This is a genomic window from Lacticaseibacillus casei DSM 20011 = JCM 1134 = ATCC 393 (assembly GCF_000829055.1).
Taxonomy (GTDB): Bacteria; Bacillota; Bacilli; order Lactobacillales; family Lactobacillaceae; genus Lacticaseibacillus; species Lacticaseibacillus casei.
Window position 1 is genome coordinate 173,015 of sequence record NZ_AP012544.1, and the last position, 230,686, is coordinate 403,700.

Sequence of the window (230,686 nt, forward strand, 5' to 3'; positions counted from 1 at the left end):
CTGGTGCAAAACATTTTGCCAGACGACCTGCCGTTTGCGGATAAGTTGCTGCTGGTGGAGGTTTATACGGATTCGGGCAACTGGTCAAGTTACCCGCCGCATCGCCATGATCATGACAACCTGCCGACGGAATCGTTACTGGAAGAAATCTATTATCACGAAATGCAACCAAAGCAGGGATTTGTTTTTCAGCGTGTCTATACAGACGATCACTCGCTTGATGAAACCATGACCGTTCAAAACCAAGACGTTGTGATTGTTCCTAAAGGCTATCATCCCGTTGGCGTTCCAGACGGGTATGACAGCTACTACCTCAACATTATGGCAGGACTGACCCGGGTTTGGCATTTTCACAATGCCCCAGAGCATGCGTGGATTATTGATCGAAAGTAGAAAAGGTTGATGCGCAAGGGAGGAAACATTTTAGATGTCTAAAAAATTTGATTTGATTGCCATTGGCCGAGCAGCCGTCGATTTAAATGCGGTTGAATATAATCGGCCGTTAGAAGAAACCAAGACCTTCGCGAAGTTTGTTGGCGGCTCGCCGGCCAATATTGCGATCGGTTCCGCCAAACTAGGCCAAAAAGTCGGCTTTATTGGCAAGGTGTCAGATGATCAACTGGGACATTATGTGACCCAGTACATGGCCGAAGTGGGCATTGATACCTCACAAATGGTTAAGGATGATGCCGGCCATAAAATCGGACTGACTTTTACCGAAATTATTAGTCGTAAATTGCAAGAACAAGTTAGCCAGTCGTTGAGGACAATCCCAGAACAGGCCGTTATCAAATAGAAGTTGTGGCGCTAGAGAGACTACTGGGCCATGCGGCGAACGCGCCGAGCTTCGGCCTCAAAGTTTTGCTGGGGTGTGCAGTAGCCCTGTTGTTTGCGAGGCAACTGATTCAAGCGGTCTTGCGTGGCCTGCACTTGACTAGGGCTAATGTCATCTAGGGACATGCCCTTAGGGAAGTCCTGGCGGATCATCCGGTTATGTGCCTCGTTGGTGCCACGGTCGCAGGACGTGTAAGGATGGGCGTAGAAGATCTCAGTTTCCGTCCCAGCAAAAGCAGTATTTAAGGCGGTGAACTCGGGTCCGTTGTCGGCTGTGATGGTCTTGATGCAAGCTCCCCATTCGCGCTTGATTCCACGCAATGCATAGCTCACAGAGTCTGCATCTCGTCCTTCGATCAAGCGGAGAAGTTGGCAACGGGTCTTGCGCTCAATCAGAGTCAAGATGACGCTCTCCTTGCCATTGCGTTTACCGACAATGGTATCCATCTCCCAGTGACCGAACTGCCTGCGTCGTTCAACGACCTTAGGCCGTTCCTCGATACTGCGGCCAGCCAGGCGCTTAGCCTTGGTGTGGTGCTGGTGAGAGGTCTTCCGCTTAGTCTTCTCCAACAGGTCGATATTTCGAATCTCTAGGCGTTGGTCGTCAATGTACTGGTACAAAGTCGAGGCACAAACAAGCTCTTCAGGAGTAAACAGCTTGTGTCGCTTGGCATAGCCGATTGAAGCATCCGGCGACCATTTGTCCTGCTTAGCTCGCTGTACGTACCAGGCTAAGAAGACCTGTACGCTGGCGAACTTGTCAGGACGATGACAGCTCAAGCGTGCAGTCTCGTAACGTGCCTGAGCAGCCTCTGGCAGGTATTGTCGATGGTAGACGCGCTTGCCATTACTCTTCTTGACCTGATCTACTGTACCTCGCTTGATTTCATTATTAATGGTCTGCGGGCAGACGCCAATTTCAGCAGCAATCCAACGATTGGACTTCCCAGCTTGGCGGAATCCGGCCACTTTTCCGCGCTCGAGTGATGTTAAGTGCTGACCTTTTTGGCGGTGTGTGCTATCCTGTTTCTGCATCAAGACAATATCCTCTTCCATTGTTTGTGTAGGAACTTCAATGATACAGGATATCTGTTCTTGATGTTTTTTATTGTCCAAAAAATTTTGAGACAGTGGCTAACTTGATTCTAAAATGCGCGCGAAATTATTAGTCCTGAAGAAAGTGACATTTTGATGTACCGTAATGAAGCTGCTGACTTATATTTAGCGGCCGATGAGGTTTCAAAAGACTACTTGGCCCAAGCACAAATGCTCGTCATCTCAGGAACCGGATTAGCGCAGAGCCCGTCACGCGAAGCAATTCTAAAAGCACTTTTGCTGGCGAAGGAGCTTGGTGTCGAGGTTATTTTCGAACTGGATTATCGACCATACACTTGGCAAAATGCCGAGGAAACCAGCCTGTATTACCAACTTGTTGCCCAAAAAGCTGACGTCATCATCGGCACCCGCGATGAATTCGATGTTTTGGAAAATCATCAAGGCAATACCGATGAGCAAACCATCGCAACCTTATTCCAATACGATGCCAATCTGATCGTCATCAAGAGTGGGGTTCAGGGTTCGAATGCTTATACCAAAGCAGGCGACAAGTATCATTTTGGCGTTTTCAAAACGAAGGTGCTAAAGAGCTTTGGCGCAGGTGATTCTTTTGCAGCCGGATTCTTGTATGCGTACAGCCATCATCTGGGGATTGAAACGGCCTTGAAGTATGGGAGTGCTGCGGCATCGATCGTCATTAGCCAGTTAAGTTCCTCGGAAGCGATGCCGAACTTGGCGCAGCTGACCGAGTTTATTCAAAAGGCTGAGACGCAGGGGGTGCATTAAGATGAGCGCAATGGAGTTGGAGCCGCAAACAAAAGCGTCGCAACGGTCCGCACCTGACACTGTCCGGCTGACGACCGCACAGGCGTTGGTTCGTTTTTTAAATCAACAATATATTGACGTGGATGGAGAAGTGACACCTTTTGTCGAAGGCATTTTCGCCATTTTCGGACATGGCAATGTGCTGGGGCTAGGAGAAGCCTTACAGGAAGATCCTGGTCATTTGAAGGTCTATCAAGGACACAACGAACAAGGCATGGCCAGCACGGCGATTGCTTATAGCCGTCAGCTGTATCGCCATAAGATTTTTGCGGTGACGGCTTCGGCAGGCCCGGGATCGGCAAACTTTGTTACGGCGGCCGGCAATGCTTACGTCAACAACATTCCGATTCTATTTTTGCCAGCTGACACGTTTGCGACGCGCCAGCCGGATCCGGTTTTGCAGCAGATTGAAGTGGATGGCAGCGCAACGACGACCACTAATGACGCGCTGAAGCCGGTATCCAAGTATTGGGATCGGGTTGAGCGGCCGGAGCAATTGATGAGTGCCTTGCTTAAAGCGTTTGAAGTGCTAACCAATCCGGCTATGGCAGGGCCGGTAACCATTGCCTTGCCACAAGATACCGAAGCGCAGGCGTTTGATTATCCGCGCAGTTTCTTCAAGAAGCGCGTCCATGTCGTGAAACGCATTCAGCCAAGTGCAGCCGAATTGGCGGAAGCAACCCGGCTGATCAAGGCCAGCAGCTATCCGGTTTTGATTGTTGGCGGCGGCGCGAAGTTTAGCGAAGCCGGACCGGCAATCGAGGCGTTTTCGGATCAATTGAAAATTCCGATTGTTGAAACGCCGACAGGCAAATCTACTATCTCTTCTGCTTTTGCGAATAACATGGGTGGCACCGGCGTTCTGGGGACAGCCGCTGCCAATGATGTGATTGCCAAAGCTGATCTGATTATTGGCGCGGGTACGCGGTATACGGACTTTACAACGGCATCCAAGACCGCCATTGATCCGGAGAGGACCCACATTATCAATATTAATCTGAATCGCATGCAGTCCTATAAGTTTGATGGATTCCCAGTGGTTGCCGATGTGCGCGATACCATAACGCAACTGACAAACGCGCTGTCTGGATACGAAAGCGGATTTACCGACTTAGCTGACACCAAGGCGGCTTGGCAAAAAGAACGGAACCGCTTGGCACACACGAATTATGATGCGCCGGACTTTATGCCTGAAGTTAAAAACCAGTTTAGCCCCGAAACCTTGGCAGAGTACGCGGCAAAACTGAAAACCCACTTTACGCAAACCGAGGCAGTCATTGCAGTCAACGACACGATTGCTCCAGACAGCATCATGGTCGCAGCAGCCGGTTCACTGCCGGGGGATGTTCAACGTATCTGGGATCCGGTCGAACCAAACACTTATCACATGGAATATGGGTATTCCATGATGGGGTATGAGGTTCCAGCAGCCTTGGGCGTCAAGTTGGCGGAGCCGAATAAAGAAAGTTATGCCTTGGTTGGGGATGGCAGCTTTATCATGTTGCATTCGGAACTCGTCACAGCCCTACAGTATCACAAGAAAATCAATATTTTGGTCTTTGATAATTCCGGATTTGCGTCGATCAATAATTTACAAATGGCGCAAGGCAGCAATAGTTACCTGACTGAATTCCGAACAGCCGATCACGATATTTTGACCATTGATTTTGCCCAAAATCGCTGAAGGATACGGGGCGAAAACCTACCACGCTAATGATCGGGAAAGCCTGATCGCCGCTTTGGAAGACGCTAAAAAACAAACCGTTTCAACGTTAATTGACATCAAGGTGCTGCCGAAAACAATGACGCAAGGTTACGGTCAAAGCTGGTGGCGCGTCGGGGTGTCTGAAGTTTCCGACAATCCGAAAGTCCAAAAGGCATATCGAGCCATTCAAGAAGGTATTGATCAGGCGTTTAAATACTAGGAGAAAACAGCAAAAGGAGCGATCAACATGGTTGTCAAAGTTGGTGTTATCGGAACAGGCGCAATGGGTCGAGCGCATATTGATCGGCTGACAAATGTCTTAACCGGCGCAAAAGTGGTGGAGGTCACCGACATTAATCAAGAAGCGGCTAAAGCTGCGGTGCGCGATTTTAAACTGGATGCAAAAGTTTATCCTGACGACACGAGTCTGTTACAAGATCCGGATATTGATGCGGTCTTTGTTGTCAGTTTTGGTGGGGCACACGAGGCGACGGTTCTTAAAGCCTTGGATACGGATAAATTTATTTTCACGGAAAAGCCGTTAGCGACAACCTTGGAAGGCGCCAAGCGCATTGTCGACAAAGAAATGGGTAAACCGCGAAAGGTCATTCAAGTCGGGTTCATGCGGCGCTACGACGAAGGCATTCATGCGTTGAAGGCCCAGTTGGATTCAGGCATCATTGGGACTCCGTTAGTTGTTCGGGCCAGTCACATCAATCCGGATGTGGCCGCGAACTATTCCAATGAAATGGCGATTACCGATACTTTGATTCATGAAATCGATGAGATGCACTGGTTGCTTGATGACGATTATGCATCGATTCAGATCACCTATCCGCGGCAGTCAAGCAAAGTGAACAACGAAGGATTGCGGGATCCGCAACTGGCGACGTTGACGACTAAAAAAGGCGTGGTTATTCAGGTGCTGGTTCATGTGACGGCGCAATATGGCTATGAGGTCAAACTTGAAGTGGTTGGGGCAACAGGCGAGTTGAAACTGCCGGATTATGGATTTGCGCCAATTGTGCGGACCCAGGCAACGCAACAAACCGCAATGGAAACAAGTTGGGTCAAGCGATTCTTGCAGGCGTATAACACCGAAGTACAGGAATTTATTAATCAAGTGGCCAAGAATCAGTCGCCAATTGGTCCTAGTGCGTGGGACGGCTATATTGCCGCTGTGACCGCAGAAGCCGGCATTCGCTCGCAAAAGGATCAGGAACCGGTTCTCATTAACGTAGCTGCAACACCGGCGTTTTATCAAAAGAAACAGGCAGTAAAAGCTTAGTGAACCAAATAAATGACTTGAGGAGGATATTGATGATGGCTCAACGGACAGTAAAAATCGGCATAGTGGGGTTAGGCCGACTGGGGAAAATCCATGCGACCAATCTGGCAACCAGCATTCAGCACGCTAAGCTGCAGGCAGCCACAAGTGTTGTTCCAGAGGAGTTGGCATGGGCGCGCGAAGAACTTGGGGTTGAAGAAACCTATGAAGATTTCGACGATATGGTTCAAAACGCAGATATTGATGCGGTGTTTATTGTGTCACCTTCAGGATTCCATTTGCCACAAATTGAAAGCGCTATGAATGCGGGCAAACACGTTTTTAGCGAAAAACCGATCGGCTTAGATCTTGCGGCGATCAAACACACACAGACCGTGATCAACCAGCATCCTGATTTGAAATTCCAGCTTGGCTTCATGCGGCGCTTCGATGATTCGTATGTTTATGCAAAGCAGCTAGTTGATGAAGGCAAAATTGGCGACATTACACTCATCCGCAGTTACAGCATTGATCCAGCGTCCGGGATGGAGAGCTTCGTTAAGTTTGCGACCTCGGCTAGTAGCGGCGGCTTGTTCTTGGACATGTCGATTCATGATATTGATGTGATTCGCTGGTTCACCGGTAAAGAGATTGACAAGGTTTGGGCGATCGGGTTGAATCGCGCTTATCCGGTTCTGGATCAGGCTGGCGAGCTGGAAACCGGCGCGGCGCTGATGCAACTTGAAGATAAGACCATGGCGATCCTGGTAGCCGGTCGCAATGCAGCACATGGCTATCATGTCGAAACCGAAGTCATCGGGACCAAAGGGATGTTGCGGGTCGCCCAGGTTCCAGAGAAGAATCTGGTAACGGTGATGAACGAAGAAGGCATTATCCGACCAACATCCCAGAACTTCCCTGAGCGGTTTGCCCAGGCATTTCTGAGTGAAGAAAAGGCGTTTGTTGACAGCATTTTGAAAGACACTTCAGTCGGGATCACGGCAGAAGATGGCTTGCAAGGTACGAAAGCAGCGCTGGCATTACAACAGGCATTTGAAAAGAACGATATTGTCAAAGTCGATGACGTAGATAAAAAGGTGGGTGCTTAAATTGACGATTGAGCTAGGAATTGCGCCAATTGGTTGGACAAATGATGATATGCCGGAACTGGGCAAAGAAGTGACATTTGAACAAGCGATTGATGAGATGGCGTTGGCGGGGTACCAAGGAACCGAAGTAGGCAATAAATACCCAAAGGATCCGGCAGTGTTAAAGCATTATCTGGCATTGCGCCATCTGAAGATTGCCAGCGCATGGTTCAGTGCCTTTTTGACGACCAAGCCGTATGAGGAAACCGAAGCGGCCTTCATTAAACACCGGGACTTTCTTCACGCGATGGGCGCCAAAGTGATCGCCGTTGCGGAACAAGGACATAGCGTTCAAGGAATGCTGGACAAAGCTGTGTTTGATGACAAACCGCATTTTACCGATGAGGAATGGCAGAGGTTGGCGACCGGATTGGAACGGTTAGGCGATCGGGCGCATGAAGTAGGGATGCAAATTGTGTATCGCCATCACATGGGGACTGGCGTTCAAACGACGGCAGAAATCGATAAATTGATGGCGATGACGGATCCGGACAAGGTGTCGCTTTTGTTTGACACCGGGCATCTGGTTCTGTCCGGTGAAGATCCGTTAGACATTTTCAATCGCTACAAAGATCGGATTAAGCATATTCACTTCAAAGACGTTCGCCCGGAGCAAGCTAAGCAGGAACGGGCAGAACACATGAGTTTCTTGGCAGGGGTCAAAAACGGGATGTTTACGGTACCTGGCGATGGCATGATTGATTTCAAGCCAATCTGGCAAGCCATTCAAAAGAGCAACTATAGCGGATGGATTGTGGTTGAAGCCGAGCAGGATCCTGCCAAGGCAAATCCGCTTGAATATGCGTTGAAAGCAAAGCAGTACCTGGATACCATCATGGCAATCCCGCAAACAGTTTAAGGGGTTTGATTTAGAAGGGGTATGGTCCTTATGGCGTTGATACCAGCAACAACATTGATGCAAGCCGCACTGGCTCACCACGCTGCAATTGGTCATTTTAATATTAATGGTCCCGACTGGCTGGAGACGTATCTTAGCGTTGCTGAAGAAACCAAAACGCCGATTATTGTGGCAACTTCCGATCGGATTATGGATTTTCTTGGGGGCTTCGACTTCATGTCGCGCTACGTGCGTTTCATGATCCAAGCGTTGGAAATTACCGTGCCGGTTGTACTTCATCTGGATCACGGGTTATCCGTCGAGCACGTTTATCAGGCGATTGATGCTGGCTATACATCGGTCATGTTTGATGGCTCAAAGTTGCCCATTGATGAAAATGTTGCCTTAACCAAAAAGGTGGTTGCCTATGCGCATCAACGTCATGTGTCGGTTGAAGCAGAGGTTGGCAGCGTCGGTGGGAATGAAAATGGCCTAATCAGCGGTGTTCAGTATGCCAGCGTGGCGGATGCGTTAAAAATGGCTGGCACCGGTATTGATTCGTTGGCTGCGGCATTGGGTTCGGTTCATGGCGATTATGTTGGGCGGCCCAAGCTAAACTTTGAGCGGATGACCGAGATTGCCCAAGCAACCCAACTACCGCTGGTTTTGCACGGTGCATCAGGTATTCCTGACGACCAGATTCAGCAGGCAATTCAAACCGGAACGGCCAAAATCAACATCAATACGGAAGTGAACACCGTGTGGACGGAAGCGGTTGCCAAAGCGCTTCAACAAAAACGCTCCGGTCACGATCCGCAGCCAATTCTTACAGCAGGCAAGCAAGCGATGGCGCGCCTAGTTGAAAGTAAAATGAACGACTTTCATATTTTGGGGAAAAGTGCCCGGCTAACTGCGATGGAGTGAAAGCGTTACTGATATTGTGTTCAGTAAATCATGAAGTTGATTAACTGAATAGTGCGAATTATGAAAGCAGGGATGATATGCCACTGGTTCGGTTTGACATGTTAAAGGGCCGATCACCCGAAACGATTCAACAGATTTTGCAAATCACGCATGAGGTCATGGTAGCGGCTTTTGATGTACCGGCGCGTGATCGGTATCAAATTGTCCACCAACATGAGCCTTACGAAATGGTTGTTGAAGATACCGGATTAGGGATACCGCGCACGGATAAGGTTGTGGTCATCTCATTGGTCAGCCGCGTGCGTACTGTTCACCAATTAAAGCAGTTCTATGCAACACTGGCGGAACGGTTATCGACGGCAGGGCTAGTCGATAAAAACGATCTCATGATCAATGTTTCGTTCAACAATGACCAAGGATGGAGTTTCGGCCAAGGGAAAGCGCAATTTCTGGATGGCAGTTTGTAGGTGAACCATAAGATAGATTGAAAATGCCTTGGCCGTTTCTGGAAGTCTGCAACGGTCAAGGCATTTTCTGTGCAGCCGCAAGATGTGTTAGAAAAGCTGACAACTAGCAGTATCAAAACAGTGTGTGTAAGAAAGTAGAGGCGTTAAATATGACGATTCAAATAGAAAAAATGGCGCTCAATCGAAAAGTGGCGCAGAATCGCTCACTCGAAAGTTTTTTCCAGTTAGCGACAGAGGTTGGCATTAATCAGGTAGAGTTGCGCAACGATATGACGGCGTCCGATCGTCCCGAAACCGTCATTGATCAAATGCCGGTCGCGGATTTTAATGCGTTAAAAGCCAAATATGGCATGAAAATTCTGACCATTAATGCGCTCCAACAATTTAATCAGCCAGCAAAGTTAGTCGCGAATCGTCAACTTTTGACCGGACTGGCCGAGTTAGCGGTTCAAATTGGCAGCCCGGCCATTATTTTCGTACCGGAAGTTAATCCGCAAGATAACCGAACGCCGCAACAACGACTGGAGGATGCGGCTCACAATCTGCAAGTGTTTGGCGAGATCTTAGCGACTTATCATCTGACCGGGTTAGTTGAACCGCTGGGCTTTATGGCTAGCACGTTGCGGTATCCGTGGACGGCGCAACAGGCGATTGAATTGTCCGGTCGCACGGAGTTCAAGTTAACCATTGATACCTTCCACTTCTTCTTGGCACATATAACGGCAGCGCAGTTTAAAGCAAATGTTGACGTGAAACGAATCGGACTCGTCCATTTGTCCGGCATCGAACCGATTCACGAGTTGCGCGAAGTTTTGGATGAGGACCGCATGTTCATCACAGACCGCGACATCATGCAAAACGTTGAACAGGTGCAACTTTTTGAATCAATGGGTTATAAAGGCAACTATTCCTTTGAAGCCTTCTCGACACGGTTAGCTGCCGAAAGTAACCAGCAGTTGGCGCACAAAATCACCACCAGCATCGCGCAATTGAATCAACCAACGGCGGTTTCAGGTTTGGAGGTGTAAAGACCATGAAATTAGCTTACGATCCTTCCATGTTTCGCGACACCATGACGTTGAAGCAGATGTTTGATGAGGTGGCTCGTCTCGGCTATGAATATGTTGAACTGTCGCCACGTAGAGATTTCATTTGGTTCTATGAACATCCGGTAGCTGACACGGCACTGATCAAGCAGGTAAAACGGTATGCCCAGGATGCCGGCGTTAAAATTTCCTCAGTGCTTCCGGTGCAACAATGGTCGTCACCCGATGAACAGGAGCGTGAATTTGCTGTCCGCAACCTGAAACGCACAATCGAAATCACGGCGGCATTGGGGGTCAAAGTGTTGAATACCGAATTCTCAGGTGATAAGTTCCAACCACTGGTTTCACAGGGGCAGTGGTACAAGTCCATGGAAGAGCTCGCGCCGGTGTTTGAAAAGAATGGCATCACCCTGGAAATCCAACCGCATCCCAATGACTTTATTGAATCGAACTTGGCCGCTAGCCGCTTAATCCGCTCGTTGGATGTCGACTGGGTCCATCAGGTTTGGTGCAGCTCTCATGCCTTTTATATGGATGACGGGCGCGGCGATATTCGCCAACAATTTGCTGAATCCGGTGATCTCATTACCCATGTTCTGATTGCGGACACGTTTAATCACAAAGGCAACCAAGGCTTGCGGTACATCATCAATCCGCCAGGCGCCCCGGTGACGATTCACCAGCACTTAAATCCGGGTGAAGGCGAAGTCGATTTTGCCACGCTTTATGCTGTGTTGCGAGAACGACATTTTAACGGCATCATCACCAATAACGTGTTTGCCTGGCCCGACAAGGTTGACTGGTCAAATAAAATCACACTGCAGTCAGTCAAAAACGGCTTGCAACTCTGATAGTCGTGGCTGGTGACGGTCAATACCAGCCAACTAAAAATATTTCCGATCCAAAACGACACCTGATGCATGAATTCTCAGATGTCGTTTTTGTATACTTAAAGTAACATAAGCTGCTGATGATTGATTATCGGCGCGTCGCATCAATGGTGGCGCGAACTCGGCGAAAGGGCGGAGCCGTCTGACTGTTGGTTTGAATGGCGCTGATCATAAATAGCGTATCCATGAGACTAAGCTCCGCGATTAACGCATGGAGCGCTTCGGTTCGGTAGCGCGATTCTTCGGCAACCGCGACAAACGCGGCATCGGCCATTTTGGCCAGACGGGAAGCCGGTGCGCCGGTGATCACGATAAGCGGCACCTGCTGTTGCTTGGCCAAGTCAGCTAACGCAATGGCATCTTTATCTTCACCGGAATGCGACGTCAAGATCATGGCGTCATTGGCGCCCAGATGCGTTGCTGCCATGAGCTGCATATGATAATCCGCGGCATAGGAAACGGGGATGGCCGTCCGCAGAAACTTGTGATAGCCATCTAACGCAACGAGATTGCTGGCGCCTAATCCAAAAAGACCGAGATGATCCGCATGGGTAATCCAATTAATCGCTTTAGCCAAGGCAGCCGTGTCCAAGTTGGCCAAAGTGGTTCGGAGCGCATCGATATTGGAGGTGAAGATTTTTTGCGCCAAGGTCTCAACCGAATCGTCCGGGCTCAGTTCCGCAAATAGCGTTTGATCCGGTTCCGGTGGCGATTGGACCAATGCCATCCGCAGCGCCTGGAAGTTCGGATAACCCAATGCCTTGGCAAATCGCGAAATGGTGGCCGTACTGACGCCCGTTATTGCGCTGAGTTCCGCGATATTTGCCTGACTAGCGCGATCCGGATGCGTTTGAAGAAAATCCGCTAATTTCTTTTCTTGGCGACTCAAGTTCGGTTTATAAATTTGTAGTTGTACCAGAAAATCGTGCATATGCCCATCCTCCATTTCCTCAAGAGGAGTATAGCATTAAATGTATGAATTGAAAATTAATTACGGACACTTTGCTTGATTTTTGTAATTTTTTTACATACAATGGCACCATGATCACGGAGGAGCGCTTTTGATCCCCGAGAAAGTGGTCTTGGCGTTCACATTAACGCGTTCGCCAGCGCAGAAGCCTACGTGTAAGGACCTCGGTCGCAATGGCCAAACCCGGGCCATCACGCCCAAGGCCGCTTACACTCCGGCTTCTACCCGCGCTGGCTCATGCTCAGGAGGGGATAGCATATGCAAGTAGGTATGGTAGGCTTAGGCAAGATGGGTATGAATCTGGTCGCGAATATGCGCGATCATGATATTGAGGTTGTTGCGTTTGACTTGAATGATCAGGCGCGGACGGAAGTAGGGCAATATCAAGCGAGAGCGGTTGCCAGTCTGGATGCACTGGTGATGAGTCTGGCATCACCGCGGATTATTTGGAGTATGGTGCCGGCGGGAAAACCAACCGATGCAACGATTAATCAGCTGGCCAAGTTACTGCGTCCTGGCGACATCGTGATTGATGGTGGCAATTCTTATTATCAGGATTCCATCAAGCGAAGTCAGTTGTTGGCAGAAGAGGGCATTCACTTTTTTGATGTCGGGACGTCCGGTGGCATGGCAGGCGCGCGGGCCAATGGGAATTTCATGATCGGCGGCGACCAAACGCAATTTGCCAAGATTGAACCACTGTTTAAAGCCATTGCCGCGCCTGGTGGCTATCTGTATACTGGCCCAGCCGGCTCAGGGCATTATCTGAAAATGGTTCACAACGGTATTGAATACGGCATGATGCAGGCAATCGGTGAAGGCTTCGATGTTTTGGCCCATAGTCCCTATGATTACGACAATGAGGCAGTTGCCAAAATGTGGAACAATGGCTCCGTGATTCGCAGTTGGTTGATGGAACTGGCTGGTAATGCCTTCAGCGACGATGCCGATCTCGAAAAGATTCAGGGGATCATGCATAGTTCGGGTGAAGGCGCATGGACAGTCGAAGAAGCCTTGCGTTTGCACGTGGCAACGCCGGTGATTGCCAGTGCTTTGATGATGCGTTACCGATCAGAAGCAGCCGACACCATGACCGGTAAAGTAGTGGCTGCTTTACGCAATCAGTTCGGGGGACATGCAGTTGATCCCACGACCGGAAAACACGACGGCCAAGTGAAGTAAAGGAGAAGAACGTGATGTCTATCAAATATATGATCGGGGTTGATTTAGGTACAACGAGTACCAAGGTCGTTTTGTTTGATCTAAAAGGTCAAGCGATTGCGACGGCGAATAACCTTTACCCGTTATATCAAGATACGCCGGATATGGCTGAAGAGGATCCGGAAGAAATTTTTGCGGCGACGGTTGGCGGATTAACCGAAGTCATGCATCGCGGGAATGTTCAGCCCGGTGAATTAGGCGGCGTTTCGTTTTCAGCCGCCATGCATAGTCTGATTTTGATGGATGAGCATGACAAACCGATCACACGGGTTATTACCTGGGCAGACAATCGGGCGGCGGCTTACGCGACGAAGCTGAAGCAAAGTGACCTGGGGATGACGCTGTCTAAGGCGACCGGGGTTCCAACGCACCCGATGTCGCCGCTGGTGAAATTACTGTGGCTCAGTGCCGAGCATCCCGAGCTTGTCGCCCGCACGCGTCATTTTATCGGGATTAAAGATTATATCTTGTTCCGCTTTTTCGGGCGGTATGTTCAAGACTATTCACTGGCAAACGCGACGGGCTTGTTCAATATTCACACGGTGGATTGGGATGATCGTGCGTTAGATGTCGCCAATGTCCGGCGCGATCAACTGCCGGAGTTGGTGGATACGAGTTATCAGCTGACCGGGTTAAATGCTAATTACGCCGCCGTGACCGGCATTGACGACAAAACACCGTTCATTCTCGGGGCTAGTGATGGCACGCTAAGTAACCTTGGCGTTGGCGCGATTGATCCTGGCGTTTTGGCGGTCACGATTGGCACTTCAGGCGCCGTTCGCGTGGTGACGGATAAGCCGGTTGTTGATCCGCAAGGGCGGTTATTCACTTACTACTTGGCACCTAATAAGTGGGTCGTCGGCGGTCCGGTGAATAATGGCGGCATCGTGTTCCGCTGGGTGCGCGATCAATTGTTTGCGCCGGAAAAAATCACCGCCGAGCAACTACAGGTTGATTCATATGAAGTTTTGACCGACATTGCCAGCAAAATTCCTGCCGGTGCCGATGGGCTATTATTCCATCCGTATCTTGGCGGGGAACGGGCCCCGATTTGGGACGCGAATGCGCGCGGCAGTTTCTTCGGCTTAACCCGCCAGCATACACGAGCACACATGGTTCGCGCGGCACTTGAGGGCATCGTTTATAACCTGTATATGGTGATGTTGATGATCGAAGGCATTACTGGCAAACCTCGCGCCATTCAAGCGACAGGCGGGTTCGCCCGCAGCGCATTATGGCGACAAATGCTGGCCGATGTGTTTGAACAGGAAGTCAACATTCCTGAAAGTTTTGAAAGCTCGGCATTGGGAGCCGTGGTGATCGGGATGAAATCGTTAGGGTTGATTGATGATCTCAGTGTCGTCAAGGATATGATTGGCGTCACCAACACGCATGAACCGAATGAAGCTAATTTCCAAGCTTATCGGGAATTGTTGCCAATCTGGATTCGGCTAACGCGCAAGCTAGGCAGCGAGTATCAGGCGATTGCCGATTATCAACGCGCGCATCCGGATCCGAGGGCACGTAGCAAAGAACAGGATTAATCAGGTATATAAAAATTAGGCGACAGACGCAAACGATCACAAAAGCGACTGCCACTTTTTATCGATAGTTTTGTAAACGGTTTCTAGAAGCGCGGGCATATGCTCAAATTAACGCGTTCGGCGACTTCTAACCGCGCCGATTCATGTCAAGGAGGACTGAACATGGATTTACTTGTCTTGGTGCTAGGCATTCTATTACTGTTGGTGTTGATTATTAAGTTTAAGTTCAACACTTATGTTTCTCTGATAATAACAGCTGTTGTTGTGGCGCTGGGGCTGGGGATGGCGCCGGCTAAGATCGCCACGAGTATTCAAACCGGTATTGGCTCGCAATTAGGTGAACTTGCGCTGGTCTTTGGTTTTGGTGCGATGCTGGGACGGCTGGTTGCCGACGCCGGTGGTGCTTATCGTATCGCCCACACGCTGATTAACGCGTTCGGACGCCGGGGCTTACAATTAGCGGTGGTTTTGGCTTCTTTCATCATCGGCATTGCTTTGTTTTTTGAAGTCGGGATCGTTTTGCTGGTTCCGATCGTCTTTGCCATTGCTGCCGAAGCCGGTGTCCCGATTTTGACACTTGGCATTCCGATGGCAGCCGCCTTGTCGGTTACGCACGGCTTCTTACCGCCACATCCGGCACCGACAGCCATTTCGACAGCGCTGGGTGCTTCAGCTGGACTGGTGCTGGCATATGGGGTCATCATTGCAGTCCCAACGGTCTACATTGCCGGCCCGCTATTTTCCAAACTTGCCCATCGGCTGGTTCCGGATGCTTTTGAACGGCGTGGCAATTTAAAAGCGTTGGGGCCGCAAAAAACCTTCAAGCTTGATGAAACCCCGGGCTTCGGTATCTCGGTTTTGACATCGCTGTTTCCGGTTATCCTGATGGCTATTGCGACGGTCTATGAACTGGTTCTGCATGGTGGCAAAACGCCAAAAGCACCGACAGGCATGGATAATTTGATCGCCTTTATCGGGTCACCGAGTATCGCGATGCTAATCTCACTTCTATTCGCTATGTGGGCCATGGGTTATGCCCGCAAGCTGCCGGCCAAGGATATCATGGCTACGTTGGAAGAGGCAGTGAAGTCCATTGCGATGCTGCTGTTGGTTATCGGTGGCGGCGGTGCGTTTAAGCAAGTCTTAATTGATGGCGGCGTTGGCGACTCCGTGAAAAATCTATTCGTCTCATCGTCCATTTCGCCACTGATTCTTGGCTGGTTAATTGCCGTGGTTTTGCGAATCGCCCTTGGCTCGGCAACCGTTGCCGCCATGACCGCTTCCGGACTGGTGTTGCCTCTGATGCAAAGCGCCGGTATCCAACCGGCTTTGATGGTGCTGGCAATTGGCGCAGGATCATTGGCAGCCAGCCACGTCAACGACGCCGGATTTTGGATGTTCCGTGAATATTTTGACCTCACCATTAAGCAAACCCTGCTGACATGGACCTTGTTGGAAACAATTATCTCGGTTGTCGGACTGGGTGGCGTGCTTTTGTTGAGTTTGTTTGTTTAAAGGCGAAAAGATAAAAAGTCGACGATAGGTCGGCTTTTTTGCGTTTACAAGCTGAAGCCGACCGTCGCAGTCAGCCGCTCAATATGATAAACTTACGCCATTCACAAATACAGAAATGGAGATCTTTAACTTATGTACGAACCAACCAAAAAACGCCGCGTTGCCGAAGATGTTGCCAAGGTTTTTCCCGAAGAGGTAACGAATCAGCTTTTTGATGTCATTGCCGTGATGCAAAAGGCCAAGCAACTGGTGACGGCGCCGGTGGCGATTGCCTTTTCGGATGATTATACCGATGACGAAATGTATGCCATGATTATTCAAGGTAACCTGGCGCCTGCGCAGGAATTTCCGTTGACCTATAAGGGGGACAAGCCTTTTTTGGGGCATGGCTATATTCTTGTGGTGAAGGATAAGCCGAAGACGATTCGAATTGACTTTAGTGCCGCAAATCCGTTCAAAGCAGATAAAACCAAATAAAACTGGCCTTTTCATGAAAACTTAGGTAAAATAGTAGATCGTAATCGTTACCGTCTACGATTGGGAGGCAGCTATGAGCGAACCAATTTTGTCTGTGAAGCACCTTAGTTTTGGATTTCGCGATCAACAGCTTTATCGCGACCTGAGTTTTCATTTGGATGTCGGCTCGATAACGAGCTTGGTTGGGCCGAATGGGGTGGGGAAGACCACGCTGATTCGCCTGTTGATGGCACAGTTAAAGCCGCAAGCCGGCACGATTCAGTTTCGCAAGCAGCCACCGGTTCGACTGGGCTATGTACCACAATTTCGCAATGTCGATGAGGAATTTCCGCTGTCAATCCGCAGCTTTATTCAGTTGCGGCAGCTGGACCATCTTTTCTTTTGGCATACGCCTAAGGAAAAAGCGGCGCTGAACCGGGTTATCAAAGCGACCCACTTAACGCATATTGCCGACACACGGCTCGGGATGGCGAGTGGCGGTGAAAAGCAGAAGGCCTATTTAGCCCAGGCGCTGTTGGATGATCCCAACTTTTTGATTCTCGATGAATCGACGGCAAGCCTGGATGTGAATACCAAGCATGAGTTGATGGATCTGGTTCAGGAGCTGAACCAGACCCAGAAGCTAACGGTGTTGTTCGTGACGCATGACTTGAGCCTAGCGAAGCAATATACCAAACAATATTTGCTGTTGACCGGCGATCGTTACGAAATGAAGCCGACTGCCGAGATGGATCTGGCTTCAATGCCGGAAGAGTTGCGCAATGATGCCGAGAATCGCGGGGTGATCGCATGAATTTATTTGCTTATGCCTTCATGCAAAATGCTTTTATGGCTAGCACGTTTATTGCTATCACGACCGGTATTGTCGGCGTCTTTGTGGTTGCCCGTAACATGTCCTTCCTGGCGCACACCTTGTCTGAGGTGGGCTTTGCCGGTGCCGCATTTGCAGTGTTTGCCGGCATTAGACCGCTTGACGGGATGTTGATGTTTACGGCCATTAGCAGTATTAGTGTCGGCCGGATGTCGGTTCAGGCCTCGCGTCGTGAAGCGTCGATTAGCGCGGTTTCGAGCTTGTTCATCGGTTTGGGCATTTTGTTTTTATCGCTTTCGAGTGCCAATGCTAGCTATGCGACGACGATTCTGTTCGGCAGCATTATCGGCATTTCGCGTAGTGACGTTTGGCAGCTGGTTGCGTTGGCTGCTGGCGTTTTGTTTACGTTGTATTTTGGATATCGCCGCCTAGCATTTGATTCATTTGATCCGGTGGGTTCGGCTGCGCAAGGGTTGAAAAGTAAATACATTTCCATTTACTTTCTGCTCATTCTCGCGGTTTCGGTTTCGATCGGCGCGCAAATCGTCGGTAGTTTGCTAGTGTTCATTTTGCTCACGCTGCCGCCTAATGTTGCCAAGTACCTGGGAAGAACCCTGCCGCAGATGATTGTGATTTCCGTCATCACGGCGTTAATCGGCGTCTGGAGTGGCCTTTACCTGGGGTTCCTGACGAACTGGCCAGTAACCTTCTTCATTGCCGCCATTGAGTTTATCTTTTATTTCCTGGCGCTGTGGTATCACCACCAGACAAATTGATTGAATCGTATTAAAAAATGGCTTTAGAGAGCAGATGCATGCCTCTCTAAAGCCATTTTTTCGTGTTAGTCTAAATCCCACTAGTGCCGCTCGCGCTGTTGACGCAAAAATTCAGCGACTTCTGCCCGATAGTGGTGGGATTGATCAAACTGGGCAAGGTAGGCGGCGTCGTGGGTGCTTGTCGCGCCAGTGTGCCGCAGCTTGGTGTAAACCTCTAGATAAGGCAGCTGGGCTTCCTTGGCCACTGCCAATTCGGCCGAGACGTCATAGGGAACCTGCCGTAAGTTCAGATCGGTGATGGCGCCGTTGCCGAGTTCCAATAATGCGTAATCCGCATAGCTGGTGGTTTGCAACTTGGCGCGCGGTGAATAGGCTTGGCCAATCGAACCGGGATTGAGAATAACCTGACCGCTGCTGGTATAGCGCAGCAATTGCTGATGGGTGTGCCCATAAATCGCAATGTCGATATCTTGACTCGGAGCAATCTGGTCAAAGTTTGCCTGTGGTTGGTCGGGGTATAAGCAATGACCGTGATTAGAGTCTGGCAGATTGTGGGCCAGGCTGATCACGAGGCCATCTTGTTCAAAAACGTCATGCAGCGGCCAATGACGGATGGTCGTCAACATGTCGGCCGTCAGTTGTGGCCACAGATACGCCACTAAGCGACTGAAGTAGACATCGGTGGGTTGCGCCAAGTCGACCGGACCATCTAAAACCCAGAATAAATCGTCATCCCAGTTTCCTTTGACGAGATGCGTCAGCGGCAAGGCATGCAGGCCGTGCCAGAGGTTAGCTGCTCCCGGGCCTGGTAAGAATAGATCGCCAAGAAACCAGTATTCATCTGGATGATGTGCTTGGGCGTCTTTGATGACCGCTGAAAAGGCAGTCATATTGCCGTGAATATCTGATAAAATGGCGATTTTGGTCATGCTTCATCCCACCGTTCGTTCATCGTGACTAATCCTTGCGTTCCTAAATCACCTTTGCCCGCTGCCACCATTTTGGCATACAGATCTTCGGCCAATTCGGTTGCCGGCAACTGCAAGTGCATTTTCTTGGCTTCGTCTAACGCAATGCGCAGGTCTTTGAGAAAATGTTTGGCGAAAAAGCCGGGCGTGTAATCGGCTTGCAGCATACGCGGACCGTAGTTGCTGAGACTCCAGTTCGCCGCGGCACCACTGCCGACGACTTTCAGAATTTCGTTCAGATCCAATCCAGCGGCTTTTCCATAGACGAGCATCTCGCTCAATCCAGTCATCGTGCCGGCAATCATAATTTGATTGGCCATTTTGGCATGCTGCCCGGAACCGGCCGGGCCAAAATAATTGACGGATGAGGCGATCGGTGCAAACAGCTCCTTGAGTTTCGACAGCAAGTCTTTTTGGCCGCCGATCATAATGGTGAGGGTGCCTTTTTTAGCGCCAATGTCCCCACCGGAAACAGGCGCATCAACGGCAATGACGCCTTTTTCTTTGGCTTTTTCGGCAATTTGCTTGGCCAGTGTCGGGGTGCTGGTGGTCATATCAATCACCAGGTCACCGGCCTGAGTACCGGCCAGAATGCCATCACAGCCAAAATAGACTGCTTCGACATCTTGCGGAAAGCCGACCATCGACATGACGACATGACATTGTGCAGCAACGGCGTGGGGTGATTCTGCCCAGACCGCGCCGGCATCCAAGACTGCCTGTGCATGGGCCTTGGTGCGATTGTAAACGATGACTTCCTGACCGGCTTTAAGAAAGTTCTTGATGATGCCGGTACCCATCACACCGGTGCCAATAAATCCAAGTTTCAACGAGCTCATCCTTTCTGTAAAAGTTCTTCCAATTCCGTTAAACGCTTTTCAAACATCGAAAATGCCGCTTCCAGATAGTCCGGTTTGGTCATATCGACACCAGCGGTTTTCATGGTATCGATGGCGTATTGCGAGCTACCTGACTTTAAATAGTCCAAGTAGCGGGATGCGGCGTTGGGTTCGCCGCTGCTAATACCAGCGGCTAGCGTTGATGCTGCGGCAAATCCGGTTGCATACTGATAGACATAATAATTGTAATAGAAATGTGGAATTCGTGCCCATTCGAATGCAATTTCGGGATCGCGGGCAACATCCGGTCCATAATACCGGGCATTGAGATCGGCATAGTAAGTCGCCATACTAGTTGCCGTGAGCGGTTCGCCTTGTTGGTCCTGCTGATGAATCCAGTGCTCAAATTCGGTAAATTGGGTTTGGCGAAAAACAGTGCCTTTGAAGCCATCGAGATAGTAATTCAGGATGTAGGCGCGTACCTTGGGGTCATCCGTGTGGGTGAGGAAGTAATCGGTGAGCAGATTTTCGTTGGTAGTCGAAGCAATTTCGGCAACAAAAATCGGATAGTCCCCATACACATAAGGCTGGTTGTGACGCGTGTACCAGCTGTGAACGCTGTGGCCGGTTTCGTGAATCAAAGTATAAAGCTCATCCACCGCGTCATGCCAGTTCAGCAAAATAAACGGATTCGTATCGTAAGACCCGCCTGAATAAGCACCGGAGCGTTTGCCTTTATTTTCGACGACATCAATGTAACGATTGTCGAAGATTTCCCGGACATGGCTGAGATAATCATCACCAAGCGGCGCCAAAGCCTTTAATGCCTCGGCTTTTGCCTGATCAAGCGTGAACGTCAACGGCGGCTTGCCAGTCAACGGGGTGTAAATGTCATACATGTGTAGTTGATCGACGCCCAAGACTTTTTTCCGCAATGCGACATAGCGATGCAGAAGGGGTAAATGGGTGTTGACTTGATCGATAAGGGTCGTATAAACACTTTCCGGAATGTGGTTGCTTGCCATTGCCGCCGCGCGGGCATTAGCGTAATGATGGGCTTTGGCATTGAAATTGTGCGCCTTGACCTGGCCGCTCAGGGTTTGGGCAAACGTGTTCTTCATGCTTTCGTAAGCACGCAGTAACGTTTCAAAGGCTTCTTTGCGCAATTTTCGCTGGGTTGAGCGAATCAGCTGGCCGTACAAGCCGTTACTGAGCTGCACTGTTTCGCCGTCTTCATTTTCGACAAAACCGAATTGCAGGTCGGAGTTGTCTAGGACGTTGAAAGTGGCATGACTGGCGTTCAGCGCATTACCGGCACTGGCAATCAGAGCTTCCGCTGCGGCTGTCAGCACATGTTGGCGATTGACGGTGATCGCATCGATAAAATGCCCAAACGGCTTAAGACTTTCAGTGTCGCGCCATGCTGCCAATTTGTCCGCGGGAATTGCCAGAATCTCCGGATCCAAAAAGGCTAACTGACTGGCCAGCTCGGCGCCGAGACTTTCAGCCTTGGCATTCATCGCCTGATAAGTGGCGTTGCCAGTATCCTGGTCGCTTTTCAGACTTGAATAAACATAAACTTTCTCAAACCGCCGAAAGACCGCTAAAACCGCCTTGATGCCGTTGATGAGCGCAGCGGCTGAATTGCCTAACGTTCCCTTGAGCGCAGTCGCCTCTTTGGCCTGCTCGCGAACAGCTCCAAAGTCGGCTGTCCACGCCGCATCATTTGGATAAATGGTGGTTAGATCCCATGTCAGCTTGGTTGGAACATCTTCACGTACCGGTAAATGTTGCATCTGATCAGCTCCAATTTCTAATATTTCTTTAATGTTACCATATCACGCTGATTTTTGAGCTAAATCCCTTCTTTCTTCATAATTATCTGCTACACTACCGTAGAAACTAAAACTGGAGTGAAGAAGTAATGTCTAAGCAACAAGATTCAAATCTGCGAACGACATATGATAAACCTAAGCGGCGTCATCCGATTCTTCGGGCAGTGGTCGTCATCGCGCTCGTGGCGTTATTCCTTGCGGGCGGCTGTGCGGCCAGATTCTACTCCCAAGCGAAGAAAGCCGTGGCGAAAACTTACGATCCCGTCAGCACCAAGGCTGTTGACTCTGACCTTGATGGTAAAAAACCCATCAGTATTCTCCTGATGGGAACCGATACCGGCGCTTTTGGTCGTAAAGATACCGGTCGATCCGATACCCTCATGTTAGTGACCATTAATCCTAAAGAAAAGAAAACAACGATGGTCAGCATTCCGCGTGACACCCTGGCAGAAATGGTGGGGACCGGCAACGACTCTTCAACCTATGAAAAGATCAATGCAGCGTACTCATATGGTCAATCGAAGGCGGCCATTAAAACCGTCGAGAAATTGTTAAATGTTCCGGTTAATTATTACGTAACGGTCAATATGGAAGGTCTCCAAAAAATTGTCGACGCTGTCGGCGGTGTGGACGTCAATGTGCCATTTACCTGGACAGACGCCAACACCGGTGGTCAGACGTTCAAGAAAGGCAAAGCCCATCTCAATGGCGAACTGGCGCTTGCATACGCCCGGATGCGTGACGAAGATCCGGAAGGTGACTATGGCCGGCAGAAGCGGCAACAGGAAGTCATCAATCAAATTGTCAAACATCTGTTATCAGTTAAGTCGCTGACGAACTATCAGAAGGTTATGGATTCCTTATCTTCCAGCATGCGGACGAATCTGACGTTTGATGACATGATGGCGATTGCCCAAAATTACCGGGCTTCAGCGGGCACTATCGAACGTAAGCAACTTCGTGGTATTGGTGTTTACATTGACAATGCTGCCTATCAGGTTATGAAGACCGATACGCTTCAGAAAACGTCAGACGAACTGCGTGAACAACTAGGTTTACAAAGCGAAAAGCTCAGCAACTTCAATACCCGGCAAAATGAAATTAACAATGCGGCCGGTTTTGACTGGACCGCCAACAATCCGGTTTATACGGTTTCGCTTGACGGTGCCACTACTGGGCCGTGATGTTCTGAGATATTTAGTGTCTCAAACCTAGGCATAACCGAAAAAAGACGAAAGAATTCTCAAATCGCAGTTTGCGATGGCGAGAATTCTTTCGCCTTTTTGTTTCTGCATCGAGGCGGGCAAGCCAGCGCGGCAAGCATCGTCCCTTTTACACTCCTTTGGTTCATATACAGCAAGGTTAGTCTGGATCAGGCAGGTCAGGTGCCAATTTTGCCCCGCTAAACTTGGCAGCAATGAAGCCGCAGATAAACCCGATGAGGAGGAATGGTACAAAGTCCATGCCAATGCCAAACAAGGGGATGAAGGTTGAAGCAAAATGTTGAATGCCGGCAAAGAAAGGCAATTGCGCCAAACCGGCAGGCAGCGCGTGAATGGCATCGAGTAAGGCCGGAATCATGGTAAAGGCGATGGTGGTCTTATAGATGCGGGTATTCTTGCCGATCCACGGATGAAGCAGCCCTAACATGATCAAGGCAATGGCCAATGGATAAAGCAGCATCAAAATCGGCGTGGAGTAAGCGATAATCTGATCCAGTCCGAAATTAGCGATGAAAAACGCCCCAATCGTCGTGATCGGTAAAAAGAAATGGTAACCCAGTTTCGGGAAGCGATGGCCAAGGTCCTGGGAGAAGGAAGTGACCAAGCCGATCGCGGTTGTCAGGCAGGCCAGTAAGGTCATGGCACCAAGCAAGGCGGTTCCGATGAGCCCAGTATAATGGGTCATGATTTGATTAAAGGCGGTCCCGCCATTTGCGGTTAATTTAGCAAAGCCAAGGCTGATGGCGCCTAACATGATGAGCAGCAGATAGATGATGGCCTCAAGTCCCATCGCTAAGGAGCCAACTTTCGCAACCGCTTTGGCGCGACTGGAAGCCCGATGCAATCCCATGAGCTTAAGGGCGGTAATAATCGTCACCCCAAAGCCTAAGCCTGCTAATGCGTCCATTGTGTTGTAACCCTGCAAAAAGCCATTCGTAAATTGCAAGAACAAGTTAGCCAGTCGTTGAGGACAATCCCAGAACAGGCCGTTATCAAATAGAAGTTGTGGCGCTAGAGAGACTACTGGGCCATGCGGCGAACGCGCCGAGCTTCGGCCTCAAAGTTTTGCTGGGGTGTGCAGTAGCCCTGTTGTTTGCGAGGCAACTGATTCAAGCGGTCTTGCGTGGCCTGCACTTGACTAGGGCTAATGTCATCTAGGGACATGCCCTTAGGGAAGTCCTGGCGGATCATCCGGTTATGTGCCTCGTTGGTGCCACGGTCGCAGGACGTGTAAGGATGGGCGTAGAAGATCTCAGTTTCCGTCCCAGCAAAAGCAGTATTTAAGGCGGTGAACTCGGGTCCGTTGTCGGCTGTGATGGTCTTGATGCAAGCTCCCCATTCGCGCTTGATTCCACGCAATGCATAGCTCACAGAGTCTGCATCTCGTCCTTCGATCAAGCGGAGAAGTTGGCAACGGGTCTTGCGCTCAATCAGAGTCAAGATGACGCTCTCCTTGCCATTGCGTTTACCGACAATGGTATCCATCTCCCAGTGACCGAACTGCCTGCGTCGTTCAACGACCTTAGGCCGTTCCTCGATACTGCGGCCAGCCAGGCGCTTAGCCTTGGTGTGGTGCTGGTGAGAGGTCTTCCGCTTAGTCTTCTCCAACAGGTCGATATTTCGAATCTCTAGGCGTTGGTCGTCAATGTACTGGTACAAAGTCGAGGCACAAACAAGCTCTTCAGGAGTAAACAGCTTGTGTCGCTTGGCATAGCCGATTGAAGCATCCGGCGACCATTTGTCCTGCTTAGCTCGCTGTACGTACCAGGCTAAGAAGACCTGTACGCTGGCGAACTTGTCAGGACGATGACAGCTCAAGCGTGCAGTCTCGTAACGTGCCTGAGCAGCCTCTGGCAGGTATTGTCGATGGTAGACGCGCTTGCCATTACTCTTCTTGACCTGATCTACTGTACCTCGCTTGATTTCATTATTAATGGTCTGCGGGCAGACGCCAATTTCAGCAGCAATCCAACGATTGGACTTCCCAGCTTGGCGGAATCCGGCCACTTTTCCGCGCTCGAGTGATGTTAAGTGCTGACCTTTTTGGCGGTGTGTGCTATCCTGTTTCTGCATCAAGACAATATCCTCTTCCATTGTTTGTGTAGGAACTTCAATGATACAGGATATCTGTTCTTGATGTTTTTTATTGTCCAAAAAATTTTGAGACAGTGGCTAACTTGATTCTAAAATGCGCGGCAAAAAGCCATTAACAAGATTGCCACTGATTAAGTTGGCGTTACCGGTAAAGCTAATGGTCCGAATGTCACCTTTGATCAAAAGTGCCCAGAAGAAAATGAAGGCTAGTAAAATCAAGAAAAGTGGATTTAGCAATTTGCCGATGTAAGTGGTAATTTTGCTTTCATTCCGGGCAAGAAGAAAGGTTGTCAGGAAGAAAATGAACGAAAAGATCAGTAAGCCGATTTGTTGCTGACCTTTTCCCAAAAAAGGCGAAATTCCAATCGCGTAAGTAACCGTGGCCGTCCGTGGCGAGGCAATGAGTAAACCAAGGCTGGCGTGGGTCGCAAGCAGGAAGAACAAGGCGAATCCATGACCTGCCGGACGAGCTAGATCGTACATACTACTCGCACGGGTGAGGCTGATAGCCATAATGGACAGAAGCGGCAGTAACACCGCTGATAACAAAAAGCCAATGGCGGCAGGTAGCCAGGCACTTCCGGCTAGCTGGCCCATGTGAATCGGGAAAATCAGATTTCCGGCTCCAAAGAACATCCCGAACAACAGGGAGCCAAGGGTAAGGTACTGGCGTTTGGTAAGTTTGGGTTGTGTTGACATAGAAAATCCCTCCATTTTATAAACGATTGCAATCGCGACATTGACTGCAAGAAGCTTATTGAGGCGGGCATTGCCCATAACGCGCTCCCCGGAGCAGAAGCCGGCTCGCACTCACATCAAAAAAACGCCCTTAACAGTCAGAACTGTTAAGGGCGCGGATCACGCTGTACCACCTTACTTTACCGCCAACGTCACCGTCAGCGGCCTCGCCGCGTACGGCCGGATTCCCGGCGATAAGCGATTGCTGTAATGGGCGCAATCCCAGCCACTACTCCCGAAGTCGCAATGGCAACTCGTAGACTACTTTCCACCAGGCAATCAGAGGTCTCTTTCCACCAACCGAGACTCGCTGACACTGACAACCTAGGTACTCTTCTACTCATCGTTTTTGAACATTGTTGAATTGAAACTTATTTTACAAAGAAATCGGTGAATGTCAAGAATTTTAATTTTAAAATCGTAAGAAATGTCGACCGCAAGCGATATTGTCTTAAGTAAGCAGTTAGCCAAAGTGTCACAAAAACTGTAACCTCTTAGAAGATACATCTAGGAGGAATCACATGAAGAAGGTTGTCTTAACAATGAAAGAAGAAGAACGTTACCGAGTCATCAAAGCAGTGGTCAATGGTAAGACCTCCGTGCAACGCGCAGCCGTTAAGCTCAAGCGCTCCGAACGAACCATCTACCGACTGATCAAGCTTTACAAGCAACAAGGCAAAGACGGCTTTATCCATGGTAATGCCGGCCGTGAGCCTGCCAACAAACGCAACGCGCAACTCGAACGCCAGATCATTCATCTGTACACCAACAAGTATGCCGTTTTCAACATCGCTCATTTCCACGAGTTCTTAACCACTGCCGAACAAATCGCCATCTCCGAATCCTCACTCCGGCTCTTATTCAGACACCACCACATCCTTTCACCCAAAGCCCACAAGGCCACGAAACGTCGGGTCAAGCGTGAGTTAAAAGAGAAAGAAAAGAAGGCCAAGCTCCTATCCAAACGTGATGAAGCCACCTTGTCAGCCATCGAGGTCGTTGAAAACATCAAAGCCCATCCAGAACGTCCTCGGAAACATTATTCTGGTGAACAGGTACAAATGGATGCTTCCTGGGAGTATTGGTTTGGTACTCAAAAAACCACCTTACACGCAGCCATTGATGATCAGTCCGGGAACGTTGTCGGCGGCTACTTTGCCAAACAAGAAACACTCAGCGGCTATTATCATGTGTTTGCCCAAGTCCTTCGCGATTATGGCGCTCCAGCAGAATTCCTAACGGATCGGCGCACCGTGTTTAACAGCAACAAAAAAGAGGGCTCACCTTCGACCGAGAACCCTCTTACACGTTTCGGTTATGCCTGCCAGACACTTGGAACAGAACTTTCGGCCACCAGTATTCCGCAAGCCAAAGGCCGTATAGAACGTCTTCTGGAGACTTTTCAAGATCGGCTCACAAGTGAACTGCGGTTGCATAACATCACCACAATCGCAGATGCCAATCGGTTTTTGGTCGGCTTTATCAAGCGTTACAATGACCGCTTCGCATCTACCATCAAAAGTAGCATGTCGGTGTTTGAGAAGCAACTAACACCCAAGGAAATTGACAATATTTTGATCATTGCCAATGAACGCAGCATCGGCCACGGACATTGTGTTCGCTTTGATAACAAACGCTATCTGCCACACCGGAATGGCGAATTGGTTTACTTACCACCGCATACAAAGGTCTTAGTCATCAAAAGCTTCACGGGCAGACTTTATATGACCACTGATGATGACCAGGTGTACGATCTTTTCTGTGTGCCAAAAGAACAGTTCATGTCAGCCAAATTCGATCTTACGCCAGCTGCGGCACCAACTCCTAAACGAACCAAGAAAATCCCGGCAATTACGCATCCGTGGCGCCGCACCAACTATCGCGATTACCTTGATTCTCTTGGCATTAACAGGACAAGGGTTAAACAGTTGGTCGCCGAACGATATCCATACAAGAATTCACAAGCGATTCAAGTCTAATCAGGATCATCTCGCGTCCAGTTTTCGGACGCATGTTTTATGGAATTTACTGTCAAAGTCGAAAATCGCTTGACAGAATTTTAATTTTAAAATCGTAAGAAATGTATGGGAATGCCTTTTTGGAAGGCATAGAAAAAACCTCCTCAGGCTTGTGAGGAGGCTTACCGAACTGATGAATTAGCCAACAACTTCAACGGTTGCTGACATCACACCTGCTGAAGGAATCTGGGAGTTAGGCATCGCGACGTCCAGTTGGTTAGGGTTGCCTGCCGCAAAACTACCGGTGTCATTAACGGTCCGATACCAAACTGTACCATCAGACAAGGTGATCTTCAGACGTGTACCTTTAGGGAAGACCGAAAGATTGGCAGCAACGCCATCGTATCCCATGTTTGAGCCGAGGACTGCGGGATCGTAGAAGCTCAACTTAAAGGTTCCCTTGTTGGTTGTTGTCTGGGTTGTTTGTGCAGTGCTCGTTGGTGCTGCACTTGCCGCCGCAGCGTTAGCAGCATTTTGCGCTGCCTGTGCCTGAGCTTGTTGCTCTTGCGCTGCTTTTTCGGCAGCTGCCTGATCTGCAGCCGCTTTTTCAGCTGCTGCTTTTTCGGCAGCGGCTTGTTCTTCGGCAGCCTTGGCAGCAGCCGCTTTTTGATCAGCAATTTGATGTGCTGCTTCGGCAATATCATTTGTGCCGACTGTGATGGTATTTTCATTCTTAGGTTTGATCAGTGAATATGCATTCGCCTGTTCAACCTTAGCCTCGTTGCTTAACACAATTGACTTAGCGCTGACTTTACTGTTGTCACTATCAGATGTGGCATGATCGGCAATCGCTTCAACCTTTTGTGAATGATTGCTCGCCATTCCTAACAAAGGTGCCACGCTGAGTAACGTAATGATGGATAATTTAATTTGCTTAGTAAAGATAAAAATTCACTCCTATATTTTGAATAGCCGTCGTTTTGTTCCCCCGAGAACACAAACGAAGTATATAGGTGTGGTGTGTCAATAAAATACCAGCATCATTACAAAAATAGCTAAATTGGTAATATTGTTACGCTGACGTAACAAACGGAATGTTAAATTTTTTCGTAACAATCACTGAACATTTTTTGAAAAAGTGGGTTCAACCCTTGAAGATTCTATGATTTGCGACCATTTTCTACCACAATTTGTGAATTTTTCCAAAGTTTATGGGAGCCTAAACTTTTAGCGATCGGGAAATGATATGCTAAATTCACGTCTAAAAAGTCAAAATTGTGACCGTTTACCGAGGGTGGTCAAGACCAAATTGCGGGTTATTCACTTGTAGAAATCGAAAATTGGACAATAAATGTTCTTCCTTGAAAGTCATTTAACGCGGTTTTCAAGAATCAGGTATAATAAGGCGAGACAAGTAGGGAGGTTTGTGCGGTGGCAATGTATCGGGAAAAGCGTTTTGAGGAGATCAAAAGACTGCTGGCAGTCCGTAATGAACTGAGTATTGACGATATTATGAAAGCAGTTGGCGTTTCTCGCGACACAGCGCGCCGGGACATTGTAGCCTTGGATGCTCAAGGAATTGCCCGCCGAACCCGTGGCGGCTTGGTATCTTTAAACTTCGGCCACAGTATTCCCAGCTACTCGGCTCGTTTGAAACGGTTTTCGACCCAGAAGACGAAAATGGCTAAGGCAGCATTATCGCTGATCAAACCGGGCGGCGTTTATTTCATTGATGACTCGACCACGCTGTTGAAATTGTCACAGTCCATTCGTCATCCGGTGACCGTCTATACGCACAGCCTCGACAATGCCATTGCCCTTTCAGTAGAAGAACAAGTCAACCTGCATCTTTTTGGCGGCAAGCTTGATCACCACGCGCGATTCTTCTTTGAGCCGACCATGTTAGAAACTTTGCGCCGGATTGCTTTTGATGCCGCGTTTATCGGCGCAACGGCGATTGCCGAAGACGGCGTGTACTTTTCTTATATGGAAGACGCGCAAGTGAAACAGGCTGCGGCATTATCGGCACGCCAGGTGGTCGTGGTGTCTGAAACCGAGAAGTTCCAGATTGAAGCGCCGTACCGTGGATTGGAACTAGGACAGATTAGCACGCTGATTACGGACAAGAAATTATCAGCACCACAAAAACGCTGGTTCGCCCCACAAACAAATTTCATCGTTGGCAGCTGAGCAGTACTTAGCAAAAAAGGATTTGATACGTATTCAACTTAAGCAAATAGCCTATCAGCAACGGATTCACGAGGAGGTGGCGTCATGACAACGCCGCTTGTGACGATTATTGTGCCGGTTTATAACCTTGAGGCATATGTGGCGCGTGGTTTACAAAGCCTCTTGGCACAGACTTATTCCCATTTACAGATCATTGTGATTGATGATGCTTCCGACGATCGGTCACCGCAGATCGTGAGCCATTTTGCCCAGCTGGATAACCGAATTCACGCTATTTTAAAATCGGTTAACCAAGGCGTCTCGGCAGCGCGTAACAGCGGATTGGCGCAGGCTCGGGGTGAGCTGATCGCATTCATGGATGGCGATGACTGGTATGAGCCGGACTTCATTGCCCATGCCGTTAAAATGATGAATCAAGGATGGGATCTCATTGCGATGCCGTTTTTCCGGGATGATCCTGACCCAAAACCGGTACGATCGGGGTTACGCAAGGCAAAACAACTGACGCGCGAAGGCCTGATTCGGCAGATGCTGCATCCAGTGGGTTATATTCGTGGTTATCTATGGAACAAAGTTTTTCGCCGTGACGTTATTGAACGACTGCAGTTGCGCTTCGACGAGCAAATGTCCATTATGGAAGACGAACTATTTACAGCAACTTACGTGATGGCAACGCACCACTTCCTGTATACGGGTCATCCGACTTATCACCATGTGGTCCGGCGCGATTCGGCCACCCAGTCCTTGGGTATTTTTGGTGCGATACCGCAACAACTGTATGCTTTATGGCGCATTCATCGGGTTTTGCGCCACGCACGCCGCCGCGCCAAAGCAACTAAGAAAGAAACCGTTAAAATCGATCATTGATCAGGAGGATCACGGACTTTGGCAGAAAATTTAATGACTTTCCCGCAATTGAAACAGGCAGCAAAGAAACAACTGAAAACGGGAACGAATCGTCGGGATCTCATGCTGGCGTACTTGTTACCGAGCTTATTACAGGCCGCGGCGATGATCACCGTTTATTTGATGATTCAGGCGGTGGTGCAAGGCTTCGGTGCCGAAAAAGTACTCACCGATCCGACCGGTTTTCAGGCCTACTACGCCCAAAGCAGTAATGACAGCGGCATGGTGAATACCATTCAAAGCCTTGTTGTGACGATGTTGGTCCAAGGCGTTAACTTTGCGGTGCTGGACCTCGTCCGCAACCATGAACGTGTACGGCCGCTTCAAGCTGTGTTAGGTCTGTTTAACGGTAAATGGTTTTGGGGATCCATTTCATTGTGGATCTTTATGTATTTTCTGACACTCATCGGATTTTCTTTCCTGATCTTTCCCGGGATCATGTTGGCGCTAGGATGGCGACAGGCGTTTTGGGTCTTTAAAGATGGGCGCGAAGCCGATCAACGATTTTCGTCCATCACGGCCTTAATCGGATCATGGCGCCTCATGAAAGGCTTTAAGTCAGATTTACTAGGCTTGTATCTCTCAATGATTGGCTGGTATTTGTTAGAAAATGCTACTTTCCATCTCTTCGACTGGGCCATCAATCCTTATTTGCAGCTGGTTCACGCGAATTATTACGAAAACCGCCGTGCATACAAAATGGCGGCCTTGCACCGCAATGGTTCTGACGTGCACTTTTAGCACAGGCAGGGTATACTGACAGCGATTGAAGACGGAGTCAGGAATTGTGTGGTGCTAAAAGAAGAAGGTTGGCGCTGTAATTATGGAAACCGAAGCATATATGACCTTGGCAGAAGTCAAAAAGCGGCAGGCCAGTTTAAAAGATAAAATGCCGCTTGATCAGGCGATTGCCGAAAACATTCAAAACTGGGCACAATGGCTGCTAGACGAAGGATTTGAAGGCAGCTACTTCACGGCCAAACTAAACGGGAATGCGATTATGATTAGCGATCTCGATGGCCAGCAAGTCGCAACCATCACCACCGATGCGTCTAGTTATGTCGATGCGTTCAAGCAGTCAGATAGAATGACGATGCTGACAGTTCAAAGCAAGTTGCGCCGGCTGATTGACCAGCACGGCATTAAAACGCAGTGACCGGCACAAATCCACTTGGAAGTATGCCAAAATAAAAACACCGCAATGCAGCGGTGTTTTTTCGTGTCATCAAGTTGTGGCTCATCAGAAAATCTTCATCCGATTTAACGGCCAATACCGCCAAACAACGACTGATTGAATCTTGGACTTATCAACAAAGCCAAAATCACGACTGTCGTGGGAAACCAAACGATTGTCGCCCATCACGAAATATTTTCCAGCGGGGACTTTGGCTGATTTGGTTGACGAAAGTGTCTTGATATTGAAATCGTTGGTGAACTTAATACTGGACGGATCCAGTCCCTGTTGACTGGCCCATTTATTAATTTCATCACGTGAAAACTTATGATTCAAATAGGGTTCGGCAATTGCCTTACCATTGACATACAGTTTGTCGTTTTTGGAACTCACCGTATCGCCTGGCATCCCGATAACCCGCTTGATGTAAAGCGACTTTGGCCGATCAGGCGCATTGATCACGACAATATCGTTGCGTTTAGGTTTCTTGATCCGAACTGAATATAACCGTTCATTATTCTCCAATGTCGGTTGCATCGATGTACCCTGCACCACATCTTTGCTTAGGACGTAACGCATCAGCAACTGGGACGCGAAGAAAATAACGACGAAAAGAAGCAGAAACTCAAGGATCGTTCTTAAGGCGGATTGATTGTTATTTTTCAAAATGACACCTTCCGGTACAGATTAACCTTAGTCTACCACAAGCGTTCTATCCACGACTAGAAAGTTCGTCTTTCAATCATACTTCGGGAAAAAGCCGCTTTTTTCTGCTTGCCGACATAGGTCAACAATCTGGGCGTATTCAGCCAGCATCAAGCACCAGCGATGCGGCAAACTCGTGTAACCATAGGCCAAGCCTGCTAAGCCGCCGGTCAACGCGGCTGCGGTATCGGTCGCGCCGCCGAGCATAAGCGCATTTAAAACCGCATCATGATAATCCGGCCAGGTTTGGAGTGCGTGTAAGACCCGAGCCAATAAACTTAGAGGATCGGTGGCAGTGCCATCTGATGCCTGCGCTTCGAGTTTGGTTTGGAATGCAGCAAAAGCAGGTTGATAAGTTGGCTGATCCGCAAAGTATGCGGCGGTTTTGCTGATGCCGGTGGTGATTGCCGTGGGTAAGTCAGGGGCATCGGCAAGCAGTGCAATCGCAATTTGGGTATAAATGGCAGAAGCGACCATATTTTCAGGATCCAGATTGGTGAGCGTGACAAAATTTTGAAAGAGCCGGCTGCCTTCCGCTTTTTGGAACAGGTTGGTTTCAAATGTCTGGTAAGCAAAAAAGGCAAATGGCAACGTGCGAATCAAGGCTCCTGGTTCGTTAGGCGCCGCTGTGGCTTTTCCCGTGGTCAAGGTCGTTTCGACACTTGACCAAATATCAGGATTCCTTTTCCCATAGGGTGCGTACTCGCCGTTTTTGAACCAGGCTTGGTAGGCATTGACCAGTGCATCCTGGTCGAAACCATGCTGCAACGCATCCAGACCGGCCAGGGTAAGGCCTGTTTCATCTGAGTAAGTGCCGGCCGGCTGATTGAACGTGCCATAGCCCTTCATCCCAGCCACCGGCGAAGCGGCTAACTCAGCCTGCGTTTGGCCCTTGACCGGCAGTCCCAAAGCATCACCGATGGCAAAGCCAACCGTGGCGTGAATCAAACGTGATTCCATGATGCCCATTATTTGTCTCCTCCTTATATAAGAAAGAGCCCATTATGCATGTCGCAGGCACAGCATCAGCGGACGCTATGTTTGCCAGCGAGATGCGTCATGGGCAGCACCGATTAATCATAGACATGAAGTTATTATTTCCCTAGAAAAGAAGAAATTGCAAAAGATTTGCCTCGTTGTAAAACAACAGTGGCTGTGATAGCCTAGCAAGCAGTAGCTATTTTCAGAAAGCCAGCCTGCCAATTGTTTGATAAAAGCTTTGGTGTACGGCTAGCAAGGCAGCCAAGCACGTCGCGGTAAGCACGATTGAGCGTGTCCGTGATGCTTGGATTTCAGGAAAAAGTTGATCCATTTGACAAGATGCCCAGCAATGAGCAAAAGGTGCTGCCGGTATTTTAGTTGGATCAATGACGGTTTATAGATTAAGGAGTTCTCATGAGTGTTTTAACCGTAACCGGGTTGTCGCAACGGTTTTTAGATAAAGTGTTATATCAAGATGCCAGCTTTCAGGTGAATATAGAGGACCATCTTGGCGTGATTGGCCAAAATGGGGTTGGCAAAAGTACGTTAATCAAGATTTTAACGGGAGCCTTGACGCCGGATGCCGGTAAAATCGTCTGGCAAAAGCATCTGCACGTCGGGTACTTAGACCAGTACGCTAATTTGGTGCCGGGCCAGACTGTGATCGAATTTTTGCGTACAGCTTTTGAGGAGCTTTATCGCAAAGAGGCCAAAATGAATCAAATTTACGCAGATTATGCGACAAACCCGGACGATGCGCTGTTGGCAAAAGCTGGCGAGCTTCAGCAGGAACTGGAAGCCGGCGATTTTTATGAACTCGAAACCACGATTCAAACTGTGGCGGAAGGTTTAGGCATCACGGCCATGGGGATGGATCATCCGGTTGACGCGCTTTCGGGTGGTCAGCGTTCAAAATTGATTTTGGCAAAATTACTGCTTGAAAAACCGGATATGCTCCTACTCGATGAACCGACCAATTACCTGGATGTGTCGCACATTGAATGGTTGACCGACTGGCTCCAGAACTTCGAAGGGGCTTTTATTGTTATTTCTCACGATTTTGATTTCCTCGAAAATGTGACCAATGCAGTTTTGGATATTGAGTTCGGCCAGATCACGAAATACACGGGCACTTTGAAACAGGCCATGCGCCAAAAGGAAGCCGATCACGAAACGTACCTGAAGGCATTTGCCAAACAGCAGGAAACGATCAAGAAAACCGAAGCCTTTATCCGCAAGTTTAAGGCAGGAACGCGCGCCACAATGGCTAAAAGCCGCGAAAAGCAACTGGCCCGCATGGACAAACTGACACCACCGGGGACTCGTTCTAAAGCCCACTTAGCGTTTCCTTACCTGCCAGTGAATCGGCAGATTTTGGTCGATGTGAATAACTTGGTTGTTGGCTATGATCAACCATTGTTGCAGCCAATCAATTTTTCGGTCGCAAAAGATCAGATCATTGCGTTTGAAGGGTTTAATGGGGTCGGTAAATCGACGTTATTAAAAACGATCCTCGGGTTAATTCCGGCCATTAGCGGCAGTGTCGAAATTGCCGACAACGTGGTCTTTGGGTATTACGAGCAGGAACTACATTGGGATCAGCCTAAACAAAGTCCGGTTCAGTATTTGCAACAGCGTTTTCCGGCGTTAACCCAAAAAGTTGTACGCCAGGTGCTGTCGCGAACTGCTTTGACAAGTGAAGAGGCCAATAATCCGTTAACCATGCTGTCCGGGGGCGAACAAGCCAAAGTCAAATTGGCAGAGCTCATGTTGCAGACCACCAATATTTTGATCATGGATGAGCCAACCAACCATTTGGACGACGACACCAAGAACGCATTGCGCACCGGACTACAGCAGTATCCCGGCGCCGTCTTACTCGTCTCGCATGAGGCAGGCTTTTATGATCGATCCTGGGTAGATACGGTTGTTAACGTGGAGCAATTGCAAGTTAAGGCGTGATTCAATTTCCTTCTGAAGCAAATCAACTAGGCTAATTTTCGCGAAAAAAGGCGCTACCGACAAAATGAAATTATCGGCGGTGCCTCTTTTTTTGGTGTTTAGTTCGTATTGGGACGCGCAGTGGCATGCTGAATTGCTAATGATCCGAATGCCAGACCAGTTGCGTATAGGTATAAGTGAGGTGGTCGGTGACTGGCATGTGGGCATTTTCGTTTCCAGTCAGTGCCTTGGCAAGTTGGCTGGCCGCCTCTACACCCAAAGGCACGGTTAGCTCAGGCAAAAGATCGCTAATCGTTGTCTGCTCCTCAAGATGATAAGTCAGCGTATGCGATTTGAACGGCATGTGGTGGGCACGTAACCAGCGCTCATAGCTGGCAACGCGACTAGGGTCTGCCTGATAAGCGACCGGTACGGTTTGGCCTAAATAAGTTAGCGCGCGATCCATCAAAGCGTCAGACTGTTCGCTTTGAAAGTTCAACACAACGCTTTGATTAGCCCAGTCGGTTAACAATGACAGTTCATTGGCCTCCAGCGTGGGCAACTGGCTAACAAAAATAAGATCGGCAGTAGGCCGCGCTTCGAGCTGATGCCAATCGGCGGTTATGAAGTTGACTGATGTAGTCGAATTGGCTGTTAGCTGTTGCCTTGCATATGCCAGCATGGCAGAAGACCAATCGATTAACGTCAATTGTTGGACATGCGCGGCGAAGCGAGCGGCGTAACGGCCGGTCCCGGCAGCAAGGTCAACGAGTGATTTAGTCGGCAGCAGCCCTTCAGCGAGCAGCCATGCGGTAACATCTCGAGCAATTGGCAAACGTGACGCTTTCTCGGCCGCGACGTAGTCTTCGGCGAATTGATTCCAAAAGGCCCGATTTTCTTTCATGAAAAGATATTTCCCCTCTGAAAATTTTTTTGAAAAAGTAGTTGACTTAAACGGAGAACCTGCGTAGTATATTACGAGTTGTCAGTCATCAAAACAGTTTAAACCGCACAGCGATTTAAAAAAAGATGTTGACAAAGGGTTGCCAATTTGATATTCTAATTGAGTTGTCGCTTGGCAACAAAGTCGTCCTTTGAAAACTGAACAAAGTTTCGTTTAAATGTGCAGGGTCCTTGATACTTCGGTATCGAGGCAAAAAGTAGCATTTGCGAAGTCAATTCGCTAGAACAACAAATCGAGCTATTCGAACAGCTCATATTTATATGAGAGTTTGATCCTGGCTCAGGATGAACGCTGGCGGCGTGCCTAATACATGCAAGTCGAACGAGTTTTGGTCGATGAACGGTGCTTGCACTGAGATTCGACTTAAAACGAGTGGCGGACGGGTGAGTAACACGTGGGTAACCTGCCCTTAAGTGGGGGATAACATTTGGAAACAGATGCTAATACCGCATAAATCCAAGAACCGCATGGTTCTTGGCTGAAAGATGGCGCAAGCTATCGCTTTTGGATGGACCCGCGGCGTATTAGCTAGTTGGTGAGGTAACGGCTCACCAAGGCGATGATACGTAGCCGAACTGAGAGGTTGATCGGCCACATTGGGACTGAGACACGGCCCAAACTCCTACGGGAGGCAGCAGTAGGGAATCTTCCACAATGGACGCAAGTCTGATGGAGCAACGCCGCGTGAGTGAAGAAGGCTTTCGGGTCGTAAAACTCTGTTGTTGGAGAAGAATGGTCGGCAGAGTAACTGTTGTCGGCGTGACGGTATCCAACCAGAAAGCCACGGCTAACTACGTGCCAGCAGCCGCGGTAATACGTAGGTGGCAAGCGTTATCCGGATTTATTGGGCGTAAAGCGAGCGCAGGCGGTTTTTTAAGTCTGATGTGAAAGCCCTCGGCTTAACCGAGGAAGCGCATCGGAAACTGGGAAACTTGAGTGCAGAAGAGGACAGTGGAACTCCATGTGTAGCGGTGAAATGCGTAGATATATGGAAGAACACCAGTGGCGAAGGCGGCTGTCTGGTCTGTAACTGACGCTGAGGCTCGAAAGCATGGGTAGCGAACAGGATTAGATACCCTGGTAGTCCATGCCGTAAACGATGAATGCTAGGTGTTGGAGGGTTTCCGCCCTTCAGTGCCGCAGCTAACGCATTAAGCATTCCGCCTGGGGAGTACGACCGCAAGGTTGAAACTCAAAGGAATTGACGGGGGCCCGCACAAGCGGTGGAGCATGTGGTTTAATTCGAAGCAACGCGAAGAACCTTACCAGGTCTTGACATCTTTTGATCACCTGAGAGATCAGGTTTCCCCTTCGGGGGCAAAATGACAGGTGGTGCATGGTTGTCGTCAGCTCGTGTCGTGAGATGTTGGGTTAAGTCCCGCAACGAGCGCAACCCTTATGACTAGTTGCCAGCATTGAGTTGGGCACTCTAGTAAGACTGCCGGTGACAAACCGGAGGAAGGTGGGGATGACGTCAAATCATCATGCCCCTTATGACCTGGGCTACACACGTGCTACAATGGATGGTACAACGAGTTGCGAGACCGCGAGGTCAAGCTAATCTCTTAAAGCCATTCTCAGTTCGGACTGTAGGCTGCAACTCGCCTACACGAAGTCGGAATCGCTAGTAATCGCGGATCAGCACGCCGCGGTGAATACGTTCCCGGGCCTTGTACACACCGCCCGTCACACCATGAGAGTTTGTAACACCCGAAGCCGGTGGCGTAACCCTTTTAGGGAGCGAGCCGTCTAAGGTGGGACAAATGATTAGGGTGAAGTCGTAACAAGGTAGCCGTAGGAGAACCTGCGGCTGGATCACCTCCTTTCTAAGGAAACAGACTTTAAGTCTGACGGAAACCTGCACACACGAAACTTTGTTTAGTTTTGAGGGGACGACCCTCAAGCACCCTAGCGGGTGCGACTTTGTTCTTTGAAAACTGGATATCATTGTTGTAAATGTTTTAAATTGCCGAGAACACAGCGTATTTGTATGAGTTTCTAATTTAGAAATTCGCATCGCATAACCGCTGACGCAAGTCAGTACAGGTTAAGTTACAAAGGGCGCACGGTGGATGCCTTGGCACTAGGAGCCGATGAAGGACGGAACTAATACCGATATGCTTCGGGGAGCTATAAGTAAGCTTTGATCCGGAGATTTCCGAATGGGGGAACCCAGTACACATCAGTGTATTGCCTGCAAGTGAATTCATAGCTTGTCGGCGGCAGACGCGGGGAACTGAAACATCTCAGTACCCGCAGGAAGAGAAAGAAAACTCGATTCCCATAGTAGCGGCGAGCGAAGTGGGAAGAGCCCAAACCGAGAAGCTTGCTTCTCGGGGTTGTAGGACTGGACATTGGAGTTACCAAAGTTCGACGTAGTCGAAGTCAGCTGGAAAGCTGCGCCATAGAAGGTGAAAGCCCTGTAAACGAAACGGCGGACCCTCCGTCCAGGATCCTGAGTACGGCGGAACACGTGAAATTCCGTCGGAATCCGGGAGGACCATCTCCCAAGGCTAAATACTCCCTAGTGACCGATAGTGAACCAGTACCGTGAGGGAAAGGTGAAAAGCACCCCGGAAGGGGAGTGAAACAGTTCCTGAAACCGTGTGCCTACAATTAGTCAAAGCCCGTTAAGGGGTAATGGCGTGCCTTTTGTAGAATGAACCGGCGAGTTACGTTTGCCTGCGAGGTTAAGATGAAAAGTCGGAGCCGGAGCGAAAGCGAGTCTGAACAGGGCGAATGAGTAGGCAGATGTAGACCCGAAACCAAGTGACCTACCCATGACCAGGTTGAAGGTGTGGTGAAACACACTGGAGGACCGAACCCATGTATGTTGAAAAATGCTGGGATGAGTTGTGGGTAGCGGTGAAATTCCAAACGAACTTGGAGATAGCTGGTTCTCTCCGAAATAGCTTTAGGGTTAGCCTCGGAGGATGGATCATGGAGGTAGAGCACTGTTTGAACTAGGGGCCCATCAAGGGTTACTGAATTCAGATAAACTCCGAATACCATCGATCTTACTCCGGGAGTCAGACAGTGAGCGATAAGGTCCATTGTCGAAAGGGGAACAGCCCAGATCACCAGTTAAGGTCCCTAAATTTATGCTAAGTGGAAAAGGATGTGGCGTTGCACAGACAACTAGGATGTTGGCTCAGAAGCAGCCACCATTTAAAGAGTGCGTAATAGCTCACTAGTCGAGTGGCACTGCGCCGAAAATATACCGGGGCTAAGCATAATACCGAAACTGTGGGTGCACCCGTCAGGGTGCGCGGTAGGAGAGCGTTCTAAGGGCGTTGAAGGTCGATCGTGAGGACGGCTGGAGCGCTTAGAAGTGAGAATGCCGGCATGAGTAGCGAAAGATCAGTGAGAATCTGATCCACCGTATGACTAAGGTTTCCTGGGGAAGGCTCGTCCTCCCAGGGTTAGTCGGGATCTAAGGCGAGGCCGCAAGGCGTAGTCGATGACAAGCAGGTTGAGATTCCTGCACTAGTTTATTTTGTTTAAGCGATGGAGGGACGCAGGAGGCTAAGGAAAGCGCACGGCTGGAAAAGTGCGTCCAAGCCGCAAGTCTGGTGGCGAGTGAAATGCTTGCGACCATAAGGACAAGCGGTGATGGGGAGCGAAATTAAAGTAGCGAAGTTCCTGATGTCACACTGCCAAGAAAAGCTTCTAGTGAGAAATAAACTACCCGTACCGCAAACCGACACAGGTAGTCGAGGAGAGTATCCTCAGGTGAGCGAGCGAACTCTCGTTAAGGAACTCGGCAAAATGACCCCGTAACTTCGGAAGAAGGGGTGCTGACCGCAAGGTCAGCCGCAGTGAATAGGCCCAAACAACTGTTTATCAAAAACACAGGTCTCTGCTAAATCGAAAGATGATGTATAGGGGCTGACGCCTGCCCGGTGCTGGAAGGTTAAGAGGATGAGTTAGCGCAAGCGAAGCCCAGAATTGAAGCCCCAGTAAACGGCGGCCGTAACTATAACGGTCCTAAGGTAGCGAAATTCCTTGTCGGGTAAGTTCCGACCCGCACGAAAGGCGTAATGATTTGGGCACTGTCTCAACGAGAGACTCGGTGAAATTATAGTACCCGTGAAGATGCGGGTTACCCGCGACAGGACGGAAAGACCCCATGGAGCTTTACTGTAGCTTGATATTGAGTGTTGGTACCGCTTGTACAGGATAGGTAGGAGCCGTAGAGATCGGAACGCTAGTTTCGATGGAGGCGTTGGTGGGATACTACCCTAGCTGTATGAACACTCTAACCCGCGCCACTGATCGTGACGGGAGACAGTGTCAGGTAGGCAGTTTGACTGGGGCGGTCGCCTCCTAAAATGTAACGGAGGCGCCCAAAGGTTCCCTCAGAATGGTTGGAAATCATTCGCAGAGTGTAAAGGTAGAAGGGAGCTTGACTGCGAGACTGACAAGTCGAGCAGGGACGAAAGTCGGGCTTAGTGATCCGGTGGTTCCGTATGGAAGGGCCATCGCTCAACGGATAAAAGCTACCCTGGGGATAACAGGCTTATCTCCCCCAAGAGTCCACATCGACGGGGAGGTTTGGCACCTCGATGTCGGCTCATCGCATCCTGGGGCTGTAGTCGGTCCCAAGGGTTGGGCTGTTCGCCCATTAAAGCGGTACGCGAGCTGGGTTCAGAACGTCGTGAGACAGTTCGGTCCCTATCCGTCGCGGGCGCAGGAAATTTGAGAGGAGCTGTCCTTAGTACGAGAGGACCGGGATGGACGTTCCGCTGGTGTACCAGTTGTGCCGCCAGGCGCATCGCTGGGTAGCTATGAACGGAAGGGATAAACGCTGAAAGCATCTAAGTGTGAAGCCCCCCTCGAGATGAGATTTCCCATTCCTATATGGAAGTAAGACCCCTGAGAGATGATCAGGTAGATAGGCTGGAAGTGGAAGTGCAGCGATGCATGGAGCGGACCAGTACTAATCGGTCGAGGACTTAACCAAGTAGAGCGTGAGCAGGAGCGCTTAGAAACCGGAGCATAAGCGGGCCTGAGTTCGTTGGCCGGGTTTTGGCCAATGGATTCAGGGTTCTTATGTGGAGGTTTCTGCGACTGCGAACGCGTTTCGATGAAATACACTGGTTCCCGACAACACAAAAACAACAATGATAGCCAGTTTTGAGAGCGCAAAGTTCTCATAAGTGTGGTGGCGATAGCAAGAAGGATACACCTGTTCCCATGCCGAACACAGAAGTTAAGCTTCTTCACGCCGAGAGTAGTTGGTGGGAAACTGCCTGCGAGGGTAGGAAGCTGCCACGCTAAGATAAGATCCGGTCATATTGACTGGGTCTTTTTTTGATGAGCGTGAGCCAGCCCGGTTAGAAACCGGAGCATAAGTGGGCCTGAGTTTGTTGGCCGGGTTTTGGCCAATGGACTCAGGGTCCTTATGTGCAGGTTTCTGGGCTGGCGAGCGCGTTATAGAAAGCGAAAGTCAGATTTCGCGTTTGCCAATAATAGAACAAACTCCCAATTGATATTTGTTTAAGGCCACTTACACGCAGACTTCTGCGCCAGTGAGCGCGTTAAGAAAGCAGAAGTAGGAATTTCAAACCTGCCTTAAACAGAACAAAATTCATAACTCTCCACAAACGGAAAATCAAAAAATAATCTTGAAACAACAGTACCATGCGTGCTACATTGCAGAAGCAAGCGGAAAAGGGGGCCATAAAATGCCAGTGAATGCGACGAAAGAGACACTAAAGGAGTTGACCGCTACCGGAACGGTGGTTGTCGACTTTTGGGCGCCGTGGTGTGGGCCTTGTAAGGTGCTTGATCCGATTTTAAATGCGCTTGCAAAAGAACTGTCAGGGCTAAAAGTAGTGCGCTATAACGTGGAGGCGGATGCTTCGGTGCCGCAAACATTGGGAATCATGACAGTGCCGACAATAGTAGTCTATCAGCAGGGACAACCAAAAGAAAAAGTGAGTGGCGTTTATGCCAAAGAAAAATTGAAGCGTTACTTTGAAAAGAGGTTAGAGGCAGCGCGATGACATATTCAATTGAACAAGAAAAAACCCAAACCCCAAATCGTGTCTTAGCTACCTGCCTTTTAGCCGGGCGAATTATGATCGAAGGCGGTTCGGAAATGTATCGGGTGGAAGACACGATGCGCCGAATCGCTTTTAACGCTGGTCAACCGCAAACGTTGGTGTTCACGACGCCAACTGGGATTTTTGCAAGTATTGAAAATCAACCGTATATTCAGGAACGGCCGATTAGCAAACGCTCGATTGATATGGAGAAAGTCTCCCGGGTGAATCAGCTTTCCCGATCGTTTGCTGCCAAAGAAATTGACTTGGATGCATTATATGCGGCACTGCTTAAATTGGATCAGAATACGCCGTTTTTCCCAATTTGGTGGCAGGTGATCGGTGCTGCCGTTGTCAGTTTGACCTTAATGGTTTTATTTGCGCAAAAATACAACTGGTTTGATATGCCTTTGGCGGCGTTGGTTGGCGCACTTGGTTTTTGGGTGAATATCAAGGTGAATGCCTTAACGAATATTCGCTTTATCAGTGAATTACTCGGCGCTTTGGTTGTCGGATTAACGGCATGGATCGGTGTTAAATTAGGGTTAGGTCATGATCTGGATGACATTATCATCGGTGCGATTATGCCGCTGGTGCCGGGGGTGGCGATTACCAATTCGATCCGGGATATGTTGGCCGGGCACCTGTTGTCCGGCATGGCGCGGGGCATGGAAGCAATCTTAAGCGCCTGTGCCATCGGTGTTGGGATTGCCATTATTTTCCGGTTCTTTTAGTGAAGGAGGCAGTGCTCTTGCCGTGGTTTGTTGCGTTATTGATCCAGCTATCTTTTAGTTATTTAGCAACCGTTGCGTTTACGGTGATTATCAATGTTCCGCGCAAGGCACTGAATCTTGCTGGTTGGGCTGGCATGATGGGATGGCTGGCATACTGGCTATTGATGGAGGCAGGTATTGGCCGGATGATGGCTAACTTGACCGGTGCCTTTGTCATTGGGGTGTGCGGCATCTTCTTTGCGCGTTATAAAAAAATGCCTGTCATTATCTTCAACATCCCGGGATTTGTCCCATTGGTGCCAGGCGCCGTTGCCTATCAGGCAGTTCGCGCGGTGGTGATGGGGCAACTGGATAGCGCTTTACAATATGTCAGTCGCGTGATCATGATTGCCGGGGCGATTGCGGTCGGTTTCATGTTGGCGCAACTATTGTCAGAATTGTTGTATAAACAGGCAGTCTTAAAGCCGAAAAAGTGATATACTGTTTCTATGCGATGAGTCGAGTAAGCACGGTTCTTGTGCTGAAAGTTGCAGCTGACTGGTTAAAAGCCACCCGCCGGATTGTGGGGTCAGCGATCTCAAGGTTGTGGAGCCAGCGAGATCCTATCCAAGTTAAATTGGGTACTGTAAAAATTGGCAGTCAAGCTTAATGCTTGGCTGCTTTTTTTCGTTTCATGCCGTTTTGGCTGTTTTCACTCTGTTTTTTAAAAATCAAAAAAGTTCCGAAATCATTCACTTATTAACAAAATTATGAGAATGATCCCCTTAATTTTAGTGATATTTCACATTAGGGCAGCGTCTGGAAAACGTTAAGATAGCGACACATCAGCTGTTTTTGTTAAACGTGCAAAAAATTAAAAATTTAAGTTGACTTTTTGCGTGAATCCAATTAGTATTCTAACCAATCATTAATTTTAACGGGAGAAGGCGATTCAATGTCATCTATGTGTATGTCATCTAAAAAGCGCAATATTCGTCAAAGCATATGCTTAGTCTTGTTGTTGATGCCAGGGACCCGACAGTTTGATCGTTAATGATCAGCGTATCGAGCCCCGTTTTCGTATTGACAATGGGGCTGATACTTGGCACCCATTCGTCGGAATGGGTGCCTTTTTGTTAAAGATTAATGAAAATTACTAGGGATGTTAAAAGGGGGAACCAAAATGAAAAAGAGCGTTGTGAAAGCTTTGATTGGTGCGGGGGTTGTTGCCGTGTCCATGCTGGCACTGACCGGTTGTGCGACCAAGAGTGCGGCGAATAAAGGAAATACGGCGGGTACTACGATTAAGATCGGCGTAAATATGGAACTGTCCGGTGCCGTAGCTGGTTACGGCGACCAGGAAAAGCAAGGGGTCGAGCTGGCAGTTAAGCAGATTAATGCTGCTGGCGGCGTGAAAGTTGGTAACAGCAAGAAAAAGCTGACGGCAGTTTATCGCGACAACAAATCATCAACCAGTGGGGCGGCGTCGGTTGCGGCGCAGTTGGCAAATAACGAGAAGGTCGTTGCTATAGTTGGGCCGGCGACGACTAATAACGGGACGGCTTCGATTCCAAATATCACCAAAGCGGCAGTGCCGATGGTGGGGCCAAGCGCAACGGATCCTAATTTTACCTTGCAGAAAAACGGTCAGGTGCAGCCTTACGTTTTCCGCGCCTGTTTCACGGACACTTTCCAGGGGCAAAAAGCCGCGGTGTTTGCCGATGACACGTTGAAAGCAAAAAATGTGGCAATTATTGCCGACAACTCAACGGATTATGGCACTGGCTTGGCCAAGGCGTTTAAGAAGAAGTTTACCGGCAAGGTCGTAACCACGGATTATTATCAATCAGGCGATAAAGACTTCAATGCCATGTTGACGAATATTAAAAACACGCGCATTTTAGAATCAAGTTAGCCACTGTCTCAAAATTTTTTGGACAATAAAAAACATCAAGAACAGATATCCTGTATCATTGAAGTTCCTACACAAACAATGGAAGAGGATATTGTCTTGATGCAGAAACAGGATAGCACACACCGCCAAAAAGGTCAGCACTTAACATCACTCGAGCGCGGAAAAGTGGCCGGATTCCGCCAAGCTGGGAAGTCCAATCGTTGGATTGCTGCTGAAATTGGCGTCTGCCCGCAGACCATTAATAATGAAATCAAGCGAGGTACAGTAGATCAGGTCAAGAAGAGTAATGGCAAGCGCGTCTACCATCGACAATACCTGCCAGAGGCTGCTCAGGCACGTTACGAGACTGCATGCTTGAGCTGCCATCGTCCTGACAAGTTCGCCAGCGTACAGGTCTTCTTAGCCTGGTACGTACAGCGAGCTAAGCAGGACAAATGGTCGCCGGATGCTTCAATCGGCTATGCCAAGCGACACAAGCTGTTTACTCCTGAAGAGCTTGTTTGTGCCTCGACTTTGTACCAGTACATTGACGACCAACGCCTAGAGATTCGAAATATCGACCTGTTGGAGAAGACTAAGCGGAAGACCTCTCACCAGCACCACACCAAGGCTAAGCGCCTGGCTGGCCGCAGTATCGAGGAACGGCCTAAGGTCGTTGAACGACGCAGGCAGTTCGGTCACTGGGAGATGGATACCATTGTCGGTAAACGCAATGGCAAGGAGAGCGTCATCTTGACTCTGATTGAGCGCAAGACCCGTTGCCAACTTCTCCGCTTGATCGAAGGACGAGATGCAGACTCTGTGAGCTATGCATTGCGTGGAATCAAGCGCGAATGGGGAGCTTGCATCAAGACCATCACAGCCGACAACGGACCCGAGTTCACCGCCTTAAATACTGCTTTTGCTGGGACGGAAACTGAGATCTTCTACGCCCATCCTTACACGTCCTGCGACCGTGGCACCAACGAGGCACATAACCGGATGATCCGCCAGGACTTCCCTAAGGGCATGTCCCTAGATGACATTAGCCCTAGTCAAGTGCAGGCCACGCAAGACCGCTTGAATCAGTTGCCTCGCAAACAACAGGGCTACTGCACACCCCAGCAAAACTTTGAGGCCGAAGCTCGGCGCGTTCGCCGCATGGCCCAGTAGTCTCTCTAGCGCCACAACTTCTATTTGATAACGGCCTGTTCTGGGATTGTCCTCAACGACTGGCTAACTTGTTCTTGCAATTTACGCTTAATTTTCTGACCGAAGAAACCGGTGAATTATCGCGGGCGATTCGAGCGTTGGAAATTGGCCGCGATCATCCGGGTGAGCCGGCTAAAAGTCAGCATGCCTTGGATGCTAATTTGAAAGAAGAATTGGCTGATGTTCTCGATCAGGTTCTGATTCTAAGCGACAAGTTCGGTATTGATCCGGAAAGCTTGCTTGAACAAAGCGAACGAAAGCTGACGCAGCGGTTTAAGCACCATGCGTGAAACCATGAGTCTTGCCAGCTAGTTTAGATCTTTTATGAATCAGATCGCATAACCAGCAAAAAAACAGGTCGACCGCAATTGTGATTGACCTGTTTTTTTAATGCTTCAATTATTGCGGCTTGTTCATCAAGGATTCTGATTGCCGTCACGTGGCGCTGGACCGACACCGCGGCCGCTACCGCCTTGTCCTGGACGAACGCCTTGTTGATTTGGTGTTGCGACCATGTATTGACTGATCAAGTTAACAATTTGCCGATTTTGCGGCAAGTCGCTGTGGCCGGCCTCATCACCGGAAACCGTGATCTGGGTGTAATGGGCGACCTGATTTTGGAAAATATACTTCCCTGCCTCGACACTTTCGATCGGCACGGTGCCGTCACCATCGAGGTTTTCGGTTCCGGCAATCGAGTAAACGGTTAGGGTGCTCGGCAGCTTGTCCCGACTGGTAATGAAGTCGTTCAACATCTGGGTGCGGTTGTTAGGGTTACTTTCTTCAAGATTATATGGCGTCCCAATCGTCATGAGGCGGGTCATCTGCACGTCGGACTCGTTGTAATATTTTTCGAGAAAAAGCGTGAAAATGAGGCCGCCGTTACTGTGGCCAATGCCGCGGAAACGATTGAAGTTATAGGTTTTGGCCAGCTGCTTGAAGGCAATATTAAACCACGCTGCCTGCTTTTTGATGTTGTTGTAGCCGTCCTTGTTATTTTCAAATGCGACAACAATGTACGGCTCGGTGTCACGCGCAGCAATTTTACCGCTGTAAGTCAGTGTGCCATCTGTTTTCACCGTGATCTTCAGGAGACTGTGACCATTCGTCTGGTTGTTGAGCTGGGTGATTAAGGTGTTGAAACGGTCTTCAGTCGCCGAGCTCCCGGGGATTAAGATGATGGGCTGCATCCGCGAATTATGGACGACTCGTGCCGATTTGACGTTTTGGGCCATCCATTTGGTTGCTGGGAACACGACTGCTCCGATGGCAAGAATGCTGAAAAGAATAAGCAGCCATCTGCGCCAATGTTTAATCATGATGATCACCGACCTTTGCTGATTCAAGACTGACGGTTTCGGCTAACCGGACAAACGGTGCGTAAATTAACACCGAGACGATTAAGCAGATCACGGCCACCACTAAGGCAACCAGATTGCCGTTCGTGCCAAGAAACGCTGCCAGCGGTCCCGGCGTGGTCGTCGGGACTGTGTAAACCGAAGGCGGCATGAGACGCAGACGGATGGCGGCCCAGGCAATTACCATGTTGACCAAAGGGGTGATCAGAAACGGTACTAACAAAATCGGATTCAGCGTCACCGGCCACCCGATCATCACAGGGGAACTAACATTGACCAAACCCGGCAGAAGCGATAGCCCGGCAATCCGCCGTAATGGTTTGGATCTTCCTACCCAAAGTGTCGCAATAATCAGCGCTAATGTCATGCCGACGCCGCCAAAGCTGGCAAACGGATGGTAGATGGTATTCATGGTGATCGGGTTAGGCACGTTGAACAAATTAGCGTGTTCCAGCGCATAGTTTAAGTTCGCCGTGCCAGTCGTACTTCCTGACTGCACCATTAACGGATTAATGGGACCTTCAATTCCTGACCACCACATAAGCGCATTGATCGTTGTGACCAACGCAAGGCGAAGCGATACATGCGGTATGTTTGTGGCCGGAACTTGAAAAATCACATAGAAAAGACCGACAAAACCTTCCGTTGACACAAAAGTAAGGCCGTAAGTGATCGCAACACAGCTAATAAGGATCAGTACAGTTAACCAGGTACCTCGCAAACCCCGACTGATTAGGCCGGCGATGGTGTAATGTTGTGAAGGTTCCTCAAAATCGGCGTGGGTGAAGCGAAATAACCAGCCGATCAGCAACCCGAAAACAATGGCGATGAATAAGCCGCGATAGCCGAAGTTGTTCATCTGAAACGGTGACTGAGCATTGCGCTGTGCATTAAAATTCAAAATTAAAAAAGCACCGACACTGGTGAGCGCCGCCAGTGAATCATCCTTTTTATAAGAACGGGCAATGTATTTTGCAACGAAGCAGGCAGCCATAACGGACATCAGGTCAACGGTCACGGTTTCAATGATCAGCAACAGCGTGCGGATTTGGTTGTAATGAGGGATGACATTGTCGAGATTGTAGATGACCGCAAAAAAACCATTCCGCGAAAAGACACTTAGTTCCAGCATCTGGGCCCACGCGCCGACCATGACAAACGGGAAAATGGCAGCAAAAGTTTGCTGAAGTGCACGATAAATCCGGTTATGCCGCAATCGAACACTGTTTGCCACGAGCATGGGAAGCAATCTTTGCATGAGATTGCTCATTACTGCCATCTCCCTTAATTTTTATTTGATGAAGTTCTATTAAGGTTATTCTAACAAATATTAATGTGAGCGAGTAGCTTTAAGACGGAATCTTGACGAGTTTAACGATTTGCTAAAAAAGTAGGAATGAGAACTTATTTTCCAGCATGCAAGGGCTTCCGTACCATGGTATTCTTAAGTCAAGACAGTAAACGGAAATGCGTTCGCTGGCGCAGGAGTCTGCGTGTAAGTGCCTCAGACGCAATGGCCAAGATCGGGCATCGGGCCATCACACCTGACCACTTACACTCCGGTTTCTAAGCGCGCCAGCTCACGCTCTTAATTTTTGGAGGCGTAAAAATGAATAAGAACGAAAAACCATTGGCAAAGTATATTGATCACACCTTATTGAAACCGGATGCAACGCAGGACGAGATTGATGTCGTTTTGGGGCAAGCAAAGCAGTACGATTTTGCCTCGGTTTGCATCAATCCTTATTGGGTTGCGCGGGCCGCGGCCAGTTTACACGATACGGATGTCAACGTTTGTACCGTGATTGGCTTCCCGCTTGGCGCCAACACAACGCAGACCAAAGTTTTTGAAGCCGGTCAGGCGCTTGATGAAGGCGCAAAGGAAGTCGACATAGTCTTGAACATCGGCGAACTAAAAGCAGGCCATGATGACCATGTTCGTGCCGACATTCAGGCCGTTGCGGATATGACCCATGCAAAAGGCGGCTTGTTGAAAGTCATCATTGAAGCAGTTCTGTTAACCGATGAGGAAAAGGTAACGGCTTGCAAGTTGGCAGCTGCTGCCGGCGCTGATTTTGTCAAGACGTCAACCGGCTTTGCTGCGGGCGGGGCAACGGTTCATGATGTTGCGCTTATGCGGCAGACAGTTGGCGATAAGTTGGGCGTTAAAGCCGCGGGCGGTATTCACTCCTATGCCGAAGCCAAGGCGTTGATTGAAGCCGGCGCTGATCGGCTAGGGGCAAGCGCCGGTGTTCAGATTTTGAAGGAAGCGGGGGAGGCATAGTATGGCATTTGAGCGAATTATTACCATCGTTCTAGACTCGATTGGCATTGGCGAAGCGCCGGATGCAGCCAAGTTTCATGATACAGGCGCCGATACGCTTGGTCACATTGGCGATTATTTTGGCGGGAAACTAGCGCTGCCGAACTTGCAGGCGATCGGGCTGGGCAATATCGATCGGAAAACGCCAATTGCTGGGGTTGGACCATTGGGAAGTCCCAACGGCTATTTTGGCAAGATGGCGGAGATTTCTGCTGGTAAAGATAGTATGGATGGCCATTGGGAGATGATGGGTCTTCCGGTCACTGAACCGCTTGGCTATTTTCCTAAGGGCTTCCCGGCTGACCTGATTAAGCAAATCGAAGACTTTTCCGGGCGCAAAGTCATTCTCAATAAGCCGTATTCCGGCACCGAAGCCATTAAGGATTATGGTGAGCAGCAATTGAAAACCGGCGATCTCATTGTTTATACTTCCGGTGATTCAGTGTTACAGATTGCCGCGCAGACCGATGTGATTCCGCTTGAAGAGTTGTATCGAATTTGTCGATATGTCCGCAGTATTACGATTGATGCGCCATATCGAATCGGCCGGGTCATTGCTCGCCCATATGTTGGCACCGATCCGACAACCTTCACCCGCACCAGTGATCGTCACGATTACACGTTGCAGCCGGATAAGCCGACTGATCTCGATCGCTTGCAAGGAGCAGGCGTGTCGACTTATGGTATCGGGAAAATCAATGATATTTTCTCGGGACAGGGCTTAGACGATGGCGTGCACGCCGTCAGCAACACAGACGGCATGAACAAAACGATTGAGGCGGCGAAATCTGACCGTAAAGGCTTTATTTTTACGAATCTGGTCGACTTCGATGCCATGTATGGTCACCGCCGCAACGCCCAAGGGGATGGTGAGGCGTTAATGACGTTTGACCGCCAGCTGGGTGATTTACTGACGGCTTTGCAGCGCGACGATTTACTCATGATCACGGCCGACCACGGGAACGACCCGACTTTCCGCGGGACGGATCATACGCGCGAATATGTACCATTGTTGGCTTACAGTAAGCAATTCGTTGGCAATGGTGATTTGGGTATCCGATCGCCGTTTGCTGATTTAGGCGCCACGATTCTCGACAATTTCGGCGTCAGCGGCAATCAGGTCGGCCAATCATTTCTGAGTTTGTTAAAATAACACAACCCAGCGAAAGGGGATCAACAATGAGTACACATATTGCAGCTCCAAAAGGCGCCATCGCGGATGTGGTGTTGCTGCCAGGCGATCCGTTGCGCGCGCAATACATTGCCGAGAACTTTTTGGGAAATGCGACGCGCTACAACACCGTTCGCAATGCGTTTGGCTACACCGGAATCTTTGAAGGCCGGCGCGTGTCGGTTCAGGCAACAGGGATGGGCATTCCGTCAATTTCGATTTATGTCAACGAGTTGATTCAGGATTATGGCGTAAAAACGCTGATTCGCGTGGGTACGGCTGGCGGAATGGGCAAGGACGTCAAGGTTCGCGATGTGGTGTTGGCGCAAGGCTCATCGACAGATAGCAGCATCATTTTGAATACCTTTGGCGCTGGAATGTACTTTGCGCCTTTGGCAGACTTTCAGCTATTACGCGAAGCAGCAAATTTGGCAGATGACAGTTCGATCCGCTACCATGTTGGTAATGTACTAGGCGAAGACCGTTTCTATAATGATGAAATGGATCGCCAAAAGCTGATTGACTACGAAGTTCTGGCAACGGAAATGGAGACGCCGGCGCTATATTTACTGGCAGCTAAGTTCCATGCGCAGGCGTTATCAATCCTGACCGTCTCGAATCACTTGATTACAGGCGAAGAAACCACCGCTCAAGAGCGACAGACCAGCTTCAATGACATGATCGGATTAGCACTCGGCGTGGCTAAAAAGATTCCTGTACGTTAAATAACATATAAATTTTATGTATACCAGCAAGGTTGTTTCGATTGATTTTCAGCTGTAACAGCAATTTAATATGCGAACAAGTGGGAAACGTGTTATTCTGTATATGGTTTCTTAAGAAAAGGTAAATGACAATTGAATTGTAAAACTCAGTCTCATGCAATTATTCAGTCGAAGAATGGAGGAGTACATACATGGTAAAATCTAGAAAAGTATGGTCAGTAACGGCAGGCTTTGTTGGTGCTGCCGGTCTGGCGGCTTTAGCAACCGGTGCTAATACTGTTTCTGCATCTACAACGGGAACGGTCAACTACAAGACCGGTGCAACCACCGTATGGAATAGTCCATCATGGAACCACGTAAAACGCTATGTAACGTTTGGCGACACGGTGCAGCTATTAGGTAAGACAGTTGACCACAATGGTGCAACCTGGTACAAAGTTGGCGACAACCAGTGGATCCCTGAGCTCTATTTGAACGTTGACGGGAAGACTGCCCAGGTTGAAGCACCAGCATCAACTGCCAGTCAGGCACCAGCTAGCCAAGCACCAGCATCCCAGGCACCGGCAAGTCAAGCGCCTGCCAGCCAGGCGGCACCTGCAACGACTCCAGCAGCTACACAAAGTGCCAACATCCAACTTTATGTTAAGAATGTTGGCTCGGCTGTGACGGTTTGGGCAACGCCTGCATACGGTCGGGCAACGGGTCAGTATCTTGAAGGCCAGCAGTCAGTTACAGCTGTGGCTCAACAGCAAGCAAATGGTGAAACCTGGTACCAGCTTTCCAACGGTGGCTACGTACCTGCACGCTTTGTCAGCACGACACCTGTAGCAGCGGCACCGCAATCCACAGCACCTCAGTCGACTGCTTCAAGCGCAGCTGCCCAACCTGCACAATCTGCTGCATCACAGGCACCAGCTTCAAGCTCAGCAGCACAACCAAGTCAAGCGCCAGCATCACAAGCGCCTGCTTCTAGTGCAGCGCCACAAGCCAGTCAGGCACCAGTCTCACAAGCGCCTGCTTCAAGCTCTGCAGCTCAGCCAAGTCAGGCCACTGCGTCACAAGCACCTGCTTCAAGTGCTGCCACGCAACCGGCACAGCCAAGCCAAGCGCCAGCATCATCAGCAGCACCGCAGGCACAAACAGTGCAAGTAAACAACACTAACGCAGGTAATAACGCGCAGATTCAACAAGTAGCTGCTTATTCAGCGCCTGTTGCGTCAACCGCAACCGATACATCGCGTCAGGCAAAGGTTCAAGCTGTTATCTCGGTTGCTGAACAGCAAATCGGCAAGCCATATAGCTGGGGCGGTAAAGGTCCTACAGGCTTCGATTGCTCAGGCTTAATGTACTATGCATTCTTGAACGGTGCAGGTAAGAACATCGGCGGTTGGACCGTACCACAAGAATCTTCAGGCACGCAAGTTTCTCTGGACGCGCTTCAACCAGGTGACTTGCTCTTCTGGGGCAGCCATGGTTCAACATACCACGTAGCGCTTTACATCGGTGGCGGCACCATGATTCAGGCACCGCAACCGGGTGAAAACGTTAAGTACACTGCATTGGCATACTTCCAGCCTGACTTTGCGGTTCGTCCGAACCTGTAAACTTAAATTGAATTATCTTTTTCAAAGAAGAGCGTCTTTTAGCGAGGCGTTCTTTTTGTTTGGGGTGATTCTTTTCAATATTCGCCAGATAAAGACGACTGGACTGGTGCGCCTTGCTGTCTTTACATTTGTTCTTTTTTGTTTATTTGAACAGCCTGAAAATACCTATATATAGGCGTTGTCGGCCCAACAAAATCAAAAAATGAAAAAAGTTGTTTATTAAGCGTTTACATTAAAACGGTTACATGTTATAGTCAATTTGTTGAATACAGGAACACATGTGGATCGTTACTATTCAATTAGGCGTAACCACGGCAGTCGAAGATAGCTGGATATCTTCGACCGACCGTGGTTTTTCTTTTGCCATTTTTTGTTTAGCAGTTTATAGCCATGAGCCGGATCGCGACCGGCGAAGGCATATCAATTTTTCACCTAGAAAGAAGGCTAACTCATGCAAGTCATTGTGAAACGACTTGAGAAGCATCAGGCTTTATTTGAAAAGATCTCGCGAAACATTTACTTGATGGCCATTAAAGATGGTTTCCTGGCAGCAATGCCGATCATTCTGTTTTCCAGTATTTTTATTCTTTCGTAAATTGCAAGAACAAGTTAGCCAGTCGTTGAGGACAATCCCAGAACAGGCCGTTATCAAATAGAAGTTGTGGCGCTAGAGAGACTACTGGGCCATGCGGCGAACGCGCCGAGCTTCGGCCTCAAAGTTTTGCTGGGGTGTGCAGTAGCCCTGTTGTTTGCGAGGCAACTGATTCAAGCGGTCTTGCGTGGCCTGCACTTGACTAGGGCTAATGTCATCTAGGGACATGCCCTTAGGGAAGTCCTGGCGGATCATCCGGTTATGTGCCTCGTTGGTGCCACGGTCGCAGGACGTGTAAGGATGGGCGTAGAAGATCTCAGTTTCCGTCCCAGCAAAAGCAGTATTTAAGGCGGTGAACTCGGGTCCGTTGTCGGCTGTGATGGTCTTGATGCAAGCTCCCCATTCGCGCTTGATTCCACGCAATGCATAGCTCACAGAGTCTGCATCTCGTCCTTCGATCAAGCGGAGAAGTTGGCAACGGGTCTTGCGCTCAATCAGAGTCAAGATGACGCTCTCCTTGCCATTGCGTTTACCGACAATGGTATCCATCTCCCAGTGACCGAACTGCCTGCGTCGTTCAACGACCTTAGGCCGTTCCTCGATACTGCGGCCAGCCAGGCGCTTAGCCTTGGTGTGGTGCTGGTGAGAGGTCTTCCGCTTAGTCTTCTCCAACAGGTCGATATTTCGAATCTCTAGGCGTTGGTCGTCAATGTACTGGTACAAAGTCGAGGCACAAACAAGCTCTTCAGGAGTAAACAGCTTGTGTCGCTTGGCATAGCCGATTGAAGCATCCGGCGACCATTTGTCCTGCTTAGCTCGCTGTACGTACCAGGCTAAGAAGACCTGTACGCTGGCGAACTTGTCAGGACGATGGCAGCTCAAGCGTGCAGTCTCGTAACGAGCCTGAGCAGCCTCTGGCAGGTATTGTCGATGGTAGACGCGCTTGCCATTACTCTTCTTGACCTGATCTACTGTACCTCGCTTGATTTCATTATTAATGGTCTGCGGGCAGACGCCAATTTCAGCAGCAATCCAACGATTGGACTTCCCAGCTTGGCGGAATCCGGCCACTTTTCCGCGCTCGAGTGATGTTAAGTGCTGACCTTTTTGGCGGTGTGTGCTATCCTGTTTCTGCATCAAGACAATATCCTCTTCCATTGTTTGTGTAGGAACTTCAATGATACAGGATATCTGTTCTTGATGTTTTTTATTGTCCAAAAAATTTTGAGACAGTGGCTAACTTGATTCTAAAATGCGCGATTTTTATTCTTTTGTCGAATATCCCGCCATTAATTGGGATCAAGATCCCCACTGATTTGAACGCATGGTTTAATAAGATTTACAACTACACCATGGGCTTTGTTGGATTTTACGTTGCCGGAACGACGGCGAAGGCGTTGACCGGCTCCATGAACCAGCGCATCAAAGGTGGACGGTTCATCAACAATACATCAACGATGATGGCCGCAATGGTCGGGTTCATGTTACTGGCGATCGGAACAACCGGTAAAGGCAACTTCTTGCCGACATTCTTTGGCACTCAAGGCATTTTGTCAGCGTTTGTTGCGGCGTTTGTGACCGTATGGGTTTACAAGTTCTGTGTTGAAAGCGATTTAACCATCAAGATGCCAAAAGAAGTTCCGGGTGCCATTTCCCAAAATTTCCGCGATATTATCCCATTCGGTGCAGCAACGATTGTCTTCTCACTGATTGATGTCGCAGCCCGAGCAGCTTTCAAAGTACCGTTCAGCGCCATTCTGGCCACCGTTTTAGCACCTGTCTTTAAAGGGGCAGAAACTTATCCCGGCATGATGCTAATTTGGTTCCTGATTCCCATGTTCTGGTTCCTTGGTGTTCATGGGCCATCGGTTGTTAAACCAGCGCTTGAATCTGCATTGTTTGGGAATACCACGGCAAACTTAGCACTTTTCAAAGCTGGTCATTTTCCATACCATGCCTTGACCGAAAACTTCGGTAACTTTGTCGGCGAACTCGGTGGTACCGGTGCAACATTTATAGTGCCATTTTTGTTCATGTTCTTTATGAAGTCAAAACAGCTAAAAGCTATTGGCAAAGCTTCCTTCATCCCAGTTATGTTTGCGGTTAACGAACCGCTGCTGTTTGGGGCCCCGATTATTTTGAATCCATACTTCCTGGTGCCATTTGTGTTGGCACCGGTTGTCAACGTTGTGATCGGTAAAGCATTTATTGACCTGCACATCATGCATGGGTTCATGTACTTCATGTCTTGGGCATTGCCAGGGCCGATTGGTGCACTGATTGATACCGGCTTCCAGTGGACCTCGCTAGTGCTCATGGCGATTTTACTAGTGGTGGACGCGCTTATCTACATGCCGTTCATCAGAGCATATGATGCGGAACTTCTTCAACAAGAAGCTGCAGTTGGTGCCGCCGATGCTGGTGCCGTCGCAACTGCAACAGCAGCTGGGACAGGAGAAGTTGCTGCTGAAGCCGATGCTGCAGCTCCTAAGGAATTTCCGGAACCAGCGGATGTCAAAGCAGCCAAAGCCGAAAACGCCTTGACTGATGATGGGCAAACTGCGAAAGGTCCCCACAAGCTTGATCACGAATTGAAAGTTTTGGTTTTGTGCGCTGGCGGTGGTACAAGTGAGCAGCTAGCCAACGCGCTGACTGATGGCGCCAAAACGTATCATGAACCGATCGTTGCCAGTGCTGGCGCCTACGGATCACATCATGATATTTTACCGAACTATGATATGGTGGTTTTGGCACCGCAAGTCCGGACTTACTATAGCGATTTGAAGCATGATACAGATCAATTAGGCATCAAGCTTGTGGCAACCAAAGGCCAGCAATATATTGCTTTGACCCGCGATCCTGAAAAGGCGCTGGACTTTGTTGTCAATCACTACAAAGAAAGCGATCCAAAAGAGGCTCCTGCGACAGAATAACGTTTTGTTGAATCAAACTGAATACTGATAAAAAGAAAGATAAGGCGGTGTACCAATGTTGCTAAGGGTCAAGCAAGTGTATAACAACAATGCTGTACTTGTAGACGTTGGCAACGGTAAGGAGGCAATTCTTCAAGGCAGAGGTATTGGTTTTAGTAAACGCAAAGGCGATCAGATCGATCCCAAAAAGAGTTCAGAGATACTGTATCTCCATGATGCACAAGTGAAGAACCACTTTACGTCATTGCTCAAGGATGTGCCAATTGACATCGTTGTCGCCACGTTCGGTGTGATTGGCATGGCGAAGAAGACGTATCATTACCCAGTTTTGAATTATATTTATGTCACGCTGACCGATCACGTTTTCCAAATGTATAAACGTCTGACCGCTGGCAAATATCAAGCGAGTCCGGCTCCGGATATTTGCGATCGTTATCCGTTGGCTTATCAGATTGCGACAGAGGCAGTCAAACGCCTTAACCATGATCTGGGCGTCCATTTTCCCGATGCCGAAGTGAAAAATATCGCGTTGCATTTTATTAATGCTAAAGGTGTGGATGGTGACTTGGATCCGACCGTGACGCTCACGGCGCGCGTTAATACAATCGTGACGCAGGTTTTTGCTAAATATGGTCTGAAACGGAGCTTGACGAATCAAAACTATTTTGATCGATTGATGATTCATCTCCAGTATCTGGTTGAGCGATTAAACACCGATGAACAAGATGAAGCTGATCTTGATCCAAAAATCGGGCAAGACTTCAAGCGGCTTTACCCGAAATCATTTGCCATTGCCATGGAGATTTGCACGGAGCTTGAGAAGGCTTTGCAGATTAAGCTTAACGAAAATGAACATGTCTATTTCATCATCCATATTCAGCGGCTCATTCAAGAACCGCAAACACCTGCACCTCAAGATTCATAACCAAGGAGGAAATTTTGATGGCAACTAAAGAAGAAATTTCAATGACCGGTTTTGCAATCGTTGCATACGCTGGCGATGCGAAAACTGATTTGATTGAAGCGCTGAATGAAGCGCGCAAAGGGAACTTTAAACATGCGCGGTCATTGGTTGAAGAGGCGCGCCAAAGCATTAACGAAGCACATAACGAACAAACCAAACTGCTTAGCAAAGAAGCAGGTGGCGATAATATGGATGTTACTTTTATCATGGTGCATGGGCAGGATACCTTGATGACCACCATGATGTTGTTGGACACGATTAGCTTCACGATCGACGAGTATGAACGGCTGGCTGCGATTGAAAAACAGCTGGGCATCGCGCTGCCAACAAACGACATCCATTAGTAAGACCAAAGGAAGGAGCATCATCGTGACGAGCTTATTAAAACGCGTCCAATCATTACCCAAAGGCTTTGTCTGGGGCGGTGCAACGGCTGCGTATCAGGTAGAAGGTGCCACAAAAGTAGATGGCAAAGGCAAAACGATGTGGGATGACTATCTCAAAGCACAAGGCCGCTTTTCCCCTGATCCTGCCAGCGACTTTTACCATCTATATCCGGAAGACATTGAGCTTGCCAAACTATATGGTTTAAATGCGATTCGGGTATCGATTGCGTGGACACGGATTTTTCCCAAAGGATATGGCGAACCCAATCCTGCCGGCGTAGCGTACTATCATCGCTTGTTTAAGTGTTGCTTGGACAACGGCATTACCCCATATGTTTCCTTGCATCACTTCGATTCACCAAAGACCTTATTTGATGATGGGGACTGGTTGAATCGCAAGAACATTGATTATTTTGTCGACTATGCTGACTTCTGTTTCAAAGAGTTTTCCGAAGTCAAAAATTGGTTTACGATCAATGAGCTGATTTCGTTGGCCTTTTCCCAATATATTCAGGGTAATTTCCCGCCGAATCATCATTTTGATGTGACAAGTGGGATCCAGGCACAGCATAACGAGTTGTTGGCGCATGCACGGGCGGTCAATCTGTTCAAAGAGAAAGGTTATCAAGGGCGCATTGGGTTGATTCATGTGTTGCAGCCGGTCTATCCGTATCCGGACACGCCGGCCAATGAGCATGCGGCAGCACTTGAAGATGCTTTCATGAACCGCTTCTTGCTGGATGGCACGTTTAAGGGTGAATATACGCCGGAAACGATGGCGCTGATTAACGAATTGCTGGAAGCCAATGATGCCAAGCTGAAGATCGAACCGGGCGATATGGACATTCTGAAAAAGGCCTCCACGCAAAATGATTATTTTGGTATGAATTATTACCAGCCGTCTTTTGTCGCTGCCTATGAAGGTGAAAGTACCAATTCGTTCAATGGCACAGGCGAAAAGGGAACCAGTTCCTTCAAGTTCCAGGGTGTCGGCCAACATGTTAAGAAACCTGACGTGCCAACGACCGACTGGGATTGGAACATTTATCCCGCGGGCATGTACGATATGCTCAAACGCGTCGCGAGGGAATACCCGAATAGCAAAACGATTTATATCACCGAAAACGGTCTTGGCTATAAAGACAAGTATGAAGGCATTGGTCAGCTTATTGACGATGAAAAGCGCATCGACTTTATTGACCAGCACGTTGAGGCACTGCTGAAGGCTCGCAGTGAAGGCGTTGACGTACAAGGTTACTTTGTCTGGTCATTGCAGGATCAGTTTTCCTGGGCCAATGGTTACAATAAACGCTATGGTTTGTTTTACGTGAATTTTGAAACACAGGCACGGGAAATCAAAAAAAGTGCGCTGTGGTTCAAGGAGCTAGGGCAGACACTAAAGGATTAATGGGATCACAAAAAGCAGACAGGTCATCAGCAAGTATCGGCTGATGACTGTCTGCTTTTTTGAATATAATACAATTTTGGTTCATTAGGAACGCGCTACAGGTAAACAGGTTGAGATGATTTAAGCCACCGGTTCTTTATCCGCCGCGTTAGCTTTCTCAACCGCTGCCATTGCCACAGCGTTGACCCAGTTGATCGGCTGATCGAAGTTTGGCTGGAACAGCATATCGACCATAGCGAGGGTTTCGATGGTCATGTGAGTTTGGATGGCCAAGGAGATGACATTGGCGCTTTGGCTAATGTCGTGTTTGGAGAAGAATGCGCCGCCTTTGACTTCGTGCGTTTGCGGATCCCAGGTCAGGCTGCATAGGACCGGTGTGGTGGTGAGCATGAAGTCCGGGCGATAGTCTTGCTCAATGGTGACACTATCAAGTTCAAGCCCGCGTGCCTTGGCGCCTTCGGTTGTGAGGCCGGATGCGGCAATAGCATGATCAAAAAGTTCAACCGCCGAACTTGCCTGTGTGCCGAGGTACTTCTCGGTTGGTGCCACAATGTTTTTGCCGACCAGAATGCCTTGGCGAACAGCATTGGTTGCCAAGGGAATATAGTCATGCTTGCCAGTTGGATTATAATGCACAGCTGCAGTGTCACCAGCGGCAAAAATAGCTGGATCACTGGTTTGCATGTAGGCGTCGGTGATGATGGCGCCATTTTGCAAGGTATCGAGATGATCCTTAAGCAAGTCGGTGTTTGGCCGGAAGCCGGTGCACAAAATCGCAATGTCGGCAGTATAGGTACCCTTGTCGGTTGTGACTACAGTCTCACCTTGATCATTTTTCGCGAAGCTGGTGACCATTTCGCCGAGTGCCAAATGAACGCCATGATCGGTGTAAAGTTTTTCAACGCGGTCAGTGATGGTAGCGTCAAAGTTTTTAGCCAATACCCGCGGCAGGCCGTCGATTAATGTGACCTGCTTATCGGTGACGGCATATTGTTCGGCGAGTTCGGCACCGATATAGCCGGCACCGATGACAATCGCACTTTTAATGGTTGGCGCCAGATCTTTTAAGGTTTTGGCATCTTGCCAGTTCTTGCACAGGTGGACATCCGTATCATGAATGCCCGGGATATTTGGAACGATTGGAGTAGAACCGGTGGTGTAAACCAGTTTGTCATAAGTATCAGTGGTGACCTCGCCAGTGTTTAAGTCCTTGACTTCAACGGTTTTGGCGTCGGGGTCGACGCTGAGGACGTCATGCTCCATTTGCATATTGGCGCCAAGCTTGGCAAGTGCCTCAGGGCTGGAATAGAACATCTTGTTAGGATCGCTGACATGATCACCGACCCACAAGGCGATGCCACAGGAGAGAAACGACAGGTTGTTGTTGCGCTCGTAAACGGTGACATTTGCGTCTGGGTGGTCGGTTAGAATCTGTTGGGTCGCAAACGTACCAGCATGGGTGGCACCGATAACAATAATTTTCATAAGTAGATCGCTCCTTTGTATTTTTGATAATGATTTCACAAAGAAAGTGTAACACAATTAATTGTGTACGGCTATATTGTTCGGGACCTTTTTTGTGAAAAAATAGTTAAGAAGCGTTTTCACTATTTGCTGTTAATCTTGCAGCCAGCGGCCGATCATCTCTAAGTGGTGCATCAGCTGGAACTTTCGGACAACACCTAAGCCGGGAAAATGGTGATCAGCAGCGGCCTTCATGAGTGCCATTACCCCGGCCGTTTGTGCTTGGGGATGATAGGGCAGCCAGGCGGCGAGTTGCGTAAGTATTTCGAAAAATTTGGCTTGCGGGTTGGTGAAGCCTTCATTATTGACGGAGACAAAATGATGCATTCGTAGGGAGCCATCAGTTGCGGGGTAGACCAAGTGGATTGCCAAGGCGCGTTGAGGGAAGCCGTGCTCAAAGTAGTCAGAGGTAGCGAGCGGATAGTTGGCAAAGCCAACGCCGGGCAACATGTCAGGCGGGTACTGATAAAACTCGTCTTGCAACAAGCCATACGCCGATGTATGCGAATAGACGGTGAAATGGTCATTGAGATACACAGCATGCCGCAAACCTAACCGTCGAACCCGTGCTTCATCCGGTACTAAGGCGAGTTGGCGGCGTGCCAGCAGTTTGGCTTGGGCAGCAGTGGTGGCGATGATCAATGGTGCTGGCTGGGCATCAAAAATCCGCGCGACTTGCACTGATGGACTAAGCATCGGCAGGTGGCGCGGCGTTGCCAATAGTCGGTAAGTGCCGACTTGCGGATTCTGAATCACATATGCTGCGTGGGCGGTTTTCGTTAGTGCCTGCGTGGTCTTGGTCAAACTGGGGATGTCTTTGACAGGTTCAAGCACCGGAATGACGGTCGCAGGTAGTCGCTGGCTGTTTGCCAAGGCGGTGATCGCTGCCAAATCGTATAATTTTCCGCGAATGATAGGGAAGTAGTTCATGATAAGCGATCCATTTTCAACGTTGCCATTTCCGCATTGAGGGCGTCGACTTCTTCTTGAAGCGCAGTGATGGTCGTGTTGTTGAGGTCACCGACAAACTGGTCATAAAGATTTTTATCGGGATGATAAATATCATAGTCAGCGGTTCGTTTTCGCAGTTCGGTAAACAATTCCGCAGTGGAAAATTGTCCGAGTCCTTTGGCGACTTGCTTGGCTTTGACAACTTCACGATTAAGACTGGCAATGAAATGATCGGTTAATTGTTCTTCCGGAACCTGTAAGCTCTGGCGTCGCGCCGGTTTAGCGATTGTCAGTGTACCAGGTGTGCTCACTGGAACGGCACTGGCAGCAATGGCCGCCTTGGAGAACGGGTGGTAGACGAAGACGCCGATGCCGGCTGGAATTTCGGCGACGACCGCTTGATAAAGCCGCTGTGGCAACACAAAGTAATTATAATGGCCAACAAAACTTAAGCGGGCCTGACTGTGGAAGTCCGCTTTCGTTACTTTTAGCTCAAAACAGCGCCAAATCGTTTCATTTTCCTGCTTTTGCCGTACCAAGGTGTCCACAATGCCGAAATCATCGGGCATCGTGACTTCTTCAACAGCAGTGGCCCCTTGTTCTTCCCAATAGGCATACAACGTCTTTTCTAGATCACGCGTGAGTTGGGTCTTCATGATGTGCCTCCCAAAAGTGAGTGAGTAACTGAGCGAGCTGCGCCGGATTACGGCTAACCTGAGCATGCGTCCAGTGGTCCGGAAACAAGCGCGCGTACCGTGGCGTCACAAACCGTTCATCGATGAGCAAAATAACCCCGACATCCTTAGCACCACGAATCACCCGGCCTCCCGCCTGCAAAACATTGTTAAAGCCAGGCAGTTGATACGCGTAGGCAAATCCTTGGCCTGCATTTTGATCAAAATAATCCCGCAGTTGATCGGTTTCCGCATTGAGTCCCGGTAAGCCAACCGAAACAATGGCAACGCCGATTAGCTGGGCACCGCGCAGATCAATGCCTTCTGCAAAAATACCGCCAAGAACGGCAAAGCCAATCACTGGTTCATGGCCGGCTTTGAAATGATCAAGAAAAGCTTGGCGATCCGCTTCGGTCATGGCATTTTCCTGCACACAGGTTTTAAGTGTGGGATTGGCAGCGGTAAATGCGGCATAGGCGGTTTTTAAATAAGCATACGACGGGAAGAAGAAAAGATAATGGCCTTTTTTGGCGCTAACTAAGGTTGTGAGACTCGCAATCAGCTGCGGCAGATCCTGTTCACGCCGGCGATACGTGGTGTTGACGCTGGTGTCAACGATGACAGCCTGATTCTGCGGGTCAAACGGCGACGGTAAGGCGTAAGTCAGACTATTGTCAACGCCGCCGAGTAACTTTTGAAAATAAGACATCGGCGATAAGGTGGCGGAAAACAACACGGCGCCGCGGCCTTTTTTCAATGATTCATCAACAAAATGCGATGGATCCAAGCACAATTCTTTGACTGTAACAACGCCATGATCCTTTGCAATTTCGGTTTTGAACGTCTCATCGTAAAAATCGCCAATGCGTAAATATTTATTCGCCAGGAAGAAAACCGGTAACACGAGATCAACGGCGGGCTGCAAGGCGGGCGTTGGCGGTTCGGCTAACCAATCGTGGACCGTTTCCGTGAACTTGGCGAGGACATTGGTAAGGTCATCAAGCGGGGCTTCTTCAAAGACGGGTGATTGTTTCATTAACCGCTGATCGGCGATGGCTGACAGGGTATTCACGATCCGAGTGATGGCGCGGCGCAGCTTGGTGAGTGCCGCGCCTTTGTATGGGGACAGTGCTTTCTTGAGGTTGGCAAAGTCCTGATCGGTGATGCTGGCGGTATACATGTCCCGTGCCCGACTCACGAGATTATGGGCTTCATCGACTAAGAAAAACTGACTGTCATCGGCATCGCTAAAGAACCGCTGTAAAAAGACCAGTGGATCAAACAAATAATTGTAATCACAAATGATAACGTCACAAAACAGGCTGGCGTCTAACGAAAATTCAAATGGATCGACCGTGTGCTTTCGCGCATAAGTTTCGATGACGGATCGAGTGATTTGGTCTTCATGTGCCAGGAGGTCGTGCAGTGCCGGCTTTAGGCGGTCATAATAGCCCAACATGTAAGGATTTTGACTGGGATCGTCTGGCTCATCGGCAAAAGTGATCGTGTCTTTGGCCGTCAGCGTGATGCTTTTCGCCTTAAGCCCCGAGCCTGCCATCAACGCCATCGCTTGCTCGGCTACACGTCGCGTACTTTGCTTGGCGGTTAAATAAAACGCTCGCTGAATCAAGCCGCTGCCCATAGCTTTGACAGTCGGGAAAAGTGTCGAAATTGTTTTGCCGGTACCAGTGGGCGCTTGGACGAAAAGGCGCGCGCTGCTGTAAATGGCTTTGTAAACGGCGGCGGCGAATTCGTGCTGGCCGGCACGATACTCGGGAAAAGGAAAATCAAGCGCATCAATCGACTCATTGCGGCGCTTGATGATGTCGCTCCGCAACTTGAGCCAATCGGTGAATTCTGTCAGTAAATCCGTGAAGTTATCGGCCAACTCGGCAGCCGTTTTGGTTTCGGTGAAACGGGTGACGGTATCAGTGCTGGTCTGCACATACACCAAGGTGATGGTCGCGTGGTCAAGGTGGCGTTGTTGACAAAGCAAGTGACCATAAATACGCGCTTGAGCCCAATAGCGATCCTTGGTATTTGGGGTGCAGTCTTCCCATGGTCGGGCGCTGGTTTTGATTTCTTCGACGTTTAATGTTTTGTCGTCATCCGTCCAGACGCCATCGGCACGGCCTTCGAGTTGGTAATCTTCATATTCGACGGTAACCGTGGTTTTTAAATAGACTTCTTTTTGGTAATCAGCCTCATGGTGAGCAGCTTGCAACTTGCGATGGATCTGGCTACCGATGATGGCGGTATTATTTGAATTGCTGGTAATCGGGTTGAGATCGCCGGTACGAACGGTTAACTCAACAAATTCCCGAATACCAATACGATTATGCGCCATCACCGAGTCCTCCTTTAATGTAGTTGAAAATATAACTAGCCTTCAGTATAGAACATACATTCTGTTTGGGAAAATGGCTCACCTATGATTTTCAACGAATTCCGGGTGTTCCTTGGTTTTTATTTTAATTAGAGGCATAATAAAGGGTATCAAGACATATGACAAATACGGCGGCTTGCAAACACTGTCGATCGGTAAGCCGCGACATCAAATGAGGGACATATGATGAAAAAGACTAGTTTCTGGCGTTTGTTAGGTTTTATGGGTGCGATTTTGGTATTGTTGACCGCTTGCGGTAAGCAGAGCTCAGCAGCAAAATCGTCGTCATCCAGTGCACCAGTGAAAATTACATACTGGCACCGGATGACAGGCTCTTATGACAAAGCATTGAACAAGCTCATTACGAAGTTCAATCAAAGTCAAAAGAAGTACAAAGTGGTCGCAACGTCACAGGGATCTTACAATGCGTTGCAGCAAAAGATCATGGCTGCAGGCAAATCCAAGACCCTGCCGACGATGGCCCAGTCACCTTATACCAATATTGGTGACTATGTGAAGAACCAACTGTTGTTACCGTTTGACTCCGAAATGTTGAACGGCTCGGATAAGTTGAGCAGCAGTCAACGGAAAGATATCTATCCGAGTTTCTTGGCTGCGGGTAAGTACAACGGTAAATACTACGGTCTGCCATTCTCGGTTTCGACTTCGGTGCTTTTTTATAACAAGCGCTTGATGTCACAATATAATATCAGTATGCCGAAGACATGGGCGGACTTTGCGGCTGATCAGGATAAGTTAAAAGGGACGGACATTAACGCTGTCGAGCTGGATCAAAGTTACGATGTTCCGTTAGAAGGGATGGCTTACGGTGCAGGTAGTCAACTGATTACCCCAAAGCTAAAAGCTAACCTGAATGCACCTAAGACATTGGCCGCCGTCAACCAGATTCTTGATCTGCGCAAGAGCGGCGCATTGAAGACTGCGGGTGAAGATCAGTACTTCAGCGTCCCATTCGCAAATGGCAAAGCCGTCTTTGGGATTGGCTCATCAGCCACTGTGCCGGTCTTATTGCAACAGGCACCAAAGAATCTCGAATGGGGAACCGCGGTGATTCCTGAATATGAAGGCAAGCGCAGCAATCCATTAAACGGAAACTACAATGTCTTGTTCAAAGGCGCATCCAAGGCGCAACAAGCCGGCGCATGGGCATTCCAGAAATTCCTGTTGAAGTCGGAAAATGCTTCACAGTGGGCGATGGATTCCGGTTATGTACCAGTTACCAAGAGCGCATCCAACAGTACGACCTTTAAGAATTACCTGCAAAAGCACGAACAATATAAAGCCGCCGTTTCTGATGTGCCACAAAGCTTTGCTTCAACGGTCTTTGCTGGCTACACAGATTACCGCAATGACCTTATGAGCACAGTTGACAGTACTTTGACGAAAAACGTCAGCGGCGAAACAGCGTTTGATCAGTTGCAAAAGCAGACTGAGAAGATTTTGAAAGAAAATAAGTAATAATGTTTGATTGGAGTCAGCAATGCCACAATATCTTGCTGGCTTTTTTAATGCCCATCAGTAACTTTGCCACTAGCCAGTACGTGATGATGATTTTTCATGCTATGGCGTTTGCGTCACCCAACCTCGGTGGGCTATGATGGTCGGAGGATTGTTAAGCATTAAAGGAGATCATTATGGAAATCAATGTACACAAGTTTCAGGAGGCAATTTTTGCAGGCACCTTCGAGCATACGGAAGTGCATCTGACCGCAGCCGCTTTTAAGAAAGACGGTGTTGATACCGCGATGGCGAAGGTGTTCGCAGATGTTCGCAGCGCCATTGAAAAGAACCAGTTGATTCAGGCTGATTTGGTCATCGACTTTCCTGAGCCGACCACGATCACAGTTGAAACCGGCGTGATCAACCTGCCGTTTGCCAATGTCAACAAAATTACGAACTTCCTTGAACCGGATGAAATCGTCCCGGTCCGCGTTTATTTAATCGTGACCTCGCCATTCGTCAACGTTTCTGGCTTACGGATTGACGAAACTGCAACGGCCGCTGATTATCTGCAGGACTTCGCAACGATCAATGACCAGATGATTGCCTCCGTTCAGGAAAAACTGGATCACATTCAAACCGAGATGGCCAAGCCTAAGGAAATCGCCAAGGAAGTTCCGGCCAATAAACAAAAGCCAGCGGCCAAAAAAACAACCAGACGGACTGCCACGAAGAAACGCACCACGACGCGAAAAACCACCAAGAAAACGGCAACTGCAAGTAAAGCAGCGGCTAAAACCACTACTGCCAAAAAGACAACGACACGAAAAACCGCTAAAAAGTAAACGAGAAAATGATGTTCCGAATAGCTAGCGAGATTTAGTTGGATCGCTGGCTATTTTCATGCACGCAGAAATGGACATCTCAATTTTCAAAAACATAAACAACGATGCGGTAACAATTCATCTGAGGAAAACGTGAGAATGATATGTGAAAACGGTCGATTGAATTGAAATGAAAACGATTGCATATTATTCTTGTGATGTTGGCGGAATAGGCCAATTTCGTTTTAGACACCAACCATAGGGGAGGTCGAATTTTTGAAAAAGCAGGGGATACACCTTTGGCTCTTGGCACTTGCGGTACTACTGGTATTGCCGTGGGTTTGAAGCAGCCGCCGAAGCAGGTCGCAGCTGCCGATAATCGGCTGCAAAGTGTCTTTTCGATTGATGCCGCGCGGAAATACTTTTCGGTTGATCAATTGGAAACGATCATTGATCGGGCGCACACGGACGGATACACCGATGTGCAGATTTTATTGGGTAATGATGCGTTACGCTTCATGCTGGATGATATGAGTCTGACCGTTGACGGGAAAACATATGCCAGCGATGCGGTTAAGCAAGCCGTACTTGCCGGGAATCAGACTTACTACAACGATCCAAACGGCAATGCCTTGACGCAAGCAGACATGGATGCGGTTTTAAAATATGCTGCAGCGCGCGACATTAACATTATTCCGGTGATCAATAGTCCCGGCCATATGGATGCGATTTTGACCGCGATGACGAAGCTTGGGATCAAAAATCCGGCGTTTAATGGCTCCAAACGAACAGTTGATTTGAATAACGACACAGCCATTGCGTTCACCAAGGCTTTGTTGCAAAAGTACGTTAGCTATTTTAAAGACCACGCCACGATTTTTAATTTCGGCAGCGACGAATATGCCAACGATGTCGATACCGGCGGCTGGGCCAAGTTGCAACAAACCGGCACTTATCGCAAATTTGTGGCGTATGTGAATGACTTGGCCCAGATGGCGGAAAATGCCGGGTTGAAGCCTATGGTGTTTAACGATGGCATTTATTACAACGATCGCACGGATTTTGGCACGTTTGACCAGAATCTCATTGTGTCTTATTGGACGGCAGGGTGGTTTGGCTATGACGTTGCCAAGCCGGAATTCCTGGCGAATAAAGGCTTAAAGATCATGAATACCAACGATGGCTGGTACTGGGTGTTAGGGCGTATGACCGGCAATCTGTATAGTTATGAGACCGCGGTTGCCAGTTTAAAGAGCAAGAAATTTACGGATGTGCCAGGTGCCAGCAGCACGGTTCCGATTATCGGTAGCGTTCAGGCAGTGTGGGCCGATAACCCGAGTGCACAGTTGGATATGCCAGCGTTGTTGAAATTGATGGATCAATTTTCCACGGCATATACCGCGTACATGCCGCGGCCAGCGGATTACAGCAAAGTCGACGCCGCGATTGCCACCGTGCCGCGGCAATTGAGCCAGTACACGGATGCCTCGTTAGCCAAATTAGAAGCAGCGCTTAATGCGGTGATTCGCGGTAAAAAGGCCAACGAACAGACAACTGTTGATGGCTATGCCCAAGCGATTACCGCTGCCGTTAAAGGTCTGCAGCTGCGGGGCGCTGATTATAGTCAAGTCGATGCCGCGATTGCAACGGCCAAAAAGTTAGACCGGCAGCATTACCAAGACTTTGCTGCAGTTGATGCTGCGATTGCGGCCGTGAAACGTGGCTTGGATATCACCCAGCAAAGTAAGGTCGACGCAATGGCGAATGCGATTCAGACGGCGATCAAAGGACTGGCACTTAAACCGACACCACCAAAAGCGCCAACGCCGTCAACACCGGAACCCGCACCAAAACCGACAGCGGTCGCGCCAGCAAAAGAGACAAACAAGCAACCGCCGTTACCAAGTACGGCAGAAGCAACGACACCAGCGTTAATGCTCGCAGGTGCCTCACTGCTCATCAGTATGGGCCTGTTATACTGGCGCCGTCGTGAGACAGATTAGTTATTTTTAAACTGACAATAACGAGGCTGGGTCATAATTCACAGCCAGACTCAAAAAGATGAACATACTCTTTGTCGTTATCGAGAGTATGTTCATCTTTTGTTTCTATGGGGTAATTCGGTGAGGTCATTTAAGCTATGAGTGCCAAAGCGGAGCAATCGTAGGCTAGATGGGGCTCAGCCGTGCAAACAACACAGCGACCGGGCTTTGTCGCTGATGTTGTTAGGCGACTTTGAGACAGCGGGCTTCTGGCTCAAAGCGCCGTCTCCGCTCTAGCTTCGCGTCGCCACACCAGCTGGCCGGAGATTGCGGAGTTTGGCACGACTCGGAACTTATTGCCTCAGCTTTTTTGATTGTTCGTGATTCACTAATCTATGAACGTTCTCGTAAAATTATGGCTCAGCCACTTTTGGTTGCCCTAAAATCGGTCAAGTGGCCGGCAACGACACGTCCAGCAACGAAAGGAATCAACATGAATGACAGTTTTTGGAATCACGACGCAATAACAGTGCAAAAATTGCGCTTTCATAAATGCAAAAGCAAGCGTTTGCAACAGCTTGCAGGTGGTCTAGACTTTTTAATTGGAAAGGGGGAACGGCAATTTGAAAGATAAAAAGCTGTTGATTCTGGACTTTTTACTGAAGCACGGCACGGTTCATTACGATCAAATTGCCGAAGCGACCGGGCTTTCCGAGCGCACAGTTGGCAATTACTTAAATCGGCTGGACGCGGACTTATCGCCATATGCCGTCAAATTGGTGCGCAAGCGCAATGTCGGCGTGTCGTTAGACGGACCGGCCGACCAAAAAGCCCATTTGTTGCGTAGCATTCATGGTCAGGAAGGGTTCACCTCGCAAACAGCGCGTGAGCATTATCTGATGATCAAGTTGCTGCTAACCAACCGGCCGTATACCCTCAGCAAGCTTGCTGACGACCTATTTGTTAGTCGCCGCACCATCGACAACGACTTTAAGTCCGTCAAGCGAGTCTTCCGAGAAAATCACGTAACCGTGCAAACCAGCCGAACCGGTATCCAAGTAACAGCCTCCGAATCACAGCGGCGCCATATGTTGGCAAAATTACTTCGCGGTTACTGGGGTGAAAGCCTGTCCGTTGCCAAGCAAAAAGATGGCGAGGTGGTCCAGCAGATTCAGTTGCCGGCGTATCTGAATCATTTAGTCAATCCAGCGACCACCAAGGCGGTTATGCAGAGCTTGGCTGAATTTCTGAAACAGTCAGACTTGATCTTTTCAGATTATGCATTGCAATCGTTGGCCATTCATCTCATTATCGCTTGCGAGCGCCCCAAAAAAGCCGCGCCTGCACCAGTGCACCCAGCACCTTTACTGCCGGAAACCAAACAATTATTAACCCTTGTGACTAAGCATGTGCATCGGACGCTGGACAATGCCGATGCGCAACAGATCAATGCTCATATTGCGGCGATTCTGGATCGGCAGGTCAGTGATGCCCCGGCCGCAAGTATTGAGGATCAGGCAGCGCCGGTGCTTAGACAACAGATTGCCGGGTGGCTAACCGGGATATCGCCAGACACGCGGTTACTGGAAGATTTAAGCGTTCATCTCAGCGGCGCGCTGGCCCGGATTGCCCGTGGGATGACGATTCCCAATCCATACACGGAAGAGAGCAAACGCAACTTTCCAATGGCGTTTGATGCGGCTGCTCAGCTAAGTATGGCCGTTGCTAAACGCTATCATGTCACTCTCAACGATGACGAGTCTGGCTTTCTAGCGCTACATTTTGAATCCTTCTTCGAACGGCAACATGCCGCAGACCGCATTTCCACGGTGGTGGTTTGTTCCAGCGGTGTCGGGACCAGCCGTTTGCTCGCCCAACGCCTGGAAGAACGCTTCCGCGAAAAGTTAGTCATCACTCGGACAATCGGCTTGGCAGACCTGATGCGGCAAACGATTCCCGAGACGTTGATTATCAGCACGGTGCCGATCCAAGGGATGCGCCAACCGGTGGTGATCGTGAATCCGTTACTGTTGCAACATGACATCGAAAAAGTCGCGCAGCAAGCTGATCGCCTGCGTCTTGGAACAGATGGCGATGCTTTCCTCAGCCTGTTAGATCCAAAGCTAGTGTTACCGAACCTGCCGCAGACTGATCACCATGCGGCCATGCAGGCAATGATTCGGCAATTGACAAAAAGCGGTGTGTTTGAAGACGAAACGTTGCCGCTGAAACTGGCCGAAGATCGCGAAAAGCTTGCAACAACGGCGATGCGCCTCGTCGCGATTCCCCATATCTCGCCGGAAATGGTTCAACGTCCGGCAATTGCCCTTGGACTGGCACCCGAAGGCATCGACTGGTCCGGGCAGAAGGTCAAAGTGGTCTTTTTCCTCGCACTCAATGCGGCTGCACCTGGCGATCAGCGCCGTATTTACCAAGTCATGAATCGAATGATTGATGATCGCCTATTTTGCGAAAAGTTGGCACAAAGTCCGACCCCAGCAAGCGCGTTAAAAAACTTATCTGAATATGTTCATAAAGGAGCGAACGAATTTGAATGAAGTTAATGTCACCACTGATGTCCACACCGATGTTGCCGTCCCTGCCGATAAACATGCAGCACTTGGGACCATTGCAACGATTTTAAGCACGAACCGCCCAATTTCAGCTGATGAGTTGCGTGATAACCTCATTGCACGCGAAGACGAAAGCAGCACGGGATTTGGTAACGGCGTAGCTATCCCACACGCCAAGGTCAACGGATTAACTGAACCTTTTGTTGGCGTCGTGACGTTTAAACAGCCTGTTGCGTGGGATTCTTTGGACGGTCAGCCTGTCTCGATCGCCATTGTCCTGGTAATGCCAGATCAAAACGGTGCGGATAAGCTGCATTTGAAAATGTTGTCGAAACTGGCGCGTAAGTTAATGGATGATGATTTTATCAAAGCCTTGAAGGACGCGCAGCACGAAGGTTCACAAATGACCAAAGTACTGGATCAAGTTTTGTAAAAGGGGGAATTTTTGATGGCAAGTTTTGTTGGTGTTACCAAATGTCCGGTTGGCATTGCCCACACCTATATGGCAGCCGAAAAGCTGCAAAAAACCGGGCAGACTGACGGCTATAAAGTTAAAGTTGAAACGCAAGGTGCGTCAGGCACTGAAGATAACTTAACCGCTGATGAGATTAAAGCTGCTGATTTTGTTGTTTTGGCCATTGATGTAGCCATTGATGGCATGGAGCGGTTTGTCGGCAAGCGCGTTGTCTTTTCAACGACGGCGGAGGCGATTAAGGATCCGCAAAAGCTGGTTGATGAAGGTAAGCATGCCGATGTTTATACTGGTGAAAAACAGCACACTGCTGAAAATGAAGCCGATGCTGAATCCGAGGACACGGCCCATGAGCAGAGTCCCGTAATTAAACAGTTATTAAACGGGGTTTCCCACATGATTCCGTTTGTCGTAATTGGCGGGTTATTCATTGCCTTGTCCATCGCATTGGGTGGTCATGCGACCGCTAAAGGGATGGTGGTTGCCCCGAATACAATTTGGTCAACGATGAATCAAATCGGCAACATTGGCTTTAGCTTGATGATTCCGATTCTGGCAGGCTTTATTGCGTATGCGATTGCCGGACGTGCGGCCTTGGCTCCAGCGATGGTTGGCGCGATGGTCTCTAACACCCCAGCCATTTTAGGCACCAAAGCAGGAACCGGTTTTCTAGGCGCTATTCTGGTTGGTTATGCTGCTGGTTATTTAACCAAGTGGATGAACTCCTGGCCGATTCCTAAGAGTCTGCGGGCCGTGATGCCGATTTTCGTCATTCCACTGCTTGGTACCGCGATTATCAGTGCGGCCTTTGTCTATCTGCTAGGCAGTCCGATTTCCTGGTTGATGACCGCGCTGCAAAACCTGTTGACGTTCTTGTCCAAGAGTCCGTCCACGAGTGTCGTTTTAGGGCTTGTTTTAGGCGCCATGGTTTCGATTGATATGGGTGGTCCGATCAACAAGGTTGCCTTCCTTTTCGGGGTCGCGTCCATTACTGCAGGCACGCCTGAGATTATGGGTGCCGTTGCTTGTGCCATTGCCGTACCGCCGCTGTCATCCGGGATTGCGACATTGTTCAAGTCAGAATTGACTAGCGACGAAGAAAAGACAGCTGGCGTATCGGCCATTTTGATGGGACTGATTGGTATTACCGAAGGCGCGATTCCGTTAGCAACTGCGCATCCTAAGCAAGTCTTCCCGGGCATTATTATCGGTTCCGGGGTGGCTAGTGCTGTGGGGATGGTCTTCCACATTACCGATGCTGTTCCGCATGGTGGCCCGATTGTCGGCGTACTGGGTGCGACGAACAACTTAGGCTTATTCTTCTTGTCAATTTTAATTGGGGTCATTGTCTCGACCGCTATTATCGTATTCCTCAAGCAGCGCGCCGTTGCCCATCAAAAGAGCATGGCATCTGCTGAATAACGCAAATCAGCCCGCTGCGCATCTCTTGCGTAGCGGGCTGTCGATGTTTCCCAACACCAAGGATCATCTTAGTAGTTAATTGTGATGAAACGTTGAATCAATTAACGAGTTTGGTTAATTTTAAAAAATGATAATGCGCTATTTTGATGAAGGGGAGCACGCGATACCGGATGATTGGCCTAGAGCAATCGTGTATAATGGGAGTCGATAGCAGGAAAAGCAGTTATGACACAGCGAACTGCTGGTAAACGTGACTAAAAGGAAGTGGATCTTTTGACAGAACCATTATTTTTGAAACCATACTTCAATCCCAAAATTTGGGGCGGACGTAAACTTAAAACAGAATACGGGTTTGATATTCCGGACGGTAAAATCGGTGAAGCCTGGATCATCTCAGGGCATCCGCATGGACCGGCAACGATTGAAAATGGGCCGCTCAAAGGCAAGACGTTGCGTGAAGCCTGGCACGAAGACCCGGCTTATTTCGGGCCGCAACATAGTCAGAAATTTCCGCTTTTGGTGAAAATTCTGGATGCCGAAGCGAGCCTAAGTGTGCAGGTACACCCAGACGACGCATACGCCGCTGCCCATGAGGCCAAGGGCGAGCTGGGTAAAACCGAATGCTGGTATATTTTGCAAGCTGATCCGGGATCTTACTTGATCTACGGTCATCATGCCAAGACGCGCGAGCAACTGAAGGACATGATCGAGGCCGGCGACTGGGAACATTTATTGCGCAAATATCCGGTGAAAACCGGTGACTTTGTTTATGTGCCAAGCGGGACGATCCATGCGCTCAACAAAGGAATTGTCGCTTTGGAAACCCAACAGAGTTCGGATACGACATATCGGCTGTATGATTACGACCGAACCGACGATCAAGGCCATAAACGCGAGCTGCATATCAAGCAAAGCCTTGACGTGACCACCGTACCGTTCCAGGATCCGAAGCTGGACATTACCAAGCAGCAAGTACCAGGCGGCCAGATCACGACCTTTGTCAAGCCACCGTTGTCGCCACATTTTGCCGTTTATCGTTTGGATATTGACGGCACGATGCCGTTTACCCAGCAAGCACCTTATACCAATGTCACCGTTCTCGAAGGCGAAGGCACCTTCACGGCAGACGGTCAGGATTATCCGATTAAAACCGGTGACAGCTTCCTGATTCCTAACCAAATCAAGGCATGGCAGTTCACTGGAAAGCTGGCTATTGTCACATCGACACCGGGTGTGGATGCTTAATGGCTAGCGTTGACGGTACTGACCTGCCAAATAAACTCGGTCAAACGCAAGCAGTTCTGGAAAATCTCTGGAGCTGTTTTTTTTGATGACTTTAAAACTTTAACACCCAAAAAATTAACCAAAAATGAGAACGCTTTCGTATTGATTTTTTTATATCAAACAGTTGGTTAAGCCAGTGAAAATCTGAATATTTGCGTCTGTGGTATCTTTTCGTGACAAGAACGTGTGACTGGTATGGACCACGTCAAATCAAAAAGGCAGATTCGCCAGATTAGAATTAGATCGTTTCCGTTGACAATCAGAAGTGCAAGCGCATACACTACTAAGTGGTTGGTACCACGTGGAGGTGAGGATATGGAAAAGGTTCCGTTGACTAAACAGCTGGTAGATCAGCTGGAGACATTTATCAAAGAAAAACTTCAGCCCAATGACAAGTTGCCGTCCGAGCGGGATCTTAGCGAACTGTACCATGTCAGCCGAAACACGGTTCGGTCAGCGTTGAACGAATTGTTCCTGCGCGGCTTCATTTATCGCAGTACCGGTAAAGGGACGTTTGTAGCGGAACGATTTGACGAACGAACCGATGTCAGCGGCTCGTACAGTTTTACCAAACAGATGCTAGCCATGAATCGCCAACCCGTGACGAAGATTCAGCGGCTGGAAAAAATCGCGGTACCGGCAAATATTGCGAAGCGAATGCGCATTGATCCAGGGACGCCGGTTTATGTATTGGATCGGCTGCGGATTGCGGACAAACTACCGATGATGATCGAACGCAGTTACTTACCGGCGTTAACCGTGCCGGATCTTGAAAAAGACGCCTTGGAAAGGTCACCGTTGTATGACTGGCTGGAAGAGCACTACGGCATCCATATTGCGTCGGTTGACGAAGCGTTCTTCGCCGGCTTGGTTTCACCGGAAGACGCCAAGCTGCTCCGGGTCGCGCCGGCATCGGCATGCTTGAACATTCGGCGGACGACTTTTGCAGACACTGGCGAGATCGTCGAGTATACCTTGAGCGTGGCGCGGGCTGATCAATTTGTTTATCACGTTCATCATGTTAATCACTAGGAGGATGGATAATTTGTTTGAAAAGACAACTGAAGAATTAACCAAATTAGGCGCACAGATTACGACCGCTGAGATCAAACAGCAGCCGGAACTGTGGCAAGAAGCGTTTGACAATTACACCCGTGACAAAGAAAAGATTACTGCTTTCTTGAAACAAGTAACGGATGCCGCTAACGGTAAGCAGATTCGGGTTATTTTCACCGGTGCCGGGAGCTCCCAGTATGTTGGCGACACGGTGACCCCGTACTTGCGGGCACATGGCGATCGCAGCAAGTTTGTCTTTGAATCAATCGGTTCGACCGACATCGTATCAGCACCTTACGATTTTCTAGAAGCCGACACACCAACGATTCTGGTTTCCTTTGCTCGTAGCGGGAACTCGCCAGAAAGCTTGAAGACGGTTGAACTAGCGGAACAAGTGGTGCATAACCTCTATCAAATCAGCATTACCTGTGCGCCTGAAGGTCAGTTGGCTAAGAAATCCGCCAGTGAAGACAAGACGTTGCTGCTGTTGCAACCGGCTGGCTCTAACGACAAAGGATTTGCGATGACCGGCAGCTTCTCCTGCATGACATTGAGCGCATTACTGGTATTTGATACCGCTAGTGACGCTGACAAACAACAGTGGGTCAAGGCGATCGCTGCGATGGGCCAAGAAGTCGTTGACCGCGAATCTGAAGTTCAAAACGTCATCAATCGCGATTTTGAACGTATCGTTTATCTGGGCTCCGGCAGTCTCGGTGGTTTAACCCGTGAAACGCGCCTGAAGGTTTTGGAACTGACGGCTGGCCAATACGCCACGATGTTTGACACGTCAATGGGCTTCCGTCATGGTCCTAAGAGCTTTGTGAATGACAAGACCTTGCTGTTCGATTTCGTCAGCAACAATGCCTATACCCGGCAATATGACATTGATGTTCTTGAAGAAGTCAAAGGAGACAAGATTGCCCCATCCGTTATGGCAGTTGGCACCAAGCAAGACCAGAACTTCTCAGGCGACGGTTTCTATTTTGAAAATGGCCTAAAAGATCTTCCTGAAGGTTATCAGGCTTTGCCGGACGTGATGTTTGCCCAGACATTGGCACTTTTGGCTTCCATCAAGGTTGGCAACTTACCTGACACCCCATCACCGACCGGAACCGTTAATCGGGTGGTCAAAGGGGTTATCCTCCACGACTATTCAGGTCAGGAATAAGGTTGGCGTTGTCATGGTGCAAGCTGGCAAGAAAATCGTGTCGGGTTGCATCGCTTAAACTGGGAGGCAAATGTTCATGAGTTATTACATTCACGCCGCAAAGTTTTTCCTTAAACATGCGACTGAAATTGGCGGGTATCTGGAAATTACCGATGACGGAGAATTCGGCGAGTATCTGCCGGAAAATGCCAAGCCGGATGGCGACATCGTGGAACAACCCGGTAAGCTGATCGCGCCGGGCTTGGTTGACACCCATATTCACGGCCTTTTGGGTCATGATGTGATGGACAACGATTGGGACGGCATTGAGACAATGAGCCAGAACTTGGTAAAAGCCGGCGTCACCAGTTGGCTGCCGACCACTTTGACCGGTTCGTTTGATCAGCTGAACGATGTCTGCAAAACCATCGCCGCACATGCTGGAGAAGAAACCGGCGCCAAGATCCAAGGCATCTATTTTGAAGGCCCGTACTTCACCACCAAACACAAGGGTGCGCAGAATCCTAAGTATTTTAAGAACCCAAGTGAAAAAGAATACGATGCTTGGCAAACGTCGGCAAATGGCCTCTTGAAAAAGATTGCCATTGCACCGGAACGTGACGGTGCCGCTGCCTTTACGCGGTATGCGACTGCTGACGGCACTGTGGTCGCACTTGGCCACAGCGATGCCACGTTTGAACAGGCAAAGGCATGCGTTGATGCTGGTGCGACCGTCTTCACCCACACGTTCAATGGCATGAGTCCGTTGAATCATCGGGAACCCGGCATGGTCGGTGCCGCGATGTACCTGCAAGGCGTTGACGACGAGTTGATCTGCGACGGCCACCATGTACGGCCTGAAGTTGCCACCACGTTAATTCGGCTAAAAGGTGCGGAACATATCGCGCTGATCACCGATTGTATGCGGGCCGGCATGATGCCGGATGGCGATTATGTTTTGGGCGAATTCCCGGTTTATGTCAAAGACGGCATGGCGCGGTTGAAAGATGGCGATAGTTTAGCCGGTTCCGTGTTGGAATTAAAAGATGCGTTGACAAATTTGCTGACATGGAATGCGGCGACACCGGAAGCGATCATTCGGATGGCGACCCAAACGCCGGCTGCTTCATGCAACATTGACGGTCAGTGCGGCAGCATTTTACCGGGTCGCGCGGCTGATTATCTGGTGCTGGATGCCGATTTGACGCTTCAGGCAACGTATTTAGACGGCAAAATGGTTTATCAAGCCGAAGCATGAGAGCTTATGTGACACAAAACCTGTGAAAATCGGGACTAATGTGTGAAACTGAAGAGTGTTAGCAGGACAGCTGTTATGAGTGAAAGGGGGCCAGGCCTTCATGACGACTTTTTCGATCGAGCATGATTTTATGTTGGATGGCAAGCCGTTCAAGATCTTATCTGGCGCAATTCATTACTTCCGGGTTCATCCAGACGATTGGTATCACAGTTTGTATAACCTGAAAGCACTGGGCTTCAACACGGTTGAAACGTATGTGCCATGGAACTTGCATGAGTATCGCGAAGGCGAGTTTGATTTCAGCGGCATTCTCGATATTGAACATTTTCTGGATGTGGCTGAAGATCTTGGCCTGTACGCGATTGTTCGTCCGTCACCGTATATTTGTGCCGAATGGGAATTCGGTGGTTTTCCGGCGTGGCTGTTGACCAAGTCCATGCGGTTGCGTACCGATGATCCAAATTATCTGCAAGCGATTGATCGTTATTATGCAGCGTTAATGCCGCATCTGGTTAATCATCAAGTCACCCATGGCGGCAACGTCCTGATGATGCAGGTGGAAAATGAGTATGGCTCATACGGTGAAGACCACGATTACCTAGCGGCGCTTGCCAAATTGATGAAGAAACACGGTGTCGATGTGCCGCTGTTCACCTCAGACGGACCGTGGCCAGCAACGTTAAATGCCGGCAGTATGATCAACGATGGTATTCTGGCAACCGGCAACTTTGGTTCGGCAGCCGATAAGAACTTTGATCGGTTGGCAGCATTTCATCAGGCGCATGGTCAGGATTGGCCACTCATGTGTATGGAATTTTGGGATGGCTGGTTTAACCGCTGGGGCGAACCGATCATTCGCCGCGATCCTGACGAAACGGCCGAGGATCTGCGAGCGGTCATTGAGCGCGGCAGTGTCAATCTCTACATGTTTCATGGTGGCACCAATTTCGGGTTCATGAACGGTACCTCTGCACGTAAGGATCACGACTTGCCTCAGGTGACCTCCTACGATTATGACGCCCCGCTCAATGAACAAGGCAATCCTACCCCGAAGTATTTTGCCATTCAAAAAATGCTTCATGAAGTCTTACCGGACATTCAGCAAGCCGAGCCGCTGGTTAAACCGACACTGGCACCGGCTGAACATCCGCTGACGGCCAAGGTTTCGTTGTTTGCGGTGCTTGATCAACTTGCTAAGCCGGTCGCAGCTGCTTATCCGCAAACCCAAGAGTTTTTGGGCCAGTACACGGGTTATACCTTGTATCGGGCGCAGCCGTTGATTAGCGGCACTGACAAAGGAACGCCAGCTAAATTAAGGGTGATTGATGCCCGCGATCGGATTCAAGCTTATTTGGATCAGCACTGGTTGGCGACCCAATATCAGGAAGCCATAGGCGATGATATTTTGTTGCCACAGGTTGAAGGCCATCACCAGCTGGATTTGCTGGTCGAAAACATGAGTCGGGTTAACTACGGTGCCAAAATCGAGGCCATTACCCAGTTCAAAGGCATTCGGACCGGTGTCATGGTTGACCTGCATTTTATCAAAGGTTATCAGCAGTACCCGCTAGACTTGAATCAGGCGCCAGAACTGGATTTTTCAAAAGATTGGCAGCCTGAAACGCCAGCGTTTTACAAATACACGTTTGATCTGACAGAGCCGCATGATACTTATCTGGATTGTCGCGGATTCGGTAAAGGAGTGATGCTGGTTAATGGTGTCAATGTCGGCAGGTTCTGGGAGAAAGGGCCCACGTTGTCACTGTATGTGCCAGCGGGACTCCTGCATGCCGGACAAAATGAGGTCATCGTGTTTGAAACCGAAGGCCGCTATGCCGAAAGCTTGAAAATGGCTGACCACCCGATATTTGAAGAACCAAATAATGAGGAGGAGTAGAAAATGGCTATTATTGCAGCACGTATTGATGGTCGCCTGGTCCATGGCCAGGTTGCCAACCTTTGGACCACCAAACTGGGTGCGACCCGAATTATCGTTGTCGATGAGGCAGCTTCCAAGAGTGACATCGATAAGAGTGGGTTGCGGATGGCAACCCCGGAGACGGTTCGCTTGTCAGTTCTGGATGTTAAGACCGCGGCTAATCACATTTTGAACCACAAATATGATTCCCAGCGGGTTTTCATTGTCGCAAAGCGGCCGGAAACATTTTTGGCCTTAGTCGAAGCTGGCGTGCCGATTAAAGAATTGAACGTCGGCAATATGTCTCAGACGGATCAGACTCGGTCCATTACCAAGTCAATCAATGTGGTTGATGATGACGTTGAGACCTTCAAGAAGCTGGATGCCGCTGGTGTTCACTTGATTGCACAAATGGTTCCGGGGGATCCCGCAGCAGATTTCATGACGCTGCTCAAAAAAGGATAGGGGGAGTCAACAATGATTGCATGGTGGCAAATAGCACTTTTAACATTATATGCAGGTTATCAAATCCTTGATGAACTGCAAATTTATTCAGCCATGAGTTCACCGGTTTTTGCCGGATTAGTATCAGGTTTAGTCATGGGCGATATGAAAGCCGGTTTGATGATCGGTGCGTCCGTTCAGTTGATGGTTTTAGGGGTCGGCACATTCGGTGGTGCATCTAAAATTGATGCCAACTCCGGGACGATTCTGGCAACGGCTTTCTCCGTTAGTTCAGGGATGAAGCCGGCTGCAGCGGTTGCTGCGATTGCGGTTCCGGTTGCAAGTATCATGATTCAGACCGATATCTTAGCACGTTTTGCCAACACCTTCTTTGCACATCGGATTGATAAGATGGTTGACGAATATAACTACAAAGGTATCGAACGTTACTTCCTTGCCGGTGCACTTCCATGGGCACTGTCACGGATGATTCCGGTTGGTTTGGCGCTTTCCTTTGGTGGCGGCTTTGTTACCAACGTGGCACATGTCTTGAATACAAGTTGGAAATGGTTAGGCGACGGACTCACGACTGCCGGGGCGGTTCTGCCGGCTGTCGGGTTTGCGATCCTGCTCCACTACTTGCCAGTTAAGAAGCATTTTGCTTATCTATTCCTTGGGTTTACCTTCACGATGCTTTTCACAACGCTATTTGGCAGTGTTCAGATGCTGGGTACGGCGATGACTGAAGTTACCAAGAAATTCACGGCAAACTTCAATGGCCTGTCCATGTTAGCGATGGCGTTCATTGCCTTTGCCTTTGCTGCGATTGCTTACCAGCAGTCAACAGCACTGCACGATAGCACTGGCGGCGGTAACGGTGAAAGCGGTTCTGCACCGAAGAAGAATACCAATGAAGAGGGGGAAATCACCGATGATGAACTCTAATAAACCCACTTACAAATTAACGGATAAAGATTTCCGGCAGATTAATCGGCGTAGCTTGTTCGGCTTCCAGTTGGGTTGGAACTACGAACGAATGCAGGCATCAGGTTATTTGTACACGATCCTGCCACAACTGCGGAAGATTTATGGTGATGGCACACCTGAACTGAAGAAAATGATGAAGACGCACACGCAGTTCTTCAACACGTCTAACTTCTTCAACACCATCATCACCGGGATTGACTTGTCAATCGAAGAAAAAGAAGGTATCGCCGGCGAAGAAACCGTCGTTGGTATGAAAACCGGGTTAATGGGTTCCTTCGCTTCCATTGGGGATTCAATCTTCGCTGCTTTAATTCCTGCCATTTTTGGGGCCATTGCGGCTAACATGGCGCAGGAAGGTAACCCAGTTGGGGTGTTCATCTGGATCGCCGCCCAAGTTGCCATCATGGTCTTCCGGTGGAAACAGTTACGGATTGCGTATAACGAAGGGGTTTCCTTAGTTACCACCATGTCGCATCGTCTGGCTGCTTTGACCAATGCCGCAACGATCATGGGGGTCTTCATGGTTGGCGCGTTGGTTGCAACCATGATTAACGTTAAATTCGCCTTTGCACCAAAGATTGGTAATGTACCATTGGATTTCCAGAAGTATTCAGATATGATTATTCCTAAGCTACTACCAGCCTTGATCGTGGGTGCCATTTACTGGCTGCTTGGCCGTAAGCACATGACCTCAACCCGGGCAATCTTTATCGTATTGTTCGTATCCATTGCACTGTCCGCCTTGGGTGTCATTGCAAAAGGCTAATCAAGTACGCTAAAGTTTTTGTTGTAAGCATGAGCTGCTCCAGCCATATCTGATTGCAGGTATCATTAAACAGTCATGCGATTTTAAATCATCATGAACCGCGGTCGGTTGGACCGGCGCATGTTAAAGGAGTTTTACGAGATGAGCAAATTAGTTTTAATCAGTCATGGTCAATTATGCGAGGAACTCAAAAAGAGTGCCGAAATGATCATGGGACCACAAGATGATATCGCGACAGTTGCGTTACTGCCGAACGAAGGGCCTGAAGATTTTCAAGCCAAGTTCAAGGCCGCAATCGAAGGCGCCGATGATGTTACTGTGCTAGCCGATCTCAAAGGCGGCACCCCCAACAACGTCGCTGCCCGGGTGTTGGCAGAAGGCGGCAACTTCGACCTTTATGCCGGCATGAACCTACCAATGGTCATCAGCTACTTGAATGCCCAGATGCTGGACATGAAGCCTGATCTGCTAGGCGACGGTAAAGCTGGCGTGGTTTATATCAACGATATCGTGAAACACTAGTCAGTTTTGAATGACTGAGGAAAGCCTGTGTCCGGTTGGATGCGGGCTTTTTTCATGGCTTATTTATCATAGTAAAAGTTCACGATGCCATGGGCGGCTATGAATTATTCGAATATGATCTTGCCCGCGAGTTGAATATTCATCCCCGAAAAGACGATAAAAAGTAGTGCACGATCAACACCCGCACACCGCGATGCAGAATTGGCGGTATGCGGGTGCTGTTTTTGCGAGTATGATGGACGAAATGACACGTTAGCGTTGTTCTTATTGGATACATCACATTTTTTTAAAAAATTTAAGGTAGAATGCTTTTCGCGCATTTTAGAATCAAGTTAGCCACTGTCTCAAAATTTTTTGGACAATAAAAAACATCAAGAACAGATATCCTGTATCATTGAAGTTCCTACACAAACAATGGAAGAGGATATTGTCTTGATGCAGAAACAGGATAGCACACACCGCCAAAAAGGTCAGCACTTAACATCACTCGAGCGCGGAAAAGTGGCCGGATTCCGCCAAGCTGGGAAGTCCAATCGTTGGATTGCTGCTGAAATTGGCGTCTGCCCGCAGACCATTAATAATGAAATCAAGCGAGGTACAGTAGATCAGGTCAAGAAGAGTAATGGCAAGCGCGTCTACCATCGACAATACCTGCCAGAGGCTGCTCAGGCTCGTTACGAGACTGCACGCTTGAGCTGCCATCGTCCTGACAAGTTCGCCAGCGTACAGGTCTTCTTAGCCTGGTACGTACAGCGAGCTAAGCAGGACAAATGGTCGCCGGATGCTTCAATCGGCTATGCCAAGCGACACAAGCTGTTTACTCCTGAAGAGCTTGTTTGTGCCTCGACTTTGTACCAGTACATTGACGACCAACGCCTAGAGATTCGAAATATCGACCTGTTGGAGAAGACTAAGCGGAAGACCTCTCACCAGCACCACACCAAGGCTAAGCGCCTGGCTGGCCGCAGTATCGAGGAACGGCCTAAGGTCGTTGAACGACGCAGGCAGTTCGGTCACTGGGAGATGGATACCATTGTCGGTAAACGCAATGGCAAGGAGAGCGTCATCTTGACTCTGATTGAGCGCAAGACCCGTTGCCAACTTCTCCGCTTGATCGAAGGACGAGATGCAGACTCTGTGAGCTATGCATTGCGTGGAATCAAGCGCGAATGGGGAGCTTGCATCAAGACCATCACAGCCGACAACGGACCCGAGTTCACCGCCTTAAATACTGCTTTTGCTGGGACGGAAACTGAGATCTTCTACGCCCATCCTTACACGTCCTGCGACCGTGGCACCAACGAGGCACATAACCGGATGATCCGCCAGGACTTCCCTAAGGGCATGTCCCTAGATGACATTAGCCCTAGTCAAGTGCAGGCCACGCAAGACCGCTTGAATCAGTTGCCTCGCAAACAACAGGGCTACTGCACACCCCAGCAAAACTTTGAGGCCGAAGCTCGGCGCGTTCGCCGCATGGCCCAGTAGTCTCTCTAGCGCCACAACTTCTATTTGATAACGGCCTGTTCTGGGATTGTCCTCAACGACTGGCTAACTTGTTCTTGCAATTTACGGAAAAAACAAAAAGAGAGTATTTGTTTGCATACTCGATTGCCTGTTTTCTCTATGATGATCTAGAAAGTGATTTTGATTTGCAAATACCCGAGTCCGAAATAGCTTATTTAGCCATTCACATTCAGCTGGTTTTAACTGAGGAAACCAAAAATGTTATTCCAACAAAATTGGTATTTCAGGGTAAAAAGGCCGAGGGAGAATTGTTTCGATATAAGATTCAAACCTATTTTCCCAGATTAGAGATCGAGGCCGTCACACCGGCAATAGATCAATCAGACATTGAAAAGTATCAACTGATCATCTGCTGCGGCTTTCAAGAAACCACTAGTGTTATTAGTTCTAAGGTCATTGAAATTAGCAAAGAAATGGATACGCGTGATATTGCAAAGATTCAAAACTTTGTAGAAACAATTGGGACAGCCTCTTTAATTCAACAGCTTGATTATCATCATATAAATGAATCATCAAGTGAGGAAGCAATTGAATATTTATTAAGGAAATCTGAGTACCTTAATCTTTTACCATATTTCCAAAAACGTGAGTCGATGTCACCAACCGATATTGGACATCTGGTGGCGATGCCTCACCCATTTTTAAAAGGGGCAGAAACCACGGCGAAAGTAATTGTAGGTATCAATAGGCAAGAGATTCCGTGGGGTCATCAAAAAGTTAGATTAGTTGTAATTTATATTCCTGCTGCGGATTTGAAGACAAACAAGAATTTCTTCAATGATGTCTATGAACATACAAGTGATTTAGCTGAAGTTCATGCTTTATTGGAAACAAAAACCAAGCAGGAGTTTATTGACGTTTGGAATAGAAAAGGAGAGTATTCACATGCTTTATAATATGGTCGATTTGCTGAGTGTCGCGTATAAAAATAAGTTTGCCGTTGGGTCTTATAATGTCGCAAATAGCGAGTTTGTTGAAGCAATTATTCGCGCGGCAGAAGAGAAGAATGCACCAGCCATTATTCAGATTCATCCCAATGAAATTAATTTGGTTGGTGATAACTTTATTGCCTACGTTAGACAGGCGGTGTCGCGTACGCACATTCCAATGGCAATTCATGTAGATCATGGAGCAACATTGGGAGATTGTGTTCGCGGGATTCATAACGGATATACCTCTGTCATGATTGATGCGTCAGCAGACTCATGGGATAAAAATGTAGCACTCACCAAAAAAGTTGTTGATGTAGCGCATAGTGTGGGCGTATCTGTTGAAGCAGAACTTGGCACAATTGGATCCAATGAACTTTCAACTGAAGGGACAGGTGTAAATAAAATTCTGTATACCGATCCTGAAGATGCAAAGAAGTTCGTAGCATTGACCGGTGTTGACACTCTGGCCGTAGCAATTGGAACTCGCCATGGACATTACAGTCACGTTGAAAAACCTGAGTTGAGAATTGATTTACTCGAGAAAATTCATGAAGCCGTTGATATTCCCTTGGTTTTGCACGGTGGCTCCGATAACAAAGATGCGGAAATTAAAAAGACTTATCTTCACGGAGTGGCAAAAATCAATCTGTCTACAGACATGAAGACGGCATTCTTTAAGCAACTTAGGAAGAATTTGGATAATAATCCAGATGCGTATGAGCCTGATCAGCTGATGCCATCGGCTAGAAAAGCAGCACAAGATGTTGTTGAACATAAAATGGATCTCTTTAATTCTACTGACAAAGCCGACTTATACTAATATCTAACAAACAGGCCTAGTTTCGGAGGTGAGCTAGATGCATATAGACGAATTAATTGATATCAAAAATATTGATACTAGTATTGAACCAATGACAAAAGATCAAGCTATTGAACGCATGATCCATAAACTAAAAGTGAATGGTTATATTCAAGATACAGAAACGTTCAGTAAGGCTATTTACCAACGCGAAAAGGAAATTTCAACTGCTGTAGGCTATGGCGTTGCAATTCCACATGCGCGAACTAGTACTGTCAAAAAGTCAACGATTGGCGTTTTTAGAAATCTATCTGGCATTTCATGGGGTCAAGAAAGAGTCAACTTGGTATTTATGATTGCTGCTGAGAAAAATGCTTCAGAAGAGCATTTAAAGATGCTGTCAAAGATTTCGACGTTTTTGATGGACGAGAGCTTTCGAGCTAAACTTATCACGGCTGCTGATCCTAAGGAAATGTATGAAGTTCTTGTTCAAGAGGATGCTAAAAAAAGTGAAGATGCAGATGTTTCGCAGGCTAGAGAATCTGCAGGAAAATATCTTGTGGGAATTAGCGCTTGCATGACAGGCATTGCACACACGTATATGGCGGCTGAAGCACTTGCAAATGAAGCTAAGAAACGTGGTATGCGCGTTAAGATTCAAACGAATGGATCTACTGGTGTTGAGAATAGACTCACATCGAAGGACGTTGAGGAAGCAGATGCTATTGTTGTCGCTCACGATGTAAAGGTTGACACCACCATCTTTGGAGAAAAGCCTTTTTTAGACGTTCCGGTTAAGCGCGCTATTGATAAGCCAGATTTAGTTGTTGATCAAGCATTAGAAGAAGATGCAATAACATCTCAACCTGTTCAATCTCATAAGAATCTTGAGTCGGCATTAGGAAAAGAGAAAAAGGCTGAAGAGGACTTAACAAAAGGGGGCAAATTTGCCCGTGCTTTCTACACACACATTATGAGCCGCGTATCGTATATGATTCCGTTTGTTGTAGTCGGCGGTATCTTTATCGCAATTTCGTTTATGTTTGGCATCTACGCCTCCGACCCTAAGAGCGACCAGTACAATATCTGGGCAGCATTTTTTAATGAGATTGGCGGAAATGCAGCTTTTAAACTCTACGTTCCAATTCTAGGTGGGTTTATTTCTTGGAGTATTGCGGATAAAGCAGGCCTAGCACCAGGCATGATCGGTGGCATGATGGCAGTGAATGGGGGATCGGGATTTCTAGGCGGAATGGTTGCAGGATTCTTAGCTGGTTATGTCACTCGTTTCATCGTTCAAAAGACGCAAAACGTTCCCCACTCTTACAAAGGAATTATGGCAGTGTTGGTCATTCCGCTTTTAGCAACATTTATTGTCGGTCTCGTCATGTTCTTCCTTTTGAACACACCGATGTCGAATATGATTGCGTTTCTGACAAACTGGCTGAAATCCATGAGCGGTGTCAATGCTTTCCTTATGGGCGCACTCTTGGCTGGTATGATGGCTTCAGATATGGGTGGCCCAATCAATAAGACTGCTTCGGCCTTTGGCCTAGCGATGTTTGCATCAAAAATTTATGGTCCTTCGGCAGCGTTAATGGTTGGAGGCATGGTTCCTCCACTTGGAATTGCGCTAGCAACCGTGCTATTTAAGCGAAAGTTTACGATTCAGGAGCGCGAGGCTGGCAAAGCCAATTGGGTACTTGGTGCAAGTTTTATTACGGAAGGAGCGATTCCATTTGCTGCGGCTGATCCCCTGAGGGTTATTCCCGCAAACATCATTGGTGGCGCTATTGGCGGTGCAATTTGTATGGCGACAGGCATCACTTTACAGGCACCGCATGGGGGGATCTTTGTTATTCCAATAGCCTGCAACAAGCCGATTCTTTACATTGGATGCATCGTCATTGGATCAATTGTTACAGCGCTCATTTTAGGCTTCTCTAAGAAGATATTGAGTGAGCAACAAATGAATCAACAGATGGCAGCAGGCATTATTTGAGCCTAAATTTAAACGTGCCAATAATTTCAAAATTGTGCATGCACCGAGAAAACAAAAGTAGCGGACAACAGATGTTCGCTACTTTTTGATATTGAGTTGTAAAAAGAATCATGAAATGTGAGAAGAAACAAAACATTTCAAGGCCAATGGGACCAGTCAATATTCGGCCTAATCAATGTAGTCAGGTTCATTTGCAAGAATCCACTCCTCAGCTTCTTTTGACCATAAACCATCATGCTTAGCGAGAATCTTTCCTAAATCGGAGGCTGGATCAACCTTAGCTAATTCGATACGATCAAATTTTTTACCGCTATAGACTAGCTTTTTGCCGCCGCCAATTTCGGGCTGATTCATGGTTGTTTCGCCTGCATCATTCAGTCACATAACATGAGTGATGACTTTTGAAACATCCAGTTTCCTCTCAGCAATTAACTGTGCTGCTTCTGCCTCGTTATCAGCATCTCCGCCTGAAGTACCTACGAAATGCGTGAAATTGTAGTGGATATTGTAGAAGTTAACTGATGCTGAGAAGTCTTTCTTCATTGGACCGGCAAATTGATTTAAGCACCCGTCAGGATTTAGCAAAGAATCTGCTAAAGTGGCTAAAGGCGCTACGCTGATCATTAGAAATGCATCGTCATATCCAGTTCCGTCGACCGCATTCAAAAGCGCGGCTTTTTGTTCATCCATTGACAAACCATTTACATTCACGAACTTGATGTCGACCCAGTCAGATGGGTAAAGCTTTTTAGCACGATCAAGTTTTTCTTGATTGACGTCAGTAACAACTAATGTGGAGGGCTTCTTGGGGCCATGGAGTGCATAGTCAATGGCTAACAAGCCCATTGGACCTGTACCGCCCATGATTAACATATTGCCGCCCTCTTTAATTCCCGTTGTCTGTTGATAAGAGTGGAAATTAACGTGATATTGAGCTCTGAATGCTGCAATAACACAGCTTACTGGCTCACAAAGGGAACCTTCGTAATACGCGTCGCCTTCAAATGGGATCAAGCACCCCATAGTCATCACTTCATCAGGGATAATTATCTTTGTGGCGTCTCCACCAATATAAGGGTACGAGTAGCCGGGAACAAATGGCGTATCTTGTCGAGCTAGGTTTGGTTGAATGACGTAATTTTGACCAGCGTGGAACTTGGATTGCCATTTTTTCCCAACCTTTAAGATTTTTCCTGAAAATTCGTGTCCAACAACCGCTGGATGATGCGCCAAGTCATCGGGTGTCTTCTTATGGTCTTCGCCCTCCATGGCAAGCTTCCATGATGACATACACATTGTGTCACTTACTACAGTTGCGAGGATTTCATCATCCTTCATTTCGGGAAGTTCGAACGTATCAATTCGAAGATTTTTTTTCCGTAAATTCGTAATGCTGTACTTTCGTAAATTGCAAGAACAAGTTAGCCAGTCGTTGAGGACAATCCCAGAACAGGCCGTTATCAAATAGAAGTTGTGGCGCTAGAGAGACTACTGGGCCATGCGGCGAACGCGCCGAGCTTCGGCCTCAAAGTTTTGCTGGGATGTGCAGTAGCCCTGTTGTTTGCGAGGCAACTGATTCAAGCGGTCTTGCGTGGCCTGCACTTGACTAGGGCTAATGTCATCTAGGGACATGCCCTTAGGGAAGTCCTGGCGGATCATCCGGTTATGTGCCTCGTTGGTGCCACGGTCGCAGGACGTGTAAGGATGGGCGTAGAAGATCTCAGTTTCCGTCCCAGCAAAAGCAGTATTTAAGGCGGTGAACTCGGGTCCGTTGTCGGCTGTGATGGTCTTGATGCAAGCTCCCCATTCGCGCTTGATTCCACGCAATGCATAGCTCACAGAGTCTGCATCTCGTCCTTCGATCAAGCGGAGAAGTTGGCAACGGGTCTTGCGCTCAATCAGAGTCAAGATGACGCTCTCCTTGCCATTGCGTTTACCGACAATGGTATCCATCTCCCAGTGACCGAACTGCCTGCGTCGTTCAACGACCTTAGGCCGTTCCTCGATACTGCGGCCAGCCAGGCGCTTAGCCTTGGTGTGGTGCTGGTGAGAGGTCTTCCGCTTAGTCTTCTCCAACAGGTCGATATTTCGAATCTCTAGGCGTTGGTCGTCAATGTACTGGTACAAAATCGAGGCACAAACAAGCTCTTCAGGAGTAAACAGCTTGTGTCGCTTGGCATAGCCGATTGAAGCATCCGGCGACCATTTGTCCTGCTTAGCTCGCTGTACGTACCAGGCTAAGAAGACCTGTACGCTGGCGAACTTGTCAGGACGATGGCAGCTCAAGCGTGCAGTCTCGTAACGTGCCTGAGCAGCCTCTGGCAGGTATTGTCGATGGTAGACGCGCTTGCCATTACTCTTCTTGACCTGATCTACTGTACCTCGCTTGATTTCATTATTAATGGTCTGCGGGCAGACGCCAATTTCAGCAGCAATCCAACGATTGGACTTCCCAGCTTGGCGGAATCCGGCCACTTTTCCGCGCTCGAGTGATGTTAAGTGCTGACCTTTTTGGCGGTGTGTGCTATCCTGTTTCTGCATCAAGACAATATCCTCTTCCATTGTTTGTGTAGGAACTTCAATGATACAGGATATCTGTTCTTGATGTTTTTTATTGTCCAAAAAATTTTGAGACAGTGGCTAACTTGATTCTAAAATGCGCGCCTTGAATTTGGCTATATCTTTATATTCATAGTAGCGAGACTTCGGATTAAGAAAGATTATCTGCCAGCTCGTGCACGAAAATTCAATATACAGGGGACACAGGAGTTCTTGCTTTCAGAAGCATTGTTGGCTGAAGAAGGCATTCATAGTATCACAGCCTCAGAATACCTAACAACAATTATTTTATGTTTGAGTGTTGGCGGGTTAGAGAATATGCGTGCTGATCGTCATATCTTTTCTGTAACCAGTGAATTTGTCCAAAAATTTTCAGATATTTCTGGCATTGTATTCTCAGATCTGCATAAGGTGATACGTCAAATGTTCACGCATTTTCGTTCAATGTACTACCGTTTACAGTTTGACTATCCCATTACAAATCCGTTAACTGAGCAGGTTATTAATAACTATAAAGAAGTCTTCACCTTGGTCGCTCAAGCCATTCGATCGTTTAGCGATATTCTTGGAGCGGTTCCAGATGATGAGATTGCTTTTTTAACGATTCATTTGATTAGTTTTATTTATACTGGCGACAACTCGAAGAACGATTCTATTACGGCGGCAATCGTTTGTCCCAATGGCATAGGCAATTCAGCATTGGCCTATTTACAATTGACAAGCTTATTCCCAAATATAAAGTTCCTAAAGCCCTTCCGGTATGCTGATCTGGATCACCATTTAGCCAATGTAGATATGATCTTTTCAACGTTTTATCGGAGTGATCTCTTTACGAAAGGCAAACCTTGCTTCATCATTGAAACCGATTATGTCGACAGAAGAAAAATATAATCTTATACAAGAAGTCAATACGAGGATGTCCTCAAGTACTTTAACAATCCCAACATTGAACTCTGTGATGGAGATTGTCGCCAGGACAGTTAAGAATGATAAGCAGTTGGTGCAAATTCGAAGAGAGTTAGACTCCAATCTATTTAAGCCGAAAGTTCGTCAGGTGACACACAAACTTGCACTTGTCGATGTTTTGAATGAGAACGATATTAAGTTAGCTGTTGAAGCAAGTTCTGCAACAGATGCCATTCGAGTTGCGGCGGAACCATTAGTTGAGCAAGGAGCTATTAGTCAGAATTATGTCGAAAAAATGGTTTCGCCGGATGATGAGCATGCCTTGTCTGCGTATATTATTTCTCCTGGTGTTGCGTTGCCACACTCCAATCCTGAAAATGGGGCTAAAAAGGTTGCCATTGGCATGACCGTTTTAAAATCCCCGGTCACTTTTGGCAAAATGGAGAACGAAAAAGTTAGATTCATTTTTGTGCTAAGTGCTGTTAATCCGACTGATCATTTGATGGTTTTGCAGGATTTGATGGACTTATTGGCTGACAACCATTTTATGAGCTTATTAGTTAGCCCAAAGACAAATGTGCAAGATGTTCTTCGGTATTTACGCGAAAAGAGTAAGCTGAAACTGAAGGGTTGATCTGATCAACGAATATTTATATGCCAACGCGCAAACTAAAGCAAAAACCGTTTCTTTTTGACATAATCTAAAAATCATTTTCTGTGGATTTACCCTACAAGATTCCTCTAATTGATGAAACGGTTTGATGTCGCTTGTTGTGTCGAGTTGGCATATTTGTGTGCTCATCAAACTACATTAATTTGACTAGACCATTTTTGAGTTCATCGTTCCGAAGTACTATAGATCGTTTCGAAAATCCGAATGTAGCCCCCCGACAGTATATGTTCTAATGTTGCGCAAATTTTTCTTTGGAACTCACGAGTACTGGTTGGCATTCTAATAGGGTTTTAGGAAGAAATCAAAGATCATGCAAAGATTTCCTTAAAAATAGAGCCCCCTTAAAAACAACATAATGACATTTTTTAGCAACAAACATAGCTCTTTACCAGCCGATTTGCTCGTATTATGAAAGCGCAAACAAAACCAGCATGTTTAAAAATTACGCGTATAAGACCGGTTTTATTGCTAGGCAGCACATTGATGAGGAGGAGCACGATGACAACAGCAAAACTATGGGAGCAACCTGAATTAACCGACATTAATCGAATGGCGCCACGAAGCCATTTCGAAACTTTCTTTCCAGGTGAGTACAAACAACCGCGGCATTACCAATTACTAAATGGCACATGGCAGTTTAAATTCTTAGACGCGCCGGAATATGCGCCTGCAGATTTTATGGCGAGTGACTTTGATGATCATGACTGGGATCAGATTCCTGTGCCAAGTAACTGGCAGTTGCAAGGTTATGGGAAAATGCATTATTCCGACCTCTGGTATAACTTTCCGATTGATCCACCCTTTGTACCACGGGAAAATCCGACCGGGCTGTATCGGCGAACCTTTACGGTAGATGAAGTGGCAGCAAATGAACAATATATCATTGGCTTTAATGGCGTCGATTCTGCTTTTAAGCTATATCTCAATGGCAAGTTTATTGGATATAGCAAAGGCGCACGGTTGCCAAGCGAGTTTGACGTTACGAAGGCGTTGAAACAAGGAGCCAACACGGTCGCCGTTGAAGTCGTTCAATGGTCGGATGGTACATATCTTGAAGATCAGGATATGTGGTGGTTAAGTGGACTATTTCGCGACGTGAGCCTTTATTCGCGCCCACAAAACGGCCTTTATGATGTTCGTATTCGCACATACCTATCGAATGCATACGTACCGGCGAACTGGTAGTCACACCGACTTTGACGGGTAGTGTCTCGTCAGAAATTCACTATGAGTTAACTAAAGACGGTGCAACGTTGGTAGATCAAACGCTACCCGCTGATGTTTCTTTGGATGCGACTATTGACAACATTCAAGCGTGGTCCGCTGAAGCACCGCATCTATACGATTTAACCATGACGGTTTTGCAGGACGATCAGCCGCTTGAGGTAGTACGACAACGGGTTGGTTTTCGCCAGATTGAGTTGAATGGCAAAACTTTTTTAGTCAATGGGCAAGCAATTAAGTTTAAGGGCGTCAACATGCATGATTACAGCGCTACTAAGGGGCGGGTCATGTCTGAAGCTGATTTCAAAAAGAATATTATTTTGATGAAGCGTCACAATATCAACGCGATCCGCACGTCACATTATCCAAAAGCACCGTACTTTTATGACCTGTGTGACGAATTAGGCATGTATGTCATTGATGAGACTGATCTTGAATGCCACGGATTTGAATTGACCGAGCGCTATGACTGGATTACTGATGATCCGCGCTGGAAAACGGCATACGTGGATCGGATGCGCCGTACGCTACAGCGCGATAAGAATCATCCATCGATCATCATGTGGTCACTTGGCAACGAGTCTGCTTTTGGGGATAACTTCCGGGCAATGGCAGCTTACTGTAAAGCCGAAGATCCAACGCGTCTAGTTCATTACGAAGGCGATTTCGAGGCTGAGGTCAGCGATGTTTATTCGACTATGTACACTTGGCTTGAACATGATACCAAGATGACGATGGCGGATGTTCTTCAGAAAACTCAAAAGCCGCACATCTTATGCGAATATGCCCATTCAATGGGTAACGGGCCTGGTAATCTGAAGGAATATCAAGATCTTTTCTACGGTCATAAGCAGTTGCAAGGTGGTTTTATCTGGGAATGGTTTGATCAAGGCGTTGCGACTAAGGAAGGTGATCAGACCTATTACCGATATGGTGGTGATTTTGGTGATCAACCTAACAACGGCAACTTCTGTATTGACGGCTTGATTCACCCGGATGGGAACCCATCGACAGCATTGACTGAAGTTAAAAAGACGTTTGAACCTTTCCAGATAGCGGTGCGTGACTTAGCAACGCAGACCATAACGATTACGAACCGGCTTGATTTTCTGAGTTCGGATCAATTCAGCTTTGCTTATGAGCTGGAAGCTGACGGTCAGACGGTCGCAAAAGGCAAACTTGATTTACCGACTATTCAGCCGGGAACTGCTAAAACGGTTAAATTAGGTATTCAATTGCCAAAGTTTAACGCTGAAACCATTTATAACCTGCATTTACTCATTGAACTCAAGGAAGCAACCGCTTGGGCTGATGCCGGCACGGTATTGTCACAATCAGTCATCAATCTGCAACGGCCAAAATTTCAAGTGGCTCATCAACAGACGACCGCGTTACAGGCAACCGAAGATAACACCACGATCACGGTGACGGGCGGGGATTACGAATACCGGTTCGATAAAATCAAGGGAACTTTCAGTCTGAGTCATGCTGGAAGCGACCTAATTCGCGACGGGATTAAGATGAACTTCTGGCGTGCGCCAATCGACAACGACATGTATTTGCTGGATGACTATTACAACAAATATTTCCTGAATCTTTGGCATGAGAGTACCCGCGAAGTTCATTTGCAGCCCCAAACAAATGGCAATTATGTTGTTAGCTTAACCAAGCAAGTGGGTACGACCAATAGCGGTTGGTATTACATGATCCAGCAACAATATACCATTCATCAAGATGGCAGTTTTGACCTTGATGTCGTAGGCAAGGCGAGTGGCAAACGCGATATGGCTCCGGAGATGCTGGCACGAATCGGGGTCAAAATGACCTTGCCGAAAGCTTATCAACAAGTCTCCTATGATGGCCTGGGCCCTACGGAAAACTATCGCGACTCACACCAAGCAGCATATTATAGTCACTTCACGAGTAGCGTTGACGATTTGTTTGTGACGTAAATTGCAAGAACAAGTTAGCCAGTCGTTGAGGACAATCCCAGAACAGGCCGTTATCAAATAGAAGTTGTGGCGCTAGAGAGACTACTGGGCCATGCGGCGAACGCGCCGAGCTTCGGCCTCAAAGTTTTGCTGGGGTGTGCAGTAGCCCTGTTGTTTGCGAGGCAACTGATTCAAGCGGTCTTGCGTGGCCTGCACTTGACTAGGGCTAATGTCATCTAAGGACATGCCCTTAGGGAAGTCCTGGCGGATCATCCGGTTATGTGCCTCGTTGGTGCCACGGTCGCAGGACGTGTAAGGATGGGCGTAGAAGATCTCAGTTTCCGTCCCAGCAAAAGCAGTATTTAAGGCGGTGAACTCGGGTCCGTTGTCGGCTGTGATGGTCTTGATGCAAGCTCCCCATTCGCGCTTGATTCCACGCAATGCATAGCTCACAGAGTCTGCATCTCGTCCTTCGATCAAGCGGAGAAGTTGGCAACGGGTCTTGCGCTCAATCAGAGTCAAGATGACGCTCTCCTTGCCATTGCGTTTACCGACAATGGTATCCATCTCCCAGTGACCGAACTGCCTGCGTCGTTCAACGACCTTAGGCCGTTCCTCGATACTGCGGCCAGCCAGGCGCTTAGCCTTGGTGTGGTGCTGGTGAGAGGTCTTCCGCTTAGTCTTCTCCAACAGGTCGATATTTCGAATCTCTAGGCGTTGGTCGTCAATGTACTGGTACAAAGTCGAGGCACAAACAAGCTCTTCAGGAGTAAACAGCTTGTGTCGCTTGGCATAGCCGATCGAAGCATCCGGCGACCATTTGTCCTGCTTAGCTCGCTGTACGTACCAGGCTAAGAAGACCTGTACGCTGGCGAACTTGTCAGGACGATGGCAGCTCAAGCGTGCAGTCTCGTAACGTGCCTGAGCAGCCTCTGGCAGGTATTGTCGATGGTAGACGCGCTTGCCATTACTCTTCTTGACCTGATCTACTGTACCTCGCTTGATTTCATTATTAATGGTCTGCGGGCAGACGCCAATTTCAGCAGCAATCCAACGATTGGACTTCCCAGCTTGGTGGAATCCGGCCACTTTTCCGCGCTCGAGTGATGTTAAGTGCTGACCTTTTTGGCGGTGTGTGCTATCCTGTTTCTGCATCAAGACAATATCCTCTTCCATTGTTTGTGTAGGAACTTCAATGATACAGGATATCTGTTCTTGATGTTTTTTATTGTCCAAAAAATTTTGAGACAGTGGCTAACTTGATTCTAAAATGCGCGGATTTGTTTGTGAACTATGTGAAGCCGCAGGAAAATGGCAATCATATGGATACAGATCGACTTGCACTCACAGATGGCCAACATCATCTGACGTTGACGATGACAAAACCACTGAACTTCAGTGTGTCTAACTATGCTGATGAAACGCTGGAGGCTGCGAAGCACACGATTGATCTTAAACAATCAGATAGGCTGAACCTGTATTTGGATTTCCGGCAAAACGGTTTAGGGACGAATTCTTGTGGCCAGGATCAACTTAAGCGTTATCGCTGCAAGTTTGATGATTTTGAGCTTGGTTTTAACTTCAAGGCGAATTAGTGAAAACGTCATAAAGAAAGGAAGTGTTTTCCAATGTCAGAAGATAAATCACGGCAGCGTTTAGGTTCGGCTGCTTTAATGTTGATGACTTTCTCGGCGGTGTTTGCTTTTCCGAGCATCGTCAACAACAGCATTCAAATTGGCCTTGCAACAATTCCCGGTTATATTTTTGGCAGCCTTTTCTACTTCTTGCCGTTCATTTTGATGATTGCTGAATTTGCTTCGGCTAACTCTGATAAAGAGTCAGGGGTGCATAGTTGGCTGGAAAGCGTACTGGGTAGTAAGTTCGCTTTCCTGGGAGCATGGTCGTATTTCTTCGTCAATTTGTTTTTCTTTGTTTCATTGTTGCCTAACACCCTGATTTATGGCTCATATGCGTTGCTAGGCCATAACGTTTTTGGCGGGGCTATGGGGACGAAAATTATCTCAATTCTGTCAATTGTTTTGTTCTGGTTAGCCACGTGGGTTTGTATTAAGGGGGTCTCGTGGATTTCGACTGTCACCAATTTTGCCGGAACTGCGCGATTACTGATGGGCGTGATCTTTGTTGTCCTTGCCTTTGTGGTCGTCATGGGGATGGGCGAAAAGCCTGCTCAAGACTTCAGTATGAAGGCAATCACCCCGACGTTTAACTGGACATTTTTCATGACCATGGCGTGGATTTTGCAGGCCGTTGGTGGTGGCGAAAGTATCGGTGTTTATATCAAGGATACGAAAGGCGGCAACAAGACCTTTGTACGCACCATGATTATTTCGACCCTTATTGTGGGCTTAATGTATGTTCTCGGTGCTATCGCGGTTGGTTTCGTTGTTCCAAAGTCGGTTTTGGCCGGCAACTTCTCCAATGGGATCTTTGATATTTTTAAGATTTTAGGCACGCATTTTAACATTCCTGGTAATGTGATGGTCCGGCTCGTTGGATTAATTCTCTTTATTGGGAGTTTGGGATCTCTAGCCCTATGGACAGCAGCGCCGGTTAAAGTCTTCTTCTCCGAAATTCCTGAAGGTGTCTTCGGTAAATGGATGGTCAAAACCAATCAGGAAGGTAATCCAACGAATGCGCTGATCGTGCCAGCGCTTGGCATTGGTAATCTGGATAGCTTCTTGGAAACCCTGATCAACATGACCGCCGCAACTTCCTTACTGCCAGTCTTGTTCCTGTTGATTGCTTATATCATGTTGCGATGGAAGAAAGACGATATGCCGCGCGACTTTCGCTTTGGTAATCGAACAGTCGGGTTGATTGCAGGGATTTTCCTGCTATGCGTTTTCCTGTTCGTCTTCTTTATGTCCACTGTGCCTGACCCGCATCTGATTGCTGAGGAACTGGCAGGTCATTTACCAAAAGGAACTGCTAGCCCGATCGGCACGTTACTATACAACGTACTTGGTGTGGTCATTTTCATGGGTGTCGCATGGATATATTGGGATCGCTATGAAAAACGCGAACGGCTGGCAAAGGCTGAACCAGTATCCCATTAAGTTGATTTTCAATTTAAAAAAATGGACATGGTCGCGGTAATTACCGAGGCCATGTTGGTGCGTTGAGCTGCTTTTGAGGAAGATAAAAGGGGTCGAACATTGGCACCGGTCTGTTTGTTGCTAGCGGGAGTGCAATCGCTACTGCTGGGCCGGGCGGAGCAATCGTTGCGTATATTGCGATTGGCTTGATGGTCTTTTTCTTGATGACCAGTCTTGGTGAGATGGCCACTTATTCGCCGGTTTCGGGATCGTTTTCCGAATATGCCAGTCGGTTTGTTGATCCGGCTTTGGGGTTTGCGCTGGGATGGAATTATTGGCTCAATTGGGCGATTACCTTAGCAGTGGATGTTTCAACAACCGCGATTGTGATGCACTTTTGGTTACCCAATTTACCGGGATGGGTCATCTCGGTTGGCTTCCTTGCGCTGATTTTTGTCATCAATTTTGTTTCTGCAAAGTCGTTTGCGGAGACCGAGTACTGGCTATCTTTGGTCAAAGTTGTAACCGTGATTGTTTTCTTGGGTGTTGGTGTTTTGACCATTGTTGGTATTATGGGCAGTGATGGTGCGGTTGGTTTGGGGAATTATACAACCGGCGCAGCACCCTTTGTCGGAGGCTTGCCCGCAACGCTCTCGGTATTTGTGGTAGCAGGCTTTTCCTTTCAAGGCACGGAACTGATTGGTATTACAGCGGGAGAAAGTGAGACTCCGGAAACCAGCATTCCCAAGGCAATCAAACAGGTTTTCTGGCGTATCCTATTGTTCTACATTTTGTCGATTGCCATCATCGCAGCGATCATCCCATATACCAGTCCCAATTTGCTTGGTTCCTCGGTCAACGACGTGGCCATTTCCCCATTCACATTGGTTTTTAACCGAATTGGGATGGCGGGAGCAGCCAGTATTATGAACGCTGTGATTCTAACATCGGTGTTGTCTTCGGCCAACTCGGGGATGTATGCTTCGACTCGCATGCTATGGGCGATGGCAGGCTCAGGGTTTGCACCCCGCATTTTTCAAAAGACGAATCGTCGTGGCGTACCAATTGCTGCGTTGCTTTTGACCACACTGGTTGGTGGTATGACTTTTTTGACCAGCATCATGGGCCCGGGTGTGTATCAATTATTAGTGGCAGCATCAGGATTGACCGGATTTCTGGCATGGTTAGGGATTGCGATCTCGCATCTTCGTTTTCGTAGGGCATTCATCAAGCAAGGTCATTCATTGAATGAGTTGGCCTATCACGCTAAATGGTTCCCGATCGGACCAGTGCTTGCAATGATCATGAGTTTGATTGTGATCATTGGTCAGGATATTGGTTCGCTAACTAGTTTTGCTTGGCGGCGGCTCTTGATTTCCTATATGTCGATTCCACTATTTATCGGTTTGTTTGTTTATTACAAAGTTAAAAATAAGACAAAACTGATTCCACTTGACCAGATTGATTTAACACGCCGCCGGGAACGGCGCTAGTATTTTGAAGCTATTTTGGAATAGGTCACTTAAATAAACGCAATTTCAAAAAGTTCCGAGTTTTACGAGGGTAAGGTTAAAGAGGTTTATCAGAATAACCACTGGAGGAAAAAATGAAGAAGCTGATTAAGTACGTGGTTGTTGGCTGTGCGAGTCTCATTTTATGTTTCTGCGGCATCATGTTAACTCGTGGGACAGTCGTACATGCAGATACCATCAACGATTATCCGAATCTGTTAAATGTTGGAGGGAACCCAACTAAACATATTTATTCCGCAAATAAAGACGTTTCGACTAACAAGTATTCACATTTTTCAGACTTAGGAGCTTGGCATGGCTATTATCAGCCAATCAAGCGGGTTGCGTCGACCTTGGGCGGTTTTCCTGGCCCAATGATTATCGCTGAAGAATATCCGGTAAATCTGTCGCACCAGCTTTCGCAGCTCAACTTGGTTAACCGCAAGACTGGTAAAAAATACAGTTTTAAAAATGCCAAGGCAACATTCACATCGTATCCCGGACGGTTAAATCAGATTTACACGTTTAAGGATCTTGAAGTGACTTTAAATTTGATTTTTACTTCAAATCGGACGGCGCTCATCCAAACAACGTTAAAGAATAGAACCGAGCAATCGTTAGATCTCAAATGTGCTTGGACAGGGGATATCATCAATAAATTACGTGCTGGGGAAAAGGATATCTCTTTAAAACAGCATTTTGTAGCGACGAATGACGGCGTACAAGTTGCTTTCCAGAAAGTTCGTAATGACAATTATTACATGACGACCGATCAAAACAAGGTGACTGTGGCATACAGTCGACCAGTCACAACGACAATTACTGGCAACCAGTACAAAAGTAGTATGAAAGACTCGATCAGTTTAGCTGCAAAAGGGACAACTGATTTATATACGGTAGAGTCCTATGTCTTTAATGCAGCAGAACAAGCAAAAGAAATAGCGAACTATCAAGATTACTTCACCAATGCAAAACAGTATTTTGAAAAAAATGCAGCCCGTTGGAACAATTACCTCAACAAAGCTGTTTCTTCTGACCAAAAGAATGTGAAGAAGAAAGAGAAACGCGATCGGGTCGCCATTAAAAGCGTCGAGACGTTGATCAATAACTGGATGAGTCCTGCAGGAGCCTTAAAGCATGACGGAATTGTTCCATCGATGTCCGATCAGTGGTTTGTGGGCTTATGGGCTTGGGACTCTTGGAAAGAAGCTTCTGCCGTAGCCGAAATTGATCCAACCTTGGCGGAAAATACGATTCGCGCTTTGTTTGATTATCAGATTCAAACCAGTGATAAAGTGCGTCCTCAAGATAGCGGGATGATTCCTGACGCCATTTTCTACAACAAGAACAAAGAGCGTGGCGGTGACGGCATTAATTGGAACGAACGCAATTCTAAGCCGCCATTAGCTGCATGGGCAGTGTGGCAGGTATATCAACAGAACCATGACAAGCAATTTCTTGCGGAGATGTATCCGAAGCTCGTTGCTTATCATAATTGGTGGTACACAAATCGTGATTTCAACAAGAATGGGTTGGCTGAATACGGCGCAACAGTTGACCCATTACATTTTAAGAAAATTAAAGGCAAGAAGGAGCCAGATACTAAGGCGATTATTCTGGCTTCGGCGTGGGAATCCGGAATGGATAATGCCGTTCGGTTTGATGCCAAGGGTGTTGGCAAGACGGACAAAGGCGTTAAAATTAGGGAAGATAAGAATAGCGATGGCAAGGTGGTCGGATATTCCATTAATCAGGAATCGGTCGATCTTAACGCATACTTATATGCGGAGAAAGGTTACCTAACCTCGATGGCGAGAGTCCTAGGGAAACAAGATGATGTGACCAAATATACGGCTGAGGCAGCAAACCTCAAAAAGGTCATCAACCAAGATTTTTATGATCAAAAGACCGGATTCTATTACGATCGCCAGGTGAATGGGAAGCAGTCTATGTTGCTGAGCAATCGCGGCAAGGGAACTGAAGGCTGGATTCCACTTTGGGCTAACTTAGCCACAACAAGTCATGCAAAAGGTGTTGAAAAGGTCATGATGAACAAAAAGATGTTCAATACTTACATGCCTTTGCCAACTACCTCGCGCGATAACAAGAAATTTACCGCGACGAAATATTGGCGTGGACCGGTTTGGCTGGACCAGGCGATGTTTGGTGTTGAAGGGTTGCAAAATTATGGGTATACCAAGGATGCTTTGGCGCTGACTGACAAACTTTTTGATCATGCCCAGGGATTGAATGGCACCGGCCCTATTCGTGAAAATTACAATCCGTTAAACGGGAATGGACTCAATTCCATGAATTTTAGCTGGTCCTCAAGTGTCTACTATATGCTCCACCACAACATTTACGGCACCGAAGAAACCTCATCCCAAACAGCTTTCAACGAACGTCTCTAACAACAAATAACCATTGCGATCCGTAAAAGGTTCACAATGGTTATTTTTTTGCCTTAAAAATATAACGGAACAGAGCGCGAAATCTGGTTCTAAGTGTTAAGCTATGGTCATGTAAGCGCTATAGAAAGAAATGGGTTCGAATTATGTTTAAGGAAAACAAGTGGCTGCGAACGGATCAGTTTGTGTGTCCGGAACTGTCGGTTTTTGAAGAGGGGTATGAGGACGTTCATCCGCGGGCGCCTTATCAGTATGAACAGCTGGATTACTACTTGCTGCATTTTATTCTTCAAGGCGAAGGGCTGTTCTTTATTAACAACGAAATTCACCAGTTGTCACGCGGGCAGGGCTTTTTGATCCCGCCTTTTACGGATAACAACTATTATCCCTTGATTGGCAACCCGTGGAGTTATCGGTGGATCGGCGTTCGCGGGTCAGGCGCTGAGGCCGTTTTTAAAGCTGCAGGTTTGGGGAAGACCAATTTTGTTTATAGGCATCAAGATGTTCATCAAATGGATCGCTTATTTGGCGAGGCTTACGACTATTTTAGCGGTGACCATTTGTATGGCGCTTTGGGGAAGTTTTATGAAATTGTGAGTGCCTTGGTTGAGGATTATCAACAAGAGACGCGGTTGGGTGTGCTTCCTACTCAGCAATATGTGTTGCAAGCCGTTGAGATTCTTAAGAATGAGTATGCGGATAACACGCTGAGAATTGATGACGAAGCAGCACGCGTTAAAGTCGAGCGTACTTATCTTTACCGCATTTTCATGAGCAATCTCGGCGTTTCGCCGAAAAGTTATTTGATGCAGCTGCGGATTAATCAGGCAATCGAGTTGTTGCGCAATACCAACGATGCGATCGGCGATATTGCGCTCAAAGTCGGGTTTACCAGCTATCCGCAATTCGCAAAGGCGTTTATGAAGGCGCGAAGCATGTCGCCCTCGGCTTTTCGGAAGGCAATTTCGAGCGGTGAGTTGAGTCCGCGGAAGATTGATTGAACAAGGCTCATCATTTTGATCTGGCAAATATTAGTGCAGTTGAGCTCAAAACAGATCGCCGCGTACTGGCTGATTTTCTGCGGGTAAAGACGGAATGTAGCCATATTAAAATAAGCCAAGTTGGCTGCATATGTTACGAGAACAGGCGTGTCTGGGGCAATTCCCTGGACTCGCTTTTTCTTGTCCAAAATTTCAATGTAACTGTTCCCACAAACAATTGAACAAAAATTTTCTGCGCAATACATTCCAGCAAAATACCGCCACAACAACCTTTTTCAAATAACCAATCCCAACGAATAATGCCAATCCTTATTAAACCAACCTTCACGCCACTTCATTGCGATCAGACAACTCCCTTCATCATTCGCTAAACTACGCCTATCGATATCGAAAGACATGAGGCGCCGGATTGGATGAAGGATGGCAGTAGCACAGAAAGGATTTTCGTTGTTTCTTGAGCACCAAGCCGTGGTTTACGGGGCATTAGCGAAGTTGGGCATTCGCCCGCATCATAGTGATTTTCAGGATTGGCGCGATGAGGGAATGTTGGTGTATCTCAACTACTTCAACCGGTATCGCGATCCGTTAACGCACGAGGCCGCGATTACCAAGTTTAACAAGCTGGCGTGGCGGTTTGTTTTCCTCACGTTGATGCAACGGATGCAAAAAGTTCGGCATCGGCGGGAGTTGGAAGAAGCACCGGCCAATGCGGCAGTGTTGCAGACGACCACCGTGGCCACGTCACCCGCTAGCTTGGAGCAGTCAGTGGAATTGAAGCTGCAGTTGCGCCAGCTTGAAGCTATTTTGACACCGGTAGAACGGCGGGTTTTGCAGCTGCGACTAGCCGGACTGGCTGATACCGGCATAGCGAGGCAGTTGCAGATCAGTCGGCAACGAGTTTTAAAAGTGCGCAAGCAAATACAGGCGAAATATCGGCAACTCGAATTGGAGGAATTTTTAAATGGATAAGGAATTATTAACGTATGTTTTGGATCAGGCAGTTGGTGTTGTCATTGCCGTGATTTTACTCACGCGGATTGAGCGGCGACTCGATACGCTGATTACGAATATGGGCACTTTTATGGTCAAGCTTGAAGGCAAGCACGAAAGATAGGAGGGAAAAGATGGCGATTTAATGGCAGATGTCAGCAGTTGGCAGCCGGATTCGGAGAGCTGGTTTCGTAAGTTGGCCGATTTTGGCGTCAAGGCGATGGTGGTGAAGCTGACAGAAGGCACCACTTATCAGAATCCAAAGGCCGCGGCACAATTGGCAGCCGGACGCAAGATGGGGATGCAGGTGCATGCGTATCATTATGCGCATTATCGCAATAGCGCCGAGGCGGTTGCGGAAGGCCGATTTTTCGGCTTGGCGGCGCGGGCGCTTGGGGTATCGACGCAAAGTGTGATGGCGGCCGATGTGGAAGCACCGGAATTAACCGGTGACCTGACCGGCTTGACGAATGTATTCATTCAAACGGTCAAGTCGCTGAGGTATCCACACACGGATCTATATACAATGGCCAACTGGATGAAAACGGACCGTTTTGATCGGGTGGCGCTGATTCCTAAGAATTTATGGATTGCGAGTTATGGCGTTGATCAGCCAGGGATCGACAATGTGGGCACGTGGCAGTTTACCAACAATTTTCACGGGCTGGGCGTCGACATGAGTTATGATTTCTTCGGCCACTACACGACCAGGCTTTCAGGCGAGCTCAACGGTGGCGTGGTTCGAGCGCCCACCGTCCGGTATCATAGCGTTCAGGCAGGCGAAAGCTGGTGGGCGATTGCGCATCGATACGGCCTGAATATGGACAACTTGGCTGCACTGAATGGCAAAACCATTTACAGCGTGATTCATCCCGGCGATCAGTTGCGATTGAATTAGGCGAGACTAGTTGAGACACAGTTCGCGGACGTAATATAAAAGCAAACGTTATCCATTGGTTGGAAAATGTTTGCTTTTTGTTTCGTCTGAGAAAGTTTGTCAAAAGTATTAAAGAACATAGTGCCAAAGCGGAGCAATCGTAGGCCAGATGGGGCTCAGCTGTGAAGTTGTACAAGCCGGGCGGTCTTCCCGGCGTAGTACAAGGCCGAGCTTAGAGACTCTGCCGATTTTGCAGAGGCTCTAAGTCGTGCCCACAGCGTTCCAGCCCCAGCTGGCCGGAGATTGCGGAGTTTGGCATGGCAAGAGAACAATTGCCTAAACAGTTTTCGTGTTTGGAGATCACTCAAATGAAAATTTCTTTACCAAAGTGTTGACACGGTGTCACCTTCCGTGTAGACTACAGGATGTTAAGAAGTGACACGGTGTCACCAAGGAGGATAACGATGGTTTTATCAACGTTTGAACATTTAGATGAAAATAAACAACAACGCATTTTAGCTGCGCTGGTAACTGAATTTTCCAAGTATCCATTGGCGCAGGCGCAAGTCGCGCGGATCGTCAAGCAGGCCGACATCGCTCGCGGCGCGTTTTATAAGTACTTCAGCGATTTGAAGGATGCGTATCAATACGCTTTTAAAGAAGTGATTGGGCGCTTACACACGGGGATCGCCGGGCCGGAAATGCGGCGTGATCCTTATGCCGCTACGGTTGCTTTTCTGCAGGAAGCTGATGAAAGCCAGGATCGCGATTTTATCCGGCTGCATTTTACCAAGAATAGCGGCATGGTGTCGGTTGGCGAACCGCCGATTGCTGCCAATGCCATTGAGTGGGCCGTCACAACGCTGTGCCACAGCGCGATTTCCCGGGCCCTAGCTAATCCGGAGCAGGCGGATTTAATTTTGAAAAACTTGAAAGCAGCTCTTTTACAGCTGCACGTGAAGGAGTCGTGAGTCAATGTATCTATCATTAAAAGAAATCTGGCATGAAAAATTACGCTACGGCCTGATCGTCGCGATGATGCTGTTGGTCACCTACCTAGTGTTCATTCTCAGCGCACTGGCCAACGGGTTATCGCAACAGAACACGCAGGCGATTAACTCGTGGGACACGTCGCGGGTGGTGTTGGCAAAAGATTCGGATATCAATTTAAGCCAGTCACTCCTGACGTCTCAGCAAACCAAAGATCTCAACTTAGGCAAGTCGCAAGCTTACGTCGGAACAATCGGCGTAGTCGCGACCAGCAGCAAGCATGACGAAATCCGCTCGACCATGATCGGGCTTGACTGGGATCAGTATATTGGCAAGGACATGAAGCTGGTCAGCGGTCATCGAGCTCAGAGCGACCATCAGATTGTGGTGGATTCGGAATTCAAAGATAAAGGCTATGCACTTGGCGACAAGGTTAAGTTGAGCACGAAAGGCAAGCGCTATACGATTGTCGGTTTTACCGAGAATGCCAAAATGAGTGTTGCCCCGGTTGTTTACGGCACGATGAATGCTTGGCGCACCTTGCATAATCTGCCAAACACCTTCACGGCTAGCGGCATTGTTTCCAAGTCGAATAACTTTAAAGTCAACACCAGCGACCTGAAGACTTACTCAGCGAATACCTTTATCCAGAAACTGCCTGGGTATTCGGCCCAAAATAGCACCTTTACCTTTATGATCGGTTTTCTGTTCGTGATTTCGCTGATTGTCATCGCAGTGTTCCTCTATATTTTGACGATGCAAAAACTGCCAAACTACGCAGTACTGCGGGCGCAGGGCGTGCCATCCCGGACGCTGGTCATCACGACCATTGCCCAAGCCTTGATTTTGGTCACATTAGGTCTGGCTTTAGGTGGCGCGTTGACGGCCATCACGGCGCAGTTCATGCCGATGGGCGTCCCGATGATCTTCTCGCCTCAACTTAACGTCGCCATCGTCATCGGCATTTTGCTCACTGGTTTCCTCGGCTCAATAATTCCCATCCGCACCATCTTAAAAGTCGATCCCGTTACCGCCATTGGAGGTTGATGTTATGTCAGCAATCGAATTAAAACACATTATTAAAAATTTCAAGACCCCGACAAGCAACGTTGAGGTACTCAAGGATGTCAATTTTAGCGCTGATTCTGGCAGCCTATCATTGGTATTAGGTCCGTCCGGTTCAGGTAAAAGTACATTTTTGACCATCGCCGGCGGTATTCAAACGCCGACTGAAGGGGTGGTCACGACTGCCGGGAAGAATCTTGAACAATTGTCCGGCAAGGCGCGCGATGCCCTACGTCTAGATAACATCGGCTTTGTGCTTCAGTCTTACAACTTAGTACCTTATCTGACGGTCGGCGAACAGTTTAAGCTGGTTGATAAGATCAAGCCAAAAGGCAACCTCAGTCACGAGGCCTTGGAAGCATTACTAGACGATTTAGGAATTGCCAACTTGGTGAACCAATATCCGGCATCATTATCAGGGGGCCAGACCCAACGCGTTGCTATTGCCCGGGCGCTTTACCCGGATCCAGCGATCGTGCTCGCCGATGAACCGACCGCGGCTTTGGATAGCCCGCGGGTCGCCATCGTCGGCCAGCTGTTAGCTGACCTCGCCCACAAACACAACAAGGCTATCGTCGTTGTCACCCACGATGTCCGGTTGGAACAGTTTGCGGATCGAAAGTTCACACTGCTCGATGGCCAGTTAAAAGAAGGCGCACCGAAATACGCTGCGTAAGTTTGTGGCGGCACACTGAGTCATACGAAAAAGGGCCAAGCACAATTTGAAAAGTGCTTGGTCCTTTTTGCATGGCTGATGAAAGGCACTAGCCCAAATGCCTTTTGTCAAATAAACAATAGTCGATTAAAAGCGTGGTTCGCCTAATGCGTGTTGCGCAGCTAGGTTTAGCAGGCTCCATTGCCGATCAAAACCAGGTTGGAAGAAGAAGTCGGCTTCGGCTAAATCTTCTAGGCTCAAGCCATGTTGAACGGCGAGCGCCAAGACATTGCCTTGCGCAGTGACCTCGTACGTTGATAAAACAGCGCCACCGAGCAGTCGATGGGTTTGCGGATCAAAGACAAGATTGACGCAAACCGGTGGATTGCCATTGCCTTCCGGTACATATGCCGGGCGCAAAGTATCCGTATAGAACGAAGTGTCAACCTTAACCCCGGAGCGGCCGGCTGTGAACGTGTTCAGACCGGTAGCCGCAAAATGATAATCGAAAACGCTCAACGCACTGGAGCCAACGACGCCGCCAAATGGACGCGCCGGATGTTCTGCAAAAATGTTAGCCGCCAGATAGCGTGCTTCACGCCGGGCAACCGTTGCCAGTGCAATTGGCACCTTTTGCTGAGCGGCAACCCCGTAAACCAGCGTTGCGTCGCCGATAGCGTAAACATCAGGCAGGTTGGTGCGCAGATATGGATCCGTGTTAATGAAGCCGCGGTCGTCAAGGTCAACAGTACCTTTCAGCCATTCCGTTGCCGGCTTAACCCCAGCAGCTTGAATGACCAGATCCGTCGCAACATCGCCCGCGTCGGTTTTCACGGCGCTGACGGCACCGTCACCGGCGAAGCTTTCGATTTTGACGCCGAGTTTAAGCTCAACGCCTTTATCGGTAAGTTCCTTGGCGATAATGTCGGTCATATCAGGATCGAGATAAGTGCCCAATGGCCGATCAATGATATCCAGTAGTGTGACTTCTTTGCCCGCTTTCCGGCTGGCTTCGGCCGCTTCAATACCGATGTAACCGGCACCGATAATCGTAATATGTTTAACTGCCGGATCTTCCAGCTTTGCTTTAATTTTGGTTGCCCAGTCGTAACCGCGCATCAGGAAAATATTTTTCAAGTCGTTACCAGGAACTGGCAATGAATTCGGCCGCACGCCGGAACTCAGAATTAATTTATCGTAAGGGTAGTCCTGTGCCGTGCCATTCTTCGTGTCGCGGACGGTCACCGTTTTGACATCAGCGTTGATCGCCGTGACCTCATGATTGTTAAGGACATGGGCACCGCGTTTGATCAAATCATCCGGGCGGAAGTTCCGCACGTCATTGACGTCCGTCACCTGGTCTTCCAGGAAAAGTTCCATTCCACATGACATAAAGGAAACAAAGTCACCCGCTTCAAACATGGTAATATCAGCATCCGGATACCGATGTAATAACTCCAAAACGCTTTGGTGACCACCATGTGATGCTCCAACAACAATAATCTTTGGTTTGTCCACAATAAATTCCTCCTCTTATGTAGTAACCGCATTCAGTCTCGCGATTCCATCTCTATATTAGAATAGTTACAATATAACGTCAATGGCTGACTGCAATTAATTATCGTACAATTTTATTTTAGCTTTACCTAAATCAAGTGTACCAAAAAAGCGCTGTAAAGGGCAGTTATCTGCCTTGTCTACAGCACTTTTCCACGATGATTTAGTTAACCAAGTAAAACTTAAATGATTTTGAAATGCTTCAATGCCTGGACCACGCCATCTTCGTCATTGCTGGCGGTGACGTAATCAGCTTGGTCTTTAACAACGTCCTGACCATTCGCGACTGCAACGCTAGTGCCGGAAAAATCAAACATGTCTAAATCATTATGTTCGTCCCCAAAAGCGATCACGTCTGCTGGTTGCAAGCCCAGATACTGGGTCAGCTGTGCCAATCCCCAGCCCTTGTTGACACCGCGGGGCATAATCTCCAGCATGAACGGCATACTGCGGATGACGGTAAAACGATTGCCAAACTCGGCCTCAGCTTGCGGTTGGATTTTAGCGAGATTTTCCGGTTCACCCAGCAACAAGCCCTTAGCGATCACAAAATCATTCGGCATTTCCTGAGGCTCACGCACCTTAATCCCGGCATGGTTTTCCCACGCCTGCAAAACCGTATACTTGCTGATGTTACGATCAGCCGTATACACTTCGCCAGCAGGGGTAATCACGTTGCTATCGATCCCGGCCGCCGAAACATGCGTCGCAAAAGTCGAAAAATCCTGATAATCCTGATGATTCAGAAACTTTTGGGCAATAATTTTGCCGTTAGTACTTTGTACCACCCCGCCGCCTTGAACAATGACATACTGATCGTCTCCGTGCAGCCCCAAAGCATCCAACGTGGTTCGAACGCCCGGCAACGGCCGCCCGGTGCACGGTACGATTTTAATCCCCTTAGCCTGCGCTGCCTTCAACCCACGAATGGTGGTCGACGACAACTGCTTGTGCGAGTCGAGTAGTGTGTCATCCAAATCGACTGCGATCAAGCGAAACATGGCAGTCACATCCCTTCTTGAAGTCAGCTTAGCATGGAAAACGGGCGGCAACAATGTGGAAAAGGGGAGGCAACGCCAAAATTGCATGATGTCCATCGACAAGGCTTTCGATAAGTCAGAATTCTAAACCTCCCCATGCCGGCCAACATCTAGCAGGCGGACAACATCAGCCTCAAGCCGATAGATCAACAGCCAGTTACCCTTAATAAACAACGCACGATCGGTTTTGCGTTTCTTAATAACATGATCGTCATACTTTTCCGGCAGCGGTTGCCCTGCACGCAAGTAGTCCAATACTTGTTGATAGTCCGCTTGCGTAAATCGACCGGCCTGAAGTAGGTGCTTGAGATGTTTTTTGAAGCGCGATTGTTCGATGATCTGGTGTGTGGGCATTTGTGAGAAGGCTCCTTCGTTTTCTTAAGCGTAACGCTAAAAAGATAGGCTGAACATTCTTTAATTCAATGCCTTATTTTTACGCTAGGTTTCAAACTAGTTTTGAATTAGAGACAGAATTTCAAATTTAGTTCTTTGGTGATTAAATTGCCTTTTTTGAAATCGATACCAAAAATTGTTGACATTTATATTGAAAGCGCTATATTAGTTGTGTAAATAAGGGTCGAATGGGGGCGGTGACAAATGGCAACGATTTCAGAGGTTGCAAAATTAGCAGGTGTCTCAGTATCAACAGTTTCACGGATTATTAATCATCGGCCTCATGTTTCACCACGAAAAGCCGCGCTTGTAGCAGATGCGATGAAAAAACTAGGATATCAACCTCTACAGGCCGCGCGACAAATGCGCGGCTCTGGATCGCAGACGATTGCGGTGACGGTACCTTATATTACAAACCCATTTTTTTCTGAATTGGTGGCGGCAATTGAACGAACAGCAGATGAGCGTTCATACAAAACCGTTATCGTGCAAACTTTTGGTCAAAAAAGTCATGAACGGAATGCCTTGGATTTCCTGAAAACAAACCAAGTCGACGCCGTGATCATGTGCGCAATTGAAAATGACTGGGATTTGATTAAGCAGTATCGGCAATATGGCATCATTGCTGTTTGCAATGAGTATGTTGCTGATGATGACACATTGATGGTGCACGCTGACCAAGAAAGTGGCATGTATGCTGGCACCAAATATTTGCTCAATCAAGGTTACCGCAACCTAGCTTTCTGCACAGGGCAAAAAGCTATTCGCTATGAAGCGGAGGCTGAGGATCTCAACAGTGATCGTTATCGCGGTTATTTGCGAGCTTTGCGTGAGTTTGATTTGGAGCCTTCTGTTGAATGGCAATTCACTGATATCAACACGATTGCAGATGGGCAAAATGTTTTGCAGCGATTGATGGCTATGAAGCAGCAGCCTGATGCGGTGATTGCCGGTTCTGATCAAGTAGCAGCCGGTATCATTGCCGAGGCGCAGGTTATGGGCTTAAAGGTGCCGGAAGACCTTGCCGTCATGGGCTTTGATGATCAACCGCTGAGTCAAGTTGTGGCCCGCCCACTAACAACCATTCATCAACCGGTTCATGAGATTGGCGATCAAATTGCAAATGTGGTGGCAAACGAGCTAGAGGGTAAATCGATTTCGAATAAGCGAGTTGTTTTGCCGCTTTCTGTTGTGGTTAGACAGTCAGCCTAAAAATTTTAGTCAAAATTGGTATCAATACCAAAAAAAGTGGAGGTAGTTTCTTATGACAGTTGTATTATCCAGAGTAGATCAGCGTTTAGTTCATGGTATCGTTGTCAATCAATGGGCGGCAGAGGTTCAACCAAAACGATATATGGTCATTGACGATGTTGTCAGTCAAGATGAAAACGTCAAGGCCAGCATGCGATTAAGTAAGCCGGCGGGCACAGGCATGTCGATCATCAATACTGAAAAAGCTTTGACCAACTTTAAAGCGGGTAAGTATGATGCGCAGCGTGTATTTGTCATTGCAAAGGAGCCTAGCACGATGCTGAAGTTGCTGGATGCGGGCATTGAGATTCCACGCGTCGACATTGGCATTATCTTTGCGGAAGATGGGCGGACGCAAATCAGCAAATTCGTTTCAGTCAACCAACAAGAAGTGGCTGATTTTAAGGAGTTGGAGAAACGTGGTGTCCCAGTGAACATTCGTTATGTCCCGGCAGATGCCCCGGTGCCATTTGATAGAGCGCTTGAAGGGAAAACCATTCAGTAGTCCTTGATCAAGCGGACAAATAATTTGCGGAGAACCCACAGAATAATGCGTTTTTGAGATCAGAAATTAAAGTAGCTTGGGTCAGGCATCATCGCCCTAGCTAGCCGAGTTGGTTTCTATCTAAACGTGTTTATGTTCATCATAACGCGCTCACCAGCGCAGAAGCCTGCATGTAAGGACCTTGGTCGCAATGGCAAAGACCGCCATCACGCCCCAGGCCACTTACACTCCGGCTTCTACCCGCGCTGGCTCGCGCTCAGGAGGAAATATCATGCCTCATATTTTGCAAGATATCTTAATTATTTTATTGGCATCATATGCTACGTTGGACAACCAAGGCATTACCATTATGAACTATTGGCCGGTCACGGTCGGACTATTCGCTGGACTGATCATGGGCGACCTACCAACAGCAATGGCGATTGCCGGCACATTTCAACTCATGAGTCTAGGTGTGGCGGGCTTAGGCGGTGCTTCGGTTCCCGATTACGGGTTGGCGACAATTGTCGGGATTTATCTTTCTGCCCGAACTGGAGCCGGATTGGGCACCGCTGTGGCAGTCGGCTTACCTGTAGGACTGCTAACGATTCAATTGGACGTTGTGATTAAAATTATCAACAACTTTATTGCACACAAGGCTCAAGCTTATGCACATGCAAAAGAGTTCAGCAAAATGCGAATGATCAACTGGCTTGGACCGTTGTTCTTTGGCCTTAAGAACTTTATTCCCATGATTCTTATTGTCACAGTCGGCCCATCTGCCATCAGTGCTTTGCTAAAGATCATTCCTAAGTGGCTCACCAATGGCCTGACGATCGCCGGCAGTATGTTACCGGTCGTAGGTATTGGCATGTTAATGCACTATATGCCGCTGAAGAAATACATTTGGGTACTCATGATTGGGTTTGTTATGTCAGCTTACTTGAAAGTGCCGATTCTTGGTGTTGCCATTATTGGTCTGGCGCTTGGCATTTACACCTATCAGAATCTGATTAACGCTTCTAAGAAAAAAGAGGTTGCTGCTGTAAACGGTGCCGATGCCGCGGATGACGATGAAGGAGACGACTACGATGAGTGATGTACAACCGAAATTGACGAAGAAAGAACGTCATAGTGCGATCCTTCGTTACATGGCGATGGGCGTTAACAATTTTAACTACGAGACGCAACAAGGGCCATCAGTTGTCTGGGCTTTTTCCAAAGTCTTACGGAAAATTTAACCTAATGACGATGATTATGTAGCTGCATTAGATAATCATTTTAAATATTTCAATACCACCACTGCCATGGCGGGGATGATTTTAGGCGCGACACTAGCCATGGAGGAAAGGGACGGCATTAAGTCAAAAGATGCCGTTCAAGCATTAAAGACTTCTTTGATGGGCCCGTTTGCCGGTGTTGGCGATACGATCATCTGGATTCTGTTGCCAACTATTATGGGATCTATTGCTGGTTACATGGCACTTCAAGGGAATCCACTAGGGGCTATTATTTGGATTTTGGTTGATATCCTGTTGTTCTGGGCCCGAATTAAATTGTTTGATATTGGCTATGATTCCGGTGTTAAGTTGGTCACAACAATGGCTAATCAACTCAGTGCCTTTACCGAAGCAGCTTCGGTTATGGGAATTACTGTTGTCGGGACTTTGATCGCAACGGTTGTAAAGGTCTATACGCCACTTCAATTCCAGTTTGGCAAAGTAAAGCTAGCCATGCAGACCGGGATTCTCGATAAGATCATGCCTGCACTTTTGCCGGCGTTAGTTGCATGGATGGTTTATAAATTGCTTGGATCAAAAAAATGGACCGCGCATTTTAGAATCAAGTTAGCCACTGTCTCAAAATTTTTTGGACAATAAAAAACATCAAGAACAGATATCCTGTATCATTGAAGTTCCTACACAAACAATGGAAGAGGATATTGTCTTGATGCAGAAACAGGATAGCACACACCGCCAAAAAGGTCAGCACTTAACATCACTCGAGCGCGGAAAAGTGGCCGGATTCCGCCAAGCTGGGAAGTCCAATCGTTGGATTGCTGCTGAAATTGGCGTCTGCCCGCAGACCATTAATAATGAAATCAAGCGAGGTACAGTAGATCAGGTCAAGAAGAGTAATGGCAAGCGCGTCTACCATCGACAATACCTGCCAGAGGCTGCTCAGGCACGTTACGAGACTGCACGCTTGAGCTGCCATCGTCCTGACAAGTTCGCCAGCGTACAGGTCTTCTTAGCCTGGTACGTACAGCGAGCTAAGCAGGACAAATGGTCGCCGGATGCTTCAATCGGCTATGCCAAGCGACACAAGCTGTTTACTCCTGAAGAGCTTGTTTGTGCCTCGACTTTGTACCAGTACATTGACGACCAACGCCTAGAGATTCGAAATATCGACCTGTTGGAGAAGACTAAGCGGAAGACCTCTCACCAGCACCACACCAAGGCTAAGCGCCTGGCTGGCCGCAGTATCGAGGAACGGCCTAAGGTCGTTGAACGACGCAGGCAGTTCGGTCACTGGGAGATGGATACCATTGTCGGTAAACGCAATGGCAAGGAGAGCGTCATCTTGACTCTGATTGAGCGCAAGACCCGTTGCCAACTTCTCCGCTTGATCGAAGGACGAGATGCAGACTCTGTGAGCTATGCATTGCGTGGAATCAAGCGCGAATGGGGAGCTTGCATCAAGACCATCACAGCCGACAACGGACCCGAGTTCACCGCCTTAAATACTGCTTTTGCTGGGACGGAAACTGAGATCTTCTACGCCCATCCTTACACGTCCTGCGACCGTGGCACCAACGAGGCACATAACCGGATGATCCGCCAGGACTTCCCTAAGGGCATGTCCCTAGATGACATTAGCCCTAGTCAAGTGCAGGCCACGCAAGACCGCTTGAATCAGTTGCCTCGCAAACAACAGGGCTACTGCACACCCCAGCAAAACTTTGAGGCCGAAGCTCGGCGCGTTCGCCGCATGGCCCAGTAGTCTCTCTAGCGCCACAACTTCTATTTGATAACGGCCTGTTCTGGGATTGTCCTCAACGACTGGCTAACTTGTTCTTGCAATTTACGCAAAAAAATGGACGCCAAATCGCGTGATTATTTTGATTTTGGCAATAGCTTTGGTAGGCTCATTCTTCGGCATCTTAGGGGTGCAGCCAACCAAATAGATGAGATACGACAATTAAAAGAAGGGCTGATATTTTGAGTCAAAAGAATCAAATCAAAGGTGATCATTTTCGTTTTACGGTTCTGACTAACAAAATGATTCGCATGGAGTATCAACCTGAAGGTAAGTTCGAAGATGCAACAACGCAGACTGTCACGAATCGTGATCTAGGTCAGCCGGAGTTTCGGGTCGAACATAATAAGGATGGTTTTGTGGTTCAAATTGAAACGGACTCCTTCCATCTTTATTATCGAGGCGGCGAATTCAGTGGCGAGAACTTATTCATTGACACAAAATATAATTACCAGACACATTATCCCCGCTGGCATTACGGAGATGACGATCCTAAGAATTTACTTGGAACTGCCCGGACGTTAGACGGTGCTGATGGTGCCATTCCACTTAAGCCGGGAATCATGTCGCGGAGTGGCTTTGCGATTTTAGATGACTCCCTAAGTATGTTGCAGTCTGGGGATACAGTTAGCCAACGTTCAGTCTCAGAGATTGATCTCTATGGGTTTGCTTATGGCCATGACTATCGCGCAGCATTACGTGATTACTACCGATTGACTGGCTTTCCACCTTTAGTACCACGTTTTGCACTAGGCAACTGGTGGAGTCGGTTTTATCCGTATACCCAAAAAAGTTACCTTGATTTGATGGCGCATTTCAAAAAAGCCGGTGTGCCGATTTCCGTTGCAGTCTTGGATATGAATTGGCATGTCACCGATATACCGGCTCAGTATGGAAGCGGTTGGACTGGCTATACTTGGAATAAAAAGCTGTTTCCAGAACCTGCCAAATTTTTGCAAACTCTGCATGAACAAGGCAAGCACGTGACTCTAAACGTTCATCCGGCGGCGGGGATTCGCCCATCTGAAGCGAAATATGAGCAGGTCGCCAAAGCAGTTGGAATCGATCCGGCCTCAAAGCAGCCAGTGCTATTTGATTTAAATAATCGGAATTTTGTGCGAGCTTACTTTGATTTAGTGCATCATCCGCTTGAACGGGAAGGTGTTGATTTTTGGTGGCTGGATTGGCAGCAAGGAGCGGCGCGGTCACAAAAACAAATTGATCCATTGTGGGCGCTGAATGTGTTGCACTTTGAGGATCAGCAACGGGAAAAGGGCAATCAAGCACTGATCCTTTCCAGATATGCCGACCCCGGAAGTCATCGTTATCCGATTGGGTTCTCAGGGGATACCGTAGCTAGTTGGCAATCTTTGAAATTTCAACCTTATTTCACTGCAACAGCTACGAATATTGGGTATACATGGTGGAGCCATGATATTGGCGGGCATATGCACGGACACTATGATCCGGAACTTTCATTAAGATGGCTGCAGTTTGGTGTATTTAGTCCAATCATGCGACTCCATAGTTCGGACAATCCTTTTATGGGCAAAGAGCCATGGAATTATGACGAGGTTACTGCCGAAATCATGACTCAATTTATGCGATTACGTGCACAATTGGTTCCTTATCTATTCACGGCCGATATTTTAACGCATCAACAGGGACAAGCCTTGATCGAACCGATTTACTATCGCGATTCAGAAGTTAAAGAGGCATACCAGTTTAAGAATGAGTACTTTTTTGGCTCCGAGATGCTTGTTGTGCCGATTACATCGCCTAGTGATCAAGAGACTGGATTAGCAAGTGCAACTGGTTATGTGCCTGCAGGAGACTGGACAGATTTCTTTACGCACCAGATGTATCATGGCCCGGCAATCGTGAAGTTTCATCGTGAGGCTTCACATTATCCGGTTTTGGTGCGTTCAGGTGGGATTATTCCGTTGGCCCTCGATCCCATGGCATCGACAGATACTTTGCCAAATGCGATGACGATCAAGCTTTTCCCGGGTGAGCGCCACGCTTATGTGTTGCGAGAACAAACGTCATCGGGAGAAGCACAAACCAAGTTTACATGGGATCCGCAGGCCAAAATATTTGCGATTAAAGTGTCTGATCCAAATGGTGTGATTCCTGCTAATCGGACATATCAACTCGACATAGTTGGATCTGCTGAAAAGATTAAGCCAGTTAATGGACATCATAACCAAGAGATGAGTCTTGCTATGAAGTCGCAAAATCACGAGACAGAAAAAATGGCGCAGATTTTTACGGTTCTTCAGCAAGCCAAAGTGGATTTCGACTTAAAGAAGCAGTTATGGCAAAGCATTCAGAATATGCCAACTATTAAGACGGCCCTAACCGTGACGAGTCTTGCTCCCAAGAACCTGAGTGATGCGCTCTTAGAGATACTTTTAAATGATCACGCTTGAATTCAAAAATACGCTGGTTTAGTTGATCAGAGGGTGTCTTTCAAGCATTAAAAACGACTGATTGAAGAGACAACAAGGAGGAAAAGACAATGGAACGCACAATTGTGTTAGCATCGCACCATCGACTTGCAGAAGGTTTGAAAGATACGCTTAATTTTATTAGCGGCGGCGGTCAAGATATCGTGTCGATGGCAGCATATTTAGACAATCAACCGGTTGAAAATCAAGTCGATGCTTTGATGGCATCTTTTCCCGCTGATCGCGATGTGATTGTATTAACTGACATGATGGCTGGCAGCGTTAATCAAAAATTTTTTAAATATCGAACGCGCCCGCATACACATATTATTAGCGGTATGAACTTGCCATTAGCACTTGGCATCGCAATGGCGCCGACAAATGAGTACGTGAGTGACGACCAAATTAATGACCTGATTCAGGAGGCAAAGAATGCGATCGTGAATGTCAATACGCTCCAAGTCGAGGCAGATGACGATGATGAATAAGGTGCCTTGGTGGAAAAAGAGCGTTGTGTATCAAGTCTATCCAAAAAGTTTTAATGACAGTAATGGTGATGGCATTGGCGACCTGAATGGCATCACTGCTAAGTTGGATTACTTGGCAGATCTTGGTGTGGATGTGCTTTGGCTGAATCCAATCTATCAATCGCCCCAAATTGATAATGGCTATGATATTTCAAATTATCGAGCTATTGAACCGCAGTTGGGAACCATGGGTGATTTTGAACGACTTTTGAAGGCAGCTCATACACGCCATCTGAAAATCATTTTAGATTTGGTTGTCAATCACACTTCTGACTTACATCCGTGGTTCCAGGCTGCCAAATCGTCAAAAAATGATTCGCATCATGACTTTTATATTTGGAAAAAGCCTGTGGACGGACATGAACCTAATAATTGGGGTTCAAGCTTTGGCGGTTCTGCTTGGACATATGAAAAGGATCTGGGCGAATATTACTTGCATCTTTTTGCCAAACAGCAACCAGATCTTAACTGGGAAAATCCGCGTGTTCGTCAAGAAGTCTATGACTTGATGCAATTTTGGCTGGACAAGGGTGTAGACGGTTTCCGAATGGATGTCATTTCACTTATCTCCAAAGATCCAGCGTATCTTGATGGTCCTTTGATTCAAGGCAAAGCATATGGGAGCTACTATGCCGGAGCGGCAAATGGGCCCAAAGTGCACGAGTATTTACAGGAAATGCACAAGCGAGTGCTTTCATCAAAAGATATTATGACAGTAGGCGAAACACCGCATACAACCGCCAAGCAGGCGCAACTATACACCGCAGCAGATCGACACGAATTGGATATGGTTTTTCACTTTGATCACATGCATCTTGATTATGGTCAGTATGGCAAGTTTTCAACTAATCGATTTAGATTAACTGATTTGAAGGAAGTTCTTGCACGTTGGCAAACAACATTGGCGCAGGTTAACGGATGGAACAGTCTTTATTGGAGTAACCATGATCAGCCCAGACCGGTTACACGATTTGGCGATGAGGGCCAGTATCGGGTTCGGTCAGCCAAGATGCTAGGAACGGTTTTGCACATGCTTCAGGGAACGCCCTATATCTTTGAAGGCGAAGAACTCGGTTTAAAGAATGTTCATTTTAAACAGTTGAGTGATTAAAACGATCTTGAAACCAAGAATATATTTAAAGAGCTCACACAATTGCATCATGAGAGTGAGCAGGAGGCAATGCGGGCGATTTATTTACATTCGCGAGATAATGCGCGGACGCCGATGCCATGGGATCCAAGTGAGCAAGGTGGCTTCACGACCGGTAAGCCATGGCTGAAATTGAATCCTGATCATCAGGAAATTAATGTAGCCAAGGATCTTGCTGACAGTGATGGCGTTTATCATTATTATCAACAGCTGATCAAGCTGCGTCACGAAGAGCCCTTGGTCACAACCGGAGTTTTTGAGCTTTTAGACCCAGAAGATCCGAATCTTTTCGTTTATTTACGTAAAGGTGAAAAGGAAACCTTATTAGTTGCTGGTAATTTCTCCGCAAAAACTCAGAAGTGGCAAACTCCAGAGTCGCTCCAACAGCAAGCAGCAACTATTTTAATCTGTAATGCAAATTTTTCGAAACAACTTGGTAGCACTTTAACGTTGCCTCCCTTTGGAACTGTGGTTTATAAATTAAAGCAATCGTGATAGTGGTAACACTCATTTGAAGAAGCCGGTACTTAAGTGAAAGTTGAGAAGGGGTATTTGATGAATCGTCTGACCTTATATCGGGTGCATCTTTCAATATGATTCACAAGATAATCTATTTGCAAAATACGTTGACCGCTACTAAGATAAAGCCATCAAAGCAGCGATGTAACCGTTACCAAAATTGCTGCTCTGATTTCAAAATTTTAAGTTAGAAGCAATGTCTACGAGGTGTAGATGAAGGGTGATGCTTAATGGCAGTTGACGAAAAACAAGCGCTCATTGCTAAGATGCTGAAGCTTCAACACCTTTTCGAGCCGCAAGCGGACGAGATATCCCAAGAAATTGTTGTCAAAATCAAGCAGGTTGTCGATCGGTTGGCCAAGAAAAGGATACAAGGAGCCAACATTGAACCCGAAGTGCATCCGGTCAGCATTTTTATTAGGGACCAAATGTTAGATCATCACTATCAGATCACGACTGAGCAACGCGATGCGCTTTTTGATATGGAGGAAGCGGCGCAGGAGATTGCTAAGAAGTTTTTCATTAGCTTTCCAGGCATCAGTGGGCCCCTGTAGTTGCAAGGTATCTGGAAACATATAAACAAAAACACAAGCGGCACCACCTCATGTCGATTCATGAAGTGGTGCCGCTTGCGTAGTTTAAGAAATAGTATGGGATCAGTTTGCTTAAACAAAAACGCTTTTTCGTTTCAAATATGATACAGACCAAGCTCCGCCAGATCTTTTTTTAACGAGTTAACAAATTCCACGCAGTCACCCGCTTTTAAAGCTTGCAGGGAACTATCAATCAACTGGGCACCTTCTGTTCGCTTGCCCGTTTGAGTCAGTAATATTCCCTTGTAGTAGTTTAGCAACACACGTTCCAAGAGGAAGGGTTCTGGCAGCTTCTTTTGTTCAAGAATTGCCAACGTTTTTAGAGCATGCTGGGTTTTCCCATGGCGGATGAGTAACGCGATCGTATTCAGCAACACATTGATGCAGGTCTCGTAAACGCTGGTGAGGCCAATGTAGATGGAACATTTATCTAACAGGGTTTGCGAAAAGACCGTGATAGTTTCGATCGGCAGTTGAGTCATGGTATTGCCGTAGAGAACCAATTCAAAGTTGCCCCAATCTTCACACTGAAATAAGTAGTTGGTGAGCACATTTAAGTGGACTTTATCAGACAAGGGTTTCTTTTCTGCCTCTGCGCGAACGCATTCGGCCATGATCCAGTTCAGTTGGTCAAAAATTGAATGCGAGTTTTGCCAACGCGCATATTCACTATCTGCCAAGCGCTTAAGGCCCCCAAAGTCATTGTTTAGTGCAGATTGCGTTAAATTTGTCGCGAACTTGTTGTCGTATAAAGGCTCAAAGTGATTCATGACGACCGTGAATTCGAATGGCGTGACATAAAGCTTTTTAAGCAAATGGAAAAATCGTGTTGTTGATAGATCGGATGTCCCGTTTTCGAATTTTGAGATCATGCCTTTGGACACAACGTCATCGGCCAAAGAGCTAAGGGTGATACCGCGCGATTCTCGTAAGTATTTTAATGTTGCCCCAAAATTTTCGATGATGAACCGCTCCTTGTTTCATATTTTAAACGTATCGGTTATCAGTCATTTTAGCGGCTATCGTGTGAAGTATCAATAAACGATAGAAGATGCAGATGCGTTGAAGCATATGAAAAGAGGAACTAACATGAAAACTTGTTTAAAACACGAACGTGGACGCACAGTTATCAACGTTGTTTGGATTGTGGTGAACGTTCTTTTATACACGGGTACTTCGGTTCTTTTAACCTTCACAACGAATGCGATCTTTTCTAGAGATATGCGCGCTTTGTTGGTGTGGTCGGCGATTAATTTCTCGGTTTGGGGAGCCTTTCTGATCAGCAATTATTTTCAGGTGGTTTTTCAAGAGAAGCTGACTCAACGGATTATGGTGGACATCCGGGACACCATCTCGCGAAAAATTGTTGGCAGTTCATACGCGCAGTACCACAACAAAACGACCGGTGAGTATCTTTCCGAATATGTCAATGATGTGGGCAACATTGAGAATAATGCGATTAAGAAGTTCTTCACGTTGCTTTCCGATGGGACAACCGTTGTCTTCTCAACCATTGCACTTGCTGCATATCACCTGCTATTTATCCCGGCGATCCTCCTTTTGTAGGTGTTGATGCTTAGAGTGCCCTCACGGCTAAGTCGGCCTATGACCTCAGCAACAAAAACAATGTCGAAGGGTAACGCAGCCTTTTCAAATCAAGTGACCAACGTGCTTAATGGCTTCGATGTTTTGTTTAATGCTAATAAATTAGGCAAGCTTCATGACTTGATTAAGTCTGCCGCAAAAAAATACGCCGCGGTCAAGGTGGCTTATACGAAGACCAATGCGCGCGTTTCGAATTTGATCGCAGCGTTGAGTATTTTCTGTCAGGTGATGGTCGATATTATGACCAGTATCCTTGCGATTCTTGGTGCCATTCCGCTTGGGGCTATTAGTTCAACCGGCAGTATTGCCGCCAGCATTTTTAACTCACTGTCGAGCCTAAGCAATGACACCGTGCAAATTAAGGCGACTTATCCCTTATTTGATAAGGTTAGTGCCGGCGTTTCAAAGGCGTTACCATCTAACAAAAATACACAAGCACCTGTCTTTCGCCATGCTCTAAAGGTTGTTGATCTTAGCTACGCGATTGGCGGGAAAAAGATTCTCAACCACTTGAATCTCACGTTCGAGCGCGGTGGTAAGTATGCGATTATTGGCCGCAGTGGTGTGGGCAAAAGTACCTTGCTGAAAATTCTGGACGGACAGATTACCGATTATACGGGACATGTTTATATCGACAACAAGGACTTGCGAACAATGAGTATGGCGGAGTTAACCAAGGTTTCGCAGTACGTTGATCAAAACGTTTATTTATTTAATGATTCAGTGGCAAACAATACTTCGCTGTGGGAAAACCAGTCGCAGTCTAAGCACCGTTTACAAGAAGCTTTTTCAAAGGCAAAAGTAGATTTTGTTAAGTTCCCGGGCCAGATCATTCAAGAAAATGGTCAGAATTTATCAGGTGGTCAGAAGCAACGTCTGGCTTTGGCGAGATTCTTCTATGCACCAAAACCAATTGCATTTGTTGATGAAGGGACGTCTGCGTTAGATGCTAAAACAGCTAAGCTCGTCACTGAGGAATTCTTGAAGGACCCTGATATGACACTGATTGAAGTGAGTCACCATCTCGATCATGAGCTAAGGGGTGCGTACGATCAAGTAATTGATTTAGGCGCATAGAAGGATACTGATAGACTTTTATCTTTTAGGGAACAGTAAGCAGGCAAAATAAAAGGAGGCTAAGGAAATCCCTAGTCCTCCCAAGATCAAAAAGCCATTTTGAGTGGAATGAAACTAACTTCTCACCGCTTCAACTTATCCATATCCGCCAGCGGACTGTTGTACAGTTTCGCGTAAAAGCCACCAGCGGCCAGTAACTGTTCATGCGTGCCGGATTCAATGAGCCGGCCTTGGTTGATGACGAGGATTTTGCTGGCGTGGCGAATGGTGGAGAGGCGGTGGGCGATGACGAAGCTGGTGCACTGCTGCATGAGGCGGTTCATGGCGCGCTGGACGTCGGTTTCGGTGTTGGAGTCGATGGAGGCGGTAGCTTCATCGAGAACCAGAACCGGCGCTTGGGCCACAAAGGCGCGGGCGATGCTGAGGAGTTGGCGCTGGCTTTGTGATAGGCGGCTGGCGTTTTCGCTGAGCATGGTGTTGTAGCCGTCTGGTAGTTGCCGAATAAAGGTATCGGCATTGGCGGCTTGTGCAGCGGTTTCGACTTCCGCGTCGGTGGCTTCGGGACGGCCCATCCGAATGTTTTCGCGGATGGTGGCGGTGAAAAGAAACGATTCCTGCTGCACGACAGTCACCAGGCGGCGCAGGCTAGCGCGGGTGAGGTCAGTGACGTTGTGGCCGTCGAGGGTGATGCTGCCGCTAGTGAGTGGATAGAGATTCGTGAGCAGGTTCATGATCGTGGTTTTGCCAGCCCCGGTTGGCCCGACGATGGCGACCACTTCGCCTTGGTGTGCGGTGAAACTGATGTCGTGGAGGACTTCGGTTTTACCGTCATAGGCAAACGAAACGTGATCGAACTGCACATTGCCGGCTGTGTGGGTCAGCGTCAGTGCGTTTGGCAAGTCTTTTTCCGGCTCGGCGTCCACGACCCGGAAAACCCGTTCGGCGGAGGCCAGCGACAGTTGCAGGGTGTTGATCAGGTTGAGGATGTTATTGATGGGGCCGGTGAAATTGCGCAGATAAATGAGAAAAGTGAAGATGACGCCGACTGTGATGCTTGTGCCGCCACGCAGAATCGCAAGTGCGCCGGCAAATGTGATCAGCAGGTAGGCGAAGTTATTGGTCATGTTGTTGAACGGGCCGATGACGCCAGAAAAAAGTTGTGCCCGATACGCCGCGGCCGTGTAGCGGGCGTTGGTTTCATTGAAGCGGTCAAGTGTGTCTCGCTGGTGATCGAAAAGTTGCACCAGCTGCTTGCCGGCAACATTTTCTTCAATTTGCGTGTTGAGACTGCCGAGTGCTTCCTGTTGCACGACGCCCGCTGGGTAATCCGCGCGGCTGCCCGTGAATAGAAGAACGTCGCAACCGAGGCCAGGACGACAAATCCCGTCAACAAAGGACTGAGCAGCAGCATCGCAATACCCATTCCAACGACACTGATAATCCCGGTGTAAAGCTGCACGAACGTCTGCATTAGCGCCGTGTTGATATTATCGACATCGTTGGTCAATCGACTCATAATATCGCCATTGTCATGGGTGTCAAAATAGCGCATCGGGAGGCGTTGCATTTTAGCAAATAAATCATGGCGAATGGCGGCACTGGTGCGTTGTGCGACCTTGGTGGTGATGCTGGTCTGAAAATACGTGAAAACACTGCTTAGAAAATACATGCCAGCCAGTAAACCACTGACGATCAACAGTTCGCGTAGTCGACCCTTGGTGATAAATTGGTCGACCACAATACCATTGACGCGGTTACCGATGATGGTGGCTAGGGTTGTGAAGAGGGTTAAACCAAAAACAATGAGTAATTTACTGCGATCCGCATTGAGGTAGCCCTAAATCCGGCGCACGGTTTGTTTCCAGTTCACTAAGGTTACTTTTTCCGGATGCAGGTTGCGCGGGCCGCGCCGTCCACCGATATTAATCAAGGTACTCACCACCTAACTGGGTTTGAACAAGTTGCGCGTAAAATGGCGAACTTTTGACGAGCTCATCGTGGGTGCCGCGGGCAGTGATGCGAACGTTTTGCATGACGATGATCTGGTCACAGTCCATGATGTTCGGCACACGTTGGGAAATGATAATAGTCGACCGGTTGCGGCGATTTTTGACTAGCGCGTCTTGAATGGCGGTGTTGGTTTCCTGATCGACCGCACTGGTGGCATCGTCCATGACCAGAATATCCGGGTCGGGGATGATCGCGCTGGCCAGATTCAGGCGCTGGCGTTGGCCGCCGGAAAAATTCTTGCCGGCTTCTTCGACTGGCGCGGTGTAATCCGTCCCGATGAATTCCGTGGCACTAGCGATGGCAACGCCGCTGGCCAGTTGTGCTGGTGTGGCTTGCGGGGCACCATAATCCAGATTGCGCTCGACAGTGCCGGAGAAAAGCAACGAATTTTGCAAGGCAACGGTGATCTTTTTATGCAGGGATGCTAGACTGATTTGCTGAATATCGGTGCCGCCGATAGTGATGCTGTCTTGATAGTGCTCGTAAAGTCGCGTCAGCAATTCGATGAGCGTGGTTTTACCGGAACCGGTTGAGCCAATAATGCCAAGCCACTGACCGCTGGGAACAGTGAGGTTGATGTCATCGAGAATCGGCCGACTTTTGGAAAAGCCAAAGGTGACGTGGTTAAACGCAATGGTGCTGTCGGTCGGGGCAGCCAGCGTCCCAGTGGCTTCGGTGCCGGCTTCTTCGGCCAAAACGGCACTGACCCGCGCACTGGAAGTAACGGCTCGCGAGAAGGTGGTGATAAGGTTGACGGTGTTGGTCATGGCGGTGGTGATTTGAATCATGTAGTTCACAAATGCCATGATTTCGCCGGTTGTCATACTGCCACTGATTGCAAGATTGCCACCATAGGCCAAGGCGGCGACCACAGCGAGGTTCAAAACCAACATAATCAGCGGCGCCAAGGTAACCGTCGCGAGTACGGCGCGCTGGCTGATTTGCTGCAGATTATGATTTTCGGTGTTGAACTGAGTGCGTTGGTGGTCTTCCAGAACATAGGCTTTGATCGTTTTGGCCCCAGTCAGATTTTCACTCATGATGCGGTTCATCACGTCCACTTGTCCTTGCATCGCGGTATAAAGCGGCAAGGAGCGGCGAACGACAACGTAAATATAAATCGCCAGAATCGGCAAGGCGATCAGGACAATCCATGAAAGTCGCGGCGACACGATCATGGACATGACAATCCCGCCGAACAGTAACATCGGCGAGCGGATCAAGCCACGGGTGAGCATGCTGACCATGGTCTGCATTTGCGTCACGTCGTTGGTAATTCGGGTGATTAAGGTTTCCGGCTTCAACGCTTGCGGATCGCGATCGGCTAACGCAATGGCCAGCATGTGGCTACGCAGATTCTGCCCCATTTTCAGCGCCGCGTATGATGAAAAGGCATTACAAATGGCGCCGAGCGCAAACGCCGCTACGGCAATGACCGCCATGAGGATCGCGGTCTGCCAGACATAGGTCATATCCTTGCGCGCCAAGCCGACATCCACGATCCTAGCCATCAAAGTTGGCTGCTGCAGATCCAGCAAGGCTTCACCCATAATGGCGATCGGCGCCAGAAAAAAGCTAACTCGCGCCCAGCCATGCATGTGATCGAACAAGATTTTCAGCATGTTAGTTGCCTCCGTTTTACTTATGAAGCCATTCTACGGCGGGAATGGAAAAGTTGCATGTGATTGGCTTGTTAAGTGGGTTGATGAGGGGGTTGGGGGGTGTGGATGGGCGTTGGATATGGTTTTGGGCGGTATTGGGAAAGATCAGGTTGAACGGCTTGGAAGCAAATAAAAGCTCTAGAGTTCCAAGTGATTTGGAATTCTAGAGCCTTTAAAACAAATGCACAATATTGGCATCGTTGTTGCTATCATCGGCAATCAAAAAGACCGTTACTAGATTTCTGGCACGGAAGTCTAACGGTCTTTTTTCGCGCATTTTAGAATCAAGTTAGCCACTGTCTCAAAATTTTTTGGACAATAAAAAACATCAAGAACAGATATCCTGTATCATTGAAGTTCCTACACAAACAATGGAAGAGGATATTGTCTTGATGCAGAAACAGGATAGCACACACCGCCAAAAAGGTCAGCACTTAACATCACTCGAGCGCGGAAAAGTGGCCGGATTCCGCCAAGCTGGGAAGTCCAATCGTTGGATTGCTGCTGAAATTGGCGTCTGCCCGCAGACCATTAATAATGAAATCAAGCGAGGTACAGTAGATCAGGTCAAGAAGAGTAATGGCAAGCGCGTCTACCATCGACAATACCTGCCAGAGGCTGCTCAGGCACGTTACGAGACTGCACGCTTGAGCTGCCATCGTCCTGACAAGTTCGCCAGCGTACAGGTCTTCTTAGCCTGGTACGTACAGCGAGCTAAGCAGGACAAATGGTCGCCGGATGCTTCAATCGGCTATGCCAAGCGACACAAGCTGTTTACTCCTGAAGAGCTTGTTTGTGCCTCGACTTTGTACCAGTACATTGACGACCAACGCCTAGAGATTCGAAATATCGACCTGTTGGAGAAGACTAAGCGGAAGACCTCTCACCAGCACCACACCAAGGCTAAGCGCCTGGCTGGCCGCAGTATCGAGGAACGGCCTAAGGTCGTTGAACGATGCAGGCAGTTCGGTCACTGGGAGATGGATACCATTGTCGGTAAACGCAATGGCAAGGAGAGCGTCATCTTGACTCTGATTGAGCGCAAGACCCGTTGCCAACTTCTCCGCTTGATCGAAGGACGAGATGCAGACTCTGTGAGCTATGCATTGCGTGGAATCAAGCGCGAATGGGGAGCTTGCATCAAGACCATCACAGCCGACAACGGACCCGAGTTCACCGCCTTAAATACTGCTTTTGCTGGGACGGAAACTGAGATCTTCTACGCCCATCCTTACACGTCCTGCGACCGTGGCACCAACGAGGCACATAACCGGATGATCCGCCAGGACTTCCCTAAGGGCATGTCCCTAGATGACATTAGCCCTAGTCAAGTGCAGGCCACGCAAGACCGCTTGAATCAGTTGCCTCGCAAACAACAGGGCTACTGCACACCCCAGCAAAACTTTGAGGCCGAAGCTCGGCGCGTTCGCCGCATGGCCCAGTAGTCTCTCTAGCGCCACAACTTCTATTTGATAACGGCCTGTTCTGGGATTGTCCTCAACGACTGGCTAACTTGTTCTTGCAATTTACGAACGGTCTTTTTTGATTGTTAACCCAGTGCTAGTAGTGTTCCTAGCAAAAATTATTTTAACACGGAGGACTTTTTGCTAGCAATGACAACGCCACCAATGAATTCAAATGATTTAAAAGGAAAACCGCCCAGCATGATATACTCGAACAATGCACTGCCATTGCAAAAGCCCAGTGTGCGAGGAGCTTTTGCACTAGAAACCAAGTGTCCGTTAGAAGGGGAACCATCAATGTTTGAAGATAAGTACCGCTTGTTTCCTAGAGATGAACAACTGCTGTTTGAAAAGAACTTGGTGTCAATGATTTATCTTGCCGGGAAGTACGAAAACGTGGGTGCTTCTTTATCGCAAGTCAAAGCAATCGTGGAAAATCTGACCGTCGACGGTGTGAAGCCAGAGGATGTTCAGACAGTGCTTAATTTAAAAGCCGCCTATCAATTTGTCATGCGCTTACACAATGTGGCAGAAATTGATACTGACACAATCAAGCAGATTAATTTAATTGTTCAAGGCGCTGGCGAACCTGATGCCGGTCAGATTAGGACAAAATCGGTGGTCGTCGGCTTAACCAATGAGGACTATGTGCCACCGATTCCGATTGAAAGTAATGTTGTTCAAACGGTCAACGCCATTTTACATTCGGAAACAAGCGTGACGGACAAAGCCATCACGTTAATGCTGACACTTTCACGGTTACAGGTTTTTACCGATAGCAACAAGCGTATTGTTGTGGCCAATGCGTTGATGTATCAAGCAAATGTCGGATTACTGGCAGTGCCGGAAAAGAAGATGCATTGGTATTTATCACAGTTGGCTAAATATTATAAGACCGGTCGCATTCAAGTCATCAAGCAATGGCTGTATGATCACGCTGTATTCGGTATCAACGAGTCTTGAACGTAGCTTGGACTTTAAATGACAATGCAGTATGCCAATTCTGATTCTTGCTTAAAGGCTTGTTCGCTTGACGGAAAATAAAAAACGCCCGTAACCTTTGCGGCTCTAGCGTTTGGCGTTCAAGTATGGTATAAAAATATAGCAGAGAAGTTTAATGACAGTTGGCAAATCCAATTACAAGGGAAGTGGTCGCCTATGGGGGGATACACAAGCTCTAAGTGAAAGGAGACGCCTGTTTGTCTGATGTAGACGCGATCAACCTCATGCTAACGTTTGGCAGCTTTGTGCTGCTGCTCATTGGCACTGTGGTTGGCATCGTTGTAGCAATCATCGGCAATCAAAAAGACCGTCACTAGATTTCTGGCGAGGAATCTGACGGTCTTTTTTTGATTGTCAACCCAATGCCAGCCGTCTTAATCGGCTCTGCTGCAGGGAGAGCATCAGGTGGAACTGGTGCTCTCTTTGTATTTGTATTGTAACATGGAGGAGTTTCGGCTAGCAACACTAACTAATGGGATATAACATTTTAAGATCATACTGACATTCAAACGGAGGTAGGACACTTGAAACAAAAAACGCTTAGGGTGATCACAGGCATTTTTTCAACCGGATTACTGTTTTTAATTCTTGTCTTTTTGACGTATCGAGTTCATCGTAATGGCAGCCGTATCGGAACATTGCAATCATATCTGGCACTAATGGTCGTCATGGGGGTGACGATAATACTGATGATGGTAGCAGACCGCACTTATTTGCTTATCACCGGACGTCATTTGATCAAGTCTTTCGTAGAATTGCGGGATGCCATTGACGAGTTGAAGGAAGCACTCAGAAGACTCCGGGAATAGCAGACACAATAAAAAATGTACCGACACCAGCAGAAATTGCCATTTCTAGTTGTGCCTTGTTTCTTGAACTCAGGTACGCTTGATGTTGTTAACGATAAATCCGATATTCCTGTCCTGTTTGTTTTCCCTGAACACTTTTCAAATAACCTGTCGCTGCGAGTTTTGCCGGGATGGGGATAAAACCAGCATACGAATCCTTGAGTTGGTCGTAAGATTCTTCTACGATCGTCGGGCTCACACAATTGATTCGTAAACCGCGCTTCAAATCGATCGCGGCTGATTTGACGAATGCTGCTACGCCACCATTTGCCATCGCGCCTGATGCACCACCTGCAATCGGATCGTCTTTGGTAACGCCGGTGGTTAAGGTGATGCTGCCGTTGTCATTGAGATGGTGTTGGCCGACCAATACAAGATTGATTTGACCGAGAAGTTTGCTAGTCACCGCAACCATATTATCCGCCGGTGTCATCGTGTCCAATGGCATCACCTTGACCGCGCCCGCCACATTGACGATTGCATCAATGCTGCCAATCTTGGCAAACATAGCCTCAATACTTGACAGATCGGCAATATCAACTCTTACATCACCTTGATGCCGACTAGCAGTGATGACGTCATACCCATACTTTCGCAATAATTGCGCTACTTGTGACCCGATTGTCCCGAACGCACCAATCACAACGACTTTCTTCATGAAAACGACCCGCTTTCTAATAAAATTTTGCCCGCGCTTTTGCCTGATTCAAGCAACTCATGGGCTTTTCGGCCATCAGCTAACGTTAAGATAGTTGGCGGCTGTACTTTAATCGCACCGTCTAAAACATAGTGAAACAGCCTGGTGCTACGAATCTGGCGGGCTTTGAAGCTTGTGAGATAATCCCACAAATCGCCAGTAAGCAGACTTTTTGATTGATTCAACAAGTTAACAGCGTCAATTTTGGGTGGGAGTCCGCCTGCCATGCCGTAAAAAACAACGCTGCCACGGTGTCGGATCAGGTCAAAACTTAGCGGCAGCGTAACGCCGACCCCGTCGAACACCGTGTCAAAATGGCCGCGTTCACGTTCAGCCCAATCCGAGTGTCGAAGGAAAACCGTTGATGCGCCTAACTTCAAGGCAATCTCTTTCTTCGCCAAAGTAGAGGTCACGCCTGCTACTTGGACGCCATCGGCAATCAACATTTGGGCCAACAATTGGCCGACACCACCGCTAATACCGTGAATCAATACACGATTGCCTGCATGATTTCGGGCCAAGTCGTGCGCCAAAAAGTCGGCCGTCAGTCCTTGCAATCCAATGCTTGCTGCGGTTTTATCATCAATTGCTGAAGGAACACGAATAGCGTGATCGCGCGGAACGCGGACCAAAGAGGCATTCGCGAATGGGACGTCAACAAATAAAACCCGCTCGCCGAGTGTAAACGTCGTGACGTCGGATCCAATGGCAACAATCTGACCGAGGCCTTCATATCCATCGATGAATGGTGTGTGTGGCTCGAGGTGATAGGTTCCGCGCCGCCGATAAATATCAGCAAAGTTTAGACCGATATAGTGGGTTTGAACCAAAAGATCCTCTGGGCCAACTTGCGGGTCTGGCAGCGTCCCATACTGCAATACATTCGCGTCACCAAACGTTTTGAAGAACAATGCTTTCATTTGAGTTTACCCTCTCAATCCATGGTGTTCGGAGATCAGTGAATCTTGGCGATGTGTCTTCAACAGGCGCGCGCACAAGTGGGTCTTGGTGCCATGGGTTGGTAAATGGCGTTGCGGACATATATCAGCTAGATCGGATCTATTCATAAGCATTACCTCCGTACAGTCTTGTGACCAGTGTACGTCTCGAGATAGACGGGAACAAGTTAAGCTTCTTCAGAAAAGATCATTAAACATATCGACCTTTATATTTTGTTTTGGCCAGCTTGATGTATTTCTGGATAAAATCCCCTTTGGCACTGGTGTAAGCATCGCGATTATGCTCGAATTGATGCCACAATTTAATTTTTAAGGTCTCGTACTTTTTGGCTACTTCTGGATGATCGTTCAGGTAATCTCTGAAATACAATTCATCGTTATCGCCGGCAAAACTTAAATGTAAATGGTAAACAGATTTAGCGAATCCGTTAACTGTATATCCTTTATTCAGAGAAATTCTTTGCTTTTCTTCAGACATGATGATGTATAGCCATTTCTGGATAGCTGTTCAGCAACATCGATCAAATTAGTTTTTGGTGATACCTCGACCAAAATATCCACGATTGACTTAGCCCAGATGCTTTTAATGGCTGTGCTGCCAATATGACTGATTCTGACGACGGCGACATTCTGCAATATTTTGCGAATTCTGTTTGACTCTTGTTCATAGTCAGTTGCCCATTGTTTCTGCGGTTGAGTCAGCGAAATTGGAAATAGTTGCCATAGCTCTTCTAAAGTCATTTCAGACAGTGGCTTGGTCATTTTGTTTTCCTCTCTTTTTCAAGATTTGCATGTCACTAATGAAAATATAATGCTTATTCAGGATCCGTGAGAAGCTCTGCTTTCGATATCCTATGTGATTGTGGTCGTTCAGGACAGGCTTGAATATATGTTGACCCTCATAATGGCGCGAGTAAAATGAGAATAAAATGAAAGTAGATGCTGTGAATGAAAATTGAGACGATTCAAGTCTTTCGCCGCCCGATCACTTTGCATGAGCCGTTCAAAGTTGCGTTTACCACACTCTATAAACTCGAGACACTGATTATCAAAATCACCACCGACACTGGCTTGATCGGCTATGGGGAAACGAACCCACTTGAGCAGGTGACCGGCGAAAGCATTGATACGGAAGAGGTTGCGCTCAAGGCCTTATCCCAGGCGTTAAGTGCGAGTGATCCGCGCAGCTTAGAAGCCATTCATGCCAAAATGGATGCCTGTTTTGCTGGACATACCGCGGCAAAAGCGGGGATTGATATGGCTTGCTGGGATTTGCTTGGAAAAGATGCTGGGTTGCCGGTTTATCAGTTGCTGGGTGGGAACGGGAACGTTTTGACCAGTGATTATACCATCGAGATTAATTCGCCGGAAAAAATGGCGCAAGAAGCGAAACAGCTGGTTGATCAAGGATACAAGGAACTCAAGGTAAAAGTTGGTATTCAAGATGCTAATGATCTTGCGGCTGTTCAGGCGATTCGCAAGGCTATTGGCTCAACGGTAGATTTGCGTTTGGATGCCAACCAAGGATGGACGCCTAAACAAGCTATTCGGATGATGTGAGCCATTGGCAGTGCTGCTTCGGCGGTTGAACAGCCGTTACCGGCTAACCGCTTGGATCAGATGCCGGCAGTGTGTCAGCAAATTGACCAATCGGTGATGTTAGATGAAAGCGTCCATAATGCCAGCGATGCCTTTGCTGCGATGCGGTCAAATGCGTGCGATATCATTAATATCAAATTGCAAAAGTCGGCAGGGGTGTCTGGCGCCGAGCAGATTAACGCGGTGGCTGAGGCGGCTGGGATTCCGTGCATGGTGGGCTGTATGGCGGAAACGCGCATCGGCATTGCTGCGGCAGCGCATTTTGTTGCTGCCCACCAAAATGTCCAGTATGCTGATTTGGATTCTTTTTTGCTGTTTGATGAACCGGCGTGGTTGCGCGGTGGGTTTACGGCGGATGCAGGAAAATATCAGCTAAGCGACAAACCGGGATTAGGCATCGAATGCGATCTATAAAAGCTGTTTGAGCTGTTGACAGTGGTTGCTATAACGCGTTCACCGGCGCAGAAACCTGCGTGTAAGGACCTTGGTCGCAATGGCCTAAGCCAGGGCCATCACGACCAAGGCCGCTTACACTCCGGTTTCTAAACGCGCCGGTTCACGCTCACGCTAGGTTAGGAGGTCTTTATGACAACTTTTAAATTTTATCAATCGGGTTTGCGTTTCGGTACGTTCGAATTGACTGATCAAACCATTACATATTCTTGGTTAGGTAGTTGGGAAAAAACGTTAAACGATGACGATAATGCGACTTTTAAGACTTACGGCGAGCTTGATATTCAGGCAACGTTAATGCGGTGGCAAGATGGCGGCTACGCGAACTTTTCAAAGGCGGATCATTTTAAAACCGCTTGGGGTGCCGAATACCAACGGGCTGATGAACATCACTGGATGAATCGCGGGCCAAAGTATGCGGTTGATTTGATTGAGGCTGAGGGACAGATAGTCGGGTTTCAGGTTTGTGCGCGTAATCTGACCAGTGTGCTGATTCAACCGGGATACGAGGGTTATAGTGTTTTGACTAAGTGGCAGGAAGCCGGTTATGCAACGACACCAGGTCGCGCGCATCAACCGTTCACGGCTTGGGCACCCATGCGTGACGGTATCGGTTTGGCGGCGACGGTGATTTTGCCTGCCGGATCCGGACCTTTTCCAACCGTGATGGAACGAACGCCTTATGGTCGCGAGGTTTATGTGGCGAGTTACATGCGTTATGTTTTGCGGGGCTATGCGGTGGTGTTGCAGGATGTGCGCGGACGCGGCGATTCGGAAGGCGAATGGTTGCCGATGATCCACGAGCAGGATGACGGTGATGACACGCTGAATTGGATTGCTGCCCAGCCGTGGAGTAACGGCAAGGTAGGGATGTCTGGCGGCTCATATGGCGGGTACGTTCAGTGGGCTGCGGCCGCCAGTGGGAATCCGCACCTTCAGGCCATTGTTTCGATGGTCACGGCAGGCGGACCATTCACCGATACCTACTATCGCCGCGGCGCCCCGTTTATGGCACAGGTGGCATGGTCAATTGCGATGGACGGCCGCCACTTTAATTCGGCATTAACCGATCGCGATGACTGGGATCAACTCATGAAGGTTCGGCCGATCGAAAAGATTCCCGAGATTGTTCTGGGGCATCCCCAATATGGCATGACCCAGTTTATGCGCCATAATCATTATGATAGTTTCCTCAACCGAGGCGACTGGTTCGCCAGACGCGCCAAAATTAAAGTGCCGGCGCTCATTCAAAGTGGTTGGTATGACGATGACGGCATCGGCTCGACGGAGGCCATTGCGGCGACGGCTGACTATCCGTCCGACAAGCGCCGGATCATTCTTGGTCCGTGGCTGCATGGCGGGAATGCCCAATATGATTTAGGACCGGTTCACTTAGGCGCCGAAGCACTGCGGCCGGATATTGATCTGATTCACCAGCAATGGTTTGATTATTTTCTTAAGGGCGTTGGAAATGGCGTCGCTGCGTGCCCATTGGTTGAATACTATACCGTTGGCGAAGAACGCTGGCATACGGCGGCATCTTTTCCCCCAGCGGGCCTCGTCAAGGTCTTACATCTGGGCGCAGATGGCAGTTTGGCGGCGTCCGCGCCAGCAGCGGGCACTGTCAGCTATGTTCACGATCCGAGCAATCCCGTGCCTAAGTTAATTTCGGTGACCCAGAATGAATTCGAATTTCCGGCTGATTATCAGGAAGTTGAAAAGCGTCCGGATGTGGTTAGTTTTACCACGAAGGAACTAACAACCCCGCTGCGTGTCGTTGGCCAGGTGAAGCTTGATCTGTGGGCGTCATCCAGCGCCGTCGATTGTGACTGGGACTTCCGGGTCTTGGATGTCACGCCGGACGGTCAGTCCATTCAAATGGCAGAAGGCACGATGAATGCCAAGTTCCGTGACAGTTTGTCAGAGCCAAAATATCTCAAGCCTGGCAAGATGACCCATTTTACCGTACTTTCTCAGAAAACATCCTATGAATTGCCAGCTGGCCATCGCCTGCGCGTCGACATTCAAAGTTCGGCTGGCAGATTCGTTTTTCCGAACCCCGGAACCGAGGAAGGCTTCGCCAGTGACCGCTTCGTGAAGGCGACACAGACGATCAGTTGCGGTGGCGAACATGCCAGTGCGATTAGCTTTGTTAGTGATCGGCCAAAGAACTGATGAACCACGCCAGCTCACGCTCTTGGTAAGAAATTTGACATTTGCGAGTAAAGGCCGTATATTCCTAACAACTAATCAACACTTTGAGAAGAAGAGTAACCTTGGCGCAAATGATTCAGCGAACCCGGTTGATGGAAAAGGGGCATTGGCAAGAAGGTAAAGATGAGCTTCGAATAGTGATTCGTGTGGTTAACGCCCATGGATCGGCTGCAGCCGTTATCCTGCCAGGTATCAACAGGTACTGGAGGCGGTGTTGTGACATCGCGAATAAGGGTGGTAACACGGCATGGTCGTCCCTTGACTACAAAAAAGTAGTCAGGGGGCGACTTTTTGTTTGCAGCAGTAGCAAGTTTGAAGGTCACTCAAAACAAGGTGTTGAGACGGTGATAGTAAAAATAATTTTTGTCGAGGTTTCTATCGTCCATGTTCATGCTGGTCGATTATCTGAGGAGGCTGCAATTATGAATCGTTGGAAGAAAATAATCATCACAGGGATCGCGTTGGTGTCACTTTTGACGCTGGTCGCTTGCGGTAAGGCTGCGAATGATAGCAGTGCTGCCAGCTCAAGCAGCAAGCCCATCGTGCTCGGCAGTAGTGGCTCGGACTATCAGATCTGGCAACATATCGCTAAATCGCCGCAAGCCAAAAAGGCGGGACTGACGATTAAAGTGAAGCAGGTCACGGATGGCAACGTAATTAATGCTTCGACTGCTGAAGGGCAACTTGATGTAAATGCGTTCCAGTCGTATGCCTATTTTCAGCAATACAATAAAATCAATCCGAGCCAAAAACTGGCCGCACTTGGGACGACCTATCTTGAGCCGATGGGATTGTATTCAAAGAAGTACAAACATTTAAGTGACATTCCCAATGGCGCGACGATTGGCATTTCAAATGATCCAGCCAATGCGACCCGCGGGCTATTACTACTTGCGGCCGCTAAATTGATCACGCTGAAGCCGAATTTTAATGCGCTGAGTACGGTGAAAGACATTCAGACGAATCCCAAACAGCTGAAATTTAAAGAGGTGGAAAACACGGTGCAGACGTTGCCGGACGTTGATGCAGAGCTGATTTCCAATACACGGGCCTTGGATGGCGGGCTGAACGTTTTGAAGGATTCACTTTTCCATGAAAAATTAACCCAGAAGACGCGGGCAAATGTCAATATTCTTGCAACTGCAGCCAAGAACAAGAACAATAAGCAGTTCAAAAAACTCGTGAAACTTTACCACGATCCAACGCTTCAAGCCTGGATCAAGAAGACTTTTTCCGGGACGAAGCTTGAGGTTAATAAGCCGATCAGCTACCTGCAAAAAAGTAACTAAGTGAGTTTACCTGGCTGAAACGCGTTCACTAGCGCAGAAGTCTGCGTGTAAGTGGCCTCAGGCGCAATGGCCAAAATCGGGCCATCACGCCTGAGGCCACTTACACTCCGACTTCTAACCGTGCCAGTTCACGCTCTTGTCAATTTCCACGGTTCCTATGTCATTCTGGATCTGTTATAATGGACACGTAAAAGGGACGCTTTGCCTCAACAAAGCGTCCCTTGTTACAGCAGAACCGTATTAAGAACGGTGGCTTACATCGCAAACTAAAAGCCGCGATTGGTGTCCAAAGTCAACGCGGCTTTTAGTATGTTTATTTTTTTCGGAATAATCCGAGCGCCTGCTTTAGCTCGTAAACTGCAAAGCACAGTTTGATCAAAGCCTTGATCAAACGAGTGAACGCGTTGACCAAAACAGTGAACGAGCTGATGCAAACCGTGATTGTCGCAAGTGCGGCAATCATAAACACACCGGCACCTCCTTTCGTCGGAATGTGGTTCGATAGTTTTTACACCATCGGCATCACCTTCTTTCGATTGCGAGGCGCCACCGCCTATTAACTTTTCTGCTCATTCATAGCTTATCAGATGTCACACCCGCGACCAATCATATCGCGGGTTTTTGAATAACTAAAAGCCTGAAAAGATGTCAGAGGTTAAATGAACCTAAAGTGCAGCCAGAACAAGCGTATAATAGCAGATGTACTGTTAGATCACGTGATTCAATTTTCTTGAAGGAGGTTTTTCTATATGTGTTCATCCATGACGATCAAATCGCTTCAAGGTGATATTTTCTGGGGCCGAACGATGGACTATAACACGAGTTTCTTTCACGAGACACCGGCTGGCGGCGTTCCGGGGAAAATCGTGAGTCTGCCGGCCGATCATCAATTACCGGCGCAAAGTGGAACTTGGACAACCAAGTATGCTGCGGTTGGCGTTGGTGTTGATCAGAGTGTCGCTTTATTTGATGGCGTCAACAGTGAAGGACTTGCTGGCGATCTGCAGGTGCTGGTTGAGTGCAGTTGGGCGAGTGCCGATTCACTGGCAAAACGCAACTTGAAACCGATCAAAGGTGAAGAGTTTGTCAGCCTAGCTTTGACAACTTGCAAAAATGTTGCTGAGGTCCGTGAACTGGCCGGTCAATATGGCTTGATTGATGAACCGCTTCAGTTCGGCGGTCAAGGCGTTAAAATTCCGCTGCATTATACGTTTGTCGATCCGTCTGGCGCTGGGTTAGTCATCGAGCCAACCGATCACGGGGCCTTCAAGCTTTATGACAGCATTGGCGCCATGACAAATAGCCCGGAATATCATTGGCACACCACTAATTTACGCAACTATGTCAGCCTGAACGATCGCAATTATCCTGAAGGTGCCGATCTCGGTGATCACCATCTTGACCCGATTGAACTGGGCACCGGCTACGGCATGTTTGGCTTGCCAGGTGATTACACCTCCCCGTCGCGGTTTGTCAGAGCCATGTTTGTGTCCCGCAATCTTGATCCGTTTGAAAGCAAAGATGGCATCCGCGTGCTTTACAATGCCTTCAAGACGGTCCTGATTCCGCAAGGCTTGGGTCGCGATCCCAAACACGACATTTTGACGGATTACACCCAGTATTGGTCAGGCTATGACTTGAGCAAGCGCGCAATTTACGTTCAGGATTCAAACACGCTAACCATGACCACCAAGACGCTCGACCCGACCGTTACGGAAGTCACCTATGACGATTTGGTAAAAACGGAACAGTTTAATCAACTATAAAAAATCTCCAAAAACTCATCACAAAAACGCCGCCAAATAGGGAGCTCCCCTTTGACGGCGTTTTTGCACAATGCTATAAATTTTATCGTTGCCGTTTTTGCCGTTTGTTCTTCTGCCACTCGGCCATGGGAATAATCTGATCCGAGTCGGCGTGACCGGCTGTTTTGGCGTGGCCTTTTCGCGGGACCGGCTTTTTGGTCAAGGCTTCCTTAATCTGATTTTGCGCCGTGTCAGCTAGGGATTTCATTTGGGTTGCCGTCCACAAGTGGGTGCTGGCGGTGGATTTGATAAAGATGGCTAAGGACTGCCCCAAGCCTTCCTGCTTATCCGGCGGCACGAGTTTGGTGTCGCGCAGTAATAGCAACAGCGCCGCGCCGATGTCCTGGCTGGTCCATTCTTTTGGTTCGTGCCCAAACATGGCTTGGATCGTGTGAATTAGGAAAAAGATCACCGCGCCAAAGAATTCTTCGTCCTGAGTGGCTTCTGGCAGGTGATGCCAGGCCTTTGAATCGAAAAAGACCATCAGCTGGTCGACTAGGATTGACATGCTTTCGGAATCGACATCAAGATCGCCAGCAGGATCAAAGCCAATATCACGCCCGTCAGAATCATCAGCCATCGGAGACGCAAGCTCACCATCTTCGACTAACCCGAGGACATAGGTTGTTGTGAGCAATGCGCCCATTAATGCATCAATGAAGTCGACAATCGTCAACTTGACGCGTTTGGTGCGAATCAACCAAATCATCATGGCTTTAATGAGCTCTGAAGCAACGGCGATCGCTTCGCTGCGGCGGCGATCGTCATCGTTGACCTGTTGCAGTGTCGTTTCGAGTGCAATCGACACCGATTCAGCAGAAAGTGTCTGAATGGTGGAGCGTAGATTCTTGAATGACGCAGCAAAGAAGGTGACCAGAATGGCGCGAATTTCTTTTGGTGGTACTTTTCTAAAATCCGGATCCTGCATCAAAGCCGCATAGTCATCGCTTTTTTGAAAATCAGACCAATAAAGATCGATTTCCTTGCTAGCATGTCGTTGCAGTTTTTCTTGGTAATCCATGTTGCCCTCCACTTCTTGTTGTTAGGGGTTTGCTTACCTTCAGTTTAACAGTTGTCAGCCTTTGCTCACATGAAAAGTTGCTTTATTTTCCAGAAGAAAATCATCGCAGCAAAAGTCCTGCGATATGGGTGTTTTTGCAAGTTTCTAATGGTTAAAATCTAGCCAAATAAAATCGGCACCAAAGACAGAATACGCGTCTTTGGTGCCGATTGACTGTAAGTGTGGTGGATAAATGATTTTTACCTGCACAGGTTGCTTCAGTGGCGGTTTATTCGAACATTTTCTTCGTTGCCCGCATCAGCGTCTTAATATCCTTGTCGTATCTTGGCGTTTGGACAAGGTGACTCATCGGGATACCAGTGAAGTGATAAGCAGCAATTTCACCGGAACGGACAGCGCTTTGTTCTGTGAAGACCATCTGGAATGGCTGTTCGACGAATTCACCGGTGAAGGCGAGGTTCGTTGAATGGGCCGGAATGACTTCGGGACGATCGACTTTGGCGCGATTGTTGAAAAGCGCCGAAGCATATGGCATGTAGACTGGAATATTGTTGATGATGCTGGCCATAATCGCATCTTGGTGATCGCGGATATTGCCGGGACCCGGATCGACTTTTGCCAATTGGCCGATCAGTTCAAGTGCCATTTCCTTACCGGTCATTTTGATATACGGCTTGTTCACGAACTCTCCGTAACGCCGTGGATAGAGGAAATAGCCCCAAAGAACGGTCTCGTTTGGTTTTTGAGTGGTGAAGTGTGGCTGATGATGTACGACAATCGACATCATCACATCTTTTTGTCCAAGCGCCGTGATCGGCTGGGTGGATAAGAAGGAATTCAAAGCATTCCCCGGAAGCTGCGTTGTGATGCGCTCGATTTCATTGAGCAGCAGGTGATCCTTGGTGGTCAAAGTAAAACTGACCCATTCGCTGGCGGCGCGATCAGCAAAGAATTTATCGGGATTGCCTAGGTTATAAAAATGCTCGGTAGCTTGTTTCCATAAGCCAGCCGCAGCACCTTGATCCATGTTTTCAACGGCCGGGTGGTCAAAGTCGCCTTGCGTGGCCGAATCAGTGATGGAGCCGTTGGTAAAGAAGACGGCAGTGTCATCATCAACATCGACATGCTCGGTTTTGTCGGTTTCAGTGTTCAGCATGTTGAGGGCAGTGACGGTGATTTCGTCGGTCATAGCCGTATCTTTAAACTCAAAATCTGTGACCCGGCGATTGAGAATAATCCGGCAGCCTTGATCCTTCAGATAGTTAATCAGCGGCAACATGATGCTTTCGAATTGGTTGTAACGGGTGCGGTTAACGCCCACCAGATGCTCGATTTGCGTGAACTCGTAAATCATCATGTGCATGTAGCGCCGCAACTCTTGCGCTGAACTTTCAATCCGAAAAGCGAAGGTCGTTTCCCACATGTACCAGAAATTCGTCTGGAACATATGCGGATCATCTTTGAAGTAATCGGCAATGCTGACATTGTCGAGTTTTTCTTCTTCTGAGTCCGGCATCATAATCAGCTTGATCAGCAAAAGGCGATCCGTGTTGTTCAGTCCTAGATGGCCAGCCTGAATGATGCCGATGCCGCCTTCCATCAGCCGCGCTTTGTCAAAAGTGCGATGCTGGGCGTCGAATTGCCGGGTATCTTCTTCAGCCGTCAGCCCCGGTTCGGTTGCTGAGGGGATCCGACTCAACAGGTCCATCAAATCAACATAGGTTCGATAGTTCAGCATGCGACCGCCGCGTGCCACATAGCCATTGGTGTTTTCCATGGGATGAACCTTATTCCAGTACTCATCTGCCGTATCAGCAGCCGGAGCACCGTCATTTGACCCATGATCGTCCAGTGAATAAAACGTGATTTGATTTCCCTGCCAATGACCTTCCTGAATCAGATAAACGGCGGCCGCCATATTTGCCAGCCCAGCGCCGATCATGATCGCCTTATGCTTGATCATCTTTTAGTCCCCCTAACGACTTTCAAACTTCTTGTATGCATCCGCGTCATCTTTGAACAGTTCCATTTTGTTAGCGAAGTACCAAGCTGTTCCCCCGGTCACCAAGGCCAGGCCGAGTGCCGTCCATAAAAGTTTTTTCATATAAAAACGCTTCCTTTCCGTCTATAGCTATAGTATAGCCATCCGAAAAAGAAGCGTCTTTAGTCAAAATGTGGCGTTTGTTCGAAAATTAAGTTCTTTTATTGTGCGCTTGCTTGTGCACAATGAACGCAATCGAACCGTTAAGCATCAGATCAGCGCGCTTGATCAGGTCCTCTTCGGGTTCCTGTAACGACTGTGATAACCACAACAAAACCTGGCCGACAATCGCGGCGCCATAAAAATTACAGATGTCCGCAACCATTTTGGCAGGCGTGGTTGGATCAATGTCCAGGACCACTGGCTTGACCATGTCAGTCGCGGACTGGAAAAGGAACTCTTCCAGCATGTCGCGACCAACGGAATTGAAGGCGTTCAGACAAAATGCCTGATTGGCCAGAATGTAATCGAGCACCAGCCGATACTTGGCTTCCCAGGTGGCTGCTCCAAGATTCTTCATGACTTTACGGCCGATGTCAGCTTCAAACGTCCACTTCAGGAGGCCGTAAATATCTTCAAAATGATAATAAAACGTGTTGCGATTCACGTGGGTTGCGGCACTCAATTCCGCAATGGTAATGCGATCCAGCGGCTTATGCTGCATGAGCTGCTTTAAGGTGGTCGCGAGTTGCATTTTTGTCTGATCGGATGTGGCCATCAACATCCCTCCTGTAGTTAGGGGACAAAGTACCGGATTGATAACATGAAAACCCGCTCGTCTGCTGCGGAAGTCGACAAGCGTGAGAGGTTACTTAACTTTCAACGGCTTCAACTGTGCCTCGATTTTATCCAGTGTCACGTTGGCTTCAAGTAACGCAGCCGCGGCATAAGCGCCTTCGACAAACGCCAAGTCATAGACATGCATTTGTTTGTCGCTGACTTCTTCGGCGATGTCGAGATTCATTTTGGCGCTGCCGAGATCATAGAAAACCAACAACTCGGAAGCCGGGTTGTCGTTAATGGCTTTTTGAATATGGTCAAGATCGGTGCCGATTTGACCGTCACTGGTACCGCCGGCTGTGGTGATGGGAACATCTTTGGCGACTTGTTTGATTAGCGTTTCAAGGCCGCTGGCGATGGCCGGTACGTGGGAAACGAGCAACATGCCCATTGCCATAGAATCACGCTCCTTTGAGGTTTGACAGTTCACGCTTTTGCATCGAGGTATGCTTTTAGTAGCTCACCAGTCGAAGCAGCACCTGGGTCAACGTGGCCGATACTCTTTTCACCGAGGTAAGAGGCGCGACCACGTTTGGCAGTCATTGGCTTGGTGGCTTCGACCAGCTTGTCAATGGCGTCGGCGGTCAATTTGTTTTGCTTGATCAAATCAGCGGCAGGTGCCCAGACATCCAACATGGTTTTGTCACCAGGCTTGGCTTGGCCGCGTTTGGCAATACCCTTGGCAGCTGCTTCGACAAGGTCGCCAAAGTCAGTGTCGGTTTTGGCAAGTTTAGCCATTTCCAGAAAAGCCGTTCCATACAACGGACCACTGGCGCCGCCGACTTTACTGAGCATCGCCATGGCAATTGTTTTGAAATCCTGAGCCAGATCGTCGGTTGGCGGTGTCTTTTCGAACGCTGCTTTGATAGCATTGACGCCGCGTTCCATGTTATTACCATGGTCGGAGTCGCCGATCACGCGGTCAAGTTCGGTGAGATGATCTTTTTGATCGGCAATCCGGTTTTCAAAATTCGTCATCCATTTGGTTAATGTCTCAACGTTTAACATCAGTATCCCCCCAGCCTACAGTATGTGCAGATGCATTCAGATAAGTCAGCCATTGCGGATCGTCCAGCGCCAGCATCGTCAGGGAAATGCCGGCCATGTCGAGTGATGTGACGTAATTGCCTGCCTTGGTGAAGCTGGCTTCAAGACCTTGGGCATGCAATTCATTCAAAACATCGCCCATGAAAATGTACTGTTCGGACAGTGGGGTCGCACCCATGCCGTTGACCAGCACGGCGTATTTATGTGCTTTAGGATCTTTGAATTCAACCGTCAGCTTGCCGATGAGTTGCTTGGCTAGCACTTTGGAAGTTGGCAGCTTTTCCTGACCGGTGCCGGGTTCGTTGTGAATACCGACGCCGAATTCGATTTCATCTGGCTTCAGATCAAAGCCGGGTTTGCCGACTTCCGGAACGGTGGCGGCATGCAAGGCAACCGCGAACGACTTGGTATTTTTAACGATCGCATCGCCTAGCTTTTTGAGGTCATCAAGGCCTAATCCAGCCTCAGAAGCCGCGCCGAGAATCTTTTCGACAAAAATTGTGCCGGCAACGCCGCGACGACCCTGTGTGTACAGTGAATCTTTGACGGCCACATCGTCATCCACGACGACTGACTCGACTTTGATGTCATCAACGCTGGCCAGGTCCTTGGCCATGTCAAAGTTCATGACGTCACCGGAGTAATTCTTGACGATCATGAGAACCCCTTCGCCTTGGTTAACTGCCTTGATCGCGGCGTAAATCTGGTCGGGCGTCGGTGAGGTAAAGACTTGGCCGGCCACTGCGGCATCAAGCATACCTTGACCGACATAACCAGCATGCAGCGGCTCATGACCTGACCCGCCACCGGAAATAACCCCGACTTTTGCATGTTGCTTAAATGCGGCGTCATTGCGGACGACCGCCGTTGTTTCAGGAATCTGTTTCAAATATTGTGGATAACTGGCAGTGAGACCAGCAATCATTTCCGGGACAATATCGCCCGGGTCATTGATAATCTTCTTCATATTTGCAACTCCCTTCTAGTTATCAGTGTACCGCTTTCAGTGCTAAAAAGTCAGGTCGCCAGCTAAGAATAACAAGGGGAATCTTAACGGTGGCGGCGTTTGTGGCAATCGGTTTTAGATCGTGAGTCAGAAAATAAAAACGCCTCGTTAGGCACATTTTGGCATAACGAGACGAATAGGTGATGCAGCGATTAGTCATCGAAATCGGTGACGGTTTCGATGGTGTAGTTGCCGCTATTTTTAAGTAATTTTGAAACCGGGCAGCGATTTTCAATTTCTTCGGTGAAGGATTTGGCGGTATCCAGATCGACGCCTTTCACCATAACCTGGGCATGAACCAGAAATTGATACTCAGCACGCGCGCCAATGAACGCCACCTTCACGCGAACCGCGCCGGTATGTGGCAGTCCGTGTTCTTTTTCAACGGCTTGCAATGTGGCTTCAAGGCAAGTGCTCAACGACAAGCCCAAAAGCTGTTCAGGGTTGGTCCCCGGATGGTCATTCATCGGGCTGCTCGTCTGAACCTTCAGGCCGTCTGGCACATAAGCGTGACCTTCCAGGCCTTCGTCGTTGATGGCTTCAGTTGTATACAGTGGGTGATTCCAACGTTCGTCTTGCATGAAAGTTCCCCCTTAGGATTGTCGATAGACTTGGACTCATGGAGCGGGTAGTTAACGGTTAGGTTAGTGCATGGTGTCCTTAAATCAGTTGTAGCATACTAGGTAACCGTATTAAGTATAAACGCTTACATATGTTCAGTAAACTGATGTTGTTATTTGCTAAGTCAAGGACTGTATTACGATTTAATAGTTCTGAAAATTGACTTATAAAGAATCGTAATCAGAATAATAGCGTTTCCCAAGCCAAAAGCCAAAGACGCAAGCAGAAGAATGCTGCCACTAATTTACATATAAAGAAGACCAAGAACTAAAGAAATAAGGAAAGTCACAATGACTGAAATCCATAATTTTCGCATTTTGATTGACACCTCAAAATTAAATTAGCCATCTTTGAGTCTGTGTAGACGCACAAATTCATTGGCTTTATTTCTAACTATTTGTCACTCAAATCCGGCTTCTGATAAGGCTCCGAATCATTGGCGTGTTCAGGTGGGCGTTGTTCAAAGCCAAGTTCCTTGGTGATAAGTGGGTTGCCTTCCCAAATGAGGTGTTCGAGCAAGGCCATCGTGGTTTGGGCATCACTCAAGGCTGTGTGAGAAGGCAAATCAATGCCGAGCGCCTCTTTATAGTATTGCAGCGACGGCGTATGCTTTTTGCCGATTCCGAAAGTTTTACGGGCTAATGCGGCGACGTCGAAAGTTTGAACAGGTGGCACATCGATCGCGAGGCCGGCGCGAAGGGCACGTAGGTCATTGCTGGGTGCGAAGCCGACAACGAGTTCATGCTTCAACAATTGTTCGACAGCTGTTTTCGCCAGCGGCAGCGGTTGCCCGTACTGATTCAACAAGTCATCGGTAATCCCGGTGATTTTGACCGAGAATGGCATCACGTGATGGCCTTCAGGTAGTTGGGTGAAAATATCAAACGCACCTGCGACTCGATGATCACGCACACGTAATAAGCTGATTTCGGTTAGGTCAAGTTGATTCCGATCGGCCACAAACTCTGTATCGATCACGATGTAGTCGCCCCGGGCTAGTCGATCGATGACGTCTTTTTGCGTTTTTAACGGTGCCTGGTCTGAGGCAAGCTGGGCCATAGTTGGTGGGTCTAACTGCAGGGACTTGGCCGCGCGCTGGTTGGCGGATTGCACTAACGGCGCTTTTTCCTGCGCAAACTTGGCTGCTAGTTTGGTGGTTAAACGGTCTGCCTGTTCTTGCCGTTGATGGCGCAAATCGGTCAGAGTCTGATCGGCTTGGCCCAAGGAAATGCCAAAAAGCCTGGCTAGCCAAGTAGCTGGGGCAGTCGGCATCGTCGTCAAGACATAGGCGCCCTTGAGATCAAGCAAAGAAAAGACTACCTGACCGGTTTCAAGCCAATTTTGCAACCCGAGGGCGAGGAGATGAACCCAGTCGCTAAACGGCTGCATGATGATTGGCAATTTATCGGCGGCTCTCATTTGATCCAGTTGTCGAGCAGCTCTAGAAACAGCTAGCGTGAGGCCGCGGGCGAGGCTTTTGCGGTGATTACCAAAATCCTGAACCGAAAACATGATCGGAAGCAGCGGACTGCGCGGGCGCAACATGTCACGCAGCCGGCCACCTTCAGGGTACCAACGAGCCAGATCAAATTGCACGTTTCCTTGAATGTTGACCCGATTAACGGTTGCAGACTGGTGTGACCGGTATTCACGATGCTGAAAGAGCGCCGTGAGTTCATCAAGGCGAATGCGCACCGCTGCGGCGTTATGCGGTTTGGCAATTGGATCGCGCAATAACTTATTCAACTGACGCCGTGCCTGTCGCGGTGAGCGCATTTTTCTTTTTCGATTAGTGGACCGCGCCATGCTGCAACCCTCCTTACTTGGTATTTGACATATACGAACAGTATACCAAGAGTGAAGCAAGATTGCTTTTGGGGAATCAATTAAAGCCGATACTGCGAGCGGTTAGACGCTAAAAATGGTGCGAACGTCCACTTATTTTTAAGGAGTTCCTTGTTTTCATCGATGATCTGTGGCATAACTGTTGTATGGATATCAAACAATCAACAGACGCAACAGCTTTCAAGCAGCGAATTTTCTTTGCCTTGTCCGAGCCGGGACGTTACACGATTGTGCGCATGCTTTACCACGTGGGCCACGAAATGGGGTGCAATGAGCTTAACCAGCACGTGGAGATTGACAAATCAACGATGTCATATCATTTGCGCACGTTACGTGAAATCGGCATGATTACCACACGCGTTCAGGGACGGCAAAAATTTGTCACATTAAATACCGATAAGATTGAATCTGTCTTCCCGGGATTACTTGCTGAGCTGTAAATAAGCACATGGTTGCTTATTTTTTAGCGATAATTGTTTGATAAATTTAAAACTATAAAACAGATTGGAGACTTTTTGCATGAAAGAACGTAGACTCTCGCTTTTATTTTTCCTCGTTATGTTCGTGATTGGCACAGATACATTTCTGGTTTCACCTTTATTACCGACTTTAACTCGGTATTACGGCATCTCAACGAGTCTTTCCGGTCTCATTGTCAGTGCGTACGCGGTGGGTTACATGCTGTCAGCGTTGCTGATTGGCCCGATTTCCGATCGCCATGATCGTAAACGTATTTTAGTTATCGGCTTAGTTGTCTTTACCCTCGCAACTGCTGGGTGCGGACTGGCCAATACGTTTCCGCTGATGCTCGTCACCCGATTCACTGCCGGCATTGCCGCTGCGACAGCCGGTCCGCAAATCTGGGCGGCGATCCCCGTGCTCTTTCCCAAGGGTCAGGTGGTCAAAGTCATGGGATACGCTACAGCTGGTTTGGCGGTTGCCCAGATTGTCGGCGTTCCGCTCGGTAGTTATTTGGCCGTTATCTCGTGGCGTTTTCCTTTCTTCTTTGTCGGCACGATTGCACTGATACTGACATTGTTGGTCGTGCGGTTCATGCCTAGTCTTAATGAAGTTAGAACCGCCCAGCCGAAATCCAGCATCTATGGTCAGCTTTTGCAAAACAAACCGGTACTTAAGTTATTAGACGCATACTTATTGTTTCAGACGGCAAATTTTACCGGCTTTGCGTTCATCGGTACCTGGTTCGCGAAAAGCTTTGGGCTCTCGGTGGGCACGATCGGCAGCTTTATTCTGGTGATCGGTGTCGGACAGTTTGTCGGCAGTTTGATCGGCGCTCGACTGGTGACGTGGTTAGGTCAGCCGCACGCGTTCCTGCTTGAATTCCTGCTGTTCATCAGTGGTTATGTCGTTTTGCCATTGGCGTCGTCGGCGTTAGTTGCAACGATCATTCTGGCATTGATTTACACCATTGGTGGCGCGCTGTTGCCGTTGTTCATGAGCACTTTGCAGGATCAGGCACAATCAGCTCGCGGCATGATTTCCTCTTTGGCTAACGCGGTGATGTATCTTGGCGAAGCGATTGGCGGCGTTGTCGGTGGTATCTTGATTAAACAGTTCACCGGCTTTTCCGTTATTGCGGTGTTTACTGCTATTGGGGTAACCCTGGCAATGTTGTTGTACGCGCGGCAAGGCTATTTTAAGCAGCTGCAAACAAGCCGCTGATGATTCGCAATTTTTTGCATAGAGGTATTGTTCCGAAAAGTAGCAAACGATATAATTGACGTAAGAACATATGTTTGCTGTTCGGAAAGAAGATGCGATTTTGCAGGAGAATTTAGCACAGGAAATCTTACTGTTGTTAGGTAGTGGGCGGTTTTTAACGACTAAAGAAATCGCTAAACTGCTAAACCATCCAGAAGCAAGTGTCAAAAGCGAACTACTTAAATTGGTGCGTGCCGAGAAAATTAACCGGCGACATTTTGCCGGTCGCGATTATTTTCAGACTGCTCAACCACAGACAGAGTCAAATGCCTTCAGTACGGCAACTGAACAATACTTGGATCAGCGGCACGCAGCGCGAAAATTGGGCAATGCACGGACTTGTTACCACCATTTGGCCGGAAAAGCCGGCGTGGCCTTGTTTGACCAACTTTTAATGCAAAAACTCATTACCTTGACGACCGCCAACGCCTATCGATTGACGGAAAAAGGCCGGCACGTCTTGGCACAATACCTCGGTCACCCAGTGCGCCAGGGGAAGGTTCAGACTTGCATCGACTTTTCAGAGCGCCGGGTTCATTTAGCCGGTAAATTAGGGGATGAACTGCTGACAAAGCTGGTGGCTAATCGTCAAATGACCTTGAGCGGGAACAGACTCGTCCGGGTTTTACATCCAATTGACCAGCAATCATTGGCGGTGTCCCATGTCAGTTGAGCGACAACGGTGTGCATGGGGTGAAACCGACAATGCCTTGATGCAGCAATACCACGATGAAGAATGGGGCAGACCCAGTCATGACAGCCACCACTTGTTTGAACTGTTGTCGCTGGAAATCATGCTGGCGGGTCTGAGTTGGCAGACGGTTTTGAATAAGCGGGCAGCGTTCAAGACAGCCTTTGCCAACTTTGATTATCGCCGGGTACAGCAGATGACGCCCGAAATTCCTGTACTCTTGCAGAATCCGCAAATCATCCGGAATCGTCTGAAAGTGACAGCGATTATCAACAACGCGAATGCCATCGCAAAGCTGGCTGATAGAGGCGAAGACTTTGATCACTATGTCTGGGCGTTCGTCAAAAATCATCCGATTCAACACCACATCACAAATCATGCGGAAATTCCCAATACAACTGATTTGGCCAAGCGCATGGGCAAGCAAATGAAGAAGGACGGTTTCAGTTTTACCGGCCCCGTCGTCATCTACTCGTTTATGCAGGCAGCAGGGTTGGTCAACGATCATGAAACCAGTTGCTTTGTTTATCAGTTGCTGGAAAAATAAAAGTGTTAACCGGTATTCGTCGATTGGAATGCTGACACCACTTGTCAGAGCGCGAGGAGGATCGTATCTATGGAAACAACCATTCGCAAATTCGGAGATTCAATTGGGGTCATTATTCCAAAAGAATTTCAAGCAAGAGTTGGCGAAAAGTATCAGATTCACAAGATCGCTGATACATTTGTTTTGACACCAGTTCACAAAGATTTGTTTGCTGACGAAACGAAATGGTATGGATTTAGAGATAGTATTACGGAAAGAGATCGTGAGTGGGATGAGAGCGCACTTTTATAACAAATGATATTCCATAAAGGATGCAGAATACTGAACGTTTCTGAAACATCAAAAAGCACGCCACTTCTTGTTGAAGTGACGTGCTTTTTGGTCGGCAGCCATGCGAATTCGCTGAAGATGCAATAGAAGTCTGCCATTAAGAGCAACTTATCTTGAGTGATTAGTCGTCAACGTCATTGTGCAAATCTTTCAATAAAGCATCGACCGTCTTAAAGCTTTTGGTCCGGCCAGCTTTGACATCCGCTTCTGCAGTTTGCAGCTGGCCTTCGACAATTATCTCAGGGGTAAATGGCAATTCACCACTGTCGCTAATATGCTTCAAATACATATTAATGGCAGAGGACATGTCTAATCCCATACTATTGATGATACGGAGCGCGCGATCTTTTGTTTCTGTATCAACTTCAACGTTAATGCGTGATCGAGATGCCATTGCTGCCAACCTCCTTAGGCCATTGTTGCTTTATTATGACGCAAAACCGGCGATATTGTCACCCATTATAAATGCCATGAAGAGTTCGAGAAATCCTCAATGAAAACTGAATTAAAAAAGCCCACCCGCATCAAATGCGAATGGACTCATTAAACTTAAAACGGTTTAAATTAAAGTGCCTCAGGAACCATCTTGACAGGCTTGTTGCCAATCCAGCCGGTGATTTCCTTGAAGGTGTCTGTGATGGCATCGGTGCCTGGCTTGAGCATCTTACGAGGGTCAAAGCCCTTGCCTTGTTGATCCTTGCCAGCTTCGATGTATTCACGAGTTGCTTTAGCAAAGGCAAGTTGGCATTCGGTGTTGATGTTCAACTTGGAAATACCCATGGTGATCGCCTTTTGAACTTGTTCTTGAGGGATACCGGAACCACCGTGAAGAACGAGTGGCATCTTAACGGCGTCATTCAATTCTTGCAAGCGGTCGAAGTGCAGGCCCTTCCAGTTGTCTGGATATTGGCCGTGGATGTTACCAATGCCGGCTGCCAGGAAGTCGATCCCGGTAGCTGCCAAAGTATTGGCTTCTTCAACGTCAGCTAATTCACCTTCGCCGACAACACCGTCTTCTTCACCGCCGATGGAACCAACTTCGGCTTCAACGGAAATGCCCTTGGCGTGGGCCAGCTTAACGATTTCCTTGGTCTTTTCCAAGTTATCTTCAAAGTCGAGGTCGTGGCCGTCGAACATAACGGAGTTGTAGCCGGCAGCAATAGCTTCCTTAGCAGCTTCGTAGTTACCGTGGTCCAAGTGGATAACAACCGGAACGGTGATGCTCATGGCTTTAACCGTTGCTTCGATCATGGTTTGGCAAAATTCATAGCCACCCATGTACTTAGCAGCACCCATGGAAGTCTGGATGATAACCGGAACGTTCAATTCTTGAGCACCGGCGAGAATGGCACGCGTCCATTCCAAGTTGTTGGTGTTGAAGGCACCGATACAGTAGTGACCTTTATGTGCAGCTTTTACAAGCTCTGCAGCGTTAACTAATGGCATGTAGATATCCTCCTACGAAATATACAATTCAAAACCGTTGTATTCTACCATAGATTGCAAGAGAAAAGGGCGAGAAAATGATGAGATCCTGACAGTTTAAGTGACGGGTTTTGCGGGAACCGGTCATCATGACCCTCGCCAAATAATGAGAACGCTCTCATTATTCGAATGATCGGTCCATACACTACGTAGTTAATTTCACAAGCGACTTTAAAAATAATAAAAATAAAACAGCTTTATCACGCTGGTTCTAGGCGCTATTGATTACTAGTCTCCAAAAATAGATTATATTTTCACAAGTGAATTATACCAATATAAATGAAACCTTGCTAAGAATGATTGACCAGAGAAATCAAAGCACTAAGGTGAAGGTAGTAACAGATTGAGAACAATTGAGTTGTTCACTTGAAAAAGTAGTCAAAAGAGGAGATCTTGATATGGCAACAAAAGCAGCAGATCAGTTAGTCAGCGTTTTGATGGATTGGCAAGTGAAGCACGTTTTTGGCCTACCAGGCGATTCGATTGATACGACCGTCGATGCGTTGCGCCGTCATCAAGACAAGATTAAGTTCGTTCAGGTTCGGCATGAAGAAGTTGCGGCACTAGCTGCCTCAGCAACGGCTAAGCTGACTGGTGGCCTTGGCGTTTGCCTGTCAATCGGTGGTCCGGGTGCCATCCATCTGTTGAACGGCTTATATGATGCCAAAATGGATCACGCCCCGGTTTTGGCATTGTTGGGACAGGTCACGACCAGCAATCTGAATGAAGGCTTTTTCCAGGAAGTCAATACGCCTAAGCTGTTTGATGACGTGGCGGTTTACAATAAAACGGTCATGGCTTCGGATAATTTAGGCCAGATTATCGATACGGCGATTCGAACCGCGTTTACGGAAAAAGGCGTAGCGGTTTTGACGATTCCGGATGATTTGCCGGATCAAAAGGAAACGACGAGTTATCGTGACAGTGCTGCGGCTTTTGCATTGAATGTACCGGAAGTTGATCCTAAACAGCTGGATGATGTGGCATCGCTGTTGCAGAAGTCGCAGAAGCCATTAGCTTTGATCGGCCGTGGGGCGGAACATGCCGGGGAACAGGTTCAAAAGTTTGTTGAGGCTAACCACATCCCGTTTATCCAAACGATGCCGGCCAAGGGAACAGTTGCGGATGATCACCCTAATAGTCTTGGCAATGTCGGTAAGCTCGGCACCAAGCCGGCTTATGAGGCGATGAAGGCAACGGATTTGCTGTTCATGATCGGCACCAACTACCCGTATACAGCTTACTTACCTGATGAAGGACAAGCAAAATGTGTCCAGATCGATACGCAACCAGAGAATCTGGGCAAGCGGTACTCAGTTGATGTGGCGGTTGATGGCGATGTCGAAACCTTTTTGACCGAACTGAACGCCAAGGGGTCGTTGCGTGATGACGATCGCTTCCTGAAAGCTTGTCAGAAGAATATGGAAAGTTGGGACAAGTGGATGGCCGAAAAGCGTCTGTTGACCACGAACCCAGCCTCACCAGAAGCAGTCTTTGCCACGATTGATCAGACTGCGCCAAAAGATGCGGTTTACTCAGTTGATGTCGGGACGTCGACGTCATGGGGTGCCCGTTTTCTAAACGTTCAACCAACGCAGAAATATACCATTTCGGCTTGGTTAGGCACGATGGGTTGCGGCTTGCCGGGCGCGATTGCCGGGGCCGAAGCCTTCCCGAAGCGGCAAAATATCAGTGTGGCCGGTGATGGCGCGTTTGCCATGGTCATGCAGGATTTCGTTACCGCGGTTAAATACAAGCTGCCCATTATCATGGTTGTTTTGAACAACCAAAAGTTGGCCTTTATCGAATATGAACAGCAAAGTGCCGGTCAGCTGAATTATGAAATCGATTTGGCGGACATGGACTATGCCAAGATTGCTGAAGCTGCTGGGGGCGTTGGTTACACAGCCCACAGCAACGACGAGTTCAAAGAAGCGTTGACTAAGGCCTATCAGGAAACGGAGAAGCCGGTTTTGATCAACACCTATGTTCAAGACGACGCCCCGCTACCAGGCAAAATTGTCGGCGAGGAAGCGAAGGGTTACATGAAGTATGGCTCCCAGTATCTCGAAAATTACTGGAAGATTCCATCCATGCCACCGTTGAAAGACATTATGCGGCAGTTCTTTTAAATCGGGGTATTTGCTAACTCTAGGGAAACGCAACAGGCAGCGAGAGTTGTTTGGAATATAAAAAATCGCTCTTAGCAATGGAGACTAAGAACGATTTTTTTAATATTGGTAAAAAGATGTTATTCAAAAATTTTGCCGGAAATTGGTGTAACCGTTTTGTTAGGTGTCATGCACGAGTGGTTAAATTTCATTACCACTCGGCTTGCCCCAATCTAGTTCGCCTCCATGCTTGACTTTCTTTGAGTAAGTTAAAACGTCAAAATCAATAAACCGTTCTTCCAGTTTTGAAGGACTTTTTTTCTTTTCAATGATTAAACGGCCTTTGCCATCTATATGCATCTTTACCAGTTGGTCATCGAGATCATCAATTCCCATTTTTGCCAGCATTGTTTTTGAAATGATGACACCTTGAGAGTCTCCCCAGCGTTTAATCGTCGTTTCCATAACAGATCCCCCTGTTGCCAATAGTTGCTCGATCAAAATCGCGATCACTCGCGCAGATAGAGTTTAACATACGCTTATACAACCGCTAAAGGGATCCGAGCCACGTAGCCATTTCCTTATGCCATGCCTTACGCGCGTCAGTGCCTGGTGACATGTTGTTTAACGTGATGTGCGCTAATTGTTTGTCAAATGAAACGTCAAAGTAGGCCCAGTACCCAAATACGTGACCGTTGTGCGCCAGCCATCCCGGCGTTTTGGACTTCATCCAGCCCATCCCATAAAAATCGTGCGTCAACGTTAATGCCTCATGCCAAGCTGACGTAGGTAAAATCTGCTGATGCAAGGTAGCTTGCGCCCATTTAGCCAAATCGGTGACCGAACTGACCACGGCGCCATCGCCACCGGTGTAATCGCCGCGACCTAAAGCCACTGGTTGGCCGTTGGTAAAATCTAGATCGTCGTAGCTATTTGCCTCGGCGGTCTGCGTTCCGAAACGGGTTTGGACCATGCCCAACGACTGGAAAAAGTGCTGTTCGATGAAATCGCCCAGCGGCATATTCGCGACTTGGGCAATGATGTGGCCAAGTAGGAAATAATTACTATTTGAGTAAGCACCTTTTGCATCCGGCGCAAAATCTAGCGGATGGCGGTTCAATAAGTCAAGGACTTGCTGAAGAGCATCGCCGTGATTCAGATCTTCCAGTATCGGGTAACTTAAATGGGATTCACTAGCGTTTGGCATCTTTTTGGTATATTCGACTAACAACAATTCCGTGTAATCGGGAATACCGCTCGCCATGTGTAACATCTGGCGCAAGGTGATCTGCTCGGCGTACCGATATTCCGGCAGATAGTCCGATAACGGCGCGTCAATGTTCAGCGCCCCATCCGCAGCCAACACCAACATGCTGTCAGCCGTAAATTGCTTGCTTAATGATCCTAAACCGCTAGTAGTGTGGATCGTGAATGGTTCTTTTTTCGCAAAATCCGCCATGCCGTTTTGCCAGTGGGACAATTGATGATTGGCATCCACTAAAATGGTGGCACCATTGAGATGATATTTTTCATTGATAGCTTGATAGCCGTTCCAATCTGTCACGAAAAGGCCTCCCTTTAGCCGAAAAAACGTTGAGGCAACGATAGCATGCATCACGATGCTTTTCAAACTAAAATATCATCATTGGCCAATGAGAATCTAATTGGGGGCTTTACTTCCCATACCGGTTGCATCATCTTGCCTGGACGGCGATGATGGCCTTAATCACCGAAGGAGGAAACACAGATGGCTGCGATTTATGATAATCCGGATTTTTTCAAGGCATATAGCCAAATGGATCGCTCGAAAAAAGGTTTAGCCGGGGCGGGGGAGTGGCATGAGTTGAAGACGGTCTTACCGGACTTTACCGGTAAACGGGTGCTTGATCTCGGGTGCGGTTATGGTTGGCACTGTCGCTATGCCGCTGATCATGGCGCTAAAAGTGTGCTTGGCATCGATACGTCAGCCAAAATGCTTGCCAAGGCTTCTGAGCTGACGGACGACAAGCGGATCACGTATCGCCAGCTGGACGTGCAGGCCATCGACCAATTGCCGGAGCAGTTTGAAGTCATTTTAAGCTCGCTAGCCATTCATTACATTGCCGATTACGCTGAACTTGTCGGTAAGATCAGCGACAAACTGCCAATTGGCGGGCAATTTGTCATGTCCGTGGAACATCCGATTTTTACGGCCCAAGGCAATGAGGAGTGGGTCACGGACGAGCAGGGCCACAACCTGTACTGGCCGGTTGATCGTTATTTTGACGAGAGCAAACAGGAAACCGACTTTTTAGGCCATCGAATCAAAAAATACCATCGGACGTTGACGACCTATTTGAATACCTTGCTCGACAACCATCTGCGACTGGATCGCGTGATTGAGCCGACCCCGACTGCTGAAATAGTCAAAACCATTCCCGGTATGGCAGATGAGTTGCGCCGGCCGATGATGCTGATTGTGGCAACGACCAAAACGGCGTGAGCAATCAGGCCTGTCTATTGTCGCCAATCCTTTCACGGCGTATACTCGTGGAATTAAAACTAAATCGAATAGAAGGAAATCGCTCGTGAAACTAAGAATTGGTATTCCCACAGACGAACTGATCGAAGTCAATCCCGTGATGCCGAATAATCACCCTGCTTATGTGCCGCATGATGTCAAAGAGGCGTTCATTCACCTTGATGCGCTCCCGCTTGTGTTGCCGTTCCCTGATGATGTGAGTCAGACCGAACAGCTCGCGCAAGATGATATGGCCTTGGTCGATGGCTTGATGCTGCCAGGCGGCCCGGACGTGGATCCGACGCTCTATGGCGAGGAACCGCATCCCAAGATCGGCATGACGCTGTACCAAAAAGATTTGTTCGAAATTGCCTTGATTAAGGCAGCCCTAGCCGCAAACAAGCCGATTTTTGGTATTTGCCGCGGGATCCAAATCATGAACGTTGCCATGGGCGGCACGTTGTATCAGGATCTTGAACAGCAATATCCTGATTTGAAAATTCAACATCCCCAAGCCACATTGGGTCAGTTTGCGACCCACCATGCCGTATTAACGCCTGGTAGTCGCCTGGCTGATTTGTACGGCAAGGAGACCATTAAAGTCAACTCCCGCCACCACCAAGCAGTTAAAACTGTCGGCAAAGGGTTGAAGGTGACAGCCGTTGCGCCGGATGGCGTGGTCGAAGGAATGGAGTCCACGGACAACGATCTGTTCCTAGGTGTTCAGTGGCATCCTGAAAACATGTGGCAACAGGAAGATCCTCAGCAGCTCGTTGTTTTCCAGGACTTTTTGAAGCGTGTTGCGGATCATCAGAAGTGATTTCTGTGGTTCGATGAATCGTAAAAAGTGCCCCGTTAAACGTATCCGTTGAAAACCGTCTCGTTCATGAGGCGGTTTTTCTGTGTGGTGCGCTACAGTCAAATCGCAATTAGTAGTGACAAGCCCCAAAAACAATTTTCAGAAAATCTTTTCTTTTAGCTAGAATCATGTAAGATTGAAGCCGAGTAGCATTGACGAAACGGTTGTTGTTTAATGAAGCCGTTAGCATGGGACCGGAGGATATGAGGAGGAACCGGAATGGACGATGAAGCCGTTAGTGAGCAGCTCACGGAGAAGCAGACTGAGCTGATTGAGTTTTTGTATGTGGACTATAACGGACTGACGCGAGGAAAAGTGATTCCGCTGGCTAGCCTGAAAGCCAAGCTGGCTGACGGGATCGGCTTGACCAAAGCAACGCTGAATGTCAGTGAACGCGACACCATTTTGCCGGTCGCCGACATGACACCGATTGGGGAATTGCGGTTGATCGGGGACGCTGCTTCGGCGCATGTGCTGCCTTACATGCCGCAAGTGGCAACCTTGATGGGCGATATTTATAATCTCGATAAAACCCCTTATGCCTCCGATCCACGCACCATTTTGAAACGGGTAGTCAAGCAGTTGGCCGATGCCGGCTTCAGCGTGAAAATGCTTATGAAAACGAGTTCGAATTGTTCACCGGGGATAAGGATCATCGCGAACCGGCGATGCCGCGAGTTGCCTTTTCAACGGAGTCCATGGACTTTGCCTATCCGTTCATTCTTAAAACGATCAATCAACTGCAACGGGTCGGGATTATGCCGAATGCCTATTATCCGGAAGGCGGCATTGGCCAGCATGAATTGAGCATGTTGCCGCAGGATCCAGTGACCGCGGCCGACAATGAAGTGATTTACAAACGGATCATTAAAAACACCGCCAAAGATTTTGACTTGTATGCCTCCTTTGCGCCGAAGCCCCTTGTCGATTCGGCTGGCTCCGGCGCGCATATTCATTTATCGTTGTGGCGCGGACAAGAAGATGCCTTTTTCGATGCAGACGCGCCGATGCAGCTATCCAAGACCGGTCAGTATTTTGTCGGTGGCGTGTTGAAACATATTCAAGGCTTGCTGGCGCTGACCTGTCCATCGGCGAATTCCTATCAGCGGCTGGCTCCGGGACATTGGGGCAGCGCATACGCGACCTATGGCAAGGACAATCGTGAGGCGGCGGTGCGGATTCCGTCGACAGCGTGGGACGATCCGGCTAGTTCGATGAACATTGAGCTGAAAGCGAGCGATGCGACGGCAAATCCGTATTTGGCATTTGCTGGCTCGCTGGCAGCAGGGCTGGATGGCATTCAGCACCAGACGCAACCGGGTGATTATTGTGATGTGGATCCGGCAACGTTAAGCGAAGCCCAACGCAATGAGATGGGGATTCACTGTCTGCCGCAGTCATTGAACCAGGCGGTCGACGCGTTCGTGACTGATTCGCTTTTCCACGACGTGTTCGGGCCGCAACTGATCGATGCTTACGCCAAAATCAAGCGTGAAGACGATCAATATTATTCGAAGTTAGCATTAGAGAAAATTGCGGCATTGCACCGCGAGCTATATTGAATTGCAAGTTGAAGAACTAATTTCGGCCATCATCATGAATGGTGACCGCTGTGCATGAGGAGGAAACATTTTGGACGACCTAACGGAGTTTGTCGACCAAGTCCCATTGTTGGACCATCACTGTCATTTCTTAATTAACGGGAAAGTGCCGAATCGCGACGAACGGTTGGCGCAGGTGTCGACAGAGGCGGACAATGATTATCCGCTCGCCGATACCAAAAACCGCTTGGCCTATCACGGCTTTTTAGCTGTAGCCAAGCAATTTGCCCTTGATGCCAAGCACCCGCTGGCAGCGATGAATGATCCGGGTTATGCCACTTATAATCAGCGCATTTTCGGTCATTATCACTTTAAAGAATTGCTGATTGATACCGGATTTGTGCCGGATGACGCGATTCTCGACTTAGATGAAACTGCTAAGCTAACCGGTGTGCTGGTGAAGGCGATTTATCGTCTGGAGACGCACGCTGAAACATTCATGCTGAAATCGGACAATTTTGCGGCTTGGTGGCAGGCTTTTAGTCAGGATATTCAACAGGCGAAGGCACATGGCTATGTCGGCTTCAAATCGATTGCAGCTTACCGCGTGGGGTTGAACATCGAACCGGTTAATCTCATGGAAGCCGCCGCTGGGTTTGATACCTGGAAGAACTCCGGGGTCAAACGGTTAACGTCCAAGCCGCTTATCGATTACATCCTGTACCACGCAGCGCCGTTGATCATGGCGCAGGATTTGCCGCTGCAATTTCACGTTGGCTATGGCGACGCGGACACGGACATGTACCTAGGTAATCCATTATTGATGCGCGATTTCCTGAATGCCTTTGCCAAAAAGGGACTCAAAGTGGTTTTACTGCATTGCTATCCGTATCATCGCGAAGCCGGCTATTTAGCCAGTGTCTTTCCGAATGTCTATTTTGACATTTCGCTGCTGGACAATCTCGGCCCCAGCGGCGTACAGCGGGTTTTTGATGAAGCAGTCGAACTGGCGCCTTACACAAGGTTGCTGTTTGCCTCCGATGCCAGCACGTATCCGGAAATGTATGGGTTAGCGGCGCAACAATTCAAACAGGCACTGATCGGGCATTTTACCTCCCTGCCATTTGTCGATCTGGCGCAGAAAAAAGCTTGGATCAACGCGATTTGCTGGCAGACAGCGGCCAAGCTTTACCACCAAGAAGAGGAGTTTGTGAATTAGTTATGGAAAAACGCAAAAAATTAACCTTGCTTGAGGTCTTCGGACTCTCAATTGCGATGGTGGCGCCAACTGGGGCGATGTCGTTTAACACGGCAAGTGCCGCGGCCAATGCTGGCATCAACATGCCAATCGCTTTTTTTGCTTGGCGGCATCGGCGTCTTGTTTGTGGCGATTTCGTTTGTGGAACTAGGCAAGCGGATCCCCGGTGATGGCTCGGCTTATGCGTATAATGCTAAAGCGCTTGGCGAAAAGGCTGGCTTTATTTCCGGCTGGTTATTGGTCTTGACATACGTGACGTTTGTGTTTAGTTCCGGCGCCATTGTCGGTAACTTTGCCAATGTCTTTCTCAGTCATTTAGGCGTACATCTACCGGTGAATCTCTACAACATTTTGGTTTTGTTGCTGGGCGGCTGGCTGAGTCATAAAGGCATTGAATTTTCAACGCGCTTGACACTGGTCCTTGAATTGCTGGCGGTTTTGGTTTTGAGTGTGCTGACGGTCGTGATTATTTTTTCCGGCGGCCGCAGTGGGAACTCGGTGCAGCCGTTGATTCCGCAACCGCATATGGTGACTGGTTTGGGGATGGGCATGGTGTTTGCGCTGATGTCCTTTGCCGGCTTTGAAGGCTCGGCGACGATTGCCCCGCGCGCCACGAATCCGAGTAAAGCGATTAGTATTGCCTTGCTGGGGGCCGTGAGTTTTGCGGCGATTTTCTATTTTCTTGTTAGTTACGCTGAAGTGATTGGCTTCGGCTCCGCACACATTGGCGATCTTGCGAAAAGTACGGCACCCATGAACTTCCTGGCGACCCATTATCTCGGGACCAATGCTGCCATCTTCATGGACTTCGCGGCGATGGTCAGTTATTTCGCTTGCTATTTCGGGGCGCTTAATGCCGGTGCGTTCATGCTGGAGGCGTTAGGGAAAAGTGGCTACCTGCATCCGTGGCTGGCGGTAGAAAGCGGAGACAAGCAGACGCCGACGCATGCGCTTGACAGCATTACCGGACTCGCGTTGATTGTGTATGTTATCTTTGCGATCGGCCTGGGTGTAAGTGCTAGTGATATGTATAACTGGTTTGGTACGATCGGGATGCTAGGGCTACTGACGGTTTACGTGTTGGTGAATATTGGCGCGATCGTTTACTTCCGCAAAGACAAGGGCCGGTCGATGTTCAAACATGTGTTGGCGCCGGTGATCGGGATTCTCGTACTCATTTATCCGATTTACACGAGTCTCTGGCCGATTCCGGCATTTCCAATGAACACGTTTCCTTACATCGCCATCGTCTGGTTTCTGATTGGCCTGTGGGTCGCGACCAAGCGGCGAAAAGTTGAAACGCGGTTGGAAGATTTTTGATTTTTTCTGAAGTTTAACGAAAAAAAGTGCGCTTGACATGTTGAAATGTCAGCGCATTTTTTAATCTCGCCGCTCTTGCTCAATAGTAACAGCTTTAGCATGGGCAGTGCCGGTTTTGACGTACTTTTCAGTGCCGTCTGCAACGGCTTGGCGATAATAGTGTTGCTTGTATTCAATCGTGTTGAGCGTTTGTTCCAGTTGCTTCATCTGGTTTTCGACCGCGGTGTGGAGCTGGTTAAAGAAGTCCAGCCGCTTGGTAAGGGTGGCGTCGCCTTCGAGATTCCACTGCATAAACGTGCGGATATCCTTAATCGACATACCCGCCGTTTTAAGGCAATTGATCATTTCCAGTGCGCTAAGATTCTGGTCGGTAAAACACCGCACACCTGCTTGATCTTTTTGCAGGTCAGGGATGAGTCCTTCCTTATCATAGTAACGAATGGTCGGGACGGATAGATGGGTGATTGCGGCAACTTCACCGATGGTGTATGAAACTGACATGAAAGCCTCCATGTTTCCTTACGAGATGACAAGACATATTGCAAAAAGAAACGACTTGCCCTAAAGTCGACTTTAGGGGATAAAGTGAGTGTAGCACGTAAGCCGATTGATGCAAAATTGCGTTCATCGGTCTTTTTTATGCCCTTGTCGGCGAAAAAATGCTGTTATGGCTACATCGCACGTGATGAGCAATGTGCAGCAATTTTTTAAAAGGAGTGAGGCTATCTTGTTGGAAGAGACATATACGTTAACGAATGGGGTCAAGATTCCCAAAATCGGCTTTGGCACCTGGATGATTGATTCGGATGCTGCAGCGGCAAAGGCCGTTCATGAAGCGATCGATGTCGGGTACCGTCACATTGATACGGCAGAAGCTTACGACAATGAGTCCGGGGTTGGCGAAGGTGTGCGGGCATCCGGCGTGGCGCGTGAAAACATTTTCGTCAACACCAAGCTCGCAGCCGAGATCAAGGACCACGACACCGCCGTCAAAGCTATCGACGGCTCGCTTGAGAAGCTTGATCTAGAATATGCAGACATGATGATCATCCATGCACCGAAGCCATGGGCCAAATATGATGAGCCGGAGCGGTACTTCGAGGGGAATCTGGAAGCCTGGCGGGCATTGGAAGAAGCTTATAAAGCCGGCAAATTGCGCGCCATCGGAGTTTCTAATTTTGATCCCACCGATCTCAAGAACCTGCTGGATCATGCTGAAATTGCTCCAATGGTTGATCAGATTTTAGCGCATATTACCCAGACACCGTTCAAAACGATTGACTTTGCGCAAGAGCATCAGATATTAGTCGAGGCCTATTCGCCATTCGGCCACGGCGAGATGTTCAAGAATAAGGACATCCAGAAAATGGCGGCTAAGTATCAAGTCTCCGTTGCACAGTTGGGCATGCGGTACCTTTTACAGTTAGGTCTATTGCCGTTGCCAAAAACCGTTAACCCGGACCACATGAAGGCTAATGCAAAGGTCGATTTTACCATCAGCGACGATGATATGACGGCGTTGAAGCAGATGAAGCCGCTAACCAATTATGGCAAGTACCAGTCATTCCCGGTTTACAGTGAACGATTGAGCTAAGCCCACGGACCGGCCACAACGACCTTGCCAATCATGTGACCAGACTCAACCAGCGCATGTGCTTTCCGCAAATTGGCTGCATTCAACGGCTGCAGTGTCTTGGTTAACGTGCATTGAATCGTGCTGTCATTGAGTAAGCTGGCAACTTTGTCGAGAATGATCCCTTGGGAAGCGAGATCATAACCATACCAGGACTTTGAAAACATCCACTCCCAGGCAAACGTGGCTCGCTTTTTAGTCAACTTTTGCAAGTCAATACCGCGCCGGTTTTCCGTAATGGCCGCAATCCACCCGTCAGGCCGAATCATGGTGGCAATTTCGTTCCAGTGTTCGTCTAGATGCGAGAGGTTAAGGATATAGTCAACATTTTTGAAACCGGCCGCTTTTAACTGTGGTGGTAAAGGCTGACGGTGATTCAAAACGTGATCGGCACCATGTTCCCGTACCCATCTTTGTGATTCTGGGCGTGATGCCGTGGCAAGGACCTGCAGGCCAGCGAGGTGGGCAAGTTGCGTCGCCATTGAGCCAACCCCACCTGAGCCGTTAATGATCAAAATCGTATGCTTCCGATTTGCCACTTTGGCATCAAGTGGAATGTGCAGTTTTTCGAACAGCGCTTCCCATGCGGTGAGACTGGTCAGTGGCATGGCAGCGGCTTGGACATCGGTGAGCTTAGCCGGAGCGTGACCGACAATGCGCTCGTCAATCAGTTGATATTCAGCGTCACTGCCGGAACGTTTGTAACTGCCAGCATAGAATACCCGATCGCCTACGTGGAACCGGGTAACGTCCTGGCCTAAAGCCGTCACAATCCCCACAGCATCCCAACCAATGATCTTCGGCTGGGCAAGGCGGGCATGACCTGCGCCACGCGTTCCGGTATCGACCGGATTCACCGAAACTGCCCGGACATTCACTAATAAATCGTGGCCTTCAGGAGTTGGCTTTGGTAGCGTCAAATCTTCTAAACTATTTTCCTGTTCAATCGGCAAACGCTGCGTAAATCCAATGGCTTTCATCAAAATGACTTCCTTTCGTTTGCTTGCTTAACCTTTCACCTTGTATGTTAGCCAGCATGCACTAACATAGTAAGTGAACAAATTGTAAGTAACTTGTAGGAAAGCAACGAGGGGGCCTTGTGATGGATCGTGAACTTTATAATTGTGCTGCAGGATGCCCGGTTCAAAATACGGTTGATCTGATTTCGGGAAAATGGAAGAGTGTGATTCTTTATCATCTCTTTAAAGGGGATGCCACTCGCTTCAGCACGCTGAACAAGGCCATTCCTTCAGTGACTCAGCGCATGTTGGCGTTACAATTATCGCAACTTGAAGGTGATGGGATTATTTACAAGAAAGTCGGCGATGAAGATGGCCGCGCCACGGAATATGGTTTAACCAAGTTGGGCCAAACGTTGGCGCCGGTGATCAATGCCATGGCGGCGTGGGGTGAGTTTTATCAAACGCAGCGGGCCGCACTGGCATGAACGGTGCCGACATATTTTCTTTTGTTCTTCAACCGGTCAAGAAAAAAGGCATCGTCGAAAAAATTCGGCGATGTCTTTTTGCATTTTTTGCATTAAAGATAAGCTTGGTAAAACAAGACAACTGCAAGCCCGATCGCGAAGATCCCAACCGCTGTTTTAATCACGTGCGACGGAATCAGGCGGACAATCATTGGGCCCAGAAAACCGCCTGCGAACAAGCCGATGCAGACCGGAATTAGAACCCACCAGGCAATCGGCATCGAGAAGATGAACATGATTGATGTGACCGTATTGTTCACAAGCGATGCGAGGTTACGCATGGCGTTGTAAGTTGCATACGGGCCGGCGACGATGCGCGATAGCACCGCGATCATCAACAGTCCGGCACCGGCGCCAAAATAACCGATATATAACCCGACGAGCATAATTAGCGCATAACCAAACCCTTGGGCGAGTTTGCGATGGGTAGCCTGATCGGGATCTTTTTTCGGTGTCAGGATCATGACCCCGGCCAGGAAAATGATAAACGGAACGACTCTTTTGAAGCTGGCATTGGAACTGTGGATTAAGATAAGCGCCCCTAAGACGCCGCCAAGGGCATTAAGTAATGTGATGAGTAGCGCTTGGTGCCAGTGGCCTTTTAATTCCCGCCGCGATGAAAGCACTGACGAAGATCCGCTGAACAAAAGGCCGATCGTGTTGGTTGCATTGGCCGTGATCGGCGGAATGCCGACCGACAGCAACATCGGGTAAAGCGTGAGTGCCGCCATTCCCACTGTGCCATTGAGAATACCGGCAATTAGGCTCATACCGAGTAAATACAAGATTGTTTCGAGCGTCATAAGCTCGCCTCATTTGATTTGTTTTTCAGGGTAAATCTGTTCTCTTTTAGTATTTTACACCCAATGTTATCTTATCAAGCTTAGCATTTACGGATACTGCTGTCGCTTTTGAGCGTTTCCAGCTTATGGATTGATCGGGTTGCTTTTGGGAGTGAAAGCAGTTATTTATCGGCTAGTGTCATGAGTCTTGTCAATGGTATGGCTGAAAATAATTTGCTATACTCAAGAAAAATTCAGGTGGCACTGGAGGTGGCGGGATGAAAAAGCTTGAAATTGTCCATTTGGATAAGGCCTTTGATCAGCAGGTTTTATTCAAAGACGCCAATTATACGTTTCAACAAGGTAAGATCTATGGCTTGCTGGGGCGCAATGGTTCTGGTAAGTCGACGTTGTTCAACATGATTGTCCGTAACCTGCCGATTGATAGCGGCACGATTGCGGTTGATTCGGATGATGGGCAAGGGCTGATCACAAATTACTCGGATACGGCAGTCGGTATGGTTTACACTCAGCCACATTTGCCGGCATTCATGACCGGGGTTGAATTCGTTGACTATTTTATCGCGATTAATCGCGAACGGCTGGACCGGATGCATACAACGGTCAAAGCGGCGGACTTTTTTGATATGGCTGGGCTGGGTAAGGCAGATGCCAATAAGTTGTTGCGCGACTATTCGGAGGGGATGCGCAATAAGCTGCAAATTGTGGTGTCGTTGATGCTGAAGCCGCCGGTGCTGTTACTCGACGAACCGCTGACAACCGTCGATGTGGTGGCGGCGCATGAGATGCAGCAGATGATCGTTGCGATGAAGGCCGACTCGGTGGTTGTCTTTTCCACGCACATCATGCAGCTGGCGCAGGCCATCTGTGACGCGGTGGTGCTGTTGCATCAGCAGCAGTTAACTGAATTGACGGGGCTGGATATTCACAGTCAGGCATTTGAAGACGCCGTGATTGCGCGGTTAAGTGACGAGGTGCAGGCAGATGCGTGATGCATGGCGATATTACTGGTTTCAAGCGCAAACCGATGCGACTACCGGGGTGAATGGGATCATTTACTTTCTACGGCGGATCCCGTTTTTAGGAAAAAAGATTCCGACCAAGTGGTACCGCACCGGAGCTTTGAAAAGTCTTTTGGCCATTTTGTTAAATTTCATGATGCTGCTGACCAAGCCGGTGATAACCCTCTTGATGATGGGCTTGGCGTTCCTGGTCGGCAATGCTTACAACGATTTCATTCATCCGCTCCCAACTGCTTTCACCTTGCGAATCATGGTCGCCGTGTTGGTTTATTCGCTGGGATGCCTCATGCTGCGCGGACTGATTTTTCGGTATGCAGCGATTAATATTAAAACAATTAAACTTGGCGAGTACTTTTCGCTGGATCGGGTTGCGTTGGTTCGGGGTACTTTGTTGATCAATCAGATCATTGGCGTCGTGATTGGCCCGTTTCTGCCGCTTTTTATTCTGGCACTTATCACCCGTAATCTATGGTTGTTGCTGGTTGGGCTGGAAATGGCCATCTTTAGTTGGCGTTGGCAGGCTTTTCTGCCGCGCTTGGCGTGGTCACACCGGCAACTGGGCTTAATGGCGCAGATCACTTACTGGGTGAGCCTGTGGGGTGTGGTTGCCGGCGTGATGATAACCGGCCAACTCGCGGCATTTGTTAGCGACGTTTTTTCACCTTTAGGATTCATGATCGGCTTGTTGGCTTTGCTGGCGATGGAATGGTATATTCACCGCTTTTCTGATGATATTCCGTTTTTGATGGCATCCATTCAGCAGGCGACCATGACATTGAGCAAGGTTGCAGCATCTCGTGATCAGCAGTTTTTGGCAGCTGGTAAGGCGATGCAGAAAAAGTTGACACTGGACACCAACACAACGATCAAGCCAACCAGCCGCTCCGGCAGTAACTATCTGAATGCCTTATTATTTGCCCGCTATCGGCAGCAATTATGGAAAAAGTTGCGGACGCGGCTGTTATGGATTTGCGGCATTGGCGTTGCATTTTTAGTACTCATCAAACTTTTCGCTGGGCATTCGGTCGGCGATTTGACATCGATTTATGGGACCTTGTTCTTTCCAATGTACTTGTCATCACTTGGCGCACCAATCGTTCAACTCTTATTTGTTAATTGCGACTCCGCCATGTTGTACTATCCATTTTATCGGCAACCGAAAACCATTTTGGCCGGGTTCTTCTACCGATTCTGGCGGATTGCCCAGTACAACGCAGTCACAGGCGGGCTGATTTTTCTGTTTATTTTTGCGCTGCAATTCGTTTCATCGGTACCGGATGCGGTGAATTTTTATTTGGTGTTACTGCTGGAAGTTTGCGGCATGGTGCTGTTCTTTTCCTTCCACGACTTGTTTATCTATTACTTGATCCAGCCGTTTACAGATGACATGTCAGTTGTCTCACCACTGTATCGCTTCTTATATTGGGGCATGTACTGGGTGGCGTGGGTCTTCACCCAAGTGCAATTTTCCGGCTATGCATATGCCATTTTGATTGGCGTGATGACGCTGGTTTATGTGGCAATCGGCACTGCAGTGATTTATCGGGTGGCACCGAAGACTTTCCGGATTCGGTATTGAGACTCGCTTTGTGGTGGCGTGTTGCTAGTGGGAGTGAAGCTTTCGACAAAATCCGCTGAAAAATAATAAAGGGCCAACCACTTCATTCGGAAAAAGGTGGTTGGCCTTAATAGCAGTTTGGGTTGACCGTTCGTGCAATTCCAAATTTCTGGTATCACGGTACATTGGAATTTAGAAAAGCACCACGATCTTGAGAAATAGAAGGATTGCAAAGATGAACGCTGCTATCATCACGACTAAAAAAATGAGTGAGGCTGGTCTTTTGATTTTTACGTAAATTGCAAGAACAAGTTAGCCAGTCGTTGAGGACAATCCCAGAACAGGCCGTTATCAAATAGAAGTTGTGGCGCTAGAGAGACTACTGGGCCATGCGGCGAACGCGCCGAGCTTCGGCCTCAAAGTTTTGCTGGGGTGTGCAGTAGCCCTGTTGTTTGCGAGGCAACTGATTCAAGCGGTCTTGCGTGGCCTGCACTTGACTAGGGCTAATGTCATCTAGGGACATGCCCTTAGGGAAGTCCTGGCGAATCATCCGGTTATGTGCCTCGTTGGTGCCACGGTCGCAGGACGTGTAAGGATGGGCGTAGAAGATCTCAGTTTCCGTCCCAGCAAAAGCAGTATTTAAGGCGGTGAACTCGGGTCCGTTGTCGGCTGTGATGGTCTTGATGCAAGCTCCCCATTCGCGCTTGATTCCACGCAATGCATAGCTCACAGAGTCTGCATCTCGTCCTTCGATCAAGCGGAGAAGTTGGCAACGGGTCTTGCGCTCAATCAGAGTCAAGATGACGCTCTCCTTGCCATTGCGTTTACCGACAATGGTATCCATCTCCCAGTGACCGAACTGCCTGCGTCGTTCAACGACCTTAGGCCGTTCCTCGATACTGCGGCCAGCCAGGCGCTTAGCCTTGGTGTGGTGCTGGTGAGAGGTCTTCCGCTTAGTCTTCTCCAACAGGTCGATATTTCGAATCTCTAGGCGTTGGTCGTCAATGTACTGGTACAAAGTCGAGGCACAAACAAGCTCTTCAGGAGTAAACAGCTTGTGTCGCTTGGCATAGCCGATTGAAGCATCCGGCGACCATTTGTCCTGCTTAGCTCGCTGTACGTACCAGGCTAAGAAGACCTGTACGCTGGCGAACTTGTCAGGACGATGACAGCTCAAGCGTGCAGTCTCGTAACGTGCCTGAGCAGCCTCTGGCAGGTATTGTCGATGGTAGACGCGCTTGCCATTACTCTTCTTGACCTGATCTACTGTACCTCGCTTGATTTCATTATTAATGGTCTGCGGGCAGACGCCAATTTCAGCAGCAATCCAACGATTGGACTTCCCAGCTTGGCGGAATCCGGCCACTTTTCCGCGCTCGAGTGATGTTAAGTGCTGACCTTTTTGGCGGTGTGTGCTATCCTGTTTCTGCATCAAGACAATATCCTCTTCCATTGTTTGTGTAGGAACTTCAATGATACAGGATATCTGTTCTTGATGTTTTTTATTGTCCAAAAAATTTTGAGACAGTGGCTAACTTGATTCTAAAATGCGCGATTATTCATTATGGGATATTTGATCTACGAATATTTCAAACTAAAAGTCGAACGGCCAGCAAAACTGATTCTCTTGGTTTTTATGGTACTGGGTCTCCTTTTGGTACTACTTGTGTTTCTTAAAATCGTCAAGCTATGATAAATCCAACCATATCGCAACGTTGCTGACATGTGGGATTTAAAACAGCGGGGTGATTCAAATGAATAACGAGGACGTCTTTAAAAAACGTTACAAGCACTTCCTTACTTTTTTAACTTTTTGGATCGCCGGATACTTCACGCTGGATTCATTGCTTTCTGGTTTGCCTCTGCCTCTCACCGTTTTTTCTTCTACAGTTGTGCCGATCAGCTTTTTGAGCTATTTGGTTTATGATTATTTCAAACTAAAAATCAAAAGCGCGCATTTTAGAATCAAGTTAGCCACTGTCTCAAAATTTTTTGGACAATAAAAAACATCAAGAACAGATATCCTGTATCATTGAAGTTCCTACACAAACAATGGAAGAGGATATTGTCTTGATGCAGAAACAGGATAGCACACACCGCCAAAAAGGTCAGCACTTAACATCACTCGAGCGCGGAAAAGTGGCCGGATTCCGCCAAGCTGGGAAGTCCAATCGTTGGATTGCTGCTGAAATTGGCGTCTGCCCGCAGACCATTAATAATGAAATCAAGCGAGGTACAGTAGATCAGGTCAAGAAGAGTAATGGCAAGCGCGTCTACCATCGACAATACCTGCCAGAGGCTGCTCAGGCTCGTTACGAGACTGCACGCTTGAGCTGCCATCGTCCTGACAAGTTCGCCAGCGTACAGGTCTTCTTAGCCTGGTACGTACAGCGAGCTAAGCAGGACAAATGGTCGCCGGATGCTTCAATCGGCTATGCCAAGCGACACAAGCTGTTTACTCCTGAAGAGCTTGTTTGTGCCTCGACTTTGTACCAGTACATTGACGACCAACGCCTAGAGATTCGAAATATCGACCTGTTGGAGAAGACTAAGCGGAAGACCTCTCACCAGCACCACACCAAGGCTAAGCGCCTGGCTGGCCGCAGTATCGAGGAACGGCCTAAGGTCGTTGAACGACGCAGGCAGTTCGGTCACTGGGAGATGGATACCATTGTCGGTAAACGCAATGGCAAGGAGAGCGTCATCTTGACTCTGATTGAGCGCAAGACCCGTTGCCAACTTCTCCGCTTGATCGAAGGACGAGATGCAGACTCTGTGAGCTATGCATTGCGTGGAATCAAGCGCGAATGGGGAGCTTGCATCAAGACCATCACAGCCGACAACGGACCCGAGTTCACCGCCTTAAATACTGCTTTTGCTGGGACGGAAACTGAGATCTTCTACGCCCATCCTTACACGTCCTGCGACCGTGGCACCAACGAGGCACATAACCGGATGATCCGCCAGGACTTCCCTAAGGGCATGTCCCTAGATGACATTAGCCCTAGTCAAGTGCAGGCCACGCAAGACCGCTTGAATCAGTTGCCTCGCAAACAACAGGGCTACTGCACACCCCAGCAAAACTTTGAGGCCGAAGCTCGGCGCGTTCGCCGCATGGCCCAGTAGTCTCTCTAGCGCCACAACTTCTATTTGATAACGGCCTGTTCTGGGATTGTCCTCAACGACTGGCTAACTTGTTCTTGCAATTTACGTTCTGAATCCTTCGTTGCCAGTTACTGGATTTAGAATAGCGTGACAATTTTGAGAAATTGTAGTAATGCCAAAATCAACGCTGCCACCAATACTAATAGGAACACTAGCGAAGTGGGCCTTTTGATTTTTAGTTTAAAGTATTCATAAACTAGATAACCTAAAAGATATACCGGCACTATTATCATGAGAAATAGGGTGAGAGGTATCGGCAGATCAGGAAATAATGAATCCAGAGTGAAATATGCGGCGATCCAAATAATTAAGAAAGCAGCAATATGCTTGTAACGCTTTTGAAACACATCATTGTTACTCATTTGAATCACCCCGTTTTTAAACCCTGCATAAATTAATTAATCGTTTTGATAAACTCGATCAAATGTGGTTTGCGTGATATAGCTTGTATGACTTGCGTTCTTGTAAAATTTAATGTTGACGGCTACGTGGAAGCCGTCACTCGCACTCCAGCTTGTTTGCGTGTAATGATAGTAAACAGTGCTTACACCGGACGTCCGTACGAGAATTGCAGCAACACCAAGCGCCAGACCAGCATTAAAGCTAGCTAGCCCGGCAATAGTTGAAGCCACATCCACAGCTGTTCCCAGTTTGAAGGAGCCATTAGAAGTTGAGGTATATGATGCTGAAGCTACACTCATCGTACCGAAGGCTGATTTTGAGGAATTCAAACGGCTCGGAACCGAGTAGGTCTTCTTAATAGCAGCCAGCTGTTCATCAGTCACACGGTAGGTCAAAGTGATATGGGTTCCGTCTGCAGAAGTTGTTTGACTAACCAAATTGTTCTCTGGATCTACGACAACATTTGACGGGATTACTGTCGGTAGTGTTGAGTTAACTGATTGGTTGGCGTTATCAGCAGCGGAAACGGTTGTCCCTGCCAAAATAACAGGGGACAATCCAAAGGTCAAAGCTGCAAGGGCACCAGCAAATTTAATAAACTTTGACATTTCTTTTCCTCCTGGAAAGTAAACACTTAACAAAAGTTGTTAGCAATAATGTTGGATACAGCGCGCTCTGCATTCGGTTACATTATAAAACTGCAAATGTCATTTTGCCAACGATTGGTTTATGACTTCAGACCCTTATATAGAGCTGTATTTCGCCGATTTTATACGAAAGGCATATTTTATATAAAGGTTATCCATTTTGTTATTTTAATCCGCGTTTTCACCAATCTTGACAAGGAGTACACATCACGTTCAATTAAAAAATTGCGATGAATCAATGACAAGCTCTAAGTTAAAAAATGGCCGTCCGCTAAATACCGTAAGAGTGCTAATCAAGAAACGCTGGCGAACCACTCTCTATTCAGCGTAACCGTTTATTAGTGGGGCTTTTCCCTGCCCAGAAAGTGCACTTGGCGTATAATGAGCGTAATCTAACAATTTGAGGAGGCACTTCATGAGCAAATCAGCACATTTCTATGAGACTTTTCAGCCGTCACATTATGATCTTTATTTGGATATTAACCGGGCGACCAAGACCATTAGCGGCAAGACGTCGATTATCGGTGAAGCGAAGCAGCCGAACATTGCGGTTCATCAAAAGTATTTGAAGGTTGAATCCGTTGAGGCGAACAACCAAGCAGTCCCGTTTACAACCGATGATCCGGCTGAGGCCGTGCGGATCACGTTGCCGCAAGCAGGCAATGTGAAGTTGACGATTACCTACACGGCGCCGTTGACGGATACCATGATGGGCATTTACCCGTCTTACTACGAAGTGGACGGGGTCAAGAAGCAAATCATCGGGACCCAGTTTGAAACCACGGCGGCGCGGCAGGCTTTTCCGAGTGTTGATGAACCTGAAGCCAAAGCAACATTTGATTTGGCGATTAAGTTTGATGAACATCCGGGCGAGACGGTGATTAGTAATATGCCGGAAGTGCGTGAAATCAATTGCGTTCATTATTTTGATACCACGGTGCGGATGTCGACTTATCTGATTGCATTTGCGTTTGGCGAGCTGCAAAGTAAGCAGACCACGACGAAGAGCGGCGTCAAAATCGGCGTTTTTGCCACGAAAGCGCACAAGCCTAACGAACTGGACTTTGCGTTAGATATTGCCAAGCGTTCGATTGAATTTTACGAAGACTTTTACCAGACGCCTTATCCGTTACCGCACTCTTGGCAGCTGGCATTGCCGGACTTTTCTGCCGGTGCCATGGAGAACTGGGGCCTGGTGACGTATCGGGAAGCGCTGCTGACGATCGATCCGGATAACACGTCGCTGGAGACCAAAGAGCGCGTTGCCACGGTCATTGCCCATGAGTTAGCGCATCAATGGTTCGGTGACCTTGTGACCATGAAGTGGTGGGATGATCTCTGGTTGAACGAAAGCTTCGCCAACATGATGGAATATGTCGCGGTGGACGCGTTGCAACCGGATTGGCACATCTGGGAAGCTTTCCAAACGCTGGAAGTCCCGATGGCGTTGCAGCGTGATGCCACGGATGGTGTGCAGTCGGTTCATGTGCAGGTTGAAGATCCGGCTGAAATCGATTCGCTTTTCGACAGCGCGATTGTTTACGCAAAAGGGGCACGGATGCTGGTGATGGTTCGTGCGTTAATTGGCGACGATGCCTTGCGCGCCGGTTTGAAGGCTTACTTTGAAGCGCACAAGTTTGGTAATGCCGCGGGCGCCGATTTGTGGGCAGCATTGGGTCAGGCTTCCCATCTGGATGTTGGCAAAATTATGCAGTCGTGGCTGGAACAGCCGGGTTATCCGGTTGTAACCGCCGCGGTGGTGGATGGCAAGCTGACCTTGTCGCAGCAACAGTTCTTCATCGGTGCAGGCAAAGACGTCGGCCGCCAATGGCAGATCCCGTTGAATAGTAACTATGCCGTCGCACCGCAGATTTTCGCCGATAAGCAAGTGACATTGGGCGACTATGCACAGTTGCGCCAAGACAGCGGCGAGCCATTCCGGGTTAACGTAGGCAACAACTCCCATTTCATCGTGCAATATGATCAAACGCTGTTAACCGATATTCTGAATCACCTTGACCAGCTGAATGCGATTGATCAGCGTCAGATCCTGCAAGATTTGCGGTTGTTGGCTGAAGGACGGCAAAATTCATACGCTAATATTGTGCCATTGTTACCGCGTTTTGCCGAGAGCCATAGCGCCATTGTCATCAATGCCTTGTATCGCGTTGCCAATGATTTGAAGCAGTTTGTGACACCTGACTCCTCAGATGAAGCCCAGCTGAAAGCATTCTTCGATCAGCTCAGCGCAGGCCAATTTAAACGTCTCGGCTGGTTGCCGAAGCCAAACGAAACCAATGATGATCAATTGACGCGGCCATATGTGCTAAGCATGGCGCTTTATGCTAAAAACGCTACGGCCATTGCGCAAGGTCACGACCTTTTCACGGCTAACAAGGATCAATTAATCCAGTTGCCGGCAGACGTGCGGATGTTTGTGCTCCAAAACGAAGTGAAAAACTTTGGCAGCGCCGCCTTGTTCGATCAGTTATTGACAGCCTACAAGCAGACCACGGATTCAAGTTATAAGGCAGACATTCTCGCTGCCTTAACCAGCACCCCAGATGAGGCCTTGATCGGGAAAATTGTTGATCAGTTCGAAAATGCCGATACAATCAAGCCTCAGGATTTACGCTCATGGTTCCGCGGCGTATTGAACAACCATTTCGGCGAACAGGCTGCATGGGACTGGATCCGCAAAGAATGGTCATGGCTGGAAAAGACGGTCGGCGGCGACATGGAGTTTACCACCTATATCACCGTAATTGCCGGCATCTTCCGAACCGCAAACCGGCTTAACGAATTCAAAGCATTCTTCGAGCCTAAACTACCGACGCCAGGGTTAACTCGTGAAATCACGATGGACACCGGCGTCATCGCCAGCCGGGTTGATTTGATTCAGGCCGAGCAACAAGCAGTTAATGGGGCGGTTGCTAAGGCGGTTAAGTGAAGCTGATTCGCGAATAATGAGTAGAAAATAGCTATAAACAGGCTAGCGTTACAATTCGCGGTTTCAGTATAGAGACGAGCATATTTCCAAGAATTTTTTGGAGGTGTGCTTGTTTTTGTTTATCTAAGGAGTACTAGTCAAGGTTGTCAAGATACTAGTGACAAAGCGGAACAATCGGAGGCCAGATGGGGCTCAGCTGTGAAATTGGCCTTAAACGGGCGGTTTTCCCGTTTTAGGCCAAGGCCGAGCTTTGAAACCGCGGTTTTTGCGGGTTCAAAGTCGTGCCCACAGCGTTCCAGCACCATCTGGCCGGAGATTGCGGAGTTTGGCACGGCGGTGACCTATTAGTAAGAATTTTATACCCTTGAAAGCCCGCCCATGGCGAAAAAGCAACTGCCTTTTTAGAAAAATCTAATCCATATCTATACATTTTCACGGGAAATAGGGGCTACTAAACCGGTACACTGGAGAACAAATTCCCGTTTTTCCAAAGGCGGGATTTGTTTGGAGGGATTTTCGTGGCAGACACTAAGAAACAACTGCGCTGGTATAACGTGGCTTTGATTGCCTTCGTCTCGGTCTGGGGCCTTGGCAATGTGTTTAACAACTATGCACAACAAGGCCTGTCCGTTGTGACCAGCTGGATTCTGATAATGCTGATTTACTTCGTGCCCTATGCCTTGATCGTCGGTCAGCTTGGTTCAACCTTTAAGGATCAGGCGGGCGGCGTTAGTTCCTGGATTAAGGAAACCGGCAGTGTGCGGCTGGCTTATTACGCTGCATGGACCTACTGGGTGGTGCATATTCCGTACCTGGCCCAGAAGCCGCAAGCGATTTTGATTGCGCTCAGCTGGCTTTTCAAAGGCAACGGTAACTTTGTCAACACCGTATCGTCGATGACCGTGTCGTTGATCTGTCTGGCGCTGTTCTTACTTTTCTTATGGCTGTCATCACGCGGCCTGACGACCCTGAATCGCATCGGCAGCATGGCCGGTACCGCGATGTTCCTGATGTCGATCCTGTTCATCATCTTGGCAGTCACGGCACCTTTGATGGTCAAAGGGGTTCATGTGGCCACGCCGGACATGGGCGATTTGCACACTTACTTACCGAAATTTGATTTGAATTACTTCACCACGATTTCCATGCTGGTCTTTGCCGTTGGCGGGGCGGAAAAAATTTCGCCATACGTCAACAACACCAAACATGCGTCCAAAGAATTTCCGTTGGGCATGCTGGTCCTTGCCGGCATGGTTGCGTTTTGTTCCTTGCTGGGATCTTTTGGCATGGGCATGTTGTTTGACAGTCACCATATTCCGACTGATCTCATGTCTAATGGCCCATACACTGCGTTTGCGATGCTTGGCAACTATTACCACCTGGGGAATATCTTTGTCATTCTCTACGCCATCGCCAATGCGCTTGCTTCGATTTCAGCTTTGGCCTTCTCAATTGATGCTCCACTGAAAATCCTGCTGAGTGACGCCGATCCGCATTTTATTCCTAAAAAACTACGGCGGATCAACAAAAAAGGCACGCCGATTAACGGTTACTGGATGACCGGGATTCTGGTCAGCATTCTGATTATTGTGCCGGCGTTGGGTATCGGCAACATGAATGAGTTATACAAATGGCTGCTGAACCTGAACTCGGTCGTGATGCCACTACGTTATCTCTGGGTCTTCTTAGCGTATTACCTGCTTAATCGCCATCTTGAGAAGTTCCAAGCAGACTACATGTTAGTGAAAAACAAACACGCAGGCATGCTCATTGGCGGCTGGTGTTTCTTCTTCACCGCATTCGCCTGCTTACTGAGGATGCTGCCGAAAATCAGCTATCTGAGCGATCCCGGCACATGGTGGTTCCAAATGGGCCTCAATGTGATTACGCCGGTGGTGCTCTTGGCATTGGGGCTCGTTTTGCCAATGTTGGCCCGGCGCAACGAGTTAACCACGGAATAAACTGCGATATGAAAAAGGATCTGCTACCGAAGAGGGTGGCAGATCCTTTTTTGACCTAAAGATGATGTTCGCGAATCGCGGTCAACATTTTCTTTTCAGGGTAAAAGTGAATGAGCAGCAGCAAGATGCCGTAAAGCAACAGGGGCAACCAGACATAATTCAAATCAATCATGCCAAGGGTTGCGGCATTTTGGCTGGTGTTTGGAACATAACCGGTGAGGTCGAACAAGCCAGCGGTGACGAGGCCGCCGATACCCAGCCCGAGGTTGACCCCAAAGTCGTTGCTTGAGGCGAAGAAGCCTTCAGCTTGGGCGCCGAGGGTGATGCCATAGCGAATGGTGTCAGCTAACATGATGGAAACCAAGCCGACGATCATGCCTTGACCGATGCTGTTGACCAGAATGCCGAAAAATAGCAGCCACAGCTGGCGCAGGTACACGCCCCCGGCAATCACCAACTGTCCGGCCAAGCCAATCAGCATTCCCAGACGCATGGTGTGCTTGTTCCCATAATGTCCGGCAATGCTAATAATCAGCAAGACGCCGATCAATGATGAGAACGTAAAGCTATTGGCCCAGGAAACCAGATTCTAATTGTGCAACGTGTATTTGAAATAGTAAACCGTCGTCTGGTTTTTGATCGCCGTCAGTAGCCAATACGTGAAAATAACGCCTGACAGAATCAGCCAAGGTTTGTTGCGAACCGCGATTTTAGCAACTACACGAAACGGCTGATGGGCGATTTTTTTCTGGGTAAAGCGCTCACGAATATGCACAAAGGTGTTGAGAATTAATAGTAATGAAATGCCGGCAAACAAAGCCATGGTTAAAAGAAAGCCGTGCTGATCATTGCCGCGGCCGAAAAACGCCACTAGCGGTAAGGTGAACACAGCTACAATAATCTGAACGGAACTGCCGAAGAACTGGCGAATGACCCCGAGCAAAGTTAGCTCCTGTTGATTTTGGGTTAGCGTCGGCAGAACCGAGGTGATTGGCAGGTTAACTGCGGTGTAGAGGAACCCCAAGATGAGGTACGTCGCGTAAGCCCACAGCAGTTTACCGTTAGCCGACCAGTCTGGCGTGACGAAGGTAAGCACCGCAAAAACGGCATAAGGCAGTGCGTACCAAAGGAAGAACGGCCGGCTTTTACCAAAGCGCGAGTGGGTGTGGTCGATCATCAAACCGACCACCGGACTTTCGAAAACATCGGCAACGCGGGCGATCAGGAACAGCAAGGCGACCGCGCCGGCACTCAATCCGTAAATGTCCGTGTAGAAATACAGTAGATAGGTTGTCATCACCTGAAAGACCAGATTATCAGCCGCGTCGCTCAGGCCGTAACTGATGCGTTCAGGCCGCTTTGTTTGTTGTGCAGTCGGCTTTTTTTGCATCCGCAAACCTTCTTTCGTGGATAACTGACACGAAACATGTACGACTGCAATCTTCGGGTGTTAGCAGTCGCTCTTAATCATGCTTTTCCCGCAACATGTCACTAATCACGATTTGGTTAACCGTATTCCAAACCATGTGTCCAACAGCTTCGGACAAATGTTCTTCCGCCGGTTGATCTTTGGCAGGCGGCACGATTTTTAGCGCAGGCATGGCCCAAAGATGAGCGCCAGCCCACACGCCAAGTCCCCACATGCTGCCGTAACCTAATTTAAACAACGGGACATAATGCCCGGCAACGGCATAAAGCGCACCGAGGCTTGACGAAAAGCCAAAGTGAACCAAAAGACTAACCCAAGGAATCTGATGGCCGGAATACGTGTAAGTGGCATGAGTTTCCGCCGGCGTGAGGCCGTGCTGCTGCAAAAATTGTTGCGGCGGATTGGTGGCATCACGTTCCGGTGTTCGCGGCGGTAAAATATTTTCCCAACCCAACTTGACAAGCCCTGATACTAAGCCCGCAACGGCACCAACCGCTGCCAGCTTCAAGACAGATGACTGAGTTTGTGTACGCATATAAGCGACCTCCCTAGATGAATGCGTCAAGAACTTTAGCACTTCTATTTTAAAACAGCAGTACGGTTTTGGCATGCCTAGATAACAAATTGTAAGTGTTTATTGCCAGATGGGTAAGGAGCCCATTGCTATTGGGCAATGGTAGCTTGACCAGCAGCTATTATTGATGAATGTCGGCGTGATGCGCGTGAACAAAATCAATAAAGTCAGTCGCAGCAGGGGATTGATAGTGGTCTTTTAAAGTAGCCATGTAAAAGATGCGCTGCCAGGTGGGGAAGCTAAGTGGAATGATTTTGACTGGCAGGGTTTTAATGATTGGCATATTAGGCACCACCGCAATGCCAAACCCGTTGGCGACCAGACCAGCCACGGCTTCATCTTCTTCAATTGCATACACGCTGTGAGGCTGGCCGCCACATTCGGCAAAAAGTTGGCGAATAATCGGGGCCAGACCGCTTCTTTTCGAGAAAGTGACCTGGTCGAAGGCGAGCGTTTCACTGAGTTCGATGCGATGACGACTCGCTAAGGGATGGTCTAGCGGCGTGATGACAACGAGTTCTTGCGATGCAATCGGAAAATAAGCAATATCCTCTTGTTCGTCAACCTTTGAGCAAAAGCAAATGTCATAATTTTTAGAGCGTAATCCTTGAATAATTTGTGGTGATAAACCATTTTCGTTCGTGAATTCAAAGCGGACGTCATCGGGACTTTGTTGTAGAAAACTGCGAACAATGCCGGGAACCCAGCGTGTGCTAAGGGTGCGTAAGGCAGCTAACTTAATGACCGTTTGCTCCGTGTTTTGATGCTGCAGCTGTTCAATGCCGCTGTCAAGAATGGTAAGCGAATGCTCGACGATTCGGCTAAACTCACGGCCTTCAGGGGTTAAGACAATATTGCGCCCTTGCCGGACAAACAAAGCAAGGCCGAGCTCATTCTCGAGCCCGTGAATGGCGTTGCTAAGACTGGGCTGGGTAATGTTTAGTTGGCGCGCGGCCTGAGTGTAATTCTGCAACTTAGCCAACGTGACGAAATAGCGCAAGTGAAAAAGGTTCATAATTTGCCTCCAGAGTGTCTACAAAACGAACAATAGCTTCCAGCTATAGACGCCCCCATTATAATGAATTAGAAGTTGATTGTGCAACCGCATACAATTTAATTTGTAAATGAGATTGAAGAAATAATCACAAATGAATTTGGGAGGCATTATCATGACACTTACACATCCGATTACAGTCAGTTCATGGACATTAGGCGACCAATGCACTTTTGAAGATCGCGTCAAAGCTGCCGCAAATGCGGGTTATGACGGGATCGGCTTACGGGCTGAGACTTACGTTGACGCGTTGAATGAAGGCTTAACCGATCAGGATATTCTCGACATTTTAGACCGCTATCACATCAAGTGCACAGAGGTGGAATACATCGTTCAATGGTGTGAAGAACCGCGGTCTTATGAACAAAAATATAAAGAACCAACGTGTTTCCACATGTGCCACTTGTTTGGCGTTGAACATATCAATACCGGTTTGATGGAAAGTTATCCGGTTAATTTTACAGCGAAGAAACTTCAACAGTTGGCTCATCGCGCGGCGCTCGCTGGCAACCTCATCATTGCACTTGAGCCGATGCCATATAGTGGCATGCCTGATTTAAAGAAGACTTGGGCCATCCTTCAAGGGGCCGGGGCGCCAAATGTCATGATGCTTCTGGACATGTGGCACTGGGTACGGGCCGATCAGCCATTTGATCTGCTAACCAAGGAACAGGCCAAACGTGTAATCTCGATTCAGCTTGATGATGCTTACAAACGTCCGTATGCCAAGAGCATTTTACGCGACGAGTCGATGCATGACCGCCTCGCCCCGGGAACTGGGTTTGAAGACCGCACGGAAAAATTCATCAAAATGATCAAAGATGCTGGCGTGGATCCAAAGGTGATCGGCGTTGAAGTTATCTCTGATCAGTACATGGCCAAAGGGATCGACTGGGTTGCTAAGTATACGTACGACAATACCGTTAAAACTTTGCAAGCAGTTTGGCCGGAGATTTTAAAACCAGCTGTGGCCACTCATTAGAACTGGTAGGTTAACTACTCGGAATGAAAGATCGTAAGTTTTAAAGCCCAATGCAGAGGCGTTTCGGTTCTGGTTTGTTTCACAGCGTTAAGGAGGAAATTTTTCATGGCAGATTGGCTAGGTTTAAAAGATAAAGTTGTGGTCGTGACCGGTGCAGTTGGCGGCATGGGCACCCGTTTTTGCGAGGCATTTGCCGAACACGGTGCCAATGTTGTTTTGGTGGATATTAAGAAAGAAGCCATTGAAACTGCTGCTAAAGCTTTAAGTGAAAAGTACGGGGTTCAGACGTTGCCACTGGCGACCGATACCACGAATGAAGATGAAGTTGATGACGCAGTAAAAGCCGTTGTTGCAAAGTTTGGACAGGTCGACATTCTTGTGAATACGGCGGCAATTTTACGATTTGCCCCATTTGAAGACTTACGTTTAGACGAATGGAAGACGGCATTGAACATTAACTTGACGGGCTATTTTCTGATGTCGCAACGATTCGGTCGCCAGATGATTGCCCAACATCATGGAACGATGGTGCATATTTCGACTGTCGCGGCGGTATTTCCTGAGACATACAGTGGTACATACAGTACCACCAAGGCTGCGGTTAACATGCTATCTAAGCAAATGGCGGCAGAGTGGGGCCAGTTCGGCATTCGCAGCAATTGCGTCATGCCATGTCTGGTGAAGACGCCGATGTCCGCTGACTTTTACAAGGATCCGCAAGTGTTGGATGGCCGCGAACGGCTGGTTGCCAGTCGGCAAATCGGTGATCTGGACGATATCACAAACGCCGTACTGTATCTAAGCAGTGAACGCTCAGATTACACAAATGGCGGTGAACTGCGGGTTGATGGCGGCCTTGGCATCATGATGCAGGATATGATCCCTAAACCAGGCGGTCGCCGGGAATATGCCATCAAAGCCCATCAAGCTAAAAAGTAAGCGTGATGGCACGGAAGTAACTTGATCGCACAGCCGATCAGGTTCTTCTTTTGAAATTATTCGTGAAATTATGAACTTAGTGGAGGCGTTGATAATGGAAACTTGGATTTCAGGAACGACTGGTTTGTTGTGTTTGCTTGGCAGTCCGGTTGGCCATTCTGGCTCACCGGCGATGTATAACTTTAGTTTTCAAAAACAAAAAATCGATGCGGCTTATCTTGCGTTTGATGTCAAAAAAGACCAAATGCCCCGAGCATTGGATGCGATGCGTCTGTTCAAAATGCGCGGCGGCAATATCACCATGCCATGTAAGAATGTCGCGGCAACCTTAATGGACGAACTTTCGCCGGCCGCCAAGATTATCGGTGCGGTCAATGTCGTGGTGAATGATCATGGCAAATTGATCGGCCACATCACGGACGGCATTGGGTTTGTCCGTAACTTAAAAGAACATGGCGTGGCAATTAAAGATAAGCGCTTGGTTGTTTTGGGCGCAGGTGGTGCCGCGACGGCAATTCAAGTGCAGGCGGCTTTAGATGGTGCACGTCAGGTGACCATTTTTAACCGGCCAGATGAGTTTTATCCGCGCGCGGAAGCAACTGCCAAAAAGTTAGCCAAGGCCGCGCCGGATGTGGATGTAGTGGTTGAGCATTTGGAAGCCACCGATAAGCTCAAAGCAGCCATCGCCGTCGCGGATATCCTCGTCAATGCAACCACAGTCGGCATGAAACCTAACGACGGTGAGTCACTGGTTAATCCCGATTTTCTCCGTCAAGATTTGGTTGTTGCCGACACGGTCTACAATCCTTTGAAAACCAAATTGATCGAGGATGCAGAAAAAATCGGTGCCAAAGTTGCGCCAGGTAAAGGCATGTTGCTCTGGCAAGGTGCGGCCGGATACAAATTATGGACGGGGCAGGATATGCCAGTGAAAGCTTATCAAGCGTTTGAAGCTGGGCAGTAAGGCAGCATACGGAGGCAAGTTGAACGATGAAAACCAAACATAATCATTTTTTGCCAGGTGCATTGGCACTCTACTTTTCCTACGCGATGTTGGGCATTGCCTCGTCTATCCTGAGTCAGTATAAGGCGCAGTTCGCGGCAAACTGGGGTGCCCAGCAATTGAGCAATGGCACGATTGATGTCAGTATGGTGGTCTCCGTGATTGCGGCGTTTGGATTAGGCCGCCTGATTGCCTATCCATTTGCCGGGCCGGTGTCGGATCATTTTGGCCGGAAGGTTTCCGGCACGATTGGCATTGCGCTATATTCGTTTTCTTTGTGGGCATCATCCTGGTGCACCAGTTCTGGGCAGCTTATCTCATCGGCATTCTTAATGGGATGGCAAACTCGTTTCTGGACACTTGTGTTTCGCCGAGTCTCATGGAGATGTTTCCCGAGTCCGCTTCGATTGCGAATTTGTTGACTAAGTTTGCAGTCGTGGTTGCCCAGTTTGTTTTGCCGTTCTTTATTGGCGGAGTGGCTGCGGCAGGGCTTTCTTTTCGAACGATCTTCATCATCTGCGGGGTGGCATTAGCGGCAGATGCGCTCGCCATCATGGTCTTCCCGTTTCCTAAGCGCGAGAAGCCACAGCTTAATGCCACCGGTTCGCCTGAAAAAATGCATTTCTCACTAGGCTCGGTAGCGGCCATTTTAATTGGCTTCACCAGCTCGACCACGTTCATGGTTTGGTTAAACTGCAATCAGGAACTCGGACTGGCGTATGGCGTCAAAAATCCGGCAACGCTGCAATCGCTGTATGCAGTTGGCGCTGGCATCGCCGTGTTGTTGACCGCCCGCTTAATTAAATCCGGCCTGAAGGAAAGCACGATTTTGATCCTCTATCCGGCAATTGCCGTGGTGATGCTTGCCTTATGCTATTTTGTCCAAACGCCAACGATTCTGTACATTGGCAGTTTCGTGATAGGCTACGCTGCAGCTGGCGGCGTCTTGCAACTTGCGACTTCAACCACCATCAATTTCTTTCCTAGCCACAAGGGAACCGCAACGTCACTGGTCATGATTGCCTCAAGCATTGCCAATTACGCCGTGCTTTCCGCAGCAGCTGGTTTGACCAAGGCCTTCGGGGATGCGGCGCCGCGGATGATTATTCTTTTGAACATTGGGATTACGATCATCGGCATTGGTTTAGCGTTGATTGTGAAAGCGCAGGAAAAAAGAGTGCTAGAAGTTGCACGGGCACATTAAAATGGAGGTTTCAGGATGTCATTAAAAGATGAAATAGATGGTCATACAGCTTTGGCAGGACTATTCGCCCATCCTGCCGGGCACTCGTTATCACCAGCGATGTACAATGCAACATTTGAAAAATTAGGGCTCAACGACGCGTATCTGTCTTTTGACGTTGATGCTCCAGAGCTTGCCCACGCCTTGCAAGCCATGCGCAGTCTGCATTTTTTAGGCGGTAATCTGTCGATGCCCAATAAGCAAAAGGCGATACCGTTATTGGACAAACTTTCACCTGCTGCGAAGTTGATCGGTGCAGTGAATACCATCGTCAATGACCATGGCGTGTTGATCGGCCATATCACTGATGGGACGGGCTTTATGGAAGCTTTGCGCCATGACGGGTTGGATATTCGCGGTGAAAAAATGACGCTAGCCGGTGCTGGTGGTGCGGGAACAGCGATTGCGATTCAGGCAGCCTTAGATGGTGTCAGTCAAATCAACATTTTCAATCGCCGCGATGCATCCTGGCAAAATGCTCAGCGCAACGTTGCGATTATCAATGACCAGACACAAGGACACGCGGCGTTATTTGCACTCGATGATCAGGGTGCGTTAAAGGCCAGCATCGCCGATTCAGCGATTTACGTTGATGCAACGCCAGCCGGGATGAAGCCGCTGGAACACATTAGCAATGTTCCTGATGGCGAATGGTTCGTGCCAGAGACGATCGTGTTTGATACGGTTTATGCACCACGTGAGACCAAACTCATGCGAATCGCGAAGCAGGCAGGCGTCAAGCACGTCTACAACGGTATCAATATGTTAATTAATCAGGGGGCAGCCGCCTTCCATCTATGGACCGGACTGCAGATGCCGGTTGATGATATTCGTGAAACGGTGTTTGGTGAGCCGGCGGTTGCCACGCACGCGTAAATAGACTGGTGTTCCAATCGCTATAGCAGAAAATCAATATATTAATAGAAAGCTTGATGCATCAAGGCCGATGTTATCAGGCTTTTTTGCTTGAGATCGTCAACTAATCGAACAAAAAGAATTCGCGAATATATTAACGCGAAAGGTTGTTATTAGCCTTACATTTAGTTAGTATATAAGTACTGAAAGGGAGGATACTATGAAAAACCTCATTGCATTTAATCGATGTTGGCACTGTGTGACTGATCAGGGTATCCCCCTGATGTGTCCGGGCAAGTGACGACACGCGACAGTTTAGTCCGCGGTCATGTGCAAAGCTTCTTTTAAGGTGGAGTCGTTACTATCATGAGATAGGAGGTGAATCTTGACAAAATCGCCACTCAAGATCGGTATTTTAAACGTCATGCATGATAAGGCCGATACCAAAACTCGGCTGCAACACGTCTTGACCCGCACTGAGATTCCGGTTGAATTGCATTTTTATTACCCCATGACCCATTACGCAGGACGTGATGTGCCGGAGGCGGTCAGTTCGATTTTAGATCCACTGGATATTCACGAAGCGGCGACAATGGATGGGTTCATCATCACGGGTTCGCCGATTGAAACCCTAGAGTTCGATCAAGTACACTATATTGCCGAGGTGCGGACGCTTTTGAAAACGCTGGGGCAGCATGTACCGAATCAACTCTATCTTTGCTGGGGCGGCATGGTAGCACTGAATTATTTTTTTGGTGTCAGTAAGCTCATTCTTCCTCACAAACTGTTTGGGGTTTACCCGCAAACGATTCTGGAACCGCATCCGCTTCTGCAAGGCTTAAAAGATGGATTCAAGGCACCACATGCGCGTTATGCCGAGATGGATGTCCGCGATATTCGCAATGACCCACGATTAACGATCAACGCGACAACGACAAAAGGCAAATTGTTCATGGTGACGGAACCGACCGGCACCCAAACCTTTGTCTTTTCGCATATCGAGTACGATCGGTGGGGACTGGATGCGGAATATCACCGCGAAATCGCCGCACACCCCGAGATCGACTACGCGCGCGCTAAACACTATTATCATCACAAAAACGATTATGATCATCCGAAGTTTAATTGGAAGAAAACACAGCGAACGATTTTTGACAATTGGATTCGGCATGTTGCCGACCATCGTAACGAAGATCGTTCAATTCCGACACGATAACGTGTGAGCTGTCTTAACCGCGGCGGTTCACGCTCACGAATATGGAGGCTTTAATATGGTGACAGCAGCAGATAATATTACAGGTTTGATTGGCAACACCCCGTTACTCAAGTTAAATCGCGTTGTACCTGAAGGCGCAGCTGATGTTTATGTAAAGCTTGAATTCTTCAATCCCGGTGGTTCCGTGAAGGATCGGATCGCGCTGGCAATGATTGAAGATGCTGAATACAAAGGCGTTTTAAAGCCCGGTGGCACGATTGTCGAACCGACTTCCGGTAACACAGGTATTGGCCTTGCTCTGGTTGCGGCAGCGAAGGGTTATCATCTGATCATCACGATGCCAGAAACCATGAGTGTCGAGCGCCGGGCGTTGATGCGCGGCTATGGAGCTGAATTGATTTTGACCCCGGGTGCGGACGGCATGCCGGGCGCGATCAAAAAGGCCGAGGTACTTAGCAAAGAAAATGGCTACTTCCTGCCGATGCAATTTCAGAATCCCGCCAACCCAGATGTAAACGAACGCACCACCGGCCAGGAAATCATCCGCTCATTTGACGGCGGCACGCCGGACGCGTTTGTTGCAGGCGTTGGGACAGGCGGCACGTTAACCGGTGTCGGCCGTGCTTTGCGGAAAATCAATCCAAACGTCCAGATTTACGCTTTGGAAGCAGCCGAGTCACCAATGCTCAAAGAAGGCCATGGCGGCAAGCACAAAATCCAAGGCATTTCAGCCGGCTTCATTCCAGATGTCTTGGAGACGAACCTCTATCAAGACATCGTCGAAGTGACAAGCGATCAGGCCATCGACATGGCGCGCCACGTCAGCCATGAAGAAGGCTTCCTGCCAGGCATTTCAGCGGGTGCCAACATTTTCGGCGCCATTGAAATTGCCAAGAAACTCGGCAAAGGCAAGAGCGTCGCAACCGTTGCACCAGATAACGGCGAGCGGTATCTGTCGACAGATTTGTTTAAGTTTGATGATTAAGGTCAATGAATGCCGTGCCTAGCTAAACGATGCGTGGGTAGTGGCATTGTGAGTTCCCATTCTTTGACACTTAGAAGGGGTCAAAAAAGTTCAATCCTTTGATGTTAAAGGAATTGGGCGTTTTTTGTTTTGGGATGATTTATCGTAAACTTTTTGGGTTTTGGGACTAGCTTCGAAGTCAGTCATCACGCCACTGCGTTAAAAGCGCTATAATAAAACTTGTAAGTCTCCATGGTGCAATGGATAGCATAATGGTCCTCGAAACCACAGATCCGGGTTCGAATCCCGGTGGAGGCATTATTTAGCTTTCTTTAGGTTATTTTAGTTTTTTAAAAAGCTTATGTATCAGCATTTACAGCAATTTAGGTTTCTTTAGAGTTCCTTTGTTTTTATTTTTCGGGGGACAAAAAGGGGACAAACACAATCACAGCTGATCCATGAATAACACGGCCTTATGTGCTTCTTGTTTTCTCTGTGAGTCTAACAAATGACCATAGACTTTCATCGTAATAGTCACGTCTGAATGACCCAACCGCTTTGAAATATAATAGATGTCGACACCTTTGCTGATCAAGTAGCTGACGTGGCTATGACGCAACCCGTGAAAAGTGATCTGCTTGTTCTCGGGAATTTCAGCTTTGTTCTGAATGACGTGCAGGGCTTTGTTACATGCGCTGTCTGTAATCACGTTGTGACGTGGATCACGCATAATCATCTGGTCTTCGTCACGATATCCAGTACGAAGATAAGATGCTGCTTGTTCCTGATGGATCTTATTAAGAAGCTCAATGACGCTGGGCGATATCTCAATGTCGCGAACTGAAGAATCAGTTTTAGTTGGTTTGAATCCTGTTCCATACAAATGATCCCAAGAACGCGTAACATGAATGACGCCGAGCTTAGTATCGATGTCAGGCCAAGTTAAAGCCAACACTTCAGATATTCGCATGCCAGTCATCGAGCCAATATAAACAGCAAGCGCCCCGATATTGCGGTACGAAGCCCGTTCAATAGCAATTGCTTTAACCTTAGCGAAATCGTGGCTGTCTAGCACCTTTACTTTCCCACTAGAGCGCACGCCTGATGTCTTCGTTCCAAAGGTGAAATCAGAAAATAGAATGCGTTCATTGATTGCCGCTTTTACCATCCCACGAACATAGCTGTTCATCTTGGTAACGACATCTTTCGAACGCTCACGTGGCCGCTTTCGTGTGGTTTTCTCCTTGCGATCTTTGCCGGCAGCAAAATCGTTAATAAATTTCTGCCATTCGATAGGTCGAATAGAATTAAGCTTTCGCCCATCAAATCGGCTCTTTAGGTGCTTTCTAAAAAGCTTGTAACGGTATACAGTGTTGATTGACTTGCCATTGGTTCGGTATGTTTCAGCCCATTGATCCCAATAATCAAGTAACAGAACGTCTTGTTTTGATGGATCGCCACCACGTTTGAGGTCATCTTCAACAGCTTCTGCAGCATCTTGAGCAGATGATTTAAGACGATATCCACCGTGTGAAGCGACCAACTGCTTACCGGCGGAGTCCGTATACTTAACCCGGTATTCCCAATACTTGCCGCGTTTCCTAAATGTTGCCATGCAATCTTCCTCCTTTTCTGATAAAATTGAGTATACAAAGAGCCTTGTCGCTCCGAGTAATTGTTTGGCGTCTACCCGTTCACTTTAGCCAGTGGGGTAGGCGCTTTTTATTTTGTATTCATCCCCACTCTCCGGCTTGCACGGGGACGCCGCTTGCGTGGGGAATAATATATGCTAAGCAGCCGCCTTATTGCGAGGGTGCTGTAAGAACAGGAATACAATTGCAATAATCAACAAAACAATAGCTGGAAATGCCATTGCAGCGGTCAAACCAAAGCAAAGCGAACCAATTACGCCCAAAACACCACCCACTAACGAAATGTTGTGTTTATAGCTTTGCCATAAAGCAAGAGCATTTAACACAACGCCAATCCAAGCAACAGCATAGAAGAATGTGGCAGCACCACCAGTTGCATTGGTCTTGTTTGCAGCATCGCTAAATGCGGTTGAAAAGATGACGAACCAAGACGAGGCGAAGATAACACATGCAAAAATGTTATAAATGCCAGTCCAAATATTGATCTTGAGCTTCTTCATAATGAATCCCTCCAAAAAAATTCAGCTTTTAACGTCGATCAGGGTTTGGACGTAAGATTATTTGAATGCGTATGATCCGACAACTTTACCAATCACATCAATATTGTCGGTTTCGTCCGCGTAGAAGTCTGGGTAGATACGTTCGCCCGTTTTTTCGTCCACATCATCATTCAATGAACGAAGACACAAACGGTTCTCTTCAAAAATAAGCTTCTTAATAAATGTCATACCATTAATATCAACTACCGCGATCATTCCGTTCGTAACGTCTTGCGTTTTCTGAACAAATACGAGCTCACCATCATCATAGGTAGGGTGCATACTGTCGCCGACAACCTTAAAACAGTAATCGTAGTGAGCTGGAATAGCGCTGTCCGGAATCTTAACTGTATCCATTGGTTCATCGCGATCATCATTAAAGGCACCATAGCCAGCGGCCACAATGCCATCAACCTCAACATTAAAAGCGGGTTCATCGAGATTACGTTCTACATGCGCCTCATCTAAGCTGACAACGTTGTCGCGGTTCTGCTGCTCATTGAGCTGCTTTTCAGCGTACGTGTAGACTTTTTGCTGACGTTCAGGGTGGAGTTGAACCACCGTGTCATGAATCTTATCCACAACGGTGTCAGCTTTCAGACCCATTAAAACTTCTGGTTTAATATTGAGGGCATTCGCTACCTTTGCAACTACTTCAATTGGAACCTTTTCGATGTCTCCTTTTTCATATCGAAAAACCGTTGATCTAGAGACACCAATTTTGGCGGCAAGAGAATCTGCGCTAATGCCTTTTTGTTTACGAATAGTTTTCATTCGTTCTCCAACGTTCATATGTGGCACCTCCTGTATGGCTACAATTATAAACCGACGTCGCAAATTTGCAACAACAAAAGTCGCATATTTGCGATTTTTATATTGACATTTGCTTATAAGCGATTTATGCTTAGTTCATCAAGTCGCAGGAATGCGACAGAAAGGAGAATCATATATGGTTAATGTGAATTTGGATCGTTTAAAGGGACTTATGACAGAACGACACGTCACTCAAGATTCTCTAGCTTTAGCATTAGGGATCGCAAGAAGCACATTATTTCGGAAAATGCAGCGGGGTGGAAAAGACTTCACGGCACAAGAAATATTCAAAATGATGCAATTCATCCCTCTTAGCGATCAGGAAGCAATTGATATTTTTTTAAAGAAAAAAGTCGCAATAACGCGACCTAAGGGGATGACGGTATGAACGAACTACAACTATTTCAGTTCGAAGATAACCAAATTCGGACTGTCAGCTCCAACGGCATTATCTGGTTTTCAGCACCGGATGTTACGAATGCGCTGAAACTAACAAACACAACGGTAGCGTTGAAATCATTAGACGGCGATGAGGTGACTAAGTTTAACTTAGGGGGCTTATCAGGCGAGACCAATTTCATCAGCGAACCGGGGCTATACAAACTGATTGGTGCTAGTCGAAAACCAGCGGCCAAACGTTTTAACCGTTGGGTAACACATGAAGTTCTCCCATCAATCCGCAAGCATGGTGCCTACATGACGCCTGAAACGATTGAGAAGGCCATCTATAATCCAGACTTCATTATCAATCTGGCAACACAGCTAAAGGACGAACAAGCGAAAACAGCGGCACTTACGGCTGATAACGAAACAATGAAGCCTAAAGCGTTGTTTGCAGACGCGGTAGCCACAAGTCACACGACTATCTTAGTTGGTGATCTTGCAAAAGTGCTCAAACAGAACGGCGTTGACATTGGTGCCAAGCGGTTGTTCGCCTGGCTGCGTGAGCAAGGCTATCTGATCAAACGGATTGGTGCCGACTATAACTCGCCGACACAACGCGCGATGGAGCTAGGCTTGTTCGAGGTCAAGGAAACGGCGATCAGTCACTCGGACGGCCATGTAACAGTTCAGAAGACCCCAAAGGTGACCGGAAAAGGCCAGCAGTATTTTATCAACAAGTTTCTGCAAAAGGGGATGACGGTATGAACGAAGAAAACAAAAAGCCCCGCACTGATATGGGTAGCACGGGGGTAACTCTTTACACTTGGCGCACTAGTTATCCATTTCCCCCAGCAGTAAAACCGGGAGACCTGGTGACAATCGTTATTGAGGACGAAGAATTAACCCACACTGTAGGAACCTTTGCTTTCGTCTCCTAAAGGAAGAGTGCTCCATACGGTAAGAACGTTGGACGCTCTTTCAACGAGGACCTCTTCTTTACCATCAACAATAAGATTACGAATCATAAAGAATTCATTTCCATCTTTGAATGAGTAGGCACTTTTAATTGCTACATCTTTCGAAGAAAACACCGCGCCAATATTGCCACTGGTAGGAGCAAATACTTTTTTGTATGGCAAGTCCATTTATATCACCTCCTTCCATCACCAGATAAATTGATTATCTGCCAAGGAGAGGCCAAAAGAAAGAAGGACATGCAAGTGAATGGCGAAGACTTGGGCCGTACTTTCGCAGTCATCGCTATATTTCTTGCAATGCTGTCTCTGCTATTACAGCAGTTTGTTTTATGACAAAGGTTTTCTTTAGATATTATCTGTCAGTGCTAAGAACTAGCTACATCCCAGTTATCAATAGAAAGGAGGAAATGCCATGCCACTGTTGCAGGTTGTTGAAGATGATCAGATTTCAAGCAAAAAGTATTTAGCGGTCGATGAAGAAGAACTGGAAAAGATGATCAAGGAGAACCAAGAGTTAAAACGCAAGCTAGCAGCACGAGGCATGTGGACGCTCACCACCGCAACAAGCTATGTCGAAGGACATAACAACACGTGGGTAGTTAACAATATCTTGAACGTCCCACGCTTCCACAAGTTCTTACAAGATACCGTGGTTTCATATCCACCGCCTGGCAAAAAGGGATATCTGTTTCATCCGAAACCATGGCTCGAGTTCTTAGACAAATGGTTCCCAGAGATTTCAAGGTCACTTAGAGAGAAGGACAAATAATGATTGGCTATTTACTAATTGCTGGTGGCTTCGGCGTGATCATTGGTCACTGCTTAGGTCACAGCGGAAATTGGAGGCAGTGGATTGAATGAAGCAGAACGAACCATTGGTGATTTGCTGAAAGAACATAACAAATTGACGTTAGACATTATGCGCGGCAACCACACACCAATTGCAAAGATGCTACTTGCCGAGAACGAGAAGCTACGTGCACGACTAGCGATGTTAAGGGGATGACATGATGACCAATGAGGAATACGAACGAATTCTAGCCGAAGCGAACCGCCAGATCGCGGCATATCGCAAGGTTGCCACTGACTATGGGCCCGACAATACTGATTTCCACCAAACGTATGCGATGGGTCAAGAAGATGGGGCACACGCAATCCTATTCATTATCAAACAAGCCATGAAAAAAGCCGCTGGCCCGCACGCCAACGACTGATAGAAAGGAAAATATTATATGTCAGTATTATACGACTTAACAGACAAATTGACCAGTTTGCAACGACTGGCAGAAAGTGGCAACGCTGATCCACAAGCGATTGCTGACACGATGGAAATGGTTGATGGTGACTTTGAAGACAAGGCAGTCGGCTATGTCAAGGTTTACAGATCAATTGAAGCAGACGTCAAAGAAATCGACGCTGAAATCAGGCGTTTGCAAGAACGAAAGACAAGTGCCAAGAAAAACGCTGCGACAATCAAATCACGATTGGCGCAAGCGATGGTTGAAACTGGTCGTGAACACATTCATACACCACTGTTCAGCATTTACACACGCAGAACAATGAGCGTGGAAGCACCAGAAGACCCGAATAAGTTGCCACCAGAGTTCATTAAGACAACGTTGATGGTCAACAAAGCTGACTTGAAGAAAGCACTACAAGCTGGCCGCGAGGTACCAAACGCGCGACTGGTTGAGAACATCGGACTGGGGGTGCGGTAGATGCAGCCAATTAAACATGCATCTGCAATTGATCGAACAAAGAACTGGCGAGTTTTGATTTATGGAAAGCCTGGCGTCGGTAAGACGTCAGCTATCCGCAATCTTGATGGCAAAACACTCGTGCTAGATCTGGATGACAGTTCAAAAGTGCTATCCGGTGCACCGAACATCGATGTGCAACCATTTGACCGAAGCAAACCAAGCGAAGAATGGAAAGAGTTCCTGAAAAATCTGGCTGAGCGTGTTTCCGGATATGACAATCTGGTGATCGACAACGTATCAGCGTTCGAAAAAGACTGGTTTGTCGAGATGGGCAGGCACAGTAAAAACGGCATTGGCAACGAGCTTCAGGATTACTCAAGATGGACAAATTACTTTGCCCGTATCATGACCATGATCTTCATGGACGCACCAGTTAACGTGCTAGTAACCGCTTGGGAGAACACACGAGATGTTACGAGCGAAACTGGACAATCGTTCAGCCAGTATGCACCAGCAATTCGTGACAGCGTGCGTGACGGGCTATTAGGCCTGACAGACGTTGTAGGGCGCGTGGTAGTTAATCCCAAGACTGATGGCCGTGGCGTCATTCTTGAGGGAACTGATGCAATTTTTGCTAAAAACAGATTAGACAATCGGAAGCTAGTACCAATTAACGAGCTATTCAAGTTTGGAAATCAAGAAAAATCAGTAAAACAGGAGGACTAAAACATGGCTATCACAATGGACTACTCACAAGCAGCAGAAGGAAATGGCGACATTCAAGATGGTGTATATGAATGCGTTATTAACCGATTTGGATTTGACAACTACAAAGATCGCGAGTTTATCAAGTTTGATCTAATTGTACGCAATGACGTTCCACAGAAATATCAGAACAAGCATATCTTCGATAATTTTTATCCAAAGAAAGACACCGGAGAGTATGCAATGGGATACCTATTCATGATTGGCAAAAATGCTGGCATTCCAGACCATAAGGCGTGGTCTGATCTCGCGGCGATGCTTGCAGATTTCACGGGCCATGCTGTTAAAGTTACCGTCAAAAATGAAGAATACAACGGTAAGACCTATCCGCATATCAAAAAGTGGGAGCCAACAGCTTTTCCGCAGATTCAGCATCGTTGGAAAGATAGCAAAGATGAATCTTCTTCAAATTCTAATCCGTCTTTCGGCACACCGGCACAAACAAGCCAAACCAACACATCCGATCCATTTGCCAATAGCGGTCAGCCAATCGATGTTAGCGATGATGATCTTCCATTCTGATTTGAGGTGATCACATGGCAGACGGAGGCTGGATAAAAGTATACCGAAAAATACGCCAGTCCTTCGTATGGACTGACGCGAATCAGCTAAAGCTTTGGCTGCTGATTTTGATGAAAGCAAATCATGCTCCTAGCAAGTTCTTATTCAACGGTCAAGAAGTATCCGTGACAAGCGGAGAACTGGTGACGGGAGCCCACGCACTGGCGTTTGAGATGAATGATGGTGTGCGACGTGACAATCAAGTGTCATGGCGTCAGGTGTGGAGATGGGTTAAGAAATTTGAAAACAGTGGAATGCTGACAATCAAATCAAACACTAAATATAGCGTCATATCAATATCTAAGTGGTGTGACTATCAGGACAATGACAATCAAGTGTCAATCAAACGTCAATCAATTGTCAATCAAGTGTCAACAAACAAGAAGGAAGAGAAGGAGAAGAAGGAAAAGAAAGAAGATAGTCAGCATTCCCGCAAGCGGGAATATGCTGACGGTTCTCCAGAAATGATTGAGGCGGTTTACCTTTGGGAAAAGATCAAAGGCAACAACCCAGAGCACCGAAAACCAAACTTACAGTCTTGGGCTGATGACATTAGAAAGATGCACGAGTTGGATCATCGACCATTCGATAAGATTCATAAAATGATTGACTGGTGTCAGTTCGATTCATTCTGGCAAACAAACATTCTAAGCGCATCAAAGCTGAGATCGAAGTACGACACCATGGCAGCTCAAGCAAATCGCAAGTTTTCATCTGGCAGACGGATAGAGCACACGGAAACAAAGGAGAACTGGGGATATGGAGTCGACTAAAGGACTATTCACACATGCGGACGTGCAAAGAATCATTGAGAAGCGTGGAATTGACGTTAATACGCTGCCAACTCAGGCCGAGATCGAACACCGCTTCTACGAACGCTCTATGGCCGCATTGAACCGTAAAAAGGCACGTGCCATTTATCGCTACTCAGTCTTCCCCGGAAACGTTCCGGCTAAGTTTACGTTCGAAAAATGGCAGCCTGAAATGCAGACGGATTTGCAGAAATCAAGAAATCTGGGAAATCGGGCATACAAGTTGGCAAAACAAATGCAAAAAACGCCCGAAAACGTGATTTTATTTGGCCCTCGGGGAGCAGGAAAGACATCACTTGCTTTGGCGATGCTGACGAGTCTACGAGATGAAGGCCAGTCAGGGCTGTTTATTTCAACAGCAGAGCTGAGTAACCTGATGGGATTGCAATACGATGCACCAGACGTTCGCCTGCGTTTAGTAGGCATTGAGCGGGCAATGAAAGAGGCTGGCGTGCTGTTGTTGGACGACTTCGGCACAGAAGGCGGTATGAAACTCGACATCAAGCCGGTTAGACGCGACATGCAAGAGCTGATATATCGCGTTGCAAATGCCCGCCTTGATTTTGAGAGCAACAGGCCTCGTCTATCAACAATCATCACAACGAACAACGAGATGAGCGAGCTTGAGCACATGTACAACAGCAAACTAATCAGCCGAATTATTCCAAAATCAAAAGACTGCACATTTAATTTTGAGAAGTTAACGGACGTAAGGGGGAAGAGACTGTGACAGCTGAAGAAATGACGAATAGATATTTGCAACGCTTGGATAACCGTTTGAGGGCCTATGAAATGGCCTTGAATCAAACGATAGCGGACATTGAGAGCGATTATGATCAAGGCTGCCTAGGAGTTACCGAAGCACAGTGGCAAGACATTATCGTGCTTGTTGGGGGCATTGTACAGGCCAATACACGCATGATTCATGAAGCGTCAAAAAACGTTCGTGCTGACGGTGAAGTTTCCGGAAGCCTGCTTAATTTGCTTGAGCTGGCTAAGCACTTCGCAACACTGGACTTCTCAGAAGCACCATTAATTAAGCAGGAGGCAAAAGCATGACACAAGTAACAGTGCGTTTATACAAGCAGGGAGACAAAGTGTGGCGCGACTTCAAGGCTGAATTACTTAAGCGCTATGAAAATTCAGCAATGCTAGACATCTCAAAAAGCGAAGCATTCTCAAAAATAGAGAAGCAAGAGTTCAACGGCCGGATTGTTGTATCAAAGAAAGCAATTGTCGAGAAACGTGCGGTTTCCGGAATTGATGATAGCGACATTTTGAAGACCTCAGTCAACAACGGCCTTAAAAAGATTTCAAAAAAGCGAAAAGAAGCCCGTGCCAAATACGCGCACGGTATTGCAGAAGCAGCCTCACAGTGTGACACGCTGATTGACGTTGCGAAGCGGATCGGGAAGTCAACAACGTTCGTGAAGCGAGTTGCAAGCGAGTTTGAAATCAAGCTGCCCCGCCGCAACAACGGACATGAAGAGATTGTGATCCGATAGCTATTTAGCGAGGAATAATACAAGAAACTACAGGAGGAATCTTCAAATGCAAATAATTAAGCCAAAAATGATGGTCGGTGATCTGGTTGAGATGGTTGACGGCAAGCAACGTCAATACTATCTGAAGGACGTGAAGCCAGCGTGATAAGGCTAACGATACCTGGTAACCCAGTCCCACAAGGACGGCCGAGGTTCACGCGAATGGGTCATGCTTACGACCCGACGAAATCAAGAAACTACAAGCAGCACGTTAAGAGCGTGGCGTCAGAGCTAAATATTGAGCCTCTAAGTGGCCCAATAAGGGTGGCAATGGAAATATACCGTCCGCTCCAAAAGTCTGGCAGTAAGGCCTTAATAAGGCGAAAAAAAGAAGGCAAAGTTAGGCCAACAGTTAAGCCGGATGTAGACAACTACTACAAGTCTGTATCGGATGCGCTTACCGGCATTTTGTGGGAAGACGACAACCAAATAGTCGAAATCCATGTTGGCAAATGGTACAGCGACCATCCGCGTATTGAGATTGAAGTAGAAGAGATCGATTAAGGAGAAAAAATCATGAATAAAAAATTGACATTTACAGTAACTGTTTTAGCAGGACTTATGTTTGGAGCCGGTGCAACCGCCATTGCCGACAATGTTTGGCAAGGTCACCAGAACATCGTTGAGACCAAAAATAATATCGACAAGCTGACAGCGAAGATCAACGATTCACAATCTAGCTTGTCCGATTTGCAACATCAGTTGTCTGACGCGCAGGCACAGTATGCGGCCTTAAAACGGCAATACGACAACGGCATGGCAAGCAAGGACGCCCAGATTCAGCAAAAGATCGTTGAAGGCCAGCAAGCAGTCGCCCAGAAACAGGCCGAGGTCGATGCAAAGCAGCAGACCATCAATGACCTTACATCTAAGTTAGAAGCCGCCAAGCAGGCAAACAATGGATTATCACAGGCAATCAAAGACGCACAGAGCATTAAGGACTATTCAGATCAGGCTGTGAAGTCAGTCAGTTCGAAATGAGTCATAGAGGCTGCTATTTGGCTGTGAGGAGGACGACTGATGAGACCTGAAGTAGAAACTTACGGGAATCATGAACCAAGCAAATTCATACCGGTGTATGTTAAAACGCCCGGAGAAATGTTCGCCAAGCACGGCAAATATGATTTTGGAATCATAATCAGATACATTGGCGCAATAAACGGTTTCAACGAGCCGCTTTATGAGGTTTGGATAGCAGATTCTAATACTATCAGGCAGGCATTCAACAGTGACATAAGGCGCTATCCGGTAAGAAAGAAGAGAAAACGATGAGCAATGATTGGACGGGAAACAAATATTCAACGCAAGCAACCATTGGTTCAAGAAACCACGCTGTTGAGGAACGGCAGCATGAAGATTTTTATGCAACTGATCCACTCGCAGCAGAGGAACTTGTAAAGCTGGAAAAGCTCAACAACGTTTGGGAGTGTGCTTGTGGTACGGGTGAGCTTTCAAAAGTATTTGAAAAATATGGTCTGCTTGGCAAAAGCACAGACTTAATTGACCGAGGATACGGTAAGCAACTTGATTTTCTTAAATATGGCGGTAGTTGGAACGGAGATATTGTCACCAATCCGCCTTACAAGTTTGCCGATGAGTTTATAAGAAAAGCGATTCTGGTTTCCTCAACTACTTCAAAGATTGTCATGTTTCTTCCTATTCGCTATTTGGAGGGTGCTAAGCGTCAAAACCTTTTTTCAAAATTTCCTCCAACGAAAATATACGTTTCCGTAAAAAGAATTAAATGCGCTAAAAACGGGGACTTCGATAATACAGGTAGTAGTGCTGTCTGCTACTGCTGGTACGTGTGGGATAAGGCAGATACGAGCGGCATAACAAAACTTGAATGGTTTAACAAAGGAGACAAGCAATGAAAACAGGAGACGACACGTTCGATGACATCTACATCAGCAAAAAGACTGGCAAGGTCGTAGGCGTCATCTACGAAGGCGTGGACTACAAAATAGTGCCAATCAAACAGGAGGACGAAAAATGACAACGCCAAGGAGTGAGCAAGAAACAATTCTTAGCTATGATCGGGAGCTTGATCAGTGGCACTACTATTCAGACATTCCAAAGCACAATCGTAAATGGCGTGATTTGGTATCTGAAACGCACACGGAGACAAGCGAAAACGGAGACATTACAGTTCTGGAAGGAACTATCAACGGAAGCGTATCGATCCGAAAGCACACAGTTATGTCGGAGGAAACAAGAGCAAAAGCGGCCGCTCGACTAAAGGCATATCGCGACAAGAAAGTAGAGGACGAAAAATGAGCGAAGAAAAACTGTACGCGGTGAAAGATGATGAAGGGAAATACTTGCTAATGGTAATGGATAGTGGTTCCTGTTGGGAAGAAGATGCAGGAACCGCTACCAAAAGCAGAAATCTAGCGCTTGCGTGGGCTAAAAATAATGGCGGTCGCGTTTTCACACTCGTTGAGGAGCCAGTGAAAGTGGTCGTCAGCCCAGAAGAAGCAAAATTAGTGAAGAACTGCCTGTGGACTAATTTACAAGATGCATTTTTGAACAATATTAACTTATTGTTTCGGGGTAGAAGACCCGAGGATATTACTCGTCTCAAAAGTGCACTAACAAACGGCTACACCGTGGCAAAGGATAAGAAGTACAACGTCAAGGTGCCACATGCGGAAGGCTGGCATTTTCAGAAGTATTCTAGTGCGTCCAAGCTAGGGGTTCGCAATAACTGGAGACCATTTCCCGCAAAAGACATTGATTCCAATATGAGCAAAGACCTATTTATTTTCACTGAATCAGAGATCGAGCATTACGGTTTGCAAGACTGCGAAAAAGAAGAGGTGACTGACGATGGCATTCGTTGAGCTTGAAAACGGCAATTGGATAAACACCGATTTCATCGAGAGTATATTCAAGGTAAACCCCAGTGGCACCGCATGGAGAGCTGTTCTGAATCACGGAGAAGCCGCTGAAATCACTGACGCCGATCGCATTCGCATTCTTAAAGCTGCGGGGTTCGTGAGGATCAAAAAGGAGAACAGCAATGCTGATTAAGATTAATAAAGGTTCATACTTTCTAAACACTGATACCGTTGAAGCACTAGGACACTATTCTGGCGTCAGACATGGTGAGAAAGCCTATTTTGCGGACGTAATTTCTGGGAACCGTTGGGACATGACTAAAAAAGACCACGACAGAATCGTTGCCGCCATGAGCAAAAGCGAGTTGACTGACGATGAGCAATGAAACGAAGTGGGACGTGTTCAAGGTGGCACTAGACGACTGGAAACAAAATTTTATTAGTAGTTTGCCTAGGGACGGGTCATTTGAAGATTGGTCGGAAAGCCTGTCTGATTATAGTGCTCGTTACGCCGCCGCCTTGCCAGATGATCTGCCGGTGATTCCAAAAGCTGTGGGAGATGTGCTTGCAAAACTCAATCACAAAAAATTCTCCCTATCCGGAGCAAAGAGCTACGCCGAGGTGGTTTCCTTATCCTCGTGGATGACGTTTGAACATGAGGAAGACTTTGCCCGTGCATGGCTGCTAGGTGTCTGGCGCGTTGAGGAAACAGGGGAAATCGTGAAATTGGAGGAAGAAAAATGAACATACATGAGCAGTTCAAAGGCGGTTTCACACGTGGATCAGGAATTCGTACTGAGGAAATTTTACATGATGATCGTGTCATGGATGAGCATAAGCTACACTTCTTGATGTATGATGCGAATTTGTATCCTTGCCCGAATCTAAGTACTTGGAAACCAAAAGCTAGGCAATCGGTAATCGATTTTGTTAAAGAGCGAGTTTCCAAAGTTAATGCTGATGTTTGGGTCGATGATGTGCAAGTCAAGACATATGAGGTGGAGAAATGAAGAAATACGATGCCGAAAAAGACGTTTCAACTGTTCAGAGCGCACTTAGGAAATATATTCTTGCTGACTTCATGGATGGCGATGGCGATAGCGATTTAGAAGACTTGATTGATTCACTTGAAAATAAGCCAAAGTATCTAGTTGAGGGCAAGGACATAGACGCATTTGATCGTCTTTACAATTATAATCAAGCTAAATTTGTTGAGATTATTTCTTCTGAATGGCATGAGGTGGAAGCCTGCAACATTAATGCCTTATTAGACTACTGCCATGAGCAAAAATTTGAACACTACTGTGAAGATAGCGAGGATAAGAAATGAGAATCGGCATTAATCGGTTCATGTCATGGCTAAGCCTAATGTTGGCCGCGTCAGCTTCATTTTTACCTGCAAAATATATGAATTTTGGAGCTTGCAAAACGTTTGTTTGCTTGACACTAGGAGCAACATTGTTTGCGCTTTGGGACATCGCGGATGTAATCAGGGAGGCGGAGAAATGAAACGAGAGATTAAGTTCAGAGCGTGGGATAAGGTATACGAGTGTTACTTGTATGACGTGCAGGGAGCATATGACACGCTTAGCGGCTGTGTTAAGTATGAAAATGGTGAGAATGCTGTTTATGACGAAGAGTGCTTTGCCGGATTCTTAGATAATGATCAGTATGTTGTCGAACAGTTTACCGGCCTTACAGACGCGAACGGGCGGAAAATCTACGAAGGCGATATCGTGCGCACCGGTGAGGACAATATTGGCGATCCTGATCAGATGATTGGACAAGTGATCATGCGGGAAGGATCTTGGCTAATCGAAAATGAGAAAATGCAAGAGGCAATTGAACTTTTTAGCGAGATTACAAGTCGTGAGGTCATCGGCAATATTTTTGAGGACAAACAGCTACTGGAGGGAAAACAATGATTGCCGTCATGTTGCTAATCGCAGGTGGTGCAATGTGGATGTGGGCTAACTGGAAAAGAATCAAATGATTGCAAATAAAAAAGCGCGTATGATGAAGGACGCGCCGGAGGCCATAATGCATATGATTGATAGCAAATGGAATCATTTAAAAGGAGTTGGCCTCCTCGAGCATTATAACAAAAGCGCACCATCGCGGCACGCTTATCCTCAAACCCAGCAAAATTATACCATAAGGAGTGGACGCAGTGGTGCGAGTAACGAGATATTTTAGCCCAATTGATCATGACAAAACAATTGAAAACGCCAAAGAGGTCTTGGGGAACTACTGGCATCATAAGCGGCTCGCTCAACGCACCAAAATAGCGCTCAGAAGTCCCGTGATGGACGGCATGCCCAAGTCACCTAGCTATGGAAATAAAGCCGAGGAAAAGGTAATATCGCACGCTGACGAGCTGTACTATATAACGTGCTGTGAAGCGGCTATCGAATCTCTAGAAAATGAAGATTACCGAATCATTTTAGCTGAGAGCTATCTGACTCCAAAAACGGCGCGTAAATCCAGCCTTCAGTTAGCCGCTCACTTACATGTTGACCGAACGACCCTTTGGCGACAAACACAAGAAGCTCTCTATGCTTTTGCTGAAATATGTCCGCTAGTGAAACTAGTTGCAACATCCGTGCAACAATGATGCAACAAAAAACACGCTTTTCCGTCATATGATGGTATTGTGCCAAAGGTGAGAATCCTGAGGCACCGCGTTTTTCCTCCGAGCCATGGTGATGATAAAGCTGTGGCAAGGCGTGGCAAATGGACTGGCTGTGATAGTCAGGCGGGTTCGATTCCCGCATGCCACATTGTCCAGTTTAGCGACCGGACACAGCTTGCGATGACCCCATCTGACACTGGGAGAGCGAGCAGCAACCGTAGCTCAGCAGCGTAGAGCGTGGCGCTTAGCCAAGGTCGCGGGTGCAAGTCCCGCCGGTTGCATTGAAGCACTTCACTTTTCGTGAGGTGCTATTTTTATACATAATTTCGGAGGCGAGTAGATGCAATGGACAGATGAACAAATCAGTGGCATTAGGAAGCTCGCCTCTGAAGGCTTTACCAGACGAGAAACAGCAGACAAGCTAGGGATTAGCTATGACGCGCTTCAAGGCAAAGCAAGACGACTTGGTATCGAATTTCAGAATCCAATGAAGAATGAATACGATTCAGACGGAACACAATCCAGCGAGACTATCCTGAAAGTCGTCAGGGGTCACAAAATGACGCCTAGAGAGGTTCTGGAAGCTCACGGGTACGATTACACCAAGTGGGAGCTTGTACGTGCCACAAGCAACTTCTGGAAGCAGACGCCTGAAGCAACGTTGTATCAAAGTAAGATACAAATCAGGCCACTGGTCGAGGCTGAACAATACGAATCATTGATGAATGACATCATCACACACAAGGAGCCGTATCAAGCTAAGGCTCCTATTTTTGTGGAATCAGATCGCTATCTTGTCATTCCTGCTTTCGATACACACTTCAATGGTCACACGTTTGATGTCTATGCGGAATCTCTGAAACGTCAGTTAGAAATCATTCAACGCGGCCACTACGCCAAAATATTGCTCATTCTGGGCGGTGATCTGGCTCACGTGGACAATATCAACTCGACCACGGCAAAAGGCACACAGCTCGAAACAACCGACTTAGGCGAGACTGTGAATGAAATGGAGCAATACTTCGAGACACTGATTGAAGCAATCATTAAGAACGCAAATGAGTGTGAGGTCATGTATTGTGCCGGAAATCATGATCCGTCAGTTGGATATATGTTTGCTCGTCTATTGAAACGTGCCTACAGCAACCAGACAAATATCACATGGGATATATCACTAAAGCATTACAAAGGCGCAATGTTAGGCCGCAACTTCATTGGTGCCACTCATGGTGACAAGGGCAAGAACAATTACCTTGCAAAATATCTTGATGAGTTCGGCTTCATGCTAGGAACAGCGCAGAACCGCGAGCTATTTACTGGCCACCTTCATTCAGAGATGAGCAAAGACCTAGGCGGATTCGTTCAGCGTCAAGTATCGACGAGAAAACCTCAGGATAAATGGACTGATGATATTGGCGTGGTTGCTCACAAAACGTTTGAGCTGGTCGAATATTCGGATCACAATACGACAGCGGTTTATTACGTTTAAGGGGTGATTATCATGAGCGACAAGGAAACCTGGAAAAATGTTGTTGGATATGAGGGCTTGTATCAGGTGTCAAGCCTAGGTCGAGTGAGGAGCTTGGAACACATAGACTCGAACGGGCACCCCGTAAAGGAAAGGGTACTCGCCAGCTTTCCAAATAGAAGCGGGTACCGCAAGGTCAATTTATATCGGGACAGAAACAGAAAGCAAGTGTCCATTCATCGCTTGGTAGCCGCAGCATTTTTAGACAATCCCGACAACTTGCCCGAAGTCAATCACATAGATGAAGACAAGTCAAACAATTCGGTATCTAATTTGGAGTATTGCACGGTGCTGTATAACAACACATATGGCACTCGCCTTGAACGTGTGGCAAAAGCGCTTGAATGTCCAATCTGTGCAATTACTAGTTCAGGACAGCGGCGCTATTTCGACAGTGTGAACGAAGCCGCGAGAGTTCTCGGACTAAAACGCCAAGGTATAACTAACTGTCTTCACGGCATGCGCAAGCACCATCACGGCTTTTCATTCATGTGGGCGGTGTAACTATGTCAGGTATGAAACGCGTCGGTTACGGATATGTAAGCCACACAGAGCAAGCAATCATCGAAGAATTGTCTAGAGAAGAAAAGAAAATACAAGCAATCATCTACACGAAGCCGCACTGTAAAAAGTGCTGGCGAACAGTATATAAGCTATCACGTGTCATGCCAGTGCAAACCATCACAGCAGACGAGTGTGACATTGAACGGTTCCGGAAACAAGGCTATCAATCGTTCCCAGTCGTAACAGTCTACAAGGCAGACGGCACACATGACGAATGGTGCGACATGCAGGTTGACAAGATCAAACAATACACGGAGGGATAGACATGCTTAAAGTAGTGAAACGACCAAAGGAATACATTGCAATCAAGGTGCCGGAAGATTGCGAAGACGTAGGTAAGTTCGTCAGCAACGAGTTTAAAGAGAACGGTATCCCAATTAGAGTTAACGTTCGCTATGACAACCATGTCGTTACTACGTTTGGAGAAGGAAATGATCAGCGTTTTGTGAAACAAGGCGATATGCTTGTAGCTGATTACAGTGAGCCGTTTGGATATGTGGTGCATGCAATGAGTCAGGAAGACTTCGACAAGAAATTCAAGCCGGTTGATGATCCAGTCAAAGGCTTTAGCACTACGATTAACGTTGATGCTAAGCCGATCTTAGATAGAGTTAAAGAGATTAAGGCTGAAATGTCTACCAAGATCGAATGCGTTAAGCTACCAGATCATGCAGGATTCAGCGAATCATTCATTGCAGAGCTAGACAAAGCGCTGAATGACTATCAGCAAAATCAGGAGCAGTCATCGCAGCACGCAAGCACTCCGCATGTTCGTATCGAATTAGATGACATTAATGATGTGCCAAATGTTTGGATTGATGGCAAACGTATAGGTAGCTTTCAAGATAACGGGCTAGTTCGTCTCGATCTCGAATGGAATGCTGACAAGGGACGCATCAAACCTAATCATTACTACATCGAATACCATAACGATGAAGACACAAGCCCATATCAGTACACAGGTATTGGGCAAACAAATGAAACCGACGAATAGTTCCGCATATCAAGATTGGAGGAAGAATAGCATGTGCAATTTCCTATTACTGCTCACACTAATATTCGTGCTGGCCAAACTGTTCGGTTTGATCGCATGGAGTTGGCTGCTAGTATTCGCGCCACTAATAGTGATGATTGCTTTGCTGGCGTTGTTTATCTTATTTGGGATCATCATTAGATTGCATGAGGACTAGCACATGCGTGTGAAGGTATGCCGCAAGGCTGGATGCAACAATGTAATCCCGTATGATCAAGCAAACCCATACTGCGCTAAGCACGCATTCCTGTATAAGCCTAACTATGCTGATGTCGCAAAGCGCGTTAAACGTGACACATCGTACTACGACAAGTACAAGCGCGACAAAGAGTCTGCTGCATTCTATAAGTCTAAGATATGGGAACACACCGCACGTGATGCCAAAGCTCATGCCTACTTCACTTGCGCGTGCTGTGGCAAGACCTATGACAAGCCTGGCTATCTAGTCACTGATCACATCGTGCCTTTGAGAGTTGACAGAAGCAAGTGCTTAGACCATTACAACCTATGGGTGCTGTGCAAAGGCTGTCACTATTGGAAGACACAGCTTGAGGACAAGATATATAAATCACAATCACGAATAGAGAATCTTGACACTGCGACAAAATGGACACGAGAAAAAATATCAGCATGGATTCTCGCTCACAAAAAATAACGGGGGCCCCTATGTAGGTCGCAGGGGACCTCACACACCAGTGTCCATTTGCCGCAAAACCGATTTTTGAAAAATTTCGACTTTTTAGACTCGAACCCCAATAAACAGCGGTTTCTGATGCTGAAAGGAGGTGTGTTTTTTGCCTGAAAATCAACCAAAATTGACAGTATTGCACTCAAAAAGTTCAAATACCGTGACAGCTGATGACGATGATCTTAAGGAGATCCAGAACACACCGCCAGCTCATCTTGATGATGAAGCATCGCGTCTTTGGAAGGCGATTGTTCCAGAAATAAAGAAAATTGGCTATCTTAAAAAGATAGATCAGCCAGCGCTTGAATTGTATTGCCGTTATTACTCTATTTACATTAAATCTGAGCAGCTAATCGAAAAACAAGGGCTGTGGATTTATGACAACGACGATGTTGCGGTGAAGCGCTCTCCGGGAGCTGTTCAAATGGACTCTTGTGTGAAGAACATGAAGTCGTTAGGGCATGATTTAGGTCTTACATTTGACTCTGGACTACGCCAGATCACTGTTGAAGAACCAGAAAAGCCTAAGAAAAACAGTCCGTTGAAGGAGGTTGGCTTTGGTGCAGACGTTTGATTTTACCGGTGTGCAAGATATTCGCGGTTACGTAAAGCCGTACCAATCAGATTACCAAGGACTGTTTGATAAGTACCACGATCCAGGAACAAGATACGCTTATGATGTGATGTTCACCAATAAGTACATGACTGGTAGAGACGTTCAGCTGGCATGTATTCGGCACTTAAACGATTTGCTTAGAATTGGCAATGATGATTTCCCCTACCAATACAACTCAGACATGGTCAATGCAATTGAATACTTTTCGCGACTGCTGCCAAATCCAGACGACACCTCAAAGAAAATTCAACCATTCAAATGGCAATCATTCATTCTTGATAGCTTGATTGGTTGGCGGACCATTGACAACGGTACTCGATTCACAACTTCCAACATATCTATTGCTCGGCAGCAAGGCAAAACTTGGCTAGCATCAATTCTAATTAACTTTTATTACTTTGTAGTCTGCTGGAATGCGACATCACAGGACTTGCTAGTGGCCAGCTACGATAGCGAACATGCAACCAAGCTGTTCAATGACGTGTCTTTGCAGGCGAAGACAATTTTATCCTTGCCGGACTTTGCGGATGACGCTAGAGAACGAGGCGTGGAAGCTCAAACCACGCAAGTTATTGCCAAAAACACTAAGAATACGATCCGAAAAGGCACCTCACAGGGCGGTGGATTCGATAGTTTTCATAATGCAATCGCCGTTTATGATGAAATTGGTAACTTGAGGCCAGCGCTGAATGAGACCTTAAAGCAGATTACATCCGGCCAAAACGGTATTAAGAACCGAATGTTTGTCAAGATTTCAACAGCTTACCCTGATATCAAGGTCAAGTTTAAGAATGATGAAGACGTAACTAGGGCAGCCATTGAGCATGACGCCGTTCGAGACGCTGACAATGTATTCCAAGTAATTTATGCTCAGGACTCGGAGGATGAGGTATTTGAACCCGAAACATGGGCAAAATCTAATCCTAATCTGCTTGAACTGCAAAAGAGCAAACGTGACAACCTTCAAAAGGCACTTAATCAAGACCGCAACGACAACGAGCGTGAGGGAACACTTGAAACTTTCGTAAATAAGTCATTAAACCTGTGGAGCCGGCGCTTTCAGAACAGCTATTTGTCCCTAGACAACATTCAGCGCAGTATTATCGACCATTTTGATGTGAATGGACGTGATGTGTTCATCGGATTTGACGGGTCGCAGACCAATGACAATACGTCTTTCGGCTTCATTTATCCGTACACTGATCATGACAAACACATGTTCCATGTTCAGCAGCACAGCTTTATTCCCTTCGCACAGGCAAAAACCATTGAAGCCAAGTCGAAACAGGACGGATTAGATTACCTTAAATTGCAAGATGAAGGCTTCGTTGACATCACCAATCTTGCATCAGGCGTAATCAACACCGAACAGGTTTACCAGTGGTTGGTTGATTATGTTAATCAACATCGGCTCAAAGTAAAATTCATTATTGCAGATCCAAACCATGGCGAATGGCTAGAAAAGAAACTGGAACATTATCAGCCGCAGTGGCAATGGTTTCCTTTGCCTCCTACCTCGTTCAAGCTGAATGAACCTACCAAGGATTTTCAAAATCTGTTTATCAATGGGAATATCACAATGCTGAACGATCCGCTGCTGATTGATGGGCTGAACAACGCTGTGTTGGTAGAAGATCGCGGCGGTTCAGTCAAGATTGACCGTCAAAATCGCACGAGTGATCATATTGATACGACTGATGCGCTTATTAATGCCCATGCGCAGGCAAAGTTCTATTTTGAAAACTATCATGATGAGGGATATAACCCGTTGAATGATTTGGACACGCAGGGAAAACGTGACTTTTTCAAGGCAATGTTTGGAGGTGGTAAATAATGGCAAAGATTATTGGCAATTTGTTTAGCAATTGGGGCACAGTGATGATCTTCATCGCTGGCTTGGCACTGATTGCGGTGGCGGCATTCACCTTCAATGTTGTTATTGGTTATCTAGTCTCGGGCTTTGAGCTGTGTTTAGTTGCCTATATTCTGGACAAAGAAAGGGGGTGAAGTTAAATGGGACTTCTGACCCCTAGAAATTTCAACAAGCGTAAAGCCAAAAACATGGTTTATCCGAGTAATCCTGCTTTTTTCACGACCACGGTTGGCGGCATGCAGCTGTCTTATGTTTCAGCGCTATCTGCTCTGCAGAACACTAATGTTTATAGTGTGATCAACCGTATTGCTAGCGATGTTGCCTCGGCACACTTCAAAACTGAAAATACCGCAACATTGAACCGACTTGAGAGCCCTAGCAGCTTGATAGGCCGGTTTTCTTTTTGGCAAGGTGCGTTGATGCAGCTGTGTTTGTCAGGCAACGACTATATCCCGTTAGTTGGGCAGAATCTGGAGCATATTCCTAACTCTGACGTCCAAATTAACTATTTACCAGGCAATATGGGCATTGTTTATACGGTTTTGGAGAGCAATGATCGTCCTCAAATGGTGCTTAGGCAAGACCAAATGCTGCATTTTAGGCTCATGCCAGACCCACAATATCGGTATTTAATTGGTCGTTCGCCTTTAGAAAGCTTACAAAACGCCCTTAATTTGGACGATAAAGCCTCGAAAAGTAACATGAGCGCTATGGAAAACCAGATTAATCCTGCCGGAAAGCTTACAATCAGCAACTATTTAAGCGATGGTAAAGACTTAGAATCGGCACGTGAAGAGTTCGAGAAGGCAAATACCGGTGATAACTCCGGTCGCTTGATGGTTTTACCCGATGGGTTCGATTACACCCAGCTTGAAATGAAGACGGATGTATTTAAGGCCTTGGCTGACAATTCAGCATACTCTGCTGATCAAATCTCCAAGGCCTTTGGTGTACCCAGCGACATTTTGGGTGGTGGCACATCGACTGAAAGCCAACATTCCAACATTGACCAGATCAAGGCAACATATCTGGCGAACTTAAACTCATATGTTAATCCAATCGTGGATGAGTTGCGTTTGAAGATGAACGCGCCTGACCTCGAATTGGATATCAAAGATATGTTGGATGTTGATGATTCGGCACTTATCAACCAGGTATCAAATCTTGCTAAGTCTGGGGTGCTAGGTGCAGAACAGGCACAATTTATACTCACCAGATCTGGTTTTTTGCCAGATAACTTGCCGGAGTTCAAACCACTTACTACACAAGTGAAGGGAGGTGATGAAGGTGACAATTAAGATTAACGGTGCAATTACTAATGACGATGATGCTCCGATTTATCGCGATTGGTTTGGACAAGCAGTTGTTTCGCCGTCTGATGTGATTGGGTCTCTGCCAGCAGACGGCTCCGATGTCACGCTTGAAATTACATCAAATGGTGGTGAGGTAGATCCAGCAACGGAAATTTGCAATGCTTTGCGTAGCTATCAAGGAAATGTGACAGCAAAGGTGATGTCAAATGCGTATTCTGCTGCAACAATTGTTGCTATGGGTGCCAATAAAGTTCAGATGGCGCCCGGTGCTAAGATGATGATTCATCGAGCATCAAGTGATGCTAGTGGTAATTCGCACGAGATGGATGCGGCTTCTGGCATGCTGCAAACTACTGATAGCGCAATTGCAAGCCTGTACTCTGCAAAGACTGGGAAACCTGCCGATGACTTTTTAGCATTGATGGATAAAGAAACTTGGCTAGACGCTGATCAAGCAATTGAGCTTGGTCTTGCAGATGAAAAGCTAGACTTCGATACGCCAATTGTAAACGCTGTGGGTCCAATTATTCCACATCACGCAGTTCAACTAATTAAGAATATGAAAGATGAAAATGAAAAGCTACGTAGTCAACTTCCAAAGCAGAATGATCTGCTAAACCAGAAGCTGGCTATTTTTTATGACAAAAAGGAGGTCCAATAATGGACAAATTACAAACGCTTTTTAATGAAGTCAGTGCCAAGTGTGCCGACCTAAACGCTCAGCTAAACGCAAAATTACAAGATGAAAACGCATCTGTTGACGATTTTCAAAAGATCAAGGATGACTTGACCGCTGCCAAAGCGCGCCGGGACGCTATCAACGACCAGATCAAAGACCTTGAAGCTGAAAACAAGGCTAATTCTGATCCTGACAAGCCAGTGGATAACGCTCAACCGAATGGTACCGACTTAAAGAAAAAGCCAATTGACGCCAAGAAGAAAGCTATCAACGACTTTATCCATAGCCATGGCAAGGTGATTGATAATGCAGCTGGGCACGTCACTTCGACCGAAGCAGGCGTGCTGATTCCGGAAGAAATTATTTATGACCCTACCGCAGAAGTAAATTCGGTTGTGGATTTGTCCACCTTGGTTACCAAGACGCCGGTTACTACTCCTAAGGGCACATACCCGATTTTGAAGCGGGCGACTGATCGTTTTTCTAGTGTGGCAGAGCTGGCTGAGAATCCGGCGCTTGCTGAGCCTGAATTTGAACAGGTGGACTGGTCAGTTAGCACGTATCGTGGCGCAATTCCTCTTTCCGAAGAAGCTATTGCTGATTCAGCAGTAGACTTGACCTCACTTGTTGGCCAGTCTATCAACGAAAAGTCCGTCAATACCTACAACGCGATGATTGCACCGGTGCTGCAGTCGTTCACGGCCAAGGCTACAACCACTGATACTCTTGTAGATAGTCTTAAGCACATCCTGAACGTTGATCTTGATCCAGCGTACAGTCGTGCACTGGTTGTTACTCAGTCCTTGTTCAATACGCTGGACACCTTAAAGGACAAGAACGGCCGCTACTTGCTTCATGACGCCTCCGATTCTATTACTGACGGTACTGCAAAGGGAACGGTTCTTGGCGTTCCCGTCTATGTTGTTGGTGACGCTCTTCTCGGCTCTGCTGCAGGTGATCAAAAAGCATTCGTTGGTGATCTGAAGCGTGGTGTCCTGTTTGCTGACCGCCAGCAAGTCACTCTGGCATGGGAGGACAGCAAGATTTATGGGCGTTATCTCGGTGCCGCGTTCCGATTTGGCGTCAAACAGGCCGATAGCAATGCCGGATATTTTGTAACCAACACAGATGCTGCATCCGGTTCAACTTCAGGTACTGGTAAGTAATACGATTTCAGTCGCCTAAGAAATAAACAATTCGCCGATATGACGGGCGGCTGCTGAAGGAGGGCTGAATATGGCAGATGAAACGGCTGATACCGTTGGAGTTACCGCTGATGATATGCAATCCTATCTTAATCTGGACAGTGATGGCGATGCATCGATTCTAGAAGGCTTGATTAGTACGGCGGAAAGCGCAGTGATGAATGCCATCGATGACACGATTGCGGTTGAAGTTTATCGAACGTACCCTCTGTTCAATCAGGCGGTTCGGGTTCTGGTAGACTTCATGTACTACAGTCGTGGCACGTTGTCTGACCAAAGTAAGGCCTATCCACCCAGCTATGCTTACATGATCAACAGTATTCGTTGGAAGATTCAGCGTGATCAAGCAGCAAAGGCTGGTGGGAATGATGGCTAAATTTAAAGTAGCCGATTTCAGCCGCAAGGTTGATCTCGGCTCTCCACAATCACACAAGACTGGTGCCGGCATTAATATCACTAGCTTTGTTCCGAATTATAGTCTGCATTTCAAGCAGCAGACGCGGACACTCACCCAGCAGTACACTCTTGTGGGCACACGTTTGGACAATTCAATCACTATTATAGTCCGTCACGACACTAGAAATGCTAGTCAGAAACAGGCACGCCTTGATGGTATTGTGTATGACATTTCAGACATTAGCCCGGACGACAGTAACGATGCTATTCGTTATGACTATCTGACCCTAGTCAAAACAACTAAGGGGGCATAACCGTGGACATGGATGAAGCACTTGGCCAATGGCTTAAGCAAGTATCAAAGGCCGCACAGCTTTCTGTATCCGACCAAGAGAAGATCACCAAGGCTGGTGCTGATGTTTACGCCAAGGAGCTAGCAGAGACCACCAAAGAAAAACACCCAAATACTAAGGGAGACGGCGGTAAGTATGGACATTTGAGCGAGGACATCAGTAGTGCTGCGGGAGATATTGACGGTGACCATAATGGAAGTTCAACGGTTGGGTTCCACAATAAAGCCCACATTGCTCGCTTCTTAAATGACGGGACAAAGAACATCCGTGCTGACCATTTTGTTGATAATGCCCGTGACGATGCCAAAGATGCTGTATTTGCCGCTGAAGCCGAGAAATATCAGGCAATGATTGCCAAAGCGAATGGCGGTGACAGCAAGTGAGTGCAGTAGATGATGCAGTAACAGTGCTGAATCAGGCACATATTGCTGGTATTGACGCTATTTATGGTAATAACTTGCCAAAATCAGAGCTAGACAATGTGAACAAAACAGTTGTTCTTGTCACTGATTCCGCCGATGATCCAGCATCTTTTGGTAATAATGACTTTTGGTCACTAAATCAAGAAGTTGAATTGCAGATTTGGTACGCGCAATTGCTCGATTCTGATACCGAGGCCATTGAGATAGCCATGATGAAGGCTTTTACTCATCAGCATTGGCAGGTAGCCGCGGTTAGACAACGAACATTAGACCCAGACACACAGCAACTTTTTAACACATTTTATTTCAGTAGAACAAAGAATATTTAGGAGGCATTCAAATGGCAACAGTAGGTTTATATGGGATTGCTTTTGGGTTAGTTGACAATAACCAGAAGATTATTGCAGATGCAACTAACGGATTAGGGACAGACGGAGTTTATCAGGTTGGACGTGCAGATCTTGGCGGTAAAACTGCTAACATCACTGGCTTATCAGCCGCACCTGTCAAAATTTATGGATTCAATCAAGTACAAGACGTGACAATGCCAACGAGCGAGCCTTCGGTGGCCATTGACATTAATAATTTGAACTTCCAAATTAAGCAAAAGATTAAGGGGTTTGTATCAGATGGCAAGGGCGGATATGTTGACGAAAACCTGAAAGCACATGTGGCTTTGCTTATCACGGCGCAAACGATTGATCGACAGCATTTTGTTTATTACGGTTTTGGCGATGGTATTTTGACCGAAACCGCAGCTAACATCCAGACTGATAACAATGCTGAACAGCGTACTGATGACACTTTAACTTACACTGCTCTTTCCACGATTGCCTTCAATAGCCAACCGTACAAGATTTACAGTGATCTTGATCCTAAGTTCGACAAAGCCAACATGTACAAAGAGGTATTCGGTGGCTACGTATTGCCGGCAAGTTCAACAGGATCTGTCTCCGTAACTTCTGGTCACTAATGCTGACAGACGCAATCTGACGCAACTTAATAGCACTAACTGATGAATGGCTCACGAACGTGCGCTATTTTTTATGCTCAAAAGTCGCTTTCTGGTGAACTTGGTGGTGTCCGATTCACCACAGCGACCTTATCAAATACAAAGGATGGTATTACCAATGAAAATTAAAGTTAGCCAACTTGGCAATCGTGTACACGAAGTTAAAACCAGTAATCGCAACATGGAAAAGATGTATGATCTGCAATTGCTCATGGCCAAGGCAGACGATGTCGCCAATATGGAACCAGTAGAAATTATTAAGATGCAGCGCGATATGCTACATGACTCAATCGACTTCTTGACCACCGTTTTAAACCTGAACAAGCAAGAAACGGACAAGCTTGGGGATCTAGAATTTGCCGACACTATTCAGGCGGTTAATTACACTTTTGAACGCATGATGGGCATGAGTGATGAGGATATTGACTTAGCTGCCAAGAAGCAGGATGCCAGCAAAAGCAAAGATTAACCCAGCCGTCAAAGTTTATGAACTTGAAAATCAGCTACAAGACTTTAGATTGATGAAAAAGCAAGCAGTCATGTATTTCCACTGGTCAATGCAGGATTTTGATGATGCCGACTATTTTGAAATGCTGGAAATGATGTCCGCCAAGGATAAGAAAGACCGGCCAATTGATCCGGCAATTATGTGGAAGCAATACCAAGAGAAAGGGTGATTAAAGTGGCACAACAAATTAACGCAACAATGAGTACCAAGATTGCCCTTGATCTATTGTCGGCAAGCGAATCCGTCAAATCATTAACAGCGGTTGTTCGTTCGAGCCAAAATGCTTGGAAAGCTCAAGAAGCGGAGATGAAATCTGCTGGTGATGCAGTTGGCGCTGCTCAGGCTAAATATGACGGCTTGGGTAAGTCTATTGAAGCACAGCAGTCTAAGATTGACGCTCTCAAAGCTAAGCAAAGCGAACTCAAGGGCAACACTGCCGATGTTGCTCAACAGTTCTTGAAGTATCAACAGCAAATTGATGGTGCCACTAAGCAACTGGCCAGTATGCAAGCTCAGCAAGACCGCGCTAAGCAAGCAATGGACTATCAAAAGTCCGGTTTGGCTGGCCTACAGCAAGAGTACACAGCTGCTGCACGCGCCAATCAAGCCTATGTGACTCGCCTAGAGGCTGAAGGCAATCAGCAAGAAGCCAATAAGGCAAAGATGGAGGGTTATAAGTCCTCCATTGTCAACCTTAACGAACAATTGGCCAAGCAATCTGCTGAGTTGGATAAGATTGCGGCGGCTAGTGGCAAGGATTCAGACGCTTGGCGAACGCAGAAGACACGTGTTGACGAGACAGCAACCAGTTTAGCCAAAGCTAAGTCATCAATGACCGGCTTGCAAGCTGAAATGGACAAGGCTAATCCGTCTATTTTTGATCGAATCAAGAGCCACATTGCAGGCACGAAGAGTGAAGCTGACAAGACAAAATTAAGTTTCAAGAAAATGGTTAGCGCTACTGCAATTGGACAAACAATAAGTAATGGTTGGTCAGAATTTAGTGGCACTATTAAATCGACCATAACGCAAGGCATTCAATTAGCTGAAGCTGGAGAACAAGCAACACGAGTATGGAAAACTTTAGGCGTCAGCGGCAAGGGTGCAGAACAACTAGTTGGTCAAATGTGTGACTTGAAGTCTGAGACTAACTTGTCAGCAGATCAAGTATCTGTTTTGCAAAAGCGCTTTTATGGCATGACAGGTAATGTTGACAAAACTAAGGCTTTGACACTAGGCGTAGCCACACTTGCAGACAAGCTAAGGCTTTCTGGTGACGGTGCAAGTACATTTGCTAAGTCCTTGCAGCGTGCATTTAACAATGGGAAGCTTACTACTGGTGTTCTAACACGTATGGAAAATGCTGCGCCTGGTCTTGGAAGTGCATTGGCTAAGGCCGGTGGCGTATCTGAAACGGCCTTTAACTCCATGGTAGCAAGCGGTCAAATCAGCAGTAAGAAACTGCAGGATTTGATCGTAAAAATCAGCAAGGACAGCAAGTCTACTTTTAATGACTTTGGTAATACTGCCGAGGGTGCTACGCAAAGATTAAAGGGCGCTTGGCAGGGAGTTGAAGCAACACTTGCTAAACCTTTGGTATCAGTTCAAAGCACTGGTATTAACAGCATTGTTAATGTTTTAAAGTCGTCCGCAGTGACTTCCTTGTTTACTTCATTGGGGAAAGCCATGGCCGGTGTAGCGCAACAAGCAAGCAACTTATTGAACTATGTGGCTCAACATCAAAAAGATATTGGTGGCATTATCACCAGCCTAGGTACTATTGTGAAGATTTTTGCTGGGACAGTGTGGCACACAATTGCTGGCATTGTTTCAAGCATAGCCAAGAGTTTTGGACTGATGGGCAGTGGTGCAAGCAAAGCAAACGATCCGCTGAAGAATGCCAACACAGCCCTAAGCAATATCGCCAAGAACAAGAGTGGCATTCAGACAACAGCCAAGATCGTGTTGGGATTGTGGGCCGCTGTAAAAGGCGGAGAAATTGTTTCTAAAATCGCCAAGGGCGCAATTACGGCGATAAGTGGGGCAATGGATCTATTTTCTAAGCGTGCCAAAATTATGGCAGCAGCACAAAAAGTGCTTAATGTGGTTATGGAAGCTAACCCTTGGATAAAACTAGCAGTTGTTATTTTGGCTGTTGGAACGGCATTATTTGAGCTTTATAAGCACAACGCAAAGTTCAAAGCTTTCGTCGATGGCATTGTAAAATCCATTCAAAACATGTGGAAAGGCATGGAGAAATGGATTAGCCAGATGGTCAAGGGCTGGAACAGTGCTTGGTCGTCAGTCGGTAAGGGCTGGAACAGTTTCTTGAAGACAATGAATGGTTGGGGCAAATCAATTGCATCTGCTTGGAATAAGATTTGGGCGCCAATCGCCAAGGGCATGTCTGCTGTTTGGGCAGGTGTGGTGAAAGCCACTAAGGTCGGGCTGAATGTGCTGAAGTTGGCGATTGTAATTCCGATTGCGCTAATCGTTGGCTTGGCAATCAAAGCCTGGCAAGAAATTGAAAAGCCATTCATGGCGGTATGGAATGGCATTGCTAAATTCATTAAGCCTATTCTGACCAGTATTAGCAATTTCATCACTGGCACAGCAAAAGACGTATCCAGCGCGTGGAACAAGTATTGGCAGTTCGTTGCCAAGTTCTTCACTGGCATTTGGGACACAATTGTTAAGGTTGGCACGACGGCTTTTAACACGGTTAGCAAGGGCATTAGTTCGTTCTTGTCAGCTGTCAATAAGGTGTGGACCGATTCATGGAACGCCATCTCTAAATTCTTCAGCAACATTTGGAACGGTATGGTAAAGTTCCTTACGCCGATCATCAATGGCATTTCAAGTGCAATAAGCAATGTAATTAATGCCATCAAGAATACGTGGAACACCGTGTGGGGTGCCATTTCTAAATTCTTTGGTGACACATGGAACGGCATGGTCAAGTTCTATTCACCAATCATTCACGATATTTCAAGCACAATTGGTAGTGTCATTAACACAATCAAAAAGGTGTGGAAAGACGTTTGGGGTGATGTAGGATCATTCTTCGGCGGCATCTGGGACGGCATCAAAAAGGCAGCGGAAAGCGGAATCAACTTTGTGGTCAGAGTTATTCGCACTGGATTGTCGGCAGTCAATGGTGTTCTTGGCTTCTTCGGGGTCAAGAAGGTTAGCTTACCATCATACGTACACTTTGCCCAAGGTGGTAAAGTCGGCAATAACGGCACACAGCTGGCTATGGTTAACGATGACGGCAGCGAGCATTACAAAGAATTGATCCACAAGAAACGAACCGGTCAATGGCTTTATACGGACAAGAAGAATGCCATTTTACCTCTGGAAACTGGCGACCGTATTTACAATGGCAAAGAAAGTAAAGCCATTGCAGATATGTATGGCATTCCCGGCTTTGCACATGGCGGCATCATCGGCAGTGTGTGGGACGGCGTTAAAGACGCTAGTTCGTGGGTAGTCGATAAGGCTGAAGATGTTGGCAAATGGATCGGTGATAAGTTCGAAGCAATTGTAGATTGGATCGCTCACCCGGTTAAGCATGTAACTGATCTAATCAGTAGGAGTATAAAAGGGATTATTAGCTCTTCTCCAGTAAAAGCATTTGGAGACTTAGGAGTTGGCATTTTTAAACATGCATATAGCGGAATTGGCGCTTGGATCAAAAAAGAGCTAAAAAAAATAGAAGATTCCATGGGTAATCCCGGTGGCTCAGGCGTGCAGCGTTGGAAGCCATATGTCATTAAAGCTTTAAAGGCCAATGGATTTGACGCTAGCGATTACCAAGTTGCTGCATGGATGCGAGTTATCCAGCGTGAATCAAATGGCAATCCTAAGGCAATTAACTTGTGGGATAGCAACGCTAAAGCCGGAATACCTTCAATGGGGCTTGTACAAACCATTGGGCCAACGTTCAATGCGTATAAGTTCCCCGGCCACAACGATGTTTATAACGGCTATGATGATCTGCTTGCCGGTATTCACTACATGAAGGCTATCTATGGCTCTGGAAGTTCTGCCTTTGCTCGTGTCAGTGGCCCTGAAGGTTACGCCAATGGTGGCTTGATCACACAGCCAATCCATGCGCTTGTTGGCGAAGATGGCCCAGAAACAATCTTGCCGTTAACTAAAACAAGCCGTGCTTGGCAACTACTAGGTCAGGCTGTTACCAACATTAATCACAACTTGGGTAATGGTGCCGTTGCTGAAAGCGAAAACAGCGGTACAGATGATTTAGGAAAGAAGTTGGACAATATTGCTGATCTTCTCACGAAACTCAGCTTTGTTCTGCAAGTTGGGGACGACCAGTTTTATCCAAAAGTTGCGCCAAAAGTTAAGCAGTACAACGACAGAACAGACAGGTTCAATGCTTATTGGAAAGGAGGAACCGTTTAATTGAAACAAGCAGGCGTGACCATCACATACGCCGGAGTAGATATTACCCAATGGCTGTATGTGCAGATGGTCAAACGTGATGTAGGAACTAATCATGTCAACACAATGCAAAAGGTCGGCATTAGCGATGGTCAGATGCTTCAATACATGTCACGGGACGTCAAGACGATTGTGGTAACTGGGATCGTTATGAACGATGATTTGGTACCACTAAGGCGTTCCTTGGCCGCTGCTACTGATGCGGACGAACCACAGCAGCTAATCTTTGGGGATGAGCCTGATAAATATTATCTAGCCATCGTAGACAGTCAGCCTACCTTCACCGAAGGATTTCGATCAGGGACAATCTCAATCAGCTTCGTCTGTCCCGATGGTGGCATTGCGCACTCGGTAGCCATAAAGGCATTTGACAACATAAACGATGACACACTATCTGACACCATCACGGTTCATAATGGTGGCACTTATCCTGTTGAGCCAGTTATTACGGCAACTATGCATGCGGATAACGGCTTTCTAGGATTTGCCAATAGTCATGGTGGCGTGCTTCAATTTGGCAACCCTGAAGAAATTGATGGCTATACCAGCGAAGAAAGTGAAGTGGCCTTGAATTTGGCAGCCGTTCAAGGATCGCACATGGATAATCAAGCAGCTTCCAATAATCTTTACTGGGGAGACAATCCAGCTACGCCGAATGAACAGATTGGCAATGCGATTTGGACAGAGGACAGGTTCGATGGCTGGAAGGTTGAGCCTAATTGGTCCAGTATTACTGGCGACCACAAGTATTGGAATGGGCCTTCAATCAAACACAACCTTGCTCAGACACATAATGGTAACTTTACGAGCAACCTAACTTGGGACGTCATGACACGTTTTCAAACTGGTGTCTCAAAGGTCGGTTCACTCGAAACAACCTTAGAAAGTGACGGCAAGCCAATCTTTCAAATGATCTTGAAAGACAATAGTGCGCTGTCTGACCAAATATGGTGGATGTGTTACTACAAAAATCAACTAGTCGTCAATGAACAGTTAGATCGCAATATCTTCACTAACGACAAATTCATTCAGCTAGAATTGCAGAAATTTGGTAATTCGGTTGTTTTTAGAGTGTCACCATGGGTTGGCAATCGAGGACGAGAGACGACTATTACCCGTCAATTCACTTTTGCGGACGCTGCTAGTGTCGAGACTAAGCAATTTTCAGCATGGTTTATGCGAGACAAGACATGGGGCGAGTCGACTATGTATCTATTTGCGTCTACCGTTAAATGGCAGAACGTAAGCTGGTATACAGATATTAAGAATCGCTTCAGCAATGGCGATGTAATTACGGTTGATGTGGCTAATACCAAAACTTATTTCAATGGTAGCGAAGATCGCACATTGCATACATTAGGCAACCAGTGGGACAAGTTCCTTTTGCCACCCGGAGATACCATCCTTCAGCTCATGCCATCAAGCTGGGCACAACCATTTGCGTGTGAAGTTGCTTTGAGGGAGGCGTGGTTATAAGTGGAATACTATTTTACCGACCGCAAATTCAATGTCATGGGCGTTGCACGTACAACTGGAAAAGGCGAATGGCTGGTTAGCGCTGATAGTGAAGTAAAAGCAACTGATGATAGGCCTTCCATTGCCTTGACCTTGACGATTCCATTTAAAACTGAGCAAGAGCAGGCCATTGATGAAATGGCGGCTGAAAACAATTTTGTCTTATATCAAGATGAAGAAGGCAATGGGCATCAAATGGTCATTGCCAGTGTTACTCACGATACATTAGCGCATATTCATACAGTCGTTTGTACGGATGCAGGCAACGATCTGATGAATGAAGTGGTGGGCGCCTATGCCGCTGACAAAGCCTATACTATCGCTGATTACATCCTCAGGTTTACAAATGATTCTGGCTGGGAGATCGGTATTAATGAATTTCCTACAGACGTCAGAACACTTACATGGACAGATGAAGACACTGCACTTAGCCGCATTAAATCAGTCGCGAAAGATTTTGATGCAGTGCTTAGCTTTGGCTTTGTTTTTGTAGGTACGACTGCCGTAAAACGTGTTATCAATATCAGACATGAGGAAACTTCCGACAGCTTGATTTCCTTTGAGATGAACAAAGACATCAACAATATCGTAAAGACAGTTGATATATACGACATGGAAACCTCGGTGAAGGCCTATGGTGCTACACCTGATGGTTCAAACGATCCAATTAATTTGATTGGGTATAGTTGGACTGATCCAACCGGACAATTTGTACTTGACCAGTACGGATTCTTGCACGATGCCATTGCTGTGCAGAAATATTCACGTTTGTTAAGCAACAACAACCCTAACCCAACACAATCTGATTGGAATCGGGTCAAAACATTTGATTCGACTACTCAGGCCACGTTATTACAAGCAGCCCTAGCAGACCTGAAAAAGTATAACCATCCAAATGTCAACTATGAAGTTGATTTGGCAAATGCGCCCTATGTGCCATTGAATCAAACGGTACACATTGTTGACGAGAACCAGAATCTATTTCTTTCTGCGAAAGTGTTGTCGGTTGAACGCAGCCGCGCTGGTCATTATACCAAGCTCACTTTAGGAGATTACGCAAATGAGCAGCCTAATTTGTATTCAGCGCTTAAGGATATGGCAGTTAAGATTGAAAATATCCCTAAAACCGTTCAATACTATCCGTGGGTTCGTTATGCCGATGATGATCAGGGCACTAATATGAGTGCTTTGCCAGCTGGTAAAAAGTACATGGCAATCGTTTGGTCAAATAAGTCATCCGTTCCAAGTGACAATCCGGCTGATTATGCTGGTAAATGGGCACTGATTAAGGGTGCGGATGGTGCTGATGGTAAAGATGGGGTGCCCGGCAAAGCCGGTGCCGATGGCAAGACGCCGTACTTCCATATTGCGTATGCCGACAGTAGTGACGGCAGAACGAACTTTTCGATCGATACCCCCGGGTCTCGCAAGTACATCGGTAGTTATACAGACTTCACACAGGCAGATAGCACAGATCCATCACTTTATTCTTGGCAACTAGTACAAGGGCCAAAAGGTGATACTGGACCGCAAGGTCCTCAAGGACCACAGGGTCCTCAGGGCGTTCCCGGAAGCAAGGATGTGCCATACACGTACATTCAGTTGGGCACGCCCGCTAGTCCCAAGAAAGGCGACCTATGGTGGCATGGGACAACGCTTAACGATGCCACTGCATTGCAATACTACGATGGGTCAACTTGGATTGACCAAAGCATCCAGCAGGCGGTTCTCAGTATCAAGAAACTGCAATCGATTGAGGTTGACAGTGCGACCATTAATTCTCCTGATATTAATGCACCATTCAAGCACATTGCCCTTGGTGATGCCAATGCTGGAAAGTTCAGCAGTGGCATCACCATTATGCAATACGGTCACGTGAATGTCTCGGGCAGTATTGAAGACGATCAAGGTACGCCTGATGGGAACGTGCTAATTAGCGACTTAGGACCATCAGGATTCATCAGTCGCGAGCTTACGCCTGACATGATGGGGGACGTTCAGTATGCTAATTTGCAAGGTGGCAAGCTCAACCTTTCAACATTAATTAGCGCTGAAAATGCAGCTACCAAAAAATATATTCGATCTGAATTCACTTCGGCAGACAACGTGACATTTTTCTACGTCAACACAACCGCGCTAAGCAATATTGATATTGATTGGGCATATATTTACTACACGCGACGTGGAAATTTGGTGACCGCCAACTTTCAAATTCATACAATAGCTAATCAATACAATTTCTTGAGGCTCGCAGATATTAGACCCGGTTACAAGCCTTATTTGACAAACAATATTGTTGCAAGCTGCTTGAGCTTTTCATATTCCGGACAATCTACCGCTATGTATTCAAGCACGCCAAGTGGAGGAACGGTCGGCTGGTATAGCAACATTTCCAAAGCTTCTGGTAGTTATGGTGGCTCGGTGTCGTATCTAACTCAGGACGATTATCCGACGGGGGACTCGTTTTTTCGCTAGGAGGCAATTATGAAAATAAAAGTGTGGACGGATGGCAATAATCGGCTACTTCATTGGGCAAATGCTGATGAAAATAGACCAGTAGGGCCAACCGATGAAGGATTTGATGTTATTGAGGTTGATGATGCCATTGGCTTGTATGAAAACCATGCAAGTATTGTTGATAGCAAGGTTGTTCCAGATGCTGGTTATGATCCAGACGCTGACAGACCTGCACCTGAGCCGTCACCAGAACATCAGATGATTGCCGCACTTACTCTTGAAGTAGCGCAGCTGAAGGCGGCGAAATCAAGTGACTAATTATGATCAGTGTGCACTACTTTACAGTTGGGGAATTGATTTAGCGCCTTATGTACCGATAATGATTACCCCAGATCAATACAAGCAAATTACAGGCAGTGACTATGTCGCCAGCAAAAGCTAGTGGCTATTTTTGTGGAAGGAAGTGATGACAATGTTAAATAAAATTAGAGATCACCCGATGCATACAGTACTCGCCATTGGCATAGTTGCCATTGGCTTGTTTCTAATCATCAATGACCATTATTTCATCTGGCCCCCACATTACACTGACTGGTTAAACGATGACATTGTGGGGTTTTTGTTTGTTATTGATGGGCTCGGGATTGGGGGTTGGGTTCTATGGGAAACACAGTTGGCAGTAATCAATCGTCTGTTGCTTACGACTACCAGCTTTTTAATGTCATTCTTGACAATACTGCAATTGCTGACCTCGATCTCAACTGGAATCTACACAAGTTGGATCAGCAATGCGATCATAACAGCCTTCGTGCTGATTCTGGCGCGAAGGAGTGACAGCCGTGACAGCAGCGATAACCAAAGCAATTGTTGATTTTGCCCCATATCTTGCCGGTATAGCATCGGCCGTTATTGCCTTCATGACCTACCGCGAGGGTAAACGAAAAAACAGGCATGATGAGCTTGAGGATATGAATGACAGATTACGCGCAGACAATGACCGTTTGAGACGTGAGAATGAGCGTCTCAGGAAGGAAAACAAATCATGAATAATTGGACAGAACTTTTAGTATCACTCGCAGTAGCAGCAATCCCAATCATTGGGGCTTGGATCTCAAAACAATTGCTGGCTAACAAACAGGCACTCACCTTGGTAAAGGTACTAGGCCCATTGGCAAACGCTGCGGTAACAGCAGCAGAACAGCTCGGTGTGACACAGGCGATTGACGGTGCGGTTAAGAAATCGACTGCCATTCAAGCGGTTAAAGATGGTTTGAAGTCGCTTGGCTTCACCAGCACAGACGAGCAGACGATTGCCAACGCGGTTGAGAAAGCTTATGCGGATTTGAAAGACAGCCTAGCAGAAACCTATCCACAAAAGACAGTTGATCAGGAAGCATCTAATCAAGATAAGGTAGCTGCCGCAGCTCAGGCGGCCGCAGACGCAGTTAAGGCTCAACTGGCACCAGCATCTGTTGCTCCACAGCAATAAGGAGGACACCATGAAATTTAAAACTAAACTAATCACCTTGGTAGTCGCCTTCTTGGCGGCTATTTCTTTTGCCCTGCCATCGCAGGTAAACGCGGCCAAGGGAGATCAGGGACCTGATTGGTCAAAGTATCAGGGAGCAATTGGACGATATGGAACAGACCAAGACAAGTTCATCATCGCTCAGATCGGCGGGACTTACGGTGGTACTTACATCGATCAGTGGACGTACGATAGCCAAATTGCTAGTGCCAAGGCGGCAGGAAAACGTGTGCATAGTTACATCTGGTATGGTGTTGGTGGAAGTAGCCAGTTGGGATTAGAAGCACTTGACCGTTATATGCCTCGTATCAAAGCGCAGACACCAAAGGGAAGCATCGTTGCTTTGGATTACGAAGATGGTGCTTCTGGCAATATGGCAGCTAATACGGATGCAATTTTAGCTGGCATGCGGCGCATTCGTTCAGAAGGCTACACGCCCATGTATTACAGCTACAAGCCATATACATTGGCACACGTCGATTATCAGCGTATTCTGAAAGAATTTCCTAACAGCCTTTGGATTGCTGCTTACCGTGATTATCTACCAACTACCAAACCAGACTACGGTTATTTTCCAAGTATGGATGGGGTAGCTATTTGGCAGTACACGAGCGCATTTTGGCTGTCGCAAGGCCTCGATGGTAACATTGATCTGCTTGGTATCACTGATAATGGCTACTCGAAGCAGCCAGAAAATCCGTCAGCACCTGTAACACCGGCACCAAGCCAGCCAGCAGAATCAAATGCAGCCAGTGATACCGACTATGCGCAAACTGGTGTTTTCAAGCCGTCCGTGACTGTTAACATCCGCACTGGTGCCGGAACCGGCTATGCATCCGTTGGTAGCTATGCACCTGGTGAAAGTGTGATTTATGATCACGTGTATATCCGTGGCACATATGTTTGGGCACGTTATCTCAGCTACTCAGGCAGGTATCATTATGTTGCCTTGGGCGTGAATGGTGGGGAGAGCTATGGTTCTCGCAGTTCGAATGTGCAAACCTATGCGCACACGTACTACACAGTCCGCTCTGGTGACAGCTTCTGGAATATTGCCAGCAAGTATGGCATCAGCATGTACACATTGGCTGCTAACAACGGCAAGTCAATCTACAGCCTGATCTATCCCGGCGAAAGCCTATATATCAGGTAACAAAAAAAGGTCCTCTGCTCGCTAACGCGGGTGGAGGGCTTATTTTTGTTGGAAGGTTGTTCTTTTACGTGACATCAGTTGCTGCTTAAACTAAGATATTGATGAGGTGATAATATCATGGCCGAAGATTTTATGTTCTCAGATAAAGATGAATTAGTTTTTCACATATACAAAAGGCTTAATAATCCTACTTTATCGAAAGTTCAAAAGAGCTTGTATTTTTTGTGGGCTTATTACAGTGGCACCTATGGTAATGTTGATAAATCGGAAGAAACTGATTTTGGCCAAACAAATTACCCGGCTAATCTGTTCAAACCTGAATTTGAGGCTTGGAAGTATGGCCCAGTTGACGATAAAGTATATGCCAAACAAAAAAACGGATTCTATCTAAAAGATAAATGGAAAGAGTATCAACCTAAAAATAGTGAAGAAGTTGAAGTTGTATCATTTATTAATGACTTGTTGAGCCAAATAAATAAAGTAAACGACTTTGGATTAGTCAATCGATCACATGAGGATGAGTCTTGGTCAAAACCGTTTAAGAGGGCTCATGGGGAACCTCATGCGCATATGGATCCGGACGAAATTAGGAAAGAATATGCTAAAGTCGTCGATTGACAGAAAACACAAAAATAAATATTCGTCCGAATCCAAATGAAACACGAGAAGTGTTAGAAATACTAATAACAGATCAAGGTGGTAACAAAAAAGCCTTCTGCCCGATTGGGTAGGAGGCTTATTTTTGTGCACTAAATTATCAGCCACAGAGAAGCCATTGAAACACGATTTAATAACTTGCTTCTGGATGCTTCTAGATTTTTCAGTCAAAGGGGACAAAAAGGGGACAAGGATACCTCAAATGTTGATACATAGCTATCATCTATGCCCGGTGGAGGCATTTGTGTTAACCGGCGAACGCTGACAAAATCGCATAAGGGGTCTTTGATATGCAACCTGTGCTACTAGCCACTGTCCATCACCCAAATGTCTCTTTGCCTCAGCTACAACAGGTTGTGGCGAGTGTCAGCAAAATATTTTCGGCCATCTACGTCACAATCAGTTCTGCCACTACTAATGAGATCGCGCGTTTACTAGACGAAGCACCGAAATTTCATTGCCGCATTATTGAGCCGCATGGTGCTGCCGATGCCCGCCGAAAAGTACTTGAGTTTGGTTTGCAGTATGTCCATTATTCGGCATCATTTTTTTACTGCGATTTTGATAAGATCGTGGTGGCGGTGGAACGGGCAGAGCCTGCGCTAGAAGCATTTGTGAAACGACTTCAGGCGGTTGACGGGTATCAGATTGTCGGTCGTGATTCAGTGGTGATACACAGTTATCCGGCAACTTGGCGCGAAACCGAGGCTATTACCAATAAAGCGGCTTCTGCGGTGTTGGGATTGCCTGATCTGGACATAACGGCTGGATGCTGTGCTTTTAGCCAAGAAGCGGCTAGGTATATTTTAGCTAACTCAAAAGGCTTACTGACGGATACAGAATGGCCATTGATTTGCAAAGTCGCGAAATTAACAATCACGGCAATAAAAGTCAGCTTTTTACCTTATGATCAGGCGGTCAATGCTGGACGGAACGATGATAATTGGCGTGGCTATGCATCAAGGTTGAGGCTTGCTTATCAAGCGTTACAGTCATTGGATCAAGGTTCGGATAGCTTGAAGCGTACCGATCCACTCGAACAAGTTAAGGTTGGCTGGCCATATAATGGTCACTGAGATTTTGACAGTTTTCCATTTTTGATCGGTGAGCATAAAAAACATCCCTTGGGTTTTACGCTCAAAGGATGTTTTTCGTAAATTGCAAGAACAAGTTAGCCAGTCGTTGAGGACAATCCCAGAACAGGCCGTTATCAAATAGAAGTTGTGGCGCTAGAGAGACTACTGGGCCATGCGGCGAACGCGCCGAGCTTCGGCCTCAAAGTTTTGCTGGGGTGTGCAGTAGCCCTGTTGTTTGCGAGGCAACTGATTCAAGCGGTCTTGCGTGGCCTGCACTTGACTAGGGCTAATGTCATCTAGGGACATGCCCTTAGGGAAGTCCTGGCGGATCATCCGGTTATGTGCCTCGTTGGTGCCACGGTCGCAGGACGTGTAAGGATGGGCGTAGAAGATCTCAGTTTCCGTCCCAGCAAAAGCAGTATTTAAGGCGGTGAACTCGGGTCCGTTGTCGGCTGTGATGGTCTTGATGCAAGCTCCCCATTCGCGCTTGATTCCACGCAATGCATAGCTCACAGAGTCTGCATCTCGTCCTTCGATCAAGCGGAGAAGTTGGCAACGGGTCTTGCGCTCAATCAGAGTCAAGATGACGCTCTCCTTGCCATTGCGTTTACCGACAATGGTATCCATCTCCCAGTGACCGAACTGCCTGCGTCGTTCAACGACCTTAGGCCGTTCCTCGATACTGCGGCCAGCCAGGCGCTTAGCCTTGGTGTGGTGCTGGTGAGAGGTCTTCCGCTTAGTCTTCTCCAACAGGTCGATATTTCGAATCTCTAGGCGTTGGTCGTCAATGTACTGGTACAAAGTCGAGGCACAAACAAGCTCTTCAGGAGTAAACAGCTTGTGTCGCTTGGCATAGCCGATTGAAGCATCCGGCGACCATTTGTCCTGCTTAGCTCGCTGTACGTACCAGGCTAAGAAGACCTGTACGCTGGCGAACTTGTCAGGACGATGGCAGCTCAAGCGTGCAGTCTCGTAACGTGCCTGAGCAGCCTCTGGCAGGTATTGTCGATGGTAGACGCGCTTGCCATTACTCTTCTTGACCTGATCTACTGTACCTCGCTTGATTTCATTATTAATGGTCTGCGGGCAGACGCCAATTTCAGCAGCAATCCAACGATTGGACTTCCCAGCTTGGCGGAATCCGGCCACTTTTCCGCGCTCGAGTGATGTTAAGTGCTGACCTTTTTGGCGGTGTGTGCTATCCTGTTTCT

209 protein-coding genes, 2 tRNA genes, 3 rRNA genes and 23 pseudogenes (2 of these 237 cut by a window edge) are annotated in these 230,686 nt (G+C 47.7%); 180 read left to right on the forward strand and 57 right to left on the reverse strand.

Features of this window, described 5'->3' with window-relative positions; genetic code table 11:
* Positions 1-393: the end of a 5-deoxy-glucuronate isomerase gene (iolB, locus tag LBCZ_RS00835; protein WP_039639698.1), read on the forward strand. Its footprint begins 423 nt before the window's first position; the window shows 393 of its 816 coding nt (coding positions 424-816); the start codon falls outside the window, past its left edge; it ends in the stop codon at positions 391-393.
* Between the two features lie 34 nt (positions 394-427).
* Positions 428-730: pseudogene (locus LBCZ_RS00840) on the forward strand (PfkB family carbohydrate kinase); the annotation flags it as partial.
* An 86-nt stretch (positions 731-816) separates the two neighbouring features.
* Here LBCZ_RS00840 and LBCZ_RS00845 read toward each other — a convergent pair.
* The gene (locus LBCZ_RS00845; RefSeq protein ID WP_010620018.1) at positions 817-1,869 is read right to left on the reverse strand and encodes an IS30 family transposase; all 1,053 of its coding nucleotides are present in this window, start codon (positions 1,867-1,869) and stop codon (positions 817-819) included.
* A gap of 123 nt (positions 1,870-1,992) precedes the next feature.
* On the opposite strand from LBCZ_RS00845, the pseudogene LBCZ_RS00850 reads away from it, so the two are divergent.
* The 9 genes and pseudogenes from LBCZ_RS00850 to LBCZ_RS00890 all read left to right on the forward strand — a co-directional run.
* Positions 1,993-2,676: pseudogene (locus LBCZ_RS00850) on the forward strand (PfkB family carbohydrate kinase); the annotation flags it as partial.
* A 1-nt stretch (position 2,677) separates the two neighbouring features.
* Positions 2,678-4,640: pseudogene (iolD, locus tag LBCZ_RS00855) on the forward strand (3D-(3,5/4)-trihydroxycyclohexane-1,2-dione acylhydrolase (decyclizing)).
* A gap of 27 nt (positions 4,641-4,667) precedes the next feature.
* Entirely contained in the window at positions 4,668-5,708 is a 1,041-nt protein-coding gene (locus LBCZ_RS00860; protein WP_025013466.1) for a Gfo/Idh/MocA family protein, read from the forward strand.
* 35 nt (positions 5,709-5,743) lie between these two features.
* Complete coding sequence (gene iolG / locus LBCZ_RS00865; RefSeq protein WP_025013467.1) at positions 5,744-6,796, forward strand: inositol 2-dehydrogenase; 1,053 nt, start codon at positions 5,744-5,746, stop codon at positions 6,794-6,796.
* A gap of 1 nt (position 6,797) precedes the next feature.
* Positions 6,798-7,694: a myo-inosose-2 dehydratase gene (iolE, locus tag LBCZ_RS00870; RefSeq protein WP_025013468.1), complete on the forward strand. Its 897-nt coding sequence runs from the start codon at positions 6,798-6,800 to the stop codon at positions 7,692-7,694.
* A 30-nt stretch (positions 7,695-7,724) separates the two neighbouring features.
* Complete coding sequence (locus tag LBCZ_RS00875; RefSeq protein ID WP_025013469.1) at positions 7,725-8,597, forward strand: class II fructose-bisphosphate aldolase; 873 nt, start codon at positions 7,725-7,727, stop codon at positions 8,595-8,597.
* Between the two features lie 77 nt (positions 8,598-8,674).
* Positions 8,675-9,064, forward strand: a complete 390-nt coding sequence (locus tag LBCZ_RS00880) for a tautomerase family protein (RefSeq protein WP_025013470.1) — start codon at positions 8,675-8,677, stop codon at positions 9,062-9,064.
* Positions 9,065-9,213: 149 nt separating this feature from the next.
* On the forward strand, positions 9,214-10,092 hold the full coding sequence (locus LBCZ_RS00885) for a TIM barrel protein (RefSeq protein WP_032958911.1): 879 nt from the start codon (positions 9,214-9,216) through the stop codon (positions 10,090-10,092).
* Between the two features lie 5 nt (positions 10,093-10,097).
* Complete coding sequence (locus tag LBCZ_RS00890) at positions 10,098-10,961, forward strand: sugar phosphate isomerase/epimerase family protein (protein WP_025013471.1); 864 nt, start codon at positions 10,098-10,100, stop codon at positions 10,959-10,961.
* 127 nt (positions 10,962-11,088) lie between these two features.
* Here LBCZ_RS00890 and LBCZ_RS00895 read toward each other — a convergent pair whose 3' ends face one another.
* A complete protein-coding gene (locus tag LBCZ_RS00895; RefSeq protein ID WP_039639692.1) occupies positions 11,089-11,931 on the reverse strand; it encodes a MurR/RpiR family transcriptional regulator in 843 nt (280 codons plus the stop codon).
* Positions 11,932-12,228: 297 nt separating this feature from the next.
* Here LBCZ_RS00895 and gnd point away from each other — a divergent pair, with 297 nt between their 5' ends.
* The 6 genes from gnd (at position 12,229) to LBCZ_RS00925 (ending at position 18,314) form a co-directional block, all read left to right on the forward strand.
* The gene (gnd, locus tag LBCZ_RS00900) at positions 12,229-13,152 is read left to right on the forward strand and encodes a phosphogluconate dehydrogenase (NAD(+)-dependent, decarboxylating) (protein ID WP_025013472.1); all 924 of its coding nucleotides are present in this window, start codon (positions 12,229-12,231) and stop codon (positions 13,150-13,152) included.
* Positions 13,153-13,166: 14 nt separating this feature from the next.
* Entirely contained in the window at positions 13,167-14,735 is a 1,569-nt protein-coding gene (gene gntK, locus LBCZ_RS00905) for a gluconokinase (RefSeq protein WP_039639690.1), read from the forward strand.
* A 162-nt stretch (positions 14,736-14,897) separates the two neighbouring features.
* Positions 14,898-16,250 (forward strand): gluconate:H+ symporter, encoded by a 1,353-nt coding sequence (locus LBCZ_RS00910; protein WP_039639688.1) that lies wholly within the window; start codon positions 14,898-14,900, stop codon positions 16,248-16,250.
* A 132-nt stretch (positions 16,251-16,382) separates the two neighbouring features.
* A complete protein-coding gene (locus LBCZ_RS00915; protein WP_025013473.1) occupies positions 16,383-16,727 on the forward strand; it encodes a hypothetical protein in 345 nt (114 codons plus the stop codon).
* A gap of 73 nt (positions 16,728-16,800) precedes the next feature.
* Positions 16,801-17,520, forward strand: coding sequence for a metal ABC transporter ATP-binding protein (locus LBCZ_RS00920; RefSeq protein ID WP_039639686.1), 720 nt, complete (start codon positions 16,801-16,803; stop codon positions 17,518-17,520).
* Positions 17,517-18,314 carry a metal ABC transporter permease gene (locus tag LBCZ_RS00925; RefSeq protein WP_010489770.1) on the forward strand — a complete coding sequence of 266 codons (798 nt, stop codon included), beginning with the start codon at positions 17,517-17,519 and terminating at the stop codon, positions 18,312-18,314. Before LBCZ_RS00920 ends, LBCZ_RS00925 begins: the two co-directional genes overlap by 4 nt.
* An 80-nt stretch (positions 18,315-18,394) precedes the next feature.
* On the opposite strand, the gene LBCZ_RS00930 is transcribed toward LBCZ_RS00925, so the two are convergent.
* Genes LBCZ_RS00930 through pepF form a run of 3 tightly spaced genes read right to left on the reverse strand, consistent with a single transcriptional unit; the run spans position 18,395 to position 21,917 of the window.
* Positions 18,395-19,243: a metallophosphoesterase family protein gene (locus tag LBCZ_RS00930; RefSeq protein WP_025013474.1), complete on the reverse strand. Its 849-nt coding sequence runs from the start codon at positions 19,241-19,243 to the stop codon at positions 18,395-18,397.
* Entirely contained in the window at positions 19,240-20,121 is an 882-nt protein-coding gene (locus LBCZ_RS00935) for an NAD(P)-dependent oxidoreductase (protein ID WP_039639684.1), read from the reverse strand. Before LBCZ_RS00935 ends, LBCZ_RS00930 begins: the two co-directional genes overlap by 4 nt.
* Positions 20,118-21,917, reverse strand: a complete 1,800-nt coding sequence (gene pepF / locus LBCZ_RS00940) for an oligoendopeptidase F (protein ID WP_039639682.1) — start codon at positions 21,915-21,917, stop codon at positions 20,118-20,120. The genes LBCZ_RS00935 and pepF overlap by 4 nt, the downstream gene beginning before the upstream one ends.
* A 128-nt stretch (positions 21,918-22,045) precedes the next feature.
* Here pepF and LBCZ_RS00945 point away from each other — a divergent pair, with 128 nt between their 5' ends.
* Positions 22,046-23,140 carry an LCP family glycopolymer transferase gene (locus LBCZ_RS00945; RefSeq protein WP_039639680.1) on the forward strand — a complete coding sequence of 365 codons (1,095 nt, stop codon included), beginning with the start codon at positions 22,046-22,048 and terminating at the stop codon, positions 23,138-23,140.
* Between the two features lie 178 nt (positions 23,141-23,318).
* Here LBCZ_RS00945 and LBCZ_RS00950 read toward each other — a convergent pair.
* From LBCZ_RS00950 to LBCZ_RS00960, 3 genes and pseudogenes are all read right to left on the reverse strand, one after another.
* Positions 23,319-24,113, reverse strand: a pseudogene (locus tag LBCZ_RS00950) (branched-chain amino acid transport system II carrier protein); the annotation flags it as partial.
* Positions 24,114-24,199: 86 nt separating this feature from the next.
* On the reverse strand, positions 24,200-25,252 hold the full coding sequence (locus tag LBCZ_RS00955; protein WP_010620018.1) for an IS30 family transposase: 1,053 nt from the start codon (positions 25,250-25,252) through the stop codon (positions 24,200-24,202).
* 123 nt (positions 25,253-25,375) lie between these two features.
* A pseudogene (locus tag LBCZ_RS00960) lies at positions 25,376-25,972 on the reverse strand (branched-chain amino acid transport system II carrier protein); the annotation flags it as partial.
* Between the two features lie 560 nt (positions 25,973-26,532).
* Between LBCZ_RS00960 and LBCZ_RS00965 the strand changes: the two are divergent.
* Complete coding sequence (locus LBCZ_RS00965) at positions 26,533-27,990, forward strand: ISNCY family transposase (RefSeq protein WP_041084702.1); 1,458 nt, start codon at positions 26,533-26,535, stop codon at positions 27,988-27,990.
* Between the two features lie 177 nt (positions 27,991-28,167).
* Here LBCZ_RS00965 and LBCZ_RS00970 read toward each other — a convergent pair whose 3' ends face one another.
* On the reverse strand, positions 28,168-28,851 hold the full coding sequence (locus LBCZ_RS00970) for a hydrolase (protein WP_025013803.1): 684 nt from the start codon (positions 28,849-28,851) through the stop codon (positions 28,168-28,170).
* Between the two features lie 549 nt (positions 28,852-29,400).
* On the opposite strand from LBCZ_RS00970, the gene LBCZ_RS00975 reads away from it, so the two are divergent.
* The 4 genes from LBCZ_RS00975 (at position 29,401) to LBCZ_RS00990 (ending at position 32,221) form a co-directional block, all read left to right on the forward strand.
* Positions 29,401-30,159 (forward strand): DeoR/GlpR family DNA-binding transcription regulator, encoded by a 759-nt coding sequence (locus LBCZ_RS00975; RefSeq protein WP_010489757.1) that lies wholly within the window; start codon positions 29,401-29,403, stop codon positions 30,157-30,159.
* Positions 30,160-30,243: 84 nt separating this feature from the next.
* Positions 30,244-31,026 (forward strand): glycosyltransferase family 2 protein, encoded by a 783-nt coding sequence (locus LBCZ_RS00980; RefSeq protein WP_025013802.1) that lies wholly within the window; start codon positions 30,244-30,246, stop codon positions 31,024-31,026.
* 18 nt (positions 31,027-31,044) lie between these two features.
* On the forward strand, positions 31,045-31,806 hold the full coding sequence (locus LBCZ_RS00985) for a DUF975 family protein (protein WP_025013801.1): 762 nt from the start codon (positions 31,045-31,047) through the stop codon (positions 31,804-31,806).
* An 82-nt stretch (positions 31,807-31,888) separates the two neighbouring features.
* On the forward strand, positions 31,889-32,221 hold the full coding sequence (locus LBCZ_RS00990) for a hypothetical protein (RefSeq protein ID WP_025013800.1): 333 nt from the start codon (positions 31,889-31,891) through the stop codon (positions 32,219-32,221).
* 84 nt (positions 32,222-32,305) lie between these two features.
* Here the strand turns inward: LBCZ_RS00990 and lepB are convergent, their stop codons facing one another.
* The gene (gene lepB / locus LBCZ_RS00995) at positions 32,306-32,905 is read right to left on the reverse strand and encodes a signal peptidase I (protein ID WP_010489740.1); all 600 of its coding nucleotides are present in this window, start codon (positions 32,903-32,905) and stop codon (positions 32,306-32,308) included.
* A 72-nt stretch (positions 32,906-32,977) separates the two neighbouring features.
* On the reverse strand, positions 32,978-33,913 hold the full coding sequence (locus LBCZ_RS01000) for an ADP-ribosylglycohydrolase family protein (protein WP_025013799.1): 936 nt from the start codon (positions 33,911-33,913) through the stop codon (positions 32,978-32,980).
* Between the two features lie 426 nt (positions 33,914-34,339).
* Here LBCZ_RS01000 and LBCZ_RS01005 point away from each other — a divergent pair, with 426 nt between their 5' ends.
* On the forward strand, positions 34,340-35,887 hold the full coding sequence (locus tag LBCZ_RS01005) for an ABC-F family ATP-binding cassette domain-containing protein (protein ID WP_025013798.1): 1,548 nt from the start codon (positions 34,340-34,342) through the stop codon (positions 35,885-35,887).
* 136 nt (positions 35,888-36,023) lie between these two features.
* Here the strand turns inward: LBCZ_RS01005 and LBCZ_RS01010 are convergent, their stop codons facing one another.
* Positions 36,024-36,770: a class I SAM-dependent methyltransferase gene (locus tag LBCZ_RS01010; protein ID WP_025013797.1), complete on the reverse strand. Its 747-nt coding sequence runs from the start codon at positions 36,768-36,770 to the stop codon at positions 36,024-36,026.
* Positions 36,771-37,086: 316 nt separating this feature from the next.
* On the opposite strand from LBCZ_RS01010, the gene LBCZ_RS01015 reads away from it, so the two are divergent.
* The 9 genes and pseudogenes from LBCZ_RS01015 (at position 37,087) to LBCZ_RS01055 (ending at position 46,986) form a co-directional block, all read left to right on the forward strand.
* A 16S ribosomal RNA gene (locus LBCZ_RS01015) occupies positions 37,087-38,656 on the forward strand.
* Positions 38,657-38,875: 219 nt separating this feature from the next.
* Positions 38,876-41,793, forward strand: a 23S ribosomal RNA gene (locus tag LBCZ_RS01020).
* A 197-nt stretch (positions 41,794-41,990) separates the two neighbouring features.
* A 5S ribosomal RNA gene (gene rrf, locus LBCZ_RS01025) occupies positions 41,991-42,107 on the forward strand.
* Together the 16S, 23S and 5S rRNA genes form the textbook arrangement of a ribosomal RNA operon.
* Before the next feature lie 410 nt (positions 42,108-42,517).
* On the forward strand, positions 42,518-42,838 hold the full coding sequence (locus tag LBCZ_RS01030; protein WP_025013992.1) for a thioredoxin family protein: 321 nt from the start codon (positions 42,518-42,520) through the stop codon (positions 42,836-42,838).
* On the forward strand, positions 42,835-43,611 hold the full coding sequence (locus LBCZ_RS01035) for a threonine/serine exporter family protein (RefSeq protein WP_025013991.1): 777 nt from the start codon (positions 42,835-42,837) through the stop codon (positions 43,609-43,611). The genes LBCZ_RS01030 and LBCZ_RS01035 overlap by 4 nt, the downstream gene beginning before the upstream one ends.
* A gap of 17 nt (positions 43,612-43,628) precedes the next feature.
* Entirely contained in the window at positions 43,629-44,087 is a 459-nt protein-coding gene (locus LBCZ_RS01040) for a threonine/serine exporter family protein (protein WP_025013990.1), read from the forward strand.
* A gap of 686 nt (positions 44,088-44,773) precedes the next feature.
* Positions 44,774-45,490, forward strand: a pseudogene (locus LBCZ_RS01045) (ABC transporter substrate-binding protein); the annotation flags it as partial.
* 114 nt (positions 45,491-45,604) lie between these two features.
* Entirely contained in the window at positions 45,605-46,657 is a 1,053-nt protein-coding gene (locus tag LBCZ_RS01050; protein WP_039639675.1) for an IS30 family transposase, read from the forward strand.
* A 74-nt stretch (positions 46,658-46,731) separates the two neighbouring features.
* Entirely contained in the window at positions 46,732-46,986 is a 255-nt protein-coding gene (locus tag LBCZ_RS01055; protein ID WP_225423320.1) for a MazG nucleotide pyrophosphohydrolase domain-containing protein, read from the forward strand.
* 126 nt (positions 46,987-47,112) lie between these two features.
* Here the strand turns inward: LBCZ_RS01055 and LBCZ_RS01060 are convergent, their stop codons facing one another.
* Entirely contained in the window at positions 47,113-48,015 is a 903-nt protein-coding gene (locus LBCZ_RS01060; RefSeq protein WP_025013840.1) for an alpha/beta hydrolase, read from the reverse strand.
* Positions 48,008-49,324 (reverse strand): PTS sugar transporter subunit IIC, encoded by a 1,317-nt coding sequence (locus tag LBCZ_RS01065; RefSeq protein ID WP_039639673.1) that lies wholly within the window; start codon positions 49,322-49,324, stop codon positions 48,008-48,010. The genes LBCZ_RS01060 and LBCZ_RS01065 overlap by 8 nt, the downstream gene beginning before the upstream one ends.
* A gap of 339 nt (positions 49,325-49,663) precedes the next feature.
* Here LBCZ_RS01065 and deoC point away from each other — a divergent pair, with 339 nt between their 5' ends.
* From deoC to LBCZ_RS15915, 5 genes are all read left to right on the forward strand, one after another.
* Positions 49,664-50,338, forward strand: coding sequence for a deoxyribose-phosphate aldolase (gene deoC / locus LBCZ_RS01070; protein WP_032959094.1), 675 nt, complete (start codon positions 49,664-49,666; stop codon positions 50,336-50,338).
* 1 nt (position 50,339) lies between these two features.
* Positions 50,340-51,530, forward strand: a complete 1,191-nt coding sequence (locus LBCZ_RS01075) for a phosphopentomutase (RefSeq protein ID WP_025013842.1) — start codon at positions 50,340-50,342, stop codon at positions 51,528-51,530.
* A 26-nt stretch (positions 51,531-51,556) separates the two neighbouring features.
* Positions 51,557-52,273: a purine-nucleoside phosphorylase gene (gene deoD, locus LBCZ_RS01080; protein WP_025013843.1), complete on the forward strand. Its 717-nt coding sequence runs from the start codon at positions 51,557-51,559 to the stop codon at positions 52,271-52,273.
* Between the two features lie 191 nt (positions 52,274-52,464).
* The gene (gene msp1, locus LBCZ_RS01085; protein ID WP_025013844.1) at positions 52,465-53,877 is read left to right on the forward strand and encodes a cell wall hydrolase P75; all 1,413 of its coding nucleotides are present in this window, start codon (positions 52,465-52,467) and stop codon (positions 53,875-53,877) included.
* A 451-nt stretch (positions 53,878-54,328) separates the two neighbouring features.
* The gene (locus LBCZ_RS15915; RefSeq protein ID WP_156129371.1) at positions 54,329-54,472 is read left to right on the forward strand and encodes a hypothetical protein; all 144 of its coding nucleotides are present in this window, start codon (positions 54,329-54,331) and stop codon (positions 54,470-54,472) included.
* Between the two features lie 81 nt (positions 54,473-54,553).
* Here LBCZ_RS15915 and LBCZ_RS01090 read toward each other — a convergent pair whose 3' ends face one another.
* Positions 54,554-55,606 carry an IS30 family transposase gene (locus tag LBCZ_RS01090; protein ID WP_010620018.1) on the reverse strand — a complete coding sequence of 351 codons (1,053 nt, stop codon included), beginning with the start codon at positions 55,604-55,606 and terminating at the stop codon, positions 54,554-54,556.
* 104 nt (positions 55,607-55,710) lie between these two features.
* Here LBCZ_RS01090 and LBCZ_RS01095 point away from each other — a divergent pair.
* The 4 genes and pseudogenes from LBCZ_RS01095 to lacG all read left to right on the forward strand — a co-directional run.
* Positions 55,711-57,402: pseudogene (locus LBCZ_RS01095) on the forward strand (PTS lactose transporter subunit IIBC); the annotation flags it as partial.
* Positions 57,403-57,457: 55 nt separating this feature from the next.
* Entirely contained in the window at positions 57,458-58,327 is an 870-nt protein-coding gene (locus tag LBCZ_RS01100) for a PRD domain-containing protein (protein WP_032958806.1), read from the forward strand.
* Between the two features lie 17 nt (positions 58,328-58,344).
* Positions 58,345-58,710, forward strand: a complete 366-nt coding sequence (locus LBCZ_RS01105) for a PTS lactose/cellobiose transporter subunit IIA (protein ID WP_025013247.1) — start codon at positions 58,345-58,347, stop codon at positions 58,708-58,710.
* A 25-nt stretch (positions 58,711-58,735) separates the two neighbouring features.
* Positions 58,736-60,160 (forward strand): 6-phospho-beta-galactosidase, encoded by a 1,425-nt coding sequence (gene lacG, locus LBCZ_RS01110; protein WP_039639668.1) that lies wholly within the window; start codon positions 58,736-58,738, stop codon positions 60,158-60,160.
* A 120-nt stretch (positions 60,161-60,280) separates the two neighbouring features.
* On the opposite strand, the gene LBCZ_RS01115 is transcribed toward lacG, so the two are convergent.
* From LBCZ_RS01115 to LBCZ_RS01130, 4 genes are all read right to left on the reverse strand, one after another.
* The gene (locus tag LBCZ_RS01115) at positions 60,281-61,645 is read right to left on the reverse strand and encodes an FAD-dependent oxidoreductase (protein ID WP_039639666.1); all 1,365 of its coding nucleotides are present in this window, start codon (positions 61,643-61,645) and stop codon (positions 60,281-60,283) included.
* Between the two features lie 132 nt (positions 61,646-61,777).
* Entirely contained in the window at positions 61,778-62,614 is an 837-nt protein-coding gene (locus tag LBCZ_RS01120) for a sce7725 family protein (RefSeq protein WP_025013248.1), read from the reverse strand.
* The gene (locus LBCZ_RS01125) at positions 62,611-63,291 is read right to left on the reverse strand and encodes a hypothetical protein (protein WP_025013249.1); all 681 of its coding nucleotides are present in this window, start codon (positions 63,289-63,291) and stop codon (positions 62,611-62,613) included. Before LBCZ_RS01125 ends, LBCZ_RS01120 begins: the two co-directional genes overlap by 4 nt.
* Positions 63,269-65,656, reverse strand: a complete 2,388-nt coding sequence (locus LBCZ_RS01130) for an ATP-dependent DNA helicase (RefSeq protein WP_025013250.1) — start codon at positions 65,654-65,656, stop codon at positions 63,269-63,271. The genes LBCZ_RS01125 and LBCZ_RS01130 overlap by 23 nt, the downstream gene beginning before the upstream one ends.
* A gap of 225 nt (positions 65,657-65,881) precedes the next feature.
* On the opposite strand from LBCZ_RS01130, the gene LBCZ_RS01135 reads away from it, so the two are divergent.
* The 20 genes and pseudogenes from LBCZ_RS01135 (at position 65,882) to LBCZ_RS01225 (ending at position 89,074) form a co-directional block, all read left to right on the forward strand.
* The gene (locus LBCZ_RS01135) at positions 65,882-67,174 is read left to right on the forward strand and encodes an ABC transporter substrate-binding protein (RefSeq protein ID WP_025013251.1); all 1,293 of its coding nucleotides are present in this window, start codon (positions 65,882-65,884) and stop codon (positions 67,172-67,174) included.
* A 176-nt stretch (positions 67,175-67,350) separates the two neighbouring features.
* Entirely contained in the window at positions 67,351-68,001 is a 651-nt protein-coding gene (locus tag LBCZ_RS01140; RefSeq protein ID WP_025013252.1) for a hypothetical protein, read from the forward strand.
* Positions 68,002-68,256: 255 nt separating this feature from the next.
* Positions 68,257-69,983 (forward strand): annotated as a pseudogene (locus LBCZ_RS01145) (family 20 glycosylhydrolase).
* A 141-nt stretch (positions 69,984-70,124) separates the two neighbouring features.
* Positions 70,125-70,336, forward strand: a pseudogene (locus tag LBCZ_RS16260) (hypothetical protein).
* Between the two features lie 249 nt (positions 70,337-70,585).
* The gene (locus tag LBCZ_RS01150; RefSeq protein WP_025013254.1) at positions 70,586-72,520 is read left to right on the forward strand and encodes a BglG family transcription antiterminator; all 1,935 of its coding nucleotides are present in this window, start codon (positions 70,586-70,588) and stop codon (positions 72,518-72,520) included.
* Complete coding sequence (locus LBCZ_RS01155) at positions 72,513-72,968, forward strand: PTS sugar transporter subunit IIA (RefSeq protein WP_025013255.1); 456 nt, start codon at positions 72,513-72,515, stop codon at positions 72,966-72,968. Before LBCZ_RS01150 ends, LBCZ_RS01155 begins: the two co-directional genes overlap by 8 nt.
* A 15-nt stretch (positions 72,969-72,983) precedes the next feature.
* Complete coding sequence (locus LBCZ_RS01160; RefSeq protein WP_025013256.1) at positions 72,984-74,429, forward strand: PTS fructose transporter subunit IIC; 1,446 nt, start codon at positions 72,984-72,986, stop codon at positions 74,427-74,429.
* Between the two features lie 273 nt (positions 74,430-74,702).
* Positions 74,703-75,674: a mannose-6-phosphate isomerase, class I gene (gene manA, locus LBCZ_RS01165; protein ID WP_039639662.1), complete on the forward strand. Its 972-nt coding sequence runs from the start codon at positions 74,703-74,705 to the stop codon at positions 75,672-75,674.
* Between the two features lie 354 nt (positions 75,675-76,028).
* The gene (locus LBCZ_RS01170; RefSeq protein WP_025013257.1) at positions 76,029-76,745 is read left to right on the forward strand and encodes a GntR family transcriptional regulator; all 717 of its coding nucleotides are present in this window, start codon (positions 76,029-76,031) and stop codon (positions 76,743-76,745) included.
* A gap of 13 nt (positions 76,746-76,758) precedes the next feature.
* Positions 76,759-77,940, forward strand: a complete 1,182-nt coding sequence (locus tag LBCZ_RS01175) for an SIS domain-containing protein (protein WP_025013258.1) — start codon at positions 76,759-76,761, stop codon at positions 77,938-77,940.
* Between the two features lie 76 nt (positions 77,941-78,016).
* On the forward strand, positions 78,017-79,177 hold the full coding sequence (gene nagA / locus LBCZ_RS01180; RefSeq protein WP_025013259.1) for an N-acetylglucosamine-6-phosphate deacetylase: 1,161 nt from the start codon (positions 78,017-78,019) through the stop codon (positions 79,175-79,177).
* Between the two features lie 100 nt (positions 79,178-79,277).
* Positions 79,278-81,074: a glycoside hydrolase family 35 protein gene (locus LBCZ_RS01185; protein ID WP_039639660.1), complete on the forward strand. Its 1,797-nt coding sequence runs from the start codon at positions 79,278-79,280 to the stop codon at positions 81,072-81,074.
* A gap of 3 nt (positions 81,075-81,077) precedes the next feature.
* Positions 81,078-81,560 (forward strand): PTS sugar transporter subunit IIB, encoded by a 483-nt coding sequence (locus LBCZ_RS01190; protein WP_010492740.1) that lies wholly within the window; start codon positions 81,078-81,080, stop codon positions 81,558-81,560.
* A 12-nt stretch (positions 81,561-81,572) separates the two neighbouring features.
* Entirely contained in the window at positions 81,573-82,484 is a 912-nt protein-coding gene (locus LBCZ_RS01195; RefSeq protein WP_025013260.1) for a PTS mannose/fructose/sorbose/N-acetylgalactosamine transporter subunit IIC, read from the forward strand.
* The gene (locus tag LBCZ_RS01200; protein WP_025013261.1) at positions 82,471-83,292 is read left to right on the forward strand and encodes a PTS system mannose/fructose/sorbose family transporter subunit IID; all 822 of its coding nucleotides are present in this window, start codon (positions 82,471-82,473) and stop codon (positions 83,290-83,292) included. The genes LBCZ_RS01195 and LBCZ_RS01200 overlap by 14 nt, the downstream gene beginning before the upstream one ends.
* A gap of 141 nt (positions 83,293-83,433) precedes the next feature.
* Positions 83,434-83,814 (forward strand): PTS sugar transporter subunit IIA, encoded by a 381-nt coding sequence (locus LBCZ_RS01205; protein WP_010492747.1) that lies wholly within the window; start codon positions 83,434-83,436, stop codon positions 83,812-83,814.
* Between the two features lie 435 nt (positions 83,815-84,249).
* Complete coding sequence (locus tag LBCZ_RS01210; RefSeq protein WP_010620018.1) at positions 84,250-85,302, forward strand: IS30 family transposase; 1,053 nt, start codon at positions 84,250-84,252, stop codon at positions 85,300-85,302.
* An 89-nt stretch (positions 85,303-85,391) separates the two neighbouring features.
* Positions 85,392-86,237, forward strand: a pseudogene (locus LBCZ_RS01215) (PTS sugar transporter subunit IIA); the annotation flags it as partial.
* The gene (locus LBCZ_RS01220) at positions 86,227-87,093 is read left to right on the forward strand and encodes a ketose-bisphosphate aldolase (RefSeq protein WP_025013924.1); all 867 of its coding nucleotides are present in this window, start codon (positions 86,227-86,229) and stop codon (positions 87,091-87,093) included. The pseudogene LBCZ_RS01215 and the gene LBCZ_RS01220, both read left to right, overlap by 11 nt.
* A gap of 37 nt (positions 87,094-87,130) precedes the next feature.
* On the forward strand, positions 87,131-89,074 hold the full coding sequence (locus LBCZ_RS01225) for a PTS fructose transporter subunit IIABC (protein WP_039639656.1): 1,944 nt from the start codon (positions 87,131-87,133) through the stop codon (positions 89,072-89,074).
* Between the two features lie 168 nt (positions 89,075-89,242).
* Here the strand turns inward: LBCZ_RS01225 and LBCZ_RS01230 are convergent.
* Positions 89,243-90,483 (reverse strand): annotated as a pseudogene (locus LBCZ_RS01230) (alcohol dehydrogenase catalytic domain-containing protein).
* 79 nt (positions 90,484-90,562) lie between these two features.
* A complete protein-coding gene (locus tag LBCZ_RS01235; RefSeq protein WP_041084703.1) occupies positions 90,563-91,615 on the reverse strand; it encodes an IS30 family transposase in 1,053 nt (350 codons plus the stop codon).
* A 231-nt stretch (positions 91,616-91,846) separates the two neighbouring features.
* On the opposite strand from LBCZ_RS01235, the gene LBCZ_RS16265 reads away from it, so the two are divergent.
* The 4 genes from LBCZ_RS16265 (at position 91,847) to LBCZ_RS01245 (ending at position 96,388) form a co-directional block, all read left to right on the forward strand.
* Entirely contained in the window at positions 91,847-92,524 is a 678-nt protein-coding gene (locus tag LBCZ_RS16265; RefSeq protein WP_025013955.1) for a BglG family transcription antiterminator, read from the forward strand.
* Positions 92,502-93,173 (forward strand): PTS sugar transporter subunit IIA, encoded by a 672-nt coding sequence (locus LBCZ_RS16270; protein WP_225421718.1) that lies wholly within the window; start codon positions 92,502-92,504, stop codon positions 93,171-93,173. Before LBCZ_RS16265 ends, LBCZ_RS16270 begins: the two co-directional genes overlap by 23 nt.
* A 537-nt stretch (positions 93,174-93,710) precedes the next feature.
* Positions 93,711-94,397 (forward strand): sugar-binding domain-containing protein, encoded by a 687-nt coding sequence (locus LBCZ_RS16275; protein WP_225421719.1) that lies wholly within the window; start codon positions 93,711-93,713, stop codon positions 94,395-94,397.
* 68 nt (positions 94,398-94,465) lie between these two features.
* Positions 94,466-96,388 (forward strand): glycoside hydrolase family 2 TIM barrel-domain containing protein, encoded by a 1,923-nt coding sequence (locus tag LBCZ_RS01245; RefSeq protein WP_225421720.1) that lies wholly within the window; start codon positions 94,466-94,468, stop codon positions 96,386-96,388.
* Positions 96,389-96,469: 81 nt separating this feature from the next.
* Here LBCZ_RS01245 and LBCZ_RS01250 read toward each other — a convergent pair whose 3' ends face one another.
* Positions 96,470-97,522, reverse strand: a complete 1,053-nt coding sequence (locus LBCZ_RS01250; RefSeq protein ID WP_039638840.1) for an IS30 family transposase — start codon at positions 97,520-97,522, stop codon at positions 96,470-96,472.
* A 95-nt stretch (positions 97,523-97,617) separates the two neighbouring features.
* Here LBCZ_RS01250 and LBCZ_RS01255 point away from each other — a divergent pair, with 95 nt between their 5' ends.
* The 11 genes from LBCZ_RS01255 (at position 97,618) to LBCZ_RS01305 (ending at position 108,941) form a co-directional block, all read left to right on the forward strand.
* Positions 97,618-97,962: a beta-galactosidase small subunit-related protein gene (locus tag LBCZ_RS01255; protein WP_225423313.1), complete on the forward strand. Its 345-nt coding sequence runs from the start codon at positions 97,618-97,620 to the stop codon at positions 97,960-97,962.
* A 33-nt stretch (positions 97,963-97,995) separates the two neighbouring features.
* On the forward strand, positions 97,996-99,444 hold the full coding sequence (locus LBCZ_RS01260; protein ID WP_025013600.1) for an amino acid permease: 1,449 nt from the start codon (positions 97,996-97,998) through the stop codon (positions 99,442-99,444).
* 98 nt (positions 99,445-99,542) lie between these two features.
* The gene (locus LBCZ_RS01265; protein WP_032958986.1) at positions 99,543-100,916 is read left to right on the forward strand and encodes an amino acid permease; all 1,374 of its coding nucleotides are present in this window, start codon (positions 99,543-99,545) and stop codon (positions 100,914-100,916) included.
* A 113-nt stretch (positions 100,917-101,029) separates the two neighbouring features.
* Positions 101,030-103,345, forward strand: coding sequence for an MGH1-like glycoside hydrolase domain-containing protein (locus tag LBCZ_RS01270; RefSeq protein ID WP_039639651.1), 2,316 nt, complete (start codon positions 101,030-101,032; stop codon positions 103,343-103,345).
* A 143-nt stretch (positions 103,346-103,488) separates the two neighbouring features.
* Entirely contained in the window at positions 103,489-104,343 is an 855-nt protein-coding gene (locus LBCZ_RS01275) for an AraC family transcriptional regulator (RefSeq protein WP_039639649.1), read from the forward strand.
* A gap of 420 nt (positions 104,344-104,763) precedes the next feature.
* On the forward strand, positions 104,764-105,312 hold the full coding sequence (locus LBCZ_RS01280) for a sigma-70 RNA polymerase sigma factor region 4 domain-containing protein (RefSeq protein ID WP_025013598.1): 549 nt from the start codon (positions 104,764-104,766) through the stop codon (positions 105,310-105,312).
* Complete coding sequence (locus LBCZ_RS14425) at positions 105,305-105,457, forward strand: YvrJ family protein (protein WP_010492908.1); 153 nt, start codon at positions 105,305-105,307, stop codon at positions 105,455-105,457. The genes LBCZ_RS01280 and LBCZ_RS14425 overlap by 8 nt, the downstream gene beginning before the upstream one ends.
* Positions 105,458-105,478: 21 nt before the next feature.
* Complete coding sequence (locus LBCZ_RS01290) at positions 105,479-106,231, forward strand: GH25 family lysozyme (RefSeq protein WP_025013597.1); 753 nt, start codon at positions 105,479-105,481, stop codon at positions 106,229-106,231.
* Between the two features lie 443 nt (positions 106,232-106,674).
* Positions 106,675-107,181 (forward strand): TetR/AcrR family transcriptional regulator, encoded by a 507-nt coding sequence (locus LBCZ_RS01295; RefSeq protein ID WP_025013596.1) that lies wholly within the window; start codon positions 106,675-106,677, stop codon positions 107,179-107,181.
* A gap of 4 nt (positions 107,182-107,185) precedes the next feature.
* The gene (locus tag LBCZ_RS01300) at positions 107,186-108,247 is read left to right on the forward strand and encodes an ABC transporter permease (RefSeq protein ID WP_025013595.1); all 1,062 of its coding nucleotides are present in this window, start codon (positions 107,186-107,188) and stop codon (positions 108,245-108,247) included.
* Positions 108,248-108,251: 4 nt separating this feature from the next.
* Positions 108,252-108,941, forward strand: coding sequence for an ABC transporter ATP-binding protein (locus LBCZ_RS01305; protein WP_010492914.1), 690 nt, complete (start codon positions 108,252-108,254; stop codon positions 108,939-108,941).
* A gap of 126 nt (positions 108,942-109,067) precedes the next feature.
* On the opposite strand, the gene LBCZ_RS01310 is transcribed toward LBCZ_RS01305, so the two are convergent.
* The 3 genes from LBCZ_RS01310 to LBCZ_RS01320 all read right to left on the reverse strand — a co-directional run bounded on the left by LBCZ_RS01310 (position 109,068) and on the right by LBCZ_RS01320 (position 111,871).
* Positions 109,068-110,438: an FAD-dependent oxidoreductase gene (locus LBCZ_RS01310; RefSeq protein ID WP_025013594.1), complete on the reverse strand. Its 1,371-nt coding sequence runs from the start codon at positions 110,436-110,438 to the stop codon at positions 109,068-109,070.
* Between the two features lie 221 nt (positions 110,439-110,659).
* On the reverse strand, positions 110,660-111,478 hold the full coding sequence (locus LBCZ_RS01315; RefSeq protein ID WP_032958980.1) for a Cof-type HAD-IIB family hydrolase: 819 nt from the start codon (positions 111,476-111,478) through the stop codon (positions 110,660-110,662).
* 123 nt (positions 111,479-111,601) lie between these two features.
* Complete coding sequence (locus tag LBCZ_RS01320) at positions 111,602-111,871, reverse strand: type II toxin-antitoxin system RelE/ParE family toxin (protein ID WP_025013592.1); 270 nt, start codon at positions 111,869-111,871, stop codon at positions 111,602-111,604.
* A 243-nt stretch (positions 111,872-112,114) separates the two neighbouring features.
* On the opposite strand from LBCZ_RS01320, the gene LBCZ_RS01325 reads away from it, so the two are divergent.
* The 10 genes and pseudogenes from LBCZ_RS01325 to LBCZ_RS01365 all read left to right on the forward strand — a co-directional run bounded on the left by LBCZ_RS01325 (position 112,115) and on the right by LBCZ_RS01365 (position 121,884).
* Positions 112,115-113,122 (forward strand): LacI family DNA-binding transcriptional regulator, encoded by a 1,008-nt coding sequence (locus LBCZ_RS01325; RefSeq protein WP_039639644.1) that lies wholly within the window; start codon positions 112,115-112,117, stop codon positions 113,120-113,122.
* 52 nt (positions 113,123-113,174) lie between these two features.
* A complete protein-coding gene (locus LBCZ_RS01330; RefSeq protein WP_025013591.1) occupies positions 113,175-113,666 on the forward strand; it encodes a PTS sugar transporter subunit IIB in 492 nt (163 codons plus the stop codon).
* 271 nt (positions 113,667-113,937) lie between these two features.
* Positions 113,938-114,744, forward strand: a complete 807-nt coding sequence (locus LBCZ_RS01335) for a PTS mannose/fructose/sorbose/N-acetylgalactosamine transporter subunit IIC (RefSeq protein ID WP_025013590.1) — start codon at positions 113,938-113,940, stop codon at positions 114,742-114,744.
* Positions 114,737-115,525, forward strand: a pseudogene (locus LBCZ_RS01340) (PTS system mannose/fructose/sorbose family transporter subunit IID). Before LBCZ_RS01335 ends, LBCZ_RS01340 begins: the two are co-directional and overlap by 8 nt.
* Positions 115,526-115,595: 70 nt before the next feature.
* Entirely contained in the window at positions 115,596-116,648 is a 1,053-nt protein-coding gene (locus LBCZ_RS01345) for an IS30 family transposase (protein WP_010620018.1), read from the forward strand.
* Positions 116,649-116,733: 85 nt separating this feature from the next.
* Positions 116,734-116,832 (forward strand): annotated as a pseudogene (locus tag LBCZ_RS15390) (PTS system mannose/fructose/sorbose family transporter subunit IID); the annotation flags it as partial.
* A 34-nt stretch (positions 116,833-116,866) separates the two neighbouring features.
* Positions 116,867-119,116 carry a glycoside hydrolase family 31 protein gene (locus tag LBCZ_RS01350; protein ID WP_039639639.1) on the forward strand — a complete coding sequence of 750 codons (2,250 nt, stop codon included), beginning with the start codon at positions 116,867-116,869 and terminating at the stop codon, positions 119,114-119,116.
* 89 nt (positions 119,117-119,205) lie between these two features.
* Positions 119,206-119,622, forward strand: coding sequence for a PTS sugar transporter subunit IIA (locus LBCZ_RS01355; protein ID WP_025013722.1), 417 nt, complete (start codon positions 119,206-119,208; stop codon positions 119,620-119,622).
* A pseudogene (locus tag LBCZ_RS01360) lies at positions 119,615-121,306 on the forward strand (glycoside hydrolase family 13 protein). Before LBCZ_RS01355 ends, LBCZ_RS01360 begins: the two are co-directional and overlap by 8 nt.
* 254 nt (positions 121,307-121,560) lie before the next feature.
* Positions 121,561-121,884 carry a hypothetical protein gene (locus LBCZ_RS01365; protein WP_025013723.1) on the forward strand — a complete coding sequence of 108 codons (324 nt, stop codon included), beginning with the start codon at positions 121,561-121,563 and terminating at the stop codon, positions 121,882-121,884.
* A gap of 134 nt (positions 121,885-122,018) precedes the next feature.
* On the opposite strand, the gene LBCZ_RS01370 is transcribed toward LBCZ_RS01365, so the two are convergent.
* Positions 122,019-122,885 carry a helix-turn-helix domain-containing protein gene (locus LBCZ_RS01370; protein ID WP_032959055.1) on the reverse strand — a complete coding sequence of 289 codons (867 nt, stop codon included), beginning with the start codon at positions 122,883-122,885 and terminating at the stop codon, positions 122,019-122,021.
* A 127-nt stretch (positions 122,886-123,012) separates the two neighbouring features.
* Between LBCZ_RS01370 and LBCZ_RS01375 the strand changes: the two are divergent.
* Positions 123,013-124,605 (forward strand): annotated as a pseudogene (locus tag LBCZ_RS01375) (ATP-binding cassette domain-containing protein).
* Positions 124,606-124,727: 122 nt separating this feature from the next.
* On the opposite strand, the pseudogene LBCZ_RS01380 reads toward LBCZ_RS01375, so the two are convergent.
* A pseudogene (locus LBCZ_RS01380) lies at positions 124,728-126,409 on the reverse strand (ABC transporter ATP-binding protein).
* Positions 126,410-126,527: 118 nt separating this feature from the next.
* On the reverse strand, positions 126,528-128,237 hold the full coding sequence (locus LBCZ_RS01385; protein ID WP_039639637.1) for an ABC transporter ATP-binding protein: 1,710 nt from the start codon (positions 128,235-128,237) through the stop codon (positions 126,528-126,530).
* Between the two features lie 431 nt (positions 128,238-128,668).
* On the opposite strand from LBCZ_RS01385, the gene LBCZ_RS01390 reads away from it, so the two are divergent.
* The 4 genes from LBCZ_RS01390 to LBCZ_RS01405 all read left to right on the forward strand — a co-directional run bounded on the left by LBCZ_RS01390 (position 128,669) and on the right by LBCZ_RS01405 (position 131,550).
* Positions 128,669-129,721: an IS30 family transposase gene (locus tag LBCZ_RS01390; RefSeq protein WP_039639765.1), complete on the forward strand. Its 1,053-nt coding sequence runs from the start codon at positions 128,669-128,671 to the stop codon at positions 129,719-129,721.
* Positions 129,722-130,036: 315 nt separating this feature from the next.
* The gene (locus LBCZ_RS01395; protein ID WP_025013090.1) at positions 130,037-130,702 is read left to right on the forward strand and encodes a Fic family protein; all 666 of its coding nucleotides are present in this window, start codon (positions 130,037-130,039) and stop codon (positions 130,700-130,702) included.
* Between the two features lie 236 nt (positions 130,703-130,938).
* Complete coding sequence (locus LBCZ_RS01400; protein WP_025013089.1) at positions 130,939-131,058, forward strand: putative holin-like toxin; 120 nt, start codon at positions 130,939-130,941, stop codon at positions 131,056-131,058.
* A 207-nt stretch (positions 131,059-131,265) separates the two neighbouring features.
* On the forward strand, positions 131,266-131,550 hold the full coding sequence (locus LBCZ_RS01405) for a hypothetical protein (RefSeq protein WP_025013088.1): 285 nt from the start codon (positions 131,266-131,268) through the stop codon (positions 131,548-131,550).
* 88 nt (positions 131,551-131,638) lie between these two features.
* Here LBCZ_RS01405 and LBCZ_RS01410 read toward each other — a convergent pair whose 3' ends face one another.
* The 3 genes and pseudogenes from LBCZ_RS01410 to LBCZ_RS01420 all read right to left on the reverse strand — a co-directional run bounded on the left by LBCZ_RS01410 (position 131,639) and on the right by LBCZ_RS01420 (position 134,007).
* A complete protein-coding gene (locus LBCZ_RS01410; RefSeq protein ID WP_025013087.1) occupies positions 131,639-132,247 on the reverse strand; it encodes a short chain dehydrogenase in 609 nt (202 codons plus the stop codon).
* Positions 132,244-133,206, reverse strand: a complete 963-nt coding sequence (locus LBCZ_RS01415; protein ID WP_025013086.1) for a zinc-binding dehydrogenase — start codon at positions 133,204-133,206, stop codon at positions 132,244-132,246. The genes LBCZ_RS01410 and LBCZ_RS01415 overlap by 4 nt, the downstream gene beginning before the upstream one ends.
* 229 nt (positions 133,207-133,435) lie before the next feature.
* A pseudogene (locus LBCZ_RS01420) lies at positions 133,436-134,007 on the reverse strand (GrpB family protein).
* Positions 134,008-134,193: 186 nt separating this feature from the next.
* On the opposite strand from LBCZ_RS01420, the pseudogene LBCZ_RS01425 reads away from it, so the two are divergent.
* From LBCZ_RS01425 to LBCZ_RS01440, 5 genes and pseudogenes are all read left to right on the forward strand, one after another.
* A pseudogene (locus LBCZ_RS01425) lies at positions 134,194-135,258 on the forward strand (mandelate racemase/muconate lactonizing enzyme family protein).
* Positions 135,259-135,429: 171 nt separating this feature from the next.
* Positions 135,430-137,472 (forward strand): CocE/NonD family hydrolase, encoded by a 2,043-nt coding sequence (locus LBCZ_RS01430; RefSeq protein WP_025013085.1) that lies wholly within the window; start codon positions 135,430-135,432, stop codon positions 137,470-137,472.
* Positions 137,473-137,933: 461 nt separating this feature from the next.
* Positions 137,934-138,800 carry a MetQ/NlpA family ABC transporter substrate-binding protein gene (locus LBCZ_RS01435; protein WP_025013084.1) on the forward strand — a complete coding sequence of 289 codons (867 nt, stop codon included), beginning with the start codon at positions 137,934-137,936 and terminating at the stop codon, positions 138,798-138,800.
* A 404-nt stretch (positions 138,801-139,204) separates the two neighbouring features.
* Positions 139,205-139,360 (forward strand): hypothetical protein, encoded by a 156-nt coding sequence (locus LBCZ_RS15920; protein WP_157951517.1) that lies wholly within the window; start codon positions 139,205-139,207, stop codon positions 139,358-139,360.
* Between the two features lie 189 nt (positions 139,361-139,549).
* Positions 139,550-140,566 carry a linear amide C-N hydrolase gene (locus LBCZ_RS01440; protein WP_025013083.1) on the forward strand — a complete coding sequence of 339 codons (1,017 nt, stop codon included), beginning with the start codon at positions 139,550-139,552 and terminating at the stop codon, positions 140,564-140,566.
* An 82-nt stretch (positions 140,567-140,648) separates the two neighbouring features.
* On the opposite strand, the gene LBCZ_RS01445 is transcribed toward LBCZ_RS01440, so the two are convergent.
* The 9 genes from LBCZ_RS01445 to LBCZ_RS01485 form a co-directional block, all read right to left on the reverse strand.
* A complete protein-coding gene (locus LBCZ_RS01445) occupies positions 140,649-141,626 on the reverse strand; it encodes a hypothetical protein (protein ID WP_025013082.1) in 978 nt (325 codons plus the stop codon).
* Between the two features lie 268 nt (positions 141,627-141,894).
* Positions 141,895-143,589 (reverse strand): oleate hydratase, encoded by a 1,695-nt coding sequence (locus LBCZ_RS01450; protein ID WP_025013081.1) that lies wholly within the window; start codon positions 143,587-143,589, stop codon positions 141,895-141,897.
* Between the two features lie 12 nt (positions 143,590-143,601).
* Positions 143,602-143,730, reverse strand: coding sequence for a hypothetical protein (locus LBCZ_RS16530; RefSeq protein WP_010492975.1), 129 nt, complete (start codon positions 143,728-143,730; stop codon positions 143,602-143,604).
* Positions 143,731-143,818: 88 nt separating this feature from the next.
* Complete coding sequence (locus LBCZ_RS01460) at positions 143,819-144,385, reverse strand: TetR/AcrR family transcriptional regulator C-terminal domain-containing protein (RefSeq protein WP_025013080.1); 567 nt, start codon at positions 144,383-144,385, stop codon at positions 143,819-143,821.
* Between the two features lie 90 nt (positions 144,386-144,475).
* A complete protein-coding gene (gene dhaM / locus LBCZ_RS01465; protein WP_039639633.1) occupies positions 144,476-144,844 on the reverse strand; it encodes a dihydroxyacetone kinase phosphoryl donor subunit DhaM in 369 nt (122 codons plus the stop codon).
* A gap of 29 nt (positions 144,845-144,873) precedes the next feature.
* Positions 144,874-145,455 (reverse strand): dihydroxyacetone kinase subunit DhaL, encoded by a 582-nt coding sequence (gene dhaL, locus LBCZ_RS01470; protein WP_025013079.1) that lies wholly within the window; start codon positions 145,453-145,455, stop codon positions 144,874-144,876.
* A complete protein-coding gene (gene dhaK / locus LBCZ_RS01475) occupies positions 145,442-146,461 on the reverse strand; it encodes a dihydroxyacetone kinase subunit DhaK (RefSeq protein WP_025013078.1) in 1,020 nt (339 codons plus the stop codon). Before dhaK ends, dhaL begins: the two co-directional genes overlap by 14 nt.
* 191 nt (positions 146,462-146,652) lie before the next feature.
* On the reverse strand, positions 146,653-147,081 hold the full coding sequence (locus LBCZ_RS01480; RefSeq protein WP_025013077.1) for an OsmC family protein: 429 nt from the start codon (positions 147,079-147,081) through the stop codon (positions 146,653-146,655).
* Between the two features lie 433 nt (positions 147,082-147,514).
* The gene (locus LBCZ_RS01485) at positions 147,515-148,927 is read right to left on the reverse strand and encodes a 3'-5' exonuclease (RefSeq protein ID WP_039639630.1); all 1,413 of its coding nucleotides are present in this window, start codon (positions 148,925-148,927) and stop codon (positions 147,515-147,517) included.
* Between the two features lie 185 nt (positions 148,928-149,112).
* On the opposite strand from LBCZ_RS01485, the gene LBCZ_RS01490 reads away from it, so the two are divergent.
* From LBCZ_RS01490 to LBCZ_RS01510, 5 genes are all read left to right on the forward strand, one after another.
* On the forward strand, positions 149,113-149,406 hold the full coding sequence (locus LBCZ_RS01490) for an ArsR/SmtB family transcription factor (RefSeq protein WP_010492997.1): 294 nt from the start codon (positions 149,113-149,115) through the stop codon (positions 149,404-149,406).
* Positions 149,407-149,485: 79 nt separating this feature from the next.
* Positions 149,486-150,649, forward strand: coding sequence for an MFS transporter (locus LBCZ_RS01495; RefSeq protein ID WP_025013076.1), 1,164 nt, complete (start codon positions 149,486-149,488; stop codon positions 150,647-150,649).
* A gap of 70 nt (positions 150,650-150,719) precedes the next feature.
* On the forward strand, positions 150,720-151,361 hold the full coding sequence (locus tag LBCZ_RS01500; RefSeq protein WP_032958705.1) for a hypothetical protein: 642 nt from the start codon (positions 150,720-150,722) through the stop codon (positions 151,359-151,361).
* Positions 151,351-151,926 (forward strand): DNA-3-methyladenine glycosylase I, encoded by a 576-nt coding sequence (locus LBCZ_RS01505; protein ID WP_025013074.1) that lies wholly within the window; start codon positions 151,351-151,353, stop codon positions 151,924-151,926. Before LBCZ_RS01500 ends, LBCZ_RS01505 begins: the two co-directional genes overlap by 11 nt.
* A gap of 69 nt (positions 151,927-151,995) precedes the next feature.
* Positions 151,996-152,217, forward strand: coding sequence for an AbrB/MazE/SpoVT family DNA-binding domain-containing protein (locus LBCZ_RS01510; RefSeq protein WP_025013073.1), 222 nt, complete (start codon positions 151,996-151,998; stop codon positions 152,215-152,217).
* A gap of 160 nt (positions 152,218-152,377) precedes the next feature.
* On the opposite strand, the gene LBCZ_RS01515 is transcribed toward LBCZ_RS01510, so the two are convergent.
* Positions 152,378-152,650, reverse strand: coding sequence for a type II toxin-antitoxin system RelB/DinJ family antitoxin (locus tag LBCZ_RS01515; RefSeq protein WP_025013072.1), 273 nt, complete (start codon positions 152,648-152,650; stop codon positions 152,378-152,380).
* A gap of 170 nt (positions 152,651-152,820) precedes the next feature.
* Positions 152,821-153,702 (reverse strand): class II fructose-1,6-bisphosphate aldolase, encoded by an 882-nt coding sequence (fba, locus tag LBCZ_RS01520; protein ID WP_025013071.1) that lies wholly within the window; start codon positions 153,700-153,702, stop codon positions 152,821-152,823.
* Between the two features lie 437 nt (positions 153,703-154,139).
* Here fba and LBCZ_RS01525 point away from each other — a divergent pair, with 437 nt between their 5' ends.
* Complete coding sequence (locus LBCZ_RS01525; protein ID WP_039639627.1) at positions 154,140-155,873, forward strand: pyruvate oxidase; 1,734 nt, start codon at positions 154,140-154,142, stop codon at positions 155,871-155,873.
* A gap of 180 nt (positions 155,874-156,053) precedes the next feature.
* Here the strand turns inward: LBCZ_RS01525 and LBCZ_RS01530 are convergent, their stop codons facing one another.
* Together LBCZ_RS01530 and LBCZ_RS01535 are read right to left on the reverse strand one after the other, a co-directional pair.
* Positions 156,054-156,317: an AbrB/MazE/SpoVT family DNA-binding domain-containing protein gene (locus tag LBCZ_RS01530; RefSeq protein ID WP_039639625.1), complete on the reverse strand. Its 264-nt coding sequence runs from the start codon at positions 156,315-156,317 to the stop codon at positions 156,054-156,056.
* Positions 156,318-156,402: 85 nt separating this feature from the next.
* Entirely contained in the window at positions 156,403-157,416 is a 1,014-nt protein-coding gene (locus LBCZ_RS01535; RefSeq protein WP_025013070.1) for a serine hydrolase domain-containing protein, read from the reverse strand.
* A 183-nt stretch (positions 157,417-157,599) separates the two neighbouring features.
* Here LBCZ_RS01535 and LBCZ_RS01540 point away from each other — a divergent pair, with 183 nt between their 5' ends.
* The 5 genes and pseudogenes from LBCZ_RS01540 (at position 157,600) to LBCZ_RS01560 (ending at position 163,330) form a co-directional block, all read left to right on the forward strand.
* Complete coding sequence (locus LBCZ_RS01540; protein ID WP_025013069.1) at positions 157,600-158,334, forward strand: class I SAM-dependent methyltransferase; 735 nt, start codon at positions 157,600-157,602, stop codon at positions 158,332-158,334.
* Positions 158,335-158,419: 85 nt separating this feature from the next.
* Complete coding sequence (locus tag LBCZ_RS01545) at positions 158,420-159,172, forward strand: gamma-glutamyl-gamma-aminobutyrate hydrolase family protein (RefSeq protein WP_025013068.1); 753 nt, start codon at positions 158,420-158,422, stop codon at positions 159,170-159,172.
* 258 nt (positions 159,173-159,430) lie between these two features.
* Positions 159,431-160,773, forward strand: a pseudogene (locus LBCZ_RS01550) (glutamine synthetase family protein).
* Between the two features lie 70 nt (positions 160,774-160,843).
* Complete coding sequence (locus tag LBCZ_RS01555) at positions 160,844-161,971, forward strand: amidohydrolase family protein (protein ID WP_025013067.1); 1,128 nt, start codon at positions 160,844-160,846, stop codon at positions 161,969-161,971.
* A gap of 2 nt (positions 161,972-161,973) precedes the next feature.
* Positions 161,974-163,330: pseudogene (locus LBCZ_RS01560) on the forward strand (APC family permease).
* Between the two features lie 60 nt (positions 163,331-163,390).
* Here LBCZ_RS01560 and LBCZ_RS01565 read toward each other — a convergent pair.
* Positions 163,391-163,831: a MerR family transcriptional regulator gene (locus LBCZ_RS01565; RefSeq protein ID WP_025013066.1), complete on the reverse strand. Its 441-nt coding sequence runs from the start codon at positions 163,829-163,831 to the stop codon at positions 163,391-163,393.
* A gap of 226 nt (positions 163,832-164,057) precedes the next feature.
* Between LBCZ_RS01565 and LBCZ_RS01570 the strand changes: the two genes are divergently transcribed.
* The gene (locus LBCZ_RS01570; protein WP_025013065.1) at positions 164,058-164,924 is read left to right on the forward strand and encodes an aldo/keto reductase; all 867 of its coding nucleotides are present in this window, start codon (positions 164,058-164,060) and stop codon (positions 164,922-164,924) included.
* Here the strand turns inward: LBCZ_RS01570 and LBCZ_RS01575 are convergent.
* Entirely contained in the window at positions 164,921-165,943 is a 1,023-nt protein-coding gene (locus tag LBCZ_RS01575) for a zinc-binding alcohol dehydrogenase family protein (RefSeq protein ID WP_025013064.1), read from the reverse strand. The genes LBCZ_RS01570 and LBCZ_RS01575 overlap by 4 nt on opposite strands.
* Before the next feature lie 122 nt (positions 165,944-166,065).
* On the opposite strand from LBCZ_RS01575, the gene LBCZ_RS01580 reads away from it, so the two are divergent.
* Complete coding sequence (locus LBCZ_RS01580) at positions 166,066-166,410, forward strand: winged helix-turn-helix transcriptional regulator (RefSeq protein WP_025013063.1); 345 nt, start codon at positions 166,066-166,068, stop codon at positions 166,408-166,410.
* A 92-nt stretch (positions 166,411-166,502) separates the two neighbouring features.
* Here the strand turns inward: LBCZ_RS01580 and LBCZ_RS01585 are convergent, their stop codons facing one another.
* Positions 166,503-167,252 carry a sulfite exporter TauE/SafE family protein gene (locus tag LBCZ_RS01585; RefSeq protein WP_025013062.1) on the reverse strand — a complete coding sequence of 250 codons (750 nt, stop codon included), beginning with the start codon at positions 167,250-167,252 and terminating at the stop codon, positions 166,503-166,505.
* Between the two features lie 257 nt (positions 167,253-167,509).
* Here LBCZ_RS01585 and LBCZ_RS01590 point away from each other — a divergent pair, with 257 nt between their 5' ends.
* A complete protein-coding gene (locus LBCZ_RS01590; RefSeq protein WP_025013061.1) occupies positions 167,510-168,244 on the forward strand; it encodes an ABC transporter ATP-binding protein in 735 nt (244 codons plus the stop codon).
* Positions 168,237-169,853, forward strand: a complete 1,617-nt coding sequence (locus LBCZ_RS01595) for a hypothetical protein (protein ID WP_025013060.1) — start codon at positions 168,237-168,239, stop codon at positions 169,851-169,853. The genes LBCZ_RS01590 and LBCZ_RS01595 overlap by 8 nt, the downstream gene beginning before the upstream one ends.
* 358 nt (positions 169,854-170,211) lie before the next feature.
* On the opposite strand, the gene LBCZ_RS01600 is transcribed toward LBCZ_RS01595, so the two are convergent.
* Complete coding sequence (locus tag LBCZ_RS01600) at positions 170,212-171,264, reverse strand: IS30 family transposase (protein ID WP_010620018.1); 1,053 nt, start codon at positions 171,262-171,264, stop codon at positions 170,212-170,214.
* A 641-nt stretch (positions 171,265-171,905) separates the two neighbouring features.
* Between LBCZ_RS01600 and LBCZ_RS01610 the strand changes: the two genes are divergently transcribed.
* On the forward strand, positions 171,906-172,958 hold the full coding sequence (locus tag LBCZ_RS01610; RefSeq protein ID WP_010620018.1) for an IS30 family transposase: 1,053 nt from the start codon (positions 171,906-171,908) through the stop codon (positions 172,956-172,958).
* A 437-nt stretch (positions 172,959-173,395) separates the two neighbouring features.
* On the opposite strand, the gene LBCZ_RS01620 is transcribed toward LBCZ_RS01610, so the two are convergent.
* Positions 173,396-174,007: a hypothetical protein gene (locus LBCZ_RS01620; protein ID WP_025013508.1), complete on the reverse strand. Its 612-nt coding sequence runs from the start codon at positions 174,005-174,007 to the stop codon at positions 173,396-173,398.
* A 454-nt stretch (positions 174,008-174,461) separates the two neighbouring features.
* Between LBCZ_RS01620 and LBCZ_RS01625 the strand changes: the two genes are divergently transcribed.
* From LBCZ_RS01625 to LBCZ_RS01630, 3 genes and pseudogenes are all read left to right on the forward strand, one after another.
* Positions 174,462-176,996, forward strand: coding sequence for a M1 family metallopeptidase (locus LBCZ_RS01625; protein ID WP_025013509.1), 2,535 nt, complete (start codon positions 174,462-174,464; stop codon positions 176,994-176,996).
* Positions 176,997-177,153: 157 nt separating this feature from the next.
* A pseudogene (locus tag LBCZ_RS16660) lies at positions 177,154-177,336 on the forward strand (hypothetical protein).
* Positions 177,337-177,514: 178 nt separating this feature from the next.
* The gene (locus LBCZ_RS01630; RefSeq protein ID WP_025013510.1) at positions 177,515-178,957 is read left to right on the forward strand and encodes an amino acid permease; all 1,443 of its coding nucleotides are present in this window, start codon (positions 177,515-177,517) and stop codon (positions 178,955-178,957) included.
* 55 nt (positions 178,958-179,012) lie between these two features.
* Here the strand turns inward: LBCZ_RS01630 and LBCZ_RS01635 are convergent.
* The 3 genes and pseudogenes from LBCZ_RS01635 to LBCZ_RS01645 form a co-directional block, all read right to left on the reverse strand.
* Positions 179,013-180,347, reverse strand: a pseudogene (locus tag LBCZ_RS01635) (MFS transporter).
* Between the two features lie 73 nt (positions 180,348-180,420).
* Positions 180,421-180,921 carry a DUF1440 domain-containing protein gene (locus tag LBCZ_RS01640; RefSeq protein ID WP_039639621.1) on the reverse strand — a complete coding sequence of 167 codons (501 nt, stop codon included), beginning with the start codon at positions 180,919-180,921 and terminating at the stop codon, positions 180,421-180,423.
* A gap of 160 nt (positions 180,922-181,081) precedes the next feature.
* The gene (locus LBCZ_RS01645; RefSeq protein WP_025013511.1) at positions 181,082-181,975 is read right to left on the reverse strand and encodes a LysR family transcriptional regulator; all 894 of its coding nucleotides are present in this window, start codon (positions 181,973-181,975) and stop codon (positions 181,082-181,084) included.
* A gap of 154 nt (positions 181,976-182,129) precedes the next feature.
* On the opposite strand from LBCZ_RS01645, the gene LBCZ_RS01650 reads away from it, so the two are divergent.
* From LBCZ_RS01650 to LBCZ_RS01685, 8 genes and pseudogenes are all read left to right on the forward strand, one after another.
* On the forward strand, positions 182,130-182,996 hold the full coding sequence (locus LBCZ_RS01650; RefSeq protein ID WP_025013512.1) for a sugar phosphate isomerase/epimerase family protein: 867 nt from the start codon (positions 182,130-182,132) through the stop codon (positions 182,994-182,996).
* A 105-nt stretch (positions 182,997-183,101) separates the two neighbouring features.
* Positions 183,102-183,935 carry an SDR family NAD(P)-dependent oxidoreductase gene (locus tag LBCZ_RS01655; protein ID WP_039639619.1) on the forward strand — a complete coding sequence of 278 codons (834 nt, stop codon included), beginning with the start codon at positions 183,102-183,104 and terminating at the stop codon, positions 183,933-183,935.
* A gap of 94 nt (positions 183,936-184,029) precedes the next feature.
* Positions 184,030-184,899 carry a shikimate dehydrogenase gene (aroE, locus tag LBCZ_RS01660; protein WP_025013513.1) on the forward strand — a complete coding sequence of 290 codons (870 nt, stop codon included), beginning with the start codon at positions 184,030-184,032 and terminating at the stop codon, positions 184,897-184,899.
* Positions 184,900-184,925: 26 nt separating this feature from the next.
* Positions 184,926-186,142, forward strand: a pseudogene (locus LBCZ_RS01665) (MFS transporter).
* Between the two features lie 15 nt (positions 186,143-186,157).
* Entirely contained in the window at positions 186,158-187,057 is a 900-nt protein-coding gene (locus tag LBCZ_RS01670; RefSeq protein WP_025013514.1) for a shikimate dehydrogenase, read from the forward strand.
* 364 nt (positions 187,058-187,421) lie between these two features.
* Positions 187,422-188,252 carry a homoserine O-succinyltransferase gene (locus tag LBCZ_RS01675; RefSeq protein WP_039639618.1) on the forward strand — a complete coding sequence of 277 codons (831 nt, stop codon included), beginning with the start codon at positions 187,422-187,424 and terminating at the stop codon, positions 188,250-188,252.
* Positions 188,253-188,307: 55 nt separating this feature from the next.
* A complete protein-coding gene (gene cysK, locus LBCZ_RS01680; RefSeq protein WP_025013515.1) occupies positions 188,308-189,237 on the forward strand; it encodes a cysteine synthase A in 930 nt (309 codons plus the stop codon).
* A gap of 225 nt (positions 189,238-189,462) precedes the next feature.
* Positions 189,463-189,534: transfer RNA gene (locus tag LBCZ_RS01685), tRNA-Arg, on the forward strand.
* A 127-nt stretch (positions 189,535-189,661) separates the two neighbouring features.
* Here LBCZ_RS01685 and LBCZ_RS01690 read toward each other — a convergent pair.
* From LBCZ_RS01690 to LBCZ_RS01700, 3 genes are all read right to left on the reverse strand, one after another.
* Complete coding sequence (locus LBCZ_RS01690) at positions 189,662-190,831, reverse strand: site-specific integrase (RefSeq protein ID WP_015975063.1); 1,170 nt, start codon at positions 190,829-190,831, stop codon at positions 189,662-189,664.
* 174 nt (positions 190,832-191,005) lie between these two features.
* A complete protein-coding gene (locus tag LBCZ_RS01695; RefSeq protein WP_025013516.1) occupies positions 191,006-191,368 on the reverse strand; it encodes a hypothetical protein in 363 nt (120 codons plus the stop codon).
* 57 nt (positions 191,369-191,425) lie between these two features.
* Complete coding sequence (locus LBCZ_RS01700; RefSeq protein ID WP_015975065.1) at positions 191,426-192,199, reverse strand: XRE family transcriptional regulator; 774 nt, start codon at positions 192,197-192,199, stop codon at positions 191,426-191,428.
* 157 nt (positions 192,200-192,356) lie between these two features.
* On the opposite strand from LBCZ_RS01700, the gene LBCZ_RS01705 reads away from it, so the two are divergent.
* Together LBCZ_RS01705 and LBCZ_RS01710 are read left to right on the forward strand one after the other, a co-directional pair.
* Positions 192,357-192,608, forward strand: coding sequence for a helix-turn-helix domain-containing protein (locus tag LBCZ_RS01705; protein WP_016366000.1), 252 nt, complete (start codon positions 192,357-192,359; stop codon positions 192,606-192,608).
* A complete protein-coding gene (locus LBCZ_RS01710) occupies positions 192,605-193,369 on the forward strand; it encodes a phage repressor protein/antirepressor Ant (protein ID WP_015975066.1) in 765 nt (254 codons plus the stop codon). The genes LBCZ_RS01705 and LBCZ_RS01710 overlap by 4 nt, the downstream gene beginning before the upstream one ends.
* Before the next feature lie 134 nt (positions 193,370-193,503).
* Here the strand turns inward: LBCZ_RS01710 and LBCZ_RS01715 are convergent, their stop codons facing one another.
* A complete protein-coding gene (locus LBCZ_RS01715) occupies positions 193,504-193,749 on the reverse strand; it encodes a hypothetical protein (RefSeq protein ID WP_032959348.1) in 246 nt (81 codons plus the stop codon).
* 244 nt (positions 193,750-193,993) lie between these two features.
* On the opposite strand from LBCZ_RS01715, the gene LBCZ_RS01720 reads away from it, so the two are divergent.
* The 54 genes from LBCZ_RS01720 to LBCZ_RS01980 all read left to right on the forward strand — a co-directional run bounded on the left by LBCZ_RS01720 (position 193,994) and on the right by LBCZ_RS01980 (position 229,475).
* Positions 193,994-194,350 (forward strand): DUF771 domain-containing protein, encoded by a 357-nt coding sequence (locus tag LBCZ_RS01720; RefSeq protein WP_015975068.1) that lies wholly within the window; start codon positions 193,994-193,996, stop codon positions 194,348-194,350.
* Between the two features lie 84 nt (positions 194,351-194,434).
* The gene (locus tag LBCZ_RS16010; protein ID WP_164476268.1) at positions 194,435-194,587 is read left to right on the forward strand and encodes a hypothetical protein; all 153 of its coding nucleotides are present in this window, start codon (positions 194,435-194,437) and stop codon (positions 194,585-194,587) included.
* Between the two features lie 4 nt (positions 194,588-194,591).
* Positions 194,592-194,795, forward strand: coding sequence for a hypothetical protein (locus tag LBCZ_RS01725; protein WP_015975069.1), 204 nt, complete (start codon positions 194,592-194,594; stop codon positions 194,793-194,795).
* Positions 194,796-194,813: 18 nt separating this feature from the next.
* Complete coding sequence (locus LBCZ_RS01730; protein WP_015975070.1) at positions 194,814-195,299, forward strand: siphovirus Gp157 family protein; 486 nt, start codon at positions 194,814-194,816, stop codon at positions 195,297-195,299.
* Positions 195,300-196,007, forward strand: a complete 708-nt coding sequence (locus LBCZ_RS01735; RefSeq protein ID WP_015975071.1) for an AAA family ATPase — start codon at positions 195,300-195,302, stop codon at positions 196,005-196,007. It abuts the gene before it with no gap.
* Positions 196,008-196,010: 3 nt separating this feature from the next.
* On the forward strand, positions 196,011-196,568 hold the full coding sequence (locus LBCZ_RS01740) for a DUF669 domain-containing protein (RefSeq protein WP_015975072.1): 558 nt from the start codon (positions 196,011-196,013) through the stop codon (positions 196,566-196,568).
* A 14-nt stretch (positions 196,569-196,582) separates the two neighbouring features.
* Positions 196,583-197,380: a hypothetical protein gene (locus LBCZ_RS01745; protein ID WP_015975073.1), complete on the forward strand. Its 798-nt coding sequence runs from the start codon at positions 196,583-196,585 to the stop codon at positions 197,378-197,380.
* Positions 197,367-198,149 (forward strand): ATP-binding protein, encoded by a 783-nt coding sequence (locus LBCZ_RS01750; protein ID WP_015975074.1) that lies wholly within the window; start codon positions 197,367-197,369, stop codon positions 198,147-198,149. The genes LBCZ_RS01745 and LBCZ_RS01750 overlap by 14 nt, the downstream gene beginning before the upstream one ends.
* A complete protein-coding gene (locus LBCZ_RS01755; RefSeq protein ID WP_025013903.1) occupies positions 198,146-198,478 on the forward strand; it encodes a hypothetical protein in 333 nt (110 codons plus the stop codon). Before LBCZ_RS01750 ends, LBCZ_RS01755 begins: the two co-directional genes overlap by 4 nt.
* On the forward strand, positions 198,475-198,924 hold the full coding sequence (locus LBCZ_RS01760; RefSeq protein ID WP_025013904.1) for a hypothetical protein: 450 nt from the start codon (positions 198,475-198,477) through the stop codon (positions 198,922-198,924). Before LBCZ_RS01755 ends, LBCZ_RS01760 begins: the two co-directional genes overlap by 4 nt.
* A gap of 141 nt (positions 198,925-199,065) precedes the next feature.
* A complete protein-coding gene (locus tag LBCZ_RS01765; RefSeq protein ID WP_039639614.1) occupies positions 199,066-199,467 on the forward strand; it encodes a RusA family crossover junction endodeoxyribonuclease in 402 nt (133 codons plus the stop codon).
* A 12-nt stretch (positions 199,468-199,479) separates the two neighbouring features.
* Positions 199,480-199,944, forward strand: coding sequence for a hypothetical protein (locus tag LBCZ_RS01770; protein WP_025013905.1), 465 nt, complete (start codon positions 199,480-199,482; stop codon positions 199,942-199,944).
* Positions 199,945-199,983: 39 nt separating this feature from the next.
* Positions 199,984-200,235, forward strand: a complete 252-nt coding sequence (locus LBCZ_RS01775) for a hypothetical protein (protein WP_025013906.1) — start codon at positions 199,984-199,986, stop codon at positions 200,233-200,235.
* Entirely contained in the window at positions 200,232-200,837 is a 606-nt protein-coding gene (locus LBCZ_RS01780; RefSeq protein WP_025013907.1) for a hypothetical protein, read from the forward strand. Before LBCZ_RS01775 ends, LBCZ_RS01780 begins: the two co-directional genes overlap by 4 nt.
* Positions 200,834-200,959 carry a hypothetical protein gene (locus LBCZ_RS16535; protein ID WP_032959167.1) on the forward strand — a complete coding sequence of 42 codons (126 nt, stop codon included), beginning with the start codon at positions 200,834-200,836 and terminating at the stop codon, positions 200,957-200,959. The genes LBCZ_RS01780 and LBCZ_RS16535 overlap by 4 nt, the downstream gene beginning before the upstream one ends.
* Complete coding sequence (locus tag LBCZ_RS01790; protein ID WP_025013908.1) at positions 200,956-201,240, forward strand: hypothetical protein; 285 nt, start codon at positions 200,956-200,958, stop codon at positions 201,238-201,240. Before LBCZ_RS16535 ends, LBCZ_RS01790 begins: the two co-directional genes overlap by 4 nt.
* The gene (locus tag LBCZ_RS01795) at positions 201,237-201,806 is read left to right on the forward strand and encodes a DUF1642 domain-containing protein (RefSeq protein WP_025013909.1); all 570 of its coding nucleotides are present in this window, start codon (positions 201,237-201,239) and stop codon (positions 201,804-201,806) included. The genes LBCZ_RS01790 and LBCZ_RS01795 overlap by 4 nt, the downstream gene beginning before the upstream one ends.
* Positions 201,793-201,996: a hypothetical protein gene (locus tag LBCZ_RS01800; protein WP_025013910.1), complete on the forward strand. Its 204-nt coding sequence runs from the start codon at positions 201,793-201,795 to the stop codon at positions 201,994-201,996. Before LBCZ_RS01795 ends, LBCZ_RS01800 begins: the two co-directional genes overlap by 14 nt.
* Positions 201,986-202,189 carry a hypothetical protein gene (locus LBCZ_RS01805; protein WP_025013911.1) on the forward strand — a complete coding sequence of 68 codons (204 nt, stop codon included), beginning with the start codon at positions 201,986-201,988 and terminating at the stop codon, positions 202,187-202,189. Before LBCZ_RS01800 ends, LBCZ_RS01805 begins: the two co-directional genes overlap by 11 nt.
* On the forward strand, positions 202,179-202,547 hold the full coding sequence (locus tag LBCZ_RS01810; protein ID WP_025013912.1) for a hypothetical protein: 369 nt from the start codon (positions 202,179-202,181) through the stop codon (positions 202,545-202,547). Before LBCZ_RS01805 ends, LBCZ_RS01810 begins: the two co-directional genes overlap by 11 nt.
* Entirely contained in the window at positions 202,544-202,813 is a 270-nt protein-coding gene (locus tag LBCZ_RS01815; RefSeq protein WP_025013913.1) for a hypothetical protein, read from the forward strand. The genes LBCZ_RS01810 and LBCZ_RS01815 overlap by 4 nt, the downstream gene beginning before the upstream one ends.
* The gene (locus LBCZ_RS01820) at positions 202,810-203,133 is read left to right on the forward strand and encodes a hypothetical protein (RefSeq protein ID WP_039639611.1); all 324 of its coding nucleotides are present in this window, start codon (positions 202,810-202,812) and stop codon (positions 203,131-203,133) included. The genes LBCZ_RS01815 and LBCZ_RS01820 overlap by 4 nt, the downstream gene beginning before the upstream one ends.
* Positions 203,134-203,308: 175 nt before the next feature.
* Positions 203,309-203,728, forward strand: a complete 420-nt coding sequence (locus tag LBCZ_RS01830) for a YopX family protein (RefSeq protein ID WP_025013954.1) — start codon at positions 203,309-203,311, stop codon at positions 203,726-203,728.
* 245 nt (positions 203,729-203,973) lie between these two features.
* Entirely contained in the window at positions 203,974-204,417 is a 444-nt protein-coding gene (locus tag LBCZ_RS01840; RefSeq protein ID WP_025013953.1) for an ArpU family phage packaging/lysis transcriptional regulator, read from the forward strand.
* 229 nt (positions 204,418-204,646) lie between these two features.
* Positions 204,647-204,716: transfer RNA gene (locus LBCZ_RS01845), tRNA-Lys, on the forward strand.
* 59 nt (positions 204,717-204,775) lie between these two features.
* Complete coding sequence (locus LBCZ_RS01850) at positions 204,776-205,924, forward strand: GcrA family cell cycle regulator (protein ID WP_025013952.1); 1,149 nt, start codon at positions 204,776-204,778, stop codon at positions 205,922-205,924.
* Positions 205,925-205,936: 12 nt separating this feature from the next.
* Entirely contained in the window at positions 205,937-206,467 is a 531-nt protein-coding gene (locus LBCZ_RS01855; protein ID WP_039639606.1) for an NUMOD4 domain-containing protein, read from the forward strand.
* Positions 206,468-206,469: 2 nt separating this feature from the next.
* Positions 206,470-206,790, forward strand: a complete 321-nt coding sequence (locus LBCZ_RS01860) for a thioredoxin domain-containing protein (protein ID WP_025013951.1) — start codon at positions 206,470-206,472, stop codon at positions 206,788-206,790.
* Positions 206,791-206,792: 2 nt separating this feature from the next.
* The gene (locus tag LBCZ_RS01865; RefSeq protein WP_025013950.1) at positions 206,793-207,521 is read left to right on the forward strand and encodes a hypothetical protein; all 729 of its coding nucleotides are present in this window, start codon (positions 206,793-206,795) and stop codon (positions 207,519-207,521) included.
* Positions 207,522-207,554: 33 nt separating this feature from the next.
* Complete coding sequence (locus tag LBCZ_RS15950) at positions 207,555-207,701, forward strand: hypothetical protein (protein ID WP_162483681.1); 147 nt, start codon at positions 207,555-207,557, stop codon at positions 207,699-207,701.
* A 644-nt stretch (positions 207,702-208,345) separates the two neighbouring features.
* Positions 208,346-208,822, forward strand: a complete 477-nt coding sequence (locus tag LBCZ_RS01875) for a phage terminase small subunit P27 family (protein ID WP_225423899.1) — start codon at positions 208,346-208,348, stop codon at positions 208,820-208,822.
* Positions 208,809-210,698, forward strand: coding sequence for a terminase TerL endonuclease subunit (locus tag LBCZ_RS01880; protein WP_015975043.1), 1,890 nt, complete (start codon positions 208,809-208,811; stop codon positions 210,696-210,698). The genes LBCZ_RS01875 and LBCZ_RS01880 overlap by 14 nt, the downstream gene beginning before the upstream one ends.
* Positions 210,698-210,871: a hypothetical protein gene (locus LBCZ_RS16015; RefSeq protein ID WP_015975044.1), complete on the forward strand. Its 174-nt coding sequence runs from the start codon at positions 210,698-210,700 to the stop codon at positions 210,869-210,871. The genes LBCZ_RS01880 and LBCZ_RS16015 overlap by 1 nt, the downstream gene beginning before the upstream one ends.
* 6 nt (positions 210,872-210,877) lie before the next feature.
* Positions 210,878-212,035, forward strand: coding sequence for a phage portal protein (locus LBCZ_RS01885; RefSeq protein ID WP_015975045.1), 1,158 nt, complete (start codon positions 210,878-210,880; stop codon positions 212,033-212,035).
* Entirely contained in the window at positions 212,025-212,711 is a 687-nt protein-coding gene (locus tag LBCZ_RS01890) for a head maturation protease, ClpP-related (RefSeq protein WP_025013898.1), read from the forward strand. Before LBCZ_RS01885 ends, LBCZ_RS01890 begins: the two co-directional genes overlap by 11 nt.
* Complete coding sequence (locus LBCZ_RS01895; RefSeq protein ID WP_015975047.1) at positions 212,711-213,895, forward strand: phage major capsid protein; 1,185 nt, start codon at positions 212,711-212,713, stop codon at positions 213,893-213,895. The genes LBCZ_RS01890 and LBCZ_RS01895 overlap by 1 nt, the downstream gene beginning before the upstream one ends.
* Before the next feature lie 70 nt (positions 213,896-213,965).
* Entirely contained in the window at positions 213,966-214,310 is a 345-nt protein-coding gene (locus tag LBCZ_RS01900; protein ID WP_015975048.1) for a head-tail connector protein, read from the forward strand.
* Positions 214,300-214,644, forward strand: a complete 345-nt coding sequence (locus tag LBCZ_RS01905; RefSeq protein ID WP_015975049.1) for a phage head closure protein — start codon at positions 214,300-214,302, stop codon at positions 214,642-214,644. Before LBCZ_RS01900 ends, LBCZ_RS01905 begins: the two co-directional genes overlap by 11 nt.
* Positions 214,645-214,646: 2 nt before the next feature.
* Positions 214,647-215,066 carry an HK97-gp10 family putative phage morphogenesis protein gene (locus tag LBCZ_RS01910; protein ID WP_015975050.1) on the forward strand — a complete coding sequence of 140 codons (420 nt, stop codon included), beginning with the start codon at positions 214,647-214,649 and terminating at the stop codon, positions 215,064-215,066.
* The gene (locus LBCZ_RS01915; RefSeq protein ID WP_041084705.1) at positions 215,063-215,434 is read left to right on the forward strand and encodes a DUF806 family protein; all 372 of its coding nucleotides are present in this window, start codon (positions 215,063-215,065) and stop codon (positions 215,432-215,434) included. The genes LBCZ_RS01910 and LBCZ_RS01915 overlap by 4 nt, the downstream gene beginning before the upstream one ends.
* 11 nt (positions 215,435-215,445) lie before the next feature.
* Positions 215,446-216,078 carry a phage tail protein gene (locus LBCZ_RS01920; protein ID WP_015975052.1) on the forward strand — a complete coding sequence of 211 codons (633 nt, stop codon included), beginning with the start codon at positions 215,446-215,448 and terminating at the stop codon, positions 216,076-216,078.
* Positions 216,079-216,235: 157 nt separating this feature from the next.
* The gene (locus tag LBCZ_RS01925) at positions 216,236-216,586 is read left to right on the forward strand and encodes a phage tail tube assembly chaperone (RefSeq protein WP_015975053.1); all 351 of its coding nucleotides are present in this window, start codon (positions 216,236-216,238) and stop codon (positions 216,584-216,586) included.
* Positions 216,564-216,794 carry a hypothetical protein gene (locus LBCZ_RS01930; RefSeq protein ID WP_025014019.1) on the forward strand — a complete coding sequence of 77 codons (231 nt, stop codon included), beginning with the start codon at positions 216,564-216,566 and terminating at the stop codon, positions 216,792-216,794. The genes LBCZ_RS01925 and LBCZ_RS01930 overlap by 23 nt, the downstream gene beginning before the upstream one ends.
* Before the next feature lie 29 nt (positions 216,795-216,823).
* Positions 216,824-221,050, forward strand: coding sequence for a tape measure protein (locus LBCZ_RS01935; protein ID WP_080769638.1), 4,227 nt, complete (start codon positions 216,824-216,826; stop codon positions 221,048-221,050).
* Complete coding sequence (locus tag LBCZ_RS01940) at positions 221,051-222,565, forward strand: distal tail protein Dit (protein ID WP_039639596.1); 1,515 nt, start codon at positions 221,051-221,053, stop codon at positions 222,563-222,565.
* On the forward strand, positions 222,566-225,079 hold the full coding sequence (locus LBCZ_RS01945; protein WP_039639594.1) for a phage tail protein: 2,514 nt from the start codon (positions 222,566-222,568) through the stop codon (positions 225,077-225,079). It abuts the gene before it with no gap.
* A 9-nt stretch (positions 225,080-225,088) separates the two neighbouring features.
* On the forward strand, positions 225,089-225,379 hold the full coding sequence (locus tag LBCZ_RS01950) for a hypothetical protein (RefSeq protein ID WP_025014032.1): 291 nt from the start codon (positions 225,089-225,091) through the stop codon (positions 225,377-225,379).
* Complete coding sequence (locus LBCZ_RS16540) at positions 225,372-225,503, forward strand: XkdX family protein (protein ID WP_032959329.1); 132 nt, start codon at positions 225,372-225,374, stop codon at positions 225,501-225,503. The genes LBCZ_RS01950 and LBCZ_RS16540 overlap by 8 nt, the downstream gene beginning before the upstream one ends.
* A 30-nt stretch (positions 225,504-225,533) precedes the next feature.
* Positions 225,534-225,932 (forward strand): hypothetical protein, encoded by a 399-nt coding sequence (locus LBCZ_RS14585; RefSeq protein ID WP_080769576.1) that lies wholly within the window; start codon positions 225,534-225,536, stop codon positions 225,930-225,932.
* A complete protein-coding gene (locus LBCZ_RS01955) occupies positions 225,901-226,107 on the forward strand; it encodes a hypothetical protein (protein WP_016369922.1) in 207 nt (68 codons plus the stop codon). The genes LBCZ_RS14585 and LBCZ_RS01955 overlap by 32 nt, the downstream gene beginning before the upstream one ends.
* On the forward strand, positions 226,104-226,550 hold the full coding sequence (locus LBCZ_RS01960) for a phage holin (RefSeq protein WP_039639592.1): 447 nt from the start codon (positions 226,104-226,106) through the stop codon (positions 226,548-226,550). Before LBCZ_RS01955 ends, LBCZ_RS01960 begins: the two co-directional genes overlap by 4 nt.
* Before the next feature lie 10 nt (positions 226,551-226,560).
* Positions 226,561-227,742 carry a GH25 family lysozyme gene (locus tag LBCZ_RS01965; protein ID WP_015975061.1) on the forward strand — a complete coding sequence of 394 codons (1,182 nt, stop codon included), beginning with the start codon at positions 226,561-226,563 and terminating at the stop codon, positions 227,740-227,742.
* Positions 227,743-227,859: 117 nt separating this feature from the next.
* Positions 227,860-228,360 carry a type II toxin-antitoxin system antitoxin SocA domain-containing protein gene (locus tag LBCZ_RS01970; protein ID WP_015975062.1) on the forward strand — a complete coding sequence of 167 codons (501 nt, stop codon included), beginning with the start codon at positions 227,860-227,862 and terminating at the stop codon, positions 228,358-228,360.
* A gap of 329 nt (positions 228,361-228,689) precedes the next feature.
* On the forward strand, positions 228,690-229,475 hold the full coding sequence (locus LBCZ_RS01980; RefSeq protein ID WP_025013995.1) for a hypothetical protein: 786 nt from the start codon (positions 228,690-228,692) through the stop codon (positions 229,473-229,475).
* 162 nt (positions 229,476-229,637) lie between these two features.
* On the opposite strand, the gene LBCZ_RS01985 is transcribed toward LBCZ_RS01980, so the two are convergent.
* Positions 229,638-230,686 carry the 3' portion of an IS30 family transposase gene (locus tag LBCZ_RS01985; RefSeq protein ID WP_010620018.1) on the reverse strand. It continues 4 nt past the right edge of the window, so 1,049 of the gene's 1,053 nt are visible here — the last part of the coding sequence; the start codon falls outside the window, past its right edge — the gene reads right to left on this strand; its stop codon occupies positions 229,638-229,640.

Bases quoted from the DNA above. Each gene is read 5' to 3' on its own strand.
- LBCZ_RS01780 (WP_025013907.1), top strand. From the start codon at position 200,232: ATGAGCAATGATTGGACGGGAAACAAATATTCAACGCAAGCAACCATT.
- LBCZ_RS00895 (WP_039639692.1), bottom strand. From the start codon at position 11,931: ATGCACGATTTTCTGGTACAACTACAAATTTATAAACCGAACTTGAGT.
- LBCZ_RS01935 (WP_080769638.1), top strand. From the start codon at position 216,824: ATGAGTACCAAGATTGCCCTTGATCTATTGTCGGCAAGCGAATCCGTC.
- nagA (WP_025013259.1), top strand. From the start codon at position 78,017: ATGAGTTATTACATTCACGCCGCAAAGTTTTTCCTTAAACATGCGACT.
- LBCZ_RS00965 (WP_041084702.1), top strand. From the start codon at position 26,533: ATGAAGAAGGTTGTCTTAACAATGAAAGAAGAAGAACGTTACCGAGTC.
- LBCZ_RS14585 (WP_080769576.1), top strand. From the start codon at position 225,534: ATGTTAAATAAAATTAGAGATCACCCGATGCATACAGTACTCGCCATT.
- LBCZ_RS00875 (WP_025013469.1), top strand. From the start codon at position 7,725: ATGGCGTTGATACCAGCAACAACATTGATGCAAGCCGCACTGGCTCAC.
- iolG (WP_025013467.1), top strand. From the start codon at position 5,744: ATGGCTCAACGGACAGTAAAAATCGGCATAGTGGGGTTAGGCCGACTG.
- gnd (WP_025013472.1), top strand. From the start codon at position 12,229: ATGCAAGTAGGTATGGTAGGCTTAGGCAAGATGGGTATGAATCTGGTC.
- LBCZ_RS01195 (WP_025013260.1), top strand. From the start codon at position 81,573: ATGATTGCATGGTGGCAAATAGCACTTTTAACATTATATGCAGGTTAT.
- LBCZ_RS01435 (WP_025013084.1), top strand. From the start codon at position 137,934: ATGAATCGTTGGAAGAAAATAATCATCACAGGGATCGCGTTGGTGTCA.
- LBCZ_RS01595 (WP_025013060.1), top strand. From the start codon at position 168,237: ATGCGTGATGCATGGCGATATTACTGGTTTCAAGCGCAAACCGATGCG.
- LBCZ_RS01805 (WP_025013911.1), top strand. From the start codon at position 201,986: ATGCTGATTAAGATTAATAAAGGTTCATACTTTCTAAACACTGATACC.
- LBCZ_RS00945 (WP_039639680.1), top strand. From the start codon at position 22,046: ATGTCTAAGCAACAAGATTCAAATCTGCGAACGACATATGATAAACCT.
- LBCZ_RS00930 (WP_025013474.1), bottom strand. From the start codon at position 19,243: ATGACCAAAATCGCCATTTTATCAGATATTCACGGCAATATGACTGCC.
- LBCZ_RS01705 (WP_016366000.1), top strand. From the start codon at position 192,357: ATGGTTAATGTGAATTTGGATCGTTTAAAGGGACTTATGACAGAACGA.
- LBCZ_RS01740 (WP_015975072.1), top strand. From the start codon at position 196,011: ATGGCTATCACAATGGACTACTCACAAGCAGCAGAAGGAAATGGCGAC.
- LBCZ_RS01450 (WP_025013081.1), bottom strand. From the start codon at position 143,589: ATGATCAAGCATAAGGCGATCATGATCGGCGCTGGGCTGGCAAATATG.
- LBCZ_RS00845 (WP_010620018.1), bottom strand. From the start codon at position 1,869: ATGCAGAAACAGGATAGCACACACCGCCAAAAAGGTCAGCACTTAACA.
- LBCZ_RS01590 (WP_025013061.1), top strand. From the start codon at position 167,510: ATGAAAAAGCTTGAAATTGTCCATTTGGATAAGGCCTTTGATCAGCAG.
- LBCZ_RS01640 (WP_039639621.1), bottom strand. From the start codon at position 180,921: ATGCGTACACAAACTCAGTCATCTGTCTTGAAGCTGGCAGCGGTTGGT.
- LBCZ_RS01120 (WP_025013248.1), bottom strand. From the start codon at position 62,614: ATGAACTACTTCCCTATCATTCGCGGAAAATTATACGATTTGGCAGCG.
- LBCZ_RS01575 (WP_025013064.1), bottom strand. From the start codon at position 165,943: ATGAAAGCCATTGGATTTACGCAGCGTTTGCCGATTGAACAGGAAAAT.
- LBCZ_RS01270 (WP_039639651.1), top strand. From the start codon at position 101,030: ATGAAGAAGCTGATTAAGTACGTGGTTGTTGGCTGTGCGAGTCTCATT.
- LBCZ_RS01970 (WP_015975062.1), top strand. From the start codon at position 227,860: ATGGCCGAAGATTTTATGTTCTCAGATAAAGATGAATTAGTTTTTCAC.
- LBCZ_RS01585 (WP_025013062.1), bottom strand. From the start codon at position 167,252: ATGACGCTCGAAACAATCTTGTATTTACTCGGTATGAGCCTAATTGCC.
- LBCZ_RS01355 (WP_025013722.1), top strand. From the start codon at position 119,206: ATGGAACGCACAATTGTGTTAGCATCGCACCATCGACTTGCAGAAGGT.
- LBCZ_RS01580 (WP_025013063.1), top strand. From the start codon at position 166,066: ATGGATCGTGAACTTTATAATTGTGCTGCAGGATGCCCGGTTCAAAAT.
- LBCZ_RS01105 (WP_025013247.1), top strand. From the start codon at position 58,345: ATGGCAACTAAAGAAGAAATTTCAATGACCGGTTTTGCAATCGTTGCA.
- LBCZ_RS01445 (WP_025013082.1), bottom strand. From the start codon at position 141,626: ATGGATTACCAAGAAAAACTGCAACGACATGCTAGCAAGGAAATCGAT.
- LBCZ_RS01485 (WP_039639630.1), bottom strand. From the start codon at position 148,927: ATGGCGCGGTCCACTAATCGAAAAAGAAAAATGCGCTCACCGCGACAG.
- LBCZ_RS01190 (WP_010492740.1), top strand. From the start codon at position 81,078: ATGGCTATTATTGCAGCACGTATTGATGGTCGCCTGGTCCATGGCCAG.
- LBCZ_RS01690 (WP_015975063.1), bottom strand. From the start codon at position 190,831: ATGGCAACATTTAGGAAACGCGGCAAGTATTGGGAATACCGGGTTAAG.
- LBCZ_RS01125 (WP_025013249.1), bottom strand. From the start codon at position 63,291: ATGAAGACCCAACTCACGCGTGATCTAGAAAAGACGTTGTATGCCTAT.
- LBCZ_RS01170 (WP_025013257.1), top strand. From the start codon at position 76,029: ATGGAAAAGGTTCCGTTGACTAAACAGCTGGTAGATCAGCTGGAGACA.
- LBCZ_RS01930 (WP_025014019.1), top strand. From the start codon at position 216,564: ATGCCAGCAAAAGCAAAGATTAACCCAGCCGTCAAAGTTTATGAACTT.
- LBCZ_RS01205 (WP_010492747.1), top strand. From the start codon at position 83,434: ATGAGCAAATTAGTTTTAATCAGTCATGGTCAATTATGCGAGGAACTC.
- LBCZ_RS01510 (WP_025013073.1), top strand. From the start codon at position 151,996: ATGGAAACAACCATTCGCAAATTCGGAGATTCAATTGGGGTCATTATT.
- LBCZ_RS01735 (WP_015975071.1), top strand. From the start codon at position 195,300: ATGCAGCCAATTAAACATGCATCTGCAATTGATCGAACAAAGAACTGG.
- LBCZ_RS01260 (WP_025013600.1), top strand. From the start codon at position 97,996: ATGTCAGAAGATAAATCACGGCAGCGTTTAGGTTCGGCTGCTTTAATG.
- LBCZ_RS01010 (WP_025013797.1), bottom strand. From the start codon at position 36,770: ATGAAAGAAAATCGGGCCTTTTGGAATCAATTCGCCGAAGACTACGTC.
- LBCZ_RS16270 (WP_225421718.1), top strand. From the start codon at position 92,502: ATGTCGACAGAAGAAAAATATAATCTTATACAAGAAGTCAATACGAGG.
- LBCZ_RS01315 (WP_032958980.1), bottom strand. From the start codon at position 111,478: ATGTTTCGCTTGATCGCAGTCGATTTGGATGACACACTACTCGACTCG.
- LBCZ_RS00920 (WP_039639686.1), top strand. From the start codon at position 16,801: ATGAGCGAACCAATTTTGTCTGTGAAGCACCTTAGTTTTGGATTTCGC.
- LBCZ_RS01495 (WP_025013076.1), top strand. From the start codon at position 149,486: ATGAAAGAACGTAGACTCTCGCTTTTATTTTTCCTCGTTATGTTCGTG.
- LBCZ_RS01900 (WP_015975048.1), top strand. From the start codon at position 213,966: ATGGCAGATGAAACGGCTGATACCGTTGGAGTTACCGCTGATGATATG.
- LBCZ_RS01850 (WP_025013952.1), top strand. From the start codon at position 204,776: ATGCAATGGACAGATGAACAAATCAGTGGCATTAGGAAGCTCGCCTCT.
- LBCZ_RS01645 (WP_025013511.1), bottom strand. From the start codon at position 181,975: ATGAACCTTTTTCACTTGCGCTATTTCGTCACGTTGGCTAAGTTGCAG.
- LBCZ_RS01210 (WP_010620018.1), top strand. From the start codon at position 84,250: ATGCAGAAACAGGATAGCACACACCGCCAAAAAGGTCAGCACTTAACA.
- LBCZ_RS01320 (WP_025013592.1), bottom strand. From the start codon at position 111,871: ATGCCCACACACCAGATCATCGAACAATCGCGCTTCAAAAAACATCTC.
- LBCZ_RS01090 (WP_010620018.1), bottom strand. From the start codon at position 55,606: ATGCAGAAACAGGATAGCACACACCGCCAAAAAGGTCAGCACTTAACA.
- LBCZ_RS01100 (WP_032958806.1), top strand. From the start codon at position 57,458: ATGTTGCTAAGGGTCAAGCAAGTGTATAACAACAATGCTGTACTTGTA.
- LBCZ_RS01075 (WP_025013842.1), top strand. From the start codon at position 50,340: ATGGCATTTGAGCGAATTATTACCATCGTTCTAGACTCGATTGGCATT.
- LBCZ_RS14425 (WP_010492908.1), top strand. From the start codon at position 105,305: ATGGATAAGGAATTATTAACGTATGTTTTGGATCAGGCAGTTGGTGTT.
- LBCZ_RS01115 (WP_039639666.1), bottom strand. From the start codon at position 61,645: ATGAAAATTATTGTTATCGGTGCCACCCATGCTGGTACGTTTGCGACC.
- LBCZ_RS01440 (WP_025013083.1), top strand. From the start codon at position 139,550: ATGTGTTCATCCATGACGATCAAATCGCTTCAAGGTGATATTTTCTGG.
- LBCZ_RS00890 (WP_025013471.1), top strand. From the start codon at position 10,098: ATGAAATTAGCTTACGATCCTTCCATGTTTCGCGACACCATGACGTTG.
- LBCZ_RS01565 (WP_025013066.1), bottom strand. From the start codon at position 163,831: ATGTCAGTTTCATACACCATCGGTGAAGTTGCCGCAATCACCCATCTA.
- LBCZ_RS01815 (WP_025013913.1), top strand. From the start codon at position 202,544: ATGAACATACATGAGCAGTTCAAAGGCGGTTTCACACGTGGATCAGGA.
- LBCZ_RS00915 (WP_025013473.1), top strand. From the start codon at position 16,383: ATGTACGAACCAACCAAAAAACGCCGCGTTGCCGAAGATGTTGCCAAG.
- LBCZ_RS01920 (WP_015975052.1), top strand. From the start codon at position 215,446: ATGGCAACAGTAGGTTTATATGGGATTGCTTTTGGGTTAGTTGACAAT.
- LBCZ_RS01290 (WP_025013597.1), top strand. From the start codon at position 105,479: ATGGCAGATGTCAGCAGTTGGCAGCCGGATTCGGAGAGCTGGTTTCGT.
- LBCZ_RS01820 (WP_039639611.1), top strand. From the start codon at position 202,810: ATGAAGAAATACGATGCCGAAAAAGACGTTTCAACTGTTCAGAGCGCA.
- LBCZ_RS01830 (WP_025013954.1), top strand. From the start codon at position 203,309: ATGAAACGAGAGATTAAGTTCAGAGCGTGGGATAAGGTATACGAGTGT.
- LBCZ_RS01625 (WP_025013509.1), top strand. From the start codon at position 174,462: ATGAGCAAATCAGCACATTTCTATGAGACTTTTCAGCCGTCACATTAT.
- LBCZ_RS01390 (WP_039639765.1), top strand. From the start codon at position 128,669: ATGCAGAAACAGGATAGCACACACCGCCAAAAAGGTCAGCACTTAACA.
- dhaM (WP_039639633.1), bottom strand. From the start codon at position 144,844: ATGGCAATGGGCATGTTGCTCGTTTCCCACGTACCGGCCATCGCCAGC.
- LBCZ_RS01395 (WP_025013090.1), top strand. From the start codon at position 130,037: ATGTTTGAAGATAAGTACCGCTTGTTTCCTAGAGATGAACAACTGCTG.
- LBCZ_RS01415 (WP_025013086.1), bottom strand. From the start codon at position 133,206: ATGAAAGCATTGTTCTTCAAAACGTTTGGTGACGCGAATGTATTGCAG.
- LBCZ_RS01220 (WP_025013924.1), top strand. From the start codon at position 86,227: ATGCTTTATAATATGGTCGATTTGCTGAGTGTCGCGTATAAAAATAAG.
- LBCZ_RS01490 (WP_010492997.1), top strand. From the start codon at position 149,113: ATGGATATCAAACAATCAACAGACGCAACAGCTTTCAAGCAGCGAATT.
- LBCZ_RS01800 (WP_025013910.1), top strand. From the start codon at position 201,793: ATGGCATTCGTTGAGCTTGAAAACGGCAATTGGATAAACACCGATTTC.
- LBCZ_RS01305 (WP_010492914.1), top strand. From the start codon at position 108,252: ATGTCAGCAATCGAATTAAAACACATTATTAAAAATTTCAAGACCCCG.
- LBCZ_RS01620 (WP_025013508.1), bottom strand. From the start codon at position 174,007: ATGTCAAAGTTTATTAAATTTGCTGGTGCCCTTGCAGCTTTGACCTTT.
- LBCZ_RS16015 (WP_015975044.1), top strand. From the start codon at position 210,698: ATGGCAAAGATTATTGGCAATTTGTTTAGCAATTGGGGCACAGTGATG.
- LBCZ_RS01885 (WP_015975045.1), top strand. From the start codon at position 210,878: ATGGGACTTCTGACCCCTAGAAATTTCAACAAGCGTAAAGCCAAAAAC.
- LBCZ_RS01295 (WP_025013596.1), top strand. From the start codon at position 106,675: ATGGTTTTATCAACGTTTGAACATTTAGATGAAAATAAACAACAACGC.
- LBCZ_RS16530 (WP_010492975.1), bottom strand. From the start codon at position 143,730: ATGAAAAAACTTTTATGGACGGCACTCGGCCTGGCCTTGGTGACCGGG.
- LBCZ_RS01670 (WP_025013514.1), top strand. From the start codon at position 186,158: ATGTCATTAAAAGATGAAATAGATGGTCATACAGCTTTGGCAGGACTA.
- LBCZ_RS01525 (WP_039639627.1), top strand. From the start codon at position 154,140: ATGGCAACAAAAGCAGCAGATCAGTTAGTCAGCGTTTTGATGGATTGG.
- LBCZ_RS01460 (WP_025013080.1), bottom strand. From the start codon at position 144,385: ATGGCCACATCCGATCAGACAAAAATGCAACTCGCGACCACCTTAAAG.
- LBCZ_RS01925 (WP_015975053.1), top strand. From the start codon at position 216,236: ATGAAAATTAAAGTTAGCCAACTTGGCAATCGTGTACACGAAGTTAAA.
- LBCZ_RS01810 (WP_025013912.1), top strand. From the start codon at position 202,179: ATGAGCAATGAAACGAAGTGGGACGTGTTCAAGGTGGCACTAGACGAC.
- LBCZ_RS01200 (WP_025013261.1), top strand. From the start codon at position 82,471: ATGATGAACTCTAATAAACCCACTTACAAATTAACGGATAAAGATTTC.
- LBCZ_RS01650 (WP_025013512.1), top strand. From the start codon at position 182,130: ATGACACTTACACATCCGATTACAGTCAGTTCATGGACATTAGGCGAC.
- LBCZ_RS01770 (WP_025013905.1), top strand. From the start codon at position 199,480: ATGAATAAAAAATTGACATTTACAGTAACTGTTTTAGCAGGACTTATG.
- LBCZ_RS01030 (WP_025013992.1), top strand. From the start codon at position 42,518: ATGCCAGTGAATGCGACGAAAGAGACACTAAAGGAGTTGACCGCTACC.
- deoD (WP_025013843.1), top strand. From the start codon at position 51,557: ATGAGTACACATATTGCAGCTCCAAAAGGCGCCATCGCGGATGTGGTG.
- LBCZ_RS01330 (WP_025013591.1), top strand. From the start codon at position 113,175: ATGACAGTTGTATTATCCAGAGTAGATCAGCGTTTAGTTCATGGTATC.
- LBCZ_RS01000 (WP_025013799.1), bottom strand. From the start codon at position 33,913: ATGGGCATCATGGAATCACGTTTGATTCACGCCACGGTTGGCTTTGCC.
- LBCZ_RS01500 (WP_032958705.1), top strand. From the start codon at position 150,720: ATGTTTGCTGTTCGGAAAGAAGATGCGATTTTGCAGGAGAATTTAGCA.
- LBCZ_RS01760 (WP_025013904.1), top strand. From the start codon at position 198,475: ATGACACAAGTAACAGTGCGTTTATACAAGCAGGGAGACAAAGTGTGG.
- LBCZ_RS01950 (WP_025014032.1), top strand. From the start codon at position 225,089: ATGAAAATAAAAGTGTGGACGGATGGCAATAATCGGCTACTTCATTGG.
- LBCZ_RS00925 (WP_010489770.1), top strand. From the start codon at position 17,517: ATGAATTTATTTGCTTATGCCTTCATGCAAAATGCTTTTATGGCTAGC.
- LBCZ_RS01505 (WP_025013074.1), top strand. From the start codon at position 151,351: ATGTCAGTTGAGCGACAACGGTGTGCATGGGGTGAAACCGACAATGCC.
- LBCZ_RS01275 (WP_039639649.1), top strand. From the start codon at position 103,489: ATGTTTAAGGAAAACAAGTGGCTGCGAACGGATCAGTTTGTGTGTCCG.
- LBCZ_RS01515 (WP_025013072.1), bottom strand. From the start codon at position 152,650: ATGGCATCTCGATCACGCATTAACGTTGAAGTTGATACAGAAACAAAA.
- LBCZ_RS01365 (WP_025013723.1), top strand. From the start codon at position 121,561: ATGGCAGTTGACGAAAAACAAGCGCTCATTGCTAAGATGCTGAAGCTT.
- LBCZ_RS01130 (WP_025013250.1), bottom strand. From the start codon at position 65,656: ATGGCGCATAATCGTATTGGTATTCGGGAATTTGTTGAGTTAACCGTT.
- LBCZ_RS01335 (WP_025013590.1), top strand. From the start codon at position 113,938: ATGCCTCATATTTTGCAAGATATCTTAATTATTTTATTGGCATCATAT.
- LBCZ_RS01005 (WP_025013798.1), top strand. From the start codon at position 34,340: ATGAGTGTTTTAACCGTAACCGGGTTGTCGCAACGGTTTTTAGATAAA.
- gntK (WP_039639690.1), top strand. From the start codon at position 13,167: ATGTCTATCAAATATATGATCGGGGTTGATTTAGGTACAACGAGTACC.
- LBCZ_RS01140 (WP_025013252.1), top strand. From the start codon at position 67,351: ATGGAAATCAATGTACACAAGTTTCAGGAGGCAATTTTTGCAGGCACC.
- LBCZ_RS01035 (WP_025013991.1), top strand. From the start codon at position 42,835: ATGACATATTCAATTGAACAAGAAAAAACCCAAACCCCAAATCGTGTC.
- LBCZ_RS01280 (WP_025013598.1), top strand. From the start codon at position 104,764: ATGGCAGTAGCACAGAAAGGATTTTCGTTGTTTCTTGAGCACCAAGCC.
- LBCZ_RS01065 (WP_039639673.1), bottom strand. From the start codon at position 49,324: ATGAGCAATCTCATGCAAAGATTGCTTCCCATGCTCGTGGCAAACAGT.
- pepF (WP_039639682.1), bottom strand. From the start codon at position 21,917: ATGCAACATTTACCGGTACGTGAAGATGTTCCAACCAAGCTGACATGG.
- LBCZ_RS01710 (WP_015975066.1), top strand. From the start codon at position 192,605: ATGAACGAACTACAACTATTTCAGTTCGAAGATAACCAAATTCGGACT.
- LBCZ_RS01865 (WP_025013950.1), top strand. From the start codon at position 206,793: ATGCTTAAAGTAGTGAAACGACCAAAGGAATACATTGCAATCAAGGTG.
- LBCZ_RS01860 (WP_025013951.1), top strand. From the start codon at position 206,470: ATGTCAGGTATGAAACGCGTCGGTTACGGATATGTAAGCCACACAGAG.
- LBCZ_RS01600 (WP_010620018.1), bottom strand. From the start codon at position 171,264: ATGCAGAAACAGGATAGCACACACCGCCAAAAAGGTCAGCACTTAACA.
- LBCZ_RS16535 (WP_032959167.1), top strand. From the start codon at position 200,834: ATGAAAACAGGAGACGACACGTTCGATGACATCTACATCAGCAAAAAG.
- LBCZ_RS01385 (WP_039639637.1), bottom strand. From the start codon at position 128,237: ATGCTGAAAATCTTGTTCGATCACATGCATGGCTGGGCGCGAGTTAGC.
- LBCZ_RS01185 (WP_039639660.1), top strand. From the start codon at position 79,278: ATGACGACTTTTTCGATCGAGCATGATTTTATGTTGGATGGCAAGCCG.
- LBCZ_RS01410 (WP_025013087.1), bottom strand. From the start codon at position 132,247: ATGAAGAAAGTCGTTGTGATTGGTGCGTTCGGGACAATCGGGTCACAA.
- LBCZ_RS01225 (WP_039639656.1), top strand. From the start codon at position 87,131: ATGCATATAGACGAATTAATTGATATCAAAAATATTGATACTAGTATT.
- LBCZ_RS01060 (WP_025013840.1), bottom strand. From the start codon at position 48,015: ATGATTAAACATTGGCGCAGATGGCTGCTTATTCTTTTCAGCATTCTT.
- LBCZ_RS00910 (WP_039639688.1), top strand. From the start codon at position 14,898: ATGGATTTACTTGTCTTGGTGCTAGGCATTCTATTACTGTTGGTGTTG.
- LBCZ_RS00935 (WP_039639684.1), bottom strand. From the start codon at position 20,121: ATGAGCTCGTTGAAACTTGGATTTATTGGCACCGGTGTGATGGGTACC.
- LBCZ_RS01610 (WP_010620018.1), top strand. From the start codon at position 171,906: ATGCAGAAACAGGATAGCACACACCGCCAAAAAGGTCAGCACTTAACA.
- dhaL (WP_025013079.1), bottom strand. From the start codon at position 145,455: ATGTTAAACGTTGAGACATTAACCAAATGGATGACGAATTTTGAAAAC.
- cysK (WP_025013515.1), top strand. From the start codon at position 188,308: ATGGTGACAGCAGCAGATAATATTACAGGTTTGATTGGCAACACCCCG.
- LBCZ_RS01655 (WP_039639619.1), top strand. From the start codon at position 183,102: ATGGCAGATTGGCTAGGTTTAAAAGATAAAGTTGTGGTCGTGACCGGT.
- LBCZ_RS01905 (WP_015975049.1), top strand. From the start codon at position 214,300: ATGATGGCTAAATTTAAAGTAGCCGATTTCAGCCGCAAGGTTGATCTC.
- LBCZ_RS00860 (WP_025013466.1), top strand. From the start codon at position 4,668: ATGGTTGTCAAAGTTGGTGTTATCGGAACAGGCGCAATGGGTCGAGCG.
- LBCZ_RS01235 (WP_041084703.1), bottom strand. From the start codon at position 91,615: ATGCAGAAACAGGATAGCACACACCGCCAAAAAGGTCAGCACTTAACA.
- LBCZ_RS01795 (WP_025013909.1), top strand. From the start codon at position 201,237: ATGAGCGAAGAAAAACTGTACGCGGTGAAAGATGATGAAGGGAAATAC.
- LBCZ_RS01730 (WP_015975070.1), top strand. From the start codon at position 194,814: ATGTCAGTATTATACGACTTAACAGACAAATTGACCAGTTTGCAACGA.
- LBCZ_RS01745 (WP_015975073.1), top strand. From the start codon at position 196,583: ATGGCAGACGGAGGCTGGATAAAAGTATACCGAAAAATACGCCAGTCC.
- LBCZ_RS01965 (WP_015975061.1), top strand. From the start codon at position 226,561: ATGAAATTTAAAACTAAACTAATCACCTTGGTAGTCGCCTTCTTGGCG.
- LBCZ_RS01430 (WP_025013085.1), top strand. From the start codon at position 135,430: ATGACAACTTTTAAATTTTATCAATCGGGTTTGCGTTTCGGTACGTTC.
- LBCZ_RS15915 (WP_156129371.1), top strand. From the start codon at position 54,329: ATGCAAGTCATTGTGAAACGACTTGAGAAGCATCAGGCTTTATTTGAA.
- fba (WP_025013071.1), bottom strand. From the start codon at position 153,702: ATGCCATTAGTTAACGCTGCAGAGCTTGTAAAAGCTGCACATAAAGGT.
- LBCZ_RS16275 (WP_225421719.1), top strand. From the start codon at position 93,711: ATGACAACAGCAAAACTATGGGAGCAACCTGAATTAACCGACATTAAT.
- LBCZ_RS00885 (WP_032958911.1), top strand. From the start codon at position 9,214: ATGACGATTCAAATAGAAAAAATGGCGCTCAATCGAAAAGTGGCGCAG.
- LBCZ_RS01750 (WP_015975074.1), top strand. From the start codon at position 197,367: ATGGAGTCGACTAAAGGACTATTCACACATGCGGACGTGCAAAGAATC.
- LBCZ_RS01895 (WP_015975047.1), top strand. From the start codon at position 212,711: ATGGACAAATTACAAACGCTTTTTAATGAAGTCAGTGCCAAGTGTGCC.
- LBCZ_RS01725 (WP_015975069.1), top strand. From the start codon at position 194,592: ATGACCAATGAGGAATACGAACGAATTCTAGCCGAAGCGAACCGCCAG.
- dhaK (WP_025013078.1), bottom strand. From the start codon at position 146,461: ATGAAGAAGATTATCAATGACCCGGGCGATATTGTCCCGGAAATGATT.
- LBCZ_RS01050 (WP_039639675.1), top strand. From the start codon at position 45,605: ATGCAGAAACAGGATAGCACACACCGCCAAAAAGGTCAGCACTTAACA.
- LBCZ_RS01695 (WP_025013516.1), bottom strand. From the start codon at position 191,368: ATGAAGAAGCTCAAGATCAATATTTGGACTGGCATTTATAACATTTTT.
- LBCZ_RS00880 (WP_025013470.1), top strand. From the start codon at position 8,675: ATGCCACTGGTTCGGTTTGACATGTTAAAGGGCCGATCACCCGAAACG.
- LBCZ_RS01325 (WP_039639644.1), top strand. From the start codon at position 112,115: ATGGCAACGATTTCAGAGGTTGCAAAATTAGCAGGTGTCTCAGTATCA.
- msp1 (WP_025013844.1), top strand. From the start codon at position 52,465: ATGGTAAAATCTAGAAAAGTATGGTCAGTAACGGCAGGCTTTGTTGGT.
- LBCZ_RS01790 (WP_025013908.1), top strand. From the start codon at position 200,956: ATGACAACGCCAAGGAGTGAGCAAGAAACAATTCTTAGCTATGATCGG.
- deoC (WP_032959094.1), top strand. From the start codon at position 49,664: ATGAATAAGAACGAAAAACCATTGGCAAAGTATATTGATCACACCTTA.
- LBCZ_RS01980 (WP_025013995.1), top strand. From the start codon at position 228,690: ATGCAACCTGTGCTACTAGCCACTGTCCATCACCCAAATGTCTCTTTG.
- aroE (WP_025013513.1), top strand. From the start codon at position 184,030: ATGGAAACTTGGATTTCAGGAACGACTGGTTTGTTGTGTTTGCTTGGC.
- LBCZ_RS01720 (WP_015975068.1), top strand. From the start codon at position 193,994: ATGCCACTGTTGCAGGTTGTTGAAGATGATCAGATTTCAAGCAAAAAG.
- LBCZ_RS00970 (WP_025013803.1), bottom strand. From the start codon at position 28,851: ATGGCGAGCAATCATTCACAAAAGGTTGAAGCGATTGCCGATCATGCC.
- LBCZ_RS00955 (WP_010620018.1), bottom strand. From the start codon at position 25,252: ATGCAGAAACAGGATAGCACACACCGCCAAAAAGGTCAGCACTTAACA.
- LBCZ_RS01345 (WP_010620018.1), top strand. From the start codon at position 115,596: ATGCAGAAACAGGATAGCACACACCGCCAAAAAGGTCAGCACTTAACA.
- LBCZ_RS01540 (WP_025013069.1), top strand. From the start codon at position 157,600: ATGGCTGCGATTTATGATAATCCGGATTTTTTCAAGGCATATAGCCAA.
- LBCZ_RS01160 (WP_025013256.1), top strand. From the start codon at position 72,984: ATGGCAAGTTTTGTTGGTGTTACCAAATGTCCGGTTGGCATTGCCCAC.
- LBCZ_RS01135 (WP_025013251.1), top strand. From the start codon at position 65,882: ATGAAAAAGACTAGTTTCTGGCGTTTGTTAGGTTTTATGGGTGCGATT.
- LBCZ_RS00980 (WP_025013802.1), top strand. From the start codon at position 30,244: ATGACAACGCCGCTTGTGACGATTATTGTGCCGGTTTATAACCTTGAG.
- LBCZ_RS01715 (WP_032959348.1), bottom strand. From the start codon at position 193,749: ATGGACTTGCCATACAAAAAAGTATTTGCTCCTACCAGTGGCAATATT.
- LBCZ_RS01775 (WP_025013906.1), top strand. From the start codon at position 199,984: ATGAGACCTGAAGTAGAAACTTACGGGAATCATGAACCAAGCAAATTC.
- LBCZ_RS01855 (WP_039639606.1), top strand. From the start codon at position 205,937: ATGAGCGACAAGGAAACCTGGAAAAATGTTGTTGGATATGAGGGCTTG.
- LBCZ_RS01250 (WP_039638840.1), bottom strand. From the start codon at position 97,522: ATGCAGAAACAGGATAGCACACACCGCCAAAAAGGTCAGCACTTAACA.
- LBCZ_RS01300 (WP_025013595.1), top strand. From the start codon at position 107,186: ATGTATCTATCATTAAAAGAAATCTGGCATGAAAAATTACGCTACGGC.
- LBCZ_RS01960 (WP_039639592.1), top strand. From the start codon at position 226,104: ATGAATAATTGGACAGAACTTTTAGTATCACTCGCAGTAGCAGCAATC.
- LBCZ_RS01700 (WP_015975065.1), bottom strand. From the start codon at position 192,199: ATGAACGTTGGAGAACGAATGAAAACTATTCGTAAACAAAAAGGCATT.
- LBCZ_RS01480 (WP_025013077.1), bottom strand. From the start codon at position 147,081: ATGCAAGACGAACGTTGGAATCACCCACTGTATACAACTGAAGCCATC.
- LBCZ_RS00990 (WP_025013800.1), top strand. From the start codon at position 31,889: ATGGAAACCGAAGCATATATGACCTTGGCAGAAGTCAAAAAGCGGCAG.
- LBCZ_RS01530 (WP_039639625.1), bottom strand. From the start codon at position 156,317: ATGGAAACGACGATTAAACGCTGGGGAGACTCTCAAGGTGTCATCATT.